Raw genomic sequence first — 171479 nt, forward strand, 5'->3', positions numbered from 1 at the left:
GGGTACCGCTGTGTCTGTGCTCGAACAGCTTAACGCCCTGCATGAAAAGTGGGGCATTGATGAATTTATCATCGACACGCCGGTAGCGGAGGGGGCAACGCGCGTCGCGTCGCTGCGCCTGCTTGCCGAGGCGCGTCTTAACAGGGAGGTCACCGTATGAGCTTTGGCGAACAGCTGATTGCCTGGCGTCGCGAACTGCACCAGAACCCGGAGCTCTCCGGCCAGGAAGTGGAGACCACGACCCGCCTGCGCCAGTGGCTGACGAATGCCGGGATTACTCCGCAGCCTTACGACCTGTCGACTGGACTGGTGGCGGAAATCGGCTCGGGCAACAGGCTGATTGCGCTGCGCGCAGATATCGATGCCCTGCCGATTGAAGAGCGCAGCGGCGTGCCGTTTAGTTCGCAGCGTGCAGGGGTGATGCATGCCTGCGGTCACGATATCCACACCAGCGTGATCCTCGGCGCCGCGTTAAAGCTGAAAGAGCGGGAAGCGTCGCTTAACGGCCGGGTGCGGATCCTGTTTCAGCCTGCCGAAGAGAACTTTGGCGGTGCGAAGAGCATGGTGCGGGCCGGTGCCCTGCGTGACGTCAGCGCCATCTTCGGCATGCATAACGAGCCCGGCCTGCCGGTCGGTGAGTTCGCTACCCGCGGCGGGCCGTTTTATGCCAACGTCGATCGCTTCGTGATCCGCATTACCGGTAAGGGCGCGCACGCCGCGCGTCCGCACGAAGGCAACGACGCCATCGTGCTGGCGAGCCAGCTGGTGACGGCGCTGCAAAGCGTCGCCAGCCGCAACGTCAATACGCTGGATTCGGTGGTGCTGAGCGTGACGCGCATTGCGGGCGGTAACACCTGGAACGTGCTGCCGGAAAGCGTCGAGCTGGAAGGCACGCTGCGCACCCACCGCACGGAAGTGCAGCAGAACGTTAAAGCCCGCGTGGGCGAAATCGCCGCCGGGTTTGCCAGCGCCTTCAGCGCGCAGATTGATATCACCTGGTATGCCGGACCCACCGCGCTGGTGAACGACGAGCGCTGGGCCGATTTCGCCACCTCGGTCGCCAGAGAAGCAGGCTACGAAACCCGGCACGCCGAGCTGCATATGGGCGGGGAAGATTTCGCGGTCTATCTGCAGCAGATCCCGGGGGCGTTTGTCAGCATCGGCAGCAACAGCCCGTACGGTTTACACCATCCGGCATTCAATCCGGATGAAGCCTTAATTGAGCCCGCTGCACGCTATTTTGCACAGCTTGCGGAAAAAGCCCTGCAACACGTTTAATTTTTAAGAGGTGAATATGTCTGCACATCGTCAACTGCGGCTCGGGACCATTTTGCATGGTGCATCCGGAAATATGTCCGCCTGGCGTCACCCTGAGGCCGTCGCCGATGCCAGCATCAATTTTGATTTCGTCAAAGCGACGGCGTTAAAGGCGGAGGAGGGCAAACTCGATTTTTTATTCGTTGCCGACGGTCTCTATATCAACGAGAAATCGATCCCGCATTTTTTAAATCGCTTTGAACCGCTGACGGTGTTATCCGCTCTCGCCAGCATCACCTCGCGCCTGGGGCTGGTGGGAACTTTATCCACCTCCTACAGCGAGCCCTTTACCACGGCGCGCCAGTTTGCCAGCCTCGACCACCTGAGCAACGGACGCGCGGGCTGGAACGTGGTGACGTCCCCGCTGGAAGGGTCAGCAAAGAACTTCTCTCGCGAAAAACACCCCGAGCACGCGCTGCGCTACCGGATTGCCGATGAGTATCTCGACGTGGTGAAAGGGCTGTGGGATTCCTGGGAAGGCGACGCCTTTGTGCGCAATAAAGAGAGCGGTCAGTTTTTTGACCCGACTAAATTGCATGCCCTGGACCACCACGGTGATTTCTTCCAGGTCGCCGGGCCGCTGAATATTGGGCGAACGCCACAGGGGCGGCCGATTGTCTTTCAGGCGGGCGCGTCGGACGACGGGAAAAAGCTGGCGGCGAAACATGCCGACGCCATTTTTACCCATCACGAGACCCTCGACGAAGCGAAAGCCTTTTACCGCGACGTGAAGCAGCAGCTGGAAAGTAACGGACGCCGCGCGTCTGATTTACATATCTTCCAGGGCGTCAGCGTGATTGTGGGTAAAGACGCCGATGACGTGGAGAACCAGTATCAGACCACGGCGGCGCTGGTGTCGATTAACGATGCCCTCAACTACCTCGGACGCTATTTCGAGCATCACGATTTCAGCCAGTACCCGCTCGACGAGCCGTTCCCGGATATCGGCGACTTAGGCAAAAACAGCTTCCGCAGCACCACCGATGAAATCAAGCGTAACGCCCGCGAGCGCAGCTTAACCCTGCGTCAGGTGGCGCTGGAAGCCGCTTCGCCGCGCCCGCGCTTTTCCGGTACGCCAGAAGAGGTGGCCGACGGCCTGCAGGCCTGGTTTGAAGGCTATGCCGCAGACGGCTTCATCATTCAGGGCGGCACGCCGGACACCTTCCCGCGCTTTGTTGACCAGGTGGTGCCTGTTCTGCAGGCCCGTGGCCTGTTCCGTACCGACTACCCTGGCACCACGCTGCGCGAAAGCCTGGGTTTAGACGAACCTAAAAACCAGTTCATACAACAATAAAAGAGAACTCCGCTATGCAGAAAACAACGCTTATTCTGGCGCTCGCGCTGGCCTTTACCCCTGCCGTCTGGGCAGAGAATGTGAATATTAACGGCACCGGCGTGAGCATCGAGGCCAATAAAACGCCGGTTAATACTGCTAAAAACAATGATGCGGTGGCACAGCTGCCGAAAGACTATCGCTTCGCCGTGCCGGGCAAATTTACCGTGGCGGTGGCGGGCCTCAATCAACCGCCGCTGACGGTGTTTTCCGATGACAACAAAACGCTGCTGGGAAGCGAGGTTGACGTCGCCCGTCTGGTCGCAGACAGCCTCGGGCTGGAGCTGAACGTGGTGCCAACCTCCTGGGAAGACTGGCCGCTGGGCGTGGCATCCGGGAAATATGATGCCGCTATCAGCAACATCACCGTCACCAAAGAGCGTAAAGAGAAGTTTGACTTTGCCACCTACCGAAAAGATTCCCTCGGGTTCTACGTGAAATCCACCAGCCCGATCAAGTCGCTGCAGAAGGCGGAAGACATCGCCGGGCTGCGGATTATCGTCGGCTCCGGCACCAACCAGGAGGCCATTCTGCTGGCCTGGAATGCCGAAAACCTCAAGAAGGGGCTGAAGCCCTTTACCCCGATCTACACCAAAGACGATGCGGCGCAAACGCTGGCGCTGCAGTCCGGGCGCGCGGATGCCTACTTTGGTCCGAACGTGATTGGCGCCTGGAAAGCGGCGCTGAACGGGAAAACCAAACTGGTGGGTAGCGTCGACGGCGGCTGGCCGAAGGCGGCGCACATCGCGGTCACGCTGAAGAAAGGCAGCGGGCTGGTTGAGCCGGTGCAAACCGCGCTGAACGGGGTCATCAAAAACGGCGACTACGACAAAGTGCTGAACCGCTGGGGGGAAGGCGTTGAGCGTATTCCTCAGTCAGAAGTGAACCCAGCTGGCCTGGGCGATTAAGGAGGTGTGATGAGCGAACGATTTCGTGATGTTTCACCGGAAGACGCCGAGCTTCAGCCCATTATCGAGGGGCTGTTCGGTGAATATGCCGCCCGCTACGGGGACTACTTCTCCAAAGACGCGGAAGTTGAGCTTACAGAGTGGTATTTAGCGCCGCAGGGGCTGTTTATCGTCCTGGAGCGCGACGGGAAGATTATCGCCACCGGCGCGTACAAACCTTTCGACGAACGCACCGCGGAAATCAAACGCATCTGGACGGACAAAACCCTGCGTCAGCAGGGGCTTGCCGGGCGCGTGGTGCAGGAGCTTGAGCGCAGGGCGGTGCTGGCAGGGTACAGCCAAATCTACCTGACAACCGGCTTTCGCCAGCCGGAAGCGGTGCGGCTCTATCTCAGCCAGGGCTATCAGGCGCAGTTCGATCTGAACCGCGATCCGGAAGAGTACAGCCAGCCTCCGTTTGACGGTCGGCTGCGCTTCACCAAAACGCTGGTACGCGAAGCGTTCAGTAAAACCGCATGAGGAACGACGATGAGCAACGTTGAAACCATTAAGGTGGTCCCGGCGCGTTATCCGCTGCGGGCCGTCGGCGCCGCGGTGGCGCTGTTTGTCCTGGCGGTCGTGATTCAGTCCGTGGCCTTTAACCCGCGCTGGGAATGGGCGGTGTTTGCCCGCTGGTTCTTTGATCCGGTGATCCTCGAAGGTGTCGGGCAGACCCTGCTGCTGACGCTGATCGGCACCGCGCTGAGCGTGGTGCTTGGCGGCATGCTGGCGCTGGCGAGACTCTCTTCATCCTGGCTGCTGAGCAGCCTGGCGTGGGCCTATATCTGGCTGTTTCGGTCGCTGCCGCTGATCGTGGTGCTGATCATTCTCTACAACTTTTCCTATCTCTACGACACGCTTTCGCTCGGCGTGCCGTTCACCGGCATCACCTGGGGCAGCTTTGAAACCATCAACGTGCTGGGGCAGTTTTCTACCGCCGTGGTGGGGCTCACCCTGGTGCAGAGCGCCTATACCGCCGAGATCGTTCGCGGCGGATTCCTCGGGGTCGATCACGGCCAGTATGAGGCCGCCGCCGCGCTCGGTCTGCCGGCCTGGCGACGCACGGTGCGCATCATTTTGCCACAGGCGCTGCGCACCATTCTGCCGTCAGGGTTCAATGAAATCATCAGCCTCGCCAAGGGCACGGCGATGGTGTACGTCCTGGCGATGCCGGAACTGTTCTATACCATCCAGATGATCTACAACCGCACGCAGGAGGTGATCCCGCTGCTGATGGTCGGTGCCGCGTGGTATCTGGCGATCACCACCGTCCTGTCCGCTATCCAGTATGGCGTTGAACGCGCGCTTGCCCGCAGCGAACGCCGCTCTGCCGTTAACCAGAACCGTGCCGTCCGTCGCACCCGTTCTGTCACCACCACGCCAGCACAGGAGCCCGTCCATGCAAGCCTCTCCTGAAGGACACATTTCGATTACCGGCGTCAGCAAGTTTTTTGGCCGCCATAAGGCACTCGACAACGTTTCGCTTGAGATCCCGCCCGGTTCCGTGACGGTGATCCTCGGGCCGTCCGGCTCCGGCAAATCGACGCTGCTGCGCACCATTAACCACCTGGAGCGCGTCGATGAAGGTTTTATCCAGATCGACGGGGACTACATTGGCTACCGTCGTCAGGGAGACAGGCTCTACGAGCTGAAAGAGAAGGAGATCCTCAAACAGCGCGTTAACGTGGGCTATGTGTTCCAGAACTTCAATCTCTTTCCGCATCTCACGGTGCTGGAAAACCTGATTGAGGCGCCCATCGCGCATAAAAAGCTCAGCAAAAAAGAGGCGGTGGAAAGGGCGTACAGCCTGCTGGACGTGGTCGGGCTGCGGGATAAAGCCGATGCCTGGTCCCGCCATCTCTCCGGCGGACAGCAGCAGCGCATTGCCATTGCCCGCGCGCTGGCGCTGCGTCCCCGCGTGATGCTGTTTGATGAGCCCACCTCGGCGCTGGATCCGGAGCTGGTGGGCGAAGTGCTGGACGTGATCAAAAAGCTGGCGCGGTCCGGCACCACGCTGGTGGTGGTGACCCACGAGATCGGCTTTGCCCGGGAAGTGGCGGATCAGGTGGTGTTTATGGTCGACGGGAAAATTGTCGAGCAGGGAAGCAGTGACGAGGTATTAAACCGTCCGGCACATGCGCGAACGCGCCAGTTTCTCTCCAAAGTCTTGTAAGGAGTGCCAATGAAATATGGACTTCTGGCGGGGCTGATCGTCACGACGGTGAGCCACGCCAGCATTGATTTGAAAGCCAACGAGCAGCCGCTGCCGGTGACGGTGGATCGGCTGGCCGTGGCGAAGATCCCCGCAAACTACAAATTCGTTGAGCCGGGTACGCTGACGGTCGCCGTTTCGGCGCTGAATTCTCCGCCGCTGGCGCTGCTGGCCAGCGATAACCGTACGCGCATCGGTAGCGACCCGGATATCGCCCGCCTGCTGGCGGGCAGCCTGGGGCTAAAGCTGAAGCTGGTGCCGACGGTGTGGGAAGACTGGCCGCTCGGGATCGCCTCCGGGCGCTACGACGTGGCGCTGGTGAACATTGCGGTGACCGAACAGCGTAAAGAGAAATTTGATTTTGCGACCTACCGCGTCGATTCGCTGGCGTTTTCGGTGAAATCCACCAGCGACATTCAGTCAATCAAAAGCGCGGAAGATCTGGCCGGGAAAAAGGTGATTGTCGGCTCTGGTACAAATCAGGAACGCATCCTGCTGGGCTGGAACGAAGAGAACAAAAAGGCGGGAAGGGCGCCTGCGCTGCCGGTCTATCTCCACGACGATGCCTCGGGCAATCTCTATATTCAGTCCGGCAGGGCGGACGTGTTCTTTGGCCCGCAGTCGGTATCGGCCTATAAGGCTGCGCTCACGGGCAAAACCCGCGTTGTCGGTTTAGGGCCGAAAAAAGCCTATGTTGCGACCACCACCAAAAAAGGCAATGAGCTGGTGTACGCGCTGCAGGCCGCGCTGGACGGCGCGATTAAGCGCGGAGATTACCAGAAGGTGCTGGCGCGCTGGGGTGAGCAGGGCGAAGCGGTGGCGCAGTCGGAGGTCAACCCGCCTGGGATAACCTACTAATGGTGCTCTACACTTAGGTTTTCATCCCTGAGGGGGCAACATGATTAAACTCTATGGCGTACCCGGCTGGGGCTCGGCGATCGGTGAAGTGATGCTAACCCTGGCCGATATCCCTTATCAATTTATCAACGTGGACGGGTTTGACCAGCCCGGCCCGCAGCGCGAACTGCTGCAAAAGCTTAACCCGCTGTGTCAGGTGCCCACGCTGGAGCTGGAAAATGGCGCCATCATGACCGAAACGGCGGCGATTGCCCTGATGGTGCTCGACAGATGTCCCGATCTCGCGCCGCCCGTGGGGCAGGCCGAACGCCAGCAGTTTCAGCGCTTGCTGATCTGGTTTGTGGCCAACGTCTATCCCACGTTTACGTATGCGGACTATCCCGAACGCTGGGCGCCGGATACGCCTGAACAGCTGCAGAAAAACTGCATCGAATACCGGAAATCCCTCTATTTGTGGTTCGAAACTCAGCTCAAGGCCGCGCCGTTTGCGTTGGGGGAACGGCTGACGCTGCTGGATGTGTATATCGCGGTGGCGCGCACCTGGGGGCCACGCCATGACTGGTTTGCAACCAATACGCCGAGGTTTACGGCTATTGCGGACGCCATATGCCAGCTACCGGAACTGCACAAGGTGTTAAAGGCCAACGGTATTATCTGATAACGTGGAGCCCTGACTCACAACTGGAAGCCTGTATATGCCACACGTAGATATCAAATGTTTTCCCCGCGATTTGAACGACGAACAAAAAGCTGCCCTGGCCGAGGATATTGCTGAGGTCATTATTCGCCATTTCAACAGCAAAGACAGCTCGGTGTCCGTTGCGTTGAATCAGGTGAACCAGGAGGACTGGAAAGCGCAGGTCTGGGATATCGAAATAGGACCGAAGCTGGACGAATTAATCAAAAAGCCAGGCTATTCAATGTAAGCGCAATTGCCGGGGGGAACGCTCCTCCCCGGTTTTCCCCGCCTCGTCTTCCCGCTTTTTCGCAAAAATCGATAAAAATGCGTTTTATCTTATCCGTTACACTTTACGTTTCTGACTGACATTTCATACATCCTTAGGAAAGATCTCAAACAGAATCAATTAAGGACAGACACGCTAAAGGATAATTTTCTCATGACAAAATTACCCCATTTTTCACTCGCCTTTCTTCACCCTCGTTACTGGCTAAGCTGGGCCGGCATCGCCGCGCTGTGGCTCATCATGCTGCTCCCTTATCCGCTGCTGTTCCGAATCGGCCACGGCCTTGGACGGCTGGCGATGCGCCTGCTTCCGCGCCGCGTTGAGATTGCCCGCCGCAACCTGGAACTCTGTTTTCCGGAGATGAAAAAGGCGGAGCGAGAGTTACTGCTGCAGCGTAATTTTGAATCGGTAGGAATGGGGGTAATCGAAACCGGGATGGCATGGTTCTGGCCTGCGTGGCGGGTGAAAAAATGCTTTACCGTGCAGGGGTATGAGCACATGGAAAAGGCGCGGGCAAAGGGCAATGGCGTGGTGCTCGTTGGCATGCATTTTCTCACCCTTGAGCTGGGCGCGCGGATCTTTGGCATGCTCAACCCTGGAATTGGGGTGTATCGTCCGAATAATAACGCTGTGCTGGACTGGCTTCAGACGCGCGGACGCCTGCGCTCCAATAAAACCATGCTCGATCGTCATGATTTAAAGGGCATGATCCGCTCGCTGAAGCAGAATGAAATTTTGTGGTACGCCCCGGACCACGACTATGGCAAAACCAACAGCGTGTTTGTGCCGTTCTTTGCGGTTCCGGATGCCGCCACGACCGCGGGAAGCTATATGCTGGTCAAAAGCGCTAAGCCTGCCGTTATTCCCTTTGTGCCGCGCCGTAGGGCGGACGGTACCGGCTACGAACTGATTATTCTGGAGGATATCAGCGAGGCGCTGCAGGGGGGAGATAAAGAATCTGTAGCGACGCAGATGAACAGGGCGATTGAGCAGGCGGTGTGCATGGCCCCAGAGCAGTATATGTGGCTGCACCGTCGCTTCAAAACGCGTCCTGAAGGTCAGCCTGACCGCTATGCCCGCCGCAAGAGCGTGGCACCACGGGCTGATATCCTTTCCGCAGCCGATCTTTCCGATCGGTCTGGCGTCCAGCACTGAGGAAGCAATCCTGCCCTCACCGCGCAGTGAGGGCAGGCGCGAAGCTTACAGCGCAGACCTGCGGTACGGCGCATAGTCCGCCTGCCACCAGGTCTTCTCAATACGCGCCATCAGCGTCTCATCATCAATCGCCGGAGCCACGTCCTGTTCAATGGCGGCCCGGGCGACGGCGACGGCAATCTGGCGTGAGACCGTTTCAATCTGATCTACCGGCGGCAGCAATCCGCCTTTTTCCGTGGTGACCAGAGGAGACTGCGCGGCCAGGCTGCGGCTTGCTGCCATCAGCATCTCTTCCGTCACCCGGCGCGCGTTGCAGGCCAGCACGCCCAGCCCCAGGCCCGGGAAGATATAGGCGTTGTTACACTGGGCGATCTCGTAGTGTTCATTCTCCCAGAATACCGGGGCGAACGGGCTGCCGGTGGCCACCAGTGCGGCACCCTGGGTCCAGGCAATGAGATCCTGCGGCTGGGCTTCCGCCCGCGAGGTCGGGTTCGAGAGCGGCATGATGATCGGGCGCGGACAGTGGCGATGCATCTCTTTGACAATCTCTTCGCTGAACAGCCCCGGCTGGCCCGAAACGCCGATCATCACGGTAGGATGCGCGTTCTTCACCACGTCCAGCAGGGAAATGTTCTTCGCGTCAACCTGCCAGCTGCAAACGGCGTCGCGCGCGGTAAGCAGGTGTTTCTGGAAATCGAGCAGGTTGGTCATGTCGTCGGTCAGCAGGCCGAAGCGATCGACCATAAAGATCCGGCTGCGCGCTTCCGGCTCGGTCAGGCCGTCATCCACCATCAGCGCCACTATTTTTTCAGCTATCCCGCATCCGGCAGAGCCGCTGCCCAGGAAGACCACGCGCTGGTCGCGAATGCGCGTGCCTGCCGCATGGGCCGCCGCCATCAGCGTACCGGCGGTGACGGCGGCCGTGCCCTGGATATCATCATTGAAGCAGCACAGCTGGTCGCGGTAGCGCTGGAGCAGCCTGGTGGCATTTTTCTGCGCGAAGTCCTCAAATTGCAGGAGCACATTGGGCCAGCGCGCTTTAACGGTGCTGACAAACATATCCATAAACTCAGCGTACTGGTCGTCGCTGATGCGCGGGTGGCGCCAGCCCATGTACATCGGGTCGTCGAGGTGTTGCTGATTATTGGTGCCAACATCCAGCATAATCGGCAGGGTAGAAGCCGGATGGATCCCGCCACAGGCGGTGTACAGCGACAGCTTGCCAATTGGTATACCCATGCCGCCGATACCCTGATCGCCAAGCCCTAAAATACGTTCCCCGTCCGTCACCACAATCACGCGAACGTCGTTGCGCGAAAAGCTTTGCAGCATCTCATCAATACGATGGCGATTCGGCCATGAAATAAACAGGCCCCGCGCGCGTCGATAAATTGTGGAGAAATGCTCGCAGGCTTCACCGACCGTCGGGGTATAGATAATCGGTAACGTCTCTTTGAGATGCGAACGCAAGAGGTTATAAAAAAGAGTTTCATTGGTGTCCTGAATATTTCGCAGATAAACATGACGCGAAATATCGCTTTTAAAATGACAGAACTGCACCCAGGCACGCTCGGTTTGTTCTTCAATGGTTTCAACGTTGTGCGGCAATAACCCATGCAGATTAAAATTGTCACGCTCCTCTTTAATAAATGCGAGCCCTTTATTTAGCAGCGGATTTTCCAGCAATACGGCCCCGTTATAGGGGGTGTACAGAACTTCTTTCCGGGACATGGTTAACTCCTGAATTTTTTAAATAAAACAGATTAAGAGATGAAATAGATCATAATACCTTCGGTCACGACCCCGACGGCAGTGCCAATTAATATGGAAGAGGATGCGGTATCAATATAGGTATCGCTGCGCAACGCAAACATCCCCGCGGCAATCGCGGAAGGCGTTGCGCCAATAATGACGACCTGCTGCAGTAAGGTATGGCTCAGGCCAAAGGCGATCCCCGCGGCGGCCATCATTGCTGGCTGAATAAGGTTTTTAATACTGATATTGGTAAACGTCTGCACGTTCAGTTTTGGACGTTCACCGTAAAACAGCAGGCCGAGGGCAAACAGGGACAGTCCGCCTGAAACCTTGCCAACCATCTCAATAGGCATGCTGAGAATGGCAGGGATTTTCACGCCGGCCAGGCTGAGCAATACGCCGGAGACCGGGATCCAGACGATAGGGTTGCGTGCCGCTTTGATGAGGTTTTGCACGATCATCGCGCCCGGGTGCAGCGCCTCCAGGCCATCTTGACCGTTTTTATCACCCATACGAATCAGGACAATAGTCAGAGGGATCATGATAACGCTGGTAATAATATTGCCAATCAGCACGCCGATAAATCCTTCCGGCCCAATCAATACCGCCAGGACCGGTGCGCCAAAGTAAGCCATATCGGGAAAGGCGCAAACCAGAGACTGAATGGCGCTGGTTTTGATATCGTGGCGAAAAACGTAGCGTGAAATAAATAGCGTCAGTAAATACGATCCCATTAAACCGACAACCAGCACGGCCATAAAGGTCAGGTTCTTAATTTTATTGGGGTCGGTATGCAATGCGCCGATAAAAAGATGGAAAGGAAGGGCAAAACGAATTACCACGGTTGCCATAACGTTTGCATCTTCACGCCGAGAATATCCCAGCTTTCCACTTAGCCATCCAAGTAACATTATAAAGACGAGCGGAAACAGTGACTGTAATAGTAATGAAGGCATAGTATTTCCTGTAGGGTATTTTATGTGTTTTATTGCAGCGCTAATCTAGCGCTTAGAAAGCAGGGCAGAAGTGACAAGGGTCACACTCTCTCTGGTTTTATTAATTTCAAAAAGATTGCATTAGTTGGATAACTAATACTTTCGTCAAATATTGATAAGACGCAAGAAAGCGACATTAGCTGTTATAAATAACTTTAGTTACTTAATGCTGAATTAAGTTATTTAAAAGCAAAGGGCCAGATTGTTCACATTTCTACCCGCAGGCCCGTGATAATTTCATCGTGAGCCTGTTTTTAGAAAAGGCCATCTAAGTCTTTATTTATATTTAAGAACATTTATTCGTATCAGGAATAGTTTCAGTTATTCCTTTCTCTGTTTATCCGAACACAAATTCAGGTGATTATATGAAAGATAATCCTGTACCGACTTCTGAACTGTCGACCTCGCGTTTTGCCTTTGGGCTCAACGATACCGAGGTGGGCACGGTCCCGTTGATGCTGTTCGTCGGGATTGCCGCGATTGTGGCGACGTCCGCCTGGGCAGGGCTGCTGCCAAAAAATATGATTGGTGGTCTCGCGGTCATTATGACCCTCGGCTTCGCGTTTGCCAAAGTAGGGCGTCAAATCCCGGTGCTGAAAGATATCGGCGGCCCGGCGATCCTGTGCCTGATGGTGCCTTCCGTGCTGGTCTATTTTGGCGTATTCGGGAAACATACCCTTGATACCGTCCATCTGCTGATGAAAGAGGCGAATCTGCTCTATTTCGTCATCGCCTGCCTGGTGGTCGGCAGCATTCTGGGGATGAACAGGGTGCTGCTGATCCAGGGGATGATGCGCATGTTTGTTCCGCTGGCGGCCGGAACATGCATGGCCGTGCTGAGCGGCCTCATTGTGGGCTCACTGTTTGGTTATACGCCTTACCACACCTTCTTCTTCATCATTGTGCCCATTATCGGCGGCGGGATCGGCGAGGGGATTTTGCCGCTGTCCCTGGCCTATTCGGCAATACTGGGGCAGACGCCCGACGTCTACGTTGCGCAGCTGGCACCCGCTGCGGTTGTCGGGAATATCTTCGCCATTATTTGTGCGGGCTCGCTGGCGCGTCTCGGCGCGAAACGTCCTGCGCTTTCGGGAAATGGCATGCTCACGCGGAGTAAAGATGACGCCAGCCTGTTTGCCGGGGCGCAAAGCACGCAGCAGACGGATTTTCATCTGATGGGAGGCGGATTGCTGATGGTGTGCGCGTTTTTCATCGTCGGCGGATTGTTTGAAAAACTGGTTCACATTCCTGGTCCGGTGCTGATGATCCTGATTGCCGTTCTGTGTAAATACTTCAGGGTGATCCCGGCCTCAATGGAGCAGGGTGCGCACAGTTGCTATAAATTCGTCTCGGCTGCGCTGGTCTGGCCGCTGATGATCGGCCTCGGGATGTTATACGTGCCGCTTGAGAGCGTGGTGTCGGTCTTTTCGGTGGGATACGTGGTGGTATGCGGTTCGGTTGTGATTGCGATGGCGCTGAGCGGCTACTTTATCGCGTCGCGTCTGAATATGTATCCTGTGGAAGCGGCCATTGTGACCTGCTGCCACAGCGGGCTGGGCGGAACGGGGGACGTGGCCATTTTGTCCGCGTCTAACCGGATGTCGCTCATGCCATTCGCACAGATCGCCACCCGCATCGGCGGCGCGTCGACGGTGATTTTCGCTACGCTGCTGATGGGCTGGATTATGGCGAACTGATCCGATACGTCAGGATGCTGAATCGCAACGACATTTTCAGGATGTCGCTGCGGTTCAGTCCTTTATAAAACTCACCGCGCTGTATAGAATTACCGCATCCACAGTGACGGGATACAACACGATGACCGGAAGAGTTGATTATCAGATTGAAAAATACCTCCTTACCGAAGCCGCCGAGCCGGAGCGCCTGACGCGCCAGTGGGCAGAGGTGATGGAGGAGTGTCGTGAGCAACAGTCCGGTGCAGAGGAGCGGCTGCGTCTCGCGCTGCTTAATGTGGATTACGTCACCAGCTTCGAGCTGCCCTTCAGGCTACTCCTTACCCGTGCGCCTCAGCTGATAGACGTTTTCAGAAAAGAGCTTCAGCTCAGCCAGAAAAATGTTCTGTTTAACGGCAAGCGCTTTGGCTGCGTCTATAGCCTTAAAAGGGATCTCGACGGCATACCTGAGGAGTTTACCTATCAGCTTAAAACGCGTATCCAGCGCAGTGACGCGACAGGATGCAATGAACTGCCTTACCGGCAAATTGCCCAGCAGGTTAAAGCCCCGAAGGAACGCCTCAGGCTGGCGCTGGAAAACGGGCTGTCGGTGACGGCACTCGACGGGCTTTTCTGGTTTGGCATTCAGCGCATCGCGGCTGATGTGCAGAGATTACGCAAAACGGGGATGAGGATCGTGACGTCCGACGCCGAGGTGTTTGATACGCTCACCAAAACAACCCGGCGGATCCCAGCCTATAGCCTTGCTCGCCCGGAATGAGTGTCAGTCTCTTACCCGTCGACGGCATCAAACATGATGGAAAATTGCGGCCAGTTTTTTTACAGCGTCTTCTATTTCCCTTTCCGTGTAAGCTGCAAATCCCATCAAAAAACCGGTGGACGCGGGGGGACCTGCATATAAATCGGTAAGCCCAAGCATATCAACACCCGCGCGGCGGGCGGCGGTGGCTATCTCTTTCTCGGATATGCCGTGCTTCAGGTGACAAGGCATTTGCATTCCGCCCGCAGGCGTTTCACAGGTGACATATTCGGAGAGATATTCGGCCATCATGCTTGCCAGCGCGTCTCGACGAGCAACGTAAATACTCCGCATCTTACGAACATAGGCGCCAAAATGGCCTCCCTCCAGAAATTTTGCCAGCGTCAGTTGGGTAATTGAGGCGGTGTGACCATCCATTAATGTTCTCGCCATGGTGAAGGGCTCTGTCAGTTCTGAGGGGACGATCGTGTAGGCAATACGTAGCCCAGGGAACAGAGACTTGGTGAACGTGCCGATATAAATTGTCCGGTTGGAAGTATCAAGCCCCTGAAGACTGGCCATAGGCTTACCTTCGTAGTGAAACTCACTGTCATAGTCATCCTCAATGATCCAGGCTCCGTAACGGTTTGCCCATTTAATAACCGCCAGTCGTCGGTCAAGAGAGAGCGTCACACCGGTAGGGTACTGATGAGAAGGCGTCAGGTAGATCGCCCTGGCTGGCTCGGTCAGAGAATTAAGCCCGTCAACCGAGATGCCTTTTTCATCAAGAGGAACCGGAATACAGCGAAGCCCTGCAGCGTTGAACGCTTTGTGCGCCCCTTGATAGGAGGGATCTTCAATGACAATGCCATCCCCGGCGTCCATCAGCACGTGGGAACAGAGCGCGAGCGCCTGTTGAGAACTTGTCAGAACGATGACCTGTTCCGCCCTCGCACGCGTTCCGCGCTCAAGGTTGACGTATTCCGCAATTGCCCGTCGCAGGCGCTCTATACCCTGTGGGGGACTTTGCTCTAATGCCTGATGCTGAAACTCCTTCAGGACCTGTCGCTGAAGACGCTCCCAGATCGAAATGGGAAACATGCGGGTTTCAGGAATGCCGGGCGCAAGGGGGCGAGGTGAAGAAAATTCGCGGATCCCGCCGCTTTCATAAACGATCTTTCCCCGGACGCTGAGTTTTGCTTTTCGTATCTCAGCGGTTGGCTGATGCTGTCGAGGACGGGGTTTTAAAAAACGCGCGCTGGAAGAGACGAAGCTCCCTCTGCCTGTTTGTCTCTCAATAAAACCTTCGGCATGCAGGCTGGAGTAGGCCGCTTCTATGGTATCCCGGGAAACGCTGAGAGAAGCCGCCAGAGCGCGTGAGGCAGGAAGGGCCTTACCGTGAGATAATACCCCTTCCAGTATTAGCGTCCGTATTGCTCTCTGGATCCTTTCATGAAGCGGTAGCGATCCGTTAGCGGGGTCGATAATCCATGCCTTAACCGTTTCTAGCTGCGCGTGCTTAAACATTACGTTGTCCACTTTCCCTCTGTGTCTTTTGATTCTAAAGCAATATTGCACGCAGAAGGATGAAAAATTGGTCTGCCTTGATGGCGAGAATTGGCGGGGCAAAACGTGCCATTCAGCGAATACACTCTTCCTGAAACGAATAAACGGGTGACCAAAGAGGCAATATGAATAATACGAGCGTGACAATTGAGGCAGTTAAAGAACATGATTTTGAAAGCTGGATGCCACTGTGGAGTAAATACCAGGAATTTTATAATGTCGACCTCTCTGGGGCCGTCACTCAACGAACCTGGCAGCGATTTTTCAGCCCCGTTGAGCCGCTATTCTGCGTGGTAGCACGATGTAATGGAGACATAGTGGGTTTTGCGCATTATCTTTTTCACCGCTCGACCTGGGCTGAGAGCGATTACTGCTACCTCGAAGATTTATACGTCTGTGAAGCCGTAAGGGGCAAACACATTGGCAAACAGTTAATAGAATATGTTCAGAGAGAAGCGAGAAAACATCATGCCAGCCACCTTTACTGGCATACGCATGAAGCCAATTATCGCGGGCAACGATTGTACGACTGGATTGCGAAGAAAAGTGGAATGATTGAATATCGTATGCAGGTTAGATAAATCCCTTCGCTGACGTAATGCCCCCTCAAATATGTACGGGGCATTTTTCAGGAAAAAACAGGCATGTCCTTATGATTTAGCCTGTAAAAGTATCTCCATCAGCCCTGGAAAACGGGCATCCAGATCCTCTCTGCGTAACGAAATCATGTTCTCCCGCCCCTGCGGGCGCTGCCAGATCACGCCGCTGTCGCGCAAAACGCGCCAGTGGTGTGTCATCGTGGACTTCACCACATCTTCCGGACGCAGCGCGTTACAGCTGAGTTCGCTGCCATCGGCGAGCCGGCGAATAATCGACAGCCGGAGCGGATTGCCGAGGGCAAACAGCACATTTTCCAGCAATATTTGTTCAGTTTCAGGGTGGTTTGGGATCATCGTATTCCTGCGTTTGGCGTCAGATTGAGCTATATCAACAATAGGTCAACCGTTAAAAGATAGTTCGATAATACTCGTACAATAGGACTATTATAGCAAACGAACGAATGCACGACCATCCTGGTCGTCACAGACAAGTCATAAGACTTAAGGAAATATCATGCCCCGACCCATCCCTCTCGAACGTTATCGCAACATCGGTATCTCCGCGCATATCGATGCCGGTAAAACCACCACCACTGAGCGCATCCTGTTTTACACCGGGATGAGCCACAAGCTGGGTGAAGTACACGATGGCGCGGCAACCACTGACTGGATGGCGCAGGAGCAAGAGCGCGGGATCACGATTACCTCCGCGGCCGTCAGCTGCTTCTGGCCGGGTATGGACAGAGGCTATGAACCGCACCGGATCAACATCATCGACACCCCGGGCCACGTGGATTTCACCATTGAGGTGGAACGTTCCATGCGCGTGCTCGACGGCGCCGTGATGGTGTATGACTCCGTGGGCGGCGTGCAGCCGCAGTCGGAAACCGTCTGGCGTCAGGCCAATAAATATCACGTTCCGCGTCTGGCCTTCGTCAACAAAATGGACCGTCCGGGTGCCGATTTCTTCCGCGTCGTACGGATGATGCAGGAGCGGCTGAAGGCCAATCCGGTGCCGATTGTCATTCCGGTGGGTGCAGAAGATCATTTCACCGGCGTGGTGGACCTCATCAAGATGCGCACCATTCTGTGGGACGACGCGACGCAGGGCATGGTGTTTACCTATGCGCCCGTGCCGGACGATTTGGTGAATACCGCTCAGGAATGGCGGGAAAAAATGGTCTCTGCGGCGGCGGAAGCCAGCGATGAACTTATGGACAAATACCTGGAAACCGGCGACCTGACAGAAGCGGAAATCATCAAAGGGCTGCGTATTCGCACCATCTCGGGTGAAATTCAGCCGATGCTGTGCGGCAGCGCGTTCAAGAATAAAGGCGTGCAGCGCATGCTCGATGCGGTCATTGAGCTTATGCCGTCGCCGCTGGACGTGCCGGCCATTGATGGCGTGGATGAAAAAGGGCAGCACGCGGAGCGTCATCCAAGCGATGATGAACCGTTCTCGGCCCTGGCGTTCAAGCTGATGAGCGATCCGTACGTCGGGCAACTGACCTTTATCCGCGTGTACTCTGGCGTGCTGCGCAAAGGCGACGCGGTGTACAACCCGGTGAAAGGGAAGAAAGAGCGCATCGGGCGTATCGTGCTGATGCATGCCAACGATCGCCACGAGGTGGACGAACTGCGCGCCGGGGACATCGCGGCCTGCGTCGGGCTGAAGGATGTGACCACCGGCGACACGCTCACCGATCCGAACGCCGTCATTACGCTTGAACGCATGGAGTTCCCGGACCCGGTTATCTCGCTGGCGATCGAGCCGAAAACTAAGGCCGATCAGGAGAAAATGGGGATCGCGCTGCAGCGTCTGGCGGCGGAAGATCCGTCGTTTCGCCTGCATACTGACGAAGAGTCCGGCCAGACCATTATCTCCGGGATGGGTGAGCTACACCTTGAGATCATCGTCGACCGCATGAAGCGTGAGTTTGGCGTCGAGGCGAACATTGGCCGCCCACAGGTAACCTACCGTGAAACCCTGCGTAAAACGGTGAAGGATATCGAAGGCAAATTTGTCCGTCAGTCCGGCGGTAAAGGCCAGTACGGCCATGTGGTGCTGAGCCTGGAGCCGCTGGAGCCCGGAAGTGGCTTTAAATTTGAAGATGCCACCAAGGGCGGCGTGGTGCCGCGCGAGTATATTCCGTCCGTTGAGAAAGGGCTGCGGGAAGCGATGAACAGCGGCGTGCTGGCGGGCTATCCGGTTGTCGATGTCAAAGCGACGCTGACGTTTGGCTCATATCACGACGTCGACTCCTCGGAGATGGCGTTCCGCATGGCGGCGATCCTCGGCTTTAAAGAGGGGGCCCGCAGGGCGGATCCGGCGATCCTTGAGCCGATCATGCACGTGGAGGTGGAAACGCCGGAAGAGTACGCCGGTAACATCATGGGCGATCTCTCTTCCCGCCGCGGCATGGTGCAGGGGATGGCGGAGCAGTACGGAAGCCAGATTATTCGCGCTGACGTGCCGCTGGCAGAGATGTTTGGTTATGCCACGACATTGCGCTCGATGTCCCAGGGACGCGCGACGTATACGATGGAGTTCCATCATTTTGCGGAAGCCCCGCGGAATGTTGCGGATGAGATTATTTCACGACGTGCGAAGTAATACGGTTACCCTCTCCCGGTAGGGGGAGGGTTTTCTCAATCCAGCGCCTTCACCATTTTTCCGCTCGCCACAAACGTCCCGGCGCCAAGATGATGCAGCGTATTCAGCTTATCCCCGTCAAACTGCCAGCGCCCGGCGATAAATGCGCGTTCATCGGCTGCCGCTGAAACCACTTCACCAAACAGGGTATCGTATTTTTCTGCCGCGGCTGTCACCGGGAGTAACCGGCACTCCATCCACGCCAGGCATTTTTCCTCAATCACCGGCAGGCCAAGCTCAGGACCGTTCACGACCGGGATCCCGTAGCAGTTAAATTTGTCTTCATCGCGTCCGCTGACGCTACCGACCGCGTATGTCCAGTTGGCCGCCGCCACGCCGGGGATGACGATGCCAAACTTCCCGCTGCGCTCAATCAGTTCACGCGACCAGGTGCTTTTATCCACGACTATTGCGATGCGCGGCGGTTCAAACTCAACGGGCATTGACCATGCGGCGGCCATCACGTTGCGTCTGTCCAGGCTTTCATCCCGACTGGTGATAAGCACAGTAGGGCCGTGGTTCAGCAGACGGCTGGCATGACGTAATTCAACAGGGCGAAAGTGGCTCATAGGATCTCCTCATCTACACCGATGAGTATGACGAAAAAGCACGGAAATCAAAGTGAGTGCGTAAAATTAGTTTATAAACAGAACATCACAATCAAAGGAAACTGATGCATGTCCCCATTCCTGACCGCCTATTTCGCCCGCATCGGCTGGACGCAGCCGACACGGGTGGATATCGATACCCTGCGCGCGCTGCATTTACATCACAACTGTGCGATCCCTTTTGAGAATATTGATGTTGTTCTGCCGCGCGAAATCCAGCTTGACGATCGATGCCTGGTCGACAAGCTGGTCACCGCACGTCGCGGAGGGTACTGCTTTGAGCAAAACGGCCTGTTCGAGCGCGTCCTGCGTGAGGTCGGGTTTGCGGTGCGCAGCGTGCTGGGGCGCGTGGTATTAGCGAATCCGCCGCAAATGCCGCCGCGCACGCACCGTCTGCTGCTGGTTGAGCTTAACGGTGAGCGCTGGATAGCCGATGTCGGCTTTGGCGGCCAGACGCTGACGGCGCCGATTCGACTGCTCGCTAATGAAGAACAGGAGACGCCGCACGGGCTGTATCGTCTGCTGAGCGAGGGGAACGACTGGGTGCTGCAGTTCCGTCACCACGAGCACTGGCAGTCGATGTACCAGTTTGACCTGACGACGCAGTATTTCAGCGATTACGTAATGGGGAATTTCTGGTCGGCGCACTGGCCGCAGTCGCATTTCCGCCATCATCTGTTGATGTGTCGCCATCTGCCGGACGGCGGCAAGCTTACGCTAACCAACTTCAACTTTACCCACTGGCGGAACGGCCATGTGGAGGAGCAGATCCATCTGCCGGATGCTGAGGCGCTTTACCAGCTGATGCAGGAACGCTTTGGGCTGGGCGTTGACGATGCAAAACACGGATTTTCGCTGGCGGAGCTGACGGCGGTAATGGCGGGCTTTGATACACATCCTCAGGCCGGGAAATAATACGCAAAGGGGCACAGGCCCCTTTACCGTTCCAGAATTTATAGCTGAGTAAACTTGCCGATCCAGGGGCTGCTGTTTTCGCCTGACCACAGATGTAAAATCAGCTCCCGGAATTTTTCCGCCGCCGGACTCAGGGTCGTTTCGCGCCGCTGCACGAGGCCCAGCGTACGCCTTATCACGGGTTCAATCAGTGGACGGCTGACAAGGACATGATGTTCGTCGGTCGGCATCGCCAGGCTGGGAACGACAGACACGCCAAGACCCGCTTCCACCATCCCCAGCGACGTTGACAGGTGACGTACTTCATAAAACCAGTTCGGTTTCCATGCCATCTTCTCGAACGCCTGATCGATAAGCGATCGGTTCCCGCTGGAGCGCCTTACCCCAATCAGCTTCATCCCTGCCAGATCGTCCCATGTTACCAGCGGTTTTTTCGCCAGCTCGTTGTCCCGTCGGCATGCCAGAACAAAGGGTTCGTTAACCAGCGGCGCAAAATCGATATTTGGATGTGTGACGTTTATCATATTTATGCCGAAATCTGCGTCGCCATTTAACACCGCTTCGAGACAATCGCTGGCACTGTGCTCAAGTATGCGGATACGGATGTTTGGGTAGTCATTGTTATAATCTCGTATCACTGAAGGCAGAAAATAGAAAGCGGCAGTGGGGATACAGGAAACGGTAATAACCCCTGCCTGATGCGTCGCCATCTCTTTAATACTCAGGACCGCGCTTTCATAAAAATCGATTAAATTCTTTGCCTTAGGTAAAAATTCTCTTCCCACGGTTGTGAGTTTGACGCTGCGCGTGGACCGTTCAAACAGCGTGGTCCCCAGGCTCTCTTCGAGCTTTTGAATTCTGCGTGTTAAAGCCGGTTGTGAAATGTGAAGAAATTGCGATGTTTTTGTAAAGCATCCGATTTCTGCAATTTTTACAAACGCTTGTATTCCCTGTAATTCATGCTGCATATCCGCACCTGATTATGGCTTGCCTATACCCACGGTAACGGAAGGGCTATTAATACGCAAAGCGTATTAATCCTGCTTTTTTTGACATTAGAGTTATCAACGGGAGTGTGAAAACCTTATTGCGTTCCTGATAAACGCGAAATGAGAAAAAGACATGTTAAAGATCCCTTGCGTATTAATGCGTGGCGGTACCTCAAAAGGTCCGGTCATTCTGGCCAGCGATCTGCCAGAGGAAACCGAAGCGCGTGATGCAGTTTTACTCAGCCTGATGGGCGCGGGGCATGAACTCGAAATTGACGGTATTGGCGGGGGAAGTCCGCAAACCAGTAAGGTGGCGATCGTCAGTCTGTCCGACAGTCCGGACGCGGATGTGGATTATCTGTTCGCACAAGTGATGGTGAACGAACGTCGCGTTGATACCACGCCTAACTGCGGCAATATGCTCTGTGCCGTGGGGCCCTTTGCCATTGAAAAGGGGCTGGTCAAGGCGCAAAGCCCGGTGACGACGGTGCGTATTCGCAATCTGAACACCGGAACACTGGTCGACGCGGAAGTGCAAACACCTGACTATCGGGTCGAATATGAAGGCGATACCCAGATCGATGGTGTGCCGGGTACAGCGGCACCGATTGGCTTAATCTTCCTGAATTCTGCGGGGTCGAAAACCGGAAAACTGCTGCCAACGGACAGCGTAACAAACGTGTTCGACGGGATTGAAGTTACCTGTATAGATATGGCGATGCCGATGGTCCTGATTGACGCCTCGGCGTTGGGCAAAACAGGCGGGGAGTCACCGGCAGAATTAGATGGCGACAGGGCGTTTAAAGAAAGGCTTGAGAACCTGCGTCGTCAGGCTGGCGCGGCGATGGGCTTAGGGGACGTGTCCAACAAAGTGATCCCTAAACCGGTTCTTCTTAGCCGGGCGCGTAACGGCGGCACGCTTCAGGTGCGCTATTTCATGCCGCATACTTGCCATAAATCACTGGCGATTACCGGCTCGATTGGTATCTCAACCGCGACGATTATTGAAGGCTCCGTCGCCGCTAAAATTGTTGCCGATCGTCCAAAGGAACGCTTTACCAACATTATTGATATTGAACACCCCAGTGGAAAAATATCCGTATCGTTGCTGAGGAACGGAAATAATATCGAAAATACCCGGGCTGCGGTTATTCGCACGTCGCGCAAATTATTTGAAGGCGTTGTTTGCGTGCCAGAAAAACTGCTCTCTGAAGTTGATTAAGTAAAGTCGTAACTAAAAAGCTAACCATCTTACAAAAATACACTCTGTACCTTAACTATAATACTGAGGTTATTATGGCGTTAACGCATGCTAACAATACCCTGAAAGCTCCCGACCCGGTAAAAGCCAGCGCGCATATTCGCGTCATTCTGGCGCTGGCCTTATCCGGGCTTGCGGAACTTGCTTCGTTGTTTTTTATTCAGCCACTGCTCCCGACACTTGCTGTGGAATATAATGTTCCGGTCAGCCAGGTGAGTATTATCTTATCCGCAGAAACAGCGTTGCTGGCAATTGGGCTGCTGTTTACCGGAACGTTATCCGATCGCTATGGCAGGAAGCGGTTAATTATCGTCTCCCTCCTGCTGGGCGGCATTCTGACGCTGCTCTGCCCGCTGGTAGAATCCTGGGCAATGCTGGTGGCGCTACGTGCGGTGATTGGTCTGGCGCTAAGCGGCATCGCGGCGGCGGCAACCGCCTACATCAGTGAAGAGGTCGCCCCGGTGGCGGCAGGTATTGTGACGGGATATTTCGTCTTCGGTAATTCGATGGGCGGAATGTCCGGGCGTATTGTTGCCAGCCAGCTGATCGATCACGTTTCCATCAATGTCATCTTTTACGGGTTTGCGGTCAGCCTGATTGCGGTTGCCATTCTGGTGAAGTTCCTGCTGCCAGAATCGAAGAACTTCACGCCTACGCAGAATCTTAATGTAATGCGCATGGTGAAAGGGGCGGCATCGCATTTCAAAAACAAAAATCTGGCGCTGGCGTTTGTTATCAGCTTCATTATTTTTGGCGCATTTACCTCACTTTATAACTATCTGGCCTTCTTCCTGAAAGGCGAGCCGTTCCATATTTCACCGGCAAACGCGGGTCTGCTCTCCTTTAGCTTCGCCCTGAGTTTCTTTACCGCTCCACAGGCAGGTCGCTTATCGGCGAAATATGGCGCCATGAAAGTCCTGCGCGTGCTGTTCCTGATAATGGCCTTAGGGATGCTGCTGACGCTGACGTCAAATGTCGTCACCTTTATTGTTGGCGCTGTGATTTTTACCGGCTGTTTCTTCGGCTGCCACTCTATCGGTTTAAGCTGGGTCAGTAAAAATGCAACGCATGCAAGAGGCCAGGCCGTCGCGCTCTATTTATTCTTCTACTACATGGGCGGTTCGGTTATTGGTTTTATCAACGGTTTTGTCTTCCACTCAATGGGCTGGCAGGGGATGACCGGATTTATTCTGGCATTACTGGGCGTGGGCGTTGTGGTGGCAACGTATCTGGCATCCGGTAATAAACAGGTACTGGTTCCAGCGCAGTCAGCTGAATAAATAGCATGGCAATGTGTTCACGCCTCCGGGCGTGAACACAGAATGAGCACGTATATCAAGCAGGTATTATTATGAAATTAGCAAGCTATATTCATCAGGGCCGTAAAAGTTACGGAATTTATACACAGTCCGGCATTATCGATCTGGGTAATAAAATCGGCCATCACTATGCGACATTAAAAGACCTTCTGCAATGGGATGCGGTTGACGTCGCCAGGCAATATCACGATTGCCCTGTGGATATGATGCCTGAAAACATTACCTTCCTGCCCGTGATAGAAGAACCGGGAAAGATATTCTGCGTTGGGATGAATTACGCTGAAAAAAGAAAAGAATTTGCCGAGACGAATAATGCTCCCACGCTGTTTATTCGCTTTCCTGATTCCCAAACCGGACATGCGCGGCCGGTTTTAAAACCGGTTCTCTCCAGCGAGTTCGATTACGAAGGCGAGCTGGCCGTAATCATCGGTAAACCCGGCTCCCGAATTGACGTCAATACCGCGCTCAGCCACGTGGCAGGCTACAGCTGCTACATGGATGGTTCCGTCCGCGACTGGCAGCACGCCTGGTTCACCGCTGGTAAAAACTGGAAGCAAACCGGTGCCTTTGGCCCGTATATGACCACGGCGGATGAGATCCCCGATCCTCACGCGTTGACCATTCACACCTGGCTGAACGGCATGCTGGTTCAGAATGACTCCACCGGCAGCATGATCCACAAAGTGGCGGATCTTATTGCCTACATCAGCACGTTCACCTCCCTCAGCGCCGGGGACGTCATCATTACCGGCTCGCCCGGCGGCGTCGGGAAAAAACGTAATCCGCCTCTGTTTATGCGCGATGGCGATCGCGTCGAAGTCGAAATTGAAAACATTGGCCGCCTGATGAACACCATCGTGGAAGCGCAACCCCAGCAGCAAGAATTAACCGTCTAGACGCTCAGGAGAGAGACGATGTACACCGCCACCACGCCAGAATTTGAGGTGATTAAAGCCGGTAACGCTCTGGCCAGAGAGGAGGTAGCCCGCTTCCTGGCCCGCAACGGTTTAGGCATTGATAACGATATTGAGCAATTTATCGCTGCGCGCTATCAGCGCCAGCTTGTCGCCTGCACCGGCATTGCGGGTAACACGCTGAAATGCATCGCCGTGGATGCCGGGTGGCGGGGCACGTCGTTAAGCCTGACGTTAATTCATGAGGCCGAGCTGCTGGCGGCACAAAATGGCGAACATCAGCTCTTTCTTTTTACCCGCCCGGATAACGTAAAGTCATTTCGCGGATGCGGGTTTTATCCCCTGGTGACGATCGAGAACTGTGCGGCGTTAATGGAGAATACGCCGGTTGGTATTCATCGTTACTGCAGCCAGCTGCGTCGTCATCATTTCGTGCCGGGGCAAAACACTGGCGCGATTGTGATGAACGCGAATCCGTTCACCCTGGGCCATCAATATCTTATTGAGCATGCGGCCAGCCGGTGCGACTGGCTGCATGTTTTCGTAGTGCAGGAAGATGTCTCCGCTTTTTCTTTTAAAGAACGGTTTGCGATGGTCAAAGACGGATCGCAGCATCTGCAAAATGTCACTGTGCATCCGGGGTCGGCATATATTATTTCTCGCGGCACATTTCCGGGCTATTTCCTGAAGGATAAGCAGGTCATCGATAAAGCCTATGCCGCTATTGACCTCATGCTGTTCAGAAGTTTTATCGCCCCCGCGCTGAATATTAATCATCGTTTTGTCGGTACCGAGCCGTTCTGCCCGTTAACCGCGGAATATAACCGGGCGATGCACCGCTGGCTGGAAGACGAAGCGTGTTCAGCGGCGCGAATCAGCGTACACGAAATAGAAAGAAGAACGGATGGCAACAATGTGCCGGTCTCAGCTTCAGCCGTTCGTCGTTTATTAGATGAAAACAAACTCACTGCTGCCAGCCGCATGGTGCCAGCCACCACGCGCGCGTTTTTGAATAAAGAGGTACAGCATCAGCCTTGTTTATCTGAACCGATGTCGGCAGCGGTTTAAACGCGTTATCACAGGAAAAATGATATGAAAATTGTGCAAGCCGCAATGGCGGGAACGCTGGAGTCCAGCGACCTGATGGTCAAGGTCAGTCCCGTCGAGAGCGGGCTGGATGTGGTCATCCAGAGCGAAGTGTATAAGCAATTTGGCGACCGAATTACTGAGGTTGTCAATGAAACCCTGGCCGCGTTCAACATTGAGCAAGGGCTTGTCGTTATTGATGATAAAGGTGCGCTGGACTGCGTGATCCGCGCCCGCGTGCAGGCTGCTCTGCTCAGAGGAATGGCCCGGGAAGACATTGCATGGGAAACGTTATAATGAAAAAGTTACGCCGCAGTATGTTATTTATTCCCGGTTCGAGTGCCGCCATGCTATCAACGGCATTTATCTACAAGCCTGATTCCATAATGTTTGATCTGGAAGATGCCGTTGCGCTAAAAGAAAAAGACAGCGCCCGCCTTCTGGTATTTCACGCCCTGCAACACCCGATGTACAACGATATTGAAACCGTTGTCAGAATTAATCCGCTGAATACGCCTTTTGGATTAAAAGATCTGGAAGCTGCCGTCAGGGCAGGCGTCGATGTCATTCGTTTACCCAAAACCGATTCCCCGGAAGATATTCATCAGCTCGAACGTGAAATCGTCCGCATTGAAGAAACCTGCGGACGTCCCGTTGGCTCAACGAAATTAATGGCGGCGATAGAATCTGCGGTTGGCGTGATTAACGCTGTCGCCATTGCGAAATCCTCCGACCGCCTGATGGGTATTGCGCTGGCCGCCTTTGACTACGTGATGGATATGCAAACCGAGCGGGGCGACGGAACGGAGCTGTTCTATGCCCGCTGCGCCGTATTACATGCCGCGCGCGGAGCCGGTATTGACGCCTTCGACGTGGTGTACGCCGATGTGAACGACGAGGCCGGTTTCCTGAAAGAAGTGGATCTCATCCGCCGGATGGGCTTCAACGGAAAATCGCTGATTAACCCACGACAAATTGAAATTCTTCATAACGCCTACGCGCCAACGCAGGAAGAGGTGGATTATGCAGAGCGCGTGCTTGCCGCCGCAGAGGAGGGTGAACGCAACGGACTGGGGGTGATTTCGCTGAACGGAAAAATGATCGATGCGCCAATCATCAACCATGCCCGCGTCGTGATCGAACGTAAAAATGCCTCCGGCATTCGTCAGTAATCCCCTTTATCGCAAGCGACAGGATGAAAAATGAAAAACCAAACTGAAACCCTGCACCACATTCCTGGCTCTCGCCGTGAGTACGTCGCCTTCAGCGGCGCTAACGCGACGACGCCTTATCTTGCTGACAGCCAGCAAAAGTATCAGCGCAAACTCTTTGCCAGCGTGGACGATGTGCTGGCCCGCTGCGATTTGCATGACGGCATGACCGTCTCTTTTCATCACGCCTTTCGTGAAGGGGATAAGGTCATCAATTACGTGATGGATAAGCTGGCCCAGCGCGGCTTAAAGGGGATCACGCTCGCGTCCAGCTCGCTGATGTCGTGCAATTCGCCACTTATCGCGCACATTCGCAACGGCGTGATCGGCAAAATCTACACCTCCGGGATGCGCGGCGAACTGGCGGATGCGATTTCGCACGGGCTGATGGACGAGCCGGTGCAGATCCACTCCCACGGCGGGCGGGTGAATTTGATTCAGCAGGGCGAAATTGCCATTGATGTCGCGTTTCTGGCGGTCTCATGCAGCGACGAATACGGCAATGCCAGCGGCAACGGCGGCACGTCGCAGTGCGGCTCTCTCGGCTATGCGATGGTTGACGCGAAATATGCCAGAAAGGTGGTCTTGCTCACCGAAACCCTGAAGCCGTTCCCCAACCTGCCAGCCAGTATCGTTCAGGATCAGGTTGACTATGTTGTGCAGATTGAGAGCGTCGGCGACCCGGCAAAAATCAGCGTCGGCGCCGCCAGGGTGACCAGTAATCCGCGCGAGCTGATGATTGCCCGCTCTGCGGCCGACGTTATCGAACACTCCGGCTACTTCCGCGACGGCTTTTCCATTCAGACCGGTTCAGGGGCGGCGTCAACCGCCTGCACGCGGTTTATGGAAACCCGCATGCGCAAGCACAATATTGTCGCCCGCTTCGCGCTCGGCGGGATCACCGGCAGCATTGTCGATCTGCATCAGAAAGGGTTAATTGAAAAGATCCTCGATACGCAAAGCTTTGACGGCGCGGCAGCGGCCTCCATGACCATCAATCCCGACCACGTGGAGATCTCCACCAACGTGTATGCGAACCCGGCCGCAAAAGCCGCCTGCTGCGACAGGGTGGACGTGGTCATCCTCAGCGCGCTGGAGGTGGACACCCAGTTCAACGTTAACGTCCTGACCGGCTCCGACGGCGTGATGCGCGGCGCGTCGGGCGGACACTGCGACGTCGCCGCGGCGGCAAATCTCACCATCGTGGTTGCGCCGCTGATCCGCAGCCGCATTCCTACCGTCGTCAGGCAGGTCACCACCCTGGTGACGCCGGGCGAAAGTATCGACGTTTTGGTTACCGATCACGGCATTGCCGTTAACCCGGCACGCCCGGAAATTCGCGAACGCCTGATTAACGCCGGGCTGTCCGTTGTCGACATCGACGCGTTGTATCAAAGGGCGCTGCTCATCTCGGGTGAACCTAAGTCTGTTGAGTTCACTGACCGCATCGTCGGCGTGGTGCGCTACCGCGACGGCAGCGTGATTGACGTGGTTCGTCAGGTGAAGGAGTAATCGTCATGACGGATAAAGCCTCGAACGCGAAAGTCTCTCTGGAACAGGTGTTAAGCGCCAGAGAGCAGCGAGCCCGTCGCCAGCAGGCGTGGCTGTTTCAGTCGGAACATACGGTTGTATCCGTCACGCTGGTCTGGCCGGGGGAGGTGAAGGATACCGACCTGGCCAGACGGGTGATGGCCGCCGCGAATCAGGCGCTCGGCGAAGTATTCCGCACCCATCAGTGGACGGTGTGCCGGCATCAGATCCTGCAGCCGGTCTCCGGCCCCGAAGCGCTCTGGTCGGTGTCGGCACCCGCGTGGATGATAAAACACGTCACGGCGCATCTGGAAGATAACCATCCTCTGGGGCGCCTGTGGGACATCGACGTGCTTTGTCCGAAAAAGGGGCTGCTGAAAAGAAACGCCATCCAGCAGCCGATGCGCAGTTGCTTTATCTGTCATGAACCGGCCCACGTTTGCTCTCGTGCGCGGCGTCATTCGCAGGCCGAACTCGCGCGCATAATCGAGGAGTTAACCGATGACTACTTCGCTTGCCAGATGTAAAGCGCCAGACGTTCAGCGCACCTTCGCTGAGCTGGCTGCCGAGGCAATGTATCGGGAAATTCGCTTAACCCCGAAGCCGGGTCTGGTGGATCGCGTAAACAGCGGGGCGCATAGCGACATGGATTTTGCGCTGTTCATGACCAGCATTGCGGCGATTGCGCCCTGGTTCTCAACGTTCTTTAGCGTTGGCAGAGAGACGGCTCGTCTTGCTGGCCCGCAAACGCTGCGAGCCATAAGACCGACCGGCCTGGCCTGCGAGCAGGCGATGTTTAACGCGACCGGCGGGGTGAATACCCATAAAGGCGGGATCTTCTCGCTGGGGCTGCTGTGCGCCGCGGCGGGACGTCTGACACAAAGGGATGAAACGCTCACGCAGCGCAGTTTATGCCGTGAGACCCGCATTATCTGTACCGGCATCGTTGAGCAGGAGCTGAAAACCACCGGCATCGCCAGAACGAAGGGCGAGCAGCAGTTCCAGACATACGGATTTACCGGGGCGAGAGGGGAAGCGGCCAGCGGTTTTATGACCGTTCGCCAGGCGGGTCTCCCGCACCTGCACACCGCGTTAGGTCAGGGCGAATTCGAAGACGTGGCGCTCTTAAGGATGCTGCTGGGTTTGATGGCGGCGAATCCGGATACCAACCTGGTTTCCCGTGGGGGAATAAAAGGTCTGAGCTACGCCAGACGCTATTCGAGGCGGTTATTAAAAATAAAACGTCTCCCGGCGGATAAATTGGTTAACGCGCTGCTCAGAATGGACGCGGAATTTATTAAACGCAATTTAAGCCCCGGCGGTAGCGCCGATCTTATTTCCGTTGGCTGGCTATTGTCGCAGTTGCCACCCGAATAATCGCGAATAGCGTAACAGGAAAACCTCATGATTGAACAACGCCTGCAGCAGCTCAGTAAGGTGTACACCCTTGTTCTGGTCCCGGGTCTCAGAGACAGCGATGAACATCACTGGCAAAGTTGCTGGGGGCGGCGTTTTCCCTTCTGGAAACGGATCCAGCAGAAAAACTGGTTAGAGCCCGATATCGAAAATTGGGTCTCGGCCATTACCCGCGAGCTGGCAATGTGCCCGCTGCCCGCCATTCTCGTCGGCCACAGCTTTGGCGCGCTGGCGTCCTGTCGGCTGCTGCAAACGCGGCGGATAAACGTAGCCGGGGTGGTGATGGTCGCACCGGCAGAGCCTGCTTTTTTCAGACTTGAAGAGGCCATTCAGCCAACGCCATTACCCGTCCCCTGCATGATATTTGCCAGCCGAAACGATCCACTGATGCCTTTTGCGCGCGCTCACTTTTGGGCATCGCGCTGGCGTGGCCATCTCATCGATATCGGGGAGGCCGGACACATTAATTCTGAGTCCGGTTTTGGCGAATGGCCATACGGACTCGAACGATTAACTGAATTTTGCGAACAACTTTAGCTTTAACAGGAGAACCTATGTTAGATGATTATCATCAGCACCAGAAAGCGCGCGCTGAATCGGGTATTCCGGCGAAACCGTTAACGGCGGAACAAACCGATGCACTTATTCATTGTTTAATAAATGATGCGTCCGCATATCATGCACAATTATTGGATTTATTAACCCACAGCGTTCCGCCGGGGGTTGATCCTGCGGCAAAGCTAAAAGCCGATTTTTTATTTAAGGTGGCATTGCAGGAATACCATGTTAACGGGCTTTCTCCCGACGCGGCCACAACGCTGCTGGGGTCTATGCAGGGTGGCTATAACGTCCAGCCGCTGATTGAGCTTCTTGATCATCCGAACCTCGCGCCGCTGGCCGCCGAGCAGCTCTCTTCTACCATCCTGATCTTTGAAAAATTCAGCCTGGTGGAAGCCAAAGCGAAGAGCGGCAACGTCCGGGCAAAAGAGGTGCTTCACTCCTGGGCAAATGCCGATTGGTTCACGCTCCGTCCGGCCATGCCTGAAAAAATTACCCTGAAGGTGTTTAAGGTTCCCGGCGAGACCAATACCGACGATTTGTCTCCGGCACCGGAGGCGTGGTCACGTCCGGATATTCCGCTGCACGCGCTCTCCATGCTCAGTAACGTCAGGGAAGGGGTTACGCCTGATGAGCCCGGCGTGCGTGGCCCTTTGCGCCAGCTGGCAGAACTGAAAGCGTCGGGCCGGCCGCTGGCGTACGTCGGTGACGTCGTGGGGACCGGCTCCTCACGTAAATCCGCCACCAACTCCATTCTGTGGCACATCGGGAACGACATTCAGTACGTGCCGAATAAACGTAACGGCGGGTTTGTGTTTGGCGGCAAAATCGCGCCTATTTTCTTCAACACCCTGGAAGATTCCGGCGCGCTGCCGGTAGAGATGGATGTCTCCGCGCTGACGACCGGGATGCTGATCGATCTTTACCCGTACAAGGGCGAAATTCGTGAGACAGAAAGCCAGCGGCTGGTGACGACTTTTACCCTGAAAACCGAGGTGCTGCTGGACGAAGTGCGCGCCGGCGGGCGGATCCCGTTAATTATCGGACGCAGCCTGACGGCGAAAGCGCGGGAATCACTGAAGCTTGAGCCTTCAGCGGTATTCCGCACGCCCGCTTCACCTGCGCCATCCGCAACCGGCTTTACGCTGGCGCAGAAAATGGTGGGTAAAGCCTGCGGCGTGGCGGGGATCCGCCCGGGACAGTATTGCGAGCCAAAAATCACTACCGTCGGTTCTCAGGACACCACCGGCGGAATGACGCGCGACGAGCTGACCGACCTTGCCTGCCTCACGTTTTCAGCCGATCTGGTGATGCAGTCTTTCTGCCATACCTCTGCGTACCCTAAGCCGGTAGATGTCCAGCTGCATGAAACCCTGCCGCAGTTTATCACCCGACGGAATGGGGTGGCGCTTAGGCCGGGCGACGGCATCATCCACTCCTGGCTTAACCGCATGCTGCTGCCGGATACGGTAGGCACGGGTGCCGACTCCCATACCCGCTTCCCGCTGGGGATCTCCTTCCCGGGCGGCTCCGGGCTGGTTGCGTTCGCCGCCGCAACCGGCATTATGCCGTTGGATATGCCTGAATCTGTGCTGGTGCGCTTTAAGGGCGAGATGCAGAAAGGGATCACCCTGCGCGACCTGGTGCATGCCATTCCGCTCTACGCCAGAAAGCAGGGACTGTTGACGGTCGAGAAAAAGAATAAGCGCAACGTTTTCTCGGGCCGGATCCTCGAAATTGAAGGCCTGGAAACATTAAGCGCAGAGCAGGCGTTTGAACTGGCTGACGCCTCCGCCGAACGGTCCGCCGCCGCGTGCGTTATGCGCCTGGCGGAAGAGAATGTCGCGCAATATCTTCGCTCCAATGCGGCTCTTCTGCGCTGGATGGTTAAGCAGGGATACGAGAACGCCGCCACGCTTGAACGACGCATTGCTGAAATCGAGGCGTGGCTGGCTAACCCGTCGCTGCTCCGCGCCGATCCTGACGCGGAATATGCGGCAGTCATTGAGATCGATCTCAATGAAATCACCGAGCCGGTGGTCTGCGCCCCGAACGATCCGGACGATGCCCGGTTACTTTCGGAAGTTGCCTGCACTCCTGTCGAAGAGGTCTTCATTGGCTCCTGCATGACAAATATCGGTCACTTCCGCGCTGCGGGTGAAATCATGGCCGGTGCCAGCGAAAACCAGGCGCGTTTGTGGCTCGCACCGCCGACAAAAATGGATGCCCAACAGCTCTCCCGCGAGGGCTATTTTAATCAGTTTATTAAAGCGGGGGCGAGAATCGAGCCTGCGGGCTGTTCCCTGTGCATGGGGAACCAGGCGAGGGTGCGTGAAGGGAGTAGCGTGGTATCAACGTCCACCCGAAATTTCCCGCATCGTCTGGGAACGAATGCGAAAGTATTCCTTGCCTCAGCTGAATTAAGCACCGTCGCGGCCATGCTGGGAAAAATGCCAACCGTGGAAGAATATTTTGACTATACGAATAAACTTCATGATGCGCATGAAAATATCTATCGCTATCTCAGTTTTGATACTCTTGCCGAATATCAGCTCAATGAAAGTGTTAATATCAATACTGTTAGTGTGTAATTGTCATTTTTATATTTGATAAACGATATTTTATCGGTGGGGGCTTCTCTCAGGAGCGGCCTCCGCTATTCAGGGACCCTTTTCTCATGGGTGAGATATGCTTAACTCCAATGTTTTAAAAATAATCTTACTTGCCGTAATAATATTTTTATCAATATTTATTCCTCCACCTGATGGGTTAACCAAAGAGGCGTGGATACTGGCAGGTATATATCTTTCGGCCATCGTTGGGCTGGTCATTAAACCCTATCCTGAACCCGTCATCATGCTGGTCGCGGTCGCATTGACCTGTTTTACCGTGACCAAATTCCCCGATTCTCCCGTGAAATCCATGGACGTTCTTAGCGGATACGCCTCAGGCACAACCTGGCTGGTGTTTAGCGCCTTTACGCTTAGCGCGGCGTTTGTCACCACCGGTCTGGGGAAACGGATTGCTTACTGGTTTATCCTGAAATTTGGCAGCACGACGCTGAGGCTGGGTTATGTAACCGCCTTGCTGGATTTGGTGCTGGCACCCGCCACGCCCTCAAATACCGCGCGGGCAGGTGGAGTGGTTTTCCCTATTATTAACAGTATCGCGACGGTATTAGGCTCAACGCCACAAGAGTCACCGCGCAAGGCCGGCCGTTATTTAATGGTCAATGTCTATATGGTGACTAAAACGACCAGCTATATGTTTTTAACCGGTTTTGCCGGGAACGCGTTAGCGCTACAGCTTATTTCCGACATTTTCCATATTCATATTAGCTGGATCGGTTGGATGCTGGCGGGTGCACCGTTGGGGTTATTGATGCTGTGTATTATCCCCTATATTTGTTACCGCGTTGCCTCGCCGGAAATTAAAAAGATTGATAATGTCGCGATTGCTACCAACGGTCTGCAAAGCCTCGGTGCAATGAGCCTCAAAGAGAAGGGGCTGGTGGTGATTTTTATCGCCGCGTTATTAGGCTGGATCTTCTCGCGTCACCTTGGGCTAAATGAATCCGCCGTCGCCATTATCGCGATGGGGGCAGCGCTGCTGTTTAATATTATCGGCTGGAGCGATGTACAGAAAAACAAAGGCGGCTGGAATACCCTCATGTGGTACGGGGGCATCATCGGTCTGAGCGCTACGCTGAGCAAGGAGGGATTTTTCCGCTGGCTGGCTGATTTCCTGTCAACGCACCTCGATTTTCTCAGCGCGGGGAATATGACCATCGTTATTATCGTGTTTCTCAGCGTGCTGGTTCGCTATTTCTTTGCCTCCGGCGGGGCGTACGTCGCGGCGATGGTGCCGGTCTTTGCCACCGTGGGGCTGGTCACCGGAACGGCACCCGTTCTGCTTGCCCTCGCCATTCTGTTTTCCAACTCTTATGGGGGTTGCATCACGCACTATGGCGGCGCAGCGGGGCCGATTATCTTCGCCGCCGGATATAACGACATCAGGTCATGGTGGACAATAGGCACGCTCGTGGCGCTGTGCACGTTTTTAATCCACATGTTCCTCGGCATTCCCTGGTGGGGTTTCCTGATGCAGCACGGCATGCTGCAGTCTTAACGGGCCAGGAGACGGTAAAACGCAGGCCGGGTAGGGCGTCGCCGCCACCCGGCAACATCACTGATGAGACGGGCCAGAAAACAGCTCGAGCGTGATTAATGTATCAAGATGGTTGTTAAAGGCGGCTTCGTCCATTTCAGGCATGTTTAAGATATACATTCCGTCAAGGCCGCACACCAGACCAATCAAGCGCCAGGCAATATTTTCCGCCCGATCGCCCGGATGAAATGCTCCGGCCTCCGTTCCTGCTTTGATAAGCGCCACTGTTTCCTGGTGCCACATCTCCATAGTCATCACATACGCGCCTTTGATGTCGGCATCACGGCTGGCCAGGAGCTGCGCCTCACGCCACAGGCGAATATAGGGCTCAAACCTACCGTCATCGCTGCCGAGCATGGCATGGAGCTGTTCCCGCCAGCCGGCCTGTTTACCCGCAACATCGGCATCCAGCAGCTCGCGAATCAACCGTACGAAGGCCAGCGATTTTAATTCCCCGCCGGAGGTAAAATGATGGTGAACCTGTCCGGTCGCGACTCCGGCTTCAGCCGCAACGCGGCGTACCGTCATTGCCGCCAGTCCTTCTGCCAGCGCCACGCGCATGGCGGCCTGTAAGATGGCTTCCCGCCGTTCATCCTTGCTCAGATATCGCATCTTTACTCACTCTCAATGGGAATGAAACGAGTGTAACAAAAAGCTGGACACTCGTTCAACTTTACGTAGGATCGCATCCTGGACATGTGTCCATGTTTTGAAAGAAAAGGAAATTTATGTTTCGTCAGTGGTTAGCGTTAGTGATTATCGTGCTGGTGTATATCCCGGTGGCGATCGACGCGACGGTGCTGCACGTGGCGGCGCCAACATTGAGCATGACGCTGGGTGCCAGCGGTAACGAATTATTGTGGATCATCGATATCTACTCGCTGGTGATGGCGGGGATGGTGCTGCCGATGGGCGCCCTGGGTGATCGCATCGGTTTTAAACGCCTGCTCATGATTGGCAGCACGCTGTTTGGCCTGTCGTCGCTCGCGGCAGCGTTTGCCCCGTCAGCAGGGTGGCTGATTGCGGCGCGCGCCTCGCTGGCAATCGGCGCGGCGATGATTATTCCGGCTACGCTTGCCGGGATCCGCACGCTGTTTATCGACGCGCGGGATCGGAATATTGCGCTCGGCGTCTGGGCTGCGGTGGGATCCGGTGGCGCGGCGTTTGGTCCGCTGATTGGCGGTATGCTGCTCGAGCATTTTTACTGGGGATCGGTGTTTTTAATCAACGTGCCGATTGTGCTGGTGGTGGTTTCGCTGGCCGCGCGTTTTGTGCCACCTCAGCAGGGGCGCCCGGAGCAGCCGCTGAATATCAGCCATGCCGTTATGCTGATTGTGGCGGTTTTGCTGCTGGTCTACAGCGCCAAAACCGCGTTAAAAGGCGCGCTGTCACCGTGGCTGGTCGCCTCCGCGCTGGTGACCGGCTCGGTGCTGCTGTTTATCTTCGTGCGTATTCAGCTCCGCGCTCGCGTACCGATGATCGACATGCGTCTGTTCTGCCATCGCATCATTTTGAGCGGCGTGGTGATGGCGATGACCGCCATGATTGCCCTGGTCGGGTTTGAGCTGCTGATGGCCCAGGAGCTGCAGTTTGTTCATGGCTTTACGCCGTTTGAAGCGGGAATGTTCATGCTGCCGCTGATGGTGGCGAGCGGGTTTAGCGGCCCGATCGCGGGTGTGCTGGTGGGGCGTTTAGGGCTACGCATCGTCGCGGCTGGCGGAATGGGGCTCAGCGCCGTTAGCTTTATCGGCCTGTCGATGCTTGATTTCAGCACGCAGCAGCTGCTGGCTTCTGCCCTGATGGTTCTGCTCGGCTTTAGCGCCGCCAGCGCGCTGCTGGCCTCGACCTCGGCGATTATGGCCGCTGCGCCGAAAGAGAAAGCCGCCGCTGCGGGGGCCATTGAAACCATGTCCTATGAGCTGGGCGCCGGGCTGGGGATCGCCATCTTTGGTCTGCTGTTGACCCGCAGCTTCTCGGCTTCAATTGACCTGCCGCAGGGGCTGAACGCCTCGCTCGTCGATAAGGCCTCGTCATCCATTGGTGAGGCGATGAAGGTGGCGCAGGATCTGACCCCGACGCTGGCGGAGCCGGTGATTGAGGCCGCGAAAAGCGCGTTTATCACCTCGCACAGCGTGGCGCTGGGCAGCGCGGGCGGCATGCTGCTGTTGCTGGCAGTGGGGATCTGGTTCAGCCTGGCGAAGGTCAAGCCGCAGTAATACAGGGCGCGCGGTTGGGGCAGATGGGCTATGTTTTTTATAGGATTATCTGACTCTTGCTGGAAAATATGCCGCCTTCGCCATACGAATTGATAATCATGGCGAGGGGGCATCATGGCCCTGATGTCGCTTCAGGTGGAGAGAGGCAAAGGCGGGCGCTGTTTCTTCTTCAGCCTTTTGGCACTGCGCGAATAGGGAAAATATTTGGCCCGCTCATGGCGCTGTGGTTTTTGGCGATTGCTGCGCTGGGCGTGCGAGGGATCGTTCAACACCCGTCGGTATTGATGGCCCTCAACCCTGCGTACGGCATCTCAGCCGACGCGTTGCCGTGTAGATTCTGGCGAAAGCAGAGCTCCTCTGCTTTCGCACCGTTCTATCTCTCCAGGGCCGCGGACAGGACGCTATGCAATAGCACATTCGCCCCTTTCTCCGACCACTCTGGCAGGATCCTTTCCGCTTCGTTATGGCTGATGCCTTTCACGCAGGGGATAAAGATCATGCTGGCGGGCGCTATTTTGCTGACATAGCAGGCGTCGTGTCCCGCCCCGGAGACCATCGGTTTCGACGAATAGCCCAGTTTCGCCACGGCCTTTTCCGAACGCGCCAGGCATTCGACATCAAACGCAATGGGCGCGTAGTCAAAAATGCGCTCAACGGCAGCAGCGACGCCGCGCAGGCTGAGGCTTTCAGCCACTTTATGCAGCGCCGCTTCCATGGCTTCCAGCGCCTGCTGCATAGGGTGGCGAAACTCAACGCTGCATTCCACGCGGGACGGCACAACGTTGCGCGAGTTTGGCGTTACCTTCGCCATACCGATCGTCGCGCGTCCGTCCGGGGCATGCCGATAGCCAATCTCTTCCACCTTCAGCGCCAGCTCTGCGAAGGCGGTCAGCGCGTCGCGGCGGCTGTGCATCGGCGTCGTGCCCGCGTGGGCGGCGAATCCGTCCATCGTCAGGGTAAACCAGCGCTGGCCCATTGCCGCGCGGACTAACCCGATATCGATGGCCTCATCTTCCAGGATCGGGCCCTGTTCGATGTGCAGTTCGTAGCAGGCGTGAACGGGAAACGCGCGGGCAGGGGTTTCACCCCGGTAGCCAATGCTCTCCAGCGCTTCGCCCACGGTGATGCCATCGTTATCCGCGCGGGCATGGGCGTACGCTTCGCTAAACTGTCCCGTCCAGACCCCTGAAGAGAGCATGGCTGGCGCAAAGCGCGCGCCTTCTTCGTTAGTCCAGTTCACCAGCACAACATCACGTTCAGTCTCAACGTTATGGTCGTTAAGGGTTCGCAGCAGCTCCAGCCCGGCCAGCACGCCGTAAACCCCGTCGTAGTTACCGCCCAGCGGCTGGGTATCCACATGTGAACCGGTCATGACCGGGGCAAGCTGCGGGTTTTTCCCCGCGCGACGGATAAACATATTGCCCATGCTGTCGACCTCGCAGGTGAAACCCGCGTCCAGCGCCCAGTCGCGCAGCAGGTTACGCGCAATACGATCCTCCTCGCTCAGCGCCAGACGGGTCACGCCGCCGGCGGGCGTGCCGCCGATCTGCGCCATCATCTCAAGCGTTGACCACAGCCGTTCGGCGTTGACGCGGATCATGGCTTATCCTTACTGCTGCGATAGCGAAAATCACAGCACGCGCCGCCCTGCATGATGGTGGTCGTGCGGGTCAGCTTCACGTCCGGCGCATAGCCAACGATGAATTTTTCATCGCGCGCGCAGGAGAGCAGATGACCAATCTCGCCCAGCCCCATTTCGTGATACATCTCCGCGTAGCGACAGCGGGTCACGTTGTAGTTGTACTGCTGGTCGTCGGCGTCGATCACCTTCACGTCCAGGGCGTTATCTTTCTCCCACAGATACTGCAGGGCGATGAAGCTCTTGACGTCCGTGCCGTTGGGTTCTTTGCTGGCAAACGCTTTGCCTGCGTCAATCGCGGCCCGCTCAATGGCCTCGCCAATGACCGCCTGGGCGCGGGTTTTCCCTATCTCGCGCACCAGGATTTCATAAATTGGCTTGATAATTTCTGCTTCAATTTTGCGGCGGGCGAGAATGCCCAGCTCGTTATTATCACTCATCACATTGCCCTCGCTGCGTTACTTCGCTTTTGCGCCACCCAGCACGGTCTGCGGCTGCCATTTGCCGTCGACAACTTTGTAAACGGTGAAGGACGGCGATTTCAGGTTACCTTCTTTATCAAACGCGATCTGGCCGGTGACGCCGGAGTAGCTAATGGCGCGCAGGGCGGGCAGATAGTCGGACGGCTCAACGGAGTCTGCTTTTTCCATCGCCGCAACCAGCACGCGGGTGGCGTCATAGGCGAACGGGGCGTGCAGTTCGATATGGGTGTGGTAGCGGGACTGATAGGCCTGTTCGAATGACTTTCCTCCCGGCATCTGGTCAACGGGCAGACCCGGCTCAAGCGCCACCACGCCTTCGCCTTCTTTCTGCGCCAGCTGCAGGAACGTCTGGCTGACAAATCCGCCTGCGCCCATCAGGGTGGCGTTCATGCCCAGCTGTTTGATACGACGCGCCAGCGGTGCGGCCTGGCTGTCGACGCCGCCGAAGAAGATCAGATCGGCGTTTTTACTCCGGATGGCGGTCAGCACGGCGCTGAAGTCCACCGTTTTGTCATCAACGTACTGACGATCGACAACCTTCACGCCCTGCGCTTCAAGGGATTTAATGAACTGGTCCGCCAGTCCCTGACCAAAGGCGGTACGGTCGTCGATCACCGCAATGCGTTTGGCTTTCAGCGTATTGACCGCGTACTGGCCGGCTAGCTGACCGCCGTCGTCGTCGTGGCCCATCACGCGGAAGCTGGTATCAAAACCCTGTTTGGTATAGGCGTGACCGGTCGCGACCGGTGCCACCTGTGCGATGCCCGCATCGTGATAGACGCGTGCGGCAGGAATGCTGGTACCGGTGTTCCAGTGACCGACAACGCCCGCCACGCCGCTATCCACCAGACGCTGCGCCACGGCCACGGCGGTGCGCGGGTCGGACTGATCGTCTTCGGACTGCAGTTTGAAGGTCACCGCTTTGCCGCCGATGGTCGGGTGCTGCTTGTTAATATCGTCAATGGCCAGCTGCGCGCCGTTCTCCAGATCCTTACCGATACGGGCAGACGGGCCGGTGAGCGGGCCTGCCAGACCGATAACCACGGTTTCACCGTCGGCGGCCCAGGCTCCGGTAGAGGCAACGCTGCTGAGCAGAATAGCGGCGCTGAGCGCACTGATTTTTACTGTTTTCATTGTATTTCCCTGATGTTGGCTGGTGTTGTTAAACGGGCATTTCGCCCAAATAAATCTGTGCAATCTGGTCGTCATTGAGCAGCGCTTTCGATTCGCCGTGATGGACAATGCTGCCGCTGTCCATCACCCACGCGCTGTCGGTGACTTCCAGCGCGAGACGGGCGTTTTGTTCGATGAGCAGCAGGGCAACGCCGCGCTCGCGCAGGCCGGCAATGACGGCAAAAATGTTCTCGACCATCTTCGGGGCAAGGCCCATCGAGGGTTCGTCGAGGATCAGCAGGCGCGGGCGGCTGAGCAGGGCGCGGTTAAGGGCCAGCAGCTGTTGCTCACCGCCGGACAGCAGGCCGGCGAGCTGATGCTGGCGTTCGCCCAGGCGCGGGAAGCGCTCGAAGATCTCGTTCATCTCGCGCTTAATTGTGACAGCGTCACGCCTGAGCCAGGCGCCCATCTGCAGGTTTTCCAGCACCGTCATTCGGGAGAAGATCCCCCGGCCTTCCGGGACCATCACCAGACCGTCACGGAGCAGGGTTTCGGGCCTGTGCTTACGCACCGCTTTACCGTTGAATTCAATACGGCCGCTAAAGCTTTCCAGCCCGGTAATGGCGCGCACGGTGGAGCTTTTCCCCGCGCCGTTAGCACCGATCAGCGTAGCCTGTTCGCCCTCGTGCAGGGTAAAAGAGACATCGCGTACGGCCTGAATGCCGCCGTAATGCACGTCCACACGTTCAACCTTCAGTAATTCAGACATGGGCGTTGCCTCCAAGCCAGGCGGCGATCACTGCCGGGTCGCGACGCACGCGCTCCGGCGTGCCGCTGGCGAGCGTTTTGCCGTAATCAAGCACCGTCAGGCGATCGCAGATGCCCATCACCAGCTTGACGTCATGTTCAATCATCAGCAGGGTTTTGCCGTCATCGCGCAGGCGAATAAGCAGCTCGCCGAGCGCCACTTTTTCCGCTGCGTTCATCCCGGCGGCGGGTTCGTCCAGCGCCAGCAGCAGCGGATCCGTTGCCAGCGCGCGGGCAATCTCCAGACGGCGCTGATGGCCATACGCCAGATCGCAGGCGCGGTAGTGGGCGAACTTGGCAATGCCGGTGTACTCCAGCCAGTGCCAGGCCAGCTCCCGGGTCTGCTTCTCCTCTTCGCGAGCGCGTTTGTGACGGCTCAACGCGGCCCACAGGCCGTTACGGGTGCGCACGTGGCGGCCCACCATCACGTTTTCCAGCACCGACATGTCGTTAAAGAGACGCACGTTCTGGAAGGTGCGCGCGATCCCTGCGGCGGTGACTTTCTCAATGTGCTTTGGAAAATAGGGCTTATCGGCAATGGAAAATTCACCGCTGTCCGCCGGATAAAGCCCGGTGATCAGGTTAAAACAGGTGGTTTTTCCCGCCCCGTTAGGACCAATCAGGCCGTAGATCTCGCCCTTGTTCACGGCGATCGAAACGTCATCCACGGCGGTAAGCCCGCCGAAGCGTTTGGACATGTTGCGTACGGTTAACAGACTCATGTATTCAGCTCCTTGTGGCGTACCGGCCAGATCCCGGCAGGACGCACCAGCATGACCAGCACCAGCGCCAGGCCGTAGAACAGCTGACGCAGCACTTCCGGGTCAATCAGTACCGTACCGAACAGCGCCTGCTGAACCGGGGCTGCCTGACTGCGCAGCAGTTCCGGCAGGGCGGTGAGCAGTATCGCGCCGAGGATCACGCCCGGAATGTGTCCCATCCCGCCCAGCACCACCATCGCCAGCACGGCAATGGATTCCTGTAACGTGAAGGATTCCGGGGAGACAAAGCCCTGGAACGCGCCGAACAGGGCTCCCGCCACGCCGCCAAAAGAGGCACCCATCGCAAAGGCCAGCAGCTTATAGTTACGCACGTTGATGCCCATCGCGCGGGCCACATCCTCATCTTCACGGATGGCGTGCCAGGCGCGGCCAATACGGGAATGCTGCAGGCGCAGGCAGACAAAGATAATCGCCACAATCACCAGCATCAGCAGGTAGTACCACAGCCACAGGGCGGGCACTTTGAAACCAAACCAGTGGTATACGCCGCTGAACTTCAGGCCGAACAGATTCAGCGTATCCACCCCGGTAATGCCCTTTGCACCGTTGGTGATGTTCACCGGACGGTCGAGGTTGCGCATCAGGATGCGGATGATTTCTCCAAAGCCGAGGGTCACTATCGCCAGGTAGTCCCCGCGCAGCTTCAGCGTGGGAGCACCCAGTAAAATGCCGCAGACCGCAGCGACGAGCGCCGCCAGCGGAATAATCAGCAGATATGAGGTGTGCAGCCCGTCCGGGAACCAGACGTTGAAGATCGGGAAAACCTCCAGCAGGTGTGGCGAGGCCATCAGCGCGGCGAGATAGGCGCCGACCGCGTAAAAGGCGATAAACCCCATATCCAGCAGGCCGGTATAGCCCACCACAATGTTAAGCCCCAGCGCCAGCATGATGTAGAGCAGGGCGAAGTCGATAACGCGTACCCAGTAGTTGCCGCCAAGCTGCGTGGCCACCACGGGGGCAACCAGCAGCGCGAGGCAGAACAGAACCATGCCTGACCAGAATTTGCCCGTCGCCGCCGGGGTTTGTAGTTGAAGCGTTGTCATTGTTTCCCTCACGCCCTGTGCGCTACGCGCTCGCCCAGCAGGCCTGCCGGACGGAAGACAAGCACCAGGATCAGCACCATAAAGGCAAAGACGTCCTGATAGTTGCTGCCGAAGACGCCGTGGGTCAGTTCACCCAGGTAGCCTGCGCCCAGCGCTTCGATGATGCCGAGCAGGATCCCGCCAATCATTGCGCCACGAATGTTACCAATGCCTCCCAGCACGGCGGCGGTAAAGGCTTTGATCCCGGGCAAAAAGCCCATCGAGAAGCTGGCGTTGCCGTAGTTGCTGGCCATCATGACGCCTGCCAGCGCGGCAAATACGCCGCCAATGGCGAACGTCAGGGTAATAATGGCATTGGGATTAACCCCCATCAGCGTGGCCACGCGCGGGTTTTCCGCCACGGCGCGCATGCCGCGGCCCAGGCGGGTGTATTCCACCAGCAGCCATAGCCCCGTCATCACCGCAAGCGCCAGCGCCACGGTAACAATGCCGGTGACGGTCACAATGGCGGGGGGATGTTGTTCACTTCCTGACGTCACGGCGATCGGTTCCATGGGCAGGATCTGCGGGAACATCAGCGGATTGCGCGTCCAGATAATCATCGCCACGGTTTGCAGCAGGACCGAGACGCCGATACCCGAAATAAGCGGTGCCAGGCGCGGGGCGTTGCGCAGTCGACGATAGGCAAAGCGCTCCACGGCCATTGCCAGCAGGGCGCAAACGGCCATGGCAATCACCAGGGCAACGCCAAGCTGCAACAGCAGCGGCATGTGAGGAAAGGTAGTGTTCAGGGCGTTAATGGCGGAAAGGGTGGTGAGCGCACCGACCATCAGAATATCGCCGTGAGCAAAGTTAATAATGCGCAAGATGCCATACACCATGGTATAGCCCAGCGCGATCAGCGCGTAAATGCTTCCCAGCATCACACCGTTGATCAGTTGTTGTATGAGTGTATCCAACGTCTGTTCCCGCAAAGTCTTCTTTCTGCGGCTACCATCCAATAAATGAATTTAATTGTAAAATACACATATATTATTTCTTATGATAATCCGATATTGTTTTATCTTAATGATTTATATAAAGATAATGTAATCGCGTTTTCAGGTGAAAAGCCTAAAGAAATCAACATATGAATAAAACAGAACAATCGGTGGGTTTGCCTGCGTATGCAGACAGCCGTCTGGCAAACGATCCGCCGCTTCGGGCCGTCCGGGCCTTTGAGGCCATCGCCCGGCTGGGCAGCGTCACGCTTGCCGCGCAGGAGCTGGATATCTCACCGTCGGCGGTCAGCCATCAGCTCAAGGTGCTCGAAGGGTATCTGCAAATGCCGCTGACGGAGCGTCAGGGGCGCAGACTGGTGCTGAGCCAGCACGGACGGGAATATTACCGCTCGATCCGTGCGGCGTTTAACGTGCTGCGCCAGGCAACGGAGCATCTGGCAGAGCAGGCGCAAACGCGTCAGGTCACCATCAGCCTGATCCCGCTTTTTGGCATGGGGTGGTTTATCCCGCGTCTGCCTGATTTTATGCGTGCCAATCCGCAGACCGAGATCAACGTAGTGTATGCCAACCACCGTAACTATCTGAGCGATGCGTCGGATATGTCGATTCGTTTTGGTAACGGCCAGTGGGCGGGCTATCAGAGCGAAAAGCTGATTTCCGGACAGATGGTGCCGGTGTGCAGCCGCGCGTTTTTGCGCATTCATGGCCACATCGACACGCCTGAGCAACTGCAGCAAATGCCGCTGCTGCATGATGAGGAGCGCACCACGTGGCCGCAGTGGTTTCTGCTGCAGGGGGTAAAACGATCTCTGCGGCGCAGCGGCCCTCTGTTTGAAGACGGTCTGTTGACGCTGGCGGGCGTGCAGGCCGGGCTGGGCTGCGCGCTGATGCGCGAGCCGCTGATCGCGCCTTATCTTGAGAGCGGCGAGCTGGTGAAGATATTTGACTTACCCATTGATGACGGGCGCGACTATCACCTCTGCGTTCGTTCAGATTCAGAGATGACCGAGGACGGTAAGCTGCTGCAAAACTGGCTGCGTCGGGCGGCGAGCGGGGAGCCGTCATCCGGGTAAAAGCGACGGATAAAAAAAAGCCAGCTTATTCAGCTGGCTTTTGTACAGACAAGATTTAGAACTGGTAGGTCAGACCCAGCGCAACGATGTTGTCGGTACCGATGCCTGCCTGGCGAGTGAACTGGTTGTCGTCGAGCAGGTTGATTTTGTAATCCACATAGGTGGACATGTTTTTGTTAAAATAGTAGGTCGTGCCAACATCGATGTATTTAACCAGATCCTGGTCGCCGAAGTTTTCGATGTCTTTACCTTTGGACTGCAGGTAAGCAATGGATGGACGCAGGCCAAAGTCGAACTGATACTGAGCCACAACTTCGAAGTTTTGCGCCTTGTTTGCAAAGCCGTAAATGTCGGTACGCTTGTTGTTAGAGGTACCGAAGCGGGTTGCGTTATAGGTCTGAGAGTACTGCGCAGCAAGGTAAATGTTGTTCGCGTCGTATTTCACGCCACCGCTGTACACTTCCGCGCGGTCGCCTTCACCGTATACGCCAGCCGCATTCTGGTCAGCGGTACGACGTGAAGAGGACATTGCGCCACCCACGCTGAAGCCTTCACCCAGATCGTAAGTCAGGGACGCGCCGTAACCGTCGCCGTTCTGGTTCAGCAGGCTGCGGCCGCTGGTGTTTTCACCGCTTACGCTGCCGTTTTTGCCCTGATACTGCAGAGCAAAGTTCAGACCGTCAACCAGACCAAAGAAGTCCTGGTTACGGTAGGTCGCAACGCCGTTTGCACGAGACTGCAGGAAGTTGTCGGCACCGTAGGTGTCGCCGCCGAATTCTGGCAGAACGTCGGTCCAGGAGGTCACGTCGTAAATCACGCCGTAGTTACGACCGTAATCAAAGGAGCCTGCTTCAGCAAACTTCAGACCTGCAAACGCCACACGGGTCCAGGACTGGTTGTCGCCTTCGTCTTTGTTACCCTGAATCTGGTATTCCCACTGGCCGTAGCCGGACAGCTGGTCGTTAACCTGGGTTTCGCCCTTGAAGCCGATACGCATGTAGGTTTTATCGCCATCTGCGCCAGCGTCATCAGAGAAATAGTGCAGACCTGTTACTTTACCGTACAGATCCAGCTTGTTACCGTCTTTGTTGTAAATTTCGGCAGCGTTAACAACGCCTGCTGCCAGCATGGAAGTGACTGCCACTGCAACTAATTTAAGTTTCATCTTAAATGTTCCTTATAATTTTTTTGAGTATTTCCTGAACCACTGTGAACGATTTCTAAACGAGGCTGCTCGTCAATGGCATGCTATTTTTAAAAATGTCGTAGTCTTATTTCAATAATAAGTTTCAAAATATTAGAGATAATTTCAATTAGTGTGATCTCGATCGTGCAAAAAGGCGATTATTCAAACAATACGATCGAATTTCATACGATTAATAATTATGTATTCTGCGGGACTATTGCTATCGCTATAATTTCTGCGTGTTTTAATCTATTGCGTTAGATTTCGGTATTGTCGATGCTTTGAGAGGGGTGCTATTACTGTTTTGACTTAATAACAGTAGGTTAGGGGTAAATTACGACGTATATTGCGAATGTTATCATGAACACGTCACAAATGAATTATTGCACTCAATGCTATCCATGGCGTTAATATTCGCGGTTTATTAATTTCACAATGTTGTCAGTTTGTGTCAATTATCTTTTCGACCGTTTACAGAAGACACCAAATATAAACCGAATTTAAACGAAAATACGATAATTATGATAAATATTCTGAGGGGCGATCACACTTTAAATTTATGTTAATTATGTTGCCGGGCTGAAATTCGCCCGGCCGTTGGAGAAGCATTATTTTCTTGTTGCGTACCAGCAGAGCAACGACCCGGCGCAGACCATCAGCGCGCCCTGCCAGAACGAGAATGAGAGAGGCGAACTCAGCACTGCAGCGGCAAGCGCCGCGGAGAGAACGGGGGTAAAATAGGATACGGCAGCGAGTACCGTGACGTTACCGTGAAGAATGCCAATATTCCATGCGGCGTAACCAAACCCAAGCGCGATACCGCACATGACGAGCTTCACGACCACCGGGAGCGTGAACACCATCTCGGGCTGATCGCTCAGGGCATATTTCACCCACAGGCTCAGCGCGGTCAGCAAAACAAACAGCGTAATGCCGTTTTGTCCTTTCGCAAATTTGCTGGTGACCGTGCAGTAGGCGGCCCAGATAAATGCCCCGGCAAACGCCAGCGCGTAGCTCAGCGGGCTGGAAACGATATTGCGGGTTATTTCATCAAGATGTAAACCCTGTCCACCGCCCAATACCCAGCACACGCCCAGCAGCGAAATGACCAGGCCGGGGATCACCCACAGGGTCGATTTCTGCCCGTTGAACAAGATGGCAAACACAATGGTCAGGCTTGGCCAAAGGTAATTGACCATGCCCACTTCAATCGCCTGCGATCGCGTTGCGGCATAGCCCAGCGACAGCGCCAGGCATATTTCGTAGCTGACAAATAAAACGCTGCCGGCAATAAGATAGCGAGGTGAAAACCGCCTGATATCAGGAAATCCTACCGTCACCAGACACAGTAATCCGCTCAGCGTGTAGATCATCGCCGCGCCGCCTACCGGGCCCAGTCCCTCACTCACGCTGCGAATAAGGCCGACCATGGTGCTCCATAGCAGTATTGCTGCCAGCCCAATAAGCGTTGCTCTCTTTCTGTCCATTACTTCGCCATTGCCATAAAAATCAGAGCAAAAATGTATCGCATTCATCCTAACGCTGTCGCCAATTATTCTCTTAAACCGTTAATCAAAAAGAGGTATTTAAAGGTTCCGGGGGTGACTATTAAGGGGGGGAAGGCAGATGACCTTGATTTGACGCAAAAAAAACAGGGGCTTTGCTGTTAGTTTGCGGCGCGAAGTCTTATATGAAAACGAGGACAACAATGGACGTCAGCCGCAGACAATTTTTTAAAATCTGCGCGGGCGGTATGGCCGGAACAACGGCAGCCATGCTGGGATTTGCTCCCAAAATGGCGCTGGCTCAGGCACGCAACTATAAGCTGCTGCGCGCAAAAGAGATCCGTAACACCTGCACATACTGCTCCGTAGGTTGTGGGCTTTTAATGTATAGCCTGGGCGATGGCGCGAAGAACGCCAGAGAAGCGATTTACCATATTGAAGGGGACCCGGATCATCCGGTGAGCCGCGGGGCGCTTTGCCCGAAAGGGGCGGGGCTGCTGGACTATGTTCACAGTGAAAACCGCCTGCGCTACCCGGAATACCGCGCGCCGGGTTCAGATAAATGGCAGCGTATCTCCTGGGACGAGGCCTTCTCCCGTATTGCAAAATTAATGAAAGCCGACCGCGACGCCAACTTTATTGAAAAGAACGCGCAGGGCGTAACGGTCAACCGCTGGCTCTCCACCGGGATGCTGTGTGCGTCCGCGGCAAGTAATGAAACCGGCATGCTGACGCAAAAATTTGTGCGCTCTCTCGGCATGCTGGCGGTAGACAACCAGGCGCGCGTCTGACACGGACCAACGGTAGCAAGTCTTGCTCCAACATTTGGTCGCGGTGCGATGACCAACCACTGGGTTGATATCAAAAACGCTAACGTCGTGGTGGTGATGGGCGGTAACGCCGCGGAGGCCCATCCGGTGGGATTCCGCTGGGCGATGGAAGCGAAAAACAACAACGATGCGACGCTTATCGTCGTCGATCCGCGCTTTACGCGTACGGCATCGGTGGCGGATATCTATGCGCCAATCCGCTCCGGCACGGACATTACGTTCCTGTCCGGCGTGCTGCTGTACCTGATCGAAAACAACAAAATTAACGCGGAATACGTTAAGCACTACACCAACGCGAACCTGCTGGTGCGGGATGATTTTGCCTTCGATGACGGGCTGTTTAGCGGCTTTGACGCCGAAAAACGCCAGTACGATAAAACGTCCTGGAACTATCAGTTCGATGAAAACGGCTATGCGCTGCGGGATGAAACCCTGACGCACCCGCGCTGCGTGTGGAACCTGCTGAAGCAGCACGTCTCCCGCTATACGCCGGACGTGGTTGAAAACATCTGCGGCACGCCGAAAGCGGACTTCCTGAAGGTGTGTGAGGTACTGGCCTCCACCAGCGCCGCCGACAGAACCACCACGTTCCTGTATGCGCTTGGCTGGACGCAGCACACCGTCGGCGCGCAGAACATCCGCACCATGGCGATGATCCAGCTGCTGCTCGGCAACATGGGCATGGCCGGTGGCGGCGTAAACGCGCTGCGCGGGCACTCCAACATTCAGGGGCTGACCGACCTCGGTCTGCTTTCCACCAGCCTGCCGGGCTACCTGACGCTGCCGTCTGAAAAGCAGGCCGATCTGCAAACGTATCTTGAGGCCAATACGCCGAAAGCGACGCTGCCGGATCAGGTGAACTACTGGAGCAACTATCCCAAGTTCTACGTCAGCCTGATGAAATCCTTCTACGGCGATGCGGCACAGAAGGAGAACGACTGGGGCTTTGAGTGGCTGCCGAAGTGGGACCAGGCGTACGACGTCATCAAGTATTTCAACATGATGGAAAAGGGCGACGTCACGGGGTATATCTGCCAGGGCTTTAACCCGGTGGCCTCTTTCCCTGACAAGAACAAAGTCGTTCGCAGCCTGAGCAAGCTGAAGTACATGGTGGTTATCGATCCGCTTGTGACCGAAACGTCCACCTTCTGGCAGAACCACGGGGAATCAAACGATGTCGATCCGGCGTCGATTCAGACCGAAGTCTTCCGCCTGCCGTCCACCTGCTTTGCGGAAGAGGACGGTTCGATTGCAAACTCCGGCCGCTGGCTGCAGTGGCACTGGAAAGGCCAGGACGCTCCGGGCGAAGCGCGTAACGACGGTGAGATCCTGGCCGGGATTTACCATCGCCTGCGCGAAATGTACCGCACCGAAGGCGGCAAGGGCGCTGAGCCGCTGCTGAAGATGGGCTGGCACTACAAGCAGCCCGATCGTCCTGAGTCTGAAGAAGTCGCGAAGGAGAACAACGGCGTGGCGCTGGCGGATCTCTATGACGCTAACGGCAACCTGGTGGCGAAGAAAGGCCAGCTGCTGAACAGCTTCGCGCTGCTGCGCGACGACGGCACGACGGCGTCGTCCTGCTGGATCTACACCGGCAGCTGGACGGAGCAGGGCAACCAGATGGCCAACCGCGACAACGCCGACCCGTCCGGGCTGGGCAATACGCTGGGCTGGGCATGGGCGTGGCCGCTGAACCGTCGCGTGCTGTACAACCGCGCGTCTGCGGACGTAAACGGCAGGCCGTGGGATCCGAAACGCATGCTGATCCAGTGGAACGGGGCAAAGTGGGCGGGGAACGATATCCCTGACTACAGCACCGCCGCGCCGGGCAGCAACACCGGGCCGTTCATCATGCAGCCGGAAGGGCTGGGACGCCTGTTTGCCCTCAACAAGCTGGCGGAAGGGCCGTTCCCGGAACACTACGAGCCGATGGAAACGCCGCTCGGCACCAACCCGCTGCATCCGAACGTGGTCTCCAGCCCGGTGGTGCGTATCTACGAAGATGACGTCCTGCGCTTAGGTAAAAAGGACAAGTTCCCGTACGTAGGGACGACCTATCGCCTGACCGAGCATTTCCACACCTGGACCAAGCACGCGCGGCTTAACGCCATCGCGCAGCCGGAACAGTTTGTGGAGATCAGCGAAACGCTGGCGAAAGCGAAAGGCATCGCCAACGGCGACCGCGTGAAGGTGAGCAGCAAGCGCGGCTTTATTCGTGCGGTGGCTGTGGTCACCCGCCGCCTGCAGTCGCTGAACGTGCACGGCCAGCAGGTGGAAACCGTCGGGATCCCGCTGCACTGGGGCTTTGAGGGCGTGGCGCAGAAAGGCTACATCGCCAACACCCTGACGCCAAACGTCGGCGATTCCAACTCGCAAACGCCGGAGTACAAGGCGTTTCTGGTCAACATCGAGAAAGCGTAAGGAGCGATTCAATGGCGATGGAAACACAAGACGTTATCAAACGCTCCGCGACCAACCCGATAACGCCCGCGCCCCACGCGCGGGACTACAAGGCAGAGGTCGCTAAGCTTATCGACGCCTCCTCCTGCGTGGGCTGTAAGGCCTGCCAGGTGGCGTGCTCGGAGTGGAACGATATCCGCGACGAGGTGGGGCACTGCGTGGGGGTCTACGATAATCCGGCGGATCTGAGCGCCAAATCCTGGACGGTGATGCGCTTTAGCGAAACCGACCAGAACGGCAGGCTGGAGTGGCTCATCCGCAAAGACGGCTGCATGCACTGTGAAGATCCGGGCTGCCTGAAGGCGTGCCCGTCTGCCGGCGCAATTATTCAGTACGCCAACGGTATAGTCGACTTCCAGCAGGACAACTGCATCGGCTGCGGGTACTGCATCGCGGGCTGTCCGTTTAATATCCCGCGCCTCAATAAAGAGGATAATCGGGTATACAAATGCACCCTGTGCGTGGATCGCGTCAGCGTCGGGCAGGAGCCCGCGTGTGTGAAAACCTGTCCGACCGGGGCAATCCACTTCGGCACCAAAAAAGAGATGCTCGACGTGGCGCAACAGCGCGTGGACAAGCTGAAAGCGCGCGGCTATGAGAATGCGGGCATTTATAACCCGCAGGGCGTGGGCGGTACGCACGTGATGTATGTGCTCCACCATAACGACCAGCCGGAGCTGTACCACAACCTGCCGAAGGATCCAGCGATCGATACCTCCATCAACCTCTGGAAAGGAGCGCTTAAGCCGCTCTCGGCGGCGGGCTTTATCGCCACCTTTGCCGGGCTGATTTATCACTACATCGGTATCGGGCCAAACAAAGAGGTGGATGAGGACGAGGAGGAGCATCATGAGTAAGTCGAAAACCATCGTGCGCACGAAGTTTGTTGACCGCGCCTGTCACTGGACGGTTGTGATCTGCTTCTTCCTGGTGGCGGTGTCGGGGATTTCGTTCTTCTTCCCGACGCTGCAGTGGCTGACCGAGACCTTCGGTACGCCGCAGATGGGGCGCATTCTGCATCCGTTCTTCGGCGTGCTGATTTTTGTGGTGCTGATGTTTATGTTCGTGCGCTTTGTCCATCACAACATCCCGGACAAGCAGGATATCCCGTGGGTGAAAGGGATAGTCGAAGTCCTGAAGGGCAACGAGCATAAGGTCGCGAAGGTGGGGAAATACAACGCCGGGCAGAAGATGATGTTCTGGACCATCATGAGCATGATTTTTGTGCTGCTGGTGACCGGTGTGATTATCTGGCGTCCGTATTTTGCGCACTACTTTCCGATTCAGGTGATTCGCTACGCGCTGCTGATCCACGCCACGTCTGCCATCATTCTGATCCACGCCATCCTGATCCACATGTATATGGCGTTCTGGGTCAAAGGATCGATCAAAGGGATGATTGAAGGGAATGTGAGCCGCCGCTGGGCGCAGAAACACCACCCGCGCTGGTATCGTGATGTGGAACGACTGGAAGCGAAACGGGAAAGTAAGGAAGGATTGAAGTAAGACCTGCGCCGTCGGCTTTGCCCGGCGGCGCTGCGCTTGTGCGGGCTTACTCTTCAAATCAGAACCGCTCCTCCACATAGCGGAACGGATATTTTGTGGGTTTGACTTTGCCGATTTTGCGTTTCGGTAAATCCACCTTCTCAACGTGTATTTCTTTATAAGGTATCTGCGAAAGTAGATGCGAAATAATGTTCAGTCGCACGCGTTTTTTATCTTCTGAACGTGCCACAAACCACGGCGCCCAGGCGGTGTCTGTGGCTTCAAACATGGCGTCGCGGGCGCGGGTGTACTCGTCCCACAGGTTAAAGGACTTAATATCCATCGGCGATAGCTTCCAGATTTTACGACCATCGTTAATACGGTCACGCAGACGCCGCTCCTGCTCTTTCGGCGTCACCTCCAGCCAGTACTTCAGCAGGATAATTCCGGCATCCACCATCGCTTTTTCCATCACCGGCGCACCATCTAAAAATTTCTCCGCCTGTTCCTCCGTGCAGAACCCCATCACCCGCTCAACGCCCGCGCGGTTATACCAGCTACGATCGAAGATCACGATTTCACCAGCCGATGGCAGGTGGGGCACATAGCGCTGGAAGTAAAGCTGGCTTTTTTCCTTTTCAGTCGGAGCAGGGAGCGCAACAACGCGAAACACGCGCGGGCTGACGCGCTCGGTGATCGCTTTAATGGTGCCGCCTTTGCCAGCACCGTCGCGTCCTTCAAAAACAATACACACTTTCAGCCCTTTAGCGACGACCCACTGCTGGAGCTTAACCAGTTCAACGTGGAGGCGACGTAGCTCTTGTTCATACTCTTTGGTCTTTAACGGAGCGTTCTTTACGACATCAACAGCGACACTGGTTTTCTTTTTGCTTCCCATGATGGTCATCCTCAGTTTGTCCGACGCGGAAAAAAAGCGAGGCCGCACAATGAAGTGTAATCCACCTGAATTAATGGATTAACCTGTCAGCCAGCTGATTTGAACTGGCTCACCATACAAGATTATTCAATAATGTCCGTCGCGTGTGATTAACCCGTGGTTGAAGTATGAAAAAGACAATTTTTTCGTTGGCGCTTGGCACATTTGGCCTCGGAATGGCCGAATTTGGCATTATGGGCGTGTTAACCGAGCTGGCACATGACACCGGCATTTCGATTCCCTCCGCCGGGAATATGATCTCGTTTTATGCGTTCGGCGTAGTGATTGGCGCCCCGGTTGTGGCGCTGTTCTCAGGCAAGTTTTCGTTAAAGACCACGCTGCTGTTTCTGGTGGCGATGTCCGCTGTCGGTAATGCCCTGTTCACGTTTTCCACGTCCTATTTCTGGCTGGCGGTGGGGCGGCTGATTTCCGGCTTTCCGCACGGGGCTATTTTTGGCGTCGGGGCGATTATCCTGTCGAAAATTGCGCCGCCGGGTAAGGTGACGGTCGCGGTGGCTGGGATGATCGCCGGTATGACCGTGGCGAACCTGATGGGCGTTCCGCTGGGCACCTGGCTCGGGCACCAGTTCAGCTGGCGTTATACCTTTTTTCTGATTGCCGTGTTCGATGCGCTGGTGATCCTCTCGGTTCTGCTCTGGGTGCCGGACATCCGCGACACATCAGAAATCAAATTGACCGAGCAGTTGCACTTTCTGAAAAAACCAGAACCCTGGCTGATTTTTGCTGCCACCATGTTTGGCAACGCCGGGGTGTTCGCGTGGTTCAGCTTTGTTAAGCCGTTTATGGTCAACGTCTCCGGTTATTCAGAAGGGATGATGACGGCCATCATGATGCTGATGGGGCTTGGCATGGTGTTGGGCAATCTGCTGAGCGGTAAACTCTCGGGGCGTTTTAGCCCGCTGCGCATTGCGGCCACCACCGACATGGTGATTGTCGCCTCGCTGCTGCTGCTTTTTGCCTTAGGTGAACTGAAAACGGCCTCGCTGGTCATGGGCTTTATCTGCTGTGCCGGGCTGTTCGCGCTCTCTGCGCCGCTACAAATTCTGCTGCTGCAAAATGCGAAGGGCGGTGAAATGCTGGGGGCGGCAGGAGGGCAGATGGCGTTTAATCTCGGCAGCGCGATCGGGGCGTACTTTGGTGGGATGATGATTACCTTCGGCTTTAGCTGGCGCTACGTCACGCTGCCTGCAGCGATACTCTCGTTCTCGGCCATGAGTGCACTGCTGATCTATGGTTACCTGCGGGCCAGACGGGCTCAGGCTAACGCTCGCGCGCTAGCCTGATTTTAATTCAGGCAAGCCAGGGCTCGCCGAGGGTCAGCATCAGGCGGTTGGCCCAGGCGAAGAATGCGGCGGACTGCACCAGATCAAGCTGGGCTAAGGTATCCAGCCCCTCTTTTTCCAGCGCGGCAAGGTGCAGCGGCGTGGCGGCGGGCGGCGTGACCGACAGCGCCGCCGCAAAATCGATTTCCGCCTGCCAGCGTGCAGATTGCCCCTCGCTCAGGGACTGCCCCGGCCTCACGGCCAGCAGGGCTTCTACCGCCGCGTCATCCTTTGACAGCTGGCTGGCTTTACGCGCATGGACAGATGCGCAGTAAATGCAGCCGTTGATTTTACTGGCGACCGTTGCGGCCAGCTCGCGCTCGGCGCGCGGCAATCCCCCCGATGTATAAAAAATTCCTTTATCCGTTAACGTGCGCTGTTCAAGCACCGGCAGGTTGCGCGCCAGCAGGCGGAAGTAGTCGGAATCGGTATGGCCAAATTTCGCCAGGATGGCAACCTCATCGTCACGGAAATCCGCCAGCGGTTTGGCCGCTATCCACGGCTCCCATCCCAGCTCCTGCCGGGTGAACGCGACGGGGGCCGCCTTTCCGGTGACCGTTGTTGCGGTCGTGTGCCAGATGCCCGCCGCCACCGGCGCATCGCTTCTGGCGACGGGCCTGTCGTTCAGCAGCCGCAGCCCGGTGATGAGTCGGCTCTGGAAGCTCACAAACGCAATAAGCTGCGCCAGGGTAACAATGCCTTCCTTGCTCCATCCCGCCTGGGCCAGCGCCCTTAACGCTGCGGGCGTCGCTTCGACGGGGGAGAACGTCAGCAGGCGCGCGAAGTTCAGCGCCGGGGTCAGGCGTTCTGAGGTCGGGTCGGCCAGGCCAAATCCCGCATAGTGCGCGGCCAGCGCCTCCGCGCTGTGCCACCTGGCGACTTTTGCCGCCACGGCGAAGCGCTCGTCCAGTGCAAAATCAGCATCCTGCTGGCTAAAGAGAATTTCGTAGCTGCCCTGCGCGTGGCGCGTGGCGGCATCACGCGTGGCGCGCGCCTCTGCCAGAGGGGAACCGGGTTTAATTTCCGCCAGCTCGGCGAGAATGTCCTGACTTAACGACATAGGGGTCTCCTCAAAGGATGTGGGGGGCAATACGTTCGGCGATCAGTTCGATGGACCGCAGCGTGTCGCGATGCGTAGGTTCGACCGAATGGACCTGGAATGAGATATCCGTGGCGCGCCTGAGAATGGAATCAGCATTCAGCGAATGCAGCACCGTATCGGGCGAACCAATATGGGCGTCAAACTGGCGGCGATAATCGGTGACACTGTCACCTTTGACCGTGTGCCCGGCAGCGCGATGCTGCTGGGCCTGTTTCGTAAGGCCCGGCGTGGCGACCCTGAGCGCATAGTCGTCGCTGTCGGCGACGAACGCCGTGCGGGAGGCCAGAATGCGCGGTGCGATGCCCGCAGGCAGCGCCTCAAGGTAGGCATCCACAATCGGGTTCTGGATCTCGTCGAGCGTTAAATCAGGCCGATCTGCCGGGCGCGGCTGCGTGCGCGAGAGCATTAACCCGTGTCCGGCCCGGGCGGCGCGAACGGCTCCGTCAACAGAGAAGGTGGCAATCCAGATACGGTCGGCCAGCTGCGGCGCAGGCGGGTAAAGGTGGTTATCCGGATGGGTCAGCGAATCCCCGCGCCAGGCGCTCTGGATCACATGCAGATGGTCAGCAAACGCCGCGCCGCGCTCCTCAAAGGTCAGGCCGAACGGCAGAAAGGAGGTTGGCGTGCCGCCCGAACCAAAACCGACCTCAAGACGACCATCGGCGAGTAAATCGAGTACGGCGGCATCTTCCGCGACGCGCAGCGGGTTTTCCATCGGCAGGGTAATGATGGCCGTGCCCAGGCGGATGGTTTCGGTATGCGCGGCTACGTGCGCCAGAAACAGCAGCGGCGACGGCAGGCCGCCTTCACTTTCGTGGAAGTGGTGCTGGGCAATCCAGGCGCTGTCAAAACCGTGGCGTTCGGCGTGGCGGATCTGTTCCGTTGCCAGACGATAGCGCTCCTTCGGCGCAGCGTCGTCAAGCAGGCGAGTGAAAAATCCCAGGCGTTTTCGCGTCATGCGAACTCCTCCGTAGCGGGTGAAAAATGGGGAATGGCGTCAATCAGCTCGCGGGTATAGTCATTCTGCGGCGACGCGAATAAGGTTCCGACGTCACCCTGTTCGACCACCTGACCGCTGCGCAGCACCGTGACGCTGTGGGCGATCCGGCGAACCGTGGAGAGATCGTGCGTGATAAAGAGGTAGGTCAATCCCAGCTGCTGCTGCAGCTGCTGAAGCAGCGCCAGGATCTGCGCCTGCACGGTGACGTCCAGCGCGGAGGTGGCTTCGTCCAGCACCAGAATGGTCGGCTCCAGGATCAGCGCCCGGGCGATGGCAACGCGCTGGCGCTGTCCGCCTGAAAGCTCCCGGGCGGTGCGGGTCAGGAATTCGACGGGCAGGGCAACCCGCTGCGCCACCGTCTCCACCCGGAGTTTTCGCTGCGCCTTACCGAGGCGAGAAAAATTCTTCAGGGGCTCTTCGATGATCTCGAACAGCGTCTGACGCGGATCGAGAGAGGCAAACGGGTTCTGGTAGACAAACTGGATCTTCTGGCGCAGCTGACGGCGGGCCTCGCGGCTGAGCGTGGTGGCATCAATATCATCAATAATGACCTGTCCGCTGTCGGCCTGTTCAAAACCCAGCAAAATACGGGCGAGGGTGGTTTTCCCGGAGCCGGATTCACCGACCAGCGCATGCGTACTGCCGCGCCTGACGTCAAACGTTACCCGATCCAGCGCCTGAAGCTGATGACCTTTGCCCAGGGAGAATTGTTTGCTGATGGCGCGGGCGCGAATGGCCGGTGACGCGAGCGGGCGACCGGCCACCGGGGCGATGGTCAGGCGCTGGCCCTGGAGATCGCTCAACAGCTGGCGGGTGTAGGCGTGCTGCGGCGTGCGGACGATATCGGCGGTGTTGCCCTGTTCCTGAACCTCGCCATCGCGAAACACCAGCAGCCTGTCCGCGCGCTGTGCGGCCAGCGCCAGATCGTGGGTGACAAACAGAACGGCGGTACCCGATTCCCGGCGCAGGATATCCAGCAGATCGAGAATGCGTTTTTGCACCGTCACGTCCAGCGCGCTGGTGGGCTCATCGGCAACGATCACGTCCGGACGCAGCGCTATCGCGATGGCAATCAGCACGCGCTGTTTCATCCCGCCGGAGAGCTGATGGGGATACTGCGTCATGCGCTGTTCGGGGTGGCTCAGGCCGACCTTTGTCAGCAGGGCGAGCACCTGCTCGTCGCGCTCGGCGCGGGTCACTTTGTTGTGGAGCTGAATGATTTCTCCGACCTGCGCACCGATGGTTTTCACCGGGTTGAGCGAATTACCCGGATCCTGCGGCACCAGGCTAATTCGCGCTCCGCGAAGGGTATCGAGACGCTTAGCGGACCATCCGCTAATCTCTTCGCCGTTGAGCGATATTTTTCCCGCATCGCGCCGGGCGTTATCGGCCAGCAGGCCAATGATCGCCTGCGCCGTGGTCGTTTTGCCGGATCCGGATTCGCCGACAAACGCCAGCATTTCCCCTCGTTCAAGCGTGAAGCTGACGTTATGCACCACCTCTCGCCACTGGCGAGCGGTACGGTAGCTAATCGTCAAATTTTCCACTGAGAGCACGGTCATTAGCGACCTCCGCTGAACTGTTGGCTGATACGGTTGGTGGCCAGCACCACGGCGATGACGACCACGCCGGGGAAGGTGGTGAGCCACCATGCGGTAGAGAGATAGTTACGGCCTTCGGCAATCAGTAAGCCCCATTCCGGCACCGGCGGCGGGGTGCCGTAGCCGAGAAAGCTCAGCGTGGAGAGCGCCAGGATGGCCTGACCAAACTGCAGCGTGGCAAAGGCCAGGACGGCGTTTAATGCGTTGGGCAGGATGTGTCGCCACAGCACGGCGAAAAACGTCCCGCCGCTGCCAAACGCCGCTTCGACATAATCCGTATGGCGGATACGCACGACTTCACCGCGCGCGAGGCGGGCGAAGCTGGCAATGGAGGCAACGCCGACGGCAATCGCGGCGTTAACGGTGCCAAACCCGAGCAGAATAATCACCGTCAGCGAGAGCAGCAGAGACGGGATGGAGAGCAACACGTCGACGAAGCGCATCAGCAGAGACTCGACGCGTCCGGCGAACGCCCCGGCAATTACCCCTAAGCCGGTGCCGACCACCAGGCCCATCGTCACGGCGGCCAATGCCGCGCTCAGGGAGTGGGAGGCGCCATAAACGATACGCGTGTAAACATCGCGGCCAAGCTGATCGGTTCCGAGCCAGTGACCCGCCTGCGGCGCCAGGCGCTGTGCCCCGGCGATGCCCTCAATCGGGCTGTAGTGGGTTAACAGGCCGGGCGCTACGGCGGCAAAAGCGGCGAGAATAATCACCGCCCATGCCAGCCACAGCCCCGGCTGCCATTCCACTCCCTGCCACTCAGGAACGCGTTTTCGCGCGGCGGCCGCGTAATCGACCAGACTCATGATGCACCTCCGGTAACGGTTTGCAGACGGGGATCCAGCAGCGGCATCAGCAGATCCACCAGTAGGTTGATCAGGACAAAACCGAGGGCGGAAATCATCACGACCGCCTGAAGCACGGCGATGTCCTGATTATTCACCGCCTGCTGGGTCAGCTGCCCGAGCCCGCTGCGGCCAAAAACGGTTTCGGTGATCAGCGCCCCGGCAATCAGCTCGCCCAGCAGCAGTCCGGCAATGTTCAGGACCGGCAGCAGGGCGTTGCCGGTCACGTGACGCCACAGGACGGCGGTTTCACTCAGCCCTTTGGCGCGGGCCACTGCGACAAACGGCTGCGTCGCCACCTGGTCCAGGCTGCGCATCAGGATTTGCGCCAGCGGGGCGGAGATCGGGATCGCAACGGTCACGATCGGCAGGATCAGCCCCTGCAGCGGCGTCGGGTTAATCACCGGGATCAGCCGCAGCTGAAAAGAAAAGAGCTGGATGAGGGCAATCCCCAGCCAGAACGTCGGTAAGGAGATAAACAGGACCGGCAGAGACTGAAGGGTATTGCTCAGCCAGCGCAGCCCCGGCAGACGCGACGCAAAGGCCAGCGCAAACGCCAGCAGGACCGCGAGCAAAAAGGCGGGCAGGGCGAGGCTCAGGGTATCCGGCAGATTGCTGGCAATCAGCTCGCTGACCGGCACGCCTGCCTGTAGCGAATAGCCGAAATCGCCGCGCAGCATCGCCAGCAGCGTGTGGCCGTACTGCTGCCACAGCGGGCTGTCCGCGCCGTAGGCCACTCGCATCTCCTCGATTTGCGCCGGGCTTAAGCCCAGGTCCGGGTTCTGAAATTTAATCAGCACCGCGTCGCCCGGCAGCACCTGGAGCAACACGAACGAGAGGGTAAAGGCGGCCCACAGTACCAGCAGCCCGTGCCCTAAACGTTGAAGAAGTGCGTGGCGCATCGTCGGCTCCTCAGTGTTTCTCAATCCACGCGCCGTAGAACGACGGGCGGCCAACCGCTTCGAAATTCACGCCTTTCAGCCACGGCGCACCGGCAAAGACCTGCGGCTCCTCGAAAATCGGAATGACGTAGGCGTTATCCAGCAGGTAGCGCTGGGCGTCTCCCGTCAGCTGCAGGCGTTTTTGCGGGTCGACCTCAGCCGAAATGTTCACCAGCAGCGCATTCAGCCTGTCGTCACGGAAGTTTTTGACCTTGTCGCTGGATCCGCCTTTTTGCAGCAGCGCGTCGCGGTTAGCCGGGTAGAACATGCTTTTCACCACGTCCGGATCGGCGCGGCCCACTTCGGAAACGGTTAACGGGGTTTTCAGCGGGTCAAGGTTATCCAGCGTTCGGCTGCCTGCGTCACCGGCTTTGACGTTCAGCGCCACGCCCACCTGTCGCCACTGCTGGGCAACCAGCTGCAGCACCTCTTTGTTTTGCGGCTGCGGCAGAGATTCGTATACCGTCAGCGCCAGCCGCTGGCCGTCTTTGGCGCGGATCCCGTCGCTGCCTGCTTTCCAGCCCGCGTCGTCCAGCAGCTGGTTGGCTTTTGCCGGGTCAAAGGTCAATTTGTCGCTGAGATCGACAAAGCCTGCGGCGGAACCGGCAATCACGGACTTCGCCTGCGGATAGTTGGCCGAGAAGAGGGTCTCGACCACCTGTTTTGCATTGGTGGCATGCAGCAGCGCCTGGCGAACGCGAATATCGGAGACCAGCGGGTTATCCGGGCGGAAGCTGATGCTGTCGTTCACCCCGCGCGTCGGGGCGGCGTAGATCTTATAGCCCTGGTCTGTCGCTTGCTTTTCGTCATACGCCTGCACCTGGCGAATAAAGTCGGCCTGACCGGCCAGCAGGGCGCCGACGCGCACGCTGTCTTCCTGAGTCACAATAAACTTGATGCCATCGAGATTGGCGGGCCCCTGTTGCGTCAGGTTTTTCGGTCCCCACTGGTAGTCTTTGCGGGCTTCGAGCGTCACTTCACGACCCAGCTTCTCGTCCTTCACCACAAACGGGCCGGAACCGATGATGTGGCGGGCATCACCCAGCTCTTCGAAGTTGCGCTTCAGCGTGCTGAGCGAGACCAGACCCGAGCCAATGGTGGCGGTGCCCTGCAGGAACCCCGGCGACGGTTTTTTGAAGTAGAACTTCACGGTCAGCGGGTCGATGACTTCGCTGCGATCGTAGTTATTAATCACTTCTGACACCGGCAGGCGCTGCGCCTTATTGCCTGAACCGTAGGTATCAAAGTTTTTCGCCACGGCGTTGGCGTCCAGCGGCGTGCCATCGGAGAAGGTGATGCCGGGACGAAGCTTAAAGGTGTATTCGGTTTTATCGGCGTTGGTGGTCCAGCTTTCTGCGACCCAGGGTTCGACCTGCAGCGTCTTTGGGTTCTGCCACGTCAGTTTGTCGGTGATTTGATTCAGAATGCCGCCGTTCGGATAAAAGCCACCGGCAGGCGGATAGAGGTTAGTGTGCGCCTGTTGCTCCAGATAAATCAGCGTGCCGCCTTTGACGGGCGCATCTGCTGCCCAGGCTGCGGTTGTCGCCAGGATCAGCGCCGTCAGCAGCGGCAGACGAAATGGGGTATGCATGGTGAATTCCTTTGTTATCTTCTTGTTAGCGTCGGATTCATCATCGGGCGCGGGGGAAAACAAGGGAACAAAGGAATTAAGATAAGGATTGCCGGAAAATGGCTATAAAAAAACCGCTCCAGCGAGGAGCGGTAATGAAAGATGAACGATTATGAACGCAGGTCAATCACCATACGGCCGCGGATCTGGCCCTGTTCCATCTCTTTAAAGATGGCGTTGATGTCCTCGATTGGACGCATCGTGACTTTCGGCACGACCTTACCTTCGGCGGCAAACTGGAACGCTTCCTGCAGATCCTGACGGGTGCCGACCAGGGAACCTACCACCTGAATGCCGTCCAGCACCAGACGCGGAATGTCGAGGCTCATCGCTTCCGGCGGCAGGCCAACCGCGACCACGCGGCCACCGGCACGCACGGCGTCAACGGCTGAGTTAAAGGCCGCTTTTGCGACGGCAGTAACGACTGCGGCATGCGCGCCGCCGGTTTTCTCCTGCACAATTTTTGCGGCGTCTTCGCTGCGGGAGTTGATGGTTAAATCCGCACCCATGCTGGCCGCCAGCTTCAGCTGTTCGTCGTTAACGTCGAGAGCGATGACTTTGGCGTTAAAGACGTTTTTGGCGTACTGCAGCGCAAGGTTGCCCAGACCGCCCAGACCATAGATTGCGATCCACTGGCCCGGTTTAATACCGGAAATTTTTACCGCTTTGTAGGTGGTGACCCCGGCGCAGGTGATGCTGCTGGCCGCAGCGGATTCCAGACCGTCCGGCACTTTTACGGCGTAATCCGCGGTGACGATGCACTCTTCCGCCATGCCGCCGTCAACGGAGTAACCGGCGTTTTTCACGTCGCGGCACAGGGTTTCGTTGCCGGTATTACAGTATTCACAGTGGCCGCAGCCTTCAAAAAACCAGGCCACGCTTGCGCGGTCGCCGACTTTCAGCGATTTCACGCCGGGGCCAACTTCTTTTACGATACCAATCCCTTCGTGGCCCAGGATAACCCCGGTTTTATCGCCAAAATCACCGTTCTTCACGTGGAGATCGGTATGGCATACGCCACAGCACTCCATCTTCAGCAGGGCTTCCCCGTGCTTTAGCGGGCGTAAGGTTTTTTCGGTGACATTAACCTGATGATCCTGAGTGACAACAGCAGCCTTCATGTGTATCTCCTTGTTCATGATGAGTATCTGCATAGCAGGTGTAATACTCCTCAAGGATTAGTGCTTTGGGGCTGTAATGCAAGGCAACGGCAACATAATGTCATCATTTAATCCGATTTCAGAATAAGAATACGGCGTTCCTCTAATAATTTAGGGGGAAAAAACTGGCCCGCCGAGAGAGACCCGGCGGGCGCAGACTTACAGCAGTGCTTCTATTTCCTCAATCTCTTTACGCCATTGCGCCTGCAGCTGCGGCTTTTGATGCTTCGGCTTACGCGCCAGATCGTCTTCCAGCAGCGTTTCCAGCGCGACCAGCCGTTCGAGCAGATCGTCATACGGCGAGGATGGAACCGTCGCCGCGTCGATGACGGGCGCGGCGGGTGTCGCCAGCCCTGCGCTTTCACGCAGGCGTTCAAACACCGCCTCAGCATCGTGCCACTCGCTCAGCTTTCCCTCTTCAATCAGCCAGAAACGGTTGCAGCTTTGGCTAATTAACTGGCGATCGTGGCTGACCAGCAGGACGCAGCCTTCAAACTGCTGAAGGGTTTGCGCCAGCGCCTCTTTGCCTTCCATGTCGAGGTGGTTGGTCGGCTCATCCAGCATCAGCAGGCTGTAGCGGGCAAGCGTCAGGCCAACGAACAGCAGGCGCGAGCGTTCGCCACCGCTGAGCGTGCTGACCGTTTGCCCGTGACGCGACCACGGGAAACCCGCGCTTATCAGCGCCATTTTGCGGTTCTGCGGATCCGGTGCGAAAGGCTCCAGCGCGTCGAGCAGCGTGGCGTTGTCAGCAAGCTGGTGAAGCGTCTGGTCGTAATAGCCTGGCGACACGCGCGGATGGATTTTCAACCCGCTGTCTGCGGACTCATCGGCAAACTGTTGCCAGATAAGCCTCATCAGCGACGATTTTCCGCAGCCATTGCGACCGACAATCGCCACGCGATCGCCGCTTTTCAGCCGCGCCATTTCGATGCTGAACAACGCCGGCAGGCCAGGTGCAGGAGGCACGTCGAGGTTCTCCATTTCCAGCAAACGGTCGGCCCGCAGCGCGTCGCCGCGCAGGGTTAACGTCCACTGGCTGCCTGCCGTGAGTGCCGTCTGGCTCTCCTTCAGCCGTTCGACCTGTTTTTCCATCTGTTTGGCTTTGCGGGCCAGGTCTTCGTTGTCGTAAACCTTGCCCCAGGTCGCCAGCCGCTTCGCGCTGGCGGTCACGCGGTCGATCTCCTTTTGCTCCGCCTTGTGGCGCTGCGCGTCGCTTTCATCCTTTGCTTCAAGCGCCTTGCGGGCTGCCGTGCAGGGAAGGGCGAAGTAGTGCAGCGTTTTATCGCGCAGGATCCAGCTGCCGTTGGTGACGGCATCCAGCAGCTGTCTGTCATGCGAGACCAGCACAAAGCTGCCCGACCAGTTCTGCAGAAAGTGTTCCAGCCAGAGCATGGTCGGCAAATCAAGGTGGTTGCTGGGTTCATCGAGCAGGAGCAGGTCCGGCTCGTGAATCAACGCCCGCGCCAGCAGCAGGCGGGTGTGCTGCCCGCCGCTCAGCGTGGCGGATTGCAGCATCATATCCTGCGGCGTGAAGCCCATGCTCGCCAGCAGCGTTTCGGCTTTCCAGCGCAGGCTATCGCGCTCAGCCAGAGGCAGCTGTGCGAGTACGGCATCCAGCATGGTCAGCGGGAAAATGGCGTCCGGGAGATGTTGCTCCACTCGCGCCATCAGGCAGTGCCCGGCCAGCGCGACCGTTCCGGCGGCGGGGGAGTCAGTACCGTCCAGCACCTTCAGCAGCGTGCTTTTACCGCAGCCGTTGTCGCCCAGCAGGCCAATGCGGTCGCCTTTTTTCAGCGTAAAGGAGAGTGAGTCGAAGAGCGTGCCAAACGCCGTATCAACGCGTAAAGATTGTGCAGTGAGTAAAGTGCTCATTGTTGCTTACCCAAGAGTTACAGGCATGTTTATGCCTCGTCAAACATCGCTGACGATAACTCAGTAAGCCCGAGAGAAGGGATTTCAGGGGTTGGTGTCTTCGCTCAAGCAGAAGTTATCGCAGCACGATACCGATAACGCTTGAGCTGGTGCGATCACCAAATGTATGTGAAACATTGAAAATTTCACGATACAGCATAATTGGCCTCCTTATATATTCAGTAGGTTGATGGATGAAGGGAGTGTAGCGGGGGAAAAGGGGTTTGGCTAGTGGGGGTACAAATGTAATTCCCTCTCCCAAAGGGAGAGGGAACGGTCGGAAGGCAGAATTAAATCGAGGTACGGCGATAGCTGCGGTATTCAGGTTTCCAGAAGTTGTCGTCGATGGCCTGCTGCAGCGCGTCGGCAGAGGTTTTCACCGCCACGCCCTGCTGCTGCGCCATTTTACCTACCGCAAACGCGATAGCGCGCGACACCTTGTGAATGTCCTTCAGCTCCGGCAGCACCAGCCCTTCACCGTTGTTGACCAGCGGCGAGTAGCCCGCAAGGGTTTCGCTCGCCGACATCAGCATCTCATCGGTAATGCGGGACGCGCCGGAAGCGATCACGCCCAGCCCAATGCCCGGGAAGATGTAAGAGTTGTTGCACTGGGCAATCGGATAGGTTTTATCCTTCCACACCACCGGGTCGAACGGGCTGCCGGTCGCGACCAGCGCGTTACCTTCGGTCCAGGCGATGATGTCCTGCGGCGTCGCTTCCACGCGGGAGGTCGGGTTGGAAAGCGGCATCACGATAGGGCGCTCGCAGTGCTTGTGCATCTCGCGAATGATCTCTTCGGTGAAGAGGCCGGTTTGCCCGGAAACGCCGATCAGAATATCCGGCTTCACGTTGCGCACCACGTCCAGCAGGGACAGGACTTCGTTGTCGGTATCCCAGTTTTTCAGGTTCTCGCGCTTCTGCACCAGCTTGTTCTGGAACGGCAGCAGGTTCGGCATAGCGTCGGTCAGCAGGCCGAAACGGTCAACCATAAAGACGCGGGAACGGGCCAGCTCTTCGCTTAAGCCTTCGCGCTGCGTCTGGGCGATAATCTGCTCGGCGATACCGCAGCCCGCAGAGCCTGCGCCCAGGAAGACGATTTTCTGGTAGCTCAGCTGGCTGCCGGCTGCGCGGCTGGCGGCGATAAGCGTACCCACGGTCACGGCCGCGGTGCCCTGGATGTCGTCGTTAAAGGAGCAGTTCTCATCGCGATAGCGGTTCAGCAGCGGCATCGCGTTTTTCTGCGCGAAGTCTTCAAACTGCAGCAGAACGTCCGGCCAGCGGTGCTTCACGGCCTGGATGAAATCGTCGACGAACTGGTAGTACTCGTCGTCGGTGATGCGCGGATGGCGCCAGCCCATATAGAGCGGATCGTTGAGCAACTGCTGGTTATTGGTGCCGACGTCCAGCACTACCGGCAGGGTATACGCCGGGCTGATGCCGCCGCAGGCGGTGTAGAGTGAGAGCTTACCGATTGGGATCCCCATCCCGCCAATGCCCTGGTCGCCGAGGCCGAGAATACGTTCGCCGTCGGTCACCACAATCACTTTGATATTGTGGTTCGGCACGTTCTGCAGAATATCGTCCATGTTGTGACGGTTCTGATAGGAGATGAATACCCCGCGTGAACGACGATAGATCTCTGAGAAACGCTCGCAGGCCGCACCCACCGTCGGGGTGTAGATCACCGGCATCATCTCTTCGAGATGGTTCTGCACCAGGCGATAGAAGAGGGTTTCATTGGTGTCCTGAATGTTGCGCAGGTAGATGTGCTTGTCGATTTCAGTTTTGAAACCCTGATACTGGATCCACGCGCGCTCCGCCTGTTCTTCAATGGTTTCAACCACTTCGGGCAGTAAACCCAGCAGGTTAAAGCTGCTGCGCTCTTCCATGCTGAAGGCGCTGCCTTTATTGAGCAGGGGGAATTCGAGTAAAACCGGTCCGGCGTATGGGATGTATAAGGAACGATGTTTTTTCAGTTTGTTGTCCATGTCACTCACTCTTTTTATGAAGATCCGTCCCTGACACTGCTGTTTGTCATCTTTCTGGCCTGTGCGATGGGGTGCGGTCCGACGGTATTATAAAGGAGCTAAATATTAATTACCGCAACACATAAACAAAAACACCACCGGGATTACCGATGGTGTTCTGGATCTCAGTCTGGAACTTACTTGCCCGCGTGGCGTTTTCTGCCCGTGGCGTGAGTGACCTGCGTTTCGTGGTCGCCTTCAATCACCACTTTACGCTGATTGGAAAGCTTGTAGTTCAATCCCAGAATATGGCGTGCCTGACGGTTCGATTTCATGTTAACTCCTCAATCCTGTTGATAGTTTTAAGGACCAGTTTGCTTACGCAAACGAAATGTAACCCCTTAGGTTGCAGATCCAGCTTAGCAGGTTTTTACAAGGGTGCGTTTTGCCCGCTGACGACGTAGTTAATGGTCTGCTGGTAGATGTCACTGAGGATGTCATTATCCGTGGATTCCACCCATTTGGTCAGTTCCATCAAAATGTCATCTTCAGTCACAGCACCGTGCTCGGCGTGAAGACCCTGCGCAATCGCGTTAACGAGTTCAGGTTGTGCTGCTGCAGTATTAGCCGGGTAATAAGTAAACATGCTGCCTCCGTGTCGTTGTCTGTTTAATGGTACGGCTCGCAAAAAATTTAATTCATAAAGAGAATGGCAAATATTTTCCCGGTTGTGGTTCAGATTCATCTTAGAAATAAAAATAATATAAGTGCATGCTTTTATGCGCTTTTAAAAGGTGTGGCTATATCGACGCGTAACGGCGGGGATATTTTTGCGGGGCTCCTGCTATCGAGGAAATATAGCAGGAGCCATTTTTAAATTACCACTTCATTTCGCCAGTATTCACTTTGGCGCTTAATTCCAGCGAGCTCTCATCAGCCAGGCCGGGATACTGTTTTTTCAGGGTGCTGATGACGCCTGCGGAATCTTTATGCGCGGCTAAAGCCTTTTCAAAGCGCTGCAGATAGTCGCGGGTAAAATCAATCGCGCCAGTACCCGCTGGTGGAGTGCCCAGGTAGTGGCCCGGTATCACGCGCTCAGGTTTGTGAGCGGCCATATTCTCCAGCGTTTCCTTCCACTGCTTGCGGCTTTCTGGCGTCTGGGTGTCTGCCGTCCAGACGTGAATACCCCAGGCCACCCCGGTACCGCCGAGGATCGTTTTTGCCGACGGGATCCACACATACGCCGCATAGCTGTCTGGCTGTTCGATGTCGACCTTTTCCCCGTCAACCATGAACGTGGTGGAGGCAAGCACCTGCGGGACGACCAGCTCCGTTGGCGCGCCGTCCTTCATCTGCGGCCCCCAGAAGGCGAGCTTGGCGTCTTTGGTGGCTTTAATATGGTCAACCACATGCTGCGTGGCCACCACTTTGGCATTCGGGAAGGCTTTGACCAGCGGCTGCAGGCCAAAATAGAAATCCGGATCGCCGGAGGTGATCACAATCTTGTTCAGGGTTTTACCGCTTTGACGAATTTTTTCTACCAGCGCTTCGCCATCCTTCACGCTGAACTGCGCGTCAAACAGCACCGCCTCTTTCGGGCCGGAAACCAGCGTGGAGGAGACCGGGAAAATGCCTTTTTCCTGCGGGTTCCAGGTATCAATGGTTAACGGCGCGGCAAAAACAGCCGGCGTGATAAGGGTGGAAAGCAGGGCAAGGTGAGTGAGTTTCATGCTGTTGTCTCTGTTGTTCAGGAATGTCTCTATTGTACGGATATTCGCATTTGCCAGAATTCCTGAAACAAGACATGCTTAGTTTCATAAATCGAGCAAATGGAGCTTATATGGATCGCGTTATCGCCGCTCAGGTCTACAACCGGATATGCGAGCTGGGCAGTTTGAGCGCGGCGGCCCGCGCGTTGGGCATTTCCCGACCGATGGTGAGCCGCTACCTTGAACAAATGGAGAAGTGGGCGGGTACGCGGCTGGTAAACCGCTCCACGCGCAAGCTGACGCTGACCGCTGCAGGAGAAAAGGTGCTGCAAAAAACCCGGACGCTCTCGCAGATTTCGCAGGAAATCGAGGGCCAGTCGGAAAAAGATCTGCCGTCAGGCACGCTGCGGGTGGCCTGCGCCCATTTTACCGCCATGCACCTGATTGCGCCGGTCCTGCCTGAGCTGCTCTTGCGCTACCCGCAGCTGCGCATCGAGCTGGACGTGAACAACCACCCGGTCAGCCTGGTAGGAGAGCGCATTGATGTTGCCGTGCGCATTACCGACAATCCCGAACCCGGCATGATTGCCCGCCGGCTGGGGGAATGTCGCTCGGTGCTCTGCGCCTCGCCGGCGTATCTGGCACAGCACGGTACCCCCGTCAGCCCCGAAGAATTAGCGCAGCACAACTGCCTGCACTACAGCTTTTTCGCCGGGCAGTCCTGGCACTTCCTGACGCCGGAAGGTGAAAGCCTGAGCGTGGCCGTCAGCGGCAACCTGAGCGCAAGCATCTCTTCGCTGCTGATGGACGCGGCGATCAAGCACTGCGGTATCGCCATGCTGCCGGAGCGCGAAGCGTCTGCCGCGCTGGAACAGGGATTGCTGGTGCCGGTACTGGAGGCGCTTGAGCCGAAAGCGCTTGCCATCCATGGCATTTATCAGTCCCGGGAATACCAGCCTGCCGCGCTGCGCGTGTTCCTTGACGAACTGTCGCGCTACCTGGCATAAGAAGGGATTACTTCGCCTTTAGCCAGGGAGACGCCGTGCTCCAGAAAATAATATCGGCACCGAGATAACTTTCGCCGAAGCGGACAAATTCCGCTTTGGTGAACGGTTTTCCGGTCTGAGGATCCTTATAGGTCAGGGTCGGCTCCTGAACCGCCATGGCGATGAGCGGCAGCGTCTGTTTATTTTTATGGAAGAAGGGATAGGCATTCTTCATGTGGGCCTTGCGGTTGGGAACAATGTCCGGCCCGCCCAGGCCGATATTGTTAGCGCTGGCGTACGCAAACAGACGCCCCATGTAGTTGTGGTCGTTATCCCATTCGCACGGCCAGAAGTTAACGTACTGCACCACGTGTGATTTCTGAAAAGCCTTTCGCGCAAAGGCCAGGTTTTCCATTTCACCCGCGAAATAGCTGTCGCAGGTAAATCCGGCGGGCGGATTTTTTTCGTCGAGATCGATGGCGGTTTCGGGCAGGTTTACCCCATACACCTCGCCGTCAAAGCGTTTCGCGAGGGCGGCCAGCAGCGCCTGGTAGCGCTGGCGAACGGCAGGATCCCACTGACGCGCCACCCATCCTGACCCGACCGGCTTACCTTCGCCGGGGTTATCGAACTGCGGCGCAATCCCGCCACCGTACTGCGTGTCGCGCATCAGATAGTCCGGAACGTAGCGGGCGTCCGGCTCAAAGAAACGATCCTGGATTTGAATAAAGAGCTTTTTTCCGGCGGCCTTAACGCGCGCCAGATCCTGATCAATCCGCGAGAAGTCATAGCTGTCCTTCTCGGGTTCCAGCAGGCGCCAGTTGTAAACGATCTGCACCCCGCCGATATCGCTTCGCGCAACGAGCGGAAACGCCGCGTCGAGATCGCCCGAGCTGGTATAGATAAAATTCTCCGGCGTTTTCGCCAGCGAAGAGAGCGACAGAGCCAGCGTGGTGACGGCAACGGCCATCCTGATTTTTAGCGCCATATCATTATCCTTTTTGTCGGTACAGCAGGTGAAAGTCCCGGAATTGTCTGTGTTCCAGGGTGGGGCAGATGCGTAGTCTATACTTAACCCTTTGTAAGCCAAAAGGAGAGCAAGAATGACTATTCATAAGCACGGTTCGGCACACTGGTCTGGCGACATTAAGCGCGGAAAAGGAACGGTTTCCACCGAGAGCGGTGTTCTCAATCAGCAGCCTTATGGTTTCAATACCCGCTTTGAGGGTGAAAAGGGGACCAACCCCGAAGAGCTGATCGGCGCGGCACACGCGGCCTGTTTCTCGATGGCGCTGTCGCTGATGCTCGGCGAAGCGGGCTATACCGCCGATTCCATTGATACCACCGCGGACGTCTCTCTGGATAAAACCGACGGCGGCTTTGCCATCACTAAGGTTGCCCTGAATAGCAAGGTGACCGTTCCAGGCATTGCCCCGCAGCAGTTCGATGGCATTATTCAGAAAGCAAAAGCGGGCTGTCCGGTCTCGCATCTCCTGAAAGCCGAGATTACCCTGGACTATAAGCTCAATTAAGCCACAGCCGGGTTTGCGCCCGGCTACCCCTTCAGCGCGGCGGGGAACACCTCCGCCAGCCAGGCGATAAATACCTTCAGTCTGTGCGTCAAATGCCGGTTTTGCGGGTAAACCACATGAAACGGATACGCGGCAGGGCGCCAGGCGCCCAGGATCGCCGTCAGCGTTCCCGCCTGCAGATACGACTTTGCCGAATACTCAAAGGTTTGAACGATCCCCAGCCCCGCCGCGGCAGCCGCCAGATGGGCATTACTTTCATTGACGCCGAGATAGTGCGGAATGTTGATTTCCAGCGCCTCGCCGTTCTGCCGGAAGCGAAACGGAAACGGCCGTCCGGTGACGGGCGAGAGATAGCTAATCAGCTTGTGGCCGTTGCGCAGCTCCTGCGGATAGGCCGGAACGCCATGATTTCTCAGGTAACCCGGCGTCGCGCAGGTGACCATTTCGGCGTTACCGAGATGACGGGCGATGAGGGTTGAATCGTCCAGCGGACCGCCGCGGATCACGCAGTCTACGTTACCGCTGATGAGATCGACCGGCCGGTCGGCCACGCCAAGGTCGATGCGGATCTCCGGATAGCGCTGCATAAAATCCGGCAGCAGGGGAATGAGCACGTCCCGGGCGGTGGATCCGCCCACGTCAACCCGCAAATGCCCTTTTGGCGTCGCGCGGGAAACGCGAAACGAGGTGTCGATATCTTCGATATCAATCAGCACCCTGAGCGCTTTTTCATAGTATTCCATCCCTTCAGGCGTCGCGACCACCCGGCGAGTGGTGCGGTGCAGAAGGCGTATCTCCAGGTGCGCCTCAAGCGATTTAACCAGTTTGCTCAGCGTGGCGATCGGCATATTCAGCGAGTCCGCCGCGCGGGTAAAGCTGCCGGACTCTACAACCCGCGTAAAGGCGCGCATCGCCATGAGCTGGTCCATGATGACCTCGGATTATTTCTGTATGTGAATAGTCATTTTCATTTTTGCCTGTTTTTCACTAATGCCGCAAGGGCTAAAGTTTGTTCAACGCAAACCCAACAAAAGGTAAATGACATGAACACGACTCTCTCAGGAAAAATCGCACTGGTCACCGGCGGCAGCACCGGTATCGGTCTTGCCACGGCGCAGGAGCTGGCGGCACAGGGCGCGAAGGTGTATATCACCGGTCGTCGTCAGGCCGAACTTGACGCGGCGGTCGCAGAAATTGCTTCAACGGCAGTGGGCATTCGCGCGGACGTCTCTAAGCTTGCCGATCTGGATGAGGTTTATGCCCGGATAGCCAAAGAAGAAGGCCGCCTCGATATTCTGTTCGCCAATGCCGGTGGCGGCGATATGCTGCCGCTGGGCGCGATCACCGAAGAACAGTTTGACAGGATTTTTGGCACCAACGTTCGCGGAGTGCTGTTTACGGTGCAGAAGGCGCTGCCGCTGCTCTCCGCCGGATCGTCGATTATTCTGACCGGCTCGACGGTGTCCATTAAGGGGACGGCCAACTTCAGCGTCTACAGCGCCAGTAAGGCCGCCGTGCGCAACTTTGCCCGCTCCTGGGCGCTGGATTTGCAGGGCCGCGGGATCCGCGTCAACGTGGTGAGCCCGGGCCCGATCAAAACCCCGGGTCTCGGCGATCTGGTGCCGGAAGAGCACCGTCAGGGTCTGTACGACGCGCTGGCCGCTCAGGTACCGCTGGGGCGCTTAGGCGCGCCGGGCGAGGTGGGGAAAGCGGTGGCGTTTCTGGCCTCCGACGCGGCCAGCTTTATTAACGCCACCGAGCTGTTTGTGGACGGCGGGATGGCGCAAATCTAACCCAGACTGCGCCAGCAGCGGACGTCACGGCCCTCGCGTGAGGGCTGTAACGGCTGGGGATGCTCACACCCCTGCGCTGCCATCGGGCAACGGTCGCGGAAAAAACAGCCCTCGGGCAGATGACGGTTGCCGGGAAGCTCCGTTTTGCGCAAGGCCAGATTTTCATCCAGCGGTTCACCGGTGCGGGGAACCGAGTCGAGCAGAAGGCGGGTATAAGGATGGCGCGGCTCGCCAAGCACCTGCGCGGCGCTGCCCAGCTCCACAATCTGCCCGAGGTACATCACCGCCACCCGGTCGCTCATGTGTCTGACCACCGAGACGTTGTGCGAAATTAACACGTAGGTCAGATTACGCTGCTGCTGCAGGGTCACCAGCAGGTTGAGGATCTGCGCCTGCACGGAGATATCCAGCGCGCTGGTGGGTTCATCAAGCACGATAATATCGGGGTCGGACGAGAGCGCCCGGGCGATGGCGATGCGCTGGCGCTGCCCGCCGGAGAATGCGTGCGGAAGCCTGTCGAGATATTCCGGGCGAATGCCAACCTGCAGCGCCAGGTTTTCAGCCAGCTGACGGCGCGCGCGCTCGCTGCTGCGTTTTTGCACCCACACCGGCTCGGTGATGATGCGCCAGACCGGCAATCGCGGGTCGAGCGAGGAGAGCGGATCCTGAAACACCATCTGCATGCCGCCCGCATGGTGCGCCCGCTGGCACGCGCCGGTGCTGGGCTTAAGCATGCCCATCAGCAGCTGGGCCAGCGTGCTTTTCCCGCAGCCTGATTCCCCGACAATGCCCAGCGTTTCCCCCCGACGGATCTGAAGATCGAGCCCGTTGAGGGCATGGACCTGTTCCGTCACGCGGCCCAGCCAGTTTTTGCGTGCCGCAAAGTTAACGTGCACGCTATCCAGTTCCAGCAATACATCAGTCATGGGCTTTCTCCCGTTGTGGATACCAGCAGGCAGCCTGTTGGCCTTCTGCGCCAGTGGGCGCTAAGCGCGGCGTTTCGCTGCATTTCGCCCCGGCGGCAAAGCAGCGCTCGCGGAAGGCGCAACCCTGCGGAAGCTGGCTGAGGTTGGGCACCGTGCCGGGGATGGCGGGAAGCGGGGCGCGCGGCTGGCCGTGTTCCGGCGCGCACCGCAGCAGGCCCATGGAGTAGGGATGCACGGGATGGTCGATCAGCGTTTGCGTGGCACCGCTCTCGATCACGCTGCCCGCGTACATCACGTACATTCTGTCGCATAGCTGCGACACCACGGCCATATCGTGGCTGATAAACAGCACCGAGGTCCCGCTGGCCCGCGCCTTGTGCTTCAGGAGGCGCAGCACCTGGAGCTGGACGGTAACGTCCAGCGCGGTGGTCGGCTCGTCGGCGATGATCAGCTCCGGCTCGCAGGAGAAGGCAAGGGCGATCATCACCCGCTGGCGCATGCCGCCGGAGAGTTCAAACGGATAACGCTCCATGACCTGCTTCGCGTCCGGGATTTGCATCTCTTCCAGCAGGGTAATCGCCTTCTGCTGCGCCTCGCGCCGCGAGAGCGGCTGATGCTGGCGGATCACCTCCACCATCTGTTTGCCAATCCGCCGCGTCGGGTTGAGGGCGGTCATGGGCTCCTGAAAAATCATCGCCACTCGCGCACCGCGCCACTGGCGAAGCTGCTTCTCGGACGCCGTCAGGACGTTTTCGCCGAGTAATTTCACCTGTCCATGATGAATACGGTAGCCCCCTTCCGGCAGCAGCCGCATGGCGAGCATGGCGGTTACGGACTTACCCGATCCCGACTCGCCCACCACGCCGACAATTTCGCCCCTGCCGATCTCCAGCGAGACGTGGTTCAGCGCGTGGACCTCACCGCGAAATATCGGGAAGCTCAGGTGCAGGTCTTCAATACTCAGTACCGATTCGGTCATCACTGTTTTCCTCCCGATTTCGGGTCCAGCAGATCGCGGATACCGTCGCCAAACAGGTTAAAGCCCACGGCGGTTATCAAAATCGCCGCACCGGGAAAGGCGCAGTACCACCACTGGTCCAGAACGTAGTTACGGCCGACGGCTACCATCGCGCCCCATTCGGCGGTCGGCTGCTGCGCGCCCAGGCCGATGAACCCCAGCGTGGCGGCCATCAGAATGGCGCTGCCGATGTCCAGCGAAGCCTGCACGATCAGCGGCGGCAGGGCGTTGCGCAGGATATGCCAGCGAATCAAATGCCAGCGGGACGCGCCAAAGGTGCGGGCGGCCTGGACGTAGGTAAACTGGCGCACCACCAGGGTTTGCCCGCGGGCCAGGCGGACGTAAAACGGGATGCGGACAATCGCAATCGCCAGCATGGCGTTGAACAGGCTCGGCCCGAGCGCGGCGGCCAGCGCCATGGTCAGCACCAGGGAAGGTATCGAGAGCATAATGTCCATCACCCGCATGATGACGGCGTCGCCGCGCCCGCCCAGCACGCCGGACAGACAGCCCAGAAGCGAGCCGATGCCGCCCGCAATCGCCACCACCGCCAGCCCGGCGGTAATCGACTGCTGGCTGCCCGCAAGCACGCGGCTGAACAGATCGCGTCCCACCTCATCGGTACCAAACCAGTGTTGCGCAGACGGCGCCTGCAGGCGTGCGGTCAAATCCAGCGCGTTCGGGTCATGCGGCACGATCCACGGCGAGGCCACCATCAGGAAGAGCATCGCAATCATAATGACGCCGCCAACGATGGTGAGCGGGCTTTGACGCAGCATCCAGAACAGCTTTGCCCAGTTGATGCGTTGTCCGGCGGTTTTAGCCGGGACGGGCGTTTCCTGCGTTAACATCATTCGGCACCTCCGCGCCCGATTCGCGGGTCAATCCACAGGTAAAGCAGATCGACCACCAGATTAACCAGCACGTAGGCCAGCGAAACGACGACGGCAAAGCCCATCACGGCAGGGAAATCGAGCGCCTGAATGGATGTCACCACCCAGGCGCCCATGCCCGGCCAGGCAAAGACGGTTTCGGTCAGCACGGCGCCGTATAGCAGATCGCCCAGCGCCAGCCCGAGCACGGTAATGGACGGGATCATCGCGTTCGGCAGGGCGTAGCGCAGGATGATGTACCAGCCGGGCAGGCCGCTGGCGCGCGCGGTGCGGATGTAGTCCTCGCTGAGCTGCTCCAGCATCGCCGAGCGGACCTGGCGCGCCACGATGCCCAGGTGAACAAACGCCAGCGTCAGCGAGGGTAAAATCAGGTGCTGAAGCGCGTTGAAAAAGACCTCACCGTTGCCCTCCAGCAGCGCGTCCAGCAGATAAAAGCCGGTGACGCGCGTCGGCGGGTCGAGCCAGTCGTCCAGCCTGCCGCCGCCCGGCAGGATCTGCAGGTGCCCGTAGAACAGCACGATGACGCCCAGCCCGAGCCAGAAGGCCGGCGTGGAGATCCCGGTCATCGCCATTAAACGCACCAGGTGATCCAGCCAGCGGTTGCGGTACACCGCCGACAAAATCCCCAGCGGCACGCCGATGACCAGCGCCAGCAGCAGAGAACAAAAGGCCAGCTCCAGCGTGGCGGGGAAAAAGGCCTTCAGGTCTTCCGCGACCGGGCGTCCGGTACGGATGGACGTGCCTAGATCACCGTGGGCCAGAGCGTCCACGTAGCGGCCAAACTGAACGTACAGCGGCTGGTCCAGCCCTAACTGCTGGCGGATGTTCTGCACGATTTCGTCGCTGGCGCGGTCGCCGGCCAGCAGACGAGCCGGATCGCCGGGGATCAGGTGTGAAATAATAAAGGTGATAATACAGACACCGGCCACCACCAGGATTAACCCCCAGCAGCGCTGGCGCACTATGCTCCAGAACGTCATACGCTTTCCCCCGGCGAAACGGTTACTTGCTCATGGTGGCGATGTTGAACACCTGCTCGAGCATTGGATTAAAGGTGAAGCCTTTGACCTCTTTGTTCATCGCCAGCTGGTAGTTTTTCTGGAACAGATAAACGTAGGCCGCCTCGTCGATAACCACATTCTGCGCCTGCTGGTAATCTTTGGTGCGTTCCGCCTGGTCGGTGGTTTTCAGCGCGGCCTGCAGGAGCGAATCGACCTCTTTGTTCTCATAGAACGAGCGGTTGCCCGGCAGCCCTTTTTTGTCCGATTCGAACCAGTAGTTCATGAACATGTACGGGTCGGCAAAGTCCGGACTCCAGTTGCCGATGGCAATGTCGTAATCGCCTTTTCCGACGCGGTCGCGCATGGTGGCATTGGCCAGTTTTTCCAGCTTGACGCTAATGCCGATCTTGCCGAGGCTGGCCTGAGTGGAGAGGGCGATAGGCTCCCAGTTCGGATCGTTATCCGAGTAGAGGAAGGTCAGGCTGGCGGGTTTGTCTTTGACCTTCTCCAGCGCGGCTTTGGCTTTGGCCTCGTCAAAGCTGTACTGCATTGCCGTGGCGTCATAGCCCCACATGCCTTCCGGGATCGGGCCGCGCATCTGCTTGCCGTTGCCGCTCAGAATGCCTTTCACCATCCCCTGGTAATCCGTCGCCCAGGAGATGGCCCGGCGTAAATCCACCTGATTGAGCGGCGCTTTGCCGTTGTTGAGATAGAGGTAAGTCACTCGCAGGGACGGGTATTCCGCGACGGCGACTTTGCCTTCCTGCTTCAGGGCCGCGAGCTGATCGACCGGCAGGGAGTCGGCAATGTCCAGATCGCCGCGGGAAAGCTGCAGCCGGCGCGAGGCGCTCTCTCCGATAATTTTCACCGAGACGCGCTTAAAGTGCGGTTTTTCACCCTGCCAGTGTGGGTTAGGCACCAGGATCAGCTGCTGGCCTTTCTGCCAGCTTTTCAGCATAAACGGCCCGGAACCGGCGGTGTTTTGCGCCAGAAAACCGCGCGCATCATCTGCCGCGTTGGCCTTCAGCACCGCCGGGTTAATGATGGACGCCCCGTCGTTTGCCAGCGTGTAGAGGAAAGGCGCGAAAGGCTGGCTGAGGGTGAACTTCACCGTATGGTCATAGACGACATCAATTTTCAGGTCTTTCGGGAAGGCTTCAGACGGCCCCTGACCGAGCTTCAGCAGGCGCTCAAAGGAGAGTTTTACCGCCTCGGCGGTGACCGGCGTACCGTCGGAGAATTTCGCGTTATCCGCCAGGGTAAAGGTCCACTCTTTCTGGTCGTCGGACGCCTTCCAGCCCGTGGACAGATCGCCCTCCACCTCGGTAGAGCCTGGCTTGTACTTGACCAGACGCTGGTAGGACGGATAGGTGACGGTCCAGTCGTTGTTATCAATAGTGATGGCAGGATCGAGCGTTTGCGGGTCGGCGGCTTTACCGATCGCCAGCATATCTTTCGGGACGGCAGCCAGCGCCAGCGGTGCGCTCAGGGCCAGCGTGGCGGCGATCAGCGTCGAGAGAAGCGATGTTTTCATGGCAGTGCTCCAGGTTTAGAGAGAAGTGTGCGTCAGGGGAAAACAGGCAAAACGGTCGTCAAGCAGCGGGTAGCTGGCGGCGTTCGGCAGTTCAAAGTGCCACCATTCGCTGCTGATACCGACAAAACCGCCGCCGAACATGATGGCGTTCAACAGCAGACGGTTGCGCTGGGCGTGCGGCGGCACGGAGGGGTGATACGGATGCGAGCGGTCGTGCATTTCGTCAAAACCGGCCCCCATATCCAGCACGGCGTTATGTTCATCCATCAGGGTGACGTCGATGGCCGTACCGCGGCTGTGATTGGAGCCAATCGCCACGTCGACCACATACTCCGGGTTCGGGCAGGCATCCCACAGCTGGGCCTGCGCCTGCTGCGGCCGATAGGCGTCGTACACCACCAGCTTCAGCCCGGCCAGCGAGGCAATGCTGATGGCTTTTGCCAGCGCGGTGGCCGCGTCGGTATGTAGCAGGCACAGCGACTCCTGATAGATCGGGCGGCCGGTGATGTTGTCGGCGGTGGCGTACTTCAGATCGATATGCAGCGTGGGAAACGTCTTCGCCACATCAATCAGTTCACTCTCTTCGTGCATAGCTCCGCTCCTTTAGCGTTCGAATTGACCAAACTCTTGTTGTAATTGCCGGTTTACCGCCAGACGCGCCGGGAGCGCATCACCCAGCGCTTCCACCACGCCCGACAGCAGCAGGTTGAACAGACAGCTGACGGGGGCAAGCGAATCCCAGAAGTGACCGGTATCGGTTTTCACCTGCAGTAAATCCATCGGGTAATCCCGCGCCCACGGGCACCAGATGTCGGTGATTAAGGCCAGCGGAATGCCTTTATCGCTGGCGACGCGGCAGTACTGGCGGGCCATCGCGGAGTAGGTGCGCGTATCGGTCAGCACGACGTAGGGGTGCGCAAACCCCGAGTTGAGGGATTCCACCCAGCTGCCGGAAGCCCCCTCCGAATAGCTCACGCGCGGGCGGAGGTACTCGAGGTGGCTGAAGAAGGCGTTGGCAATTCCGCGCGTGGACTGGATCCCCAGCACAAACACCGCGTCGGCGTGGGCGAGGTTGTGCACCACCTGACGAAAGGCGTCCGTTTGCGCCAGCTGGTACACCTGCGTGATGGCATCCACTTCCAGCGACAGGGCGTGCTGAAGGCGGCTGGAAAGGGGGCGCTGCTGCTGCCAGGAGTCCAGCCGCTCGTTCATGCCCCAGGGCTGATAGGGATCGCGCAGGCTTTTTTTGGCATCTTCCAGGTTGCGATACCCCAGCTTGCGCAGGAAGCGTCCGACGGTAATTCCGCTGGTCCCGCTCGCCTGACCGACGCTCTCCGCCGTTTCGAACGGGATTTGCGCGGCGTGCGCCAGCAGCCAGCTTCCGACCCGCTTTTCGCTGGGCGTGAGCTGGCTGAACGTTGCTTCGATACGGCTCAACATCTCAGGTTTCGTCGTCATACCGCCTCGCTGTTAACAGGCTGTCAATGGCTGATCTTTTGTTACCTGGTTAACAATGCATGACGCGTGCCATCTTCACAGGGCGGATAAAACCCGCTGTGCAGTAAACTTCATGCAATATTTGTTTAACCAATGATCAACATTTGTGCAGCGTAGTTCACTTTTGGTGCACCGGCCGAGCAGGCAGGTATGAATTTAGTGAATCCGTCAGGGCGTTCACATTTTTGATAAGATAGATGTACTGTGAATATAAAAGGGATCCCGGCATGGCAAATCTGCCCTGGCGAATCAGCGTGCGCCTGATGGCGCTTGCAAAAAAAATAGGGATTGTCGTCGGGATCGTACTGGTCGTCCTGCTGGCGGTTAGGGTCTATCTCTCGCAGCAGGGACCGGAACTGCACCTGTGGCATACCTGGCGGGCCGATGAGATGTCCGTGCGCGAGATGGATAACGCCAATTTTGCCGGGTATATCGCACGGGAAAACGCTATTTTCGCCGATCTTGATAATGCGGTGACGGCGAAAACAGCGGGCGAGGAACAAACCCCGTTAAACCGCTATTACCGCCAGAGCCTGGTGTGGCCCGGTCAGTTTACGCCCGATGCCAACCGCTCCTTTGTGCTGATGCCAGCCGGAAAGCCGCGCGGCGCGGTAGTGCTGCTGCACGGTTTGACGGACTCGCCCTACAGCGTCCGACGGCTTGCCGTGAACTATCAACAGCACGGCTTTGTGGCCGTGGTCCCGCGCCTGCCCGGGCACGGCACCGCGCCCGGCGCGCTGACGGACGTCGACTGGGAGATGTGGCTGGCGGCGACGCGTCTTGCGGTGCGGGAAGCCACGCGTCTGGCGGGTGAGGCTGCGCCTCTGCATCTGGTGGGCTACTCCAACGGCGGGGCGCTGGCGATGAAATATACCCTCGATGCGCTGGATGCGCCTGCGCTTCGTCGACCGCAGCAGGTGATACTGCTCTCACCGATGATCGGCGTGACGGCCTTTGCGCGGTTTGCCGGTTTCGCCGGGTTACCGGCGCTGCTGCCGGCGTTTGCCAAAGCGGCGTGGCTGAATATCTCTCCGGAATATAATCCGTACAAATATAACTCGTTCCCGGTGAACGCCGCCCGCCAGTCATGGCTGCTGACGAAGGCCCTGCAGGAGCAAATTGGCCGCGAGGCGCGGGAGAACAGGCTGGCGAATTTGCCGCCGATCCTGGCGTTTCAGTCGGTCATGGATTCCACGGTCAGCACCCGCGCGGTGGTGACCGGCCTGTTTGACCAGCTTCCGGCAAACGGCAGCGAGCTGGTGGTGTTTGACATCAATCAGGCAGCCAGCTTCCGACCGCTGTTCAAACCGTCGTCGTGGACGGCAACTTCGGCGCTGCTGCCGGTTGCGCAGAGGCGTTACGGTGTCACGATTATTACCAATTCGGACGCACACAGCTTCTCGACGGTGGCGAAAATCACCCCGGCAGGCAGCACCCGGGAGAGGGTCGTGCCGCTTGCGCAGGCCTGGCCGCAGGATGTCTATTCGCTGTCGCATGTTGCGGTCCCGTTCCCGCCGGATGACGATCTGTATGGCCGTGAGCCTGGTGTGAAAAACCGCTACGGCATCAGCCTGGGGACAATTGCGCTCTGGGGCGAAACGTCCGTGTTGAGCGTCGGCAAAGAGGCGCTGATGCGCGTCACCTCGAATCCGTTCTACGACTATATGCAGGAGAGGATAGACAGTCACATTGGGGACGCGGAAAGGTAACGTTCCCTTTTAGTGTGAATATGTTAGGTCGCATTGATAAAGTATGTTAAACAGTAGCTTTAAGGCACCTTTCTCACTCCGGAACCCTTTTTTGTGCTGACCACGCTGATTTACCGAAGCGAGTTGAATTTATCCCGCCCCTCCACCGAGCTGCGGGAGCTGGTAGAGCGCGCCCGGATCCGCAATGCCAACCAGAGCATCACCGGAGTTCTGCTCGCAAAAGGCAATGATGTTCTGCAAATCCTCGAAGGGTCGGAAGAGAGCGTGGTTACGCTGTTTCATAAAATTCGGGATGACAAGCGGCACAGTGGGGTGGTTGAACTGCTGCGGGACTATGGCCCGCGCAGACGGTTCGAAAACGTCGGTATGCTGCTTTTCGATCTCCAAACCCAGTCGCCGAAAGAGGTGCTGCAGTCGGTTCTGCATTACAGCAAGCTGGACAGCTATCTGACCTCCGACGATCGGGTGTTCAAATTCATTCAGACATTTATTACGGGCAGACGCCCATCCCCGTCGGGAGCACGCTACGCTCCAGAAAAATGGTCGCTTTCGTCGGAGGCGTCACCCTTTGGCGCGAGTCTGGGCCTGATGGCTAATCAAACCTGTCAGTTCGCACTCCAGCCCATCGTTGAGCCCTCTGAAGGGAAGATCAGCTCTCTTGAAGCCCTCATCCGCGGCAACGACGGCGGCAGCCCTGAGCATTTCTTCAGCACCCTCGATCCGGACAAAATTTACGAAGTCGATCTCCAGACGAAAGCGTATGCCTTTGCGCTGGCAAAAAAACTGGGTATTGGCAGCCATAAAATTGCGGTAAACCTGCTGCCGATGTCGCTGGTGAATGTTCCTGGCGCAGTGGAATTTCTTGTCGAGCAGATTAAACTGCATGGCCTTCAGCCGGAGCAGGTGGTCATTGAAGTGACTGAAAACGAGATGATATCCGGGCTTAACCAGTTCAACAGCGCTATCAAGCAGCTTCGCGGCGAGGGCGTTGGCCTGGCAATCGATGATTTCGGTTCCGGCTATGCCGGCCTTTCGCTGCTGACTCGCTTTCAGCCGGACAAAATTAAGATCGACCGGGAAATTGTCAGCAATATCCACCTGAGCGGCCCTAAGCAGGCGATTGTGCGCTCCATCATCAGCTGTTGCTCGGACCTCGAAATTACCCTGGTGGCCGAAGGGATCGAGAAGATAGAGGAGTGGTGCTGGCTGGAATCTGCCGGTATCCGCCGCTTCCAGGGCTTTCTGTTTGCCCGTCCGCAGCTGAATGGCGTCGGTGATATTCACTGGCCGCATCTGGTGCGTTAGCCAATTTTCCTCCCGCGTTATTTCCCCTTCGTCCTGCCTGTGCTTAAATAGCTAAAACGGTTTAACATGGTTTAGCTACGAGGATCACATGAAAAAAATCTGGGTACTTGGTGATGCGGTGGTGGATTTGCTGCCCGATGGAGAAGGCAGATTACTGCAGTGTCCCGGCGGCGCACCGGCAAACGTTGCGGTCGGTATTGCCCGGCTGGGCGGCCAGAGCGCCTTTATCGGCAAGGTTGGCGACGATCCATTCGGGCGCTTTATGGCGAAAACGCTCGCTGACGAAAAGGTCGACGTGAAGTCTATGCGCCTTGACCCGGCGCACCGCACCTCAACGGTGGTTGTCGATCTGGATGACCAAGGCGAACGCTCGTTTACCTTTATGGTGCGCCCGAGCGCCGATCTGTTTCTCGAATCCGCCGATCTGCCGGCGTTCAGCGCCGGGGAGTGGCTGCACGTCTGTTCCATCGCGTTAAGCGCAGAGCCGAGCCGTTCTGCGACGCTTGAGGCGATGGCCGCCATTCGCGAGGCGGGCGGTTACGTCAGCTTCGACCCCAATATTCGCCCGGATCTCTGGCCGGATGAGAACGAGCTGCGTCGCTGCCTGGAACAGGCCCTGCAGAGCGCCGACGTGGTGAAACTCTCCGTCGAAGAGCTGGCGTTTTTAACCGGAAATGTCGAGGTAAACGTCGGTCTGGACACGCTGATGGCGCGCTGTCCGGCACGTCTGGTATTGGTCACCCAGGGCAAGGAGGGCGTGATCGCCTGGCATCAGGGTACCGTAAAACACTATCCGGCTACGCCCGTAGAGTGTGTCGATACCACCGGCGCGGGCGACGCCTTCGTTGCCGGGCTGCTTTACGGGCTGGCCGCCGGACAGGACCTGACGCCGGTCATCGCACTTGCCCAGCGCTGCGGCGCATTAGCCACCACGGCCAAAGGGGCGATGACTGCATTGCCCTGGCAGCACGACCTGTAATTTTTCCTCTCCTGGCCGCCATCCGGCGGCCTGAATTGTCGTCTCGATCACACTTACTAAAACGGTTTAGCAAAAAAGATTGCCGATCCAAAATTCAGAGGTTTAGTATCAGCAACCTAAACCGGTTTAGCAATTTAGCACGTTTAATGACTTCTTTTAGGGATGCGACAAAATGTATAAAAAACGCAGACTTGCCGTGATGATAGGCATGCTGGCCGGTAGTACCTCTGTTTTTGCCCAAACGGATATGACAAGTATCGAAGCGCGTCTTGCCGCGATGGAGCAGCGCCTCCAGGCGGCGGAAACGCGTGCGCAGGTGGCTGAGAAGCGCGCCACGGATGCGGAACAAAAAACGCAGCAGCTGGTTGCCGCCCAGCAGCAGGCGCAAACGACAACCCAGGCGGTGGCGCAGCGCACCACCGAGCTGGAAAAGAAGGCGGATCAGATCGGCGGGTTTGAGTTCCACGGCTACGCCCGCTCGGGCCTGCTGATGAACGATGCGGCTTCCAGCAGCAAAAGCGGTCCTTATCTGACCCCGGCCGGTGAAACCGGCGGTGCGGTAGGGCGTCTGGGTAACGAAGCCGACACCTACGTCGAGCTGAACCTGGAGCACAAACAAACTCTGGATAACGGGGCGACCACGCGCTTTAAGGCGATGCTCGCCGACGGTCAGAGAACCTATAACGACTGGTCAGCCGATACCAGCGATCTCAATATTCGCCAGGCCTTCGCGGAGCTGGGCAACCTGCCTGATTTTACCGGCGCGCTGAAGGGCAGCACCTTCTGGGCGGGTAAACGCTTCGACCGCGACAACTTTGACATTCACTGGCTGGATTCCGACGTGGTGTTCCTGGCCGGTACCGGCGGCGGCGTCTACGACGTGAAGTGGAACGATTCGCTGCGCAGCAACTTCTCCATCTACGGCCGCAACTTCGGCAGCGTGGAGCAGACCGACAATAACGTTCAGAACTATATCCTCAGCATGAACCACTTCGCCGGACCGTTCCAGCTGATGGTGAGCGGCCTGCGTGCGAAGGATAACGACGACCGTAAAGACACCAACGGCGATCTCATCAAAACCGATGCCGCCAATACCGGTGTTCATGCCCTGGTCGGGTTACATAACGAGAGCTTCTACGGCCTGCGGGAAGGGACCGCCAAAACGGCGCTGCTGTACGGTCACGGGCTGGGTGCGGAAGTGAAAAGCATCGGTTCCGACGGCGCGCTGCTCTCTGAGGCGGATACCTGGCGCTTCGCAAGTTACGGTGTCACGCCAATCGGCGGTGGCTGGAGCGTTGCGCCCGCCGTCCTGGCGCAGAGCAGTAAAGATCGCTACGTCAAGGGCGATAGCTATGAGTGGGTAACGCTCAACACCCGCCTGATCAAAGAGGTGACGCAGAACTTCGCGCTGGCGTTTGAGGGCAGCTATCAGTACATGGATTTAAATCCGGAAGGCTACAAGGACCGGAACGCCGTCAACGGCAGTTTCTACAAGCTGACCTTTGCTCCAACGTTAAAAGCGAGCAAAATCGGCGATTTCTTCAGCCGTCCGGAGCTGCGCCTGTTTGCCACCTGGATGGACTGGAGCAGCAAACTGGATAATTACGCCAGCGATGATGCCTTTGGCAGCAGCGGCTTCAACGCCGGCGGGGAATGGAACTTTGGGGTCCAGATGGAAACCTGGTTTTAACCCATCACGCTCCCGCCCGGCGGGAGCGTTTCGCACATCATAAAAAGAAGTCAGGCAGAGGTATCTATGGATTTTAATCAAATCGCCCGCGAGCTTATTCCGCTGCTCGGTGGCAAGGAAAATATCGCCAGCGCGGCGCACTGCGCAACGCGTCTTCGTCTGGTGCTGGTCGATGACGCGCTTGCCGATCAGCAGGCGATCGGTAAGGTCGACGGCGTAAAAGGCTGTTTTCGTAACGCCGGCCAGATGCAGGTGATTTTTGGCACGGGCGTGGTCAACAAGGTCTACGCCGCGTTTATTCAGGCGGCGGGGATTAGCGAATCCAGTAAATCTGAGGCCGCAGATCTGGCGGCGCGCAAGCTGAACCCGTTCCAGCGCATTGCCCGTCTGCTCTCCAATATCTTTGTCCCGATCATTCCCGCGATTGTGGCGTCCGGTCTGCTGATGGGCCTGCTCGGCATGGTGAAAACCTACGGCTGGGTCAATGCGGATAACGCCATCTACATCATGCTGGACATGTGCAGCTCCGCGGCGTTTATCATTCTGCCTATTCTGATCGGCTTTACCGCCGCGCGGGAATTTGGCGGTAACCCGTATCTCGGCGCGACGCTGGGCGGTATTCTGACCCACCCGGCGCTGACCAACGCCTGGGGCGTGGCATCTGGCTTCCACACCATGAACTTCTTCGGCCTTGAGATCGCGATGATTGGCTATCAGGGCACGGTATTCCCGGTGCTGCTGGCCGTCTGGTTTATGAGCATCGTGGAGAAAAACCTGCGCCGCGCGATCCCGGACGCGTTAGACCTGATCCTGACGCCGTTCCTCACCGTCGTTATCTCCGGCTTTATCGCCTTGCTGATTATCGGCCCGGCGGGGCGCGCCTTAGGTGATGGTATCTCCTTTATTCTTAGCACGCTGATCGCCCATGCGGGCTGGCTGGCCGGGCTGCTGTTCGGCGGGCTTTACTCGGTGATTGTGATCACCGGTATTCACCACAGCTTCCACGCGATTGAAGCCGGGCTGCTCGGTAACCCGTCGATTGGCGTGAACTTCCTGCTGCCGATCTGGGCCATGGCGAACGTGGCGCAGGGCGGCGCCTGTCTGGCGGTGTGGTTCAAAACCAAAGATGCCAAAATCAAAGCCATTACCTTACCGTCGGCGTTTTCTGCGATGCTGGGCATCACCGAAGCGGCCATTTTTGGTATCAACCTGCGCTTCGTTAAGCCGTTTATCGCCGCGCTGATCGGCGGCGCGGTGGGCGGGGCCTGGGTGGTATCTGTCCATGTTTACATGACCGCCGTTGGGTTGACCGCTATTCCGGGCATGGCCATCGTGCAGGCCAGCTCGCTGCTCAACTATATTATCGGTATGGTGATTGCCTTCGGCGTGGCGTTTACCGTCTCACTGCTGCTGAAATATAAAACGGACTCTGAATAATGACGTTACCTTCCCGCTGGCCTGCGATCCTGCAGGCCGTTATGAAAGGTCAGCCGCGGGCGCTTGCGGATAGTCACTATCCGCAGTGGCATCCCGCGCCGGCTACGGGGTTGATGAACGATCCCAACGGGTTTATCTGGTTTGCCGGCCGATATCACCTGTTCTATCAGTGGAACCCGCTGGACTGCGAGCATCGGTTTAAATGCTGGGGGCACTGGAGCTCTGCGGACCTGGTGCACTGGCAGCATGAGCCGCTGGCGCTGATGCCGGATGAAGAGTATGACCGCAACGGCTGCTACTCCGGTAGCGCCGTGGACAACCACGGCGTCCTGACGCTTTGCTACACCGGCAACGTCAAGTTTGATGACGGTAGCCGCACCGCCTGGCAGTGTCTGGCCGTAGAACAGCCGGACGGAACCTTTACGAAGCTGGGGCCGGTGCTGGCGCTGCCGGAAGGCTACACCGGCCACGTGCGCGACCCAAAGGTGTGGCAGCACGACGGGGAGTGGTACATGGTGCTCGGCGCGCAGGATGTGCAAAAGCGCGGCAAGGTGCTGCTGTTTAAGTCAGCCGATCTGCACGCCTGGGCGTCCTGCGGGGAAATCGCCGGTCACGGGGTTAACGGCCTGACGGACGCAGGGTATATGTGGGAGTGCCCAGACCTGTTCGCGCTCGACGGAACGCACATCTTAATCAGCTGTCCGCAGGGGCTGGCGCGCGAGCCGCATCGCTATCTCAACACCTATCCGGCCACCTGGATGAGCGGGGCGTTTGACTATGAAAACGTCGCATTCGATCACGGCGAGCTGCACGAGCTGGACGCGGGCTTTGAGTTTTACGCCCCGCAAACCACGCTGGCTGAAGACGGCCGACGCATTCTGATCGGCTGGATGGGCGTACCGGACGGGGAAGAGATGCTTCAGCCAACCCGGACGCACGGCTGGATGCACCAGATGACCTGTCCGCGTGAATTACGCTACCGAGACGGCAGGCTCTGGCAGACCCCGGCGCGCGAGCTGGCGGCGCTGCGTGAAGATGAGCAGCGCTGGCAGGGGCGCGCCAGCGAGGCGCCGGACCTGGACGCGACGCGCCTGGAGTTTGAGCTGAGCGCATCGCAGGTGAGTGTCGATTTTGGCGGCACGCTGCGCCTCACGGTCGATGAGCAGGGTATACGCCTGGAGCGCGCGAGCCTGAAAACCGGTGAAACGCTGACCCGATACTGGCAGGGCGAGGTCAGCCATTTACGCGTTCTCTGCGACCGCTCCAGTATTGAAATTTTCATCAATCACGGTGAAGGGGTGATGAGCAGCCGCTATTTTCCTGACCATCCGGCCCGGGTGCGATTCGAAGGTGCGTCCGATATCACATTACGCTACTGGTCGCTGCGCGCCTGCATGATAGAATGAGGGTTTTGGCAGCCGGATCTAAGTCGTTGTGAGAAAAACAAAACGCGTCACCATTAAAGACATCGCGGAGCTGGCGGGGGTGTCAAAAGCCACCGCCAGCCTGGTTCTCAACGGACGCAGCAAAGAGCTTCGCGTGGCGGAAGAGACGCGCGAACGCGTGCTGGCGATCGCAAAAGAGCATCACTATCAGCCCAGCATTCACGCCCGGTCGCTGCGCGATAACCGCAGCCACACTATTGGTCTGGTGGTCCCGGAGATCACCAACTACGGTTTTGCCGTCTTTTCTCACGAGCTGGAAACGCTGTGCCGCGAGGCGGGCGTTCAGCTGCTGATCTCCTGCAGCGATGAAAACCCGGGGCAGGAGACGGTGGTGGTGAACAACATGGTGGCGCGTCAGGTGGACGGGCTGATTGTGGCCTCCAGCATGCTTAACGATGCGGACTACCATAAGCTGAGCGAGCAGCTGCCCGTTGTTCTGTTTGACCGCCACATCAACGACAGCGCGCTGCCGCTGGTGATCACCGACTCCATTACCCCGACGGCGGAACTGGTGGCCGACATTGCGCGCCAGCATCCTGATGAGTTCTACTTCCTCGGCGGTCAGCCGCGCCTTTCTCCTACGCGCGATCGTCTGGAAGGGTTTAAGCAAGGTCTGCGAGAGGCCGGCGTGGAGCTGCGCCCCGAGTGGATCATTCACGGCAACTATCACCCGAGCTCCGGGTACGAGATGTTTGCTGAACTCTGCGCCCGTCTGGGGCGTCCTCCGAAAGCGCTTTTCGCCGCCGCCTGCGGGCTGCTGGAAGGGGTGCTGCGCTATATGGGCCAACACAACCTGTTGCAAAGTGATATCAGGTTAGCCAGTTTTGACGATCACTATCTCTACGATTCGCTGACGATTCCCGTGGATACCATTCGTCAGGATAACCGCCAGCTGGCGTGGCACTGCTTTGATTTGATTAGCAAACTGATCGAGGGAGAGACCCCGGAACCGTTGCAACGCAAGCTGGCTGCCACCCTGCAGCGGCGCTATAAGTGAGCAATATAGCTCGGACCGATACATCAATAACTTTAATTAATTTAAGTTTTGGAAGAGCCGATAACCATAAGGAATAATTCTCCTTGAGGTATTGGTTTATGTCGTTGAAAAAGTCGTCCCTGATCGTTCTGTTCTCGCTGCTTTTCTTCTTTGTTGTCAGCACCGTGACCAGCGTTGGCCTCATCATTAAAAGTAATAACTCCCTGGATAACGTCAACAAAGAGATCCAGGTTGTGCTGTCCATTATTGACCCCATCAACCATAGCCGTACGCTGCGCGTGCGGGTGATGGAGTATGTGAAGATGGTGGAAGCGGGAAACTCGGCGGACGGGGCTGCTAAGCTAACCGCCGTGAAAGAGGCGCTGACCAAAGCGGACCACGCCTTTGCGGCCTTTATGGCGTCGCCGCGCCTGAGCGATGAAGCGTCGCTGGTGACTGCCTATCAGGATGCCTGGCAAAACTATCGCAACCAGGGGCTGGCGCCGCTGATCGATGCCGCCGAGGCGCACGATGTGGCCAAATTTAACGCGCTGATCCCGGAAGTCTCCCGCCTCGACCGCCAGTACGAGATCGTTCTCGACCAGGTCCTTTCCGTCCACCAGAAATACGCCAAAAGCCTGAACGAGGATGCGAGCAGTAACTTCGTCTCCGGCCTGGTGATTATTGCCGCTATCGCCTGCCTGTTTGTGGTGGTGATTGTCGCCGTCAGCCTGCTGATGAAGCGCTTTGTATTTGCGCCGGTCAACCTGGCGCGCGAGCACTGCAGCCAGATTGCGGCGGGCAAGCTGGACGTTCCGGTGCCGGTCAAGGGGAGTGCACATAACGAAATCGATCATCTTATGAGCTCAATGGAGCAGATGCGTCAGGCGCTGCTGGCGACCATCGCCCAGGTGCGCGATGCGAGCCATACCGTAACGCACGCGGCGCAGGAGATTGCCTCCGGGAATATCGACCTGGCGTCACGTACCGAACAGCAGGCTTCCGCGTTAACCCAGACGGCGGCGAGCATGGAAGAGCTGAGCGCAACGGTGGCGAACAATACCGATAACGTTTATCAGGCCGGTAAACTGGTGCAGGACGCGGTGAAAAATGCCCACACCGGTGAGGCGGTGACCCGTGAAGTCATCGACACGATGAATACCATCGCCGCGAACTCGAAGCGCATTGAAGACATTACCAGCGTGATTAACAGCATCGCCTTCCAGACCAACATTCTGGCGCTGAACGCGGCGGTTGAAGCGGCGCGTGCCGGCACGCAGGGGCGCGGCTTTGCGGTCGTGGCCAGCGAAGTACGCACCCTGGCGCAGAAAAGCGCGGTGGCGGCTAAAGACATCGAAAGCCTGATTGCGCAGTCGGTATCCAGCGTGAAAAACGGTGCGGAGCTGGTCAGCCGCTCGGGTGAGGTGATTGACTCGATTATTTCGTCGGTGAATAAAGTGAATACGCTGATGGAGCAGATCTCCGTCGCCTCCGAAGAGCAGAGCCGCGGGATCGGCCAGGTCGGGCAGGCGGTGACCGAAATGGACGGCGTGACCCAGCAGAACGCCGCGCTGGTGCAGCAGTCCGCGGCGGCAGCGGCATCGCTGGAAGAACAGGCGCAGCAGCTTTCACGGAGTATTTCGAGTTTTAGTTTGCCGATGCAGGCGTAAGCCTTTGACATGTGCCGGGTGGCGCTGACGCTTACCCGGCCTACGAAACCTGTAGGCCCGCGCAAGCGTCAGCACCGCCGGGCAATAACCGCGAATGTGCGGCCAGAGTAATTATTTCATTCATCCCAGCAATATTTCCCTCCCTCATCCGTCTACCTCATCACAAGCCATAATCAGTTACTGTAAACGAGGTAAACACCATGAGAGATTTTGAAATGCACGGCAGAGGTCACGGGCGCGGATTCGGTCGCCACCGTATGGGCAAGGGCTTGGTCATCGGCGCGGCGATTTTCATCGTGCTCGGCCTGGTGGTGATGACCCTGTGGAACGCCTTGCTCCCGGCCATTCTCGGCGTTAATGCCATTGGCTTCTGGCAGGCGCTGGGCATTCTGGTGCTGAGCCGAATTCTGTTTGGCGGGCTGGGTTTCCGTCCGGGGATGTTTGGCGCGCACCGCCGGATGCACGAGCGCTGGATGAACATGACGCCAGAACAGCGCGAGGCGTTTATTCAGCAGCGCCGTGAAGGGTTTGGTCGTCACGGTCGCGGCCACTGCGGCTGGCACGGTCATCGTGACGATAAGCGCGACGACGCCACGCCAAAAGCGCCGGAAGCAGAGTGAGCGAGATGAAAGCCGGGGAGGCGGGCGGATCCATGCTGATGTCGGCGCTCAACGCCTGCCGCGCCCGGCTGAAAGCCTTCATTCGCGGACGGACCTCCGTTCGCGATGATGCCGACGACATTTTGCAGGAAGTCACCTATCAGCTGATGAAAGTGGAGCAGCCGGTCGAAAACGTCGCCGCCTGGCTGTTCCGCGCGGCGCGTAACGAGATGACCGACCGGGCGCGTAAAAAGCGCGAGGTGTCGCTCTCCGGCTATTTTACGGGCGAAGACGACGACGGTTTCCCGGAGGACGAGCTGGCCGAAACCCTGTTCGGCGTAGCGCACACGCCGGAAGAGGAGTACCTCAAAACGCTGCTTTGGGAAGAGCTGGGCCAGGCGCTGTCTGAACTCCCGCCGACGCAGCGGGAGGCGTTTGAAAAGACCGAGCTCCACGGCTACAGCATTAAAATGCTGGCAGAGGAGACCGGCGCCAGCGAACAGGCGCTGTTATCCCGCAAGCACAAGGCGGTGCTGTTTCTGCGCACGCGGCTGCGGGACGTCTATGACGCGCTGACGGGCGAATAGGGGCGGCAGACAAAACCTTACACTTCCGGCACTTGTAGATTCATCACTATCGTTTATGATCGGGGCGTCTTGTCACTCTGGATTGTTATGCGCAACCGTCAGCTCCTCGGAAAATGGCTTTTGATTATCACCTGTCTCGCGATGGCGCTTTGCCTCGTGCAGCGTGCGGTGATGCTCAACCATTTTTTGCAGGGACTGGATCCGCAGATTTCCCTGAGTGCAGATGCCCCGGCTCAAACCAGCAGCACCGAACAGCCCGGCCCGTCGCCGTGTCAGCTGGGCGCGCACTCGCTGCTTTGTGCGCAGCCGCTGTTCTTCGACGGCGCTCTGCCGGCCATTATCATCTTCTTCGCGCTGCTGCAGCTGCTTACGCAAGGGCGGGCATTGGCTCCCGCAGTACAGCCCGTTCAGGCACCGCCTCCCCGAATACACCTTAAAAACTGCGTTTTCCGTGAATGAAAAACATCGTCACCACACGATAATTTTTCAATGTTCACGGAGTACAACATGGTTAACCTCTTCAGGGGATTCGTCTTCCTGTGGCTGTCCTGCATCGGCATTGTCCATGCGGCGGACACCGGCTGGCTGGTTTCCCCCCAAAACGATCACGCCCGCATCCGCCTTCAGGCGGAGAGGGAGCAAACGCAAGTTAAAGGCCTGCTCACCGTTGAGCTAAAGCCCGGCTGGAAAACCTACTGGCGATCGCCGGGCGAGGGCGGCGTCGCACCGAAAATCAGCTGGCCGGATGGCGTGACGGACAGCTGGTCCTGGCCGGTGCCGTCGCGCTTCGATATCTCCGGCATGACCACGCAGGGCTATCACGATAAGGTCATAATCCCGATTACGCTCGACGGGGTGAAGGGCGACACGCTCGACGGGATGCTCACGCTTTCCACGTGCAGCAACGTCTGCCTGCTGACGGACCACCCGCTGCATCTCGATTTTACCCAGCCGGTGGATGAGGGCTTCCGCAGCGAGTTCAAGCAAGCGATGCGCGCCGTGCCCGGTACGTCAGGCGTATCCGCGGATCTTGCCGCCTGGCTCGCTGGCGACAAGCTGGTGATTACCGGCACGACGGACGGGAAATGGGATAATCCGGGGATCTACTTTGACCCGCTGGAGGGTGACATTCTTCCCGGCGAGCCGGTCATCAAACACGACGGCAATACGCTTCGGGTGACGGTTCCCGTGACCGACGAATGGGGCGATAAACCGGCCTCGCTGGAGGGCAAAAGGCTATCGTTTGTGCTGACCAGTGGCGGTCACGCGCAGCAAACCACCATGACCGTTGGGATAGCGCCCGAGGTAACCTCAGCGCCGGACGGGACGGGAAAAATGGTGCTCTTTGCGCTGCTGGGCGGGCTGATCCTCAACCTGATGCCCTGCGTGCTGCCTGTCATGGGCATGAAGCTTAACAGCATCCTGCAGGCGGGATCGGACAGGCGCGCTATCAGGCTGCGGTTTCTGGCCACCAGCGCCGGGATCCTCACCTCCTTTATGCTGCTGGCGGGGATGGTGACCGCGCTTAAGCTGGCCGGAGCGTCGCTGGGGTGGGGCATTCAGTTCCAGAACCCGTGGTTTATCGGCCTCATGGTCGCCGTGACCTTCCTGTTTGCGCTGAACCTGTTTGGGACGTTTGAGATGCTGCTGCCTTCTTCTGCCGCAGGACGGCTGGCGACGGCAGGGGGATCGGGGATCGGCGGCAGCTTCTGCGAAGGAATGTTCGCCACCCTGCTGGCGACGCCGTGCTCCGCGCCGTTCCTCGGTACCGCGGTCGCCTTTGCCCTTGGCGCGCCGCTGCACGCCCTGTGGCTGATCTTCCTGATGCTCGGCGTGGGCATGAGCCTGCCGTGGCTGTTTGTCGCCCTGGTACCGAAAACGGCCATGCTGCTGCCGAAACCCGGCCGCTGGATGAACACGCTCAAGGTCATCCTCGGCCTGATGATGCTGGCCTCCAGCCTGTGGCTGGCAACGCTGTTGAGCGTGCATCTGGGCGAGGCGGTCAGCCAGATTGTGATGCTGGCGCTGACTGTCGTCGCGCTGGTGCTGTTTGCGCTAGAGCGGAAAAAATCTTCGCCGCTGTTCTGGCTGGTGGTCATCGCGCTGTCGGCGTTCGGCGGATATCAGGCGCGCGGGCTGCTTAACGCGCCGCCTGCCGCTCCGGCACAAAATGCCGCTCAGACCATCCCGTGGCAGCCGCTCAGTGAAGAGGCTATCGAGAACGCGCTGGCGCAGGGGAAACGGGTGTTTGTGGATATCTCTGCGGACTGGTGCGTGACGTGCAAAGTTAACGAGCATCGGGTGCTCAGCCAGCCGGACATTATTGCCGCGCTGCGCCAGCCGGACGTGGTGGCCCTGCGCGGAGACTGGAGCCAGCCGTCCGCGTTTATCGCGGATTTTCTGGCGAAGCGAAACCGCTACGCCATTCCGTTTAACGCGGTGTATGGCCCCGGTCTGCCTGAGGGGGAAATCCTCTCGCCGCTGCTGGACAAGCGCACTCTGATCGCCACCCTGAATAACGCAAAAGGATAAACGCATTATGAAAAAACTCCTTATTACGCTTCTGCTCCTGCTGGCCCCGCTTCAGGTGTTCGCTGCCCAGTCGCAGACGCCGGACCAGCAGCAGCGGGCGCAGAAGATTATCGCTGATTTCCTGTTTAACGATCCGAACTCCCCGCGCATCGGCGCGAAAAACCCAAAGCTCACCCTGGTGGTGTTTACCGACTACAACTGCCCGTACTGTAAAAAATTCGATCCGTACCTGGAGAAGATCGTTGAAAAGCATCCGGACGTCGCGGTGGTCTTTAAGTTCTTACCTTTCCGCTCGGAAAGTTCGCTGACCGCTGCGCGAGACGCCTTAACGATCTGGCGAAAAGATCCCGGGCAGTTTATGAACCTGAACCACACCCTGATGGCGAAAAAGGGCTACCACGATGACGCCAGCATTGAGGAGGCGCAGAAGCGGGCGGGCGTGAGCGTCGCGACGCCGGATGAGGAGAGTTTGCTGACAATCAGGCGAAGCCTCATTGTGGCGGAAAAAATGGGGATCCAGGGCACGCCCGCCACGCTTATCGGCGAGGGATTGCTTCCCGGCTGGGTGCCGTTCGAACAGTTCGACGAAATGGTCAGCGACGCACTGAAAAACCGCTAACCTGAGGGGGGCGAAATGCCCCCGATAAAACGGAGAGGGAAATGAAAAAAATACTGTTACTTTCGGCGCTGGCGACGTCAGGGCTGGTACAGGCGGCTGAAGGCATACCGGACGTGGTGAAGCACTTCAGCGAGCAGCAGAACATTAAAGTCATCAAGAAGCTGGATGCGCCCGGCGGCGCGCCCGCCTGGCTTGGGCAGTACCAGGATATGGGCGTTACGCTGTTTTTAACGCCCGACGGCAAGCACGTGATCTCGGGTTATCTTTATGATGACAAAGGGAAGAACCTCAGCGAGGGCTATTTCCAGAAAGAGATCTACGCCCCGATGGGCCGCGAGATGTGGAAGAACCTCAACGCGGCGCATCCCCTGAAGGAAGGGGCAGATAGCGCTCCACGTAAGGTCTTTGTTTTCGCCGATCCGTTCTGTCCGTATTGCAAGCAGTTCTGGGCCGAAGCGCAGCCGTGGGTGAAGGCGGGCAAGGTGCAGCTCAACACGCTGCTGGTGGCGTTTCTCAACCCCAACAGCGGGCGTAACGCTTCGGCGATTCTGAATGCGAAGGATCCGGTTTCGGCCTGGCGCGAATACGAGCTCTCCGGTGGCAAAAAACTGCCCAAGCCAGAGGGCGAGGCTTCCCGTGAAACGGTAGCGATCCTGCAGAAGCACCAGACGCTGATGGACAGCCTGGGCGCTAACGCCACGCCGGCCATTTACTATCTGAATGCGGAAAATGAGCTGCAGCAGGTGGTCGGTATGCCGGATGCGCAGCAGCTTGAGGCGATGTTTGGGCCGAAGCCGTAAAAAAAACAGGCAGAAACGGGGCGTTTCTGCCGGATAGTGATTTAGCTTCCCCAGCGTCCTTTCAGGTAGTTAACCGCCTGCTGCGTCTGCGGCTGGTTCAGGTAATCTTCCCGGAACAGGATGGTGCCGTTCACGTTGGGCAGCGAATCGTTGAGATCGAGCTGCTTTTTCAGCTCCGGCACCCCGCCCTGAACCGTCCAGTCCGGCTCGTTTCTCGACGGCTCGCCCACCTTATAGAACGCAATGCCGATATACAGGCGCGTGTGGGTCGGCTTCACGACGTCGGCCCACCATTTGGTCAGCACGTCGTAGCGCGCGGAATCCCGGGAGAAGGGCCAGTAAATCTGCGGAGCGATGTAGTCCAGCAGGCCCTGCTGCACCCACTGACGGGTATCGGCGTAGGATTCATCGTAGGCCGCGGCGCCGCGGGTGTCCGAGCCTGCCGGGTCAAAGGAGCGGTTACGCCACACGCCCGCCGGGCTGACGCCAAACTCAACGTCGGGCCTGGTCTGTTTAATCGCGCGGGACACCTGGACGATCAGCTGCTGCGTGTTGTGTCTACGCCAGTCGGCCTTTGAGGCAAATCCCTGACCGTACTGCCGCCAGGTCTGTGCGTCATTCAGCGCGGACCCCGGCGATTCGGCGTAAAAGTAATCATCAAACTGCACGCCGTCTACCGGGTAGTTAGCCACCACTTCGATCACCACTTTGGTGATCCAGTCGCGCACTTCCGGAATACCGGGGTCGAGAACAAAACGGTCGCCCGAGATGCGCACCCACTCCGGGTGCTGAACATAGACGCTGGACGGGGTCTGATACGAAGTCTGGTTCAGGGCAGCGATGGTGGACGGCTTGGTGTTGGTCGACACGCGGTACGGGTTGAACCAGGCATGGACCTTCATGCCGCGCTTGTGCGCTTCATCCAGCATAAACTGCAGCGGATCGTATCCCGGATATTCGCCGATGTTGCCCGTCAGCATATCCGACCACGGTAAAATTTTTGATGACCAGAGGGCCGTGCTGTCCGGCTTCACCTGGAAAAACACCGTATTAATGCCGAGGTGCTTAAGGTTGTCGAGCTTGCTTGTCAGCGCCTGCTTTTGCATCGCGATGCGCTGGTCAGCGCTGCGGCCATTCACCGAGGCCACCGGCGGCCAGTCGAGACGAGAGACGGTCGCCAGCCAGATGCCGCGCATCGGCTCGTTTGCCTGCTGCGTCGGTTTGCTCACGGTGGGGAGCGGGGTAACCAATGATTTGGGTGGTTTTGAGGAGCAACTCACAAGTAAAAGCGCGCAGGCAGCCAGCGCACCAATCCGTTTTACGTGTCGCGTCATTTGCGTATTAGCTCTTGATAATCCGACTGTTGGCCCAGGGATTAAAGGCGGGCTCCGCCTGTACTGTGCTTACCTCATCGTTGAGGGAGTCCAGATACAGGGCTTCCACTTCCGCGCGCGCCCACGGGGTGCGGCGCAGAAATTTGAGGCTCGATTTAACGCTGGGATCTTTTCTGAAACAGTTAATTTTGATGCGGTCGCCCAGTTCGCTCCAGCCATATTTCGCCACCAGGGCGTTGACCATCATCTCCAGCGTTACGCCATGCAAAGGATCGTTAGAAATGTGTGCAGTCATAGATGTCCGGATGTCTCAATGTTTGTGGGGGCAGGGTTAACGGAGAAAGGGTACAAGAAAGTGGGGGAAGCGGCAACGACTGGACGGCTGACGGCATTTTAGATGAAAAAGTTTACAAAAGCATTGGCAGGTATGCATGCGCCAGATTAAGACTTGCCGGGTCATGCGTCGAAATAAGTCCGGGCAAGGCGTTTAAAATGCGAAAATTTTATAAGTGCATTGTGACTTCCGAAAAATCCATCCTATCATGAAACGCTAGAATACCAGCCAGGATAACGATAAAGGCCACCCTAACGTGGCCTTTAGTGATCAGTTTCCGCCAAACAGCTCCGGCGCCCATGGACGCGGGTCTACCTCCATAAACGGCGCGCGCTCGAAGCGGTCCTTCAGCGCCCACGGCACCGTGCAGTCGAAGATCGTCTTGCAGGAAATGCCGTTGCCGCGAATCGAGGTGCTGTAATCCGGCGACTGGGACGGATCCAGCTGGTGGCCTCGGATCCCCGGAATATTGGTGATGCTGACATCGCCCTGCATGCGCGTCGTCATCGCCCACAGGATGTCGTCGCTGTCGAAAATATCCACGTCTTCGTCGACAAGAATAATGTTTTTCAGCTCCGAATAGGTGGCTAAGGCGATGAGCGCCGCCTGGCCCTGGCGTCCTTCGTCTGACGGCTGGCGTTTTTTCACCTGCAATATCCCGAGGAACTTACCGCCGCCCGCGGTATGGGCATAGACGTTTTGCAGGAAGCCCGGAATCGCCTCTTCAACGGCATTGCGGATGCTGGCCTCCGTCGGCAATCCGGCCAGGGTGGTATGTTCTTCCCCCGGTCCCACCAGCGTCTGCAGGATCGCGTGGTTTCGCATGGTCACGGCTTTCACTTTGATCACCGGCAGAGATGGATTCGCCTCGCCGCAGTAGCCCGGGAACTCCGGCATCGCGTGGCCGGTGTTGGTGTGCTGATCCTCTCTCACGCGCACGCCCGGCAGCAGTTCGCCCTCGATGATGATTTCCGCCCGCGCGATGGCTTTCTCTTTGACCGCCACGCCCTGCACCAGCTCGACCGGCTGCTGGCGCAGCGCCCCGGCGACACCCAGCTCGTTGTAGCCAAACGGCGTGGTAGGCGCCTCAAAGCACGCGCCGATATAGATGGCGGGATCGAGCCCCATATTGATCGTCACCGGCAGCGGTTTTCCGGCTTCTTCCGCCTTTTTGCGGAAGACTTCGATATGCCGACCGGCGGCAAGGAACATGGAAAGCTCGTCACGCTCCTGGACGCAGAGACGGTGAATGGTGACATCCGTCAGCGAACTGTCTTCCGGATCGCTTGCCAGCACCAGTCCCAGACAGAAGAACGGACCCGCATCAATCGGCGTGTTGGTCGGGGCCGGAAGCAGCTTGCGCAGATCGAAGTCAGGATCGTCTGCGTAGAAAACCTGTTCCTGGCAGGGCGCTTGCGAGGCCGGAACGACAACCGGCGCAACCGGCTTTTTCACCGCCTGGCCGACGTGTTTTGCAAGCTCGGAGGGCTCGCAGCCCAGAAGCAGCGCCGCGCGCTCGCGGCTGGCGTGCATGCCCACCAGGATGCGGGAGCCCGGATAGCCCTTCACGCTGTTGAACATCATGGCCGGGCCCGTGCGGGTCGGGCGTTTTACCGTGCCGCCCGCGCCGATATGACGGTAGACTCCCGCCAGCTCCGCGTTGGGATCGACCGGATGATCGGTTTCAAGATACTGCCCTTCATGGCGCTGAAGCAGGGCGATGGCGCTGCGGAGATCGTTAATCTTGTTTTCCATATTTTCCTCCCTCGTTTGAATACCTCCATTTTTATGGCAATGACCAATAGCATCAATTGCATCATTACTGCTAAATTGATAAGTAAATTCTTATCAAAAGGAGGCGTTCCGTGCAGTTTCGTCAGATGCGCAACTTCATCGTCGTGGCCGAAGAGCTCCACATGCACCGGGCCGCCGAGCGTCTGAACATGGCGCAACCGGCACTGAGCCAGCAGATAAAGGCGCTGGAAGAACGTTTAGGCGTCACGCTTTTCAGCCGGGCGAACCGCCGCTTAACCCTGACGCCCGCGGGTGAAGCGTTTCTGGTGAAAGCAAGGCTCGCCATCTCCCTGACCGAGCAGGCGGTTCTCGACGCCAGGCAAACGGCACGGGGCGAGCAGGGGGTACTAAACCTGGGATGCGTGTCGAGCGCGATGTTCGACGGCAGGCTGCCCGCCGCGCTGCGCCAGATGCACACGCGCTGGCCGGCCATTACCATGTCACTGGTGACGGGAAACGTGCAGACGCTCTACGCGGCCGTGCAGAGCAACCAGCTCGATGTGGCTATTATCCGGGCGCCGCTGCCGTCGCTGCCTGACGATCTGCAAAGCCGCCCCTTCACGTCAGAGAAAACGGTACTTGCGCTGTATCGTCAGCATCCGCTGGCGGGGTCGTCCGCGCTGACGCTTTCGTCAGTGAAGGACGAAAAATGGATCTCCCTGCGCGACCCGGAGGGAATGGGGCTGGAACAGTACTTTTATGACGCCTGCAGCGGAGCGGGCTTTCAGCCGGACGTGGTGCAAAACGCGACCGACGTGCCCACGGTGATAAGCCTGGTCTCGGCGGGGTTTGGGCTGGCGCTGCTGCCCGCGTCGGCAAAGGCGGTGAGCGTCGAGAATGTGGTTTACGTGGACATCCTCGACCGGCTCCGGGAAAGCGAGCTGACGCTGGTTTGCCACCGGATTATCCGATCAGAAGTGCTTAAAAAATTTCTGATTACCCTCGATCACGCCTGACGTCCGGCGGCCCGCAGCAGCTGCTCGCGCAGCCAGGCATTTGCCGGATCCTGGCTGTTTTTCGGGTGCCAGTACATGTAGATGGTAATCGGCTGGAGCGGCAGCGGCGGCGGAAAAATATCCAGCGTGGAGGCGAACTGTCTCAGCATCCGCTCCGGCAGAGTGCACACCAGGTCGGTACCGGCGACAAGCGCAGGCGCCACGGCGTAGCTCTGCGTGGACATAGCAACGCGTCGCTGATAGCCCAGCCCGGCCAGGGTTTGATCGACAAATCCGGTAAACGGATCTCCCGCCGACGACACCACCAGATGCGAAAGCGCGCAGTAGCTTTCCAGGTCTAACGCTCCGCTCCCGCGCGGATGGCCTTTGCGCTGGGCGGTGGCAAACGCGTCGTCGAGCAGTTTGCGTCTCACCCAGCCGTCATGGGCGCCCGCGCTTACGCCGATGTAGATATCCACATCTCCGTTTTCCAGCTGCTGCGGCAATTCGGACATCTGTGGCAGGGCGAAGCGCAGGCGAATGCCGGGGGCGTCGGTACCCACCTGGTTAAGCAGCCCGGAGCCCAGCATCAGCGCCGGGTTTTCGTGCAGCGCGATGACAAAGGTTCGGGTGCTGGTCTGGGCATCAAACGTGGTGGGAGAAAACATCGCGCTGATGCCGCGCAGAACGCTCTCCACCTGCGGCTTAAGCGCTTCCGCTCGCGGCGTGGGTAGCACCCCACGTCCATGTGGGGAGGGAATAAACAGCGGTTCACCAAACAGCGTTCGCAGACGCGCGAGACGGGCGGAAAGCGCGGGCTGGCTGATGCCCAGCCGCGCGGCCGCATGGGTGATATTCCTGTCCTGAAGCAGGGCGTCAAGGGTCAGGATAAGGTCGATGTCCATGTCAAAGAGGGGCGTCATTTTATTTCGCGCTGCTGGCGTCCCGGTTGGTATAGGTGACAGGGACCCAGGCATAGCCGCCGTTTTCGCCTTTGGTGACGTACCCGATACCCGGGAACGGCAGATGGGGCGCGGCGACCAGGTCTTTATTTTTCACAAAGTCCGCAAACGCATGCTCGCGCACGCTTGCCGCTTTGTTCTGATCTTCATCGTAGGTAATGGTCACGTCAGGCTGCGGGAACTGTACCGCCGCGGCATGAATGATGTCGCCGACAAAGGTGATCTTCTCGCCTTTGCTCGTCAGGGTGTAGAAGGCTGAACCCGGCGTATGGCCGGGATGAACCGTGCCGGTCAGCCCCGGAAGAATCTCCGATGTGCCGCTAAACGGCACCACTTTACCGGCATCAAGATAGGGTTTTAAGGTCTTCTGCGCGACGTCAAAGTAGTTCTTGCCGTAGCCGGTTTTTTTCTGATTCTCGTCGTTAAAGAAAAAGTCGACGTCCGGTTTGCCAACGAAAACGCGCGCGTTGCTGAACACCACCTTGCCGTCTTTCACCAGGCCGCCCGCGTGATCGGAGTGGGCGTGGGTCAGCAGGACTTCAGTAATGTCCTCGGGTTTAACCCCCTGGGTGGCGAGGCTCTCAATCAGACGTCCGCCGTTGCCGGGGCCAAAGAGCTGGCCTGAGCCCGTATCTACCAGAATTTTATGTCCGGGCATCGCAATCAGGAACGCGTTGATGGACACCTCGGGCGGGTTGGTCTGGAAATTTTTCGCGAGCAGCGCATCGATTTTTTGCGGCGTTGTCCGGCGCAGCAGCTTGTGTAGATCCTGCGCGACGGTCCCGTCCGTAAACGAGGTAACCAGCACATCGCCGACCTGAACGCTGTACCCGCCCGCCGGTTGTTTAACGACGTGCTGAGGCGTCTCTGCCGCCGCCTGCAGCGCAGGGTAGAAAAGCAGTGAACTGGAAATCAGCGTAGAAAGAGCAAGTTTTTTCACGGTAAGCATACGAGTCTCCTTTGAAAGCGCTCATCTTACTTCTTCGTAAAATTATAAGAACCTGCCCAGAAATGATAGGACCTATAAACGCAGTGGATAGCACAGCGAAGAGGCCGGGTGGCGATGCTGCCTTTCCCGGCCCGTAACACGTTATTTTTTCAGCGGTGCGTTCCAGCCGTCCGGCGTGGCTTTGGACCAGGAGCCATAAGCGGCATTTGGCAGCACAATCCAGTCGTTTCCGAAGTGTTCCGCGCTGGCCTCAACCAGCTCGCGCTGCTGTTCGCTCGGCTTTTTGTTTTTAAACTGCACGGCGAAATCCGGAAGGCTGTCGCCAAACAGCATCACGATCTGCTGCTTTTTGAGGATGCTCTGGCGACGCTCTTCCTTGCTGACCGTGTCCAGAAGCACGCTTTCATCGGACACCTGCGGAAGTCCCAGGGCTTTTAACGTCCTGAGCGTATCGGCTTTATTTTCCTGCATGCGATCCGAGACGTAATAGATACGGACGTTGCTCTGATTCACATGGTCAAGAAACGCCTTCGCGCCCGGAATTAAGCCGGGTTTTCCCTGTTTTTCCCAGTCGCTCCAGGTGTCCCATTTTGTATAGTCGTGACACTGCTCGGTGTCGCGCACCAGTAGAGGGGTGTTATCCAGCACCGTTTCGTCGAGGTCCATCACCACGGCGTAGTTTTCGGGCGTTTTCAGATCTTTTAACTTTTCGTTGAAACGCTCTGTGGCAAACCGATACGTCTGCAGCTGAAGGGCCATAATCTCTGCCGATTTCTGCTGATAGCGCAGCGCCATTTCGTACGCTTTGGGTTCACACAGGTCGCCCCCGGCGGCCGTCGCCGCTGCCGTTGCACTCAAAACAGGTAATGCCAGCAGTAATGCCTTAGCCATTGAATTCACACTTCTTTCCTCAACACCGTGGTTAAAATCCCGAAAGCGTAATGAAATTCAATGACAGAAATATGAAGGCCGCGCCGCTAGACCAGCATGTAATACCAGAACAGGGCGACCTCGTCTTTTTCCGGCAAGGCGTTGTAGAGATAACGATCGTATCCGCCCAGGGTAAACCCGTAGTTGCGGTAAAACAGACAGGCAGAGACGTTCACATTTTGTGTTTCAAGCCGTAGTCCCGGCGCGTTTACGCTGCGGGCCCACACGTGCGCGGCGGCCATTAATTTTTGCGCGGCGCCGGTTCTGCGTTTCGTGCGCTCTACAGCAATGTAATCCACCGAGATAAACTTATTCCAGCCGATTGACGCGGTAATAAATCCCGCAATTTCCCCGTCATCCGTTTCGGCAATAAGAAATATTGCGTCCGGATTAACGCAATGGTTTTCAAGGGTTTGGATATCAAGCTCGTAGGTTTTAATCCAGGGCTCGGCGACGGCTTCGATATGTAAATCACAGTGGATAAAGGGCTCTCGCGCAACGTGGCTTATGGTGAAAGAAAAGTCACAGCATTCAAGGCGTGTGAGGTCGGTACTGAGTCCTTTTCGAATCTGCATAGTATTCCCGGTAGTGAGTTATTTAATAAAGAATAGACGAAGCGGTTAAATCCGCTGGGCTCACGCACTTTTAATCCTGAACTAAGCTTGTACTTCGTTCCGCGTAAAATGTGGGTCATTCGAGGACAATGAATGGAATTCAGGACATTTCAAAAGCAGTGGGGTGCTGGGTTTATTTCCGATGACGTTGTACGTTTTCGCGTCTGGGCAGAAGGACAGAAAGAACTTACGCTACGTCTGGCCGCCGCCGACGTGCCGATGACGGCAACGGGCGACGGCTGGTTTCAGGCTGACGTATCCGGCGTCACGAACGGTGCAGAATATCAATTTGTTCTGCAGGACGGCATGACGGTACCCGACCCGGCGTCGCGCGCGCAAAAGGGCGACGTTAACGGCCCCTCCATCGTTATCGATCCCCAACGCTACCAGCCGGTCAACCGGGACTGGGCAGGGCGGCCGTGGGAAGACACGGTTATCTACGAGCTGCACATCGGCACGTTTACCCCGGAGGGCACCTTCCGGGCCGCCATCGACAAGCTGCCGTATCTGGCGGAGCTCGGTATTACCCAGCTTGAGGTCATGCCCGTCTCCCAGTTTGGCGGAACCCGCGGCTGGGGGTATGACGGCGTGCTGCTGTACGCCCCGCACTCTGCCTACGGCACGCCGGAGGATTTCCACGCGTTTATCGACGCCGCGCACGGGCTGGGGCTCTCCGTGGTGCTGGATATCGTGCTTAACCACTTCGGCCCGGAGGGGAACTATCTGCCGCTACTGTCGCCCGCGTTTTTTGATGATCAGCGTATGACGCCGTGGGGCAACGGAATTGCTTATGAACGCGAGCCGGTGAGGCAGTACATTACCGATGCGCCGCTCTACTGGCTCACGGAATACCGTCTGGACGGCCTGCGCTTTGATGCCATCGACCAGATTAAAGACGGCTCGGACACGCACATTCTTGTGGAGATAGCAGAAAAGATCCGCGAGGCGATCCCGCACCGTCACGTTCACCTGACCACGGAAGACAGCCGCAACGTGATTTTTCTGCATCCTCGGGATGAGCAGGGCAACGCGCCGCTGTTCACCGCCGAGTGGAATGATGACTTCCACAACGCTGCCCACGTGTTTGCCACCGGCGAGACGCACGCGTACTACCAGGATTTTGCCTTTGAGCCGGAGAAAAAGTTCGCTCGGGCGCTGGCGGAAGGCTTTGTCTACCAGGGCGAGGTGTCGCTGCAAACCGGCGAATCCCGCGGCGTGGAGTGCCAGACGCAGCCGCCGCAGTTCTTCGTCGATTTTATTCAGAACCACGATCAGACCGGGAATCGCGCCCAGGGCGAGCGGCTGATCGCCCTGGCGGGATCCGACAAGACGCGGGTGCTGCTTGCCGCTCTGCTGCTTTCCCCCCATATCCCGCTGCTGTTTATGGGCGAGGAGTTTGGGGAAACGCACCCGTTCCTGTTTTTCACCGATTTTCACGGCGATCTGGCAAAGGCGGTGCGGGAAGGGCGCGCGAAAGAATTTACCGGCCATGCCGGGCACGATGAAACCGTCCCGGATCCGAATGACGTGAACACCTTCATCCGTTCAAAACTCGACTGGAATAAGGTTGCCACCGACGAAGGCAAAACGTGGCTGCGCTTCACGCGCCACCTGCTGACGCTGCGCCATCGCCATATCGTTCCGCTTCTGCGTCATGGCGGCGCCGTTGAGGGCAAGGTAATCAAGACCGCGCCCGGCATGGTGGCGGTGAGCTGGCATTTCCCGTCGGGGACGCTCTCTCTGGCGCTGAATATCGGCAATAAGCCCGTCGCGCTGCCCGATATCGCGGGTGAGACGCGCTTTGCCTGGCCGGAAGTCACTGACGTTTTACCGCCGAACGGTATTGTCGTTCGCTTTGCTGATGGAGAAGCATCGTTATGATCCCTTCCGCCACGTACCGTATTCAGTTCCGTAATGGCATGACCTTCGACCGCGTTGCGGCGCTGGTGCCTTACCTGAAAGATCTCGGCATTAGCCATCTCTATGCATCGCCCGTATTTACCGCCACAGCGGGTTCCACCCACGGCTATGACGTGACCAACCCGAATGAAATTGACCCCGCGATCGGCGGACGAGACGGTTTCGACCGCATGGCCGCGGCGCTTAAGCAGGCCGGCATGGGGCTGATTCTGGATATTGTCCCGAACCATATGTCCACCTCGCTGGAAAACGCCTGGTGGCGGGACGTGATTGAATACGGCCAGCAGAGCCGCTATTTTCGCTATTTCGATATCGACGGGTCGCGCCCGATAACGCTGCCGTTCCTCGGCGACACCTTTGAGACCGAGCTGGAGAAGGGGGCGATCGCCCTAAAACGTGACCCTGTCACGAACAAGGCCGCGTTGGTTTACTATGACGCCGAATATCCGCTCAACCCCGGCACGTACAGCGAGGAGAAAAGCATTGCCGAACTGCACGACGCGCAAAGCTGGCGCCTGATGTCCTGGCGGGAAGCGCCGAAGCAGCTCTCGTGGCGGCGCTTCTTCGAGATCACCGGCCTGGTCGGCGTTCGGGTTGAAGACGACGCGGTCTTCGACGATACGCACCGGCTGATCCTGGAGCTGGTTCACGCTGGCGTGGTGGACGGCCTGCGAATCGATCACGTCGACGGCCTGGCCGATCCGCTGGGCTATCTGCAGCGCCTGCGGGAGAAAACCGGGCCCGACTGCTACATCACGGTTGAAAAAATCCTCGCGAAGGGGGAACAGCTCCCCGCCGACTGGCCGGTATCCGGCACCACCGGCTACGAGTTTATCGCCTCGCTGGCGGAAGTGCTGGTCGATGACGATAACCTGACGCGACTGGAGACCATCCACGACGAAACGCTGGGCGTGACGGTCGATCGCCACGCGGAACTGCGCGATGCCAAGGGCCTGATGACCGATCGCAATTTCGAGGGTGAATTCACCACGCTGCTTAACCTTGCTGACGATCTGGCCCGCCGCAATGAGGTTGCGCTGCCGCGCGAGGAGATCCGCCACGCGCTGCGCGAGCTGCTTATTGCCTTTCCGGTCTACCGCACCTACGGCACCCGGGAGGGATTAACCCCGTCTGACGTGGCGCTGCTTAACCGCGTGGTCGCCAGCGTGGAGACTTCTGAAGCGGCGCTGAGTCTGATTGTGCACATTCTTACCGCCGACCTGCCGGAAGATTGCCGCGAGTCCGCCGCGCTGTTCAGAACCCGCTTCCAGCAGCTTACCGGGCCGCTGATGGCGAAGTCCGTTGAAGACACGCTGTTCTTTCGCCACAACCTGGAGCTGGCGCTCAATGAAGTGGGCGCCGACCCGACGCCGCGCGCGTTTTTATTATCCCGCTTCCACCAGGATATGCGCATTCGTCTCGCCCGACAGCCCGACGCGCTGCTGGGCACCTCCACGCACGATACCAAGCGCGGGGAAGACGCCCGGGCGCGTCTCTATACCCTGACGGAAGCCCCGGAACGATGGGGTGACAACCTGGCCCGCTGGCGGCAGATGAACCAGACCCAGGTGCGTTTTCTCAATGACGGTACCGCGCCGAACGCCGCCGATACGTGGATGATCTATCAGGCGCTGGCGGGCGTCTGGCCCGCCACGCTGTCACCGGACGACGCCGACGGGCTGAAATCGCTGGAAGAACGTTTCCTCGGCTTCCTCGAGAAAGCGCTGCGGGAGGCAAAACAGCGCACCGACTGGATCGACAGCAACGAGAGCTATGAGAGCGTGGTGCTGAGCTACGCGCGGCATCTGCTTTCGCCGGACAACGCCCTGTTCCTGCAGGATTTTAGCGAGGCGATGCAGCCCTTTATCCGCGCCGGGCTGATGAACAGCCTCAGCCAGACGGTAATCAAGCTGACGGCGCCTGGCGTGCCGGATATCTATCAGGGCAGCGAGGCGCTTAACTTTAGCCTCGTCGACCCGGATAACCGACGGGAGCCGGACTTCAACGCGCTGGTGCACAACCTCAGCGCGGCGGATGCCACGGTATTTGATAACCCGGCCTGCTGGCGGGACGGGCGCGTTAAGCAGTTCGTCACCGCCACGCTGCTGCGGCTTCGACCGCATTACGACGCGCTTTTCCGCTACGGCGACTGGCTGCCGCTTAAGGTCTCCGGCGAGCGCGAGGAGAACCTGATTGTCTATGCCCGCGTTAAGGACGAGGAGGCGCTGATTGTCGCCGTGCCGCGTCTGGTTTTTGATGTCACCGATAATCATCAGCTGTGGGTCAATACCACGGTGGCGATACCCGAGGAGCTGGCGGGGAAACGCTATCGGGATCTGTTCAGCGGTGAGAGCCGCATTCTGCAAGAGACGCTGGATTTAACGTCAGAAAAGGGATGTGTACTGGTTCTGCTTACCTGCGAATAATCGTGGAGAACGAAAATGGCAAAGGATACTACGTTTGAAATTCGGGCCGGTCATGGCCAGCAGTTGGGGGCGAATTATGACGGGAAGGGCGTCAACTTCGCGCTGTTCTCCGCTCACGCCGAGCGGGTAGAGCTCTGTCTGTTTGACCCGTCCGGGAAAAACGAAATCGCCCGGCTGGAACTGCCGGAATATACCCATGAGGTCTGGCACGGCTATGTGCCGGACCTGAAGCCCGGCGCGCTGTACGGCTATCGCGTCTACGGACCCTACGATCCTGAAAACGGTCACCGCTTCAACCCGCATAAGCTGCTTATCGACCCGTACGCGCGTGAACTGGTGGGTGATATCGACTGGAACGACGCCCATTTCGGCTATGAGCTTGGGCATGATGAACTGGATCTCAGTTTTGATACGCGCGACAGCGCGCCGTTCACGCCCAAATGCAAGGTTATCGATCCGGACGCCTTCGACTGGCAGGACAACAACCGGCCGGAGGTGCCCTGGCCGCATACCGTTGTCTACGAGAGCCACGTGAAGGGCTTTACCCAGATGAACCCGGCCATCCCGCCCGAGCTGAGCGGGACGTTTGAGGGGATGGGACACAAAGCCTCGGTCGATTACATCAAGAGTCTCGGAATCACCTCGGTGGAGCTGCTGCCGGTTCACTGGTTCCCGGACGACCAGCATCTGCTCGACCGGGGCCTGAAAAATTTCTGGGGCTATAACACGCTGGGCTTTTTTGCCCCGGCGTCGCGCTACTACGGCCCTGCGGGGATCCAGGGCTTTCGCGACATGGTGCGCGCGTATCACGATGCGGGCATCGAGGTGATTCTGGACGTGGTGTACAACCACACGGCGGAGGGGAATGAACTTGGCCCCACGCTCTCGTTTAAGGGGATTGATAACTACAGCTATTACCGCACGCTCCCGGACCAGCACCGGTACTACATCAACGACACCGGGACGGGAAACACGGTCAACACCTCGCACCCGCGCGTGCTGCAGATGGTGATGGATTCGCTGCGCTACTGGGCGGAATCGATGCATATTGACGGTTTTCGTTTCGACCTGGGGACGATCCTGGGCCGCGAGCCGGAAGGGTTTGACCCGCGCGGCGGTTTCTTCGACGCCATATCGCAGGATCCGGTGTTATCGAGACTTAAGCTGATTGGTGAACCCTGGGATATTGGCCCCGGCGGGTATCAGGTCGGCGGTTTCCCGCCGGGCTGGGGGGAGTGGAACGACAAATACCGCGATACCGTACGCGAGTACTGGAAGGGTGATAACGTCTCCAACGACTTTGCCGCACGGCTGCTGGGATCCGGGGATCTGTACGACCTGCGCGGGCGTCGCCCGTGGGCCAGCGTCAACTTCATCACCGCTCACGACGGCTTTACGCTGAATGACCTGGTGTCGTACAACGAGAAGCACAACGCCGACAACGGCGAGGACAATAACGACGGGCATAATGACAATCGCTCGTACAACTACGGCGAAGAAGGGCCAACCGAAAATCCGGATATCATCGCTACCCGGGAGCGGCAGAAGCGTAATTTCCTGACCACGCTGCTGTTTTCCCACGGCACGCCGATGCTGCTGGCGGGGGACGAGTTTGGCCGCACGCAGAAGGGCAACAATAACGGCTACTGTCAGGATAGCGAGATCTCGTGGATCGACTGGAAGGGGCTTTCCGAAAACGACGCCGCGCTGCGCGAGTTCACCCGACGGCTCATCGCCCTTCGCGCGCAACAGCCGCTGCTGCGTCGTGAGAGCTGGCGCGACGGGCTGGAGATCCGCTGGTTTAATGCCGGAGGCGGCCCGCAGCAGGCCGAACAGTGGGATGAAGGTTCGACGCTCGGCGTCTCCATCAGCAGGCCGGATCTGCGGCAGGAGGACGGCATCTGGCACGACGTGCTGATGCTGTTCAACCCGTTTGAAGGCACCGTACCGTTCCAGATCCCGCAGTTTGGCGAAGGGGGATGGGTGCTGGAGCTCTCCACGGCGGATGACGCTGCCGCAGGGACCGCGATCACCGAAACCGTAGAGTACGAGCTGGCCGGACGGAGTATTACCCTCTTCAGACGTCCTTAGCGTTAGAGTGATGCCGCCGCGCGGGCGGCGGTGTCATACAGGGAGGAGATCGTGCGTAACAGCTGCGCGGTTTCTCCGATCGACTTCCCGGCAATGCCGCTCTCCGCGTGGATCGCAATCAGACACGCTTCCCGCACGTCCCGGTACTTCATGCACAACGCTTTCCCTTCCTCGGTGGTATAGAAAAAGAGCTCTTTGCCCGCTTTCTCACTCGTCACGTAGCCCGCTTTAACCAGCTTTTTCAGGGCATAGGTCACCACGTGGGTATCTTCCACGTTGAGGACGAAGCAGATATCGGCCAGCTTTTTCTTGCGGTCGCGGTGGTTGACGTGATGCAGCAGCGAAACGTCAAAGGCGCCCATATCGGGCTCACCGGCTGCGGTCATGCAGCGCACCATCCATTTGTTGAACGCGTTGCTGGTCATGATCAGCGCATATTCCAGCTCTGACAGTTCCGCGCAGCGCTCGGACACCAGATGGCGGGAAGAGACTATCCGACCATCGTTGATATCGTCGCGATCGGGTGAAGCACTCTTTTTCGAGTTCATAACGTTCCTTAGCCAGAAATGTAAACTCATCGATAAAATAAGAACATTTTATTGATAATTTGTTTACATGTTTTTGAGGTTCAGATATAGCTTTTTAGCGCAGGTTTTGTGAAGCCTGCCAACAAAACACAACATCGCTCGCCGCAAATTAAAAAAATAGCCGCCGGCGCGCAACGCTCACTTTCGATAGGGTAAACGTTATGGACGGTACTACGCTGCTGCCGCTGATCGGGATACCGATCGTGGTTATTGGTTTTGCACTACGCTTCAACCCGCTGCTGGTGGTCGTGGTGGCGGGGCTGGCAACGGGTCTGCTGGTCGGGATGGATTTCGGGATGCTGCTGGAGACCTTTGGCGAAAAGTTCGTGAATAGTCGCTCGCTGGCAACCTTCATTCTGATCCTGCCGGTGATTGGTCTGCTGGAATACTACGGGCTTAAGGAGCGCGCCCAGGCCTGGGTGGCGAAGATCGCCAGCGCCACCTCGGCGCGAATTCTGATGCTCTATTTTGTCGCGCGTGAAGGTACCGCCGCGCTGGGGCTGATGTCGCTGGGTGGTCATGCCCAGACGGTGCGTCCGCTGCTGGCGCCGATGGCCGAAGGGGCGGCGCTGAACGAATACGGCGAGCTGCCGCAGCACATCCGCGACAAAATCAAAGCCCATGCCGCCGCGTGCGACAACATCGCGGTCTTCTTTGGCGAAGATATCTTTATTGCCTTTGGCGCGGTGCTGCTGATCGACGCGTTCCTGAAAGAGAACGGTATTCCGGGCATTGAACCGCTGCATATCGGCCTGTGGGCCATTCCAACCGCCATTGCGGCATTAATTATTCATATGACGCGCCTGCTGCGTCTGGATGCCAGCATCCGTCGCGACGTCATGGCCTGGCGCGCGGAGCAGGGCACGCAGGGGGCCGCGCAATGATGACGCTTATCACCATTAACCGCGTGTACTACCTGATCGGCTTTGTCGTGATGCTGCTGGTTGTGATGACCCTGCGCGATCGCGCCAATCCGAAGCGCTTTACCACCGCGCTGTTCTGGTTCTTGTTTGGCGGGATCTTCCTGTTTGGCGATCTGATGGTTCAGGAGCTGGGGAAATCGCTGGCGTACCGGATAATCGGCGGCGGCGTCATCGCTATCGCGCTGCTGGCGGGCTTTGGTCTGGTCGGAAAAGGGCACTATAAAATGTCGACCGAAGACGAACGTCTCGCGTCGTCAAACCGCCTTAAAAACTGGCTGTTCCTGCCCGCGCTGATGATCCCGGTGGTGACGGTTATCGGGACGCTGTTTCTGAAGGGCGTGTCGATTGGCGGCGTGTTCCTGCTCGATCAGAAACAGCTCACCCTGGCGGCGCTTTGCGTGGCCTGCGTCGCGGCGATCCTCACCGGCTGGTGGCTCACCAAAGGCACGCCGCTGCACGCCATTCGTCAGTCTCGCCGTCTTGTCGATACCATTGGCTGGGCGGTGATCCTGCCGCAGATGCTCGCCATGCTCGGCGGCGTGTTCGTGGCAGCCAACACCGGTGATTCGGTGCAGAAGGTGGTGAGCCTGTTCGTTAACCCGGATAACCGCTTTATGCTGGTGGTGATTTACTGCGTGGGGATGGCGCTGTTTACCATGATTATGGGCAACGCCTTTGCGGCCTTCCCGGTGCTGAGTGCCGGCATCGCGTTACCGTTTCTGATCAACGTGCATCACGGCAACCCGGCGCCGCTGCTGGCGATTGGCATGTACGCGGGCTACTGCGGCACGCTGATGACGCCGATGGCAGCGAACTTCAATATCGTTCCCGCCGCGCTGCTGGAGCTGAAAGACAAATATCAGGTGATCAAGATTCAGATCCCGACCGCGTTAACCCTGCTGGTGGTGAACGTGTTCCTCATGTATTTCCTCGTGTTTCGCTAAGGAGCTGTTATGGAATTAACGCAACATCAGGCTGACGCGTTTGCCCGCATGCCTTTAACCTATTTGCGCCAGGAATACCCGAACCACATTATGCACCTGCTTAATGATGATGGCGACGTTCTGCCGCCGCGCGAGCTGCACCCCATTTTCTACGGCTGTTTTGACTGGCATTCTGCGGTGCACGGCTACTGGCTGCTGCTGCGCTGCGTGCGCCTCTATCCGGAACTGCCGAGCCGTGACGCGATCGTCGCGCTTGTCGACGAGCACCTGACGGAAGAGAACGTGGCGAAGGAGTTGGCCTATTTCACCGCGCCTTTCCGCGCCTCGTTTGAGCGCCCGTATGGCTACGGCTGGCTGCTGGCGCTGGCCCAGGAGCTAAAGCAGTCGTCGCTGCCGCAGGCTGCGGTCTGGTACCAGACGCTGGAGCCGCTCACCCAGGATATTCGCGACAGGCTGGTGGATTATCTCGGCAAGCTCACCTATCCGATCCGCGTCGGAACGCACTACAACACGGCGTTTGCCCTGGCGCTGGGGCTGGACTACGCCCGAGCTGTAGAAGATAGCGCGCTTGAGCAGGCGATTGTCACGGCGGCGGAGCGGTTTTATCTCGCCGACACGCGCTATCCGGCCCACTACGAGCCCGGCGGTGATGAGTATATTTCCGGGGCGCTGACGGAGGCGCTGCTGATGAGCAAAGTGTCGGAGGACTTCCCGGCCTGGTTTGACGCGTTTCTGCCGGATGTTGGCTCAATTGGGGCGCTGATGAACCCGGCGGAGGTGAGCGATCGTACCGACCCGAAAATCGCCCATCTCGACGGGTTAAACCTCAGCCGCGCCTGGTGCATGAAGCATATTGCGAAAGCGCTTCCTGTCAGCCACCCGGTGCAACCGGCGCTGCGAGAGGCGGTGACGAAACATCTGGCCGCAAGCGTCGGGCATGTGGTCGGCAGCCACTATAGCGGCGGGCACTGGCTGGCGAGCTTTGCGCTGTTGGCGCTGGAGTAAACGAACGCGCAGCGCTGCATCACTCTAGGCTGACGCCCGAATCGCAGGGCGCAGCCGGCTCAGGCTGAATAACACCGAAGCCATTGAGGCGATGACGCCTATCCACAGCGCAACATGGACGGCATGTTGAGGGTCCGATCCTGCCTCTGCGGCCATCAGAACCCCTACCACGGCCGCCCCCAGACACTGCCCAAACGTCCTGACGATAGACAACACGCCGGAGGCATAGCTGGCATATTCCCGCGCCACGTTAGAGAGCATCTCCCGGTTATTGGGGCTCTGGAAGCAGCCAAACCCAATCCCGCAAACCAGACTGCGCAGGCAGATATTCCATGCGGAAGGGCTGTCCGGCAACGTCGCCAGCAGGACCAGCCCACCGACAAAAATCATCAGCCCGATTGTCGAGATCAGCGGCGCGGAAATCGTATCTGCCCAGCGCCCCGCGTGCGGCGCGATCAGCACGATGCCAATCGGCCACGGGGTGAACAGCAGCGCGGAGACCACCGGGCTGTAGCCATACACGCTCTGAAACAGGAACGGTAGCGCGACAAAGGTGATGCCCTGACTGACAAACGAGGCCAGCGAGGTCAGCGCGGCGAGGGTAAAGCGCCCGTTTTTGAAGATAACAGGCGGCAGTATGGGATTTTTTGCCCGCCGAATCCGCCAGATAAAGGCGAAGGCGCTGACCAGCGTGAGAACACCCCAGCATACGGCCGCCGGGCTAATCGGGCGCGTCACGCTCTGAAGGCTGTCGGCCATCATGATCGCTGAACCTAACAGCGCGGCGGAGAGCACGGCGCCCGGCGCGTCAAAGGGAGTGCGGTCAACGGCCGATTCCCGCGGCAAGGCCCGCCATGCCAGCAGCAGGGCGATGCTTCCCGGAACAATGTTAATGGCGAACAGCCACTGCCAGCTCAGTGCGTCCAGTATCGTTCCGCCGAGTACCGGTGCAATAGCCGTGCTGGAGGCGATAAGCAGGGCGTGCAGCCCCAGAATGCGGCCCAGCAGCCGTCCCGGAAAAACGGCTCGCAGGATCGCCGGAGCGATACTCAGGGTCGCCGCGCCGCCGATGCCCTGCAGAATTCGCATCCCGGTTAACATTTCCGGCGTTGTTGCCAGCGCGCAGCCGAGCGAGGTGAGCGTAAAGGTAGCAAGCCCAACAAGAAACACCGGGCGATAGCCCACGCGCGCCGCCAGCGCCGCGAAGATGGCTAGCGTCATTGCCGCTGACAGCAGGTAACCGTTGGCGAACCAGACCGCAACGTTCGCGGGAACCTGCATCGCCCTTGCCATGGAGGGCAGCGCGATGTTGATCATGGTGCCGTCAAAGACGCCCATCAGCGTGGTGGTCATGACGGCGGCCATGACCCGGGCGCGTTCATGCCCGGGTAAGCCTTCATCGCCGGGCAGGTTTGAAAATAGCGTCATCGTCGTTACTCCGGATAAGAATCGTGATGACGAAACTATAATCATGCGGTATACAGGGCGGAAGACGCAGCATTTGCACTTAATCATTGCACGTAACGCCACATCTGAGGAGCCACCGTGTCCGATCCTGATTTTAACCTTCTGGTTGCGCTCGACGTTCTGCTGGCAGAAGCCAGCGTGGCGGGCGCGGCGCGACGTTTGAACCTCAGCACCTCCGCCATGAGCCGCACCCTGAGCAGGCTGCGAGAGGTGACCGGCGATCCTATTCTCGTGCGGGCCGGCCGTCATATGGTGCTGACGCCCTGGGCCGAAGCCACGCGGGACCGCGCCAGAAGCGCCGTACATGAGGCGAGGGCGGTGCTGCAGCCCTCCACCGACACGCTGAAGGTGGAAAATCTCGAACGGCTGTTCACCATCCGGGCCAACGACGGTTTTGTGGTGGCGTTTGGTCCAATGCTAATTGCTGCGGTGGCGAGCGTTGCGCCCGGGGTATGCATCCGCTTCTCACCGAAACCGGAAAAAACGTCACGCTACTTGCGGGAGGGGCTTGTCGATCTGGAGATCGGCGTGCAGAACAATATGGGGCCTGAAATACGGCTGCAAAGGCTCTTTCAGGACCGGTTTGTTGGCGCGGTGCGCAAGGGACATCCGCTGTCATTTCAGCCTGAGGTCAGCCTTGACGATTATGTCGCGTGGGGCCATGTGGTGGCCTCTCCGAACGGATCGTTGCATGGGGCTGTCGATGACGCGCTGGCGGAACGGGGGATGAAACGCAAGATCGCCAGCGTAGTGCCCGGATTTCCGACGGCATTATCCGTGGCGCTGGCGTCCGATTTGATTGCCATGGTGCCAGCGCTGTACCTGCTCAATCAGCCGATGAACGAGCATGTACACGTCTTTGAACTGCCGTTTAAAACCCGGACCATTACGGTGTCGCAGATGTGGCATCCGCGCATGGAAAGGGATCCGGGGCATCGCTGGCTCAGGGAAAAGGTACTGGAAGTGTGTCGGACCGTGTGCTGACGCCTCAGGCCACTTTTCCCGGCACGGAGAGGATGAAGCGCGTCGATACCGCATCCGACTCCACGCGGACTTTTCCGTGGTGCGCCGTGACGATCGACTTCACGATGGCAAGCCCGATCCCGCTGCCTTCTCCTTTGCGCTGCCTTGACGGATCGACGCGATAAAAGCGGTCAAACAGCTTCGACAGATGCTCTTGCGGGATCGGCGTACCGGGATTTTCTATCATCAGCTCAACGTCGTTATCCTGTTTGCTGATGGAGACCGTCACCGCTTTCCCGGCTGGCGTGTAGCGCAGGGCGTTGGAGAGCAGATTATTCACTGCTCTTCTGAACATCTGCGGATCGCCTTCTATCAGACAAGGCATCCCTCTAAATTTCAGCGTAACGTTGCGTTCTTCCGCCCAGGCTTCGAAGAAATCGAAGACTTTTATGACCTCCGCACTTAAATCAAACATCACCCGGTCAGGGATGAGCTGGTTATTATCCGCCTGCGCCAGGAAAAGCATGTCGCTGACCATGCGGGTCATCCGGTTGTACTCTTCAAGGCTGGAGTACAGAACATCTTCCAGCTCTTTCTGGGAGCGGTTCTGGCTCAGCGCGATTTCCGTTTGCGTCACCAGGTTGGTGATGGGGGTTCTGATTTCGTGCGCGATGTCGGCGGAAAAGTTAGCCTGACGGGTAAAGACATCTTCAATCTTTTCGATCATATGGTTGAAGGAGATGACCAGCTGTTCCAGCTCAACAGGCACGCGGGACGGCTCCAGCCGAGCATCCAGGTTTTCTGAAGTGATATTTTTAATGGCGTTGCTGACGTTACGCAGGGGCAAATGGCCCTGACGAACCGCGATGCGAATGACAAGAATAATCAGCAGGCTGATCGCCGCGGCAATCGCCAGGAGATTCCTTTTCAGCGCCTTAAGGTAGTGCAGATGAAAATTAATCGAGAGCCCGATAAGCATCACATAACCCTGCGTTTTGCCCTGCAGCGTCGCCGTGCCTGAAGAGGCGATAATCCGGTACGTTTCCATTTTCATGTCGGACCCGGCGTGCATGTTTTCGGCAGGGTCTTCAACCGTCCAGAGAAACACATCCTGCGCGCGGCGGTGTTCGCTAAAGTCTGCCGCGTTCATCGCAGGGCGCAGTGCCGCCCCTTGCGCCGAGCTGAACAGGGTTTTTCCCTGCGGATCCAGGAGCAGGACGGCCACGTTGCGGTAGCTGGCGATCGACTCTTTGATTTTACTGATTTTCTTTTGGTCAGGATCGACCGGAGACTGCAGGATGCGGTGCATCGCGGTGCTGATCTGCTCAAGGTCACTGATATCCTGCTCCGCAAAGTGCTTTTCAACGGAATGCAGCATGAACCAGGTAAAGGCGAAAAAGGCCAGTATCGTGGAGAGACTGATAAAAAAGGTCAGCCGCAGGGCAAGCGAGAACGGGCGTCGGAGGGGCTTAACGCGCATCCGGTACCTCCAGCATATAGCCCACGCCGCGCACCGTCTGGATCAGCTTCGGTTCAAAATCGTTATCGATTTTCGCCCGAAGCCGCTTTACCGCCACGTCAATCGCGTTTGTGTCGCTGTCAAAATTCATGTCCCACACCTGGGAGGCAATCAGGGAGCGGGGAAGCACCTCTCCCTGATGACGCATGAAAAACTCCAGCAGGCTGAACTCTTTGCTGGTTAACGAGATGCGGCTTCCGGCCCGGCTTACCTTTCTCGACACGAGGTCAACCGTCAGATCTGCCACCTGAAGCTGGCTTTCCGCAATCACCGTATTACCGCGCCTTAACAGCGTCCTTACCCTGGCGAGCAGTTCGGCAAAAGCGAATGGCTTAATCAGATAGTCATCCGCGCCCAGCTCAAGCCCTTTAACCCGGTGTTCAATCGTCCCAAGGGCCGTGAGTAACAGGATGGGCATCCCTTTGCCGGCAGAGCGGAGCATGCGGACAATGTCCCAGCCGTTCACGTCGGGCAGCATGATATCCAGAATCAGCAGATCGTATTCCGCGGTCATGGCGAGATGGTAGCCGTTCAGGCCATTATCCGCGTGGTCCACCACAAACCCCGCTTCAGTCAGCCCCTTACTCAGGTACTCACCGGTTTTCATTTCGTCTTCGACGATCAGTATTTTCATCGTGCTCCCCTGACTGGCTGCTGAAGACATTCTAGTGAGCGTACCGCCGTTAACAATGACTTACGCTAAAAATGACAACATTGTCATTATCCTGTCACCCGTCAAACAGGATGCGTTGCGTAGAGTAGCCCTAAAACTACTCTGGACTTTATTTGAACCGTTATGTTCCTGTTAAAACGACTAAGCATCAGTACGGTATTTATTCTGGCAGGCTGCGTCTCGCTGGCTCCGGAGTACCAGCGGCCGGAAGCACCTGTCCCCCGGCAGTTTTCGCTCTCCCGTAACGGCCTGACGCCCGCGGCGGCGGGATATCAGGACACCGGCTGGCGCAACTTCTTCGTCGACCCTCAGGTTGCCGGGCTGATTACGGAGGCCCTGAAGAACAATCGCGATCTAAAAATGGCCGCCCTGAAGGTTGAAGAAGCCCGGGCGCAGTTCAACGTGACGGACGCGGATCGCTATCCTCAGCTGAATGCCTCCTCGGGCATCACGTACAGCGGCGGGCTGAAAAGTGACAAACCCACCGCGCAGCGGTATGACGCGGGCCTTGCGCTTAGCTATGAGCTCGATTTCTTCGGCAAGCTGAAGAACATGAGCGAGGCCGACCGACAAAACTTTTTCGCCAGAGAAGAGGCCCGTCGCGCGGTGCATATCCTGCTCGTCTCTAACGTTTCCCAGAGCTATTTCAACCAGCAGCTGGCGTACAAACAGCTGCGCATTGCGCGGGATACGCTGAACAATTACCGGCAGTCCTATGCGTTCGTTGAGCAGCAGCTGGTGACGGGCAGTACGAACGTCCTGGCGCTGGAACAGGCCCGGGGACAGATCGAAAGCACGCGGGCAGAGATTGCCAAACGAGAAGGGGAGCTGGCGCAGGCCAATAATGCCCTGCAGCTGGTCCTCGGCACGTATCGCGCGCTGCCGGGCGACAGCGGCATGAACGCCAGCGACGTTGCGCCGGTTAAACTGCCTCCTCATCTTTCCTCCGCGATACTGCTGCAGCGCCCGGATATTATGGAGGCGGAGTATCAGCTTAAAGCGGCCGATGCGAATATCGGCGCGGCGCGCGCCGCCTTTTTCCCGTCAATATCACTCACCAGCGGGCTTTCAACCGGCAGCACGGAGTTGTCCAGCCTGTTCACGCCAGGGAGCGGGATGTGGAACTTTATTCCTAAAATTGAAATTCCCATTTTTAATGCGGGCAGAAATAAGGCCAACCTGAAGCTGGCCGAAATTCGCCAGCAGCAGTCGGTGGTTAATTACGAACAAAAAATTCAGTCCGCCTTCAAACAGGTTGCCGACGCGCTCGCGCTGCGGGACAGCATTAACCAGCAGCTTGCTGCGCAACAGCGGTATCTGGATTCGCTCCGCATCACGCTTCAACGTGCCAGAGGGTTTTATTCCAGCGGCGCTGTCAGCTATATCGAAGTGCTTGACGCGGAACGTTCTCTTTTCTCTACCCAGCAAAATATTCTCGACCTTATTTATGCCCGGCAGGTTAATGAAATTAATCTCTTCACCGCGCTCGGCGGCGGTTGGGTCGAATAACCTTACTTAATTAAACAGGAAAATAACCATGCGCAATTCACTTAAGGCCGTTGTATTTGGTGCGATTTCTATTGTGTTTTCTGCCGGCCTCCAGGCTGAGGTTCATCAGCACGAGATGATGAGTGCTGCCAGCGAAGGGGCCTCAGAGCAGGTCATCACGGGAACCGGTATCGTGAAGGACATTGATCTGATGAATAAAAAAGTCACGATTTCCCATGAAGCTATCCCGGAAATTGGCTGGCCCGCGATGACCATGCGTTTTACCTTTATTCAGGCTGACGAGAGTATTAATTCTTTAAAAGTCGGCAGCCACGTGAATTTCTCGTTTGTTCAGCAGGGCAATCTCTCTTTACTCAAGAGCATTAAATAGCGAGACGCGGCATGGCCTCATTAAAAATAAAATATGCTGCCATGATAGTCAGCAGCCTGATTGCGGGAGGGCTGATATCGGTGACGGTATGGCAGGCGCTTCATTCATCTGAAAAAACGGAAAACAGCGTCTCTGAAAGAAAGGTGCTTTTCTGGTATGACCCGATGAAGCCAGACGTGAAATTCGATAAGCCCGGCAAATCGCCGTTTATGGATATGGATCTGGTTCCGAAATATGCGGATGAAAACGACAGTAAAAGCAGTGCCGGTATCCGTATCGATCCGACGCAGGTCCAGAATTTAGGATTAAAAACGCAAAAAGTGACGCGCGGAACGCTGAACTATGCCCAGACGATCCCGGCTAACGTCAGCTATAACGACTATCAGTTTGTCATTGTGCAGGCGCGCGCGGAAGGCTTTGTGGAAAAAGTGTATCCGCTGACGACGGGCGATAAGGTGAAGAAAGGCACGCCGCTCATTGATATAACCATTCCTGACTGGGTAGAGGCGCAGAGCGAGTTTCTGCTGTTGTCCGGCACCGGCGGAACGCCGACGCAAATCAAAGGGGTTCTGGAACGGCTTCGGCTGGCGGGTATGCCGGATGACGATATTCAGAGGCTGCGTGCGACCCGTACCATCCAGACCCGATTTACCATCAGGGCGCCGATCGACGGAGCGATCACGGCCTTTGACCTGCGTACCGGCATGAATATTTCGAAAGATAAGGTGGTGGCGCAAATTCAGGGGATGGATCCGGTCTGGATCGGCGCGGCAGTGCCTGAGTCTATTGCTTATCTGCTGAAAGAGACCTCGCAGTTTGCTGTTTCGATACCGGCTTATCCGGATAAATCCTTCCCGGTTGAAAAATGGAGTCTTCTGCCGAGCGTGGACCCAACCACCCGTACGCTGCAGGTGCGCCTGCAGGTCGATAACAAGGATGAGCTGCTGAAACCGGGCATGAATGCCTACCTGAAGCTGAATACTCAAAGCCAGGAAATGCTGCTGATCCCCTCCCAGGCCGTTATTGATACCGGCAAAGAACAGCGCGTGATTACCGTCGATGCGGACGGGAATTTTGTACCGAAAAGGATCCACGTACTGCACGAATCTCAGCAGCAGTCCGGCATTGGTAGCGGACTGGAAGAGGGGGAGTCGGTAGTGGTCAGCGGTCTGTTCCTGATTGACTCGGAGGCCAATATTACCGGCGCGCTGGAGCGCATGCGCCACGCTGAAGCCGCTGACGACGCGCATTCTGGCCATTAAGGAGACGATGATGATTGAATGGATTATCCGGCGGTCGGTCGCCAACCGTTTCCTGGTCATGATGGGGGCGCTGTTCCTCAGCGTCTGGGGCACCTGGACGATTATTAATACGCCAGTTGATGCCTTGCCCGATCTCTCTGACGTTCAGGTGATTATCAAAACCAGCTATCCCGGCCAGGCCCCGCAGATTGTTGAAAACCAGGTGACCTATCCACTCACGACCACCATGCTGTCGGTTCCCGGCGCAAAGACCGTGCGCGGTTTTTCGCAGTTTGGCGATTCGTACGTGTACGTCATTTTTGAAGACGGTACCGATTTGTACTGGGCCCGTTCGCGCGTACTGGAGTATCTGAACCAGGTTCAGGGCAAGCTGCCTGCTGGCGTGAGCTCTGAAATTGGTCCTGATGCCACGGGCGTGGGCTGGATATTTGAGTATGCGCTGGTGGATCGCAGCGGAAAACACGATCTCGCTGAGTTGCGCTCATTGCAGGACTGGTTCCTTAAATTTGAGCTGAAAACAATCCCGAACGTGGCCGAAGTGGCCTCCGTCGGCGGCGTGGTGAAGCAGTATCAGATCCAGGTCAATCCGTTAAAGCTGGCTCAGTACGGCGTTAGCCTGCCGGAGGTTAAGCAGGCCCTTGAGTACTCTAACCAGGAGGCGGGGGGATCGTCAGTTGAAATGGCGGAAGCGGAGTATATGGTCCGGGCCAGCGGCTATCTGCAGACGATGGACGATTTCAATAACATCGTCCTGAAAACCGCCGAGAACGGGGTACCGATTTACCTTCGCGATGTTGCCCGCGTACAAACGGGGCCGGAAATGCGGCGCGGTATTGCCGAGCTGAACGGGCAGGGGGAAGTTGCGGGCGGCGTGGTGATCCTGCGTTCGGGCAAAAACGCGCGCGAGGTCATCACGGCGGTGAAAGATAAGCTGGAGACGCTGAAGGCCAGCCTGCCGGAAGGCGTTGAGATTGTGACCACCTACGATCGCAGCCAGCTCATCGATCGGGCCATTGATAACCTGAGCGGCAAACTTCTCGAAGAGTTTATTGTAGTGGCCATCGTCTGCGCCCTGTTCCTCTGGCACGTCCGCTCCGCGCTGGTGGCGATTATCTCTCTGCCGCTTGGCCTGTGTATTGCCTTTATCGTCATGCATTTCCAGGGGCTGAACGCCAATATCATGTCGCTGGGCGGGATTGCCATTGCGGTCGGCGCGATGGTGGATGCCGCCATCGTCATGATTGAAAACGCCCACAAACGGCTGGAGGAGTGGGATCGCCAGCATCCGGGAGAGCAGATTGACAACGCTACGCGATGGACGGTGATCACCAACGCCTCTGTCGAGGTTGGCCCCGCGCTGTTTATCAGCCTGCTGATCATTACCTTGTCGTTCATTCCCATCTTTACCCTCGAGGGGCAGGAAGGGCGGCTGTTCGGCCCGTTGGCCTTTACGAAAACGTACGCCATGGCGGGCGCGGCCGCGCTGGCCATTATCGTCATACCGATTCTGATGGGGTTCTGGATCCGGGGAAAAATTCCCGCGGAGACCAGCAATCCGCTGAACAGACTGCTGATTAAAGCCTACCACCCGCTACTGATTAAGGTGCTCCGCTGGCCAAAAACAACCCTGCTGGTTGCGGCCTTATCCCTCATCACGGTGATCTGGCCCCTGAGCCAGGTGGGCGGGGAGTTCCTGCCGAAGATTAATGAGGGCGATCTGCTGTATATGCCGTCAACGTTGCCGGGCGTCTCTCCGGCAGAAGCGGCCGCGCTCCTGCAGACCACGGACAAACTCATCAAAACCGTGCCAGAAGTGGCCTCTGTTTTCGGCAAGACGGGTAAGGCCGAAACGGCTACGGATTCCGCGCCGCTCGAGATGGTGGAAACCACCATTCAGCTCAAACCCGAGAATGAGTGGCGGTCCGGCATGACGATTGACAAGATTATTGACGAGCTCGATAAGACCGTTCGGTTGCCCGGCCTGGCGAACCTCTGGGTTCCGCCCATCCGTAACCGTATCGATATGCTTTCCACCGGGATAAAAAGCCCGATTGGTATCAAGGTGTCAGGTACCGTTTTGTCGGATATCGACGCCACGGCGCAGAGCATCGAGGCGGTAGCCAAAACGGTGCCGGGCGTGGTGTCTGCCCTGGCTGAACGCCTTGAGGGCGGGCGCTACATTGATGTCGATATCAACCGGGAAAAAGCCTCCCGCTATGGGATGACGGTGGGTGATGTGCAGCTCTTTGTCTCCTCGGCTATCGGCGGGGCGACGGTGGGGGAAACGGTGGAAGGCGTGGCCCGGTACCCGATTAATATTCGCTATCCTCAGGACTACCGGAACAGCCCGAACGCGTTGAAGCAGATGCCGATCCTGACGCCGATGAAACAGCAGATCACGCTGGGCGATGTTGCGAATATCAACGTGGTTTCCGGCCCCACGATGCTGAAAACGGAGAATGCCCGGCCTGCGAGCTGGATTTATATCGATGCTCGCGGCAGGGATATGGTGTCGGTGGTGAACGACATTAAGACGGCCATCAGTCAGAACGTAAAGCTGAGGCCGGGCACCAGCGTCACATTCTCCGGGCAGTTTGAGCTGCTCGAGCACGCCAACAAGAAACTGAAGCTGATGGTGCCGATGACGGTAATGATCATCTTTATTCTGCTGTATCTGGCGTTCCGCCGCGTGGATGAAGCGCTGTTAATCCTGATGAGTCTGCCGTTCGCCCTGGTCGGTGGGATATGGTTCCTCTACTGGCAGGGCTTCCATATGTCTGTGGCAACCGGCACCGGTTTTATCGCTCTGGCCGGGGTGGCAGCAGAATTTGGGGTGGTCATGCTGATGTATTTGCGCCATGCCGTTGAAGCGCATCCGGCGTTGTCCCATCGGGACACGTTCACCGAACAGGGGCTGGATGAGGCGCTTTATCATGGCGCCGTGCTGCGCGTGCGGCCAAAGGCAATGACCGTCGCGGTGATCGTTGCCGGTCTGCTGCCCATTCTGTGGGGTACCGGTGCCGGGTCAGAAGTCATGAGCCGGATAGCGGCGCCCATGATCGGCGGGATGATCACGGCGCCGCTGTTATCGCTGTTTATTATTCCGGCGGCGTATAAATTAATCTGGTTGCGCAGGAAGAGAACGACGACGGCCGTTAGTAAAGAGGAGAGGTGGGTAATACCTGATAAATAAGCTATTCATATGCGCAATGTCTTGCGGCATTGCGCAGCCATCTGGACGAGGCGAGATTAAGGATATCGCCTCCGGGGTAATAAGGTTACCGCCCTCGCGTAATGGCGGGATTATTCAGCGATTCGTCAGCAGGCCTACGTATTGCTTGTTATTACATTAAACACTAATATTGATAACTCACAGCAATTCCCCTATACCTGAAATAACATCAATTCCTTTTTTCTCTCCAGAAATCAGCGGCCTGAGAAAAGAAATGGATTGAGACCCGTCAAGCCTGCATATCTTGCCATTAAATACTCTTTTTTAGTCTCATTTGACACTGTGTTGTTGTTGAAGCAAACCCCTCGAAAGGAAAGAATATATACACATTGCTCTTGTCAGAAAAACTGAGAAAGCAATGAACCCAAATGGGCAATATCTTATTGAAGAGAGTTCTTATATGAAGGCAAAGAAAATCGCTCTCGCGATTGCGATGATAGCTGGTGCTATGATCGCAAATGCGAATGCAAAAGATCAGGGACATGGTACCGTAACGTTTACGGGTTCTATTATTGATGCGCCTTGCTCCATTACACCGGACAGTGCTGATCAAACCGTTGATTTGGGTCAGATCTCTAACCTGGCGCTGGAAGATGGCGGTACCTCTATTCCTCAGGTTTTCGCTATCAAACTGCAACAGTGTAATACCGAAACCAAGAAATCAGTGACCACCACGTTCTCTGGCACCGCATCTGCAGCTAACCCGGATCTGCTCGGTATTCAGGGCACCGCGAAAGGCGCTTCTGTTGAGATTACCACGGACACCGGTACGCCGATTAAACTGGGCCAGGCTTCTCCGGCGCAGGCACTGCTGAATGGTGATAACGACCTGACGTTTGCTGCTTTCCTGAAGGGTGATGGCGCGTCTGCGACAATCGTCCCAGGTAAATTCCAGGCCATTGCAAGCTTCGCTCTGGATTACCCATAATCCCGGCATGACTTATTACGCAAGTAATTAACCTTGTTGTTGTGCTGGTGATTAGTCAACTGTCTTAATCACTGGCACTTTTTTCATGAAACCAGAGCGTATTTTAATGATTGTATTATCTGGACTTCGGGTGATTATATTTCCCTGTATATTGATACCCTGCATAGCGGCGGCAAATAATCCCCGCCATGCGCTGGCCGATCAAGGCCACGGTATTGTCAATATGCAGGGAAGTATAATTGATACCCCATGCGCTATCGCCACCGCGGATCGTGAGCAAAGCATTGAAATGATGACCACGACCGTGGGTGAAATTATTCACAACGGCCGTGGAAATAAAAATCCCTTTTCGTTAACGCTGGTCAATTGCAATCTGCATATAAATAAGGATGCGCAAACCCTGTCATCCCATTTCCAGACGACTTTTGATGGTCCATCTTTAGATGGACTTTTTTCCGTGGACGGCGCCTCAGGCGTAGGGATTGAAATTACGGATGACGCCGGAAATGTGGCGCAACCTGGGAAAGCGCTCCCTCCGGGTACATTGAGCAACGGTTCACAAATTCTTAAATACCAGTTGCGTCTTATGAGTAATCGCGACCGCCTGAAAGTGGGTGAGTATACGGCCACGATACGCTTCAAAGTTGATTACTTTTGAAAATGAAAAAAGTCAATAAAACCATCTTTCTGGGCAAGTTACACCCTGTAGCGATTGGTGTATTTCTTGCGTTTCTTGCAGTCAAAGGCGTTCACGCTGAAGAGAATGTCGAATTTAACACTGATGTACTCGACATTAAAGAGCGGAACAATGTTGATTTGAGCCAGTTTTCCCGGGCGGGTTATTTAATGCCCGGTAAGTATCAACTTACGCTAAAGGTCAATAAAACCGACATACCGGATCAGACGGTAGAGTATTTCCCGCCTGAAGACGATCCGAAAGGGAGCGAAGTTTGCCTCACAGCCGAGCATGTCTTACAAATTGGCCTGAAAGAGTCCATCGTTAAGGGTGTTTCATGGTGGCATAACGGACAGTGTCTGGATCTTCATTCTCTGGAAGGCATGGTAGCCAGAGCCGATCTGGGAACAAGTACTCTCTATCTCAGCATTCCTCAGGCATACCTTGAGTATACGGCCGAAAACTGGGATCCGCCTTCTCGCTGGGATGAGGGAATTCCGGGCGTACTGTTTGACTACACCGTTAATGCAACGTCGTCGAAACAACAGGAACAGCGTTCCAGTTCCGTCACGGGTAACGGCACGACTGGCGCGAATTTGGGTGCCTGGCGCCTGCGGGGTGACTGGCAAGCGCAATACATACGCAATACCGGAAATGAGAGTCAAAAACAGCAAAGCTGGGACTGGAGCCGGGTTTATACCTATCGGGCCATCACCGCACTGCGGGCAAAACTGGTGCTGGGAGAAGACTATTTAAATTCCTCACTGTTTGACAGTTTCCGTTTTACCGGCGCCAGCCTGTCTACAGACGATAACCAGTTGCCGCCCAATCTCCGCGGATATGCGCCGGAAGTGGTGGGGGTCGCGAAGACGAACGCCAAAGTGACTATCAGCCAGCAGGGGCGCGTGATTTATGAAACCACTGTCGCGCCAGGTCCGTTTCGTATCCAGGATCTCAACTCGGCTGTATCCGGCAAGCTGGATGTCAAAGTGGAAGAGCAGGATGGCGCAACCCAGACTTTCCAGGTCGACACCGCCTCCATTCCCTATCTGACGCGACCGGGGCTAGTGCGCTACAAAATAGCGATGGGCAAACCGTCTGATTATGACCACCATTCTCAGGGGCCAAATTTTGCCACTGGCGAAGCATCATGGGGCGTGAATAGCGGCTGGTCATTATATGGCGGAACGCTACTGGCAGGGGACTATAACGCGCTCTCCTTAGGGGTCGGGCGCGATCTGTTGATGTTTGGGGCAATTTCCTTTGACGTCACGCAGTCCCGGGCTGCGATTCCTAATCAGGACACATTAAGCGGTAAATCTTATCGCGTCAGCTATTCGAAACGCTTCGATGAGTTTGACAGCCAGGTGACCTTTGCGGGTTACCGCTTCTCAGAACGTGACTTTATGAGCATGTCTCAGTATCTGGACCGCCGCTATCACAACGGCGATAACGGTGGGCGCGATAAAGAACTGTACACCATCACCATGAATAAACAGTTCCGCGAACAGAACATGAGCGCGTTTCTGAACTATAGCCACCAGACTTACTGGGACAGGGAAGCGACGAACACCTGGAACGTTTCGCTATCGAGCTTTTTTGACGTCAGTCGGTTTAAGAATATCAGCCTGACACTGTCTGCCTACAGAACTGAATATGACGATTCTAAAGATGATGGCGTCTATCTGAGCTTGTCTGTGCCGTGGTCCAACGGCGCAACATTAAGCTACAACAGTCAGTACAGCGGAGACAGCAGTAGCAATACGGTGGGTTATTACCAGCGCATCAATGCCAACAATTATTACCAGGTTAATGCCGGCAGCACGACTGACGGCCGAAGTACCGGGAGCGGGTACTTTACCCATGATGGCGATAGCGCAAGTGTGACCGCCAATGCCAGCTATACCGGCAGCAAATCCAGCGCCGCAGGTCTTTCGCTACAAGGAGGCGTTACCGCTACCGCCAAAGGTGCGGCGCTGCACAGAACCAATTCGGCAGGCGGAACCCGAATGCTCGTTGATACGGCAGGGGTGGCAGATGTTCCCGTGCAGGGCATGGCGGGGATTGTTCGTACCAATGCCTTCGGTAAGGCGGTCGTTGCGGATGTTAGCAGCTACTACCGAAGCAACGTGAGTGTTGATCTGGACAGCCTGCCGGAAAACGTCGATGCCACTCGTTCAGTTGTGCAGGACACGTTAACGGAAGGCGCGATTGGCTACCGTACCTTTGGCATTCTTGCCGGACAGAAGGGCATGGCGGTGATCAAACTGGCTGACGGCAGCGAACCGCCGTTTGGCGCAGAAGTACGCAATGGAGACAACATGACAACAGGGATTGTCGCCGAAAATGGCAGCGTCTGGCTTTCAGGTATGCGTCCTGGAGAGCGCATGGACGTGTACTGGGGCAACGACGTGCAATGTTACATCGAATTGCCATCATCGCTGCCGGAAACAATCAAAAATCTGTTGTTGCCTTGCCACTTACGCTAAGCGGCGTAGAGGGCCAGGCAGGTTCTTCATCATCATTTTGTAAATCAGAGAGTGAGTTATGCGTTTTGTACAAAAAAAAATCGGTTTAACGCTGGGTGTACTCGCACTGGCGTTAGTCGCACAGCAGGTGAATGCGGCCATTGCGCTTGATCGCACCCGGGTGATTTATAGCGGCAATCAGAAATCAATGAGTGTCACCGTAACGAATCAAAATAAATCCTTGCCGTATCTGGCGCAGTCCTGGATTGAGGACAGCAACGGCAATAAAACCGAGACGCCGTTTATGGCATTACCGCCAGTACAACGCGTTGAGCCCGGCGCCAAAGGTCAGGTAAAAATTCAGGGTAATAACGCCCAGGCGTTACCGCAGGACAGAGAATCGCTGTTCTATTTTAACGTACGCGAAATTCCGCCGAAGAGTTCTAAACCCAATACGCTTCAGCTCGCGTTACAAACCCGCGTCAAACTCTTTTACCGCCCGGAAGCGTTGCAGTTACAAAACGGGATGGAGAACGAGGCCGCGAAAAAACTCACCTTAACTCGTCAGGGTGAAGGATTCCAGTTAACCAATCCCACGCCTTACTACCTGACGATTGTCGCAGCAGCGACGTCAGAGAAGGGCGGTGATATTGAGAGTTTTAAACCTGTAATGATCGCGCCTAAAGAAAGCATTGCACTGGGCATAACCGCGGCTTCACTGGGCTCACATCCGGTACTGACCTCCGTGAATGATTACGGTGGCCGGCCGAAACTTGTTTTTAACTGTGCAGGGAATACCTGTTCAGTGGACCATGTTAACGCGGGCTAAGGAGAAAGACCTGTGAACGGAAAAGCATTTTACCGCTACTCGCGCACGTGTGCGTTGAGTCTGCTCCTGAGCGGCAGCGTGGCGAGTAATGCTCTGGCTGTCGATGACTGGAATGTTCAGGGTGAGAATGGACAGTTGCACGTTCACGGCGTTCTGCGTAACGGAAGTTGCCTGATCAGCATGCGTTCAAAACTGCAGGATGTGGTAATGGATAACTCGGCGCTAGGGGCGATGAAACGCCCGGGCGATACCGGTAAACCGACACAGATCGTATTTCGTCTTCTGGGCTGCGAAAGCACCGGTGGCCTGCAACGTAGTGGTCGAATAGGGCCATCGTCATGGGATGAAACCCAACCGGTGGTCACAGTCAGTTTCGTCGGCGCGACGGATCCTGACGATCCGACGTTATTACTGATCGCCGGGATGTCTGGCGTCGGCCTTCGCATCCTAGACAGTAACGGCAGAATCGTAATTCCCGGCACTCGCGGCAAACCGCAGTTTGTGACGACGGGCAGTGATGAACTGACCTATACCGTTATCCCTGTTCGTACCATCGCCCCGCTGATTGCGGGAGAATTTCGCGCCTCAGTTGATTTCGGAATCAGTTATGACTAATTCACGCGTGATGACGTTTAAACGCCTTGTCCGTACACCGCTCCTCGCGCTGGTGCTGCTGGCCCCGATGGTAAGCCAGGCAAATAAAGGCGACACCTACTCATTAAACATCAATATCGATGGCACCCTGGTGGCAAACGGTTCTTGTCAGTTTAATCAGGGCGACAGCCTGACGGTCGACTTTGGTGATGTGAAATTGCTCCCGGAAGGGACGGACACCATGACGCTGGATGGGAATTACCGTAAATCGATTACCAGCGCATTTACCTGTACTGGTGACACTGCCGGACTCTTGCAAATGCAATTGGCTAGTCTATCAGGAAGCTATAAAGCTTATAACGGAACCGATGTGATTGAGATAGACAAAGGTATGCTTGGCGTCGAACTGTTAGTAAATGGCGCTCCGCAGGCGTCGGGGAAGTGGTTCACCATCGACCAAAGCAAGCCACCCACGCTTGAGGCAGAGTTAGTACAAATCAGCACAACGAACAGCAAACAGGTGACAAATGGCGATACGTTCACGGCTTCTGCCACATTGCAACTTTCGTTTAATTGAACAGACAGTTATGAAGAGAATATTCCACATTGTCACCTTATCTGGCTTGCTGCTGACCGGGACGCCGCAGGCCGCGCAGGTTGGCGATCAGATGTCTGTCAATTTTAAAGGCACATTTATCATTACCACGCCCTGTACGGTTTCGGGCGATGAGGTGATAGATGTATCGTTTGGCAGCATCAGCGTGGGTAAAGTAAACGGCATCGACAATAAAAAGGACATTCCTTATACCGTTGACTGCCACGGCGCGCCGGATGATTCCGCGCTCAATATTCAGGTGAGCGGGGTGGCCGAAATTTTCGATGACGCCGCCGTTACGACCTCTGCTGACGGGCTGGGTATCCAGATTCAGGCTAACGGCGTGCCGATGAAACTCAACCAGCCTCTGAAGACGACGCTTGGCGGCCTGCAATCCCTGGTGCTGAGCGCGGTACCGGTGAAGGATCCGGCAAAAGTATTGAGCGAACAGACATTTTCCGCCACTGCCACCCTAACCGCTGATTATTTCTGAGGCACAAAATGAACAGTCACAGAATGAAGATAACTTGCTTGGGCGCGGTTGCGCTCATTCTCCTGGCCGGTCTGCCTGCCAGGCCGGCGCTGGCTCTCGAAGACAATCTGCATTTTAGCGGCACGCTGACCAGTGCACCCTGCGGGCTGGATCCGCTGACCACCGATCTGAACGTCGATTTCGACATGATCATGGAGCCGGATATGTATGCCTATGCCCGCTCAAAAGGGGTGCCGTTTACCATTACCCTGACGGACTGTGATTTGTCGATAGCCAGCAAAGCGACGATTACCTTCAAAGGTACAGAAAGTTCGGAATTACCCGGGTTTTTAGCGGTGACGGGAGAAGCAGCAGGTATTGCTATCGGTATGGAAACGCAGAACGGGATCGCCGTACCCTTTAATACACAGACGCCGGAACACGTGCTGACCAGCGGAGATAACAGCGTAACCCTGATGGCGTATGTCCGGGGGGAGCCGACCGCTCTGCGTCAGGAGAAAATCACACCTGGCAATTTTTCTGCGGTGACAACCTTTGTGCTGGCTTACCCCTAATTAAGAGATAACAGCGTGACTATTTTTAAACGATTTAAACGTAATATGAAGATGACGATCAATATCCTGCTTTTCGCGATAATCATTATTACGGGGCAGGGAAAGTCTATGGCTACGATATTAGGTGGTACCTTCAATGGAATATGTGCTCCTACCACTATACCTCCATCGTATAACGATTTATATACATTTGCTTTAGGTCAGTGCTCGATTACATTGAGTAAGACTGTTTACCCTCCCGTTTCAGGTTATTACTCCCTTGGTATCGGGGAGGTTTATTATAATGGTTCGCTTGGTTACCAATTATTTTCTTCAACCTTAACTTATCTCGATGCATCTAAGCCGCTAAATAGCCAGGATATGAGGCCTGGCTATAGTGTATATTATTTTCACGAATATAGTGGTGGTCTTGCCTGTAATTTGCTTAAAGCGCCAGACGGAAAAATCTATACCCTTGATTTAGGATATCAACTCTGTAAAATTAATTCTTCGCCACCTTTGCCACCTACGCCTCAGGTCGACACCTCCTGTACCATTAACAGCGGTAACGCATTAAGTGTGTCGTTAGGTTCACTGGATCGCGCCACGCTACCCACCACACCAAGCTCAGGCACCGCCAAGCACATCAAGATCCCGGTGAGTTGCACAGGCGGAGACGTCACCGTCTCGATGAATATCACCTATACGGCGATTACCATTGGCAGCACGCAGGCAGTAAAAACCTCGGCGAATGGGGTAGGCACGGCGATTATTTATAACAACGCCGCCGTAACCCCAACCAGCAAAGCCACAATTAACTTAAAAAGTGGATCGAATACGGTCGATCTGGGTTTTCAGGCAATTCGTGACTCAGCGGTGGCAGTGAAGGATATTCCCACCGGGGCGTTTACGGCCAGCGCAGTCATGGTAATGACTCAACAGTAATCCCCAAATAATTCTGCTTACCTTTAACGGGACGGAAATGATTTTTCGTCCCGATATTTATGAATACATTCATGTTAAATATAAAGTGCAATTATTATTTTCCCGGGCGCGGTATACTCTTTATTGCTGGCGTCTGGATATGCTGTGGTCTGCTCTGGGTATTACCGAATCAGGGGGGCTCCGGACTGGCGTTACCCCAAAACCTTCTGGCCTGGTGCGCGATGGCGCTCATGGTGTTGTGGTGCTCACTGACCGGTCGCCGGGTAAAATTCAGTTATCCGGCTGGCACTCAACTGATTATAACGGGTGCCATTCTTTGGTCTCTGCCGCTGTTATGGTCGCCGTCTTCAGCCTGGCAGTGGAATGCCGCGACGAAAGTGATGGCACTGTGGGGGCTGCTCATCGTCTGGCTTGAACTGCTTAAGACGCCTGTCAACCTCATCACCAGACGCCACTGGCTGATGATTCTGGTGATGTCGGCTTTTTTACAGACCATTTTCTGTCTGTACCAATTGACTGATATGGCGAAACTGCCCGGCGGACGCCCGTACGGCAGCTTCCAGCAGGTGAACGTTCTGGCATCGTTTTTAGCCACCGGCACGGTTTGTGCCCTGTGGCTTAACACAACGGCGCGTCAGAAGTGGGTAACGCGTTTCTGTTCCCTGTCACTGGTTATGCTACCGGCCATGCTGGTGTTGTTGCAAAGCCGGGCGGGTTATCTTGGCGCTATCCTGGGGAGCCTGATCGTACTGGTCGCCGCATACAAAACGCACCGTAGCCGCGGTTATTTTTCTCTGTTGCTGATGTTAGCAGGTATCATTCTGGGGCTTGTCGCGCTTCATGTTGGCCCACGGTTATTTCCTGGTTTTATACCGGGATTAGCCGACAAAAGCGGATCGAACAGTCAGCGCTGGTATATCCTGCAACTGACCTGGCAGCTTATTCAAAATCATCCCATCGTCGGCAATGGATACGGCAGTTTCGAAGCTCTGTTTGGTCAGATGACACAGCACAATCCTCCTGGTCTGAGAGACACCACCTTGCTATATCCGCACAATGAACTTCTTTATACCTGGATGGAAGGGGGAATCGTTGCCGTCGCGGGTGTGATTCTGATGATCGGCGGCATGCTGAAAAGGCTGTGGAGTCGGGGAGGGCGTCGATGGATTGGTCTGGCAATGTTATTACCCATTGCGCTACACATGAATCTGGAGTATCCGCTCTATCAATCAGTCACGCATGGTCTGGCTCTTGTCATACTGCTGGGAATTAACGGCCCAACAGCGACGCCGGTGAAAAATGCCGCTCAGGGCAACGTGATGACGTTCAACAGAATGGTACGCGTTTTGGCCGCGAGTGCCGTTTTGATATTTATGGCAACCGGTGTCGTAACCGAAGTGCAAATGACCCATATTGAGCAACATGGGCTTGCACCGCTGGCCAGGGATGAAAGCGCAGCTGTCGGAACATTACCTAATCCCTGGAGTCAACATGACAGGCTGGATTTTGACCGCCACGTAGCTCTGCTGCTGCGGTTCAATTTGACCAGAGATCCTGATTTATTAACTCGCTTCCAGTCCTGGGCCGAGCACTATCGGAAGGTTCACAATAATCCCGATGTCAACTTCAGCCTGATGATGATCTACAGGGCGCAACACAGCGAAAAAGCGAAAGAGATATGTATGCAAAGCAACGCACTGTGGCCAGAGGATATGCGCTTTAGATGCGAGAAATTTTAGCGCTCATCTGACGGGAGGACGAGGGAAGGATATTGGGTTGTATGGCCGTTAGTGGTCTACATACCACAGATTAAATTTAACATAATATACATTATGCGCACCAATATGGAACCAGAAGAAATCTGGCATTTTATGGGCATCGTTTTCCTGGATGCTAATAGCCTCAACATAACCTGCACGTTCAGAAAGAGTTGAAAAATGTCTGATATACTTCAGCTTTTTATAAACGCTGTTGTAAGCAAATGGAAATTGAATTAAATAAAAGTGTTAAAGAGAGAGTTTTCCACGCTGTCATTTTTGAAGTGACGGCCAACGTTATCATCGCGCTGTCACTCGCCTGGCTGATGAACGTGTCGGTACTTCAGTCAGGCTCGTTGTCCGTGATATCTGCACTTACCGCAACGGTCTGGAATTTTATTTTTAATAAGCTCTTTGATTCCCTGCAGAAAAAACATCAGTTTCAACGCACATTTCTCGTTCGCGCAATCCATGCGGTTGGTTTTGAAACGGGACTTATCATCTCCTTAATCCCTGTGGCAATGGTTATGCTGAACCTGACCGTGACGGAGGCATTTTTTGTTGAGATTGGCCTGGTGCTGTTTTTCCTGCCCTATACGATGCTGTTTAACTGGCTTTACGACTACCTGCGCTGGACGTTCGTTGGACGAAAGCGTTCGGCGTTGTAGCTAAGTGAATCAATGTAAAAAATGAAGAAGCGCGTGTAGCTCAAGGCTTCTTCAGTCACTCTCTGAGGTCAACACGACGGAGACCCCTTTTTCAGATACCGCGCGGATCCAGTCCCGATCGGTATTGTCTTCAACGACGATGGTGTTCACCGATGACACATCGCCAATCACAAACGAAGACGCTGTGTTGACCTTTTCCGGAGAAGCCAGGACGACCGTCTCCGCGGCTCTGCCGGAAAATGCACGTTTGATGCACGCTTCTTCGAAATCGCCGGTTGTCAGCCCCGCATCAGGATGGATCCCAGTCACGCCCATAAAGAACAGATCTGCATGAATATTCTCGATGCCTTCGATGGCCGCAGCGCCGACCGCAACAATGGAGTGCTTATACAAGCGGCCGCCGATCAGAATCACCTCGATGGAAGGATGATTCACGAGCCTCAGGGCGATGCTCGGGCTGTGCGTAACCACCGTAATGCGCAGGTCAGGAGGGAAAAACGTAATCAGCTCCGAGGTTGTCGTGCCGCCGTCAACGATCACCACCTGCCCTGATGAAATCAACTGAGCCCCTTTCCGGGCGATCCTCTTTTTTGCATCCATCTTCACGGATTGCCGTTCGGCAAATGGCGCAATAGCAGAAGATGACGGTAGCGCGCCGCCGTGAACCCGCTGTAAACGCCCTTCTGCCGCCAGCTCGCGTAAATCACGTCGAATGGTGTCTTCAGAGACGTCAAAGAGCATGCTGAGTGCTTTTGACTGGACCTGACCTTCGGCGCCGAGCTTTTCGAGGATTAATTGTTTTCGCTGACTGGTGAGCATCATGAATTCCTGATGTTGCATGCTTTATCTTGAAAGTGCACGATAATGCTGTTTATGATAATTACTCTACGTAAGGAGGAACAAACGTGCAATCAAAACGTGCAGATGTGCGCATCATTGACAGTGAAACCCTGTCCGATAACTGGTACAACCTAAAAAAATACACCTTCGACCTGCAGCGCCGTGATGGTGAATGGCAGCGGCAGCAACGGGAGGTCTATGACCGTGGCAACGGCGCGACTATTCTTCTCTACAACCGTGAGAAAAAGACGGTGATCCTGACGCGCCAGTTCCGTTTCCCTGTCTTTATCAACGGGCATGAGGACGATTTAATTGAAGCCGCGGCGGGACTGCTGGACAACATGGATCCCGAAAGCCGCATAAAAGCAGAAGCGGAAGAAGAGACAGGATTTCACGTTTCGAGCGTGCAGAAAATCTTTGAAGCCTATATGAGCCCGGGCTCCGTCACGGAAAAACTCTATTTTTATCTTGCCGAGTATCAGCCAAAAGACAGAACCGGCGCAGGCGGCGGGATCAAGGCTGAGGGAGAAGATATCGACGTGCTGGAAATGACGCTTGAAGAGGCATTACGCGGCATTGAAACAGGCAAGATTGTCGACGGTAAAACCATCATGCTGCTTTATCATATTGCTCTTAAAGGCATTATGTAGCCTGCGGGTTAAAATCCTGATTTGAATCTGGGTCGGTACGCTTGTCCAATACTCGAATGTAAAGCGGAAAACCTCCTAAATTTTGCAGCCTACTATATTTAGTGAACGATTCGGGATTTGACAAAATCTTCAAAAATTCGCTGAGTCATCTGCGTTTACCATTAGAAATGCCACACGTTCGCCAGGCTACCAGTTGAGGTAGCCTGTCTTATCTGTTGGCTGGATTAAAATGCGACTCGCTACAGATAACGAAGCATATTATACTTGCTCCTCCACTCGAACAGGAGGCAAGCAACTCACGTGAAGGATACATATTACAACGACATAGCGATCAATACGCTAATTCAGAGTGAGCTGGACGCGTTTTTTGAGGATTTCAAAGGGATCGTCTTCGCCTACGCCATTATGAACAAGAAAGATCCTTCACAGATGCGGATAATCAATAACAGCCCCGAGTGGTTTGATATCTACCTCGACAGGAAATATCAGTTCATTGACCCTGTTATCATTCGGGCTTTGCGCTGTGTTGAAGATTTTTTTTGGGAAAGTGATGTCGTCCTGTCGGATGGTTATAACCTGACGCGCATTTTCAACGAAAGCGTCCAGTATGATATTTACCAGGGGCAGACTTTCCCTCTGCATGACTATCTGAATAATCTTGTTGTATTATCCGTCATCAGTCCAAAGCATTCTGGGATTGATATAGAAAGATATCGGCCACAATTTCTAAGCTTCCTTGTTCAATTGCATCAGAAGACACTCAATCTGTATAGCCAGCATCAACAGAAAAAGAATGTTTTTCTGTCGCCACGTGAGCGACAAATCCTTAAATGGGTCAGCGCCGGGAAAACCTACGCAGAAATTTCTGTTATTTTATCTATTGCTGAACGCACCGTTAAGTTCCATATGGGAAATGTAATGAAAAAGCTCGGTGTGAATAATGCCAGACACGCAATAAAACTCGGAACAGAACTACGGTTACTGGACGACTGAGCCTCAGTCACTGGCTATAAGTAGCGTAAATGCTCCAGCATTTCGCTAAGCCAGTGGCTGGATTTGTCTTTGCTAATAATGTCTTCAATAATGTTGGTGTTGGCAGGCATATAAATATAATAAATAACCTCCCCTTTTTCAGAGACACCGCGCTGAATAACGTCAACTTTCCAGTTTGCATGGCGAAATATGGCATACATGCCACGACTGGCTACTGCGTACATCCCATGATATTTATTCTTTATGCAATACATATTCATCGCAAGAAACAACGCTTTACTGGCAGGCACGCCTTGCAGACTTGCAGAGTCTCGTGTTTCTTTATCTAAAAATAAACGGCTCACTTCACAGCAGGGAACATCTGCTGGAAAAACAATAGGATTATCGAAATAATTGTGAAAGATTTCGCTTATCATTGTCGGCTTCGTCGAATTAATAAATCGCGCGCCGCATAACAGCTGTCCATCATACATACCCAGCAGGTATGTCGTGTTATGGGAATCAAAGCGATCTTTTTCCAGGCCTTCGACGCATTCCACTTTCCAGTCGAGCCGGTCCCGAAAGGTTTTTCTTCTCAGCCGGTAGAGTTCGCGCGCTAATGCTGGTGGTAAATCATCGTAGCCGTGCAAAAAAAATTCAATGACAGAATTCATTCTCTTGTTCCTGATAAAAACACCTGAAACTATTATTACCTGTCTTTAAGGACAGCTTTCATTGTGCCGCATATTCCCTATACTTAAAAAGTACCTGACCACAAAGTTCTCGCAAAACTAAGCGGTCAGGAGGTCAAAGACCTACGAAACACCAGGGATATACCCATCGATGATTATCTAATATTTAAAGTTTCGGGTACAGAGCATAAGAAGCACTTTGCCGATAAAATATTAAAAAACAATAATCATAAAATAATTACAATAAAAGCATTGCCCCTTAATTTTTTAAGGGGTAATATTTCTGTTTTCATGTTTTTTGCCTCATCTTCGTTTTGTCCACTCTGCTGACTTCATCTACGTCTACTCAAACATCCTCGCCGGTACGGTTTTCCGGGCATTTCCCTGTGCTATTCTTGCAGAAGCATGCAAAACGGAGAACAAATAATGGCCGACTGGAATCCCTCTCTTTACCTGCAATATGGCGCTGAAAGAACGCGTCCAGCTGCCGAATTGCTCGCCAGAATTTCTCTGGATGAGGCCGCTACTATCGTCGATCTGGGCTGTGGGCCAGGAAACAGCACGGCGCTTCTGAAGCATCGCTGGCCTTCTGCTCACATTACAGGGGTAGATAACTCCCCTGCTATGCTCGTGGAAGCGCGCGCCGCCTTACCTGACTGCCATTTTGTTGAGGCCGATATCCGCCAGTACAAGCCTGGCCAGCCGCTGAGCCTGATTTATGCCAACGCGTCGCTGCAATGGGTTCATGACCATTACGATCTCCTGCCGCACCTTATTTCCCTGCTTAAGTTAAATGGCGTGCTGGCGATCCAGATGCCTGACAACTGGCTTGAACCCACTCATGTGGCGATGCGTGAAGTGGCGCTGGAGCAAGACTACCCTGACCGCGGCCGCGAACCTCTGCCGGGAGTGCATGCCTACTACGATATCTTGTCCGAGGCGGGCTGTGACGTGGATATCTGGCGGACAACCTATTTCCACAAAATGAGCTCGCATCAGGCCATTATTGACTGGGTAAGCGCCACCGGCTTGCGCCCGTGGCTCCAGGAACTGAATGAGAACGAGCAGAAACGTTTCCTGAAACGCTACCATGAACTGCTGGAAGAGCAGTATCCGCTTCAGGAAAATGGGCAGATACTGCTCGCTTTTCCACGACTGTTTATTGTGGCTCAACGCCAGCCCTGACGGGTTATGACCGGGCTTCTTTCAGCAGCTGCTGAATGACCTTTTCCTGCTGCGCATAATCTCCTTCGCCAAAGGCGGTATAGCGTAGCTGGCCTTTGGCATCGAAATAGTAATGCGCCGGCCAGTACTGGTTCCCGAAAGCGTTCCAGATTTGATAGTTGTTATCCGTCACCACCCGGTACGGCAGCTGCCATTTATTTACCGCGTTTTTCACCGAGGCGAGCGGTTTTTCCCAGGGGTATTCAGGCGTGTGCACCCCAATCACGACCAGCCCCTGCGACTGATACTTCCTGGCCCAGTCTCGCACGTGCGGAAGCGTATGCTGGCAGTTAATGCAATCCCACGTCCAGAAATCAATCAACACCACCTTCCCTCGCAGGGATTCAGACGTGACAGGGTCACCGTTAATCCACCCTGTTCCGCCGCTTAACGAAGGCAACTGGCTGCTGGGCTCTGCCATCACGACCGGCTGGAGCTTCACCGGCGCGGCTGTGGGTTTCGCCAGCGTCAAAAGTGTTGTCTCCAGACGGTCTGCAACGCCGTTTGCTCCTTTCAGAAGCGAAGTCATTCCTTTCGCGTTAAATACGACAGCCGACAGCATCACCACGCCCGTCCCCTGCCGCAGCTTTTCCATCAGCGCCGATTTAGCTCTTAACGGCGCCATCAGCGTGCGGCCGCCGAAAACGAGCAGGCTCAGCATTAGCGCACATCCGCTACCGTAGGCCGCCAGCAGCGCGCCCGTCGCAATGGCCGAGTGGCCGGCGATATTAATGCTGAAAATGGCGCCCAGTATGGGACCGGCGCAGGGAGACCAGAGCAGCCCCACCGCAAGCCCGGCCAGAAAAGCCGATGCCATACCGCGCGTTTGCCCGCTTCGGGCATTCAGAATATTGCCCGCGCTGACGGCCGGACCCGCAATACGCTGGGCGAATGACGGAAAAATCAGGGCCAGCGCGGCCGTGGCCAGAATGACGAGGGCGATCCAGCGCCCGACGATAGTTGCCTCTGCGATCCACTCACTGGCGACGGTGACGGCCATCGCAACCAGGCTGAACATCACGATCATCCCCACGAGCAGGGCCAGAATATGTCGTCGTTGTCCCTGAAAGCCGGCGAACAGGAGTGGAATAACCGGGAGCGTACATGGGCTGAGCAGGCTTATCATCCCGCCCAGAAAAGCGATTAACAGAAACATAGACACCTCACAATACAATTCCTGCGACGCTGCAGTGAGGCTATTTCATCGTGCGGATGTGTTCAGGATATGTGTAAAAACGCGGGTTTTGTCTGGCTCTGTATCGCCCGGGCCGGGAGATACAAAGCCGTACAATTAACGGCGCGGTAGCGTAATGGAGACATCCAGTCCGCCTCCGGACCGGTTCGTCAGGTTGAGCTTTCCTTCCAGCTGAGCGGTGAGCTGCGCGGCAATCGCCAGTCCGAGTCCTGTTCCGCCGGTATCGCGGTTGCGGGATGTTTCCACCCGGTAAAACGGCTGTAATACCGCCTCAAGTTCGTCATCGGGTATTCCCGGCCCGCCGTCCGTGATGTGAATAACCACCTCTTCGGAAGACGAATTATCAATGGCAATAACGGCATGCTCTCCGAACTTAAGGGCGTTATCCAGCAGGTTGGTCATCACCCGACGAAGCGCCTGGGGACGCGTAACGATCGGTAAACGGGCTTCGCCTGCCTGAAACTGCACGTTTTTACCGATGTCCTGATAATCGCAGGCGATGCTGTTGACCCAGGCGTTCAGCTCCAGCTTCAGCGGGGTCTCTTCCAGCGATTCTGATGACCGGGCATACGCAATACCCTCGCGAACAAGACGCGTCATGCTATCAAGATCGTTCAGGAGCTTGTCGCGAAGTTCAGGTTCACCTGCCATCTCGACGCGCAGCTTCATGCGGGTAATTGGGGTCTGGAGATCGTGAGAAATGGACGCCAGGATCTGCGCGCGCTCCCGGAGATAAGACTGAATGCGCGCCTGCATGGCGTTGAAGGCATGCGCTGCACGCTGCACCTCAAGCGGCCCTTTCTGCGTCATTGGCGTGCTGGCCGCCGGATCCAGCGAATCCACCGCGCGGGTAAATTGTGAAAAAGGCCGCACCACCTGCCGCACGGCAATCCAGGCGCACGCTGCCAGCAACAGCAGCTGCAGGATCAGCACAACAGGCAGCCAGCTGGCGACCGGCGGCATGCGTGGGATCAGGTCAATGGTCAGCGGCGCGCCGTCGCGCAGCGTCAGATGCGCCTGGATGTGTGAAACGGCGCCGGGAACGGCGGTAAAGCTGAGCGGGTACTGTGTCGCGAGCGTCGCTTTTAAGGTTCGGATGGCGTCCTGCGAACGCTTATCCGTCGGCGCATTGCCGGGCTCTCCCGGCCCCAGAATATAGCGGTAGTTACCCCGTTCGAGGCGCGGCAGCCAGGCCGCGCGTTCGCTGGCCGGTAAGCGGTCTAAAATGGCGACGCTGGTTGCGACGTCGTTTTCAAGATTGCCGAGCATCACCGTTCTGGCGCTGTGCATTCGTTCAATCATGACCAGCGTCAGGCTCAGGCCGTTAGCCAGCAGCAGGCCGGACAGCACGACGAGCAGCAAGCGGGCCAGCAGCGAGCGAGGCCAGAGCGTCATTCGTTAGCCTCTTTGATGGTGACCGGCATGGTAAACACATAGCCCTCGCTGCGCACGGTCTTGATATAGGCGGGCGTGCGGGCATCTTCATTCAGACGCTGGCGAACGCGGCTAACCAGCAGGTCGATAGAACGTTCAAACAGCTCGGCGTCGCGTCCCTGCGTCAGGTTGAGCAGCTGATCGCGGGTCAGCACCCGCTGAGGATGGTCCAGGAAAACGCGCAGCAGGCGATACTCCGCCCCGCTGAGCGCGACGATCACCCCTTCCGGATCGATTAAGTGACGGGCAACGGTATCGAGCTGCCATTCACCGAACATCACCAGCCGCCCGGCTTCTGTCACCTGCAGATTGGGCGGCATCGTGCGAAAACGCCGTAAAATCGCTTTGATGCGCGCCAGGAGTTCGCGGGCAACAAACGGCTTCACCACGTAGTCATCCGCGCCCATCTCCAGACCCAGGATCCTGTCCGTCTCCTCATTGCGGGCCGTCAGCATCAGGATGGGCAGATCTTTATATTTCCCGACGCGTAGCTCTCGACACAGCGTAAGCCCGTCGTCGCCGGGCATCATGATATCCAGCACCACCAGGTCGATATGCTGTTTATCCAGCACGACGCGCATCTCTTTGCCGTTGGCCGCGCCCGTCGCGCGATAGCCAGACTTACCGAGATAATCGACAATCAGTTCACGAATATCCCTGTCGTCATCGACGACAAGGATATGATCAATATGCTCCACCGAAATCTCCAGACCGAAGGGTAACGTACTGAAAATAGCACATTTCAGAGCTTGTCAGCGTCAACGACGGCCTTGACGAAATCCTGCGGATCTTCCTGAGGCGGATTGTGCCCCACGGTTGCCCCGAAGGTACGATGCTCATATTTACCGGTAAATTTACCCGCGTAGGCCTGCGGTGCCGGATGCGGCGCACCGTTGTTCCCGCCTTCGATAGTGATCGTTGGAACGGTGATATTCGGCAGCGTAGCGAGTTTTTGCTCGTAGCTGTCGTATTTGCGTTCGCCTTTTTCCAGCCCTAAACGCCAGCGATAATTGCTGAGCGTCACGGCGACGTGATCCGGGTTATCGAGCGATTTGGCGCTGGCGTTGAAGACAGCATCGCTAAATTTCCAGTCAGGCGAGGCCTGAGACCAGATTAAGCGCGCGAAGTCATGCGTGTTTTTGGCATAACCCTCAGCACCGCGCGCTGTGGCGAAATAGAACTGATACCACCACTGCTGCTCCGCTTTTGGCGGCAGCGGCTGTTTGCCAATCTGCTGGCTGCTGATGAGATACCCGCTCACCGACACCAGTGACTTAACGCGCTCTGGCCACAGCGCCGCAACGATATCCGCGGTACGGGCGCCCCAGTCATATCCAGCAAATACCGCCTGCTTAATATTCAGGGCATCCATCAGGTTCACAATATCTTTCGCCATGGCGGAAGGCTGGCCGTTGCGCGGCGTTTTGGCTGACAGGAAGCGCGTGGTGCCGTAGCCGCGCAGAGACGGCACTATTACCCGATAGCCTTTTGCCGCCAGCGCGGGTGCAACCTCGGCGTAGCTGTGAATATCGTAGGGCCAGCCGTGCAGTAAAATTACCGGCTGGCCGTTTTTCGGGCCGATGTCGACATAACCAACATTCAGATCGCCGGCGTTAATTTGCTGTGGACGATCGAAGGCTGCCGCGAAAGTTGTGCCGGTGACTTCGGCCTGACAGGACATCACTGTGCCAAGGGAAACGGTCAGTGCGAGAGTTGAATACGCGAGTTTGCTAAACATGTTGGTATCTCCGGTTGAGTACAATTCACGGGGATATAACAACACGGCAATGTATAGCGGATATGTGCGAAAGCGGGTTTATTGCAAGCCTGTGTATGTATCCGGGACGCTGATACAGTGTGATACAAACACAGGCGTTGTCGCCTTAAAGGGAGAGGCGATAGCGGACGTAATCGTCAGCTTCACCATATTTGTCATAGAGTTTACGCGCCGGGTTATTCTCCCGCGTGACCCAGTACAGCTTTGACCACCCTTCGCGCTTGCCTTCCTCAATCAGAGCATCAATAAGCGCCTTACCGGCTCCCGCCCCGCGTTCGTCGGCATCAACAAACAGATCTTCCAGATAGCATATGGGGGCCGTTGACCAGGTTCCTTCGTGCAGAATGCACATCGCGAAACCGATGACCTTTTCATCCTTCTCTACCACGCGGCAGAACATCTGAGAATGCGCTGAGAGCGCCCTTTCCCATGTCGATGCGGTGATGGATTCCTCGAGGTAACAATCATAAAAATGGGTATAGCCATCCCACAGCGGTCGCCATTGGGAATAATCATTTTCGCATAGAGGTCTTACCGTGACGGCCATGGGTTCCTCACATTACAAGTCGATCGCCATTTCAAAACAGCGTAAATCAGCTCCCGCCATACGCGAGTGATGATAGGTTTCGCTCAGCGTCACAACCCCCAGTTTCTGATAAAACGACTGGGCGTTAGGCGTTGCATCTAGCCTCAGGCGGGCTATCCCCCGACTGCGGGCCTCATTTTTTAGCGCCTCGATAATCCGGGTCGCCAAGCCTTTGCCGAATGCCGAGGGTAAGGTGAAAATCGCCTCCAGACAGTGGGTATCCAGATCCAGATAGCCGGTCGCCGCAACGTCGCCCTTTTCATCTTCCACCACGTAAAAAGGGTATTCAACGATCGTCTGCCGATAGCGTTCTGGCATGAGATCCGGCGTCCAGCGCGCAATGACGTCGTCGTAACTGGTTTTACAGCCGTGACGAATCGCCTGATTGCGAATATTCCAGAGTATTTCGGCTTCCTGTGGCTTAGCTTTTCGTAAAGTCATACCCCCCCTTTATCGGCTTTTTAGTCGCATTTCCCGTGCCAGTCTGGCAAGACGCTGAGTACGACAATAGAGCGTAAATAGCACAAAGCCACTGCTGTTCATCACCAACCGACAAAATAACAGTGCGAAGCATGCGATGACCAGCGGCCAAAGGTCTCCGTCACGCGAAAGCAGGATATGTAAAACCTGAACGAGGGTCGTTATCAACAGAATGATGGACAACGACCTAAACCCCAACAATCCCGACGTCTTCCCACGAGCCAGGAGTACGCTTATCACAATGAGCGCGCCTGTCATCGTCAATGATGGTACGAAAAAGCTCAAAGCATGATGTAAAGGTGACAAACCCTGCAACGCGCTGAGAAAAGGCAGAAGGTTTAACGCAAACGCCACTAAAAACAGAGGTAACAGCACCGCTACCGGATAAGGATTTTGATGCGGAAGCTCCCTGAGAGGACGCGAAAAAAACCGTTCCAGCTCTGACGTGGAATAATTCAAGAGACGGGTATCACGATGAGCAATAGCCTCCTCTATCTCTTTGCCATGCTGCAGGAGATCCTGGAATACCCGTCCGGTTAAAAGAGACACAAAGCTCATCAATATTTTGCCATTAAAGAAAGGATGCCCATTTCTGGTAGGGAATAAACCCAGCGCGCCTCAACTGAATGTGATAGAGATGAAAATACCAGAACGCAAACAAAAGCATAACGCCTAAATAGGGAGATCCGCGGATGACGATACCGACGCTCACGACAGAACGCTTGCTGCTAAAACCGCTGGTTGCCGAAGATGCGGCCCAGATTCAAACGCTTTATCCGCGCTGGGAGATCGTCCGGTATATGGTCTCCTCCGTGCCCTGGCCCTACCCGGACAACGGCGCGGAAAACTATGTCAACAACGTGGCGCTGCCGGATATGGCAAAAGGGATCGCCTGGTTCTGGAGCATCCGCCGTCGCGAGGTGCCGGATGAGTTGATGGGTATTATCTGTTTGTATGACGTCGAAGATAACAACCGTGGATTCTGGTTGGCGCCGGAGTTTCAGGGCCAGGGATACATGCGTGAGGCCAGCATTGCTGCGACGGATTACTGGTTCAATACGCTAAACAAATCCGTTTTACGCGCCCCGAAGGCTGCCGCAAACAGCCGCTCCCGGCGTATTTCAGACAGTAGCGGCATGCGGCTTATCAGGACGGAAAAGAAAGCCTACGTCAGCGGCATGCTGGATTCCGAGCTGTGGGAAATCACCCGCGACGAGTGGAACGCCCGTCAGGTCAGCTGATAATACTTATCCGGCATCAGCCTTTCAGGAATGTTGTCTTCATCGTTCATCTGCAGCAGATCGCGTTCCATCATGTTGCAGATGGCGTCCAGCGGCAGATCGTTATCTTCTGTGCCGAACGGGTCTTCCAGCTCTTCCGCCAGGGTATCCAGCGAGATAAAGGTATATGAGATCAGCGCCGAGACAAACGGCGTCATGTAGTGCAGATCCACAACCAGCGCGAACGGCAGCATGATGCAGAACAGATACACCGTGCGGTGCAAAATCAGCGTATAGGCAAACGGCACCGGCGTAGTCGCAATGCGCTCGCAGCCGGAGAGGACGATGGACATATCGTTCAGACGGTTGTTCAGGCTGTGGAACAGGATGTCTGAAAGCTGCCCGTTACGCCGCCGCACGGCCAGCCACTCCCCCATGATCAGTAAAATACGGTTCGCCGGCGAGTTGGCGCTCATCACGTGGCGTAAATCATCCGGAGCAAGATAGCGAGAGAGCTGTTCCGCGTTCAGGTCCCGGCGCAGGGTCATGCGCAGGCAGTTGGCAAAAGCTATCTGCAGGCGGACAAATTCACCCAGGTGCTTATCGTCAGGCAAGGTGTTTTTTACCTCGCGAAACAGCGAGCGTGCCGCTATCATCAACTGCCCCCACAGCAGGCGAGCCTCAACGTAGCGCGAATAACAGGCGTTGTTTCTGAAACCGAGAAAGATAGCGATCGCCACGCCGAGAATGCTGAATGGCGCGACGGTAAATTTGATGCCCAGCGAGGTATACCACGGCAGCATCAGGATAACGGCGATAGAAAGCAGGAAGTTAAGCAGCAGTCGCGTGTAGATTTTGGGAAGTACCGAACCGTGCCAGACAAAAATCAGTTGTAGCCAGTGCTGTTTAGGACGAACAATCATAGTGAGTTTCAGGAAGGAAAAGAGCGTGGCTATTAAACGTGATCTCCCTCACCGTTGCAAGCATGTTAACGGAACATTGAATTTTATGACCTGCCTGGCGATAACCGCACGGTGCTGCATGTTGTTTTAAAAAAGACCCAATAGTATGTTGTAACTAACATAAGCCTTAGTTAAACCCGGCCGAAGCCGGGTGACATCATTAGCAAAGAGGTTTCACCGCTGCGCGCATTCCCTTCAGCAGAATGGCATCCAGATCCAGGGTAACCTGGTCGACGAGACCGGAGATTTGCGTCAGATCCTGTTCCCAGTGCTCGCTCACGCTCAGTACGGCCTGCACCAGCTCACGGGTGCTTAACTGCCGATCGCGGTGCTGCGCCCAGAGCTGCTGATAACGTTCCAGCCAGAATGCATCATCCTGCACAGGATAGTTTTCCCCGTTACGCTCCGCGCGATAAAACGCTATCAATGCAGCCAGCGCGAACGTCAGACGCGGAGGCAATTGTCCGCTTGCCTTCTGCCCTGCCAGCAGCTGCGGCAGGATGCGGGTGCGATATTTAGTCATGCCGTTGAGCGCAATGGAAAGCAGCTGGTGTCTGATGTAAGGGTTGCGAAAACGCCCTGTTACCGCACTGGCGAAAGATTCCAGCTCGTCACGCGGCAGATCGAGCACAGGAATAATCTCCTGATAAATCGCTTTTTCGACGAATGCGCAGATCTCTGCATCATTCATCGCCTCGCCTACTGTCTCTAACCCAGCCTGGAATGCCACCGGCACCAGCGCCGTATGCGCGCCGTTCAGGATAGCGACTTTGCGCTCTTTGTAGGGCCTGATGTCGTCGACAATCAGCACATTCAACGGGTACTTATCCAGACGAAGTTCCTGCGCAAGAGATGCCGGCCCCTGGATAACAAACAGATAGAAATGCTCAGCCGTATCCAGGAACCCATCGTGATAACCCAGCTCAGCCTCCAGCGTGGCCGCTTCGTCGCGCGGGTAACCGGTCACGATACGGTCGACCAGCGTCGAGCAGAAGCTGTTGGCGTTATTTAGCCACTGAATAAAGGCGGCAGGCAGCGCCCACTCCCGGGCATAGCGCAGGACGAGTTCACGCAGCGCGTCACCGTTGTAGTCAATCAATTCGCACGGAATGATGATCCAGCCTTTATCCGCCGCACCGTTGAAGTGGCTAAAGCGCTCAAACAGCAGTCGCGTCAGCTTCGCCGGGTAGCTCACCGCAGGGGCATCGTCGAATCTGTCCCCCGCGTGGTGGCTGATACCCGCTTCGGTGGTGTTCGAGAAAACAAAGCGCATATCCGGATTGTGCGCCAGTTTCAGGAACGCATCATACTGGCCATAGACGTCGATCTCCCGGTTAACCGAGCGGATAAGACGGCTCTCACTCACCGCTTCACCCTGCCCGTTCAGGCCGCGAATGATTGTGGTATAGAGACCATCCTGAGCGTTCAGCGACGGCGGGAAGTCGCTCTGAATAGGACGAACGATCACCACTCCGGCGTTAAGATCGGTATGTTCATTTAGCAGGTCAATTTGCCAGTCGACAAACGCACGCAGGAAGTTGCCTTCACCAAACTGAATAATGCGTTCCGGGTATTGAGCACCGGGAAACTCACGACGGTTGAGCGTATTCACAAGAGGGTTCCTTTTATGATTAGTCATACAGCCTGATAAGATTGGTACGATAACTTATCAAAACTTAACGACCAGAAACCCTGTTTTGATCAATCCACGGTGTAGTAGTACGAAATAATCATAAAAACTTATAGAACACGGACGTGGCCGTCATAGCGCCGTCCGGCATCAGGGCATAGCGCGGGATCTCCCCCACCTTTTGCCAGCCGGCACGCTGGTAGAACGTCTCGGCGCCGCTGCCGGTGGAGGTATCGAGTACCAGAACCGAAATATCTCTGGCCCGCGCCTCCGCTTCAAGCGCTTCCATCAATGCCATCGCGGCACCTTTCCGGCGCGCTTTCTCGTGAACCAGCAGCTTCGCCACATCGGCGCGATGCGGCTGGTTTTCCGGCTGGTCGACGATCAGCTGCACCGTACCGATGACGCCGTCCTGCGGGTCGATACTGGCCAGCACCAGCCGCTCGCCTCGCGCGACGCTTTCGGCAATGCCGAGCCAGAATGAACGAGCCTTATCCAGACTAAAGGGAAGCATAAAGCTGACGGATGCCCCGCCGTTCACACAGTTTTCGAGGATCCCGGCCAGCGCATCAAGGTGGGTGAGAATGTCGTCGCGGGTGAGGTTTTTGATTTGCAGTGAGGTATTCATTGTTTTTCCTTACGTTGAATACCGTCACTGTGCATTTAACATCTTCTTAACGCAAACGGTTCGAACATACGCTTTCGTTATGTTACCGGGCGCGCTGACGCTGCTGTTTCATGGCATACATCTTTTCATCGGCATCTTTTAACCACTGCTGCAGGTCGTTGCCATTATGATCGAATTCACTGAGCCCCCACGAGAAACGGAGCGACCAGGGATGTAGCCTGCGGGCGTTATAATTTTCTACCTGCTCGGCAAGATACTGCATGGCAATCCAGGCACCCTGCTCATCCGTATCCGCGAACAGCACGGCAAACTCGTCCCCGCCGAAACGCACCAGCAGATCCGCTTCACGGAAAGAGGCGCGCATCAACTGCGCCATCGCTTTCAGCGCCTTATCCCCTTCTTCGTGTCCGTAACGATCGTTAATCTCCTTAAAGCGATCCAAATCCAGCCAGCCGAGCGTGAGCGGCTCAGCCCGACGTCGGGCGATAGAAAGCGTGAACCGAACAAGTTGGTTAAAGCCCCGACGGTTGAATAACCCGGTCAATTCATCGGTGGTCGCCGCGCTGATGGCAGCAAATTCATCCTCAGCCAGCGCGCCAAGGTCTCCCAGCACGGCGAGGTCGGCGGCAGAAAACTCGCGGGGAGCGTAATCAATCAGGCACAGCGAGCCAACGCTTGCGCCGTCGCGCAGGCGCAGCGGGAAGCCCGCGTAAAACCGCACGCGAGGCTCACCGGCCACCAGCGGGTTATCCGCAAAACGATCGTCCTGAAGCATATCTCCCACCACCAGCGGTGCTTCGGTGAGGATCGTATGACCACAAAATGAGATATTACGCGGAACGCTGCCGGGCGCCTGACCGTCGGCCGACTTAACGATCAGCGAATGCTCATCAATGAGATTGACCATCGCCAGCGGCACCTGGAAGAAGCGTTTTGCCAGACGCGTTAAGCGGTCAAACGCCGGGGAGCTGTCGATCTCAAGCAGACCTGATTCTCTTAGCGAGTTGAGTCTGTCCGTTTCATTTTCAGGGGTTGCAGGTGCTTTCATAATGTCTCCTGACGTAAAGCGTTACTAAAAGCGTAGCTTAAACAGAGACATTGTCAGCGTTCTGACAGCCTGTTAAGCCGCTTACTATTCACGTCAATGCCTTATGACGATTAACGCAGCTATGTTTCACTCCCGGAGGGCGCGGCAATGTGCTCGTCCGCCACCCGGGCGCTGGTACGGTTTCGACCCGCTTTTTTTGAACGATAGAGATGATCGTCCGCTTCGGCCATGAGCTTGTTGAAGACCTCGGTCAACTGCCATGACTCGGCCTTTCCGCTGCCGAGGCCAATGCTGACCGTCAGATAGAGCGTCTGGTTACGCCATGTAAAAGGATGGCTGGCCACGGTGGATCGGATACGTTCAGCCAGTTCAAAACCGTGCTGCGCGTCGCCTGAATTGACCACCACGGCGAACTCTTCCCCGCCCATGCGCGCCACCATACCGTCTTCACCGACGACCTGCTGCACCTGTCGGGCAAACGACGCCAGCACGCGGTCTCCGCACTCGTGGCCGTAGTTATCATTAATGCTTTTGAAATAATCAATATCCAGCAGCATGACGGTCAGAAAACGCGTGTGCCGGTAGCTTTCTTCATGCTTTAACGCCTCATAAAGCCCGGAACGCGAGTAGACGTGCGTTAAGAAGTCATAATCTGCCCTCAGCGAAACCTGGCGGATCAGGGAATTAATCGCCGCCATGCTGACGGAAACCATCACCGGACAGATCGCCATCGTGGCGATCCCCAGCCGGGCTGAAAACATCATTGGCGTCGTAAACGGCGTCGCCACGGCAATATTAATAATCGAGTTGGCGACCAGAATGATTTCAGTAGCGCCAGTGACAAACGTCAGCAGGCAGGTCGCCGGCAATGAGTAGCGAACCGCACACCAGATAAGCGCAGGCAGAGGAAATGAGAGGCTCCCCGCGCCGCCAATCACCACCGACGCGACCACCGAGACGATCAACGCAATTACCGGCAGCAGCTGCTCCAGACGTAACCTGAATTCGCGCACGGGCATGCCTATCGTGAGCATACAGGGCACAACAAGCACGCCGGTTGAGAACTGCTCGCTAAACCAGTCGGCAAAGAGCGGCCAGAAGGTATGACTATCAATCCCCACCGACCCCACTGCGCCGAGCAAGGCACAAAGCAGCGCGGCAATCAGACAGTAGTTAAACAGGCGTAATGCGTTAAGCGGATCGGGGGTTTTCTTCATCAGCCGCTTGTCGCGTTGAACCAGCACGGCGACAACGACGATAAAGATCATGTTAGACAGGTTGATCGTCACTGAGGCCAACCCCCAGTTGGTCGTTACCGCGTCGTACAACAGCATCGCGACATAACATACCGCATAGTAATGCAGCCGATTCAGGTAAACAAAGCGGGCGAAGATCCCTGCCATGACGCCATTCAGCGGCCAGAACAGCGACAGGGCCTCAATGAGCCGTAATTCCGCGCCCACAAAATAGAATAAGGTGGTGAGGATGAAGATCGTCGTTGCATTTCGCAGCGGCGTGTCAACCTGGAACGGCCTGATAGCGGTAAGAGCAGAACGCATTAAATATCATTCCATATGAGAGCTTATGGCAATTATTGCGGTCGTCAGCACGATCTGGACTAACTTGGGATGCATCTATAACACAAATACCACTGGAGCATAACTCGTCAAATTTAGGCGTTCATCTGCAGCACCAGCCAGTGGTGGATAACGCTGACGATATAATTTTGTTGCGGCGCCGTGAGCGTTACGCCCTGTGGAATGTTGTGCCACTTTGCCAGACAGCCCCGACAACAGGTGGCGGTGGCATGCTGGGCGATAAACACCGGATGTCCGCGCATAGGCGTCTGTTTACCGTCGTTTGCGGGGTGCGCGGGCGCCAGGCGCTTTTCGACAAAATCCGCGGCGTGCCGGTCAATGGTTTCGGGGCCTTTGTCCCAGCAGTACTGTCGTTCCTTATCGCCTAACCGAAAGCGCGAGCGAAATGTCGATCGCGCCAGGCGGGAAAAGAGAGGATCGAGATCGGACATCAGTATACGGAACGTCCCAGGCGCTGGGTCAGTTTCTCCAGAACCGCCACGCCGGCAAGTGAATTTCCCGTTTCATCCAGTTCCGGGCTCCAGACGGCTATCGCCATTTCATGCGGTACAATCGCCACGACTCCGCCGCCGACGCCCGATTTAGCCGGAAGTCCAACGCGCCAGGCAAACTCACCGGCGTTTTGATACATCCCGCTGGTGGCCATCAGCGCGTTAACCTGCCGGGCCTGAAGCGGAGAAACCACCTCCTGATCGAGATGCGGCGCGTGCCCCTGGTGCGCAAGGAACAGGAACGTCTGGGCCAGCTCAACGCAGCTCATTTTCAGGGCGCAGTAATGGAAGTAGTTTTGCAGCACGGTCGCCACGTCGTTGTGGAAATTACCAAAGGATTTCATCAGCCACGCGATAGCCGCGTTACGGGCGGAGTGTTCAAACTCCGAGCGTGCCACCACCGCATCATAAGCAATATCGTCAACGCCCGAGAGCTGGCGAACAATCTCCAGCATTCGCTGACGCGGTGCGCTGAGGCGGCTTTGCAGCATATCGCAGACCACCAGCGCTCCGGCATTGATAAAGGGATTTCGCGGTTTACCCTGTTCAATCTCGAGCTGAAGCAGCGAGTTAAAAGGCTGGCCGGAAGGATCTTTACCCACGCGCTGCCAAATCTCTTCTTCTTCATACTGGCGCATCGCCGCAACCAGACTGAGCACTTTCGAAATGGACTGAATTGAAAAACGTTCGGTCGCATCGCCTGCCTGGTATCGCTGTCCGTCGATGGTACAGATAGCAATCCCCAGCTTATTCCCGCTCACCGAGGCAAGGGCCGGAATATAGTCGGCAACCTTCCCCTTTCCAATTAACGGACGAACCTGCGCCAGAATCTCGTCCAACATCTCATTATGGATGACCGCAGCCACACTTTGCTCCTTGCCCTCAGGCTAAAACGGGCTGCGAGTATAACAGAGGCTTATGTATTGCGTCAGGCGCTAAGACGAAAACGCGAAACGGCCTGCAATAAAAGATCGGATTGCTTTTGCAGCCGCTCTGAGGCATCCGAGGCGTCTGAGACCAGCAGGTCCGTCTGACGGGAGACCTGATTCAGCGCCTGAAGCTGGCGCGTCATCTGGTGAATACTGTCTCCCTGGCTGAGCGTGGCGGTTGAGATATCATTAAGCAAACTGCTTAAATTGCCCACCAGACCGGTGACCTGCTGCAAATTTTCTTCCATCAGGTTAACGGCGCGGGAACCGTCTTCAATGCCCTGCAGCGAGCGGTTGATCAGCTCCTGAATGGTCTGCGTCGAGTGGCTGCTCTTTCTGGCCAAAAGACCGACCTCCCGGGCGACGACGGCAAAGCCGCGCCCCTGGTTTCCGGCATGAGCCGCCTCGATGGCCGCGTTCAGCGCCAGGATGTTGGTCTGAAACGCCACGCTGTCGATCATCGCCACGATCCCGCGCATCTCAGAAGATCGGTCAACGATCGCCTGCATGGACGCATTCACGGTAGACATCATTCGATCGCCGCCCACGGCCGCCTGACGCGCCTCATCGGCACGCGAGCTGGCGAGCCTGGCATAGCCGGTATTCCCTTCCACATGGCTTTCCAGCGCCGCAATATGCGCCGTCACATCCTCAAGCTCTTTTGCCTGGCGCGCTGACTGCTGATACAGCTTCTGGTTACCCTGCGCAAGTGAATCAATGTTCTCCACCATCGTTGCGGTGGCATGGCTGACCTGCGTCACCAGCTGCTGCAGACCGTGCTGCATCGTCGCAATACTGTCGCTAAGCTCCCCTATTTCCCGGTTGAAGCGCATGACGTTCGGCGGCGTGCCGGAGAGATCCCCTGCCGCCAGCCGGTTAATATGCGCGATCAACCGACGCAGCGGCGTAATCACCCATCTGGACATGCCGAACCAGACGACAACCGCGATGGCGAGCAACAGCACCGGCGCAAACAGGAACAACGTTTGCAGGCCGGAGAGCTGCGCCATTAAGCTCTGGCGCCCCTGCATGGCCTGCTTCTCGCTTGCCTGCTGATAGCGCGCATAGTTGTCGTTAAAATCAGACTGAAACGCCTGAGCCGGTACGGCAAAAAACGCGTCGATGGTGTTGGTCTTAATCAAACCTTCAGCCTGCTCGTTGATCGCGCCGTAAAAAAGCTGATAGCTGTTCACCAGGGCGTCGTCTTTCGGCGGATTCAGCGCCAGCCAGGCCTTCCATGCCTGCTGAGAAACCGCCAGCGCCTTTTGCGCATCGTCCATCAGGCTATGCCAGCTCCCGTCGGATCCGGTCTCTTTATCCTGCATAAACCAGACGCCGGAGCGGTTAAGCAGATCGCTTGCCGCCAGCAGGGAAACACGAGCCAGATCCAGCTTGCTCTGCTGCTGCCAGGCCAGCAGGTTTTGCTGCTCGTTGCGCTGGGCGTCGTTCAGGGAGGCGTTAAGCAGGAATGAGGAGGAGAGCTGCAGCGCGGAGAAAAGGCCAATAATACAAAAGATACCCGTCAGCAGGCCAAAGTGACGAGGAGTGAGACGCTGCGCAATACGGCGAAAAATTTGCGTTAGGTTCATGATTATCTTCATTAACAATACGTTAGACGCGTGCGAGTCTACGAAATGAAAATGACAGAACCATTGCAGATAAATGACAACGGCCCTCGTGATGAGGGCCGAAATCACTGGCGGGTGCCGCCGGGTGAAAAACTACACGCGATCCTTCCACACCGTCTGCACGTTACAGAACTCGTGCAAACCAAAGCGGGAAAGTTCGCGTCCAAAGCCGCTTTTCTTCACGCCGCCGAAGGCTACGCGCGCGTCGCTGGCGCTAAAGCCGTTGATAAACACGCCGCCGCATTCCAGTTCGCGGGAGAATTTATCCGCAAGCGCTGCGTCAGCGGTAAAGACGGTAGCGGACAGGCCAAAGTCGCTATCGTTGGCAAGCGTCAGGGCGTGCTCCGCGTCTGTTGCTACCGTAACGGCCGCGACCGGACCAAACAGTTCCTGGCGGAACGCCGTCATCGACGGGGTAACGTTGGTCAGCACGGTTGGCGCGTAGTAATTGCCCTCTCCGCTGATTTTCTCTCCGCCCAGCAGCAGCGTTGCCCCTTCGGCCAGGGTGGCCTGCACCTGCTGATGCAGTTCATCGCGCAGGTCATAACGCGCCATCGGGCCCAGGTAGTTCTCTTCTGCTTCCGGCGCGCCCATCTTTAACGCGGCGACGGCGTCGACGAAGCGGCGGGTAAAGGTATCCGCAATACCCTCTTCCACAATGAAGCGTTTGGCTGCCGCGCACACCTGCCCGGTATTCTGGTAGCGCCCCGCCACCGCCGCCTTCACGGCAAGATCCAGGTCGGCATCGTTTAGGACGATGAACGGGTCGGAGCCACCCAGCTCAAGCACGCATTTTTTCAGCGCGGCTCCTGCCTGCGCGCCAATGGCCGCACCGGCACGCACGCTGCCGGTGACGGTCACCGCCGCAATACGGCGATCGTTAATCGCCTGGCTTACGCCGTCATTAGTGGCGTTCACCCAGCCGAATACGCCTTCAGGGAAACCGGCATCCGCAAAGATCTGCGCAATCAGCTCCGCAGAGCCGAGCACGTTTGGCGCATGCTTAAGCAGATAGCTGTTACCTGCCAGCAGAATCGGTACCGCGCCGCGCAGCACCTGCCAGAGCGGAAAGTTCCAGGGCATCACCGCGAGAATCGGCCCCAGCGGACGGTATTCAATGACCGCGTTGTGGTTTTCCACAAGCGTAGGCTCCGCACGCAGCATCGCCGGACCGTGCTCGGCATACCAGTCGCACAGACCGGCGGATTTTGCCACTTCCGCCCGCGCCTGCAGGATGGGTTTCCCCATTTCACGGGAGATGGTCTGCGCCATCTCTTCTGCGCGGTTTCGCAGCGCTGCCCCGAGATCCCGCAGCTTCTGCGCCCGGTGGGCCACGCTTTCACGTCGCCACTGGCGATACCCCGCGTCAGACTGAGCAATCGCGCGTTCAACCTCTTCCGGCGTCGCCCAGGCAACGGCGCCGAGAGTTTCCCCCGTTGCCGGGTTAACGGACAGGGCATGTGTAGCAGATGAATATTTCATGATGTTCTCCACGCATTTCGGTTGATTCATTGTGGCTCACTCTGCTATTTCTTAAAAATGAATAATACTAACCACCTTATTCACGAAACGAGAATGCTATGGACTTAACCCAGCTTGAAATGTTTAACGCCGTCGCGCTGACGGGCAGCATCACCCAGGCGGCGCAGAAGGTGCATCGCGTGCCGTCCAACCTGACGACCCGCATCCGCCAGCTGGAAGCCGATCTTGGCGTTGAGCTGTTTATTCGTGAGAACCAGCGTTTGCGCTTATCTCCAGCCGGGCATAACTTCCTGCGCTACAGCAGGCAGATCCTCGCCCTGGTGGATGAAGCGCGCATGGTCGTCGCGGGTGATGAGCCGCAGGGGTTATTTGCCCTCGGCGCGCTGGAAAGCACCGCCGCAGTGCGCATTCCCGAAACGCTGGCGCAGTTTAACCAGCGCTATCCGCGCATTCAGTTTGCCCTTTCTACCGGGCCTTCCGGGACGATGATTGATGGCGTACTGGAGGGAACCTTAAGCGCCGCCTTTGTCGACGGGCCGCTGTCGCACCCGGAGCTGGAGGGCATGCCGGTCTACCGGGAAGAGATGATGCTGGTCACGCCTGCCGGGCACGCGGAGGTCGCCCGCGCCACGCAGGTTAGCGGTAGCGACGTTTACGCCTTTCGCGCGAATTGCTCGTACCGTCGACATCTGGAAAGCTGGTTTCATGCGGACAGAGCCACGCCCGGCCGCATTCATGAGATGGAGTCCTACCACGGCATGCTCGCCTGCGTCATTGCGGGCGCGGGCATCGCGCTGATGCCGCGCTCGATGCTGGAGAGTATGCCGGGACATCATCAGGTTGAAGCCTGGCCGCTGGCGGAAAACTGGCGCTGGCTTACAACCTGGCTGGTGTGGCGGCGCGGAGCGATGACCCGCCAGCTGGAAGCCTTTATAGCGCTGCTAAACGAACGTCTTCAACCAGCGCCTTCTCCATAAACAGGCTGAGCGGATCGTCAGCGTACGGGGCAAACGCCGGCCGCAAATCATATCCGCACTGCTCGTACAGGCGAACCGCGGCGCGCTGTTTGATGCCCGTCTCCAGCCTTACCGTGTGGCAATGACGGCTCAGGGCCTCATCTTCCAGGGCGGCCAGCAGCGTTTCACCCAGATGCTGCCCGCGATGGGCCGGATCGATATAGACCCGCTTCATCTCCCCCGTTCCGTCGCCGTTGAGCACGATGGCCCCGCAGCCTACGGCGTGCAGCTGCTGGTCACGAATGACCATCAGGATCAGCGAGGCTTCCGGCAGCGCGGACAGGTCGAGAAGATGATTGCTTTCGGCGGGATAGAGTTCGCTCTGGTAGCGGTCAAGCGCCGCGATCAGCGTGAGAATGTCCGGATGACGTGCAGATTCAGAGGTAATGGAATACATGGCAGGCTCCTTGCTGTTTTTATATCAACATAGCTCAGGCCTGCCGGGGTGGTTCATAGTATTAACTTATAGCGCGTCACTCACCTAGCGCAGGAAGATTCGCCCTTTCAGGTACAGCGTAGCCTGGCCGCCAATCAGCACTCGGTCGCCCTTCAGCTCGCAGCGCAAATCCCCGCCACGGTATGACACCTGGCGGGCAATGAGTGACGTTTTGCCCAGCTTTTCGCTCCAGTAAGGGATCAGCATGCTGTGGGCGGATCCGGTGACCGGATCTTCCGGCACCCCTTCGCCCGGGCAGAAGAAGCGGCTGACGAAGTCATATTCTTCTCCCGGCGCCGTCACGCAGACCATTTTATCCAGCGGAAGCATGGCCCCAATATCCGGCGTTAACGCTTCAACCTGCTGCTGGCTCTCCAGCACCACCATGTAATCGCGTCCGACGCGCACCTCTTTTGCCTCCGTGATGCCCAGCGCGCTAAACAGCAGCGCAGGTGGGTTCTCGACAACCTCCGTTGACCACGCCGGGAAGTTCAGCGTCAGCCAGTCGCCGCTGCGCTTGACGGTCAGCTCGCCCACGAAGCGGGTGGTGAAGGTGATTTCGGTATGCGGATAATCAAGGTATTCGAAAATGACGTGCGATGCGGCAAGCGTGGCGTGACCGCACAGGTTAATTTCATCCAGCGTGGTGAACCAGCGCAGCTCAAACCCGCCGTCGGTGCGCACGAAAAAGGCGGTCTCTGACTGGTTATGCTGCTGCGCCATTTTGAGCAGCGTTTCGTCCGGCAGCCACTCTTCCAGAGGACATACCGCTGCGGCGTTGCCGCCAAAGGTTTTATCGCTGAAGGCATCCACCAGATAAAAATCAATTTCCTGCATTGTCTCTTCCTCTCTTGTTATGGGTTTTTAGCGCAGAAAAACTGTGCCTTTCAGATAAAGCGCGGCCTGCCCGCTCATCAGCACGCGCGAACCTTTCAGCTCACAGCGTATATCGCCGCCGCGCGCGGAAACCTGACGGGCAAACATCGTGGTTTTGCCCAGCTTTTCGCTCCAGTACGGGATCAGCATGGTATGTGCGGAGCCGGTGACCGGGTCTTCCGGGACGGAAACGCCCGGTGAGAAAAAGCGGCTGACAAAATCATATTCCCCCTCTCCGCGTGCCGTAACGCTCACCTTATGCTCGCCTGGCGTCATCGCCGAGAAGCGCGGCGCAAGCGCTTCAACCTGCTGGCGATTGTCCAGAACGATCAGCCAGGCGTGCCCTTTACGGGCTTCGACGTAGCGGCTGATACCCAGCGCCGAGAGCATCTCCGGCGGGGGCGTCTCCTGATAGGTTGGTGATGCCGGGAAGTCCAGCGTCATCCACTCCCCCTCCCGGGTTACCGTCAGGCGGCCAGAGGCGGTGTCAAAGTGGATCCGCGAATCCGGGTAATCCAGCTCGGTAAACAGCACGTGCGCGGCCGCCAGCGTAGCGTGGCCGCAGAGATTGACTTCGGTAAGCGTGGTAAACCAGCGTAGCTCAATGCCCCCTTTACTGCAGACGAAAAAAGCCGTTTCCGACTGATTATGCTGCTGCGCCATTTTCAGTAAGGTCGCATCGGGTAACCATTCCTTAAGCGGGCAAACGGCGGCCGGATTTCCGCCAAACGAGGTATCGCTGAACGCATCTACCAGATAAAAATCAATCTCCTGCATTGTCTTACCGCCTGTTTTTATTGTGTTGTTCTTTTATATTCAATGAAAACAGCGTTCCCGGCTACCGCTTTCATAAGGTAAATATTGAGATCTGCGTCACATAATGGTTGAGTTTTCGCCGTTCAACGTTTTAAGATCGTCTCCTCTTCTTTTCAGCAACGAATCTCCGACATCCCTATGACAACGAATACAGTTTCCCGCAGGGTTGCGTGGCTACGCGTGGTCACGCTGGCCATTGCCGCGTTTATTTTTAACACCACAGAATTTGTTCCGGTTGGGCTGTTGTCTGACATCGCTGAAAGTTTCCAGATGGAAACGGCTCAGGTGGGCATTATGTTGACCATCTACGCCTGGGTAGTCGCGCTGATGTCCCTGCCGTTTATGCTTTTAACCAGCCAGATGGAGCGGCGCAGGCTGCTGATCGGTCTGTTTGTGCTGTTCATCGCCAGCCATGTCCTGTCGTTTATGGCGTGGAATTTTACGGTGCTGGTTATTAGCCGCATCGGCATTGCCTTTGCCCATGCGGTGTTCTGGTCGATCACCGCATCGCTGGCTATTCGACTCGCACCGGCGGGGAAACGCGCACAGGCGCTGAGCCTGATTGCTACCGGTACCGCGCTGGCGATGGTGCTGGGTCTGCCGATTGGCCGCATCGTGGGGCAATACTTCGGCTGGCGCACGACCTTCTTCGCCATCGGCATGGGCGCGCTGGTTACGCTGGTGTGCCTGATTAAGCTGCTGCCCGCGCTGCCGAGCGAACATTCCGGCTCGCTGAAAAGCCTGCCGCTGCTGATGCGTCGCCCGGCGCTGCTGAGTATCTACCTGCTGACTGCGATCGTGGTGACGGCCCATTACACGGCCTATAGCTACATCGAACCGTTTGTTCAGGTGGTAGCGGGCTTTAGCGCCAACTTTGCCACCGTCTTACTGTTGATCCTCGGCGGAGCGGGCATTATTGGCAGCGTGCTGTTCGGTAAGCTGGGTAACCGGCACGCCTCGACGCTGGTGAGCAGCGCTATCGGTCTGCTGCTGGCCTGCCTGCTGCTGCTGATGCCTGCCGCAGGCAGCGAAAGCCATCTGGCGATCCTCAGCCTGTTCTGGGGCGTGGCGATTATGATTATTGGTCTGGGTATGCAGGTGAAAGTTTTGGCCCTGGCACCGGATGCAACGGACGTCGCCATGTCGCTGTTCTCAGGGATTTTCAATCTGGGGATTGGCGCGGGCGCGCTGGTGGGAAATCAGGTAATACTGCACGTATCGATGTCGGCGATTGGCTATCTCGGCGCCATTCCGGCGCTGGTGGCGCTGGTCTGGTCGGTGCTCATCTTCCGTAAATGGCCGGTGGCGCTGGAGGAACAGGGTCAGCACGGGTGAGGGTTATTTGTGACGGGTGGCGCAACGCCACCCGGTAATGACTTAATGGTAGGTCTTAATAATTTCCAGCACGCCGTTAATAATAAACTGCACGCCCATACAGACCAGTAAGAAGCCCATCAGACGGGAAATCGCCTCGATACCGCCCTTGCCTACCCAGCGCATGATGGCGCCGGAGCTGCGCAGCGACGCCCACACGATAACCCCGATAATCGCAAAAATGAGCGGCGGCGCAACCGTCAGCACCCAGTCCGGGAAGGTCGCGCTGTCCCGCACCGTTGAGGCGGAGCTGATGATCATCGCGATGGTACCCGGCCCCGCCGTGCTCGGCATGGCAATCGGCACAAAGGCGATATTCGCACTCGGTTCGGTTTCCAGCTCTTCGGACTTGTGCGTGGCCTCCGGCGACTCATGCGCTTTTTGCGCCGGGAACAGCATGCGGAAACCAATAAAGGCCACAATCAGCCCCCCGGCGATACGCAGGCCGGGAATGGAGATCCCGAAGGTGTTCATCACCACCTGTCCGGCGTAGTAAGCCACCATCATGATGGCAAACACATACACGGAGGCCATCATCGACTGATGGTTGCGCTCGGCGCTGTTCATATTCCCTGCCAGCCCGAGGAACAGCGCCACCGTCGTTAACGGGTTTGCCAACGGCAGCAAGACCACCAGCCCAAGGCTGATTGCTTTTATTAAATCCAACATAGTGCGTTGTCGTCCTTATCCATATTTAACCCAGCAATTATAGGGTGAAAGTGTGACATTCAGCCATGGTCACAATGTAAGGATTATTTCCCTCCCGGAATGATAACTGACAGTTATCTATATGATTTGAAAGACCTCAAAAAAAGTTCATGAAACGTTTTAGCAATTCGTGGCATCGGCTGACTCATTCAGTTGACTTATACTTGCCTGAGCAATAATATCTGCCGTGACTAACTACTTGCCAGGGCAACCATTGTGAAAAGCACCAGTGATATCTTTAACGACGTTGTTCCGCTGGGTCGTCTTATTCATATGGTCAATCAGAAAAAAGATCGCCTGCTCAACGACTACCTGTCACCGCTGGATATCACCGCAACACAGTTCAAAGTGCTGTGTTCCATTCGCTGCGAAGTGTGTATCACGCCGGTTGAGCTGAAAAAGGTGCTCTCTGTCGATCTGGGTGCGTTAACCCGCATGCTCGATCGTCTCGTCTGCAAAGGATGGATAGAACGAAGCCCTAACCCGAATGACAAACGCGGCGTACTGGTGAAGCTGACCAGCGATGGCGCTGACATGTGCGAGCAATGTCATCAATTAGTAGGACAAACACTGCATCAGGAACTAACAAAAAACTTAACGGCAGATGAAGTGGCAACCCTTGAGCTTTTGCTGAAGAAAATCCTGCCGTAAACAGAAAAAGAGGTATGACGATGTCCAGACGCAATACTGACGCTATCACCATTCATAGCATTTTGGACTGGATCGAAGATAACCTGGAATCGCCGCTCTCCCTTGAAAAAGTGTCAGAGCGTTCAGGTTACTCCAAATGGCACCTGCAACGGATGTTCAAAAAAGAGACCGGTCATTCATTAGGTCAATACATTCGCAGCCGCAAGCTGACGGAAATTGCCCAGAAACTGAAAGAAAGCAATGAGCCGATCCTTTATCTGGCGGAGCGTTACGGATTTGAATCGCAACAAACCCTGACGCGTACCTTCAAGAACTATTTTGACGTGCCGCCTCATAAGTACCGAATCACCAGCGTGCCGGGCGAATCCCGATACCTGTATCCGTTAAAACACTGTAGTTAATCATCGCCTGTAAAGACGTAACCGAGGAAATCATGAAAGTTACCGCCTCCGCCGCCCTCGCCTTGCTGGTGCTCTTCTCCAGCCAGACCTTCGCGGAGCAAACCCCTCGTGCAACGCAGCAAAATAATCCTGATACGATGATTTTGCCGTCAGCACATGACCAGTCGCCTTATGATTTCAACCATATGGGTGCTGGTAGCGACAAATCCGACGAATTAGGCGTGCCTTATTATAATCAGCACGGCCTCTGATTCGTTTTTGCCCCGCAGACGCGGGGCTTTTTTATGCCTTTTCGCTTACCCGCGTCGCCCGACGAACCCGCAGACCAAACACGTTAATGTACAGCCCGGCCATGATCAGCACGGCGCCAAACAGCTGCAGCGCGCTCAGCGTTTCATCCAGCAAGAGTGCCGCACTGGCAAGCCCCACCACCGGCACGAGCAGGGATAACGGCGCCACGCGCCAGGTTTCATAACGCCCCAGCAGCGATCCCCAAATCCCGTAGCCCACAATGGTAGCGACAAAGGCCAGATAGACAAGAGAAAGGATCGTGGTCAGGTCGATCTCAACCAGGCTGTTCAGCATCACATCTGGACCATCAAGAATAAACGACGCCACCATAAATGGGATTATCGGGATCAGCGCGCTCCAGACCACCAGAGACATCACCTGCGGGCGCGCCTCGTGCTGCATAATCAGCTTGTTGAAGATATTCCCGCATGCCCAGCTCAGCCCCGCCGCCAGCGTCAGCATAAAGCCGAGCAGTGCCACATGCTGACCATTCAGGCTGGCTTCAATGAGCACCAGAACGCCAAACACCGCCAGCGTAATGCCCGCCAGCTGTTTGCCCTGTAATCGTTCGCCAAACACGAAGGCGCCGAGAATAATGGTAAAGAACGCCTGCGCCTGCAGCACCAGCGAGGCCAGACCGGCCGGCATCCCGAACTTGATGGCGCAGAAGAGAAAGGCGAACTGGCCAAAGCTGATGGTCAGGCCATAGCCCAGCAGCAGCTTTAGCGGGATCTTCGGACGGGCGACGAAAAAGAGCGCCGGGAAGGCGACCAGCAAAAAACGCAAACCGGCCAGCATCAGCGGCGGCATGTTGTGCAACCCCAGCTTGATGACCACAAAATTGAGTCCCCATACTACGACCACCAGCAACGCCAGCAGCCCGTCTTTACGCGTCATACCCTGCCCCTGAATTATTAATTATTTGTTAACACTTCAAGGTAACAGAAAAAAGCGCGCGGCGAGAAGATCATTAATTCTGGCAGTCAGGCGAAGCACTTACGGATAAATTGGGCGCTATACAAGCCCCTTATGTCGTGATACTCCTTTTAGGACACAACATAAAAAGCATAAGCAATTGTCGGGCAGGAATATGAAACCATCTCTCAGGCGCTCAACCGCAGCGCTGCTGGCGTCGTCATTGTTATTAACCATCGGTCGGGGGGCAACGCTGCCGTTCATGACCATTTATCTCACGCGCGTCTACAGCATGAGCGTCGAGAATATTGGTTATGCCCTGACGATTGCGCTGACTATCGGCGTGGTGTTCAGCCTGGGATTTGGCATTCTTGCCGATAAGTTTGATAAAAAGCGCTACATGCTGATCGCGATCGTGGCCTTTATCGCCGGTTTTGTCGCGATCCCGCTGGTGGATAACGTCACGCTGGTGGTGCTGTTCTTTGCGCTGATCAACTGCGCCTATTCCGTCTTTTCGACGGTGCTGAAGGCCTGGTTCTCCGACGTGCTTACCGCAAGCCAGAAAGCGCGCGTCTTCTCGCTTAACTACAGCTTCCTGAACATTGGCTGGACGATCGGGCCGCCGATTGGCACCCTGCTGGTGATGTACAGCCTGCAACTGCCGTTCTGGCTGGCGGCCTTCTGCGCCGCGCTGCCGCTCGGATTCATCCATTTCTTCGTGCAGAAAAGCGTTGCGCTGGATACCGCCGAGGAGAAGATGCCCTGGCAGCCGTCGGTGCTGCTGAAAGACCGCGCGCTGTTCTGGTATACGCTCTCTGGCCTGCTCGCGTCATACGTCGGCGGATCGTTCGCGACCTGCATTTCGCAATACGTTCTGGCCGCGCATGCAGACAGTAATTTCGCCGAAAAGGTGGTCGCCGTAGTATTGCCCGTCAACGCCGCCGTGGTGGTGACGCTGCAATATGCGCTGGGCCGCAAGATCTCTGCCAGCAATATTCGCCCGCTGATGACCCTCGCCACCCTGTTTTTTATCGTGGGACTGGGTGGCTTTATGCTCTCCGGGGAAAACCTGGTTTACTGGGGCATCGCTGCCGCCATCTTTACCCTGGGTGAGATTATCTATGCACCGGGCGAATACATGTTGATCGACAACATTGCCCCGCCGGGGATGAAAGCGAGCTATTTCTCCGCTCAGGCGCTGGGCTGGCTCGGCGCGGCGGCAAACCCGATGATCACCGGTATTATTCTGACCAACCTGCCGCACTGGTCGTTATTTGTCATCATGATGGTCGCCATCGTCATTGCGTGGCTGATGATTTTGCGTGGGATGAGCGTGAAGGCGTGGTGCGAGTCACCGAAGGTGGCGTAGCGTTTCCAGGCCGGGTGAGGCGTAGCCGCCACCCGGCAATAAAGCATCAGTGGTGCAGCATTTCCTCTACCACCTGCTCTTTGTACATCTCATTTGGATAATAGGTCGGCCAGTTATCCATCTCTTTCAGCAGCGCCTCGTGGGAGGTGTTGCCCATGAAAATGTGGAAGTGCGAAGAGGCCTTCGGGGCGATGGTGTGGTCGCTGAACTGAACAAACTTCGGCGCCTTGCTGCCGGCATCCTTACATTCAAACAGATAGCGAACGCCTTTTTTGCCCGATACGTAGGTCAGTATTTTATAACCGCTGTAATCATAATGACAGCGGCTGACCATTTTGCCTTTATGAAATTCCATCACGTTATTTTCGATGCCGATGGCATCCACGTCCGTCGCATAACCCGTGCGGTAGTACGCTTTCACCTCGTCAAAGGATTTGCTTTTATCCTTCTGGGCCTTCTGCTTAAAGACCGGATCCAGCGAGCCATCCAACAGGAACGGATAGACCGACTGCCAGGTTCCGTCCCAGTCAGACAGCTGCCTGTCCTTGACGTCTTTATCCTCAAACACGCCGTTCGCCGCTTTCTGTTCCGCTTCGGTCATCTGGTGGCCGTGCGAGTGTGCAAACAGGTGGCCGCTGACCAGCAGCGCCCCCAGAGTCATGGCAAATTTCCCAATATGTGCAGCCAAAGTAACGTCCTCATTCCGTTTTATAAGAATGAGGATGTTATATTATAACATTTCAGATCGCAACCAGGCCGCGTACGCCCTCCTGCTCCATATTTTCACCCCTCCCGCGCTGAATGATGGAGCCGCGCGACATCAGCAGATAGCTGTCGGCCAGCTCGGCGGCAAAATCGTAAAACTGCTCCACCAGCAGGATCGCCATGTCGCCTCTGTTCGCCAGGGTGCGGATCACATGGCCGATCTCTTTAATGACGGACGGCTGTATGCCTTCCGTCGGCTCATCCAGAATCAACAGCTGCGGACGGCTCGCCAGCGCGCGACCAATCGCCAGCTGCTGCTGCTGTCCACCGGAGAGATCGCCCCCGCGGCGATGCTTCATCTCTTTGAGCACCGGAAACAGCTGCCAGATCTCATCCGGTACCTGCTTCGCCTCGCGGGCGGAAAAACGCGACAGCCCGAGCAGAAGGTTCTCTTCCACGGTCAGGCGCGGGAAAATCTCGCGGCCCTGCGGGACGTAAGCCACGCCAGACTGCACCCGCTGGTGCGGCCTGCTGTGGGTGATCTTTTTACCCTGCCAGATGACCTCCCCGGTTTTCGCCGGGATCAGCCCCATCAGACACTTCAGCAGCGTGGTTTTCCCGACGCCGTTGCGCCCCAGCAGGCAGGTGACCTCTCCGGTGACGGCCTCAAAACTCACGCCGCGCAGGATATGGCTGCCGCCGTAATACTGATTCAGTTCGTTAACCTGTAACATCATCGCTCCTCAGCGTCCGAGATAGACCTCAATCACCTGCTCGTTGGCCTGCACCTCGCGAAGCGAACCTTCCGCCAGCACGCGTCCCTGATGCAGCACCGTGACGTGGTCGGCGATAGTCTCAACAAAGCCCATATCGTGCTCCACCACCATCAGGGAGTGCTTACCCGCCAGCGTTTTGAACAGCTCGGCGGTGTATTCCGTTTCCGCGTCGGTCATCCCGGCGGCCGGTTCGTCCAGCAGCAGCAGATGCGGGTCCTGCACCAGCAGCATACCGATTTCCAGAAACTGTTTTTGCCCGTGCGAAAGCAGCCCGGCGCGGCGGTCGCGCTCGCTGCTGAGGCGCAGCAAAACCAGCATCTCATCAATGCGGTCGCGCTGCTCGCCGTTGAGTTTCGCCCGCAGGCTCGCCCAGACGGATTTATCGGTTTTCATTGCGATTTCGAGATTTTCCCACACGGTCAGCGCTTCAAAGACCGTGGGCTTCTGGAATTTACGCCCGATCCCCTGGCGGGCAATGGCCGCAGGCTCCAGCGCGGTCAGGTCGATAGACTGATCGTAAATCGCCCTGCCGCTCTTTGGCCGCGTTTTGCCTGTAATAACGTCCATCAGCGTGGTTTTACCGGCGCCGTTGGGGCCAATCACGCAGCGCAACTCGCCCACGCCGATATTCAGCGAGAGATCGGTCAGGGCCTGAAACCCGTCAAAATTGACGTTAATGGCCTCAAGCTGAAGCACCGGGTCGGTCTGTTCACGGTAACGATCGCCCGGCAACTGACGGGTGAATAACTCTTCGGCTGGCTGCATTATTTCTCTCCCTTTCGAAACAGACCGTAGACGCCGCGCGGTAAAAACAGCGTGACGGCGATGAAAATCAGCCCCAGGAACAGCTGCCAGTATTCCGGCATCGCGACGGTGAAGAAGCTCTTCGCCCCGTTCACCAGTGCCGCGCCAATCACCGGCCCGACCAGCGTGCCGCGCCCTCCCAGCGCCACCCAGATCGCGGCTTCAATCGAGTTGGTCGGCGACATTTCACCGGGGTTAATAATGCCCACCTGCGGGACGTACAGCGCCCCCGCCAGGCCGCACAGCACGGCGGAGAGCGTCCATACCAGCAGCTTGAACCCGCGCGGATCGTAGCCGCAAAACGTCAGGCGGTTTTCGGCGTCGCGAACGGCGGTCAGGATGCGACCAAACTTGCTCTTCGCCAGGGCAAATCCGGTGCCCAACGCCAGAATCAGCAACAGCACGGTCGCCAGAAACAGCGCGATGCGGGTGGTCGTTTCCGTTACCGAAAACCCGAGCAGCGTGGTGAAGCCGGTAAAGCCGTTATTGCCGCCAAAACCGGTTTCGTTGCGAAAGAACAGCAGCATCCCGGCATAGGTCAGCGCCTGGGTCATAATCGAGAAGTAGACCCCTTTGATCTTTGAGCGGAAGGCGAACCAGCCGAACACCAGCGCCAGCAGCCCCGGCACCATCACAATCAGCACCAGCGCCCAGGCAAAATGCTGGGTTCCCCACCAGAACCACGGCAGTTCGCTCCAGGAGAGAAACGACATAAACGCGGGAAGACCGTCACCCGCGGCCTGACGCATCAGGTACATCCCCATCGCGTAGCCGCCCAGGGCGAAGAAGATGCCGTGCCCGAGAGAGAGCATCCCGGCGTAGCCCCACACCAGATCCAGCGCCACCGCAACGATGGCATAGCAGAGGATCTTGCCAGTCAGCGTCAGCATCCAGGTCGACAGCGCCAGCGGATGCGTCGCAGGCAGTAAGGCGAAAAACGGTAATATCAGCAGACACACCACCAGCAGGCTGCCTGCAATCTGCGTTGTGCGCGGCGCTTTGCGCGCCAGCGTTAAGGTCAGCGGCTGGCTCATCAGTCAATCACCCTCCCTTTCAGCGCAAACAGCCCCTGAGGGCGTTTTTGAATAAACAGCACGATCGCCACCAGAATCACGATCTTGCCCAGCACCGCCCCCATCTGCGGTTCCAGAATTTTATTGAAAATGCCCAGACCAAACGCCGCGGCCACGCTGCCTGCCAGCTGGCCTACGCCTCCGAGCACCACCACGAGGAAGGAGTCAATGATGTAGCCCTGTCCCAGCTCCGGGCCGACGTTACCGAGCTGGGATAGCGCCACGCCGCCTAACCCGGCAATCCCTGAACCAAGCCCAAATGCCAGCATATCGACGCGGCCTGTCGGTACCCCGCAGCAGGCGGCCATGCTGCGGTTCTGCGTCACCGCGCGCACGTTTAGACCCAAACGGGTTTTATTCAGAATGAGCCAGGTAAAGAACAGCACCAGCAGCACGAAGCCCAGCACCACGATGCGGTTCCACGGCAGCGTCAGGTTGGCAAAAACCTGCACCCCGCCGGAGAGCCATGCCGGGTTGGCGACCTCCAGGTTCTGGGCGCCAAAGGTCATGCGCACCAGCTGGATGAGCATCAGGCTGATGCCCCACGTTGCCAGCAGCGTTTCCAGCGGACGACCGTACAGATGGCGGATCACGGTGCGCTCCAGCACCATTCCAATGCCCGCCGTCAGGCAGAACGCGACCGGCAAGGCGATAACGGGATAGAGCGCCAGCCACTGGGGTGCAAGCCCGGCCATCGCCTGCTGCACCATCCAGGTGGCATACGCCCCCAGCATCAGCATCTCGCCGTGCGCCATATTGATGACGCCCAGCAAGCCATAGGTGATAGCCAGCCCCAGCGCGGCCAGCAGAAGTACCGACCCAAGGGACAGCCCCATAAACGCCTGGCCCAGCAGATCGCCCCACATCAGTCGATGCTGGATCTGGCTCAGACTCTCCTGCGCGGCGGCGCGAACCCCGGCATCCGGCTCGGTCTGCGCCTGGGTAAACGGGGTAAGTCTGGACTCCACGTCCGGATCGTCGGACTGCCCTAATAATTCGACGGCCTTGCGGCGCACCTCTGCCTGCGGGCTGGAGAGCTGGAGATTCGCCACCGCCAGTAAAAGCGCCCGACGTGCCACCGCGTCCGTTTCATCGTTTATCCGCTTTTCCAGAAAAGCGAGCATTCCTGGCTGGGCATCCCGCTGAAGCTGACGGGCTGCCGCCCGCCTTTCGGTGACACTGTCACTCACCAGCTGATGTGTAGCGATGGCCGTGGCGGCCAGAACCCGCAGCCGGTTGGTCAGACGAACGGCTTTGGCTGCCCCTTCGGTCGACTTAGCGTCACCGAGCGAGACCATTTGACCGTTGCGCTGCGCAAAGGCGTGCTTTTGGCCGTCGGTATAGAGATTTTCTTTTTGCAGTGCCTGCAGCAGCGGCAGCCTCGCGGCGTCCGGCGCTTCGGCCCACTGCGTCAGCAACTCCGCCTGCTGGCTGCGGCTGGCGGCAACAAAACGATCGGCATCCGATGCCTGCGCCATCCCTGGCAGCAGTCCGGAAAGCCATACAAGAGCGATGAACATGCGCATGGCGTTCATGACGTTTCTCCCTGGTGATGGCTTAGTTGCTGACGGTTTTCATCGGCTGGTCGGGCTTTTTATCGTTTCCAGCGATGAACGGGCTCCACGGCTGGGCGCGTACCGGCTGTTCCGTCTGCCACACCACGTTGAACTGACCGTTGCCTTCGATTTCGCCGATCATGACCGGCTTATGCAGATGGTGGTTGGTGGCATCCATGGTGAGCGTGAAGCCTGACGGCGCCTTAAAGGACTGACCGGCCATCGCCGCACGCACTTTATCCACGTCGGTCGTGCCCGCTTTTTCCACCGCCTGCGCCCACATATGAATCCCCACGTAAGTCGCTTCCATCGGGTCGTTGGTCACCACGGTGTCGGCGTTCGGCAGCTTGTGCGCCTTCGCATAGGCTTTGTAATCGGCGACGAAGGCCTGGTTGGTCGGGTTATCCACGGATTCAAAGTAGTTCCACGCGGCCAGGTTACCCACCAGCGGTTTGGTGTCGATCCCGCGCAGCTCTTCTTCGCCCACGGAGAACGCCACCACCGGCACGTCGGTCGCCTTCAGGCCCTGGTTAGCCAGCTCTTTGTAGAACGGTACGTTGGAATCGCCGTTGATGGTCGACACCACGGCGGTTTTGCCGCCCGCAGAGAATTTCTTGATGTTGGCGACGATGGTCTGGTAGTCGCTATGACCGAACGGGGTGTAAACCTCCTCGATGTCCTTATCCTCAACCCCTTTCGAATGCAGGAAAGCGCGCAGGATCTTGTTGGTGGTGCGCGGGTAAACATAGTCCGTGCCCAGCAGGAAGAAGCGCTTCGCCGCGCCGCCGTCTTCGCTCATCAGGTATTCCACAGCCGGGATGGCCTGCTGATTCGGTGCGGCGCCGGTATAGAAGACGTTTGGCGACATCTCTTCGCCTTCATACTGCACCGGATAGAACAACAGGCCGTTCAGCTCCTCAAAGACCGGCAGCACGGATTTGCGCGATACCGACGTC

159 protein-coding genes and 3 pseudogenes are annotated in these 171479 nt (G+C 56.9%); 84 read left to right on the forward strand and 78 right to left on the reverse strand.

The genetic code is table 11. The annotated features are described in order from the left end of the window. The 10 genes and pseudogenes from NUX24_RS12145 to NUX24_RS12190 all read left to right on the forward strand — a co-directional run. Positions 1–160, forward strand: a pseudogene (locus tag NUX24_RS12145) (alkane 1-monooxygenase); the annotation flags it as partial. Continuing rightward, the gene (locus tag NUX24_RS12150) at positions 157–1278 is read left to right on the forward strand and encodes an amidohydrolase (protein WP_047651047.1); all 1122 of its coding nucleotides are present in this window, start codon (positions 157–159) and stop codon (positions 1276–1278) included. The pseudogene NUX24_RS12145 and the gene NUX24_RS12150, both read left to right, overlap by 4 nt. A gap of 16 nt (positions 1279–1294) precedes the next feature. Further along, positions 1295–3558: pseudogene (locus NUX24_RS12155) on the forward strand (NtaA/DmoA family FMN-dependent monooxygenase). A gap of 9 nt (positions 3559–3567) precedes the next feature. Further along, complete coding sequence (locus NUX24_RS12160) at positions 3568–4077, forward strand: GNAT family N-acetyltransferase (protein ID WP_032656866.1); 510 nt, start codon at positions 3568–3570, stop codon at positions 4075–4077. Positions 4078–4086: 9 nt separating this feature from the next. Next, the gene (locus tag NUX24_RS12165; RefSeq protein ID WP_039262857.1) at positions 4087–5013 is read left to right on the forward strand and encodes an amino acid ABC transporter permease; all 927 of its coding nucleotides are present in this window, start codon (positions 4087–4089) and stop codon (positions 5011–5013) included. Beyond that, positions 4997–5770, forward strand: a complete 774-nt coding sequence (locus tag NUX24_RS12170; protein ID WP_257831755.1) for an amino acid ABC transporter ATP-binding protein — start codon at positions 4997–4999, stop codon at positions 5768–5770. Before NUX24_RS12165 ends, NUX24_RS12170 begins: the two co-directional genes overlap by 17 nt. Before the next feature lie 9 nt (positions 5771–5779). Further along, entirely contained in the window at positions 5780–6667 is an 888-nt protein-coding gene (locus NUX24_RS12175; protein WP_257831757.1) for an ABC transporter substrate-binding protein, read from the forward strand. Between the two features lie 40 nt (positions 6668–6707). Continuing rightward, complete coding sequence (locus NUX24_RS12180; protein ID WP_257831759.1) at positions 6708–7325, forward strand: glutathione S-transferase family protein; 618 nt, start codon at positions 6708–6710, stop codon at positions 7323–7325. A gap of 37 nt (positions 7326–7362) precedes the next feature. After that, positions 7363–7593 (forward strand): tautomerase PptA, encoded by a 231-nt coding sequence (gene pptA, locus NUX24_RS12185; RefSeq protein ID WP_047651043.1) that lies wholly within the window; start codon positions 7363–7365, stop codon positions 7591–7593. A 192-nt stretch (positions 7594–7785) separates the two neighbouring features. Continuing rightward, positions 7786–8787 (forward strand): Kdo(2)-lipid IV(A) acyltransferase, encoded by a 1002-nt coding sequence (locus NUX24_RS12190; protein WP_257831761.1) that lies wholly within the window; start codon positions 7786–7788, stop codon positions 8785–8787. A 45-nt stretch (positions 8788–8832) separates the two neighbouring features. On the opposite strand, the gene NUX24_RS12195 is transcribed toward NUX24_RS12190, so the two are convergent. After that, positions 8833–10518, reverse strand: coding sequence for an NAD-dependent malic enzyme (locus NUX24_RS12195; protein WP_126328619.1), 1686 nt, complete (start codon positions 10516–10518; stop codon positions 8833–8835). A 32-nt stretch (positions 10519–10550) separates the two neighbouring features. Next, positions 10551–11498, reverse strand: a complete 948-nt coding sequence (locus tag NUX24_RS12200; RefSeq protein ID WP_214575841.1) for an AEC family transporter — start codon at positions 11496–11498, stop codon at positions 10551–10553. Positions 11499–11902: 404 nt separating this feature from the next. Here NUX24_RS12200 and NUX24_RS12205 point away from each other — a divergent pair, with 404 nt between their 5' ends. Continuing rightward, positions 11903–13234, forward strand: coding sequence for a 2-hydroxycarboxylate transporter family protein (locus NUX24_RS12205; protein ID WP_257831764.1), 1332 nt, complete (start codon positions 11903–11905; stop codon positions 13232–13234). 121 nt (positions 13235–13355) lie between these two features. Continuing rightward, positions 13356–13991 (forward strand): helix-turn-helix domain-containing protein, encoded by a 636-nt coding sequence (locus tag NUX24_RS12210; protein WP_257831766.1) that lies wholly within the window; start codon positions 13356–13358, stop codon positions 13989–13991. Positions 13992–14018: 27 nt separating this feature from the next. Here NUX24_RS12210 and NUX24_RS12215 read toward each other — a convergent pair whose 3' ends face one another. Continuing rightward, a complete protein-coding gene (locus tag NUX24_RS12215) occupies positions 14019–15497 on the reverse strand; it encodes a PLP-dependent aminotransferase family protein (protein WP_257831768.1) in 1479 nt (492 codons plus the stop codon). Positions 15498–15661: 164 nt separating this feature from the next. Between NUX24_RS12215 and NUX24_RS12220 the strand changes: the two genes are divergently transcribed. Beyond that, positions 15662–16117, forward strand: a complete 456-nt coding sequence (locus tag NUX24_RS12220) for a GNAT family N-acetyltransferase (protein ID WP_047651034.1) — start codon at positions 15662–15664, stop codon at positions 16115–16117. Positions 16118–16186: 69 nt separating this feature from the next. Here NUX24_RS12220 and NUX24_RS12225 read toward each other — a convergent pair whose 3' ends face one another. Beyond that, positions 16187–16489, reverse strand: a complete 303-nt coding sequence (locus NUX24_RS12225; RefSeq protein WP_045354132.1) for a helix-turn-helix transcriptional regulator — start codon at positions 16487–16489, stop codon at positions 16187–16189. A gap of 160 nt (positions 16490–16649) precedes the next feature. Here NUX24_RS12225 and fusA point away from each other — a divergent pair, with 160 nt between their 5' ends. After that, positions 16650–18749, forward strand: coding sequence for an elongation factor G (gene fusA, locus NUX24_RS12230; RefSeq protein WP_047651032.1), 2100 nt, complete (start codon positions 16650–16652; stop codon positions 18747–18749). Positions 18750–18784: 35 nt separating this feature from the next. Here the strand turns inward: fusA and NUX24_RS12235 are convergent, their stop codons facing one another. After that, positions 18785–19357 carry a flavin reductase family protein gene (locus NUX24_RS12235; protein WP_032651999.1) on the reverse strand — a complete coding sequence of 191 codons (573 nt, stop codon included), beginning with the start codon at positions 19355–19357 and terminating at the stop codon, positions 18785–18787. Between the two features lie 108 nt (positions 19358–19465). On the opposite strand from NUX24_RS12235, the gene nhoA reads away from it, so the two are divergent. Then, positions 19466–20311 (forward strand): N-hydroxyarylamine O-acetyltransferase, encoded by an 846-nt coding sequence (nhoA, locus tag NUX24_RS12240; RefSeq protein ID WP_257831773.1) that lies wholly within the window; start codon positions 19466–19468, stop codon positions 20309–20311. A 38-nt stretch (positions 20312–20349) separates the two neighbouring features. On the opposite strand, the gene NUX24_RS12245 is transcribed toward nhoA, so the two are convergent. Next, positions 20350–21279 carry a LysR family transcriptional regulator gene (locus NUX24_RS12245; protein WP_052119532.1) on the reverse strand — a complete coding sequence of 310 codons (930 nt, stop codon included), beginning with the start codon at positions 21277–21279 and terminating at the stop codon, positions 20350–20352. Between the two features lie 154 nt (positions 21280–21433). On the opposite strand from NUX24_RS12245, the gene NUX24_RS12250 reads away from it, so the two are divergent. The 12 genes from NUX24_RS12250 (at position 21434) to NUX24_RS12305 (ending at position 34723) form a co-directional block, all read left to right on the forward strand. After that, positions 21434–22522 (forward strand): 4-oxalomesaconate tautomerase, encoded by a 1089-nt coding sequence (locus NUX24_RS12250; protein ID WP_257831776.1) that lies wholly within the window; start codon positions 21434–21436, stop codon positions 22520–22522. A gap of 74 nt (positions 22523–22596) precedes the next feature. Further along, the gene (locus NUX24_RS12255) at positions 22597–23841 is read left to right on the forward strand and encodes an MFS transporter (RefSeq protein ID WP_047651027.1); all 1245 of its coding nucleotides are present in this window, start codon (positions 22597–22599) and stop codon (positions 23839–23841) included. Between the two features lie 71 nt (positions 23842–23912). Next, the gene (locus tag NUX24_RS12260) at positions 23913–24776 is read left to right on the forward strand and encodes a fumarylacetoacetate hydrolase family protein (RefSeq protein WP_257831778.1); all 864 of its coding nucleotides are present in this window, start codon (positions 23913–23915) and stop codon (positions 24774–24776) included. A gap of 18 nt (positions 24777–24794) precedes the next feature. After that, positions 24795–25862, forward strand: a complete 1068-nt coding sequence (gene citC / locus NUX24_RS12265; protein WP_257831780.1) for a [citrate (pro-3S)-lyase] ligase — start codon at positions 24795–24797, stop codon at positions 25860–25862. A gap of 24 nt (positions 25863–25886) precedes the next feature. Beyond that, on the forward strand, positions 25887–26177 hold the full coding sequence (gene citD, locus NUX24_RS12270) for a citrate lyase acyl carrier protein (protein ID WP_023335831.1): 291 nt from the start codon (positions 25887–25889) through the stop codon (positions 26175–26177). Then, positions 26177–27052: a citrate (pro-3S)-lyase subunit beta gene (gene citE, locus NUX24_RS12275; RefSeq protein WP_042713724.1), complete on the forward strand. Its 876-nt coding sequence runs from the start codon at positions 26177–26179 to the stop codon at positions 27050–27052. The genes citD and citE overlap by 1 nt, the downstream gene beginning before the upstream one ends. Positions 27053–27082: 30 nt before the next feature. Further along, the gene (gene citF, locus NUX24_RS12280) at positions 27083–28603 is read left to right on the forward strand and encodes a citrate lyase subunit alpha (RefSeq protein ID WP_257831784.1); all 1521 of its coding nucleotides are present in this window, start codon (positions 27083–27085) and stop codon (positions 28601–28603) included. A 5-nt stretch (positions 28604–28608) separates the two neighbouring features. After that, positions 28609–29148: a citrate lyase holo-[acyl-carrier protein] synthase gene (gene citX / locus NUX24_RS12285; RefSeq protein WP_126328608.1), complete on the forward strand. Its 540-nt coding sequence runs from the start codon at positions 28609–28611 to the stop codon at positions 29146–29148. Further along, positions 29123–29998 (forward strand): triphosphoribosyl-dephospho-CoA synthase CitG, encoded by an 876-nt coding sequence (gene citG / locus NUX24_RS12290; protein WP_257831787.1) that lies wholly within the window; start codon positions 29123–29125, stop codon positions 29996–29998. Before citX ends, citG begins: the two co-directional genes overlap by 26 nt. 27 nt (positions 29999–30025) lie before the next feature. Further along, positions 30026–30574 (forward strand): alpha/beta hydrolase, encoded by a 549-nt coding sequence (locus NUX24_RS12295; RefSeq protein WP_257831789.1) that lies wholly within the window; start codon positions 30026–30028, stop codon positions 30572–30574. 17 nt (positions 30575–30591) lie between these two features. After that, positions 30592–33186 carry a bifunctional aconitate hydratase 2/2-methylisocitrate dehydratase gene (locus tag NUX24_RS12300; RefSeq protein WP_257831791.1) on the forward strand — a complete coding sequence of 865 codons (2595 nt, stop codon included), beginning with the start codon at positions 30592–30594 and terminating at the stop codon, positions 33184–33186. 97 nt (positions 33187–33283) lie between these two features. Next, complete coding sequence (locus NUX24_RS12305; protein WP_257831793.1) at positions 33284–34723, forward strand: anion permease; 1440 nt, start codon at positions 33284–33286, stop codon at positions 34721–34723. Positions 34724–34780: 57 nt separating this feature from the next. Here NUX24_RS12305 and NUX24_RS12310 read toward each other — a convergent pair whose 3' ends face one another. Continuing rightward, complete coding sequence (locus NUX24_RS12310; protein WP_257831795.1) at positions 34781–35374, reverse strand: TetR family transcriptional regulator; 594 nt, start codon at positions 35372–35374, stop codon at positions 34781–34783. 116 nt (positions 35375–35490) lie between these two features. On the opposite strand from NUX24_RS12310, the gene NUX24_RS12315 reads away from it, so the two are divergent. Together NUX24_RS12315 and NUX24_RS21915 are read left to right on the forward strand one after the other, a co-directional pair. Continuing rightward, entirely contained in the window at positions 35491–36978 is a 1488-nt protein-coding gene (locus NUX24_RS12315; RefSeq protein ID WP_126328602.1) for an MFS transporter, read from the forward strand. A 64-nt stretch (positions 36979–37042) separates the two neighbouring features. Next, positions 37043–37289: pseudogene (locus NUX24_RS21915) on the forward strand (KUP/HAK/KT family potassium transporter); the annotation flags it as partial. A 62-nt stretch (positions 37290–37351) separates the two neighbouring features. Here the strand turns inward: NUX24_RS21915 and NUX24_RS12325 are convergent. Genes NUX24_RS12325 through NUX24_RS12355 form a run of 7 tightly spaced genes read right to left on the reverse strand, consistent with a single transcriptional unit; the run spans position 37352 to position 43803 of the window. Further along, a complete protein-coding gene (locus NUX24_RS12325) occupies positions 37352–38578 on the reverse strand; it encodes a Zn-dependent hydrolase (RefSeq protein WP_257831797.1) in 1227 nt (408 codons plus the stop codon). Beyond that, on the reverse strand, positions 38575–39057 hold the full coding sequence (locus NUX24_RS12330; RefSeq protein ID WP_257831799.1) for an L-2-amino-thiazoline-4-carboxylic acid hydrolase: 483 nt from the start codon (positions 39055–39057) through the stop codon (positions 38575–38577). Before NUX24_RS12330 ends, NUX24_RS12325 begins: the two co-directional genes overlap by 4 nt. An 18-nt stretch (positions 39058–39075) precedes the next feature. After that, on the reverse strand, positions 39076–40233 hold the full coding sequence (locus NUX24_RS12335) for a branched-chain amino acid ABC transporter substrate-binding protein (protein WP_257831801.1): 1158 nt from the start codon (positions 40231–40233) through the stop codon (positions 39076–39078). Positions 40234–40261: 28 nt separating this feature from the next. Then, a complete protein-coding gene (locus NUX24_RS12340; RefSeq protein WP_257831803.1) occupies positions 40262–40981 on the reverse strand; it encodes an ABC transporter ATP-binding protein in 720 nt (239 codons plus the stop codon). Continuing rightward, positions 40974–41741: an ABC transporter ATP-binding protein gene (locus NUX24_RS12345; protein WP_257831805.1), complete on the reverse strand. Its 768-nt coding sequence runs from the start codon at positions 41739–41741 to the stop codon at positions 40974–40976. Before NUX24_RS12345 ends, NUX24_RS12340 begins: the two co-directional genes overlap by 8 nt. Further along, entirely contained in the window at positions 41738–42844 is a 1107-nt protein-coding gene (locus NUX24_RS12350) for a branched-chain amino acid ABC transporter permease (RefSeq protein ID WP_257831807.1), read from the reverse strand. The genes NUX24_RS12345 and NUX24_RS12350 overlap by 4 nt, the downstream gene beginning before the upstream one ends. An 8-nt stretch (positions 42845–42852) precedes the next feature. After that, on the reverse strand, positions 42853–43803 hold the full coding sequence (locus NUX24_RS12355; protein ID WP_047651002.1) for a branched-chain amino acid ABC transporter permease: 951 nt from the start codon (positions 43801–43803) through the stop codon (positions 42853–42855). Positions 43804–43973: 170 nt separating this feature from the next. On the opposite strand from NUX24_RS12355, the gene NUX24_RS12360 reads away from it, so the two are divergent. Beyond that, entirely contained in the window at positions 43974–44918 is a 945-nt protein-coding gene (locus NUX24_RS12360) for a LysR substrate-binding domain-containing protein (protein ID WP_257831810.1), read from the forward strand. Between the two features lie 55 nt (positions 44919–44973). Here the strand turns inward: NUX24_RS12360 and NUX24_RS12365 are convergent, their stop codons facing one another. Continuing rightward, the gene (locus tag NUX24_RS12365; RefSeq protein WP_047651000.1) at positions 44974–46083 is read right to left on the reverse strand and encodes a porin OmpC; all 1110 of its coding nucleotides are present in this window, start codon (positions 46081–46083) and stop codon (positions 44974–44976) included. Between the two features lie 629 nt (positions 46084–46712). Continuing rightward, positions 46713–47591, reverse strand: a complete 879-nt coding sequence (gene yddG / locus NUX24_RS12370; protein ID WP_257831813.1) for an aromatic amino acid DMT transporter YddG — start codon at positions 47589–47591, stop codon at positions 46713–46715. Between the two features lie 221 nt (positions 47592–47812). Between yddG and fdnG the strand changes: the two genes are divergently transcribed. The 3 genes from fdnG to fdnI are packed head-to-tail and all read left to right on the forward strand — an operon-like array spanning position 47813 to position 52405. Beyond that, a complete protein-coding gene (gene fdnG / locus NUX24_RS12375; RefSeq protein ID WP_257832000.1) occupies positions 47813–50860 on the forward strand; it encodes a formate dehydrogenase-N subunit alpha in 3048 nt (1015 codons plus the stop codon). Positions 50861–50871: 11 nt separating this feature from the next. Further along, entirely contained in the window at positions 50872–51756 is an 885-nt protein-coding gene (gene fdxH, locus NUX24_RS12380) for a formate dehydrogenase subunit beta (protein ID WP_257831815.1), read from the forward strand. Then, entirely contained in the window at positions 51749–52405 is a 657-nt protein-coding gene (fdnI, locus tag NUX24_RS12385; RefSeq protein ID WP_257831817.1) for a formate dehydrogenase-N subunit gamma, read from the forward strand. The genes fdxH and fdnI overlap by 8 nt, the downstream gene beginning before the upstream one ends. Before the next feature lie 58 nt (positions 52406–52463). On the opposite strand, the gene ppk2 is transcribed toward fdnI, so the two are convergent. Further along, positions 52464–53282, reverse strand: a complete 819-nt coding sequence (ppk2, locus tag NUX24_RS12390) for a polyphosphate kinase 2 (RefSeq protein WP_047650993.1) — start codon at positions 53280–53282, stop codon at positions 52464–52466. A gap of 167 nt (positions 53283–53449) precedes the next feature. On the opposite strand from ppk2, the gene araJ reads away from it, so the two are divergent. Continuing rightward, a complete protein-coding gene (gene araJ, locus NUX24_RS12395; RefSeq protein WP_257831819.1) occupies positions 53450–54625 on the forward strand; it encodes an MFS transporter AraJ in 1176 nt (391 codons plus the stop codon). A 7-nt stretch (positions 54626–54632) separates the two neighbouring features. Here the strand turns inward: araJ and NUX24_RS12400 are convergent, their stop codons facing one another. From NUX24_RS12400 to NUX24_RS12455, 12 genes are all read right to left on the reverse strand, one after another. After that, entirely contained in the window at positions 54633–55724 is a 1092-nt protein-coding gene (locus NUX24_RS12400; protein ID WP_257831821.1) for an alkylhydroperoxidase domain protein, read from the reverse strand. 10 nt (positions 55725–55734) lie between these two features. Next, positions 55735–56724: a putative FMN-dependent luciferase-like monooxygenase gene (locus NUX24_RS12405; protein WP_257831823.1), complete on the reverse strand. Its 990-nt coding sequence runs from the start codon at positions 56722–56724 to the stop codon at positions 55735–55737. Further along, on the reverse strand, positions 56721–58328 hold the full coding sequence (locus NUX24_RS12410) for an ABC transporter ATP-binding protein (protein ID WP_047650988.1): 1608 nt from the start codon (positions 58326–58328) through the stop codon (positions 56721–56723). The genes NUX24_RS12405 and NUX24_RS12410 overlap by 4 nt, the downstream gene beginning before the upstream one ends. Then, positions 58328–59176 carry an ABC transporter permease gene (locus NUX24_RS12415; RefSeq protein WP_257831826.1) on the reverse strand — a complete coding sequence of 283 codons (849 nt, stop codon included), beginning with the start codon at positions 59174–59176 and terminating at the stop codon, positions 58328–58330. Before NUX24_RS12415 ends, NUX24_RS12410 begins: the two co-directional genes overlap by 1 nt. Further along, positions 59173–60117: an ABC transporter permease gene (locus NUX24_RS12420; protein WP_047368609.1), complete on the reverse strand. Its 945-nt coding sequence runs from the start codon at positions 60115–60117 to the stop codon at positions 59173–59175. The genes NUX24_RS12415 and NUX24_RS12420 overlap by 4 nt, the downstream gene beginning before the upstream one ends. Positions 60118–60127: 10 nt before the next feature. Next, on the reverse strand, positions 60128–61747 hold the full coding sequence (locus tag NUX24_RS12425; protein ID WP_257831830.1) for a TIGR04028 family ABC transporter substrate-binding protein: 1620 nt from the start codon (positions 61745–61747) through the stop codon (positions 60128–60130). Between the two features lie 149 nt (positions 61748–61896). Next, positions 61897–62907, reverse strand: a complete 1011-nt coding sequence (gene adhP, locus NUX24_RS12430; protein WP_047348428.1) for an alcohol dehydrogenase AdhP — start codon at positions 62905–62907, stop codon at positions 61897–61899. Positions 62908–63105: 198 nt separating this feature from the next. Further along, a complete protein-coding gene (locus tag NUX24_RS12435) occupies positions 63106–64818 on the reverse strand; it encodes an ABC-F family ATP-binding cassette domain-containing protein (protein WP_257831835.1) in 1713 nt (570 codons plus the stop codon). Positions 64819–65147: 329 nt separating this feature from the next. Beyond that, positions 65148–66845 (reverse strand): NAD-dependent malic enzyme, encoded by a 1698-nt coding sequence (locus NUX24_RS12440; RefSeq protein WP_257831837.1) that lies wholly within the window; start codon positions 66843–66845, stop codon positions 65148–65150. Positions 66846–67021: 176 nt separating this feature from the next. Further along, a complete protein-coding gene (sra, locus tag NUX24_RS12445) occupies positions 67022–67159 on the reverse strand; it encodes a stationary-phase-induced ribosome-associated protein (protein WP_008501714.1) in 138 nt (45 codons plus the stop codon). Positions 67160–67254: 95 nt separating this feature from the next. After that, positions 67255–67470, reverse strand: a complete 216-nt coding sequence (gene bdm / locus NUX24_RS12450) for a biofilm-dependent modulation protein (RefSeq protein ID WP_013096534.1) — start codon at positions 67468–67470, stop codon at positions 67255–67257. Positions 67471–67702: 232 nt separating this feature from the next. Beyond that, positions 67703–68554, reverse strand: a complete 852-nt coding sequence (locus NUX24_RS12455; protein ID WP_257831845.1) for a Vmh family MBL fold metallo-hydrolase — start codon at positions 68552–68554, stop codon at positions 67703–67705. Between the two features lie 110 nt (positions 68555–68664). Here NUX24_RS12455 and NUX24_RS12460 point away from each other — a divergent pair, with 110 nt between their 5' ends. After that, complete coding sequence (locus NUX24_RS12460) at positions 68665–69540, forward strand: LysR family transcriptional regulator (protein WP_257831847.1); 876 nt, start codon at positions 68665–68667, stop codon at positions 69538–69540. Between the two features lie 7 nt (positions 69541–69547). Here NUX24_RS12460 and NUX24_RS12465 read toward each other — a convergent pair whose 3' ends face one another. Further along, positions 69548–70507, reverse strand: a complete 960-nt coding sequence (locus NUX24_RS12465) for a hypothetical protein (RefSeq protein WP_257831848.1) — start codon at positions 70505–70507, stop codon at positions 69548–69550. A gap of 115 nt (positions 70508–70622) precedes the next feature. On the opposite strand from NUX24_RS12465, the gene NUX24_RS12470 reads away from it, so the two are divergent. Further along, entirely contained in the window at positions 70623–71051 is a 429-nt protein-coding gene (locus tag NUX24_RS12470) for an OsmC family protein (RefSeq protein ID WP_257831850.1), read from the forward strand. A gap of 23 nt (positions 71052–71074) precedes the next feature. Here the strand turns inward: NUX24_RS12470 and NUX24_RS12475 are convergent, their stop codons facing one another. After that, positions 71075–71980, reverse strand: coding sequence for a LysR family transcriptional regulator (locus NUX24_RS12475; RefSeq protein ID WP_257831855.1), 906 nt, complete (start codon positions 71978–71980; stop codon positions 71075–71077). A gap of 114 nt (positions 71981–72094) precedes the next feature. Here NUX24_RS12475 and NUX24_RS12480 point away from each other — a divergent pair, with 114 nt between their 5' ends. Continuing rightward, complete coding sequence (locus NUX24_RS12480) at positions 72095–72844, forward strand: SDR family NAD(P)-dependent oxidoreductase (protein ID WP_008501706.1); 750 nt, start codon at positions 72095–72097, stop codon at positions 72842–72844. On the opposite strand, the gene NUX24_RS12485 is transcribed toward NUX24_RS12480, so the two are convergent. From NUX24_RS12485 to NUX24_RS12515, 7 genes are read right to left on the reverse strand one after another with little or no spacing between them, the layout of a single operon-like run. Beyond that, positions 72841–73770 (reverse strand): ABC transporter ATP-binding protein, encoded by a 930-nt coding sequence (locus tag NUX24_RS12485; RefSeq protein WP_149323779.1) that lies wholly within the window; start codon positions 73768–73770, stop codon positions 72841–72843. The two genes, NUX24_RS12480 and NUX24_RS12485, sit on opposite strands and share 4 nt — an antisense overlap. Continuing rightward, a complete protein-coding gene (locus NUX24_RS12490) occupies positions 73763–74749 on the reverse strand; it encodes an ABC transporter ATP-binding protein (protein WP_257831858.1) in 987 nt (328 codons plus the stop codon). The genes NUX24_RS12485 and NUX24_RS12490 overlap by 8 nt, the downstream gene beginning before the upstream one ends. After that, complete coding sequence (ddpC, locus tag NUX24_RS12495) at positions 74749–75642, reverse strand: D,D-dipeptide ABC transporter permease (protein ID WP_126328576.1); 894 nt, start codon at positions 75640–75642, stop codon at positions 74749–74751. The genes NUX24_RS12490 and ddpC overlap by 1 nt, the downstream gene beginning before the upstream one ends. Next, positions 75639–76661 carry an ABC transporter permease gene (locus tag NUX24_RS12500; RefSeq protein ID WP_047653358.1) on the reverse strand — a complete coding sequence of 341 codons (1023 nt, stop codon included), beginning with the start codon at positions 76659–76661 and terminating at the stop codon, positions 75639–75641. The genes ddpC and NUX24_RS12500 overlap by 4 nt, the downstream gene beginning before the upstream one ends. 22 nt (positions 76662–76683) lie before the next feature. Next, positions 76684–78216 carry an ABC transporter substrate-binding protein gene (locus NUX24_RS12505; RefSeq protein WP_257831861.1) on the reverse strand — a complete coding sequence of 511 codons (1533 nt, stop codon included), beginning with the start codon at positions 78214–78216 and terminating at the stop codon, positions 76684–76686. Positions 78217–78231: 15 nt separating this feature from the next. Further along, positions 78232–78807, reverse strand: coding sequence for a D-alanyl-D-alanine dipeptidase (ddpX, locus tag NUX24_RS12510; protein ID WP_257831863.1), 576 nt, complete (start codon positions 78805–78807; stop codon positions 78232–78234). Between the two features lie 12 nt (positions 78808–78819). Next, positions 78820–79674: a MurR/RpiR family transcriptional regulator gene (locus NUX24_RS12515; RefSeq protein ID WP_047653355.1), complete on the reverse strand. Its 855-nt coding sequence runs from the start codon at positions 79672–79674 to the stop codon at positions 78820–78822. Between the two features lie 266 nt (positions 79675–79940). Between NUX24_RS12515 and NUX24_RS12520 the strand changes: the two genes are divergently transcribed. From NUX24_RS12520 to dsbG, 14 genes are all read left to right on the forward strand, one after another. Next, on the forward strand, positions 79941–81422 hold the full coding sequence (locus NUX24_RS12520) for an alpha/beta hydrolase (RefSeq protein ID WP_257831866.1): 1482 nt from the start codon (positions 79941–79943) through the stop codon (positions 81420–81422). Between the two features lie 93 nt (positions 81423–81515). Continuing rightward, positions 81516–82727, forward strand: coding sequence for a diguanylate phosphodiesterase (locus tag NUX24_RS12525; protein WP_257831868.1), 1212 nt, complete (start codon positions 81516–81518; stop codon positions 82725–82727). A gap of 88 nt (positions 82728–82815) precedes the next feature. Then, on the forward strand, positions 82816–83706 hold the full coding sequence (locus NUX24_RS12530; protein ID WP_257831870.1) for an aminoimidazole riboside kinase: 891 nt from the start codon (positions 82816–82818) through the stop codon (positions 83704–83706). A 172-nt stretch (positions 83707–83878) separates the two neighbouring features. Continuing rightward, positions 83879–85396 carry a carbohydrate porin gene (locus NUX24_RS12535; protein ID WP_257831873.1) on the forward strand — a complete coding sequence of 506 codons (1518 nt, stop codon included), beginning with the start codon at positions 83879–83881 and terminating at the stop codon, positions 85394–85396. Positions 85397–85462: 66 nt separating this feature from the next. Further along, positions 85463–86833 carry a sucrose-specific PTS transporter subunit IIBC gene (locus NUX24_RS12540; protein ID WP_023619263.1) on the forward strand — a complete coding sequence of 457 codons (1371 nt, stop codon included), beginning with the start codon at positions 85463–85465 and terminating at the stop codon, positions 86831–86833. Next, on the forward strand, positions 86833–88239 hold the full coding sequence (locus tag NUX24_RS12545) for a sucrose-6-phosphate hydrolase (protein WP_257831877.1): 1407 nt from the start codon (positions 86833–86835) through the stop codon (positions 88237–88239). Before NUX24_RS12540 ends, NUX24_RS12545 begins: the two co-directional genes overlap by 1 nt. Positions 88240–88267: 28 nt before the next feature. Then, complete coding sequence (locus tag NUX24_RS12550) at positions 88268–89275, forward strand: LacI family DNA-binding transcriptional regulator (protein ID WP_193807002.1); 1008 nt, start codon at positions 88268–88270, stop codon at positions 89273–89275. A 98-nt stretch (positions 89276–89373) separates the two neighbouring features. Continuing rightward, positions 89374–90924, forward strand: coding sequence for a methyl-accepting chemotaxis protein (locus tag NUX24_RS12555; protein WP_257831880.1), 1551 nt, complete (start codon positions 89374–89376; stop codon positions 90922–90924). A gap of 200 nt (positions 90925–91124) precedes the next feature. Continuing rightward, on the forward strand, positions 91125–91544 hold the full coding sequence (locus tag NUX24_RS12560) for a hypothetical protein (RefSeq protein WP_257831882.1): 420 nt from the start codon (positions 91125–91127) through the stop codon (positions 91542–91544). Positions 91545–91549: 5 nt separating this feature from the next. After that, positions 91550–92110, forward strand: coding sequence for an RNA polymerase sigma factor (locus NUX24_RS12565; protein WP_257832001.1), 561 nt, complete (start codon positions 91550–91552; stop codon positions 92108–92110). Between the two features lie 87 nt (positions 92111–92197). Continuing rightward, the gene (locus NUX24_RS12570) at positions 92198–92569 is read left to right on the forward strand and encodes a hypothetical protein (protein ID WP_126328563.1); all 372 of its coding nucleotides are present in this window, start codon (positions 92198–92200) and stop codon (positions 92567–92569) included. 48 nt (positions 92570–92617) lie between these two features. Beyond that, on the forward strand, positions 92618–94642 hold the full coding sequence (locus tag NUX24_RS12575) for a protein-disulfide reductase DsbD (protein WP_257831884.1): 2025 nt from the start codon (positions 92618–92620) through the stop codon (positions 94640–94642). A gap of 7 nt (positions 94643–94649) precedes the next feature. Next, complete coding sequence (locus NUX24_RS12580; protein WP_257831886.1) at positions 94650–95261, forward strand: DsbA family protein; 612 nt, start codon at positions 94650–94652, stop codon at positions 95259–95261. A 41-nt stretch (positions 95262–95302) separates the two neighbouring features. Further along, positions 95303–96061, forward strand: a complete 759-nt coding sequence (dsbG, locus tag NUX24_RS12585; protein WP_047653343.1) for a thiol:disulfide interchange protein DsbG — start codon at positions 95303–95305, stop codon at positions 96059–96061. A 41-nt stretch (positions 96062–96102) separates the two neighbouring features. Here the strand turns inward: dsbG and NUX24_RS12590 are convergent, their stop codons facing one another. From NUX24_RS12590 to NUX24_RS12600, 3 genes are all read right to left on the reverse strand, one after another. After that, positions 96103–97395 carry a glycoside hydrolase family 10 protein gene (locus NUX24_RS12590; protein WP_257831889.1) on the reverse strand — a complete coding sequence of 431 codons (1293 nt, stop codon included), beginning with the start codon at positions 97393–97395 and terminating at the stop codon, positions 96103–96105. 7 nt (positions 97396–97402) lie between these two features. Next, on the reverse strand, positions 97403–97690 hold the full coding sequence (locus NUX24_RS12595) for a VF530 family DNA-binding protein (protein WP_047653341.1): 288 nt from the start codon (positions 97688–97690) through the stop codon (positions 97403–97405). 309 nt (positions 97691–97999) lie between these two features. Then, positions 98000–99484 (reverse strand): UbiD family decarboxylase, encoded by a 1485-nt coding sequence (locus tag NUX24_RS12600; RefSeq protein WP_126328556.1) that lies wholly within the window; start codon positions 99482–99484, stop codon positions 98000–98002. 110 nt (positions 99485–99594) lie between these two features. Between NUX24_RS12600 and NUX24_RS12605 the strand changes: the two genes are divergently transcribed. Beyond that, complete coding sequence (locus NUX24_RS12605) at positions 99595–100479, forward strand: LysR substrate-binding domain-containing protein (protein ID WP_257831894.1); 885 nt, start codon at positions 99595–99597, stop codon at positions 100477–100479. Here NUX24_RS12605 and NUX24_RS12610 read toward each other — a convergent pair. The 4 genes from NUX24_RS12610 to NUX24_RS12625 form a co-directional block, all read right to left on the reverse strand. After that, positions 100470–101381, reverse strand: a complete 912-nt coding sequence (locus NUX24_RS12610) for a LysR family transcriptional regulator (RefSeq protein ID WP_257831896.1) — start codon at positions 101379–101381, stop codon at positions 100470–100472. The genes NUX24_RS12605 and NUX24_RS12610 overlap by 10 nt on opposite strands. A gap of 1 nt (position 101382) precedes the next feature. Beyond that, the gene (locus NUX24_RS12615) at positions 101383–102369 is read right to left on the reverse strand and encodes an MBL fold metallo-hydrolase (RefSeq protein WP_126328553.1); all 987 of its coding nucleotides are present in this window, start codon (positions 102367–102369) and stop codon (positions 101383–101385) included. A gap of 141 nt (positions 102370–102510) precedes the next feature. After that, positions 102511–103260 (reverse strand): 5'-nucleotidase, lipoprotein e(P4) family, encoded by a 750-nt coding sequence (locus NUX24_RS12620; RefSeq protein ID WP_374693105.1) that lies wholly within the window; start codon positions 103258–103260, stop codon positions 102511–102513. Between the two features lie 86 nt (positions 103261–103346). Continuing rightward, the gene (locus NUX24_RS12625; protein WP_126328551.1) at positions 103347–103874 is read right to left on the reverse strand and encodes a GNAT family N-acetyltransferase; all 528 of its coding nucleotides are present in this window, start codon (positions 103872–103874) and stop codon (positions 103347–103349) included. Between the two features lie 132 nt (positions 103875–104006). Here NUX24_RS12625 and treZ point away from each other — a divergent pair, with 132 nt between their 5' ends. Genes treZ through glgX form a run of 3 tightly spaced genes read left to right on the forward strand, consistent with a single transcriptional unit; the run spans position 104007 to position 110350 of the window. Further along, positions 104007–105794, forward strand: a complete 1788-nt coding sequence (gene treZ, locus NUX24_RS12630; RefSeq protein ID WP_257831901.1) for a malto-oligosyltrehalose trehalohydrolase — start codon at positions 104007–104009, stop codon at positions 105792–105794. Next, complete coding sequence (gene treY, locus NUX24_RS12635) at positions 105791–108259, forward strand: malto-oligosyltrehalose synthase (RefSeq protein WP_257831904.1); 2469 nt, start codon at positions 105791–105793, stop codon at positions 108257–108259. Before treZ ends, treY begins: the two co-directional genes overlap by 4 nt. A gap of 15 nt (positions 108260–108274) precedes the next feature. Beyond that, positions 108275–110350 (forward strand): glycogen debranching protein GlgX, encoded by a 2076-nt coding sequence (gene glgX / locus NUX24_RS12640; protein ID WP_257831906.1) that lies wholly within the window; start codon positions 108275–108277, stop codon positions 110348–110350. A 2-nt stretch (positions 110351–110352) separates the two neighbouring features. On the opposite strand, the gene NUX24_RS12645 is transcribed toward glgX, so the two are convergent. Beyond that, the gene (locus NUX24_RS12645) at positions 110353–110898 is read right to left on the reverse strand and encodes a winged helix DNA-binding protein (RefSeq protein ID WP_047653332.1); all 546 of its coding nucleotides are present in this window, start codon (positions 110896–110898) and stop codon (positions 110353–110355) included. Between the two features lie 200 nt (positions 110899–111098). On the opposite strand from NUX24_RS12645, the gene NUX24_RS12650 reads away from it, so the two are divergent. Genes NUX24_RS12650 through NUX24_RS12660 form a run of 3 tightly spaced genes read left to right on the forward strand, consistent with a single transcriptional unit; the run spans position 111099 to position 113809 of the window. Further along, positions 111099–111821, forward strand: a complete 723-nt coding sequence (locus NUX24_RS12650) for a DUF969 domain-containing protein (RefSeq protein ID WP_047653331.1) — start codon at positions 111099–111101, stop codon at positions 111819–111821. Then, positions 111818–112804 (forward strand): DUF979 domain-containing protein, encoded by a 987-nt coding sequence (locus NUX24_RS12655; protein WP_047653330.1) that lies wholly within the window; start codon positions 111818–111820, stop codon positions 112802–112804. The genes NUX24_RS12650 and NUX24_RS12655 overlap by 4 nt, the downstream gene beginning before the upstream one ends. Positions 112805–112813: 9 nt before the next feature. Then, positions 112814–113809, forward strand: coding sequence for a DUF2891 domain-containing protein (locus tag NUX24_RS12660; protein WP_257831912.1), 996 nt, complete (start codon positions 112814–112816; stop codon positions 113807–113809). 24 nt (positions 113810–113833) lie between these two features. Here the strand turns inward: NUX24_RS12660 and NUX24_RS12665 are convergent, their stop codons facing one another. Then, a complete protein-coding gene (locus tag NUX24_RS12665; protein ID WP_257831914.1) occupies positions 113834–115237 on the reverse strand; it encodes an MFS transporter in 1404 nt (467 codons plus the stop codon). A 117-nt stretch (positions 115238–115354) separates the two neighbouring features. Here NUX24_RS12665 and NUX24_RS12670 point away from each other — a divergent pair, with 117 nt between their 5' ends. Continuing rightward, positions 115355–116260 carry a LysR family transcriptional regulator gene (locus NUX24_RS12670; RefSeq protein ID WP_257831916.1) on the forward strand — a complete coding sequence of 302 codons (906 nt, stop codon included), beginning with the start codon at positions 115355–115357 and terminating at the stop codon, positions 116258–116260. Positions 116261–116264: 4 nt separating this feature from the next. Here the strand turns inward: NUX24_RS12670 and NUX24_RS12675 are convergent, their stop codons facing one another. Next, entirely contained in the window at positions 116265–117719 is a 1455-nt protein-coding gene (locus tag NUX24_RS12675) for a Cu(+)/Ag(+) sensor histidine kinase (RefSeq protein WP_257831918.1), read from the reverse strand. Continuing rightward, on the reverse strand, positions 117709–118392 hold the full coding sequence (locus NUX24_RS12680; RefSeq protein ID WP_029741284.1) for a copper/silver response regulator transcription factor: 684 nt from the start codon (positions 118390–118392) through the stop codon (positions 117709–117711). The genes NUX24_RS12675 and NUX24_RS12680 overlap by 11 nt, the downstream gene beginning before the upstream one ends. 162 nt (positions 118393–118554) lie before the next feature. On the opposite strand from NUX24_RS12680, the gene NUX24_RS12685 reads away from it, so the two are divergent. The 15 genes from NUX24_RS12685 (at position 118555) to NUX24_RS12755 (ending at position 135290) form a co-directional block, all read left to right on the forward strand. Further along, a complete protein-coding gene (locus NUX24_RS12685) occupies positions 118555–119940 on the forward strand; it encodes an efflux transporter outer membrane subunit (protein ID WP_257831922.1) in 1386 nt (461 codons plus the stop codon). 28 nt (positions 119941–119968) lie between these two features. Further along, entirely contained in the window at positions 119969–120310 is a 342-nt protein-coding gene (gene cusF / locus NUX24_RS12690) for a cation efflux system protein CusF (RefSeq protein WP_257831924.1), read from the forward strand. A gap of 11 nt (positions 120311–120321) precedes the next feature. Continuing rightward, the gene (locus NUX24_RS12695; protein ID WP_257831928.1) at positions 120322–121572 is read left to right on the forward strand and encodes an efflux RND transporter periplasmic adaptor subunit; all 1251 of its coding nucleotides are present in this window, start codon (positions 120322–120324) and stop codon (positions 121570–121572) included. A 10-nt stretch (positions 121573–121582) separates the two neighbouring features. Next, on the forward strand, positions 121583–124765 hold the full coding sequence (gene silA / locus NUX24_RS12700) for a Cu(+)/Ag(+) efflux RND transporter permease subunit SilA (RefSeq protein WP_257832003.1): 3183 nt from the start codon (positions 121583–121585) through the stop codon (positions 124763–124765). Positions 124766–125204: 439 nt separating this feature from the next. Next, positions 125205–125732 (forward strand): fimbrial protein, encoded by a 528-nt coding sequence (locus tag NUX24_RS12705; RefSeq protein WP_047653366.1) that lies wholly within the window; start codon positions 125205–125207, stop codon positions 125730–125732. Positions 125733–125817: 85 nt separating this feature from the next. Further along, a complete protein-coding gene (locus NUX24_RS12710; RefSeq protein WP_257831930.1) occupies positions 125818–126390 on the forward strand; it encodes a fimbrial protein in 573 nt (190 codons plus the stop codon). Between the two features lie 2 nt (positions 126391–126392). Next, positions 126393–128897 (forward strand): outer membrane usher protein, encoded by a 2505-nt coding sequence (locus NUX24_RS12715; protein ID WP_257831932.1) that lies wholly within the window; start codon positions 126393–126395, stop codon positions 128895–128897. 58 nt (positions 128898–128955) lie between these two features. Then, a complete protein-coding gene (locus NUX24_RS12720) occupies positions 128956–129705 on the forward strand; it encodes a fimbria/pilus periplasmic chaperone (RefSeq protein WP_257831934.1) in 750 nt (249 codons plus the stop codon). Between the two features lie 12 nt (positions 129706–129717). Beyond that, entirely contained in the window at positions 129718–130320 is a 603-nt protein-coding gene (locus tag NUX24_RS12725) for a fimbrial protein (protein ID WP_257831936.1), read from the forward strand. After that, the gene (locus tag NUX24_RS12730; protein ID WP_257831939.1) at positions 130313–130876 is read left to right on the forward strand and encodes a fimbrial protein; all 564 of its coding nucleotides are present in this window, start codon (positions 130313–130315) and stop codon (positions 130874–130876) included. The genes NUX24_RS12725 and NUX24_RS12730 overlap by 8 nt, the downstream gene beginning before the upstream one ends. A 10-nt stretch (positions 130877–130886) precedes the next feature. Further along, the gene (locus NUX24_RS12735) at positions 130887–131387 is read left to right on the forward strand and encodes a fimbrial protein (protein WP_257831941.1); all 501 of its coding nucleotides are present in this window, start codon (positions 130887–130889) and stop codon (positions 131385–131387) included. A gap of 23 nt (positions 131388–131410) precedes the next feature. Beyond that, entirely contained in the window at positions 131411–131941 is a 531-nt protein-coding gene (locus tag NUX24_RS12740; protein WP_047653316.1) for a fimbrial protein, read from the forward strand. Positions 131942–132049: 108 nt separating this feature from the next. Next, the gene (locus NUX24_RS12745) at positions 132050–132865 is read left to right on the forward strand and encodes a fimbrial protein (protein ID WP_161785600.1); all 816 of its coding nucleotides are present in this window, start codon (positions 132050–132052) and stop codon (positions 132863–132865) included. A 59-nt stretch (positions 132866–132924) separates the two neighbouring features. Beyond that, the gene (locus NUX24_RS12750) at positions 132925–134604 is read left to right on the forward strand and encodes a PglL family O-oligosaccharyltransferase (protein ID WP_257831944.1); all 1680 of its coding nucleotides are present in this window, start codon (positions 132925–132927) and stop codon (positions 134602–134604) included. A 242-nt stretch (positions 134605–134846) separates the two neighbouring features. Continuing rightward, positions 134847–135290, forward strand: coding sequence for a PACE efflux transporter (locus tag NUX24_RS12755; RefSeq protein ID WP_047653315.1), 444 nt, complete (start codon positions 134847–134849; stop codon positions 135288–135290). 51 nt (positions 135291–135341) lie between these two features. Here NUX24_RS12755 and NUX24_RS12760 read toward each other — a convergent pair whose 3' ends face one another. Next, positions 135342–136109 (reverse strand): DeoR/GlpR family DNA-binding transcription regulator, encoded by a 768-nt coding sequence (locus tag NUX24_RS12760; RefSeq protein ID WP_257832005.1) that lies wholly within the window; start codon positions 136107–136109, stop codon positions 135342–135344. Between the two features lie 86 nt (positions 136110–136195). Between NUX24_RS12760 and NUX24_RS12765 the strand changes: the two genes are divergently transcribed. Together NUX24_RS12765 and NUX24_RS12770 are read left to right on the forward strand one after the other, a co-directional pair. After that, the gene (locus NUX24_RS12765; RefSeq protein ID WP_214575768.1) at positions 136196–136780 is read left to right on the forward strand and encodes an NUDIX domain-containing protein; all 585 of its coding nucleotides are present in this window, start codon (positions 136196–136198) and stop codon (positions 136778–136780) included. Between the two features lie 300 nt (positions 136781–137080). Next, complete coding sequence (locus NUX24_RS12770) at positions 137081–137773, forward strand: LuxR family transcriptional regulator (protein WP_047653312.1); 693 nt, start codon at positions 137081–137083, stop codon at positions 137771–137773. 14 nt (positions 137774–137787) lie between these two features. Here NUX24_RS12770 and NUX24_RS12775 read toward each other — a convergent pair whose 3' ends face one another. Continuing rightward, positions 137788–138426, reverse strand: a complete 639-nt coding sequence (locus NUX24_RS12775; RefSeq protein ID WP_047653311.1) for an acyl-homoserine-lactone synthase — start codon at positions 138424–138426, stop codon at positions 137788–137790. Positions 138427–138870: 444 nt separating this feature from the next. Between NUX24_RS12775 and tam the strand changes: the two genes are divergently transcribed. Further along, entirely contained in the window at positions 138871–139629 is a 759-nt protein-coding gene (gene tam / locus NUX24_RS12780; protein WP_257831952.1) for a trans-aconitate 2-methyltransferase, read from the forward strand. 4 nt (positions 139630–139633) lie between these two features. Here the strand turns inward: tam and NUX24_RS12785 are convergent, their stop codons facing one another. From NUX24_RS12785 to NUX24_RS12815, 7 genes are all read right to left on the reverse strand, one after another. Continuing rightward, positions 139634–140824, reverse strand: a complete 1191-nt coding sequence (locus tag NUX24_RS12785; RefSeq protein ID WP_257831954.1) for a cytochrome c biogenesis protein/redoxin — start codon at positions 140822–140824, stop codon at positions 139634–139636. 135 nt (positions 140825–140959) lie between these two features. Further along, positions 140960–142258: an ATP-binding protein gene (locus NUX24_RS12790; protein ID WP_257831956.1), complete on the reverse strand. Its 1299-nt coding sequence runs from the start codon at positions 142256–142258 to the stop codon at positions 140960–140962. Further along, complete coding sequence (locus NUX24_RS12795) at positions 142255–142995, reverse strand: response regulator (RefSeq protein WP_257831958.1); 741 nt, start codon at positions 142993–142995, stop codon at positions 142255–142257. The genes NUX24_RS12790 and NUX24_RS12795 overlap by 4 nt, the downstream gene beginning before the upstream one ends. A gap of 44 nt (positions 142996–143039) precedes the next feature. After that, positions 143040–144035 carry an alpha/beta fold hydrolase gene (locus tag NUX24_RS12800; protein WP_257831959.1) on the reverse strand — a complete coding sequence of 332 codons (996 nt, stop codon included), beginning with the start codon at positions 144033–144035 and terminating at the stop codon, positions 143040–143042. A 145-nt stretch (positions 144036–144180) separates the two neighbouring features. Further along, positions 144181–144621, reverse strand: a complete 441-nt coding sequence (locus NUX24_RS12805; protein WP_257831961.1) for a GNAT family N-acetyltransferase — start codon at positions 144619–144621, stop codon at positions 144181–144183. A 12-nt stretch (positions 144622–144633) separates the two neighbouring features. Beyond that, the gene (locus NUX24_RS12810; RefSeq protein WP_257831963.1) at positions 144634–145101 is read right to left on the reverse strand and encodes a GNAT family N-acetyltransferase; all 468 of its coding nucleotides are present in this window, start codon (positions 145099–145101) and stop codon (positions 144634–144636) included. 9 nt (positions 145102–145110) lie between these two features. Beyond that, on the reverse strand, positions 145111–145698 hold the full coding sequence (locus tag NUX24_RS12815; RefSeq protein ID WP_257831965.1) for a hypothetical protein: 588 nt from the start codon (positions 145696–145698) through the stop codon (positions 145111–145113). 134 nt (positions 145699–145832) lie between these two features. Between NUX24_RS12815 and NUX24_RS12820 the strand changes: the two genes are divergently transcribed. Further along, positions 145833–146381, forward strand: coding sequence for a GNAT family N-acetyltransferase (locus tag NUX24_RS12820; RefSeq protein WP_214575760.1), 549 nt, complete (start codon positions 145833–145835; stop codon positions 146379–146381). Here the strand turns inward: NUX24_RS12820 and NUX24_RS12825 are convergent. The 9 genes from NUX24_RS12825 to sad form a co-directional block, all read right to left on the reverse strand. Continuing rightward, positions 146369–147283, reverse strand: a complete 915-nt coding sequence (locus NUX24_RS12825; protein WP_047653303.1) for a bestrophin family protein — start codon at positions 147281–147283, stop codon at positions 146369–146371. The genes NUX24_RS12820 and NUX24_RS12825 overlap by 13 nt on opposite strands. Before the next feature lie 199 nt (positions 147284–147482). Beyond that, the gene (locus NUX24_RS12830) at positions 147483–148934 is read right to left on the reverse strand and encodes a tagaturonate reductase (RefSeq protein ID WP_257831970.1); all 1452 of its coding nucleotides are present in this window, start codon (positions 148932–148934) and stop codon (positions 147483–147485) included. Between the two features lie 118 nt (positions 148935–149052). Beyond that, on the reverse strand, positions 149053–149580 hold the full coding sequence (locus NUX24_RS12835; protein ID WP_047653301.1) for a GNAT family N-acetyltransferase: 528 nt from the start codon (positions 149578–149580) through the stop codon (positions 149053–149055). Between the two features lie 82 nt (positions 149581–149662). Beyond that, positions 149663–150628 (reverse strand): sensor domain-containing diguanylate cyclase, encoded by a 966-nt coding sequence (locus NUX24_RS12840; protein ID WP_257831972.1) that lies wholly within the window; start codon positions 150626–150628, stop codon positions 149663–149665. 119 nt (positions 150629–150747) lie between these two features. Next, complete coding sequence (locus NUX24_RS12845; RefSeq protein ID WP_149323774.1) at positions 150748–152187, reverse strand: GGDEF domain-containing protein; 1440 nt, start codon at positions 152185–152187, stop codon at positions 150748–150750. Between the two features lie 113 nt (positions 152188–152300). After that, positions 152301–152657: a DUF4186 domain-containing protein gene (locus NUX24_RS12850; RefSeq protein ID WP_047060875.1), complete on the reverse strand. Its 357-nt coding sequence runs from the start codon at positions 152655–152657 to the stop codon at positions 152301–152303. Further along, positions 152657–153583 (reverse strand): glutaminase B, encoded by a 927-nt coding sequence (gene glsB, locus NUX24_RS12855; RefSeq protein ID WP_023311792.1) that lies wholly within the window; start codon positions 153581–153583, stop codon positions 152657–152659. Before glsB ends, NUX24_RS12850 begins: the two co-directional genes overlap by 1 nt. 62 nt (positions 153584–153645) lie before the next feature. Next, on the reverse strand, positions 153646–155235 hold the full coding sequence (locus NUX24_RS12860) for a methyl-accepting chemotaxis protein (protein WP_257831980.1): 1590 nt from the start codon (positions 155233–155235) through the stop codon (positions 153646–153648). Between the two features lie 132 nt (positions 155236–155367). Then, on the reverse strand, positions 155368–156756 hold the full coding sequence (gene sad / locus NUX24_RS12865) for a succinate-semialdehyde dehydrogenase (RefSeq protein ID WP_257831983.1): 1389 nt from the start codon (positions 156754–156756) through the stop codon (positions 155368–155370). A 98-nt stretch (positions 156757–156854) separates the two neighbouring features. On the opposite strand from sad, the gene NUX24_RS12870 reads away from it, so the two are divergent. Then, positions 156855–157733, forward strand: coding sequence for a LysR family transcriptional regulator (locus NUX24_RS12870; protein ID WP_033145537.1), 879 nt, complete (start codon positions 156855–156857; stop codon positions 157731–157733). On the opposite strand, the gene NUX24_RS12875 is transcribed toward NUX24_RS12870, so the two are convergent. From NUX24_RS12875 to NUX24_RS12885, 3 genes are all read right to left on the reverse strand, one after another. After that, entirely contained in the window at positions 157687–158169 is a 483-nt protein-coding gene (locus NUX24_RS12875) for a GNAT family N-acetyltransferase (RefSeq protein WP_047653295.1), read from the reverse strand. The two genes, NUX24_RS12870 and NUX24_RS12875, sit on opposite strands and share 47 nt — an antisense overlap. 84 nt (positions 158170–158253) lie before the next feature. Continuing rightward, the gene (locus NUX24_RS12880; RefSeq protein ID WP_126328520.1) at positions 158254–159045 is read right to left on the reverse strand and encodes a PhzF family phenazine biosynthesis protein; all 792 of its coding nucleotides are present in this window, start codon (positions 159043–159045) and stop codon (positions 158254–158256) included. 27 nt (positions 159046–159072) lie between these two features. Further along, the gene (locus NUX24_RS12885) at positions 159073–159861 is read right to left on the reverse strand and encodes a PhzF family phenazine biosynthesis protein (RefSeq protein ID WP_257831988.1); all 789 of its coding nucleotides are present in this window, start codon (positions 159859–159861) and stop codon (positions 159073–159075) included. A gap of 177 nt (positions 159862–160038) precedes the next feature. Here NUX24_RS12885 and NUX24_RS12890 point away from each other — a divergent pair, with 177 nt between their 5' ends. Beyond that, positions 160039–161235 carry a sugar transporter gene (locus tag NUX24_RS12890; RefSeq protein ID WP_126328518.1) on the forward strand — a complete coding sequence of 399 codons (1197 nt, stop codon included), beginning with the start codon at positions 160039–160041 and terminating at the stop codon, positions 161233–161235. 42 nt (positions 161236–161277) lie between these two features. Here the strand turns inward: NUX24_RS12890 and NUX24_RS12895 are convergent, their stop codons facing one another. Continuing rightward, positions 161278–161943, reverse strand: coding sequence for a MarC family NAAT transporter (locus NUX24_RS12895; RefSeq protein WP_047653291.1), 666 nt, complete (start codon positions 161941–161943; stop codon positions 161278–161280). Positions 161944–162198: 255 nt separating this feature from the next. On the opposite strand from NUX24_RS12895, the gene marR reads away from it, so the two are divergent. From marR to marB, 3 genes are read left to right on the forward strand one after another with little or no spacing between them, the layout of a single operon-like run. Beyond that, positions 162199–162633 (forward strand): multiple antibiotic resistance transcriptional regulator MarR, encoded by a 435-nt coding sequence (gene marR / locus NUX24_RS12900; protein ID WP_032647191.1) that lies wholly within the window; start codon positions 162199–162201, stop codon positions 162631–162633. A 20-nt stretch (positions 162634–162653) separates the two neighbouring features. Then, positions 162654–163034: an MDR efflux pump AcrAB transcriptional activator MarA gene (marA, locus tag NUX24_RS12905; RefSeq protein ID WP_008502237.1), complete on the forward strand. Its 381-nt coding sequence runs from the start codon at positions 162654–162656 to the stop codon at positions 163032–163034. Positions 163035–163066: 32 nt separating this feature from the next. Beyond that, positions 163067–163285, forward strand: a complete 219-nt coding sequence (gene marB / locus NUX24_RS12910) for a multiple antibiotic resistance protein MarB (protein WP_029741246.1) — start codon at positions 163067–163069, stop codon at positions 163283–163285. Between the two features lie 31 nt (positions 163286–163316). Here marB and eamA read toward each other — a convergent pair whose 3' ends face one another. Further along, positions 163317–164222: an O-acetylserine/cysteine exporter gene (gene eamA / locus NUX24_RS12915; RefSeq protein WP_126328517.1), complete on the reverse strand. Its 906-nt coding sequence runs from the start codon at positions 164220–164222 to the stop codon at positions 163317–163319. Positions 164223–164415: 193 nt separating this feature from the next. Here eamA and ydeE point away from each other — a divergent pair, with 193 nt between their 5' ends. Beyond that, the gene (ydeE, locus tag NUX24_RS12920; protein ID WP_126328516.1) at positions 164416–165609 is read left to right on the forward strand and encodes an efflux MFS transporter YdeE; all 1194 of its coding nucleotides are present in this window, start codon (positions 164416–164418) and stop codon (positions 165607–165609) included. Between the two features lie 46 nt (positions 165610–165655). Here the strand turns inward: ydeE and zinT are convergent, their stop codons facing one another. From zinT to NUX24_RS12950, 6 genes are all read right to left on the reverse strand, one after another. Next, the gene (zinT, locus tag NUX24_RS12925; RefSeq protein ID WP_257831993.1) at positions 165656–166297 is read right to left on the reverse strand and encodes a metal-binding protein ZinT; all 642 of its coding nucleotides are present in this window, start codon (positions 166295–166297) and stop codon (positions 165656–165658) included. 52 nt (positions 166298–166349) lie between these two features. Continuing rightward, positions 166350–167048 (reverse strand): urea ABC transporter ATP-binding subunit UrtE, encoded by a 699-nt coding sequence (urtE, locus tag NUX24_RS12930; RefSeq protein WP_047651282.1) that lies wholly within the window; start codon positions 167046–167048, stop codon positions 166350–166352. A 9-nt stretch (positions 167049–167057) separates the two neighbouring features. Beyond that, positions 167058–167855 carry an urea ABC transporter ATP-binding protein UrtD gene (gene urtD, locus NUX24_RS12935; protein ID WP_257831995.1) on the reverse strand — a complete coding sequence of 266 codons (798 nt, stop codon included), beginning with the start codon at positions 167853–167855 and terminating at the stop codon, positions 167058–167060. Next, positions 167855–168928, reverse strand: a complete 1074-nt coding sequence (gene urtC / locus NUX24_RS12940; protein WP_193807141.1) for an urea ABC transporter permease subunit UrtC — start codon at positions 168926–168928, stop codon at positions 167855–167857. Before urtC ends, urtD begins: the two co-directional genes overlap by 1 nt. After that, positions 168928–170502 (reverse strand): urea ABC transporter permease subunit UrtB, encoded by a 1575-nt coding sequence (gene urtB / locus NUX24_RS12945; RefSeq protein WP_214575750.1) that lies wholly within the window; start codon positions 170500–170502, stop codon positions 168928–168930. The genes urtC and urtB overlap by 1 nt, the downstream gene beginning before the upstream one ends. Positions 170503–170524: 22 nt before the next feature. After that, positions 170525–171479 (reverse strand): ABC transporter substrate-binding protein (locus NUX24_RS12950; protein WP_257831998.1); only part of this gene is annotated, 955 nt, incomplete at its 5' end.

It is taken from the genome of Enterobacter sp. HG048 (genome assembly GCF_024702055.1).
In the GTDB taxonomy this organism is placed as follows: Bacteria; Pseudomonadota; Gammaproteobacteria; order Enterobacterales; family Enterobacteriaceae; genus Enterobacter; species Enterobacter dykesii.

Excerpts from the sequence above, each read along its gene's own strand:
- NUX24_RS12150 (WP_047651047.1), top strand. The coding sequence starts at position 157 with ATGAGCTTTGGCGAACAGCTGATTGCCTGGCGTCGCGAACTGCACCAG.
- NUX24_RS12160 (WP_032656866.1), top strand. The coding sequence starts at position 3,568 with ATGAGCGAACGATTTCGTGATGTTTCACCGGAAGACGCCGAGCTTCAG.
- NUX24_RS12165 (WP_039262857.1), top strand. The coding sequence starts at position 4,087 with ATGAGCAACGTTGAAACCATTAAGGTGGTCCCGGCGCGTTATCCGCTG.
- NUX24_RS12170 (WP_257831755.1), top strand. The coding sequence starts at position 4,997 with ATGCAAGCCTCTCCTGAAGGACACATTTCGATTACCGGCGTCAGCAAG.
- NUX24_RS12175 (WP_257831757.1), top strand. The coding sequence starts at position 5,780 with ATGAAATATGGACTTCTGGCGGGGCTGATCGTCACGACGGTGAGCCAC.
- NUX24_RS12180 (WP_257831759.1), top strand. The coding sequence starts at position 6,708 with ATGATTAAACTCTATGGCGTACCCGGCTGGGGCTCGGCGATCGGTGAA.
- pptA (WP_047651043.1), top strand. The coding sequence starts at position 7,363 with ATGCCACACGTAGATATCAAATGTTTTCCCCGCGATTTGAACGACGAA.
- NUX24_RS12190 (WP_257831761.1), top strand. The coding sequence starts at position 7,786 with ATGACAAAATTACCCCATTTTTCACTCGCCTTTCTTCACCCTCGTTAC.
- NUX24_RS12195 (WP_126328619.1), bottom strand. The coding sequence starts at position 10,518 with ATGTCCCGGAAAGAAGTTCTGTACACCCCCTATAACGGGGCCGTATTG.
- NUX24_RS12200 (WP_214575841.1), bottom strand. The coding sequence starts at position 11,498 with ATGCCTTCATTACTATTACAGTCACTGTTTCCGCTCGTCTTTATAATG.
- NUX24_RS12205 (WP_257831764.1), top strand. The coding sequence starts at position 11,903 with ATGAAAGATAATCCTGTACCGACTTCTGAACTGTCGACCTCGCGTTTT.
- NUX24_RS12210 (WP_257831766.1), top strand. The coding sequence starts at position 13,356 with ATGACCGGAAGAGTTGATTATCAGATTGAAAAATACCTCCTTACCGAA.
- NUX24_RS12215 (WP_257831768.1), bottom strand. The coding sequence starts at position 15,497 with ATGTTTAAGCACGCGCAGCTAGAAACGGTTAAGGCATGGATTATCGAC.
- NUX24_RS12220 (WP_047651034.1), top strand. The coding sequence starts at position 15,662 with ATGAATAATACGAGCGTGACAATTGAGGCAGTTAAAGAACATGATTTT.
- NUX24_RS12225 (WP_045354132.1), bottom strand. The coding sequence starts at position 16,489 with ATGATCCCAAACCACCCTGAAACTGAACAAATATTGCTGGAAAATGTG.
- fusA (WP_047651032.1), top strand. The coding sequence starts at position 16,650 with ATGCCCCGACCCATCCCTCTCGAACGTTATCGCAACATCGGTATCTCC.
- NUX24_RS12235 (WP_032651999.1), bottom strand. The coding sequence starts at position 19,357 with ATGAGCCACTTTCGCCCTGTTGAATTACGTCATGCCAGCCGTCTGCTG.
- nhoA (WP_257831773.1), top strand. The coding sequence starts at position 19,466 with ATGTCCCCATTCCTGACCGCCTATTTCGCCCGCATCGGCTGGACGCAG.
- NUX24_RS12245 (WP_052119532.1), bottom strand. The coding sequence starts at position 21,279 with ATGCAGCATGAATTACAGGGAATACAAGCGTTTGTAAAAATTGCAGAA.
- NUX24_RS12250 (WP_257831776.1), top strand. The coding sequence starts at position 21,434 with ATGTTAAAGATCCCTTGCGTATTAATGCGTGGCGGTACCTCAAAAGGT.
- NUX24_RS12255 (WP_047651027.1), top strand. The coding sequence starts at position 22,597 with ATGGCGTTAACGCATGCTAACAATACCCTGAAAGCTCCCGACCCGGTA.
- NUX24_RS12260 (WP_257831778.1), top strand. The coding sequence starts at position 23,913 with ATGAAATTAGCAAGCTATATTCATCAGGGCCGTAAAAGTTACGGAATT.
- citC (WP_257831780.1), top strand. The coding sequence starts at position 24,795 with ATGTACACCGCCACCACGCCAGAATTTGAGGTGATTAAAGCCGGTAAC.
- citD (WP_023335831.1), top strand. The coding sequence starts at position 25,887 with ATGAAAATTGTGCAAGCCGCAATGGCGGGAACGCTGGAGTCCAGCGAC.
- citE (WP_042713724.1), top strand. The coding sequence starts at position 26,177 with ATGAAAAAGTTACGCCGCAGTATGTTATTTATTCCCGGTTCGAGTGCC.
- citF (WP_257831784.1), top strand. The coding sequence starts at position 27,083 with ATGAAAAACCAAACTGAAACCCTGCACCACATTCCTGGCTCTCGCCGT.
- citX (WP_126328608.1), top strand. The coding sequence starts at position 28,609 with ATGACGGATAAAGCCTCGAACGCGAAAGTCTCTCTGGAACAGGTGTTA.
- citG (WP_257831787.1), top strand. The coding sequence starts at position 29,123 with ATGACTACTTCGCTTGCCAGATGTAAAGCGCCAGACGTTCAGCGCACC.
- NUX24_RS12295 (WP_257831789.1), top strand. The coding sequence starts at position 30,026 with ATGATTGAACAACGCCTGCAGCAGCTCAGTAAGGTGTACACCCTTGTT.
- NUX24_RS12300 (WP_257831791.1), top strand. The coding sequence starts at position 30,592 with ATGTTAGATGATTATCATCAGCACCAGAAAGCGCGCGCTGAATCGGGT.
- NUX24_RS12305 (WP_257831793.1), top strand. The coding sequence starts at position 33,284 with ATGCTTAACTCCAATGTTTTAAAAATAATCTTACTTGCCGTAATAATA.
- NUX24_RS12310 (WP_257831795.1), bottom strand. The coding sequence starts at position 35,374 with ATGCGATATCTGAGCAAGGATGAACGGCGGGAAGCCATCTTACAGGCC.
- NUX24_RS12315 (WP_126328602.1), top strand. The coding sequence starts at position 35,491 with ATGTTTCGTCAGTGGTTAGCGTTAGTGATTATCGTGCTGGTGTATATC.
- NUX24_RS12325 (WP_257831797.1), bottom strand. The coding sequence starts at position 38,578 with ATGATCCGCGTCAACGCCGAACGGCTGTGGTCAACGCTTGAGATGATG.
- NUX24_RS12330 (WP_257831799.1), bottom strand. The coding sequence starts at position 39,057 with ATGAGTGATAATAACGAGCTGGGCATTCTCGCCCGCCGCAAAATTGAA.
- NUX24_RS12335 (WP_257831801.1), bottom strand. The coding sequence starts at position 40,233 with ATGAAAACAGTAAAAATCAGTGCGCTCAGCGCCGCTATTCTGCTCAGC.
- NUX24_RS12340 (WP_257831803.1), bottom strand. The coding sequence starts at position 40,981 with ATGTCTGAATTACTGAAGGTTGAACGTGTGGACGTGCATTACGGCGGC.
- NUX24_RS12345 (WP_257831805.1), bottom strand. The coding sequence starts at position 41,741 with ATGAGTCTGTTAACCGTACGCAACATGTCCAAACGCTTCGGCGGGCTT.
- NUX24_RS12350 (WP_257831807.1), bottom strand. The coding sequence starts at position 42,844 with ATGACAACGCTTCAACTACAAACCCCGGCGGCGACGGGCAAATTCTGG.
- NUX24_RS12360 (WP_257831810.1), top strand. The coding sequence starts at position 43,974 with ATGAATAAAACAGAACAATCGGTGGGTTTGCCTGCGTATGCAGACAGC.
- NUX24_RS12365 (WP_047651000.1), bottom strand. The coding sequence starts at position 46,083 with ATGAAACTTAAATTAGTTGCAGTGGCAGTCACTTCCATGCTGGCAGCA.
- yddG (WP_257831813.1), bottom strand. The coding sequence starts at position 47,591 with ATGGACAGAAAGAGAGCAACGCTTATTGGGCTGGCAGCAATACTGCTA.
- fdxH (WP_257831815.1), top strand. The coding sequence starts at position 50,872 with ATGGCGATGGAAACACAAGACGTTATCAAACGCTCCGCGACCAACCCG.
- fdnI (WP_257831817.1), top strand. The coding sequence starts at position 51,749 with ATGAGTAAGTCGAAAACCATCGTGCGCACGAAGTTTGTTGACCGCGCC.
- ppk2 (WP_047650993.1), bottom strand. The coding sequence starts at position 53,282 with ATGGGAAGCAAAAAGAAAACCAGTGTCGCTGTTGATGTCGTAAAGAAC.
- araJ (WP_257831819.1), top strand. The coding sequence starts at position 53,450 with ATGAAAAAGACAATTTTTTCGTTGGCGCTTGGCACATTTGGCCTCGGA.
- NUX24_RS12400 (WP_257831821.1), bottom strand. The coding sequence starts at position 55,724 with ATGTCGTTAAGTCAGGACATTCTCGCCGAGCTGGCGGAAATTAAACCC.
- NUX24_RS12405 (WP_257831823.1), bottom strand. The coding sequence starts at position 56,724 with ATGACGCGAAAACGCCTGGGATTTTTCACTCGCCTGCTTGACGACGCT.
- NUX24_RS12410 (WP_047650988.1), bottom strand. The coding sequence starts at position 58,328 with ATGACCGTGCTCTCAGTGGAAAATTTGACGATTAGCTACCGTACCGCT.
- NUX24_RS12415 (WP_257831826.1), bottom strand. The coding sequence starts at position 59,176 with ATGAGTCTGGTCGATTACGCGGCCGCCGCGCGAAAACGCGTTCCTGAG.
- NUX24_RS12420 (WP_047368609.1), bottom strand. The coding sequence starts at position 60,117 with ATGCGCCACGCACTTCTTCAACGTTTAGGGCACGGGCTGCTGGTACTG.
- NUX24_RS12425 (WP_257831830.1), bottom strand. The coding sequence starts at position 61,747 with ATGCATACCCCATTTCGTCTGCCGCTGCTGACGGCGCTGATCCTGGCG.
- adhP (WP_047348428.1), bottom strand. The coding sequence starts at position 62,907 with ATGAAGGCTGCTGTTGTCACTCAGGATCATCAGGTTAATGTCACCGAA.
- NUX24_RS12435 (WP_257831835.1), bottom strand. The coding sequence starts at position 64,818 with ATGAGCACTTTACTCACTGCACAATCTTTACGCGTTGATACGGCGTTT.
- NUX24_RS12440 (WP_257831837.1), bottom strand. The coding sequence starts at position 66,845 with ATGGACAACAAACTGAAAAAACATCGTTCCTTATACATCCCATACGCC.
- sra (WP_008501714.1), bottom strand. The coding sequence starts at position 67,159 with ATGAAATCGAACCGTCAGGCACGCCATATTCTGGGATTGAACTACAAG.
- bdm (WP_013096534.1), bottom strand. The coding sequence starts at position 67,470 with ATGTTTACTTATTACCCGGCTAATACTGCAGCAGCACAACCTGAACTC.
- NUX24_RS12455 (WP_257831845.1), bottom strand. The coding sequence starts at position 68,554 with ATGAAACTCACTCACCTTGCCCTGCTTTCCACCCTTATCACGCCGGCT.
- NUX24_RS12460 (WP_257831847.1), top strand. The coding sequence starts at position 68,665 with ATGGATCGCGTTATCGCCGCTCAGGTCTACAACCGGATATGCGAGCTG.
- NUX24_RS12465 (WP_257831848.1), bottom strand. The coding sequence starts at position 70,507 with ATGGCGCTAAAAATCAGGATGGCCGTTGCCGTCACCACGCTGGCTCTG.
- NUX24_RS12470 (WP_257831850.1), top strand. The coding sequence starts at position 70,623 with ATGACTATTCATAAGCACGGTTCGGCACACTGGTCTGGCGACATTAAG.
- NUX24_RS12475 (WP_257831855.1), bottom strand. The coding sequence starts at position 71,980 with ATGGACCAGCTCATGGCGATGCGCGCCTTTACGCGGGTTGTAGAGTCC.
- NUX24_RS12480 (WP_008501706.1), top strand. The coding sequence starts at position 72,095 with ATGAACACGACTCTCTCAGGAAAAATCGCACTGGTCACCGGCGGCAGC.
- NUX24_RS12485 (WP_149323779.1), bottom strand. The coding sequence starts at position 73,770 with ATGACTGATGTATTGCTGGAACTGGATAGCGTGCACGTTAACTTTGCG.
- NUX24_RS12490 (WP_257831858.1), bottom strand. The coding sequence starts at position 74,749 with ATGACCGAATCGGTACTGAGTATTGAAGACCTGCACCTGAGCTTCCCG.
- ddpC (WP_126328576.1), bottom strand. The coding sequence starts at position 75,642 with ATGATGTTAACGCAGGAAACGCCCGTCCCGGCTAAAACCGCCGGACAA.
- NUX24_RS12500 (WP_047653358.1), bottom strand. The coding sequence starts at position 76,661 with ATGACGTTCTGGAGCATAGTGCGCCAGCGCTGCTGGGGGTTAATCCTG.
- NUX24_RS12505 (WP_257831861.1), bottom strand. The coding sequence starts at position 78,216 with ATGAAAACATCGCTTCTCTCGACGCTGATCGCCGCCACGCTGGCCCTG.
- ddpX (WP_257831863.1), bottom strand. The coding sequence starts at position 78,807 with ATGCACGAAGAGAGTGAACTGATTGATGTGGCGAAGACGTTTCCCACG.
- NUX24_RS12515 (WP_047653355.1), bottom strand. The coding sequence starts at position 79,674 with ATGACGACGAAACCTGAGATGTTGAGCCGTATCGAAGCAACGTTCAGC.
- NUX24_RS12520 (WP_257831866.1), top strand. The coding sequence starts at position 79,941 with ATGGCAAATCTGCCCTGGCGAATCAGCGTGCGCCTGATGGCGCTTGCA.
- NUX24_RS12530 (WP_257831870.1), top strand. The coding sequence starts at position 82,816 with ATGAAAAAAATCTGGGTACTTGGTGATGCGGTGGTGGATTTGCTGCCC.
- NUX24_RS12535 (WP_257831873.1), top strand. The coding sequence starts at position 83,879 with ATGTATAAAAAACGCAGACTTGCCGTGATGATAGGCATGCTGGCCGGT.
- NUX24_RS12540 (WP_023619263.1), top strand. The coding sequence starts at position 85,463 with ATGGATTTTAATCAAATCGCCCGCGAGCTTATTCCGCTGCTCGGTGGC.
- NUX24_RS12545 (WP_257831877.1), top strand. The coding sequence starts at position 86,833 with ATGACGTTACCTTCCCGCTGGCCTGCGATCCTGCAGGCCGTTATGAAA.
- NUX24_RS12555 (WP_257831880.1), top strand. The coding sequence starts at position 89,374 with ATGTCGTTGAAAAAGTCGTCCCTGATCGTTCTGTTCTCGCTGCTTTTC.
- NUX24_RS12560 (WP_257831882.1), top strand. The coding sequence starts at position 91,125 with ATGAGAGATTTTGAAATGCACGGCAGAGGTCACGGGCGCGGATTCGGT.
- NUX24_RS12565 (WP_257832001.1), top strand. The coding sequence starts at position 91,550 with ATGAAAGCCGGGGAGGCGGGCGGATCCATGCTGATGTCGGCGCTCAAC.
- NUX24_RS12570 (WP_126328563.1), top strand. The coding sequence starts at position 92,198 with ATGCGCAACCGTCAGCTCCTCGGAAAATGGCTTTTGATTATCACCTGT.
- NUX24_RS12575 (WP_257831884.1), top strand. The coding sequence starts at position 92,618 with ATGGTTAACCTCTTCAGGGGATTCGTCTTCCTGTGGCTGTCCTGCATC.
- NUX24_RS12580 (WP_257831886.1), top strand. The coding sequence starts at position 94,650 with ATGAAAAAACTCCTTATTACGCTTCTGCTCCTGCTGGCCCCGCTTCAG.
- dsbG (WP_047653343.1), top strand. The coding sequence starts at position 95,303 with ATGAAAAAAATACTGTTACTTTCGGCGCTGGCGACGTCAGGGCTGGTA.
- NUX24_RS12590 (WP_257831889.1), bottom strand. The coding sequence starts at position 97,395 with ATGACGCGACACGTAAAACGGATTGGTGCGCTGGCTGCCTGCGCGCTT.
- NUX24_RS12595 (WP_047653341.1), bottom strand. The coding sequence starts at position 97,690 with ATGACTGCACACATTTCTAACGATCCTTTGCATGGCGTAACGCTGGAG.
- NUX24_RS12600 (WP_126328556.1), bottom strand. The coding sequence starts at position 99,484 with ATGGAAAACAAGATTAACGATCTCCGCAGCGCCATCGCCCTGCTTCAG.
- NUX24_RS12610 (WP_257831896.1), bottom strand. The coding sequence starts at position 101,381 with ATGACGCCCCTCTTTGACATGGACATCGACCTTATCCTGACCCTTGAC.
- NUX24_RS12615 (WP_126328553.1), bottom strand. The coding sequence starts at position 102,369 with ATGCTTACCGTGAAAAAACTTGCTCTTTCTACGCTGATTTCCAGTTCA.
- NUX24_RS12620 (WP_374693105.1), bottom strand. The coding sequence starts at position 103,260 with ATGGCTAAGGCATTACTGCTGGCATTACCTGTTTTGAGTGCAACGGCA.
- NUX24_RS12625 (WP_126328551.1), bottom strand. The coding sequence starts at position 103,874 with ATGCAGATTCGAAAAGGACTCAGTACCGACCTCACACGCCTTGAATGC.
- treZ (WP_257831901.1), top strand. The coding sequence starts at position 104,007 with ATGGAATTCAGGACATTTCAAAAGCAGTGGGGTGCTGGGTTTATTTCC.
- treY (WP_257831904.1), top strand. The coding sequence starts at position 105,791 with ATGATCCCTTCCGCCACGTACCGTATTCAGTTCCGTAATGGCATGACC.
- glgX (WP_257831906.1), top strand. The coding sequence starts at position 108,275 with ATGGCAAAGGATACTACGTTTGAAATTCGGGCCGGTCATGGCCAGCAG.
- NUX24_RS12645 (WP_047653332.1), bottom strand. The coding sequence starts at position 110,898 with ATGAACTCGAAAAAGAGTGCTTCACCCGATCGCGACGATATCAACGAT.
- NUX24_RS12650 (WP_047653331.1), top strand. The coding sequence starts at position 111,099 with ATGGACGGTACTACGCTGCTGCCGCTGATCGGGATACCGATCGTGGTT.
- NUX24_RS12655 (WP_047653330.1), top strand. The coding sequence starts at position 111,818 with ATGATGACGCTTATCACCATTAACCGCGTGTACTACCTGATCGGCTTT.
- NUX24_RS12660 (WP_257831912.1), top strand. The coding sequence starts at position 112,814 with ATGGAATTAACGCAACATCAGGCTGACGCGTTTGCCCGCATGCCTTTA.
- NUX24_RS12665 (WP_257831914.1), bottom strand. The coding sequence starts at position 115,237 with ATGACGCTATTTTCAAACCTGCCCGGCGATGAAGGCTTACCCGGGCAT.
- NUX24_RS12675 (WP_257831918.1), bottom strand. The coding sequence starts at position 117,719 with ATGCGCGTTAAGCCCCTCCGACGCCCGTTCTCGCTTGCCCTGCGGCTG.
- NUX24_RS12680 (WP_029741284.1), bottom strand. The coding sequence starts at position 118,392 with ATGAAAATACTGATCGTCGAAGACGAAATGAAAACCGGTGAGTACCTG.
- NUX24_RS12685 (WP_257831922.1), top strand. The coding sequence starts at position 118,555 with ATGTTCCTGTTAAAACGACTAAGCATCAGTACGGTATTTATTCTGGCA.
- cusF (WP_257831924.1), top strand. The coding sequence starts at position 119,969 with ATGCGCAATTCACTTAAGGCCGTTGTATTTGGTGCGATTTCTATTGTG.
- NUX24_RS12695 (WP_257831928.1), top strand. The coding sequence starts at position 120,322 with ATGGCCTCATTAAAAATAAAATATGCTGCCATGATAGTCAGCAGCCTG.
- silA (WP_257832003.1), top strand. The coding sequence starts at position 121,583 with ATGATTGAATGGATTATCCGGCGGTCGGTCGCCAACCGTTTCCTGGTC.
- NUX24_RS12705 (WP_047653366.1), top strand. The coding sequence starts at position 125,205 with ATGAAGGCAAAGAAAATCGCTCTCGCGATTGCGATGATAGCTGGTGCT.
- NUX24_RS12710 (WP_257831930.1), top strand. The coding sequence starts at position 125,818 with ATGAAACCAGAGCGTATTTTAATGATTGTATTATCTGGACTTCGGGTG.
- NUX24_RS12715 (WP_257831932.1), top strand. The coding sequence starts at position 126,393 with ATGAAAAAAGTCAATAAAACCATCTTTCTGGGCAAGTTACACCCTGTA.
- NUX24_RS12720 (WP_257831934.1), top strand. The coding sequence starts at position 128,956 with ATGCGTTTTGTACAAAAAAAAATCGGTTTAACGCTGGGTGTACTCGCA.
- NUX24_RS12730 (WP_257831939.1), top strand. The coding sequence starts at position 130,313 with ATGACTAATTCACGCGTGATGACGTTTAAACGCCTTGTCCGTACACCG.
- NUX24_RS12735 (WP_257831941.1), top strand. The coding sequence starts at position 130,887 with ATGAAGAGAATATTCCACATTGTCACCTTATCTGGCTTGCTGCTGACC.
- NUX24_RS12740 (WP_047653316.1), top strand. The coding sequence starts at position 131,411 with ATGAAGATAACTTGCTTGGGCGCGGTTGCGCTCATTCTCCTGGCCGGT.
- NUX24_RS12745 (WP_161785600.1), top strand. The coding sequence starts at position 132,050 with ATGGCTACGATATTAGGTGGTACCTTCAATGGAATATGTGCTCCTACC.
- NUX24_RS12750 (WP_257831944.1), top strand. The coding sequence starts at position 132,925 with ATGAATACATTCATGTTAAATATAAAGTGCAATTATTATTTTCCCGGG.
- NUX24_RS12755 (WP_047653315.1), top strand. The coding sequence starts at position 134,847 with ATGGAAATTGAATTAAATAAAAGTGTTAAAGAGAGAGTTTTCCACGCT.
- NUX24_RS12760 (WP_257832005.1), bottom strand. The coding sequence starts at position 136,109 with ATGCTCACCAGTCAGCGAAAACAATTAATCCTCGAAAAGCTCGGCGCC.
- NUX24_RS12775 (WP_047653311.1), bottom strand. The coding sequence starts at position 138,426 with ATGAATTCTGTCATTGAATTTTTTTTGCACGGCTACGATGATTTACCA.
- tam (WP_257831952.1), top strand. The coding sequence starts at position 138,871 with ATGGCCGACTGGAATCCCTCTCTTTACCTGCAATATGGCGCTGAAAGA.
- NUX24_RS12785 (WP_257831954.1), bottom strand. The coding sequence starts at position 140,824 with ATGTTTCTGTTAATCGCTTTTCTGGGCGGGATGATAAGCCTGCTCAGC.
- NUX24_RS12790 (WP_257831956.1), bottom strand. The coding sequence starts at position 142,258 with ATGACGCTCTGGCCTCGCTCGCTGCTGGCCCGCTTGCTGCTCGTCGTG.
- NUX24_RS12800 (WP_257831959.1), bottom strand. The coding sequence starts at position 144,035 with ATGTTTAGCAAACTCGCGTATTCAACTCTCGCACTGACCGTTTCCCTT.
- NUX24_RS12805 (WP_257831961.1), bottom strand. The coding sequence starts at position 144,621 with ATGGCCGTCACGGTAAGACCTCTATGCGAAAATGATTATTCCCAATGG.
- NUX24_RS12810 (WP_257831963.1), bottom strand. The coding sequence starts at position 145,101 with ATGACTTTACGAAAAGCTAAGCCACAGGAAGCCGAAATACTCTGGAAT.
- NUX24_RS12815 (WP_257831965.1), bottom strand. The coding sequence starts at position 145,698 with ATGAGCTTTGTGTCTCTTTTAACCGGACGGGTATTCCAGGATCTCCTG.
- NUX24_RS12820 (WP_214575760.1), top strand. The coding sequence starts at position 145,833 with ATGACGATACCGACGCTCACGACAGAACGCTTGCTGCTAAAACCGCTG.
- NUX24_RS12825 (WP_047653303.1), bottom strand. The coding sequence starts at position 147,283 with ATGATTGTTCGTCCTAAACAGCACTGGCTACAACTGATTTTTGTCTGG.
- NUX24_RS12835 (WP_047653301.1), bottom strand. The coding sequence starts at position 149,580 with ATGAATACCTCACTGCAAATCAAAAACCTCACCCGCGACGACATTCTC.
- NUX24_RS12840 (WP_257831972.1), bottom strand. The coding sequence starts at position 150,628 with ATGAAAGCACCTGCAACCCCTGAAAATGAAACGGACAGACTCAACTCG.
- NUX24_RS12845 (WP_149323774.1), bottom strand. The coding sequence starts at position 152,187 with ATGCGTTCTGCTCTTACCGCTATCAGGCCGTTCCAGGTTGACACGCCG.
- NUX24_RS12850 (WP_047060875.1), bottom strand. The coding sequence starts at position 152,657 with ATGTCCGATCTCGATCCTCTCTTTTCCCGCCTGGCGCGATCGACATTT.
- NUX24_RS12860 (WP_257831980.1), bottom strand. The coding sequence starts at position 155,235 with ATGAACCTAACGCAAATTTTTCGCCGTATTGCGCAGCGTCTCACTCCT.
- sad (WP_257831983.1), bottom strand. The coding sequence starts at position 156,756 with ATGAAATATTCATCTGCTACACATGCCCTGTCCGTTAACCCGGCAACG.
- NUX24_RS12870 (WP_033145537.1), top strand. The coding sequence starts at position 156,855 with ATGGACTTAACCCAGCTTGAAATGTTTAACGCCGTCGCGCTGACGGGC.
- NUX24_RS12875 (WP_047653295.1), bottom strand. The coding sequence starts at position 158,169 with ATGTATTCCATTACCTCTGAATCTGCACGTCATCCGGACATTCTCACG.
- NUX24_RS12880 (WP_126328520.1), bottom strand. The coding sequence starts at position 159,045 with ATGCAGGAAATTGATTTTTATCTGGTGGATGCCTTCAGCGATAAAACC.
- NUX24_RS12885 (WP_257831988.1), bottom strand. The coding sequence starts at position 159,861 with ATGCAGGAGATTGATTTTTATCTGGTAGATGCGTTCAGCGATACCTCG.
- NUX24_RS12890 (WP_126328518.1), top strand. The coding sequence starts at position 160,039 with ATGACAACGAATACAGTTTCCCGCAGGGTTGCGTGGCTACGCGTGGTC.
- NUX24_RS12895 (WP_047653291.1), bottom strand. The coding sequence starts at position 161,943 with ATGTTGGATTTAATAAAAGCAATCAGCCTTGGGCTGGTGGTCTTGCTG.
- marA (WP_008502237.1), top strand. The coding sequence starts at position 162,654 with ATGTCCAGACGCAATACTGACGCTATCACCATTCATAGCATTTTGGAC.
- marB (WP_029741246.1), top strand. The coding sequence starts at position 163,067 with ATGAAAGTTACCGCCTCCGCCGCCCTCGCCTTGCTGGTGCTCTTCTCC.
- eamA (WP_126328517.1), bottom strand. The coding sequence starts at position 164,222 with ATGACGCGTAAAGACGGGCTGCTGGCGTTGCTGGTGGTCGTAGTATGG.
- ydeE (WP_126328516.1), top strand. The coding sequence starts at position 164,416 with ATGAAACCATCTCTCAGGCGCTCAACCGCAGCGCTGCTGGCGTCGTCA.
- urtE (WP_047651282.1), bottom strand. The coding sequence starts at position 167,048 with ATGTTACAGGTTAACGAACTGAATCAGTATTACGGCGGCAGCCATATC.
- urtD (WP_257831995.1), bottom strand. The coding sequence starts at position 167,855 with ATGCAGCCAGCCGAAGAGTTATTCACCCGTCAGTTGCCGGGCGATCGT.
- urtC (WP_193807141.1), bottom strand. The coding sequence starts at position 168,928 with ATGAGCCAGCCGCTGACCTTAACGCTGGCGCGCAAAGCGCCGCGCACA.
- urtB (WP_214575750.1), bottom strand. The coding sequence starts at position 170,502 with ATGAACGCCATGCGCATGTTCATCGCTCTTGTATGGCTTTCCGGACTG.